Genomic DNA, 225,274 nt, shown 5'->3' on the forward strand with positions numbered 1-225,274 from the left:
CGGCAGAGCCGCTCCGCCAGGGCCAGCAGGGCGGCCATGGCCAGACAGGCATAGCCGATGACGCTCAGGCCCCGCAGCGGCGAGTCGCAGGCGTTGAGCAGGGGCGCCAGCAAGAGTCCGGCGATGCAGATGGGAATGGTCGCCAGCACGATCATCACTGCCAGCAGGAAGTCCGGGCTGTCGAAGTCGCGCTGGCGCACCGCGGCGAGGCTGCCCCGGGTCACACCGCTGACATCGCGCCAGAAGTAGCTGATCACCGCGGCCAGGGCCGCCATCTGCATGGCGGCGGAAAAGGCCGAACCGGGATCGCGCCAGCCGAGCAGCGCGGGGACCACCCGCATGTGCGCCGTGGACGAAATGGGAAGCAGCTCGGTGATACCCTGCACCACGCCGAGAAAGGCGATCTGCGCATAGCTGAGCGAGGCGAAGCCGATGTCCAGGCCGGTCTGGCAGATGTCGGACACGAGAGAACTCCAGGTCGAAGGGAAAAAATGGACGAGCAAATGTATCCGAATGTTTCCATGTCGGGTTGCCTATCTGAACCCTGCAACCCCAGAGGTTGTGATGGCTTTCGCGCCGTTTTGCGCGGAAATCCTGGTCGATGAAGGCGCCTAGCTGGTTTCCCCAGAGTTTCTTCGCCCGCTCGCTGTGGATGGTCCTGCTCGCGGTGCTGTTTTCCAAGGCGCTGACCCTGGTCTATCTGCTGCTCAACGAGGACGTCCTGGTCGATCGCCAGTACAGCCATGGCGCGGCCCTGACACTCAGGGCCTACTGGGCCACCCCGGAAGCCGAGCGGCCGCGCATCGCCCAGGCCGCCGGCCTGCGCTACGAGTCGCCCGAGACCGTACCGGCCGGGGAGTACCACTGGCCCTACAGCGAGATCTTCGAGCGCCAGATGAAACAGGAGCTGGGCGAGGAGACCGAGGTGCGGGTGCGGGTCCAGCACGGGCCAGCGCTCTGGGTGCTGGCGCCCACCCTTGGGCCGGACTGGATCAAGATCCCGCTGATGGCCCACCCCCTGCGCGGTCAGCACATCTGGAGCGTACTCGGCTGGTTCCTGGCCATCGGCCTGCTGTCCGTCGGCGCCGCCTGGGTCTTCGTGCGGCAGCTCAACCAGCCCTTGCGGCGCCTGGTGAATGCCGCGCGCGAGCTGGGCAAGGGGCGTAGCGTACGGCTGCCGGAAACCGATGCCCCCAGCGAGATCCAGGACGTCTACCACGCCTTCAACCAGATGGCCGAAGACGTCGAGCAGGCCGGTCGCGAGCGCGAGCTGATGCTGGCCGGCGTCTCCCATGACCTGCGCACGCCCCTGACCCGCCTGCGGCTGGCGGTGGAGCTGATGCCGCCGGCCGAGCGCGAAGAGGCGGAGGACATGATCCGCGACATCGAGGACATGAACGCCATCCTCGACCAGTTCCTCGCCTTCGTCCGTGACGGTCGCGACGAACCTCAGGAACTCACCAACCTCAACGAGCTGGCCCGCCAGGTGGTGGCGCCCTACAACCAGCACACGGAGCGGGTGCGGCTGATGCTGGACGTCCTGCCGCCGCTGCCGGTGCGACGCATCTCCTTCAAGCGGCTGCTGACCAACCTGGTGGAAAACGCCCTGCGCCATGGCGGCGGTGGCGGTATCGAGGTGGTCGGGCAGGTCGCGGGATCGGCCACGGCGCCCTATGTCGCCCTGAGCGTCATGGATCGTGGTCCCGGCATCGATCCCAAGGACCTGCAGGACATCTTCAATCCCTTCACCCGAGGCAATCGCGCCCGCACCGTCAGCGGTTCCGGGCTGGGCCTGGCCATCGTCAAGCGCATCGCCGCGCAGCACGGCGGCAGCGCCGAGCTGCGTAACCGCGAAGGCGGCGGCGTGGAAGCCCGGGTGCTATTGCCCCTGGGCCTGCTGCTTCCCCGCAGCGCCAGCTGATCCTTCGGCCATGGCGGAGCTACACCTGAACCTGTAGGAGCAACTGTTTTAGCGCGGCCATGGGCCGCTCCTACGGTTACGCTGGAGACTGTAGGAGCGGCCCATGGCCGCGATAACGCGAACGCCCAAACCACCCCTGGAACAAGTGCCTCAACCCTTGCCCTTGGTCCGCGTCAGCCCCGGCTCGGCGTTCTTTTCCAAGTACTCGATGATGATCCCGGCCACGTCCTTGCCGGTGGTCTGCTCGATGCCTTCCAGGCCGGGCGAGGAATTGACCTCCATCACCAGCGGGCCGTGATTGGATCTGAGGATATCCACCCCGGCCACGCTCAGGCCCATGGCCCGGGCCGCACGCAGGGCGGTCATGCGTTCCTCTGGGGTGATCTTGATCAGGCTGGCGGTACCGCCGCGATGCAGATTGGAGCGGAATTCCCCGGGCGCGGCCTGGCGTTTCATCGCGGCGATCACCTTGTCGCCGACCACGAAGCAGCGGATGTCCGCGCCGCCCGCCTCGCGGATGTATTCCTGCACCATGATGTTCTGCTTGAGCCCCATGAAGGCCTCGATCACCGATTCGGCTGCCTTCTCGGTCTCGCACAGCACCACCCCGATGCCCTGGGTGCCTTCCAGCACCTTGATCACCAGCGGCGCGCCATTGACCATCCGGATCAGGTCCGGCACGTCGTCCGGAGAATGGGCGAAGCCCGTCACCGGCAGACCGATGCCCTTGCGCGAGAGCAGCTGCAGGGAGCGCAACTTGTCGCGCGAACGGCTGATGGCCACGCTCTCGTTGAGCGGAAAGACCCCTTGCATCTCGAACTGGCGCAGCACCGCGCAGCCATAGAAGGTCACCGAGGCACCGATGCGCGGGATGACTGCGTCGAAGCCTTCCAACGGTTTGCCGCGGTAATGGATCTGTGGCTTGTGGCTGGCGATGTTCATGTACGCGCGCAAGGTGTCGACCACGACCACCTCATGGCCGCGGCTGACGCCGGCTTCGACCAGGCGCCGGGTGGAGTACAGATTGGGGTTACGCGAGAGAACGGCGATTTTCATGGGGCACCGGAGGCCGGAGTAAGGGACAACTGGGGTTTGTCTTGCGCATAGGAGACGGCCGGATTCACCAGCAGGCCACCATCGATCAAGGCCTTGGAGCCGAGCAGCATGCGATAGCGCATGCTCTTGCGACAGGCTAGGGTGAATTCCACCGGCCACTGGCATTCGCCCAGGGCCAGCAGGGTACGGATGACATAGCGGGTCTGGGCGATACCGTTGGAACTGCGGATGGTCTTTTTCGCCACCAGCGGCGCTTCGCAATGGCGATGCCGGGATTGGACCAGGGTGCCCAGGTGCACGGTGAATCTCACCCAGCGTTCCTTGCCGCGCATGAAGGGCTGGACTTCCGTCGCATGCAGGGCCGAGGTGCTGGCGCCGGTATCGATCTTGGCTCTCAGGCCCACCACGCCCAGTTCGGGCAAGGCCACCCACTCACTCAGGCCGATAATGACCGGTTCGGCGGAATTGCTCATCGCTGCTCCTTGAAATCAGTGGCCTCCGCCTAAATGTTGCGGATCGACGAGCTGCTTGAAGGCTGGTTTGGCGAACAGATACCCCTGCATCAGCTCGATCCCGAGGTCGCGCAGGCAATCGCGTTCGGCCACGGTCTCCACGCCCTCGGCGATCACCTGGGTGCCCAGTTCGCGGCACATGACGATCAGGTTGCGCACGATGGTCCGCCGTACTTGGTCCCGGTCGATGTCGCGGATGAGCGCCATGTCGAGCTTGACCAGGTCGGGTTGGAATTCGGCCAGCAGCGTCAGGCCGGAATGACCGGCACCGAAGTCGTCGATGGCGGTCTTGAAGCCGAATTGCTGATACTCGCGCAGGATGTGCGTCAGGTGGTTACTGGCCACGTGCTCGGTTTCCACCGTCTCGAAGATCAGCCGCTCCAGCGGAAAGCCGTGCTCACGCGCGGCGGCCAGGGTGCTGCGGATGCACAGCTCCGGACGATAGACGGCGTTGGGCAGGAAGTTGATCGACAGACTCTCCTGCAGGCCCAGGGTCGCCGCGGTGGCGATCGCCTTGGTGCGGCAGAGCTGGTCGAAACGATAGCGGTTACTGTCGGTCACCTGATTGAGCACCGACAGCGCGCCTTCGCCGCCCGGTCCGCGTACCAGCGCTTCCCGGGCGAAGACCGCGCCTTTGCCCAGGTCCACGATGGGCTGATAGGCGAAGTCGAAGTCGAAGCCCAGGGGTTCCGACTGCTGGCAACCCGCGCAGCGGGTCTGGCCGGTCAGGTCGGAAGGAAAGAATGTGGTCATGGCTCTCCAGAGGCGCGCTTGCAGCGTCGGTCCGATGGTTTAGAGTTCTTGAGAAGAGTCTAAGACCCAATAGGGGACCTTTTATTCGATGTATGCAGTAGATCACACTGAAGAACGGATGCGCCTCGACAAATGGCTGTGGGCGGCACGTTTTTTCAAGACCCGTGCGTTGGCCAAGGCAGCCCTCGAAGGCGGCAAGGTCCAGTGCCGTGGCGAGCGCTGCAAGCCCAGCAAGGAGCCCCGTGTCGGCGATGTTCTCACCATTCGTCAGGGCTATGACGAAAAGACCGTGGTGATCATCGCCCTGTCGCAGAATCGCCGCGGTGCGCCCGAAGCCCAGCAGCTCTATACCGAGACGCCGGAAAGCCTCAAGGCGCGCGAACAGGCCGCAGCCGCGCGTAAGGCGGGCAACCTCGGGCTACAGACCGATGGCCGGCCCACCAAGAAGCAGCGTCGACAGATCCATCAGTTCCGCGAGTACGTCCACCCGTTCGACGACTGATCCCGTCTCGACTCGTCGGATCCCTTTCCTGGCCAGGTCCGCTCGCCGGTCCTGGCATGCGCCGGGAGCGTCACGTTTCGCGGCCTTCCTCCTTATATAGGTAGTTCATGACTTCCCACGATTTCACCCAACGCTTCCTGTTCGACGAAACCGACGTCCGCGGCGAACTGGCCACGCTGGACCGCAGCTACGTCGAGGTCCTGGCCAAGCATTCCTACCCCGAGCCGGTCGCCCAGCTGCTGGGCGAGATGCTGGCGGCGGCTGCCCTACTGTGCGGAACCCTCAAGTTCGAAGGGCTGCTGGTGCTCCAGGCACGCTCCAGCGGCCCCATCCCGCTTCTCATGGTCGAATGTTCCAGCGAGCGTGAGGTGCGCGGCATCGCCCGCTACGAAGAAGCCGAGATCACCGCGTCCGCCTCCCTGGGCGAACTCATGCCCGATGGCGTCCTGGCCCTGACCATCGATCCCCGGCATGGCCAGCGTTACCAGGGCATCGTCCCGCTGGAGGGCGCCAACCTGGCCGAATGCCTGTCCGGCTACTTCGCCACCTCCGAACAACTGCCCACCCGTTTCTGGCTGAACGCCGACGGTCGCCGCGCCCGCGGCCTGCTGCTCCAGCAGCTGCCGCCGTCGCGCATCAAGGATGCCCAGGCCCGTCAGGACAGTTGGGAGCATGTCGTCACCCTGGCCGATACCCTCACGGCCGAAGAGCTGCTGGGTCTCGACAACGAGGTGATCCTGCATCGCCTGTTCCACGAGGAAGCGGTGCGCCTGTTCGACGAGCAACCGGTGGCCTTCAGCTGCAGCTGCTCGCGTGATCGGGCGGCCAATGCCCTGATCAGCATGGGGCAGGCGGACGTCGAGAGTCTGCTCGACGAACAGCAGGGAGAAATTCGGGTCGATTGTCAGTTTTGCAATGAGCAGCAGGTGTTCGACGCCGCCGATATCACGCAGATTTTTGCGGGCGGCGGCACGCAAACCCCAGGAAATACCCGGCACTAGCCGTTGCAAAAGCCCGAAGGCTTTCTGGCATAATCCCGCAACGTGTAGTTCTGCCGTGTAAGAGCTACAAGCATGAGGAACGGCCCAGGGCCATGGGGAACGAAATGACGAAAGCCAACGTGTATACCGATATCAGCGTCGCGCAGTTAGTGGAAGAGTCCCTGCGACGTGGCGAAGGAGAGCTGGCCGCCAATGGCTCGCTGGTCGTCAAGACGGGGCATCGCACGGGGCGTTCGCCGGTAGATCGCTTCATCGTCGAGGAAGCCTCCACGCGCGATGCCATCCACTGGGGGCCGATCAACCGTGCCTTCCCAGAGGAGAAGTTCGCACCGCTGTGGGAGCGCGTCAGCGCTTACCTGGACGAGCGTGATCAATTCGTCTCCCACGTGCATGTAGGTGCCGATGTCGAGCACTACCTGCCCGTCGTCATGCGCACCCAGACCGCCTGGCACAATCTGTTCGGCCGCTGCCTGTTCATCAATCCGGCCGAATACAATCCTCAGTCCAAGCCGGCCTGGGAGATCATCAACGCGCCTGAGTTCGTCTGCGAGCCCGCGCGTGACGGCACCAATTCTGACGGTACCGTCATCATCAACTTCGCCGCTCGCAAGGTGCTGATCGCCGGCATGCGCTACGCCGGCGAGATGAAGAAGGCCATGTTCTCGGTGCAGAACTTCCTGCTGCCGGAAAAGGACGTGCTGCCGATGCACTGCGCCGCCAACGTGGGCGAGGAGGGTGATGTCACCCTGTTCTTCGGTCTCTCCGGTACCGGCAAGACCACCCTGTCCGCCGACCAGAGCCGCTACCTCATCGGTGACGACGAGCACGGCTGGGGCGTGGGCACCGTCTTCAACATGGAAGGGGGTTGCTACGCCAAGTGCATCGACCTGTCCGAGAAGAACGAGCCGGTGATCTGGAAGGCCATCCAGTTCGGCGCCGTGCTGGAGAACGTGGTTCTGGATCCCCAGACCCGTCAGCCCAACTATGCCGACGACAGCCTGACCCAGAACAGCCGGGCGGCCTATCCGCGCGAGCTGATCGACAAGCGCGCCGAGCACAACCTGGGTGGCGAGCCCAACGCGGTCATCTTTTTGACCTGCGACCTCACCGGTGTCCTGCCCCCGGTATCCATCCTTAATAATGAGCAGGCGGCCTACCACTTCCTGTCCGGCTACACCGCCCTGGTCGGCTCAACCGAGATGGGTTCCGGTCCCGGCATCAAGTCGACCTTCTCCACCTGCTTCGGCGCGCCCTTCTTCCCACGTCCGGCGGCTGAATACGCCGATCTGCTGATTAAGCGCATCCAGGGCTTTGGCTCCAAAGTGTACCTGGTCAACACCGGCTGGACCGGTGGCGGTTACGGCGTCGGCAAGCGCTTCAATATCCCGACTACCCGTGCGGTCATCGCGGCCATCCAGAGCGGTTCCCTCATTGGTACCGAGACCCGCCACGTGCCGGTCATCAACCTCGACGTCCCGGTCGCCGTTCCCGGCGTGGACAGCGTCCTGCTCAATCCTCGCGATACCTGGCAGGATGGCGCAGCCTATGACGCCGCCGCGCGGGAGCTGGCTGGCAAGTTCGTCGAGAATTTCAAGAAGTTCTCCGGCGTCTCCGAAGGCATCCTGGCGGCTGGTCCCCAGCTGTAAGCAGGGCGATTGCCTGTGAACAAAGGCCGCCGATAGGGCGGCCTTTGTTTTTTAAGCTTTTTTTGCGTTTTGGGGTTGCATGGTTCGTTGTGATTGCATAAACTGCGCCCGCTTTCGCTGATAACGCTAGCGAGCGACGCGAAAGCATTGATTGTTAAGGAAATTTTAAAAAGATCCTTGACAAGAGGAGGGCAGATGAAGAAAATGCCGCCTCACTTTGGAGGGGTTCCCGAGTGGCCAAAGGGATCAGACTGTAAATCTGACGTCGCAGACTTCGAAGGTTCGAATCCTTCCCCCTCCACCAGATTGCTAGAGCGCTTAGGCTCTGCGGGTATAGTTCAGTGGTAGAACCTCAGCCTTCCAAGCTGATGATGCGGGTTCGATTCCCGCTACCCGCTCCAGTTTGACTGGCAAATGTTTCGCTCATGTAGCTCAGTTGGTAGAGCACACCCTTGGTAAGGGTGAGGTCAGCGGTTCAAATCCGCTCATGAGCTCCATCTTAAAAGGCAGATATGAAAATATCTGCCTTTGTTTTAATGGCGGCATTGCTTTGCTCAATTCGTGAAGGGAGAGAGTGTCGATGGCTAAAGAAAAGTTTGAACGTAACAAGCCGCACCTGAACGTGGGCACCATCGGTCACGTCGACCATGGCAAGACCACTCTGACCGCAGCGCTGACCAAAGTCTGTGCCGACACCTGGGGCGGTTCCGCTCGTGGTTTCGACCAGATCGATAACGCGCCGGAAGAAAAGGCTCGCGGTATCACCATCAACACCTCCCACGTTGAGTACGACTCGGCGATCCGTCACTACGCGCACGTCGACTGCCCCGGCCACGCCGACTACGTGAAGAACATGATCACCGGTGCTGCCCAGATGGACGGCGCGATCCTGGTTTGCTCGGCTGCTGACGGCCCCATGCCGCAGACCCGCGAGCACATCCTGCTGTCCCGTCAGGTAGGCGTTCCCTACATCGTCGTGTTCCTGAACAAGGCCGACATGGTTGACGACGCCGAGCTGCTGGAACTGGTCGAAATGGAAGTTCGCGATCTGCTGAACACCTATGACTTCCCCGGCGACGACACCCCGATCGTCATCGGCTCCGCGCTGATGGCTCTGAACGGTAACGACGACAACGAAATGGGTACCTCCGCCGTGCGCAAGCTGGTCGAGACCCTGGACTCGTACATCCCCGAGCCCGAGCGTGCCATCGACAAGCCGTTCCTGATGCCGATCGAAGACGTGTTCTCGATCTCCGGTCGCGGCACCGTGGTAACCGGTCGTGTCGAGCGTGGCATCGTCAAGGTCCAGGAAGAAGTCGAGATCGTGGGCATCAAGGCCACCGTCAAGACCACCTGCACCGGCGTTGAAATGTTCCGCAAGCTGCTGGACGAAGGCCGTGCTGGCGAGAACGTCGGCGTGCTGCTGCGTGGCACCAAGCGTGAAGATGTGGAACGTGGTCAGGTGCTGGCCAAGCCGAACACCATCAAGCCGCACACCAAGTTCGAGTGCGAAGTGTACGTGCTGTCCAAGGAAGAAGGTGGTCGTCACACCCCGTTCTTTAAGGGCTACCGTCCGCAGTTCTACTTCCGCACCACCGACGTGACCGGTAACTGCGAGCTGCCGGAAGGCGTCGAGATGGTGATGCCGGGCGACAACATCAAGATGGTTGTCACCCTGATCGCTCCGATCGCGATGGAAGACGGTCTGCGTTTCGCCATTCGTGAAGGCGGTCGTACTGTCGGCGCCGGCGTGGTTGCCAAGATCATCGAGTAATCGATTGATCTTGGCCTGTCAGGTCGGCATAATGGTCGGCCTGATTCAAGTTACAGGCCAGTAGCTCAATTGGCAGAGCGGCGGTCTCCAAAACCGCAGGTTGGGGGTTCGATTCCCTCCTGGCCTGCCAGATTCCCATCTGGCACTCCTTACAGGATTCATGCAATGAGCATCAAGGCGGAAGCCAAAGAGTCGCGCTTCGATGCGCTGAAGTGGCTGGTGGTTGTCGTTCTGGTAGCGATCGGTGTTGTTGCCAATCACTACTTCGCTGCTCAGTCCATCCTGTATCGAGTGGTAGGTCTGTTGGTGCTGGCGGCTATCGCTGCCTTCGTTGCGCTGCAGACCGCCAAGGGGCAGGCCTTCTTTGGCTTGCTGAAAGACGCCCGTACCGAGATTCGCAAGGTTGTCTGGCCTACCCGGCAAGAGACCACCCAGACCACGCTGATCGTGGTTGCGGTGGTGCTCGTGATGGCTTTGTTGTTGTGGGGGCTAGACTCCCTGCTCGGTTGGCTGGTTTCCACGATTGTTGGTTGAAAGGGTTCGCCGTGGCTAAGCGTTGGTACGTCGTGCATGCCTACTCGGGTTACGAGAAGCATGTCATGCGTTCGTTGATCGAGCGCGTCAAGCTGCACGAAATGGAAGACGAGTTCGGCGACATTCTCGTGCCCACCGAAGAAGTGGTGGAAATGCGCAATGGCCAGAAGCGCAAGAGCGAGCGTAAGTTTTTCCCAGGATACGTCCTAGTGCAGATGGAGATGAACGAAGGGACTTGGCACCTGGTCAAGGATACCCCTCGCGTCATGGGCTTCATCGGCGGTACCGCCGACAAGCCGGCGCCCATCACTGATCGTGAGGCGGATGCGATTCTGCGTCGTGTCTCCGACAGCAGCGACAAGCCCAAGCCGAAGACCCTGTTCGAAGCGGGTGAGACGGTTCGGGTGGTGGACGGTCCGTTCGCCGACTTCAACGGCGTTGTCGAAGAAGTGAATTACGAGAAGAGCCGCATCCACGTGGCGGTACTGATCTTTGGTCGGTCGACCCCTGTGGAGCTCGAGTTCAGCCAGGTCGAAAAGGTCTAGGTTGTTCGCATCCCCCACCCCGTAGCCCCGGCTGCGGGGTTTTGTCGTCACTGGGATATAGCAAGTAATTGGGGAGCCCCGCGGGGCGTTGAACCCATCATTGGAGTAGCACATGGCTAAGAAAATTCAGGCTTACATCAAGCTGCAGGTTAAGGCCGCTCAAGCCAACCCGAGCCCGCCGGTCGGTCCGGCGCTGGGTCAGCACGGCGTCAACATCATGGAATTCTGCAAGGCGTTCAACGCCCGCACTCAGGGCATGGAGCCCGGTCTGCCCACCCCGGTGATCATCACCGTGTACAGCGACCGTAGCTTCACCTTCGAAATCAAGAGCACCCCGGCCTCCGTGCTGCTCAAGAAGGCGGCTGGCATCAAGAGCGGTTCCGCTCGTCCGAACAGCCAGAAGGTCGGTACCGTCACCCGCGCCCAGCTGGAAGAGATCGCCAAGACCAAGAATGCCGATCTCACCGCCGCCGATATGGACGCCGCCGTGCGTACCATCGCCGGTTCCGCTCGTAGCATGGGTCTGAATGTGGAGGGCGTGTAATGGCCAAGCTCACTAAGCGTCAAAAGGCTATCGCCGAAAAAATCCAGGCTGGCAAGCAGTACGGCTTCGAAGAAGCTGCAGCCCTGCTGGCCGAGCTGTCCACCATCAAGTTCAAGGAGTCCATCGACGTCTCCGTGAACCTGGGCGTGGATCCGCGTAAATCCGACCAGGTCGTTCGTGGCGCCACCGTGCTGCCCAATGGCACTGGCAAGTCGGTTCGCGTTGCAGTGTTCACCCAGGGTGCCAATGCCGAAGCCGCACTGGCTGCCGGTGCCGAAAGAGTCGGCATGGACGACCTGGCTGCCGAGATGAAGGGCGGCGACCTGAACTATGACGTGGTCATCGCCTCGCCGGACGCCATGCGCGTTGTTGGTCAGCTGGGTCAGCTGCTCGGCCCGCGTGGTCTGATGCCTAACCCCAAGGTTGGCACCGTGACCCCGGACGTCGCTACCGCCGTCAAGAATGCCAAGGCTGGTCAGGTGCGTTTCCGTACCGACAAGAACGGCATCATTCACGCTTCCGTTGGCAAGATCGATTTCGAGCCCGTGAAGCTGAAGCAGAACGTTGAAGCTCTGCTGGCCGACCTGAAGCGCCTGAAGCCCTCGACCTCCAAGGGCATCTACGTCAAGCGCATCACCCTGAGCTCCACCATGGGCCCGGGTCTGCAGATCGACCAGGCTTCCCTGGAAGCCTAAGCAGGACACAAGTCGCCGTGCCTTCGGGCGCGGCGCCAAGATTGGGGTCCCTGCCTGGCGGGGGCTGTCCAAGACCGTAGGGGACGCAGGTCTTAAACCGGGGAAACCCTAGCCTACGCAGATGGTGCTCCCGATTCGGTTACCGAGTCAGACACCAAAACGCCGCCCAGTCCATCGGGCGAAACGGTAACATCCAGGAGTTAAACCCGTGGCAATCAAACTCGAAGACAAGAAGGCTATCGTCGCTGAAGTCAACGAGGCTGCCCAAGGTGCCCTGTCCGCTGTCGTGGCCGATGCCCGTGGCGTGACTGTGGGTGCCATGACCGGACTCCGTAAAGAGGCCCGCGCGGCTGGTGTCTATGTACGTGTCGTACGTAACACCCTGCTGCGTCGTGCCGTTGAAGGCACGTCTTTCGACGTCCTCAACGACACCTTCAAGGGCCCGACCCTGATCGCGTTCTCCCAAGAGCATCCGGGCGCTGCCGCCCGTATCTTCAAGGATTTCGCCAAGGGTCAGGACAAGTTCGAGATCAAGGCCGCCGCGTTCGAAGGCAAGCTCATTCCAGCCAACCAGATCGACGTACTGGCAACCCTGCCGACCTACGACGAAGCTGTGTCCCAGCTGATGAGTGTCATCCAGGGCGCTACCAGCAAGCTGGCTCGTACCCTCGCCGCCATTCGCGACCAAAAGGAAGCTGCCGCCGCCTAATCCGTGCGTGCTGCGTTTCCTGCAAGTCTTTCTTATTATTTGCGGCCTGAAGCCGCACCCTGTTATAGGAATCTAGAGTCATGGCTCTGACCAACGAAGACATCATCAACGCCGTATCCGAAATGTCCGTCATGCAAGTGGTGGAACTGATCAAGGCGATGGAAGAGAAGTTCGGCGTGACCGCCGCTGCCGCCGTTGCCGCTGGCCCGGCTGCTGCCGCTGCCGTCGTCGAAGAGCAGACCGAATTCACCATCATGTTGACCGAAGCCGGCGACAAGAAAGTGAACGTCATTAAGGTCGTTCGTGAACTGACCGGTCTGGGCCTGAAAGAAGCCAAGGCTGTCGTTGACGGCGCCCCGGGCGTGGTCAAGGAAGGCGTTTCCAAAGAGGAAGCCGAGGCTGCCAAGAAGTCTCTGGAAGAAGCAGGCGCCAAGGTCGAGCTCAAGTAAGTTCGGTTCTTGCGTCTACAGCCGCAACGTCTCACGTTCGGCTGATGGCTGGTGGCGAACGCCACCGGCCTTTTGCCGTTTTGTGCAGGGCGAGCATATCCGCCTGGCAAAACGCGCTGTATCCACCTCGCTCTCGGGGTGCGGCAAACCAAGGGTTTGCACGATTTTCCGGCTGCTCCCGTCGGAGAGGCCAAACAAGCTGGTGACCAAGCTGGGGAACGCTGATGGCTTACTCATACACTGAGAAAAAACGTATCCGCAAGGACTTTAGCAAGTTGCCGCACGTCATGGACGTGCCCTATTTGCTGGCTATCCAACTGGATTCGTACCGCGAATTCCTGCAGGCGGGCGCAGGCAAAGACCAGTTCCGCGATATCGGCCTGCATGCGGCCTTCAAGTCCGTTTTCCCGATTATCAGCTATTCCGGCAATGCGGCCCTGGAATACGTCGGCTATCGCCTGGGCGAGCCGGCTTTCGATGTGAAGGAATGCGTCCTGCGCGGCGTGACCTTCGCCGTCCCGCTGCGGGTCAAGGTTCGCCTGATCATCTTCGACCGCGAGTCGTCGAACAAGGCGATCAAGGACATCAAGGAGCAGGAAGTCTACATGGGGGAAATCCCCCTGATGACCGAGAACGGTACCTTCATCATCAACGGTACCGAGCGTGTCATCGTGTCCCAGCTGCACCGCAGCCCGGGCGTGTTCTTCGACCACGACCGCGGCAAGACCCACAGCTCGGGCAAGCTGCTGTACTCGGCGCGCATCATTCCCTACCGCGGCTCCTGGCTGGACTTCGAGTTCGACCCCAAGGACGCCGTCTTCGTGCGTATCGACCGCCGCCGCAAACTGCCGGCCTCGGTCCTGCTGCGCGCGCTCGGCTACAGCACCGAAGAAGTGCTGGACGCCTTCTATGACACCAACGTCTTCCACATCAAGGGCGAGACCCTGAACCTGGAACTGGTGCCCCAGCGCCTGCGTGGTGACATCGCCAGCTTCGACATCAAGGACGAAACCGGCAAGGTGATCGTGGAGCAGGGCCGTCGCGTGACCGCTCGCCACATCAACCAACTGGAAAAGTCCGGCATCACCGAGCTGGAAGTGCCCTTCGATTACGTCATTGGCCGTACCACCGCCAAGGCCATCGTGCACCCGTCCACCGGCGAGATCATCGCCGAGTGCAACACCGAGCTGACCCTGGACATGCTGGCCAAGATGGCCAAGGCCAATGTCGTGCGGCTCGAGACGCTGTACACCAACGACATCGACTGTGGTCCGTTCATCTCCGATACCCTGAAGATCGACTCCACCGGCAACCAGCTGGAAGCCCTGGTCGAGATCTATCGGATGATGCGTCCTGGCGAGCCGCCGACCAAGGAAGCTGCCGAGACCCTGTTCAACAACCTGTTCTTCAGCGCCGAGCGTTACGACCTGTCCGCCGTTGGCCGCATGAAGTTCAACCGCCGTATCGGTCGCGATGCCATCGAAGGCTCGGGCGTGCTGAGCCGCGAAGACATCGTCGACGTGCTCAAGACCCTGGTCGACATCCGTAATGGCAAGGGTATCGTCGACGACATCGACCACCTGGGTAACCGTCGTGTCCGTTGCGTCGGTGAAATGGCCGAGAACCAGTTCCGCGTGGGCCTGGTGCGGGTGGAGCGTGCCGTCAAGGAACGCCTGTCCATGGCCGAAAGCGAAGGCCTGATGCCGCAGGACCTGATCAACGCCAAGCCGGTGGCCGCCGCGATCAAGGAATTCTTCGGTTCCAGCCAGCTGTCCCAGTTCATGGACCAGAACAACCCGCTGTCGGAGATCACCCACAAGCGCCGCGTCTCCGCACTCGGCCCGGGCGGTCTGACCCGTGAGCGCGCCGGCTTCGAAGTCCGTGACGTACACCCGACGCACTACGGCCGGGTCTGCCCGATCGAAACGCCGGAAGGTCCGAACATCGGCCTGATCAACTCCCTGGCCGCCTATGCCCGCACCAACCAGTACGGCTTCCTCGAAAGCCCGTACCGCATGGTCAAGGACGGCGTGGCTACCGACGAGATCGTCTTCCTGTCGGCCATCGAAGAAGCCAACCACGTCATCGCCCAGGCCTCCGCCGGCCTGGACGAGAACAACCGGCTGATCGATGAGCTGGTGGCCGTGCGTCACCTGAACGAATTCACCGTCAAGGCGCCCGAAGACGTCACCCTGATGGACGTTTCGCCCAAGCAGGTCGTCTCCGTCGCCGCCTCGCTGATTCCGTTCCTCGAGCACGACGACGCCAACCGCGCGCTGATGGGTTCCAACATGCAGCGTCAGGCCGTGCCGACCCTGCGTTCGGACAAGCCGCTGGTGGGTACCGGCATGGAGCGCAACGTCGCCCGTGACTCCGGCGTCTGCGTCGTGGCTCGTCGTGGTGGCGTGATCGACTCCGTCGATGCCAGCCGTATCGTGGTGCGTGTCAACGATGCCGAAGTCGAAACCGGTGAAGCCGGTGTCGACATCTACAACCTGACCAAGTACACCCGTTCCAACCAGAACACCTGCATCAACCAGCGTCCGCTAGTGAGCAAGGGTGATCAGGTGGCCAAGTTCGACATCCTGGCCGATGGCCCCTCGACCGACATGGGCGAGCTGGCACTGGGTCAGAACATGCGCGTGGCCTTCATGCCCTGGAACGGCTTCAACTTCGAAGACTCCATCTGTCTGTCGGAGCGTGTGGTCCAGGAAGATCGCTTCACCACCATCCACATCCAGGAACTGACCTGTGTGGCCCGTGACACCAAGCTCGGCCCGGAGGAGATCACCTCCGACATCCCGAACGTGGGTGAGGCTGCGCTGAACAAGCTGGACGAGGCCGGTATCGTCTACGTCGGTGCCGAGGTCGGCGCCGGTGACATCCTGGTCGGCAAGGTCACGCCCAAGGGCGAAACCCAGCTGACCCCGGAAGAGAAGCTGCTGCGCGCCATCTTCGGCGAGAAGGCCAGCGACGTGAAGGACACTTCCCTGCGTGTGCCCACTGGCACTAAGGGTACCGTCATCGACGTCCAGGTCTTCACCCGTGACGGCGTCGAGCGCGACTCCCGCGCCCTGGCCATCGAGAAGTCCCAGCTCGACGAGATCCGCAAGGATCTGAACGAAGAGTTCCGCATCGTCGAAGGCGCGACCTTCGAGCGTCTGCGTCAGGCCCTGGTCGGTCAGGTCGCCGAAGGCGGTCCGGCGGTCAAGAAGGGTGCCGTCATCACCGACGAGTACCTGAACGGCCTGGAGCGCGGTCAGTGGTTCAAGCTGCGCATGGCGGAAGATGCTCACAACGAGCAGCTGGAAAAGGCCCAGGCCTACCTGTCCGACCGTCGCCAGCTGCTGGACGACAAGTTCGAAGACAAGAAGCGCAAGCTGCAGCAGGGCGATGACCTGGCGCCGGGCGTACTGAAGATCGTTAAGGTCTACCTCGCCATCAAGCGCCGCATCCAGCCGGGCGACAAGATGGCTGGTCGTCACGGTAACAAGGGTGTGGTCTCGGTGATCATGCCGGTCGAAGACATGCCCTACGACGCCAACGGCACGCCGGTGGACATCGTGCTGAACCCGCTGGGCGTACCCTCGCGGATGAACGTCGGTCAGATCCTCGAAACCCACCTGGGCCTTGCGGCCAAGGGCCTGGGCGAGAAGATCAACGTGATGATCGAAGAGCAGCGCAAGGTTGCAGAGCTGCGCAGCTTCCTGCACGAGATCTACAACGAGATCGGTGGCCGTCAGGAGAAGCTCGACGACCTGAGCGATCAGGAAGTCCTCGACCTGGCGAAGAACCTGCGCGGCGGTGTTCCCATGGCTACCCCGGTGTTCGACGGTGCCAAGGAAAGCGAGATCAAGGCTATGCTGAAGCTGGCCGATCTGCCGGAGAGCGGCCAGATGCGTCTGTACGACGGCCGCACTGGCAATGCCTTCGAGCGCACCACCACCGTTGGCTACATGTACATGCTCAAGCTGAACCACCTGGTGGACGACAAGATGCACGCCCGTTCCACCGGTTCCTACAGCCTGGTTACCCAGCAGCCGCTGGGTGGTAAGGCGCAGTTCGGTGGTCAGCGTTTCGGGGAGATGGAGGTCTGGGCACTGGAGGCCTATGGCGCGGCTTACACCCTGCAGGAAATGCTGACGGTGAAGTCGGACGATGTGAACGGCCGGACCAAGATGTACAAGAACATCGTGGACGGAGATCACCGCATGGAGGCCGGCATGCCCGAGTCCTTCAACGTACTGATCAAGGAAATCCGTTCGCTCGGCATCGATATCGAACTGGAAACCGAATAACACGAGACCCTAGAGGAGACGACCGCGCGGCGGTCGTCTCCGGTCCGTGAGGAGGAAAGGCCTTGAAAGACTTGCTCAATCTGTTGAAAAACCAGGGTCAACTCGAAGAGTTCGATGCCATCCGCATTGGTCTGGCCTCGCCCGAGATGATTCGTTCCTGGTCGTTCGGTGAAGTGAAGAAGCCGGAGACCATCAACTACCGTACCTTCAAGCCCGAGCGCGATGGTCTGTTCTGCGCCAAGATCTTTGGCCCGGTCAAGGACTACGAGTGCCTGTGCGGAAAGTACAAGCGCCTCAAGCACCGCGGCGTGATCTGCGAGAAGTGCGGCGTGGAAGTCGCCCTGGCCAAGGTGCGCCGCGAGCGCATGGGCCACATCGAGCTGGCTTCGCCCGTCGCCCACATCTGGTTCCTGAAGTCGCTGCCGTCCCGTATCGGCCTGCTGCTGGACATGACCCTGCGTGACATCGAGCGCGTGCTCTATTTCGAGAGCTACGTGGTGATCGATCCGGGCATGACCACCCTCGAGAAGTACCAGCTGCTCAACGACGAGCAGTACTTCGAGGCGCTGGAAGAGTTCGGTGACGACTTCGACGCCCGCATGGGTGCGGAAGCCGTATTCCAGCTGCTCGGCGCCATTGATCTGGAGCACGAGATCGGTCGCCTGCGCGAAGAGATTCCGCAGACCAACTCCGAGACCAAGATCAAGAAGCTGTCCAAGCGTCTGAAGCTGATGGAAGCCTTCCAGGGTTCCGGCAACAAGCCGGAGTGGATGGTCATGACCGTGCTGCCCGTGCTGCCGCCGGACCTGCGTCCGCTGGTACCGCTGGATGGCGGCCGCTTCGCGACCTCCGACCTGAACGATCTCTATCGTCGCGTCATCAACCGGAACAACCGCCTCAAGCGGCTGCTCGACCTCGCCGCGCCCGACATCATCGTGCGCAACGAGAAGCGCATGCTGCAGGAAGCCGTCGACGCCCTGCTGGACAACGGCCGTCGCGGTCGTGCCATCACCGGTTCCAACAAGCGCCCGCTGAAGTCCCTGGCCGACATGATCAAGGGCAAGCAGGGTCGTTTCCGTCAGAACCTGCTGGGCAAGCGCGTCGACTACTCCGGTCGTTCCGTGATCACCGTGGGCCCGACCCTGCGTCTGCACCAGTGCGGTCTGCCCAAGAAGATGGCCCTGGAACTGTTCAAGCCGTTCATCTTCGGCAAGCTGGAAGCCCGTGGCATGGCGACCACCATCAAGGCCGCCAAGAAGATGGTCGAGCGCGAACTGCCCGAGGTCTGGGACGTGCTCGCCGAAGTCATCCGCGAACACCCCGTGCTGCTCAACCGCGCCCCGACCCTGCACCGTCTGGGCATCCAGGCGTTCGAGCCGGTCCTCATCGAAGGCAAGGCGATCCAGCTGCACCCGCTGGTCTGCGCCGCGTACAACGCCGACTTCGACGGTGACCAGATGGCCGTGCACGTGCCGCTGACGCTGGAAGCCCAGCTGGAAGCGCGCGCCCTGATGATGTCGACCAACAACATCCTGTCGCCCGCCAACGGCGAGCCGATCATCGTGCCGTCGCAGGACGTGGTCCTGGGTCTGTACTACATGACCCGTGAAGCCATCAACGCCAAGGGCGAAGGCCGCGTGTTCGCCGACCTGCAGGAAGTCGATCGCGTCTTCCGTGCCGGCGAAGCCGCGCTGCATGCCAAGGTCAAGGTACGCATCAACGAGACCATCCGTCACAAGGACGGCAGCCTGACCAAGAACACCCGCATCGTCGACACCACCGTCGGCCGCGCGCTGCTGTTCCAGGTCGTGCCCGCCGGTCTGCCGTACGACGTGGTCAACCAGTCGATGAAGAAGAAGGCCATCTCCAAGCTGATCAACCACTGCTACCGCGTGGTGGGTCTGAAGGACACCGTCATCTTCGCCGACCAGTTGATGTACACCGGTTTCGCCTATTCGACCCTGTCCGGCGTCTCCATCGGCGTCAACGACTTCGTCATTCCGGACGAGAAGGCCCGCATCATCGATGCCGCCACCGCCGAGGTGAAGGAGATCGAGAGCCAGTACGCCTCCGGCCTGGTGACCCAGGGCGAGAAGTACAACAAGGTGATCGACCTCTGGTCGAAGGCCAACGACGAAGTGTCCAAGGCGATGATGACCAACCTCTCGAAAGAGAAGGTCATCGACCGCGAGGGCAAGGAAGTCGACCAGGAGTCCTTCAACTCCATGTACATGATGGCCGATTCCGGCGCCCGGGGTTCCGCGGCCCAGATTCGCCAGCTCGCCGGCATGCGTGGCCTGATGGCCAAGCCGGACGGCTCCATCATCGAGACGCCCATCACCGCCAACTTCCGTGAAGGCCTGAACGTACTCCAGTACTTCATCTCCACCCACGGTGCCCGTAAGGGTCTGGCGGATACCGCTCTGAAGACCGCGAACTCCGGTTACCTGACCCGTCGTCTCGTCGACGTGGCCCAGGATCTGGTGGTGACCGAGGTCGACTGCGGTACCGAGCGCGGCCTGATCATGACCCCGCACATCGAAGGCGGTGACGTGGTCGAGCCCCTGGGTGAGCGCGTGCTGGGTCGAGTCATCGCCCGCGACGTGCCCAAGCCGGGTACCGAAGAGATCATCGTGCCTGCAGGCACCCTGGTCGACGAGCGCTGGGTCGAGTTCCTCGAGCTCAACAGCGTCGACGAAGTCGTGGTGCGTTCGCCGATCACTTGCGAAACCCGTCATGGCATCTGCGCCAAGTGCTACGGTCGCGATCTGGCTCGCGGTCACCAGGTCAACATCGGTGAAGCGGTCGGCGTCATCGCCGCCCAGTCCATCGGTGAGCCGGGTACCCAGCTGACCATGCGTACCTTCCACATCGGTGGTGCGGCCAGCCGGACCTCCGCGGCCGATAGCGTCCAGGTCAAGAACGGCGGTGCCATCCGTCTGCACAACCTGAAGCACGTTGAACGTGCCGACGGCGCCCTGGTTGCCGTGTCCCGTTCCGGTGAGCTGGCCATCGCCGACGACTTCGGTCGTGAGCGCGAGCGCTACAAGCTGCCCTACGGTGCGGTGATTTCGGTCAAGGAAGGCGACAAGGTCGACGCTGGCGCCATCGTCGCCAAGTGGGACCCGCACACCCACCCCATCGTCACCGAGATGGACGGTACCGTGGCCTTCGTCGGCATGGAGGAGGGCATCACCATCAAGCGCCAGACCGACGAACTGACCGGTCTGACCAACATCGAGGTGCTCGACGCCAAGGATCGCCCGACCTCCGGCAAGGACATCCGTCCGGCGGTCAAGCTGATCGACGCCAACGGCAAGGATCTGCTCCTGCCGGGTACCGACGTACCGGCCCAGTACTTCCTGCCGCCGAACGCGCTGGTCAACCTGAGCGACGGTGCCAAGGTGCATGTGGGTGACGTTATCGCCCGTATCCCCCAGGAAACCTCCAAGACCCGCGACATCACCGGTGGTCTGCCCCGCGTGGCCGACCTCTTCGAAGCGCGTCGTCCCAAGGAGCCGGCCATCCTGGCGGAGATCAGCGGTACCATCTCCTTCGGCAAGGAAACCAAGGGCAAGCGTCGTCTGGTCATCACTCCGACCGACGGCACCGATCCCTACGAGGAACTGATTCCGAAGTGGCGCCACCTGAACGTCTTCGAAGGCGAGCAGGTCAGCCGCGGCGAAGTCATCTCCGACGGTCCGAGCAATCCGCACGACATCCTGCGTCTGCTGGGTGTCAGCGCGCTGGCCAAGTACATCGTCAACGAGATCCAGGACGTGTACCGCCTGCAGGGCGTGAAGATCAACGACAAGCACATCGAGACCATCCTGCGGCAGATGCTGCGCAAGGTCGAAGTGAGCGATACCGGTGACTCGAGCTTCATCAAGGGCGATCAGGTCGAACTGACCCACGTCCTGGAAGAGAACGAGCAACTGGTCGGCAATGATCGCTTCGTCGCCAAGTACGAGCGCGTGCTGCTGGGTATCACCAAGGCCTCGCTGTCCACCGAGTCCTTCATCTCGGCTGCTTCCTTCCAGGAGACCACCCGTGTCCTGACCGAAGCCGCCGTGACCGGCAAGCGCGACTTCCTGCGCGGCCTGAAGGAAAACGTGGTGGTGGGTCGTCTGATCCCGGCCGGTACCGGTCTGGCCTACCACAGCGAGCGCAAGCGCCAGCGTGAACTCGGCAAGCCGCAGCGCGTCAGCGCCAGCGAGGCCGAAGCCGCCCTGACCGAAGCGCTGAACTCCAGCGCCAGCTGAGTTCGGTAGCGGGTCTCGCTTGACAAAGCCCCCGGCGCCCCAGGCGTCCGGGGGCTTTGTCTTGACTGGGGCGCCTAAGCTCTTTAGACTTTCGTTCCCCGAAAATGGGCAGGACTGACGTTCTGCTATTTCGTTTATGTCGCAAGACAATCAGTGGAGCTATAGATGGCAACTATCAACCAGCTGGTGCGTAGTGCACGCAAGCGTATCGTCGAGAAATCCGACGTGCCTGCGCTGCAAAACTGCCCGCAACGTCGTGGCGTGTGCACCCGCGTGTACACCACCACTCCCAAGAAGCCCAACTCCGCACTGCGGAAGGTCTGCCGTGTGCGTCTGACCAACGGCTTCGAAGTCACCTCCTACATCGGCGGTGAAGGCCACAACCTGCAGGAACACAGCGTCGTGCTGATCCGCGGTGGCCGGGTCAAGGATCTGCCGGGTGTGCGTTATCACACCGTGCGCGGTTCGCTGGACACCACCGGTGTGAAGGACCGCAAGCAGGGCCGTTCCAAGTACGGCACCAAGCGTCCGAAGTAATCACCTTTCTTTTTGTTCGAGTCGATAAGAGTAAGGTCGGGCAACGAGTCCCGAGCTAACCTGAAGACCGTTTTGAGGGCTTATCAATGCCAAGACGTCGTGTAGCGGCCAAGCGCGAAATACTTGACGATCCGAAATACGGAAGCCAGATCCTGGCCAAGTTCATGAACCACGTGATGGAAAGCGGCAAGAAAGCCGTTGCCGAGCGTATCGTTTATGGTGCTCTGGACAAGGTCAAAGAGCGTTCCAAGAATGCCGAACCCCTGGAAGTTTTCGAAAAAGCGCTCGACGCCATCGCTCCGCTGGTCGAAGTGAAGTCCCGCCGTGTCGGCGGTGCTACCTACCAGGTGCCGGTTGAGGTTCGTCCTTCCCGTCGTAATGCCCTGGCCATGCGCTGGCTGGTGGACTCCGCGCGCAAGCGTGGCGAGAAGTCCATGGCTCTGCGCCTGGCGGGTGAACTCATGGACGCTTTTGAAGGCAAGGGTGCCGCAGTCAAGAAGCGCGAAGACGTGCATCGCATGGCAGAAGCCAACAAGGCCTTCTCGCACTACCGCTTCTAAGCCTAGCGCTTCCAATCAAGCGAGGACCTTATGGCTCGTACAACCGCTATTAACCGCTATCGGAACATCGGTATCTGCGCCCACGTGGACGCAGGTAAGACGACTACTACCGAGCGGATTCTGTTCTACACCGGCGTGAACCACAAAATGGGTGAGGTTCACGACGGCGCTGCGACCATGGACTGGATGGTGCAGGAGCAGGAGCGTGGTATCACCATCACCTCCGCTGCCACCACCGCGTTCTGGTCCGGTTCGACCAAGCAGTACGACAAGTACCGCGTAAACATCATCGACACCCCCGGCCACGTGGACTTCACCATTGAGGTGGAGCGTTCCCTGCGCGTGCTGGACGGTGCGGTCGTGGTGTTCTGCGGTACCTCCGGTGTCGAGCCTCAGTCCGAGACCGTATGGCGTCAGGCCAACAAGTATGGCGTCCCGCGCATCGTCTACGTCAACAAGATGGACCGTGCCGGTGCCAACTTCCTGCGCGTCGTCGAGCAGATCAAGAAGCGCCTGGGCCATACTCCGGTCCCGGTTCAGCTGGCCATCGGCGCGGAAGAGAACTTCCAGGGCCAGATCGACCTGCTGAAGATGAAGGCCATCTTCTGGAACGATGACGACCAGGGCATGACCTACCGCGAGGAAGACATTCCTGCGGACATGCTGGCCGATGCCGAGCAGTGGCGCTCCAACATGGTCGAGGCTGCGGCCGAAGCCAACGAAGAGCTGATGAACAAGTACCTGGAAGGCGGCGAGCTGTCGATCGACGAGATCAAGGCCGGCCTGCGTCAGCGTACCATCGCCTGCGAAATCGTCCCGGCCGTCTGCGGTTCGTCCTTCAAGAACAAGGGTGTGCCCCTGGTTCTGGACGCCGTGATCGACTTCCTGCCGGCGCCGATCGAGATTCCCGCGATCAAGGGTACCAACCCGGACAACGAGGAAATCCACGACGAGCGTCATGCAGACGACGACGAGCCCTTCTCGGCCCTGGCGTTCAAGATCGCTACCGACCCCTTCGTGGGTACCTTGACCTTCGCCCGCGTCTACTCGGGTGTACTGAGCTCCGGTGACTCCGTCATCAACTCGGTGAAGGGCAAGAAGGAGCGCGTCGGCCGTATGGTGCAGATGCATGCCAATACCCGTGAAGAGATCAAGGAAGTTCGTGCTGGCGACATCGCCGCCCTGATCGGCATGAAGGACGTCACCACCGGTGACACCCTGTGCTCGATCGAGAAGCCGATCATCCTCGAGCGCATGGACTTCCCGGAGCCGGTGATCTCGGTTGCTGTCGAGCCGAAGACCAAGGCCGACCAGGAGAAGATGGGTATCGCACTGGGCAAGTTGGCCCAGGAAGACCCCTCGTTCCGCGTCAAGACCGACGAAGAGTCCGGTCAGACCATCATCTCCGGCATGGGCGAGCTGCACCTGGACATCCTGGTGGACCGCATGAAGCGCGAATTCGGCGTGGAAGCGAACATCGGTAAGCCTCAGGTTGCCTACCGCGAAACCATCCGCAACACCTGCGAGATCGAAGGCAAGTTCGTTCGCCAGTCGGGTGGTCGTGGCCAGTTCGGTCACTGCTGGATTCGCTTCGCGCCGGCCGACGAAGGTCAGGAAGGTCTGGAGTTCGTCAGCGAAGTCGTGGGCGGTGTGATTCCGAAGGAATACATCCCGGCGATCCAGAAGGGCATCGAAGAGCAGATGAAGAACGGCATCGTCGCCGGCTATCCGCTGCTCGGCCTGAAGGCCGCTGTGTTCGACGGTTCCTACCATGACGTCGACTCCAACGAGATGGCGTTCAAGATCGCTGCCTCCATGGCGACCAAGCAGCTCACCCAGAAGGGTGGTGCCGTGCTGCTCGAGCCGATCATGAAGGTCGAGGTCGTGACCCCGGAAGACTACATGGGCGACGTCATGGGCGACCTGAACCGTCGTCGTGGCCTGATCCAGGGTATGGAAGACACCGTGACCGGCAAGGTCATCCGTGCCGAGGTTCCGCTGGGCGAGATGTTTGGCTACGCTACGGATGTCCGCTCCATGTCTCAGGGTCGCGCAAGCTACTCCATGGAGTTCTCCAAGTACGCCGAAGCTCCGTCGAACATCGCCGAAGCCATCATCAAGAAACAAGCTTAATCAGCGCTTTGACTAGAGGTTTATCTCGTGGCTAAAGAAAAATTCGAACGTAACAAACCGCACCTGAACGTGGGCACCATCGGTCACGTTGACCATGGCAAGACCACGCTGACCGCAGCGCTGACCAAAGTCTGTGCCGACACCTGGGGCGGTTCCGCTCGTGGTTTCGACCAGATCGACAACGCGCCGGAAGAAAAGGCTCGTGGTATCACCATCAACACCTCCCACGTTGAGTACGACTCGGCGATCCGTCACTACGCGCACGTCGACTGCCCCGGCCACGCCGACTACGTGAAGAACATGATCACCGGTGCTGCCCAGATGGACGGCGCGATCCTGGTTTGCTCGGCTGCTGACGGCCCCATGCCGCAGACCCGCGAGCACATCCTGCTGTCCCGTCAGGTAGGCGTTCCCTACATCGTCGTGTTCCTGAACAAGGCCGACATGGTTGACGACGCCGAGCTGCTGGAACTGGTCGAAATGGAAGTTCGCGATCTGCTGAACACCTACGACTTCCCCGGCGACGACACCCCGATCGTCATCGGCTCCGCGCTGATGGCTCTGAACGGTAACGACGACAACGAAATGGGTACCTCCGCCGTGCGCAAGCTGGTCGAGACCCTGGACTCGTACATCCCCGAGCCCGAGCGTGCCATCGACAAGCCGTTCCTGATGCCGATCGAAGACGTGTTCTCGATCTCCGGTCGCGGCACCGTGGTAACCGGTCGTGTCGAGCGTGGCATCGTCAAGGTCCAGGAAGAAGTCGAGATCGTGGGCATCAAGGCCACCGTCAAGACCACCTGCACCGGCGTTGAAATGTTCCGCAAGCTGCTGGACGAAGGCCGTGCTGGCGAGAACGTCGGCGTGCTGCTGCGTGGCACCAAGCGTGAAGATGTGGAGCGTGGCCAGGTTCTGGCCAAGCCGAACACCATCAAGCCGCACACCAAGTTCGAGTGCGAAGTGTACGTGCTGTCCAAGGAAGAAGGTGGTCGTCACACCCCGTTCTTCAAGGGCTACCGTCCGCAGTTCTACTTCCGCACCACCGACGTGACCGGTAACTGCGAGCTGCCGGAAGGCGTCGAGATGGTGATGCCGGGCGACAACATCAAGATGGTTGTCACCCTGATCGCTCCGATCGCGATGGAAGACGGTCTGCGTTTCGCCATCCGTGAAGGCGGTCGTACCGTTGGCGCCGGCGTGGTTGCCAAGATCATCGAGTAATCGATTGATCTGAAACGAAAAAAGGCCCTCCGGGGCCTTTTTTCTTGGCTCGTGAAATTGACAGATGGCAAAAGAGGCGTTCTTGACAGCCGCCGACGACATCCTTAGAATTGCGCCTCCTTTAATCGGGCACCTTTTTGTCCGAGAGGAAAGCTTGGAGTCTGAGGTCAAATGCAAAATCAACAAATCCGTATTCGGTTGAAGGCTTTTGATCATCGCCTGATCGATCAATCCACCCAGGAAATCGTAGAAACTGCGAAACGTACTGGTGCTCAGGTGCGTGGTCCGATTCCTCTGCCTACCCGCAAGGAACGTTACACAGTGCTGATTTCTCCGCACGTCAACAAGGACGCTCGTGACCAGTACGAAATTCGTACCCACAAGCGTGTGCTCGACATCGTTCAGCCCACCGACAAGACCGTCGATGCGCTGATGAAGCTCGATCTCGCCGCTGGCGTTGAAGTGCAAATCAGCCTCGGCTGAGACCGTCAAGGTTTCAGTCGTGTAACGCTCTGAAATGGGCGGCCATAGCGGGTGAAAGCCCCGTACACTCAAGAGGTTCTCAACATGACGATTGGTTTAGTCGGTCGTAAATGCGGTATGACCCGCGTTTTCACCGAAGAAGGCGTTTCCGTTCCGGTTACGGTCATTGAGATCGAGCCGAATCGCGTAACCCAATTCAAAAGCGAAGAAACCGATGGCTATCGTGCCATTCAGGTAACCGTGGGCGAGCGTCGTGCTTCCCGCGTGACCAAGGCGCAAGCCGGTCACTTCGCCAAGGCCAGCGTTGCCGCTGGTCGTAGCGTCCTCGAATTCCGCCTGGAAGACGGTGAGTACAAGGCCGGCGACGAAGTCACCGTAGCCCTGTTCGAAGCCGGTCAGATGGTTGATGTCACTGGTCAGTCCAAAGGTAAGGGCTATGCCGGTACCATCAAGCGCTGGAACTTCCGTGGTCAGGACAACACCCACGGTAACTCCGTTTCCCACCGTGCACCTGGTTCCATCGGCCAGTGCCAGACTCCTGGTCGAGTGTTCAAGGGCAAGAAAATGTCCGGTCACCTGGGTGCGGAGCGTGTAACCGTTCAGTCGCTGGAAGTCGTGCGTGTAGACGCCGAGCGCAACCTGCTGCTGGTCAAGGGTGCCGTCCCCGGCGCGCCGGGTGGTGACGTGATCGTGCGTCCCGCTGTCAAGGCCCGTGGTTGAGAGGAGAGAGAACATGCAACTCAATGTGAATGGCTCTCAAGCTATCGAAGTCTCCGAGCACACCTTCGGCGGTGAATTCAACGAGACCCTGGTTCACCAGGCAGTCGTCGCCTACATGGCTGGCGGTCGTCAGGGCACCCGTGCCCAGAAGACCCGTTCCGAAGTCCGTGGCGGTGGCAAGAAGCCCTGGCGTCAGAAGGGTAGCGGTCGTGCCCGTGCCGGTACCATCCGCAGCCCCATCTGGCGCTCCGGTGGCGTGGCTTTCGCAGCCAAGCCCCAGGATCACAGCCAGAAGCTGAACAAGAAGATGTACCGCGCTGCACTGCGCTCCATCCTCGCCGAGCTGGTCCGTCTGGATCGTCTGGTCGTGGTTGACGACTTCGCCGTCGACGCGCCCAAGACCAAGACCCTGGTCAGCAAGCTGGACGGCCTGGGCCTGAGCGACGTGCTGATCGTGACCGACGCTGTCGACCAGAACCTGTATCTGGCCGCCCGCAACCTGCCTTTCGTCGACGTGCGTGATGTCCAGGGTTCCGACCCGGTCAGCCTGATCGCCTACGACAAGGTGCTGGTCACTGTGTCCGCCGTGAAGAAATTCGAGGAGCTGCTGGCATGAACCAGGAACGCGTATTCAAAGTGCTGCTTGGCCCGCACATCTCCGAGAAGGCCACCATGCTGGCGGACAGCCAGAAGCAGTTCGTATTCAAGGTTGCCACCGATGCAACCAAGCTGGAAATCAAGAAGGCCGTCGAGCAGCTGTTCGAGGTCAAGGTTCGCAGCGTCAGCACCCTGAACGTCCAGGGCAAGACCAAGCGTACCGCTCGTGGTCTGGGCAAGCGTAACGACTGGAAAAAAGCGTACATCGCGCTCCAGCCGGGCCAGGATCTCGACTTTTCCAGCAGCGCCGAGTAATCAGGGGGCATCATGGCAATCGTAAAATGCAAGCCGACCTCCGCTGGCCGCCGCTTTGTGGTCAAGGTGGTCAACTCTGATCTGCACAAAGGCGCGCCCTACGCTCCTTTGCTGGAGAAGAAGAGCAAGTCCGGCGGCCGTAACAACAATGGTCGTATCACCACTCGCCACATCGGCGGTGGTCACAAGCAGCACTACCGTCTGGTCGATTTCCGTCGCAACAAGGATGGCATCCCTGCCGTCGTTGAGCGTATCGAATACGATCCGAACCGTACTGCACACATCGCTCTGCTGAAGTACGCCGATGGCGAGCGTCGCTACATCATCGCTCCCAAAGGCGTTGCTGCCGGTGACCAGCTGCTGTCCGGCGCTGGCGCGCCCATCAAGGCTGGCAACAACCTGCCGCTGCGTAACGTGCCGGTCGGTAGCACCATCCACGGTATCGAGCTGAAGCCTGGCAAGGGCGCTCAGATCGCTCGCTCCGCGGGTACCTCCGCTCAGCTGGTCGCCCGCGAAGGCGCCTACGTCACCGTGCGTCTGCGCAGCGGTGAAATGCGCAAGGTGCTGTCCGAGTGCCGTGCCACCCTGGGCGAAGTGTCCAACGGTGAGCACAGCCTGCGTTCGCTGGGTAAGGCCGGTGCCACCCGCTGGCGTGGCGTGCGTCCGACCGTTCGTGGTGTCGCCATGAACCCGGTCGATCACCCGCACGGTGGTGGTGAAGGTCGTACTTCCGGTGGCCGTCATCCGGTTTCGCCGTGGGGCGTCAAGACCAAGGGTCTCAAGACGCGCTCCAACAAGCGTACCGACAAGATGATTGTCCGTCGCGGCAAGTAATCAGTAGAGGATTCGACTGTGCCCCGTTCTCTGAAGAAAGGTCCTTTTATCGATCTTCACCTGTTGAAGAAGATCGAAGTCGCGGTGGAAAAGAACGAACGCAAACCGATCAAGACCTGGTCGCGTCGTTCGATGATCCTGCCGCAAATGGTCGGCCTGACCATCGCTGTGCACAACGGTCGTCAACATGTCCCCGTTCTGGTGAACGAAGACATGGTCGGCCACAAACTCGGCGAGTTCGCTGCTACCCGCACCTATCGCGGTCATGCGGCTGACAAGAAAGCCAAGCGTTAAGGGGTAAGGAAGATGGAAGTAGCCGCTAAGCTGTCGGGCGCTCGTATCTCCGCCCAGAAAGCCCGCTTGGTCGCCGACCAGATTCGCGGGAAGAAGGTGGGCGAAGCGCTCAACCTGTTGACTTTCAGCAGCAAGAAAGCCGCTGAGATCATGAAGAAGGTGCTGGAGTCGGCTGTTGCCAGCGCCGAGCACAATGAAGGCGCCGACGTGGACGACCTGAAGGTCTCCACTGTCTTCGTAAACGAAGGTCGTTCGCTCAAGCGCATCATGCCGCGTGCCAAAGGTCGTGCTGATCGCATCGTGAAGCGGTCTTGCCATATCACGGTCAAGGTTGCGGACAAGTAACGGAGTCGATCAGATGGGTCAGAAAGTACATCCCAATGGCATTCGCCTGGGTATCGTCAAGGAGCACACTTCGGTCTGGTACGCGGATAAGCGCACTTATGCGGACTATCTGCTGGCCGACCTGAAGGTTCGTGAGTACCTCCAGGACAAACTAAAAAGCGCGTCCGTAAGCCGTATCGATATTCATCGCCCGGCTCAAACCGCACGCATCACCATCCACACCGCCCGTCCCGGTATCGTGATTGGCAAGAAAGGTGAGGATGTCGAGAAGCTGCGTCAGGACCTGACCGCAAGAATGGGTGTGCCCGTGCACATCAACATCGAAGAGATCCGCAAGCCGGAGCTCGACGGTGCCCTGGTTGCGCAGAGCGTTGCGCAGCAGCTTGAGCGTCGTGTGATGTTCCGTCGTGCCATGAAGCGCGCTGTACAGAACGCGATCCGCATTGGTGCCAAAGGCATCAAGATTCAGGTGAGCGGTCGTCTGGGCGGTGCTGAAATCGCCCGTACCGAGTGGTATCGCGAAGGTCGTGTGCCTCTGCACACCCTTCGTGCCGATATCGACTACGCCACTGCGGAAGCCCACACCACTTACGGTGTGATCGGTGTGAAGGTTTGGATCTTCAAGGGTGAGGTCATTGGTGGCCGCCAGGAAGAGCTCAAGCCCGTCGCCCCGGCTCCGCGCAAAAAAGCTGCTGCTAAGTAAGGAGTACGCAACATGCTGCAACCCAAGCGTACAAAATTCCGCAAGCAGATGACCGGCCACAACCGTGGTCTGGCTCATCGCGGTAGCAAGGTCAGCTTCGGCGAGTACGCGCTGAAGGCTGTCGGCCGTGGCCGTCTGACCGCTCGCCAGATCGAATCCGCACGTCGTGCGCTGACCCGTCACGTGAAGCGTGGCGGCAAGATCTGGATCCGCGTCTTCCCTGACAAGCCTGTCACCAAGAAGCCTCTCGAAGTGCGGATGGGTAAAGGTAAGGGTAGTGTCGAGTACTGGGTAGCCCAGATCCAGCCGGGCAAGGTCCTGTACGAGATCGAGGGTGTTTCCGAGGATCTGGCTCGTCAGGCATTCGCCCTGGCCGCTGCCAAGCTTCCGCTCGAAACCTCCTTTGTTAAGCGGACGGTGATGTGATGAAAGCGAAAGATTTGCGTGAGAAATCCGTAGAGGAGCTGAACGAGCAGCTTCTCAACCTGCTGCGTGACCAGTTCAATCTGCGTATGCAGAAGGCAACTGGCCAGTTGGGTCAGTCTCACATGCTCTCGCAAGTGAAGCGCGACATCGCTCGCGTCAAGACTGTGCTGAACCAGCAAGCAGGTAAGTGATCATGGCTGAAGCTGAAAAAACTGTCCGTACGCTGACCGGCCGAGTGGTCAGCGACAAGATGGACAAAACCGTCACCGTACTGATCGAGCGTCGCGTCAAGCACCCGATCTACGGCAAATACGTGAAGCGTTCCACCAAGCTGCACGCTCACGACGAAACCAATCAGTGCCGCATTGGTGACCTGGTCACCATTCGCGAAACCCGCCCGCTGGCCAAGACCAAGGCGTGGACCCTGGTTGACGTCGTCGAGCGCGCCGTTCAGGTATAAGGGTAGAGAGCCATGATCCAGACTCAATCCATGCTTGACGTCGCCGACAACAGCGGCGCTCGTCGCGTGATGTGCATCAAGGTGCTCGGCGGTTCCCACCGCCGTTACGCCGGCATTGGCGACATCATCAAAGTCACCGTCAAGGAAGCAATTCCGCGCGGCAAGGTGAAGAAAGGTCAGGTGATGACTGCTGTCGTCGTGCGTACCAAGCACGGCGTCCGCCGCACCGACGGTTCCATCATCCGCTTCGACGGCAACGCCGCGGTTCTGCTGAACAACAAGCAAGAGCCGATTGGCACCCGTATCTTTGGGCCGGTGACCCGTGAACTTCGCTCCGAGAAGTTCATGAAGATCGTCTCCCTTGCCCCCGAAGTGCTGTAAGGAGTAGCCGACATGCAAAAGATTCGTCGTGACGACGAGGTAATCGTCATTGCCGGCAAGGACAAGGGCAAGCGTGGCAAGGTGCTGAAGGTACTCGCCGATGACCGTCTGGTCGTTGGCGGGGTCAACCTGATCAAGCGCCACACCAAGCCCAACCCCATGCTGGGTGTTCAGGGTGGCATCGTAGAGAAAGAAGCCCCTCTGCATGTCTCCAACGTTGCCATTTTCAACTCCGAGACCAACAAGGCTGACCGCGTTGGTTTCAAAGTCGAAGACGGCAAGAAGATTCGTATCTTCAAGTCGACCCAAAAAGCGGTCCAGGCCTGAAGCTGCTAGGTAGATCACCATGGCTCGATTGAAAGAGATTTATCGGAAGGAAATCGCGCCCAAGCTGAAAGAGCAGCTTCAGCTGGGTAACGTGATGGAAGTTCCGCGCATCACCAAGATCACCTTGAACATGGGTCTGGGCGAAGCGGTCGGTGACAAGAAGATCATCGACAACGCCGTAGCTGACCTGGAAAAGATCGCTGGTCAAAAGCCGGTCGTGACTTATGCTCGCAATTCCATTGCTGGCTTCAAGATTCGCGAAGGCTGGCCGATCGGCGTCAAGGTGACCCTGCGTAGCGATCGCATGTATGAATTCCTGGATCGTCTGCTGTCCATCTCCCTGCCGCGCGTGCGTGACTTCCGCGGCCTGAATGCCAAGTCCTTCGACGGTCGCGGCAACTACAGCATGGGCGTGAAAGAGCAGATCATCTTCCCGGAAATCGATTACGACAAGATCGATGCGCTGCGTGGTATGGACATCACCCTGACCACCACCGCTCGTACCGACGAGGAAGGCCGTGCGCTGCTGCGCGCGTTCAACTTCCCGTTCCGTAACTGATTGAGGTCTTCAGATGGCTAAGCAAAGCATGATTAACCGCGAGCTGAAGCGTCAGCAGACGGTTGCCAAGTACGCCAAGAAGCGCGCCGAGCTGAAGGCGACCATCGGTAATGTCAACGCCTCCCCCGAGGACCGTTGGAATGCCCAGGTTGCCCTGCAGAAGCAGCCCCGTGACGCCAGCGCCAGCCGCATGCGTAACCGCTGCCGCCTGACCGGTCGTCCGCACGGCGTGTACCGCAAGTTCGGTCTGTCCCGCATCAAGCTGCGTGAAGCAGCCATGCGCGGTGACGTGCCCGGCCTGGTGAAGGCCAGCTGGTAACAGCTAGCGCCTTTCATCGCGGTAATTGAATCAAGCCCCTTTTGGGGCTTGATTCGTTTCAGGCCGATCTCTAGAATGCTCGGCTCGCCCGAATCGGCCTATTGCCGAGGGGTGATTTTTGAGAGCCGGTAGGCTCAATTTCTGTATTAGGAGCTAATAGCCCATGAGTATGCAGGACCCGTTAGCAGACATGCTAACTCGTATCCGTAATGCCCAGATGGCTGAAAAGGCCGTTGTGAGCATGCCTTCTTCCAAGCTGAAGGCTGCCGTTGCCAAAGTCCTTAAGGATGAAGGTTACATCGCGGATTTTCAGGTCAGCGCGGAATCCAAGCCGTCGCTGTCCATCGAGCTGAAGTACTTCGAAGGCAAGCCTGTCATCGAAGAGCTGAAGCGTAGCAGCCGTCCCGGTCTGCGCCAGTACAAAGCCGTTGACCAGCTGCCGAAAGTGCGTGGCGGTCTGGGCGTGTCGATCGTTTCCACCAACAAAGGTGTGATGACTGATCGCGCGGCCCGTGCTGCTGGTGTTGGCGGCGAAGTGCTCTGCACAGTCTTCTAAGGGGAATCAGCATGTCTCGCGTTGCTAAAAACCCTGTAAGACTGCCTGCAGGCGTCGAAGTTAATCTGGCCGGTCAGGCGCTTTCGATCAAGGGTGCCAAGGGCGCTCTGGAACTGAAGGTCCATCCGTCCGTTGAAGTCACTCAAGAGTCCGGTGAGCTGCGTTTCGCTGCTCGCAATGGCGATCAGCAGACCCGTGCGATGGCCGGCACTACCCGTGCCCTGGTCAACAACATGGTGGTCGGCGTCAGCCAGGGCTTCGAGCGCAAGCTGCAACTGGTCGGTGTGGGCTACAAGGCCCAGGCCAAAGGTCAGGTGCTGAACCTCGCTCTGGGCTTCTCTCACCCCGTGGACTACGACCTGCCGCAAGGCATCACCGCAGAAACACCCAACCAGACCGAAATCCTGATCAAGGGTATCGACAAGCAGCTGGTCGGCCAGGTTGCGGCTGAGATTCGTGGTTTCCGTCCGCCGGAGCCTTACAAGGGCAAGGGTGTACGGTATGCCGACGAAGTCGTCCACCGTAAAGAAGCCAAGAAAAAGTAGGGCATAGCAAATGACCGTCAAGAAAGAAACCCGACTGCGTCGCGCTCGCAAGGCTCGCCTGAAGATGCGCGAACTGGAAGTGGTCCGTCTGTGCGTGTACCGCTCTTCCCAGCACATCTATGCCCAGGTCATCGCGGCCGACGGCAGCAAGGTCCTGGCCAGCGCTTCTACGTTGGACAAAGAACTGCGCGAAAGCGCTACCAGCAACGTCGAGGCGGCCAAGAAAGTTGGTCTGCTGGTCGCCGAGCGTGCCAAGGCCGCTGGCGTTACCCAGGTGGCCTTTGATCGTTCTGGCTTCAAGTACCATGGTCGCGTCAAAGCGCTGGCCGACGCTGCTCGTGAAGGCGGGCTGGAGTTCTAAGTCATGGCAAATAACGATCAAAAGCGCGACGAAGGCTACATCGAGAAGCTGGTTCAAGTTAACCGCGTAGCCAAAACCGTGAAAGGCGGCCGTATCTTCGCCTTCACCGCTCTGACCGTGGTTGGCGATGGTAAAGGCCGCGTTGGCTTCGGCCGTGGCAAGGCCCGTGAAGTGCCTGCCGCCATCCAGAAGGCTATGGAAGCTGCTCGCCGCAACATGATCCAGGTGGATCTGAACGGCACCACCCTGCAGTACCCCGTCAAGGCCGCCCATGGCGCCTCCAAGGTGTACATGCAGCCCGCTTCCGACGGTACCGGCATCATCGCCGGCGGTGCCATGCGCGCCGTGCTGGAAGTCGCTGGTGTGCAGAACGTCCTGGCCAAGTGCTACGGCTCCACCAACCCGGTAAACGTGGTGTACGCGACCTTTGAAGGTCTCAAGCACATGCAGGCGCCGGAAGCTGTTGCCGCCAAGCGTGGCAAGAGCGTCGAGGAGATTCTCTGATCATGGCTAACGCAACCGTCAAGGTCACGCTGATCAAGAGCGTCCACGGCCGTCTGGCCAATCACAAGGCTTGCGTCAAGGGTCTCGGCCTGCGTCGCATTGGTCACACCGTCGAAGTTCAGGACACCCCTGAGAATCGCGGCATGATCAACAAGGCCTATTACCTTCTGCGTGTGGAGGGTTAAGTCATGAAATTGAATGATCTGCGTTCCGCTCCCGGCGCTCGCCGCGAGAAGCTGCGTCCCGGTCGTGGTATCGGTAGCGGCCTGGGCAAGACCGGTGGCCGTGGCCACAAGGGTCTGACCTCCCGTTCCGGTGGCAAGGTTGCCCCCGGTTTCGAGGGCGGCCAGCAGCCGCTGCACCGTCGTCTGCCCAAGTTCGGCTTCGTATCGCTGAAGGCCCTGGACCGCGCCGAGGTTCGTACCTCCGAGCTGGCCAAGGTCGATGTCGATGTGGTCGATCTGCAGGCGCTGAAAGACGCCAACGTGATCAGCCGTGACATCAAGCGTGTCAAGGTTGTGCTGTCCGGCGACGTCACTCGTGCCGTCACCCTGAAGGGCATTGGTGCCACCAAGGGTGCCCGTGCAGCCATCGAAGCAGCTGGCGGCAAGATCGAGGAATAAATGGCTAAGCAAGGTGCTCTCTCTGCGCTCAGCAAGACCGGTGGTATGTCCGAACTGTGGACCCGCCTCCGATTCCTGTTCCTGGCGATCATCGTCTACAGGATCGGTGCGCACATCCCTGTTCCGGGTATCAATCCCGATCAGCTGGCCGCACTGTTCAGGCAGAACGAGGGGACCATTCTTAGCCTCTTCAACATGTTCTCTGGCGGTGCGCTGGAGCGGATGAGCATCTTTGCCCTGGGGATCATGCCGTACATCTCGGCCTCGATCATCATGCAGCTGCTTACCGCGATCAGCCCACAGCTGGAGCAATTGAAGAAAGAGGGTGAGTCTGGTCGTCGCAAGATTAGCCAGTACACCCGTTACGGCACGCTGGTTCTGGCGCTCGTTCAGGCCACCGGGATGTCGGTAGGACTCGCCAGTCAGGGCGTCGCGTTCAGCGTGGGCTTCAGCTTCTATTTCGTCGCTGTCACCACGTTCGTCGCCGGCGCACTGTTCATGATGTGGCTGGGTGAGCAGATCACCGAGCGCGGTATCGGCAATGGCATCTCGATGCTGATCTTCGCCGGTATCGTCGCGGGCTTGCCTCGCGCCATCGGTCAGTCCTTCGAGTCGGCACGACAGGGCGATATCAACATCTTCGCGCTGATCATGGTCGGTGTGGTGGCGGTCGCCATCATCGCCTTCGTGGTGTTCATCGAGCGTGGGCAGCGTCGTATCGCCGTGCACTACGCCAAGCGTCAGCAGGGCCGCAAGGTCTTCGCGGCGCAGAACAGCCATCTGCCGCTCAAGGTGAACATGGCCGGGGTCATCCCGGCGATCTTCGCCAGCAGCATCCTGCTGTTTCCGGCATCGCTCGGTTCGTGGTTCGGTCAGTCCGAAGGTCTCGGTTGGTTGCAGGACGTGGCTCAGGCCATCGCACCCGGCCAACCGCTGAACATCTTGCTGTTTAGTGCAGGGATCATCTTCTTCTGCTTCTTCTATACGGCACTGATGTTCAACCCCAAGGATGTGGCGGAAAACCTGAAGAAATCCGGGGCGTTCATCCCGGGTATTCGTCCTGGTGAGCAGTCCGCGCGCTATATCGATGGCGTGCTGACCCGGCTGACCATGTTCGGTGCCCTGTACATGACGGCGGTGTGCTTGTTGCCCCAGTTCCTGGTGGTCGCGGCGAACGTGCCGTTCTATCTCGGCGGGACCTCGTTGCTGATCGTGGTGGTAGTGGTCATGGACTTCATGTCCCAGGTCCAGTCCCATCTCGTATCTCATCAATACGAGTCCCTGATGAAGAAAGCCAACCTGAAGGGCTACGGCAACGGCATGATGCGTTGAGCCGTTACTCGTAAGGTTAGAGGAGTTGTCATGAAAGTTCGTGCATCGGTCAAGAAGCTGTGCCGTAACTGCAAGATCATTCGCCGCGAAGGCGTCGTGCGCGTGATCTGCAGCGCTGAACCGCGTCACAAGCAGCGCCAAGGCTGAGTGTGAATCACGCGTCTAACCCGGCAGCTAGTGTGCTGCCGGGTTGATCATTTGTTCCTACAGCGTTAATATCGCGCGCCCTTTTCTTGGCTTCCGGGGCGTCGGTAGCTGTCAATTGGAGTTTTTCTGAATGGCCCGTATTGCAGGCGTCAACATTCCAGATAACAAGCATACTGTTATCTCGCTGACCTACATCTATGGTGTCGGTCGCACCACCTCTCAGAAGATCTGCGCGGCCACCGGCATCCAGCCGACCGCCAAGATCAAAGAACTGAGCGACGAGCAGGTCGATCAGCTGCGTAACGAGGTCGCCAAAATCCTCACCGAGGGTGACCTGCGCCGCGAAATCAACATGAACATCAAGCGCCTGATGGATCTGGGTTGCTACCGCGGTCTGCGTCACCGCCGTGGTCTGCCGGTCCGTGGTCAGCGCACCAAGACCAATGCCCGTACCCGTAAGGGCCCGCGCAAGCCGATCCGCAAGTAATCGCATCCGCGAATCGACAGGAATCTAGTCATGGCAAAACCTGCTGCTCGTCCTCGTAAGAAAGTCAAAAAGACAGTGGTTGATGGCATCGCCCACATCCATGCGTCTTTCAACAACACCATCGTGACCATCACCGATCGTCAGGGCAATGCGTTGTCCTGGGCGACCTCCGGTGGCTCCGGCTTCCGTGGCTCCCGTAAGAGCACCCCGTTCGCTGCCCAGATTGCAGCCGAACGTGCCGGCCAAGCCGCTCTGGAATATGGTCTGAAGAATCTGGACGTGAACGTCAAAGGTCCCGGCCCCGGCCGTGAGTCCGCTGTTCGCGCTCTGAATGCCTGTGGTTACAAGATCGCCAGCATCACCGACGTGACGCCTATCCCGCATAACGGGTGCCGTCCGCCGAAGAAGCGTCGCGTGTAATAGGAGACAGTGAGAAATGGCTCGTTACATTGGTCCCAAGTGCAAACTGTCCCGCCGCGAAGGCACTGACCTCTTCCTGAAGAGCGGCGCTCGTGCCCTCGACTCGAAGTGCAAGCTGGAAACCGTTCCTGGCCAGCATGGTCAGCGTCGCGGTCGTCTGTCCGACTACGGTCTGCAGCTGCGTGAAAAGCAGAAAGTCCGCCGTATCTATGGCGTGCTCGAGCGTCAGTTCGCCGGTTACTACCAGGAAGCTGCCCGTCGCAAGGGCGCTACCGGTGAGAACCTGCTGCAACTGCTCGAATGCCGTCTGGACAACGTGGTGTATCGCATGGGCTTCGGTGCCACTCGCGCCGAATCGCGCCAGCTGGTCTCCCACAAGTCGATCACCGTCAACGGTCAGACCGTCAACATTCCCTCCTATCAGGTCAAGGTCGGCGACGTCGTCGCGGTCCGTGAAAAGGCCAAAAATCAGCTGCGTATCGCTCAGGCTCTCGAGCTGTGCGGCCAGCGTGGCCGGGTTGAGTGGGTCGAAGTGAGCACCGAGAAAAAGGAAGGCACCTTCAAAAGCGTGCCGGCCCGTGGTGATCTCTCCGCCGACATCAACGAAAACCTGATTGTCGAGCTCTACTCCAAGTAAGGGCTAGAAAGTAGGTGCATCCATGCAGAGTTCGGTAAATGAGTTCCTGACCCCCCGCCATATCGATGTGCAGGCGGTTAGTCAGACCCGTGCCAAGATCACCCTCGAGCCTCTCGAGCGTGGTTTCGGCCATACCTTGGGCAACGCGCTGCGGCGTATCCTGTTGTCCTCCATGCCTGGCTGCGCGGTAGTCGAAGCAGAGATCGACGGTGTCCTGCACGAGTACAGCGCCATCGAAGGCGTGCAGGAAGACGTGATCGAGATCCTGCTCAACCTCAAGGGCCTGGCCATCAAGTTGCACGGCCGTGACGAAGTCACCCTGAGTCTGAGCAAGAAAGGTCAGGGGCCAGTTCTGGCCTCCGACATTCAGGTCGATCACGATGTCGAGATCGTCAACGGTGAGCACGTCATCGCCCACCTGGCGGACAACGGTTCGCTGAACATGAAGCTGAAAATCGCGCGCGGTCGTGGCTATGAGCCCGCCGATGCGCGTCAGAGCGAAGAAGACGAAACCCGCGCAATCGGTCGTCTCCAACTCGATGCTACGTTCAGCCCGGTTCGTCGCGTGGCCTATGTGGTGGAAAATGCCCGGGTCGAACAGCGTACCAACCTGGACAAGCTCGTGCTTGACCTGGAAACCAACGGTACCCTGGATCCGGAAGAAGCCATCCGTCGTGCCGCCACTATCCTGCAGCAGCAGCTGGCAGCCTTTGTCGACCTCAAGGGCGACAGCGAGCCGGTCGTGGTCGAGCAGGAAGACGAGATCGATCCGATCCTGCTGCGTCCGGTGGACGATCTGGAACTGACCGTTCGTTCGGCCAACTGCCTCAAGGCGGAGAACATCTACTACATCGGTGACCTGATTCAGCGTACCGAAGTGGAGCTGCTCAAGACCCCGAACCTGGGCAAGAAGTCCCTGACCGAAATCAAGGACGTTCTGGCCTCCCGTGGTCTGTCGCTCGGTATGCGCCTGGACAACTGGCCCCCTGCAAGCCTTAAGAAGGACGACAAGGCTACTGCCTGATCGTCATTGTTCACCGAACGATAGTTTGGGAAGGAATTTCAATCATGCGTCATCGTAAAAGTGGTCGTCATCTGAGCCGCACGAGCGCACACCGCAAGGCCATGTTCCAGAACATGGCTGTGTCGCTGTTCGAGCACGAGCTGATCAAAACTACCCTGCCGAAAGCCAAGGAACTGCGCCGCGTTGCCGAGCCGCTGATCACCCTGGCCAAGGAAGACAGCGTCGCCAACCGTCGCCTGGCTTTCGACCGTACCCGTTCGAAAGCTGCCGTCGGCAAGCTGTTCAACGACCTGGGCAAGCGCTACGCCAACCGTCCGGGTGGCTACCTGCGTATCCTGAAGTGCGGCTTCCGCGCTGGCGACAATGCGCCCATGGCGTATGTCGAGCTGATCGACCGTCCGGTCGGCGGTACCGTGGAACAGGCTGCTGAATAAGTAGCTGCGTTCTGGAAAAAGCCGGGCTCTTGCCCGGCTTTTTCATGCTCGCCTTTTGGCTATGGCAAGGCGCTGCTCAGGTCCAGACAGTAGGATCTTGCGACTCAGGTTTTTCTATCAGGATGCTAGGATCAATAAATTAGTCCTAAAGTATCACCCCGGCGATACTTCCCTCAGGCGATCAGCCAACGCTTTCCAGAGGGAGATACCTGTGACCGATACCAAGATCCTCACCACTGCCAGCGGCATTCCGGTAGCCGACAACCAGAATTCCCGCACCGCCGGTCCGCGCGGTCCGCTGATGCTCGACGACTTCCATCTGATCGAGAAGCTGGCGCACTTCAACCGTGAAGTCATTCCCGAGCGGCGCGTTCATGCCAAGGGCTCCGCGGCCTACGGTACCTTTACCGTCACCCAGGACATCACCCATCTCACCAGCGCCAAGCTGTTCGCCAGTGTGGGCAAGCAGACCGAGACCATCCTGCGCTTTTCCACCGTGGGTGGTGAGCGCGGTTCGGCGGATACCGAGCGCGATCCCCGGGGTTTCGCCCTGAAGTTCTATACCGAAGAAGGCAACTGGGACATCGTCGGCAACAACACCCCGGTGTTCTTCATCCGCGATCCGCTCAAGTTTCCGGACTTCATCCATACCCAGAAGCGCGATCCCTGGAGCAACCTGAAGAGTCCGCAGATGATGTGGGACTTCTGGTCGCTGTCGCCCGAATCCCTGCATCAGGTGACCATCCTGTTTTCCGATCGCGGCATTCCGGATGGCTATCGCTTCATGCACGGCTTCGGTAGCCACACCTTCAGCCTGATCAACGCCCAGGGTGAGCGGCACTTCGTGAAGTTTCACTTCAAGAGCCAGCAGGGGATCAAGAACCTGGCACCGGCCGAGGCCGCACGGCTGGCCGGTACCGATCCGGATTACAGCCAGCGTGACCTGTTCCAGGCCATCGAGCGCGGTGAATTCCCGCGCTGGAAGATGTGCATCCAGGTAATGAGCGAGCAGGAGGCAGCCGGTCGCGCCGAGAATCCTTTCGATGTGACCAAGGTGTGGTCGCAGCAGCAGTATCCGTTGCAGGAAGTCGGGGTGCTGGAGCTCAACCGCAATCCGCAGAACTATTTCGCCGAGGTGGAGCAGGCCTCCTTCGCACCGAGCAACGTGGTGCCGGGCATAGGGCTGTCGCCTGATCGCATGCTGCAAGGCCGGGTGTTCGCCTATGCCGACGCCCAGCGCTATCGCGTAGGGACCAACTATCAGCAGCTACCGGTCAACGCACCGCGCTGCCCCTACGCCAACAATCAGCGCGATGGCGCCATGCGCTTCGATGGCAATGGCGGTTCGCAGCCGAACTACGAGCCGAACAGCTATGGCCATACGCCCAAGCAGGCGCCGCAGTATCGCGAGCCGGCGCTGAACTTCGCCGGCCCCGCCGATCGCTACGATCACCGGGTGGACGAGGATTACTTCAGTCAGGCCGGCGCGCTGTTCCGCCTGATGAATGCCGACCAGCAAGCACTGCTGATCGACAATATCGTCGGCGCCCTGGGCTCTGTGACCCGTGATGTGCAACTGCGGCAGATCGGCCACTTCCTCAAGGCCGATCCCGCCTATGGCATGGGCGTGGCCAAGGGCCTGGGGATAGATCCCAGCGAAGTGGCCTGATACAGGGATAGGAAGAAGCCCGGCGAATGCCGGGTTTTCTTCGTCCGTCAAAAAAGTGCGGGAAAGGCTGTCTCGAACGCCGCTTGCGACGTCGCAGTGCTAAGGTTCGCATCAAGCGCGAAAACACGAGGCTCGCTCTCCCGTCATGACTGTGTTTGGAGTGTCTTTGCGCCAGCTCTGGGCGCACGAAAAGGCCAGCTATGGCGTTCGCGTCTTTGTCGCCCTGAGCGGCGCCATGGCCGTCTGCTGGTCGCTGGGGGATCTGCGTGCGCTGTCGCCTGTGTTTCTCGGCATCATCGCCAGCGCCCTGGCGGAAACCGACGACAGTTGGCTGGGGCGACTCAAGTCGCTGGCGGTGACGCTGCTGTGCTTCACGGTGGCGGCCTTCGCGGTCGAGCTGCTGTTTCCCTATCCCTGGATCTTCGTGGTCGGCCTGGGTCTGGCCACCTTCAGCCTGACGATGCTGGGCGCCATCGGCGAGCGCTATGCATCCATCGCCCAGGCCACGGTGATCCTGTCGATCTACGCCATGATCGGGGTGGATCAGCGCCTCGGCGCCCAGGTGCCGTTGTGGTACGAGCCAGCGCACCTGCTGGCCGGTGCGCTGTGGTACGGCCTGCTTTCGGTGCTCTGGTGCGCGCTGTTCGCCCATCAGCCGGTGCGGCAGAATCTGTCCGCCCTCTATGGCGAACTGGAGATTCTGCTCAGGCTCAAGGCCGAGATGCTCGAACCGGTACGCGGGGTGGATCTGCATCGGCGCCGCGTGCTGCTGGCGCAGCAGAACGGCAAGGTGGTGCAGGCGCTGAACCAGGCCAAGGCGACCATCCTCAATCGCTTCGGCCGCTCGGGACGGCCTGGCGCGCGCTCGGGGCGCTACTTCCGTCTCTATTTCATGGCGCAGGACATCCACGAGCGCGCCAGTTCCTCGCACTATCCCTACAGCGCCTTGACCGAGGCCTTCTTCCATAGCGACATCCTGTTTCGCTGTCAGCGCCTGCTCAAGCTGCAGGCTAATGCCTGCCACAACATGGGCGAGGCGATTCGTCTGGGGCAGCCCTTCGAATATGGCCAGCAGAGTCAGCAGGGGCTGACCGATCTGCAGGCCTCGCTGGAGTATCTCAAGCAGCAGCAGAATCCGCGCTGGCGCGGTCTGCTGCGCTCCCTGGACCTGCTCGGGCACAATCTCTCGACTCTGGAGCGGCAATTCTCCGAGGCGGGCAACAGCGACTCGGGGGCGGCGGATCTGGACACCAGCCTGCTGGATCCGGCGGCGCGCTCCCTGCGCGAGGTGTTCCAGCGCATCCGCCTGCAGCTGACCCCGACCTCGCTGCTGTTCCGCCATGGCCTGCGCCTGGCGCTGGCGCTGATGGCCGGCTATGGCGTGCTGCACCTGATCCACCCGGTGAACGGCTACTGGATCCTGCTGACCACGGTGTTCGTCTGTCGGCCGCAGTACGGGGCGACCCGGGTGCGGCTGGTGCAGCGGATCGTCGGTACGGTGATCGGCCTGTTGCTGGGCAGCGCCTTGCTGGAGCTGTTCGGTCAGCCGGAGATCCAGCTGTTGATGGCGCTGGTCGCCGGCCTGGTGTTCTTTATCACCCGGACGGATCGCTACACCATCGCCACCGCCGCCATCACCCTGATGGTGCTGTTCTGCTTCAACCAGGTGGGCAATGGCTTCATGCTGATCTGGCCGCGGTTGCTGGATACCCTGTTGGGTTGCCTGATCGCGGTACTGGCGGTGTTCTTTGTCCTGCCGGACTGGCAGGGACGGCGACTGCATCAGGTGATGGCCAATACCCTGCGCACCAATGCACTCTATCTGCGCCGGTTGCACGAGCAGTACCGGACCGGCAAGCGGGACGATCTCGACTACCGCGTGGCGCGGCGCAACGCCCACAATGCCGATGCGACGCTGTCGGCCGCACTGGCCAACATGCTGCGCGATCCCGGGCATTTCCGCCGTAACCTGGAAGCGGGCTTTCGCTATCTGGCGCTGTCCAACACCCTGCTGGGCTATCTGTCGGCCCTGGGCGCCCATCGCCGCCAGTTGGAGGCGGCCGAGCACGATGCCCTGGTGAAGCGCGCCGTGACCCGGATCGCCGAGGGCATGGAAGCCATTGCCACCGCAGTGGCGGAGCGGCGCAGTCTGCCGCCGACCGCCGAAGAGGAAAGCAGCCTGGCCGACGAACTGGAAGCCGCGGCCGAGGACAACGACGATGGCTACCGACTGGTGTGTACCCAGTTGGCGTTGATCTGCCGATTGCTGCCCAATCTCAAAAGCGCCGCTAACCATACCCTGCGCGAACAAAGCCGCGAGCAACTGGCAGCGGGTACCGCCGATGCTTGAGCAAGGTTGGCGCGACGCGCTATGTTGACCGATGTCCGTCGAATTTTTCGACGCCTGTTTATGCTGGTTTGAAGGCTGTTCCAACACATGCGTATGCGTCTTCTAGTGGTGGGCGGGGAGAGCGCCCTGGGCAAGGCGCTACTCGCCGCCGGTGCCGAAGCGGGCATCGAATTCGTCGCCCCCGAGACTCCCGCGGAGGGCTGGTACGCCGCCGGGCTGACCCAGGTGCTCGACCAGGTACGGCCGGGGGCGGTGATCAATCTCGCCTATTACCGCGACTGGTTGCAGGCGGGGGACTTCGATCCGGCGCTGGTGCAGCGCCAGGCGCTGGCCGTACAACGCCTGGCCGGCCTCTGCCAGCACTATCAGATTCCGCTGATCCAACCGTCCAGTTATCAGCTTTTCGATGGCTCGCGCGTGGCCGGCTATAGTGAAAAGGATCTTCCGCGGCCGCCGGGTGCACGTGGCGAGGCGCTCTGGCGGGTCGAGCAGCTGGTGCGGGCGCTGTGCCCGATGCACATCCTGCTGCGCCTGGGCTGGGTCCTCGACGACTCCCGCGACGGTCGCCTGGGGCGTCTGTTGCGGCAGCTGGGTACCGAGCAGGTGGTGCCGATGGCGGGCGACCGGCGCGGCAACCCGACCACCGTGGGCGATGCCGCCCGGGTGCTGCTGGCCGTGGTCAAGCAGCTCGACTGTGGTGCGCCGCTCTGGGGGACCTATCACTACGGCGCCCAGGAGGCGGTGTCGGAGCTGGGCCTGGCCGAGACCGTCGCCCAGCTCTGGCAGGAATTCGACCGGCCGGTGCGCTGCGAATGGCAGGAGGTGACGCACCTGGAGCGGGCGGATGCCACGGAAGAGCCACAACAGGGGGTGTTGATCAGTCGCAAGCTGCTCAACACCTTTGGCATCAAGGCGCGGCGCTGGCAGCAGGAGCTGCCGGCGCTGTTGCAGGGCTTTCGGCAGGACGAGGTAGGTTTCGATGAGTGATGCGCCCATTCTGATCACTGGCGGTGCCGGTTTCATCGGCTCCCACCTGGCCGACGCGCTGCTGGCGCGGGGCCGGCGGGTGCGGGTACTGGACGATCTGAGCACCGGCAAGCGCGAGAATCTGCCGCTGGACAACGACCTTATCGAGCTGCGGGTGGGCGACGTGGCCGATGCCGCGACGCTGGAAGCCGCGGTGACCGGTTGCGCAGCGGTGGTGCACCTGGCCGCGGTGGCCTCGGTGCAAGCCTCGGTGGAAGACCCGGTGGGCACCCATAGGGCCAATTTCATCGGCACCCTGAATCTGTGCGAGGCCATGCGCAAGGCCGCGATCAAGCGGGTGGTCTATGCCTCCAGCGCGGCGGTCTATGGCGCCAACGGTCAGGGCCAGGCCATCGACGAGGAGCTGCCCAAGGCACCGCTGACGCCCTATGCGGCGGACAAGCTGGCCGGCGAGTACTACTTCGACTTCTATCGCCGCGAGCACGGTCTGGAGCCGGCGATCTTCCGCTTCTTCAACATCTACGGACCGCGTCAGGATCCCTCTTCGCCCTATTCGGGGGTGATCAGCATCTTTACCGAGCGCGCTCGCCGGCAGACGCCGATCACGGTGTTCGGCGACGGCGAGCAGACCCGCGATTTCGTCTATGTGGCCGATCTGGTGGGCATCCTGGTGCAGGCGCTGGAAGCCCCCGCGGTAGCGGCGGGGGCGGTGAACGTGGGGCGCGGCGAGACCATCAGCCTGAACGGACTGCTGGCGGAGATCGGCCAGGTGCTGGGTGGCCTACCGCCGGTGGCCCATGGTGCGGCGCGGACGGGGGACATCCGCCATTCGAAGGCGGACAACCGTCGTCTGCGCGAGCGCTTCGATTTCAGCCAGCCCACAGGCATGGGCACGGGGCTGGCGGCACTGCTACGGGACTAGCGGGCGAGGCCAGGGGCAAGCCCCGGTCTCTTGGGCTGCGACGATGGAGCTGTCTCAGCGCCAACCTACGGCGCGAGTGGCTGGCGGTGAGCTAGAAGCGATAGCCCAGGCCGACCATATAGACCCAGGGATCCACGTCCAGATCGACCTTGGCCCGAGCGCCGAGGGCGGTGTTATCGACGTGGGCGGTGGTGGCGATGTCGATGTAGCGGACCTGGGCGTTGAGCATCACCCGGTCGGTGAGCATGAGATCGACACCAACCTGGGCGGACCAGCCCCAGGAATTGTCGGCGCGGAAGTTATCGAAGCCGGCCGCGCTGGCACCACTGCCGACGTGCTCGTCATAGATCCAGGTGTAGTTGAGGCCGGCGCCGACATAGGGCTGGAACGTCGCCTTGGCGTCCAGGGGGTAGTAGACCAGGCTCAGAGTCGGCGGTAGGTGCTTGAGACTGCCCAGCTTGCCGTTGGCGGCGTCCAGCCCGGTGCCCTTGATGTTGACCTGGTGCTCGAAGGGCGTGGCCGCCAGCAGTTCGACGCCCAGGTGGTCGGTGAGCATGTAGGCGAAGTTGAGGCCCAGCTGGGTGTTGCTGTCCATGCTCGCCTTGCCGCCGAGATTGGCGCCGCTCAGGGCGCCGCGGTCGATCTTGACGTCGGAGCTGCGTTCGTGGGGATCCACGGTGATGGCGCCGGCGCGCAGGATGATGTCGCCGGCCTGGTGGGCCTGGGCGAGAGGGGCGGCCAGGGCGAGGGCGAGCAGGCTGAGGCGGAAGAGGGGACGCATGGCGAGGGCTCCGAAGGCATGGAAAAGGGCTGGGAGCAGCCTAGCGAAGCTGAAACGGCGGACTCTTGATCTCGCTCAAGGGTGGGTCACATTCCTCAGGAGCCATCGCCCTTGAGGACGTAGGGCTGGATGCGCTGGGCCTGCAGCCAGTAGCCGGCGACGGCCACCTCGCTGCGCTGGCTGCCCACGCCCAGACGGCCTTCCACCCAGTAGGGCAGGTGCAGCTTGGACAGCCAGAGGTCGTGGCTGCCCTTGACGTAGACGATCTGGTTGCCCGGAGGCGGCGGCACATGGATGCAGGCGCCGTAGTAGGGAACCAGCAGGAATTCAGTGACCTCGCCCTCGTCGGTGACCATGATCGGCACCACATAGCCCGGCAAGCGCACCTCCTGGCCATCCAGGGCGGCAACCGTCGGCGCATCCGGCCAGGGCTGGCTGGCGGCGGGGCCGTCTTCGCCGAGGCCGTGGTCGATGCTGCCGGGATTGAAGCGCGGCGCATCGGCCGGTACCAGTTCGCGCCAGGCGAGTTGGCGGGGTTCGGCCTGGACCCAGGACAGCCAGCAGAGCAACAGCAAAGGCGCCAGGCGCATGGGGTGGAAGCCTCGTCTACAAGCGCACGGACAACCCGTCCGTGAGGGCCTGGCGACAGCCGCGCCAGGCTGGGATGCAACCGAGCACCAGGGCGGCGAGCAGGATGCCGCCGAGCAGTTGCCCATCGTAGAGCGAGGGCCAGTCCAGCGGCAATGCCAGACCGTATTCCGCCAGCAGCCAGGGGCGGCCCAGGGCGATGGCGCCATAGAGCAGCGCCAGCCCGCCCAGGCAGCCGGCCAGGGTGAGCGCCAGGGCCTCGGCCAGCAGCAGGCCGAACAGGTGGCGCGGCTGGGCTCCCACCGAGCGCAGGATGGCCATTTCCCGGCGCCGTTCGTTGAGGCTGGCGAGCAGCGCGGTGAGCATGCCCACCAGGCCGGTGAGCACCACGCACAGCGACATCACCAGCAGCGCCTGTTCCGCCGTGCCGAGCAGGCCCCAGAGTTCCTGCAGGGCCACGCCGGGCAGGATGGCCAGCAGCGGCTCGCCACGGTACTCGTTGACCGCGCGCTGCACGGCAAAGGTGGCCACCCGACTCTTGAGGCCGACCAGGGCGGCGGTCAGGTCCTGGGGCGTGAGATCGCGCCGGCGCACCTCGGCGTCGCTCAGCGAGGGACCGGGCATGCCACCGCGCCAGTCCAGGTGCAGGGCGGTCATGCCGCTCAGCGGGATGTGCAGGGTGCGGTCGACGGGGGTACCGGTGGGGGCGAGGATGCCGACCACCGTGAAGGGGTGGTCGCTATGCTCGGTCAGGCTGATGGTGGCGACACCATGGGCCAGCACGACCCTGTCGCCCAGTTGATAGTGCAGCGCCTTGGCCACCTCGGCGCCCAGCACTACCTCGAAGACGTCGTTGAAGGGGCGACCCTGGGCCAGCCGCAGCGGCTGGTTGCGCCCGTAGTGATAGTGGGCGAAGTAGTTGCCGTCGGTGCCCAGCACCCGGTAGCCGCGGTGGGAGTCGCCAAGGGACAGCGGGATGGTCCAGGCGACACGGGGATCGGCGGCGAGCTTCTCGTAGCTCTCCCAGCGGATGTTGTTGGTGGCGTTGCCGATGCGGAACACCGAGTAGAGCAGCAGGTTGACCGCGCCGGAGCGGGCGCCCACCACCAGGTCGGTACCGGCGATGGTGCTGGCGAAGCTGGCCTTGGCCTCGGTGCGCAGCCGCTCGACACCCAGCAGCAGGGCCACCGAGACGGCGATGGTGAAGACGGTGAGCAGGGCGGTGGCGCGGCGATTGCGCAGGCTGGCCCAGGCCAGTTGGAGCAGGGGCATCCTAGGTCTCCGGGCGGGCGGCGTTGAGCTGGGCCAGGGTGAGGTGGCGGTCGAAATGGCCTGCCAGGCTGCGATCGTGGCTGACGAACAGCAGGCCGGCGCCAGCCGCGGCGCATTCGGCGAACAGCAGCTGCAAAAAGGCGTCGCGGTGATCGGTATCCAGCGCCGAGGTGGGCTCGTCGGCGATCACCAGTTCCGGCTGGCCGATCAGAGCGCGGGCGGCGGCGACCCGCTGCTGCTGGCCGATGGACAATTCGCGGGCCGGACGGCGGGGCAGGTCGGGATCGCTCAGTCCCAGGGCGCGGAGCAGGGTCAGGGCCGCGGCCTGAGGATCGCCATGCCGCGCACGGGCACGGGCGCGGCGCAGTGCCGAGAACTGGCAGGGCAGCAGGATGTTGTCCAGCACCGAGAGAAAGGGCAGCAGGTTGAATTGTTGGAAGAGAAAGCCGGTGTGGTCGACGCGAAAGCGGTCGCGCCGGGCGGTGGCGAGCGCTCCCAGGTCCTGACCGAGCAGGCGCACCTGGCCGCGACTCGGCCGTTGCACGCCGCCGAGCAGGCCGAGCAGGGTGGTCTTGCCGCTGCCCGAGGGCCCTTCGAGAAACAGCGCCTCTCCGGATGCCAGCTGGAAGTGCCGGATGTCCAGGCATTCCGCCTGGCCGGGCCAGGCGAAGCCAAGGTCCCGGATCTCGACCAGGGGCGCGGTACTCATGGCCGTCCTACCACTTCAGTCGCGGTTGCTGAGCCGTCAGCTCGGCGCCCTGCTGGCCGCTGGCGACGATGGCCTGCACTTCGACACTGTGACTGTTGGGAAAGCGGGCGAACCAGCCGGAGAGGTCCAGGCTGTCGAGCGCACCCGGCTTGTTGCAGCTGAAGCTCATGCTGGCCTCCACGTCGAGATGGCCGCTGGCGATGGCGTCCTTGGCGAACAGCGGACTGATGGCGCTGGCTTCGGTGAGCCGGCAATCGGCCGCCGCGGGCAGCTTCACCAGCGCCTGGGGATTTTCCAGGCTCTGTCGCAGCGCGGCGACGGCAGCCTGTTCCTGCTGATTACGCGCTGCATGTTCGAAGCCCAGCAGATCGGCCGCCGGACTGCGCCACTGCAATTCCAGGCCGGTATCGGTCTGCGCCAGGTCGAGGTGGGATTCACCGTGCACATGGGCACCCAGGGCGCCATGCGCGTGTTCGTCATGGTCGTCGTGGGTGCCATGGGCAAAGGCCGGTTGGGCGAGCGCGGCAGCAAGGCAAAGGGTCAGCAGAGGCAGGCGCATGGTAGGCTTCCAGTGGACGGAGAGGCGCTATGTTATGTTGTTGCTTTTCCGCGCTGCAACCTTGGTTTGGCGTCGGCCGGTGGCTGTGGGAGCATGGGCCTCTGCACGACGAGGAGAACACCATGGTACGCATTCGCGGAACCATCGGCAGCCAGCCCGTGGATCTCACGGTGGAACTGGACGAGGCCGACTGGCAGCGCCTGGCCGCAGCCCTGCAGCCTACGGCGGCGTCCCTGCCTGCTGCGGCGGTGGTCGCCGCCCCCAGCGGGCCCAAGTCGGGCGGCGACATGCTCTGGGACCAGGTGGTGAAACTGCTCAGCCAGGCTGGGCGGCTCAGCGGACCGGACATCCTCGTGGCCCTGGAAAAGCTGACCGGCAATCTGGGCGTGGCCAAGCAGCTGCTGGTTCGGCTGAGGCACAGCCCCCAGGTGCGCATGGAGCGGGTGGGCGAGGCGCAGTTCTATATCTGGCAGGGGTGAGGCTGGGGCAGGTTGGTGGAAAACGCCGGGCGGTTTCCCATGCTACGAAAGGTCCACAGCGTCAGGCTGGTGCTGGCTGTGGATAAGGCTGCGTCCGGGGCGACGCAGCCGTTGTCGACCGGCGCTTAGTACAGCGCTTGGTACAGGCGGCGGCGATAGGTAGCGACCAGCGGGTGGTCGTTGCCCAGCAGATCAAAGACCTGCACCAGGGTCTTGCGCGACAGGTCGTCGCCATAGCCGCGGTTGCGGCGGAACAGGTCCAGCAGACCATCCAGCGCCGGTTCATATTGCTGGCGGGCCAGTTGCTGTACGGCCAGCTGGTAGGCGGCTTCGTCGTCGCCGGCATCGCGCGCCAGGCGGCTCTTGAGGTCGGCCACCTCGGGCAGGCTGGCGGCCTGGCGCAGGAAGGTCAGCTGGGCACGGGCGCCGGCCAGGGCCTGCTTGTGCTCGTCGCCCTTGACCGCGTCCAGCACCGCCTGGGCATCGTCCAGTTCACCGCGCTCGGCCAGGCAGCGGGCATAGAGGATCAGCGCCAGGGCGTCGCTGTTGTCTTCTTCCAGCAGGGCTTTGAGCAGGGCTTCGGCTTCGGCGAAACGCCCCTCGGCGAACAGCGCCTGGGCAGCGTCCAGCGGATCTTCCTCGGCTGGTGGCAGGGCCTGGACATGGGGTTCGAGCAGGGCGCGAATGGCCGACTCCGGCTGGGCGCCGGCGAAGCCATCCACCGGTTGGCCATCCTTGAACAGCACCACGGTGGGCAGGCTGCGGATGCCGAATCTCATCACCAGTTCCTGCTCGATGTCGCAGTTGACCTTGGCCAGGTGCAGGGCGCCGCCATAGGACTCGGTGATCTTGGCCAGCAGCGGCATCAGTACCTTACAGGGCGCGCACCACTCGGCCCAGAAGTCCACCAGGACGGGGGTGCTGAAGGAGGCGTCGATGACCTGTTGCTGGAAGGTGTCGAGGGTGGCGTCGAAAATGTAGGGGACCTGGCTCATGGCGGACTCGGCAGACGAAAGATGCACTATAGGTGGGGGCGCCGGGCTTGGAAACAAGGAGGCTCGGCTCAGCCCTGGTAGAGCGCCACGCGGCGGAATTCCTCCGGCTCGGCCAGATCCGGCAGGGTGCAAGCCTGGAGGTCGGCGAGGCGGGTGAAGCCGGGATGGGCCAGGTCGCGCACCCGCGAGTCGGCCAGCAGGATCCGTTCTGCGCGATTCTGCAGAAGTCCGAGCAGCGGCAGGTTGGCGCGATCGTAGAGGACGTCGGCGGCCAGGATGAGATCGAAGCGCTCGGTGCTGGCACAGAAATCGTCCAGCGTCTCGATCTGCACGGCGTTGGCCTCGGCATTGGCACGGCAGGCCTTCAATGCCAGTGGGTCGAGATCGCAGCAGACCACCCGCGCGGCGCCGGCCCGGGCGGCGGCGAGACCGGCGATGCCCGAGCCGCTGCCGAAATCCAGCACCTGGCGCCCGGCGACGTGCTCGGGATGGGCGGCGATCCAGCGCGCCAGGGCCAGACCGCTGGCCCAGCAGAAGGCCCAGTAGGGCGGTGCCTCCAGCAGGCGCTGGGTTTCCGCCGGGGAAAAGGCGCGCGCCATGTTGGCCGGATCGATCAGCCATAGCGATAGGTCGCTATTTGGCAATGCCTGCAAGGTGAGGCGGGCGTCGCCCAGCAGGGCCGTCAGGGCGACGGCGAGATCGGCAGGGGGCGTCACGGGGTCTGGTTCAGCACCAGTTCGCCGAGGTTCTGCGTGGTCGGCCCGCCCACACCGACCGGTGGCAGGTAGCTGGCCAGTTGCCCGGCCTGGATCAGGCGGGCGTGGAATTCCACCTTGAGGTCAGGACGGGTGGGGAAGATCTCGGGATTGAAGGGCAAGCGGAAGGCCAGGGGCGCGCCCTTGCCGGTCACCGTCTCGCTGGCCAGCAGGCGCTGGGGCAGGCCCTTGGCGTTGACCGCCAGCAGGGCGATCTCGACCTGGGCGCCGGCCGGGACCAGGCCCTGGGCATTGCGCAGCACCCCGGAGATTTCGCGCAGATTGGCCGGGGTGGGAGCGCCCGCCACCGGAACCGGCTCGTCGGCCGGGGTGGTGGGCTGCGGCGGCGTGGTTTCGGGTGGGCTGGAGCACGCCACGAGCAGACCGGTGAACAGCAGGGGCAGGAGGACGCGTGGGGTCATGGCAGGATCCGGAGGTCGCCACCGGCGAGGGCGGCACGGGAGGCTGGAAAGGGGTCGTCGAACACAGGGCGCTCTTATAGCCCGGCGGCTCCTGGCTGTCGATTCGTCCGGTACCCGGAGGTTCCCGGCAGGGGGCGATCGGGTACCATGAAGGCTTTCCCTTCCGGCGGTCGACTCCTCCATGCATTGTCCCTTCTGCGGCGCCCACGACACCAAGGTCACGGATTCCCGGCTGGTTGCGGCCGGCGAGCAGGTGCGCAGGCGGCGTGAGTGCCTGGCCTGCCAGGAACGTTTCACCACCTTCGAGACCGCCGAACTGGTGCTGCCGCGGCTGATCAAGCAGGACGGCACCCGCCAGCCCTTCGACGAGGACAAGTTGCGCGCTGGCATGCAGCGCGCCCTGGAGAAGCGACCGGTCAGCGTCGAGCGCCTGGAAGAGGCCATCGCCTTGATCAAGCACCGACTGCGCGCCACCGGCGAGCGGGAGATCCGTTCCCGGGTGGTGGGCGAACTGGTGATGGACGAGTTGCGCAAGCTGGACCAGGTGGCCTATATCCGCTTCGCCTCGGTCTATCGGCAATTCCAGGACCTGGCCGAATTCCGCGACGAAATCGAGCGGCTGGCCCAGGATCCGGGCAAGCAGCCGGTATGAGCGCCGCCAACGGGATGAACGACGAATTCTGGATGGCCCGCGCCCTGGCGCTGGCGGCGCTCGGCCGCTACAGCACGGCGCCCAATCCGCGGGTGGGCTGCGTGATCGTCCGTGACGGCCAGGTGGTGGGCGAGGGCTGGCACCGCCAGGCCGGCGGCCCCCATGCCGAGGTGCATGCGCTGCGCCAGGCAGGGGATGCCGCCCGCGACGCCACTGCCTATGTGACGCTGGAGCCCTGCAGCCACCATGGCCGCACCCCGCCCTGCGCCGACGCCCTGGTCGCGGCCGGAGTGGCCGAGGTGGTGGCGGCCATGACCGATCCCAATCCGCTGGTGGCCGGACGCGGCCTGGCGCGGCTCGCCGCCGCTGGCATCGCCACCCGCGCCGGAGTGCTGGAAGCCGAAGCGCGAGCGCTCAACGCCGGCTTCATCCAGCGCATGCTCACCGGGCGGCCCTTCGTGCGGGTCAAGTTGGCCCTGAGTCTGGATGGCCGCACCGCCATGGCCAGTGGCGAAAGCCAGTGGATCACCGGGCCGGCGGCGCGCCAGAGCGTCCAGCGACTGCGTGCCGAGGCGGGGGTGGTGATCACCGGCGCCGACACCGTGCTGGCCGATGGCGCGCGCCTGACCGTGCGCCCGAGCGAACTGGGCCTGAGTGGAGACGAACTGGAACTGGCCACCCTGCGCACGCCGCAGCGGCTGCTAGTGGACGGCCGTGGCCGGGTGCCGCTGGAGGCACCCTTCTTCCAGGCCGGCGCGGCACGGGTCGCCGGTATGGCGGACGAGGCGCCCGCCTATGCGGCGGCCGGTCATGACTACTTGGCGCTACCCGGCGCCCAGGGCCAGGTCGATCTAACGGCCCTGCTGACCCGCCTGGGCGGCGAGCAGGTCAACGACGTCCTAGTGGAGGCCGGACCGCGCCTGGCCGGTGCCTTCGCCCAGGCCGGGCTGGTCGACGAATATCACCTGTTCCTGGCACCCAAGTTCCTGGGTTCCAGCGCCCGACCGCTGCTGGACTGGCCGCTGCAGCACCTGGCCCAGGCGCCACAGCTGGAGATCATCAGCGCCACGCCGGTGGGCGCGGACCTGCACCTGATCGCCCGACCCCGGCGCGACACCTGACGCCCCTGGCCCCCTGGCGGCGAACTGTGTTACAAAACCTGCGCCGCCTGCGGGTGGCGAGTTCTCAGGGCGGGGTGCAATTCCCCACCGGCGGTAACGCCCGATCAATCGGGACGAGCCCGCGAGCGCTTCCCGGTCCTCTGTGGCGGGGGAGGTCAGCAGACCCGGTTGGATCCCGGGGCCGACGGTCATAGTCCGGATGAGAGAGAACGGGATAGCCTCGCCTGGCAGGGGTGCGAGCCCCTCGTCCGTCTGATTTCCCTTCTGTCCGTACGCCCTGTTTTTTCACCGAAACAGGAGTTCGTCGATGTCTAGCTGCACTGTCTTTCTGGCTCTACCTCTCGGAGGCCTGAGCTGATGTTTACCGGAATCATCGAAGCCCTCGGCGAGATCCGCGCCCTCACGCCCAAGGGCGGGGACGTGCGCCTCCATGTCGCCACCGGCAAGCTCGACCTGGCCGACGTCAAGCTCGGCGACAGCATCGCCGTCAACGGAGTCTGCCTCACCGCCGTGGACTTGCCTGGCGATGGCTTCTGGGCCGACGTCAGTCGCGAAACCCTGAGCCTCACCAGCCTGGGCGGCCTCAAGCCCGGCAGCCGGGTCAACCTGGAAAAGGCGCTGATGCCCACCAGTCGCCTCGGCGGCCACCTGGTCAGCGGCCACGTGGACGGCCTCGGCGAAGTGGTCTCCCGCGCCGATAACGCCCGCGCCGTGCAGTTTCGCCTGCGTGCCCCGGCCGAACTGGCTCGTTACATCGCCCTCAAGGGCTCGATCACCGTGGACGGCGTCAGCCTCACGGTGAACGCGGTGGACGGCGCCGAATTCGAGCTGACCATCGTCCCCCATACCCTCGGCGAGACCATCATGGCCGACTACCGCGCCGGGCGGCGGGTGAACCTGGAGGTGGACCTGCTGGCCCGCTACCTGGAGCGCCTGCTGCTGGGCGACAAGGCCGCCGAGTCCAGCAAGGGCGGCGTCACCGAACACTTTCTCGCCGAACACGGCTATCTGCAGCGCTAAGGACGACACCGTGGCACTTTCCAGCATTGAAGACATCATCCAGGACATCCGCGCGGGCAAGATGGTCATCCTCATGGACGACGAGGACCGCGAGAACGAAGGCGACATCATCATCGCCTCCGAATGCGTCACCGCCGAACACATCAACTTCATGGCCCGCCATGCCCGGGGCCTGATCTGCATGCCCATGAGCAAGGGTCTCTGCGAACGCCTCAACCTGCCGATGATGGCCAGCCGCAACGCCTCCGGCTTCGGCACCAAGTTCACCGTCTCCATCGAGGCTGCCGAGGGCATCAGCACCGGCATCTCCGCGGCCGACCGCGCCCGCACCGTGCAGGCCGCCATCGCCAAGGACGCCAAGCCCGGCGACGTGGTCAGTCCCGGCCACATGTTTCCGCTAATGGCCCAGCCCGGCGGTGTGCTGGCCCGTGCCGGCCACACCGAGGCGGCCTGCGACCTGGCGCGCATGGCCGGTTTCGCCGAGAGCGGCGTGATCTGCGAGGTGATGAACGACGACGGCACCATGGCCCGGCGCGACGAACTCGAAGCCTTCGCCGAGCAGCACGGGCTCAAGGTCGGCACCATCGCCGATCTGATCCACTACCGCCTGCTCCACGAGCACACCGTCAAGCGCATCGACGAGCAGCAGCTGGAGACCGAACTCGGGCCGTTCAAGCTGGTGACCTATCGCGACGAGGTGGAGGGCGACGTCCACCTGGCACTGATCCGTGGCGACCTGGCCGGCCAGGAGCTGCCGCTGGTGCGGGTGCACAACATGGATCCGCTGCGCGACCTCCTGCAGGTGCAGCAGCCGGGTCGCTGGAGTCTACGCAGTGCCATGGAGCGCGTGGCCCGCGAAGGCACTGGCGTGGTGCTGCTGCTGGGTCACTCGATCGAGGGCGACGACCTGCTGGCGCACCTGCGCGAGCCGCTGCCGGTGCCCAAGGCACTGTCCACCTACAGCACCGTCGGTGCCGGTTCGCAGATCCTCCGCGACCTGGGCATTCGTCAGATGCGCCTGCTCAGCTCGCCGATGAAGTTCAACGCCATATCCGGCTTCGACCTGGAAGTAGTAGACTATCTGCCTCCTGAAGAATGACCCTTCCGCCTGGCGCGCTCCGCCCGGGTGGCATGGCGCGCTTCACCTGGATTTCCACGAACGGCCTGGCACCGCCGGCCGTCCGGCTCTTTGACAACTGGACCCGCACATGAACATCAAGACCTTTGAAGGCACCTTCATCGCTCCCCAGGGCCGTTTCGCCCTGGTGGTCGGTCGCTTCAACAGCTTCGTCGTCGAAAGCCTGCTGCAGGGCGCCATCGACGCCCTGGTACGGCACGGCATCAAGCCGGACGACCTGACCATCATCCGCGTCCCCGGCGCCTTCGAGATCCCGCTGGCGGTGCAGAAGATCGCCCAGCGCGACGAATTCGACGCCATCATCGCCCTCGGCGCGGTGATCCGCGGCGGCACCCCCCACTTCGAATACGTGGCCGGCGAGTGCACCAAGGGTCTGGCCCAGGTCTCCATGGAATTCGGCGTACCGGTGTCCTTTGGCGTCCTGACCGTCGACTCCATCGAGCAGGCCATCGAGCGCTCCGGCACCAAGGCCGGCAACAAGGGCGCCGAAGCCGCCCTGTCCGCTCTGGAAATGGTCAGCCTGCTGGCGCAGCTGGAGGCCAAGTGAGCGGCGATCTGACTCCGCCCGCGGCCGGCAAGCCCGCGGGCAAGAAGGCCCCCACCGGCAAACTGGCTGCCCGTCGCGAAGCGCGCAGCCTGTCGGTCCAGGCCCTGTACCAGTGGCACATGGCGGGCCAGGCGATCAACGAGATCGAGGCGCAGTTTCGCGTCGACAACGATTTCGCCAAGGTCGACGGCGCCTACTTCCATGAAGTCCTCCATGGCGTGCCGGCCAACAAGAGCGAGATCGACGGTCTGATCCTGCCCTGCCTGGACCGTGCCATGAACGAGGTGGATCCGGTCGAGCTGGCCGTGCTGCGACTGTCCTGCTACGAGCTGCTCAAGCGTATCGACGTGCCCTATCGCGTGGTGATCAACGAGGGCATCGAGATGGCCAAGATCTTCGGCGCCACCGACGGCCACAAGTTCGTCAACGGCGTGCTGGACAAGCTGGCGCCCAAGCTGCGCAGCGCCGAGTTGCGCGGCAAGCGCTGATCGCCCGCTCTGGCATGGGTGAATTCGAACTCATCCGTCGCTATTTCGCCGCGGCGCCCTGCGCCCGCAGCGGACCCGGCGTGGCGCTGGGCATCGGTGACGACTGCGCGCTGCTGGCACCCGCCCCGGGTGAGCAGCTGGCGGTTTCCACCGACACCCTGACCGCCGGGGTGCATTTCCCCGATCCCTGCCCGGATGCCCACGGCCTCGGCCAGCGCGCCCTGGCGGTGAGCGCCAGCGACCTGGCGGCCATGGGCGCCGCGCCCTTGGGCTTCACCCTGGCGCTGACCCTGCCGAGCGTCGAACCCGCCTGGCTGGAAGGCCTGGCGGCAGGACTTGCGCAGATGGCCGAGCAGTGCGAGTTGCGCCTGGTCGGTGGCGATACTACCCGCGGCCCGCTGTCCCTTACCCTCACGGTTTTCGGCCAGGTGCCGGCCGGTCAGGCCCTGCTGCGCAGCGGTGCCCGCCCGGGCGATCTGCTGTGCCTGGGCGGCGCCCCCGGTGAAGCCGGCGGGGCCTTGCCCTTCGTCCTCGGCCAGCGCGCGCCGGAGGGCGACGCCTGTCGGCACCTGCTGGCGCGCTACTGGGCACCCCAACCGCAATTCGACCTCGGCCTCTGGCTGCGGGGCAGGGCGACGGCGGCCCAGGACGTCTCCGACGGCCTGGTGGCCGATTGCGGCCACATCGCCGCCGCCTCCGGGGTACGCCTGGTGGTGGAGACGGCGCGGCTGCCGGTGAGTCCGGCCCTGGCCGAACTCTTCCCTGCCGATGAGGTGCTGCGCCTGGCGCTGGGCGCCGGCGACGACTATCTACTGGTCTTCACCCTGCCACCGGAGCAGGCCCCGGCGCTGGCCGTCGCCTGGCCCCAGGCGCAGGTGATCGGGCGGGTCGAGGCGGGCAGCGGCGTTGCTGTCCTCGCCGCCGACGGTCAGCCCATGACCTTGGCGCAGACCGGTTTCCAACACTTCTAGCGTCTTCGAGCGGAGTCCCTTTCGTGAGCGAACACCAAGCCCCCGCCCAGCCGGTCCCCCTGTCGGTCTGGCGCGATCCCTGGCATTTCCTGGCCTTTGGCCTGGGTTCCGGCACCCTGCCCAAGGCGCCCGGCACCTGGGGATCGCTGATCGCCTTGCCCTTCGTGCCGCTCTGGCAGCTGCTCAGTGGTTGGAGCTATCCGCTGCTGCTGGTGCTGCTGACCGTGTTCGGTTGCTGGCTGTGCGGCAAGGTTGCCCGGGAACTGGGGGTGCACGACCATGAGGGCATCGTCTGGGACGAGATGGTCGGCATCTGGATCACCTTCTGGCTGTCACCCCCGGGGTTGATCTGGCTGCTGGTGGGTTTCGTCGCCTTCCGCGTACTAGACATCTGCAAGCCCTGGCCAATCCGCTGGCTGGATGTCAATGTCCGCGGCGGTGTCGGCATCATGGTCGACGATGTACTGGCCGGCGTTCTCGCCTGGCTGGTGGTCCAGGGATTACACATCGGTTGGGGTCATCTCGTCGGCTGACGAGACGCAGGCCCAAGGAGCAGGGCAGTGAAAAGACTGGGCGCGTACGGCCTGTTGTTGGCCGTCGGTTCGCTCGCCTGGGCGCAACCCCAGGTCAGGGTCGTGGGGTTGTTCAATGGCGCGGCGGTGGTCAACGTCAATGGCCAGCGCAAATTGCTGCGAGTCGGCCAGCGCCTGGACGACGTCGAGCTGGTCAGTGCTGATGCCCAGCAGGCGCTGCTGCGCATCGACGGCCAGACCCAGACCTTCGCCCTCGGCCGCGAATACAGCGACGGCTACAGCGCTCCGCAGCGCCGCGAATTCAGCGTGCCGCGCAGCAACAACGGCCACTATCAGGTCACCGCCAACGTCAACGGCCGCCCGGTGCCGCTGCTGGTGGACACCGGCGCCACCAGCGTCGCCCTGAGTGGCGCCCAGGCCGATCAGCTGGGCATCAGCTATCGCGACGGCACCCCGGGCTGGGTGGAAACCGCCAGCGGTCATGCCCGCGCCTGGCGCACCACGCTCAAGCAGGTGCGCCTGGGTGATGTCGAGGTGGTCGGGGTGGAGGCCATGGTGCTGGAGGGCAACTACCCAAGCCAGGGGCTGCTGGGCATGAGTTTCCTCAATCGCGTGGGCTGGCGCGAGGCCCAGGGCATCTTCTACGTCCAGGCGCGCTGAGAGCCTGTTCAAAATCTGCTGCGCGTTGGCCAGACCGCGTTGAAAATGGCTTCGGAATGCTCATTTACCACTCGTAAACTCCGCTTCCTCAGCCCTTTTCGCCTTGTTTGGCTCTAGCTCGCGAGATTTTGAACAGGCTCTGATAGATCGTTACGTGTCGACGTCATAACCCCTGGCGATGACGCCGGGCCCGGGGAAAAGGTTACAATGTACGTCTTTCCCCGCCAGGAGCCCGCAGGTGTCCGTCGTCTTTGTCGCCGCCTCCCAACTGCCCACCCCCTTCGGCCTGTTCACCATGCACGGTTTCCTCGACGAGACCGATGGCAAGGAGCACGTCGCCCTGACCTTCGGTGACGTGGCCGATGGCGAGCCGGTGCTGGGCCGCCTGCATTCCGAATGCCTGACCGGCGATGCGCTGTTCAGCCTGAGATGCGACTGCGGTTTCCAGCTGGAAGCCGCGCTGCGCGCCATCGCCGAAGCCGGGCGTGGCGTGTTGCTCTATCTGCGCCAGGAGGGGCGCGGCATCGGCCTGCTCAACAAGATCCGCGCCTATGAGCTGCAGGATGCCGGGGCCGATACCGTCGAAGCCAACGAGCGCCTGGGTTTCGGCGCCGACCAGCGCACCTATGCCCTGTGCAAGCCGATGCTCGAGCACCTGGGCGTCACGGCGCTGCGGCTGATGACCAACAATCCGCGCAAGGTGAAGGCGCTCGAGGTGCTGGGCATCCCGGTCGCCGAGCGGGTGCCCTTGCAGGAAGGGCTCAATCCGCACAACCGCCGCTACCTGCTGACCAAAGCCGGCAAGCTCGGCCACATGCTCGGTAATCTGCATCAGAACGAAGACATGGAAAAGGCGCCCTAGGGCGCCTTTTTACTGGCCAATGGCTGGTTGCGCTCAAGCTTCCTTGCGCAGACCGGCCGGGGTCAGATCCGCCAGCGCCAGGCGCTCGCGTACCGCACGCTCGATGCCGGCTTCATCGAGGCCGCACTCGGCCAGCATGTCGGCCGGCTTGGCGTGTTCGATGTAGCTGTCCGGCAGGCCCAGGTTGAGCACGGGCTGGACCAGGGCATTGGCCTGCAGGAATTCGTTGACCGCACTGCCGGCGCCGCCCATGACGCTGTTTTCCTCGACCGTGACCAGCAGGTCGTGGTCGGCGGCGAACTGGCGGATCAGGGCCTCGTCCAGCGGCTTGACGAATCTCATGTCGGCCACGCTGGCGTCCAGGCGCTCGGCGACCTGCAGGGCTTCGGCCAGTTGCACGCCAAACACCAGGAAGCCGACCTTGGGGCCGCTCTTCAGGCTGGTCTGACGACGCACCACGCCTTTACCGATAGGCAGGGGCTCCAGGCCCGGATCCAGGGCGGCGTTGGGGCCGCTGCCGCGCGGGTAGCGCACCGCGGCCGGGCCCTGGTGGCGATAGCCGGTGGTGAGCAGGCGGCGCAGCTCGTTTTCGTCGCTGGGCGCCATGATCACCATGCCAGGGATGCAACGCAGGTAGGAGAGGTCGAAACTGCCCGCGTGGGTCGGGCCGTCTTCGCCCACCAGGCCAGCGCGGTCGATGGCGAAGAGCACATCCAGATTCTGCACCGCCACGTCGTGGATCAACTGGTCGTAGCCGCGTTGCAGGAAGGTGGAGTAGATGGCCACCACCGGCTTCATGCCGTCGCAGGCCAGGCCGGCGGCCAGGGTCACCGCGTGCTGCTCGGCGATGGCCACGTCGAAGTAGCGTTCGGGATAGCGTTCGGCGAAGCGGATCAGGTCGGAGCCTTCCTTCATCGCCGGGGTGATGCCCACCAGTTTGGCATCGACGGCGGCCATGTCGCACAGCCAGTCGCCAAAGATGTTGGAGTACTTGGGCGCACCTGGGCGCTTGGGCTTGGCGTCCAGCGGCTCCAGCTTGGTGATGGCGTGGTAGCTGATGGGATCGGCCTCGGCGATGGACAGGCCCTTGCCCTTGCGAGTGATCACATGGAGGAATTGCGGACCCTTGGCATCGCGCAGGTTGCGCAAGGTGGTGACCAGGGTCGGCAGGTCATGGCCGTCGATGGGGCCGATGTAGTTCCAGCCCAGCTCCTCGAACAGGGTGCCGGGCACCAGCATGCCCTTGGCGGCCTCTTCGGTACGGCGGGCGATTTCCCAGGCACCGGGCAGCTTGGAGAGGGCCTTCTTGCCGTTTTCGCGCAGGTGCTGGTAGGTACGGCTGGAGAGCAGCCGCGCCAGGTAGTTGGACAGGCCACCGACGTTGCGCGAGATGGACATGTCGTTGTCGTTGAGCACCACCAGCATGTTGGCGCCGGTGTCCGAGGCATGGTTGAGCGCCTCGAAGGCCATGCCCGCGGTCAGGGCGCCGTCGCCGATCACCGCGACCGACTTGCGCTCGATGCCCTGCAACTGGGCGGCGATGGCCATGCCCAGGGCGGCGCCGATGGAGGTGCTGGAGTGGCCGACGCCAAAGGTGTCGTACTCGCTTTCGCTGCGCCGTGGAAAGGCGGCCAGGCCGTCCTTCTGGCGCAGGCTGGCCATGCCTTCGCGGCGGCCGGTGAGGATCTTGTGCGGATAGGCCTGGTGGCCGACGTCCCACACCAGCCGGTCTTCCGGGGTGTTGAAGACGTAGTGCAGGGCCACGGTCAGTTCGATGACGCCCAGGCCGGCGCCGAAATGACCGCCGGTCTGGCCCACGGTCCACAGGAGAAAGGCGCGCAGTTCGTCGGCGACGGCGTCCAACTCGGCGTCACCGAGCTGGCGCAGTTGCACCGGCGAGTCGATGCGGTCGAGCAGGGGCGTCGCGGGACGCTGGCGGGGAATCTCGTGAAACGTCTTGGGCATCTGGCTGATCACTTTGCGCAGAGAATTAGGCAGTTTACCCGATGCCCGCGTGGCATCCCAACAGCGGGCAGGGCGTCTTGTTATGCCCCTGTGACAACGGACCCGGGGGCAAATGCGGCCCGGGTTACGAGTTTTTCCGCTGAAGCGCGTCTAGCTACGTCGTTCCACGATATAGCGGGCCAGGGCGCGTAGGGGTTCAGCCGGCTCACCCAGGGGCTCGATGGCCGCCAGGGCGGTGTCGCGCAGTTCCAGGGCATAGGCCTTGGCCGCGTCCAGCCCGAGCAGCGCCGGGTAGGTCGGTTTGTCACGGGCGAGGTCGGCACCCTGGCGTTTGCCCAGGGTCTGGGTATCGCTCTCGATGTCGAGCACGTCGTCCCAGACCTGGAAGGCCAGGCCGATGGCCTCGGCATAGCGGGCCAGGGCGTCGCGCTCGGCGGCACCGGCGGCTTCGCTGGCCAGGGCGCCGAGCTGCACGCTGGCGGCGATCAGGGCGCCGGTCTTGTGCAAATGCATGGTCTCCAGCGCCGGCTGGTCGATGCGCCGGCCGACCGATTCCAGATCGATGGCCTGACCGCCGACCATGCCCGCCGGACCGCTGGCGCGGGCCAGCACCGCGACCATCTCCAGCCGCACCGCGGCGTCCTGGGGCGCCGCCAGCAGGGTCTCGAAGGCCAGAGTCTGCAGGCCGTCGCCGGCAAGGATGGCGCAGGCCTCGTCATAGGCCTTGTGGGTGGTGGGCCGGCCGCGGCGCAGGTCGTCGTCGTCCATGGCCGGCAGGTCGTCGTGGACCAGGGAATAGGCGTGGATCAGCTCTACCGCGCAGGCGGCCTGGTCGGCGCGCGCCGGATCGCCACCCAGGGCTTCGCAGGCGGCATAGACCAGCAACGGCCGTACCCGCTTGCCGCCACCCATGACGCTGTAGGCCATGGCGGCATAGAGCCGGGCGAGTTCGGCGCGGGGCGCGCTGAAGAGCGGGGCGAGAGCGGTGTCGACGCGGGTCTGGCAGCGTTGCTGGTAGGCCTCGATCATGCGTCGTCCCCGACCGGGGCGAAGGGGGCGGCGGTGAGTTCGCCGTCCTTTTCCAGCAGGATCTGCACCTTCTGCTCGGCTTGGGCCAGGGCGCCCTGGCATTCGCGGGTCAGGCGGATGCCCTGTTCGAAGGCGCCGAGGGAGTCCTCCAGGGACAGCTCGCCGCTCTCCAGGCGTTCCACCAGGGTCTGCAGTTCGGCCAGGGATTGTTCGAAGTCGGGAGCTTTCTTGCGGGCCATCGGGATTCTCGGCAGAGGCGATCGGGTCGCGGGAAGTGGGCAACAGGTTAGCCATTGTGCCACAGCCATCGGCGCCGCTTGACGCCATGCCCGGCCAGGCCCTAGGGTAGCGGTCATGAAAACGCGCAGCCCTCAACGCCCCAGCATTATTACCGCCATTACCTGATGGCGGGACAGCATTAGCTGCGCAACCAGACCCGCCCAAGAGGCGGGTTTGTACTTTCTGACTCCTGGGCCCCGACGAAACACCCCAGGAGCCCGCCATGACCGTCCAGGAACCCGCCACCGATCTCTTGCAGCGCTATGCCCGCAAGATCCTCGAAGCCCCCGTCTACGACGTGGCCATCGAGACGCCCCTGCAACCAGCCCGGGCGCTGTCCGAACGGCTGGGCTGCCAGGTGCTGCTCAAGCGCGAAGACCTGCAGCCGGTGTTCTCCTTCAAGATCCGCGGCGCCTATACCAAGCTGGCCAGTCTCTCGACCGAGGAAAAGGCTCGCGGCGTCATCGCCGCCAGCGCCGGTAACCATGCCCAGGGCCTGGCCCTGGCGGCCCGCGAACTGGGCGTGCGGGCGATCATCGTCATGCCGCGGACCACCCCGGAACTCAAGGTCATCGGCGTCCAGTCCCGTGGTGGCGAGGTGGTGTTGCATGGCGATGCCTTTCCCGAGGCCCTGGCCGAGGCCTTGCGCCTGGCCGAGGAGCAGGGCTACACCTTCGTCCCGCCCTATGACGATCCCGACGTCATCGCCGGCCAGGGCACCGTGGCCATGGAGATCCTGCGCCAGCAGCCGGGCCGGCTGGACGCCATCTTCGTCCCCGTGGGCGGCGGTGGCCTGATCGCCGGTATCGCCGCCTATGTGAAATACCTGCGCCCCGAGATCCGGGTCATAGGCGTCGAGCCGGACGACTCCAACTGCCTGCAGCAGGCCATGGCCGCCGGCGAGCGGGTGGTCTTGCCGCGCGTGGGGCTGTTCGCCGATGGCGTGGCCGTGGCCCAGATCGGCCATCACACCTTCGAGGTCTGCCGCCGTTATGTGGACGAGGTGATCACCGTCAGCTCGGACGAGATCTGCGCGGCGATCAAGGACATCTACGACGACACCCGCTCCATCACCGAACCGGCTGGCGCCCTGGGCGTGGTGGGGATCAAGAAGTACGCCGAGCGCGCCGGCAGTGGCGGCCAGGTGCTGGTGGCCATCGATTCCGGCGCCAACATCAACTTCGACCGCCTGAGACACGTGGCCGAGCGCGCCGAATTAGGCGAGCAGCGCGAAGCCATCATCGCCGTGACCATCCCCGAGCGGCCGGGCAGCTTTCGGGCCTTCTGCGAGGCCCTGGGCCGGCGGCAGATCACCGAATTCAACTATCGCTACCACACCGGCCAGGAAGCCCATATCTTCGTCGGCGTCCAGACCCACCCCCAGCGCGATCCACGTGAGGCCTTGCTGCAGGGACTACGCGACCAGGGTTTTCCGGTGCTGGACCTGACCGACAACGAACTGGCCAAGTTGCATATCCGCCACACCGTGGGTGGCCATGCCATGCGGGTCGATCAAGAACAGGTGTTCCGCTTCGAATTCCCCGAGCGGCCTGGGGCGCTGTTCGATTTCCTCGAGCGGTTAGGCGGCCGCTGGAACATCAGCATGTTCCATTATCGTAACCATGGCGCGGCGGACGGGCGGGTATTCGCGGCGCTGGAGGCCAGTCACGCCGAGCGGGGCGAGCTGTTGGCGACCCTGGATGCCATCGGCTATCGCTACTGGGACGAGACGGACAATCCGGCGTATCGGTTGTTTATCGGGTGAGGGTGATGGTGTTGGGCTTCGCTGCGCTCAGCGCCAACCTACGGGTAGGGTGGATCACGGTGCGGCCTTATCCACCGTTGGAGTCACTGACAGTCCCGCCCGTTGGGCTTCGCTGCGCTCAGCGCCAACCTACGGGTAGGGTGGATTATGGTGCGGCCTTATCCACCGCTCGCGTCCGTGTACGTCAGTGGAAAACGCTGCGGGGTCCAACCGCGCCCTCTCCCTCTGGGAGAGGGCTGGGGTGAGGGTGGCCGGACGCCAGAAATCAAGCTGTTGGGCTTCGCTGTGCTCAGCGCCAACCTACGAAAGCGTCAATCCGCGTCATATCTAGCACTGAAGGCCTGCACGAAGGCATTGCGCAGGATATTGAAGAAGGCCTGCAACGGGCTGATGTCCTGGTTCTTCACGCTGCCCGAGAGATCTACCCGGGTGGCGAACTGGTCGCGGGGCTGGTTCTTGAGCAGGGTCTGGGCGGTGCCGACCACGGCTTCCCAGGCGCTCTCCAGGGCGTTCTTGTTGCGGTTCTCGACGTCCTGCTGCCAGTCGAAGATGTCGACGTTCTTCATCAGCGGCTTGACGTAGCCACTGAGCTGGCCGTCCACCGCCTTGGCCTCCACCACTACGTCGCCGCTGCCGGCGCGGAAATCGAACTTGCCGTAGGCGCGGGCGAAATCATTGAGTTTGGGCAGGTCGATGTCGGTGACTCTCAGGCGGAAATCGAAGTCGGTGAAGTCCTTGAAGGGATCGAAGCGGGCGCTGGCTTCCAGGGGCGCGCTGCCGAGGACGGCGGCCTTGCCTTCGAAGTGGGCGATGCGTTCGTCCTGAGCGTCGGCAGCGTTGGTCAGGTTGTAGAGGCTGGCGTTAACATCGGTGGCTGCCAGATTCACCTGGGGCTTGGAGTTGAAGTTGCGGAAGGTCACCCGCCCGTTCACCACCCGCACCTCGTCGAGGGTGATGGAGATCAGCTTGTCCACCTGGTCCTGCCAGTCGGTGCCTTCACCGGTCTGCGACTGCTCCTTGCGCGCACCACCGTCGACGAAGTTGAGTTCGGGGCGATCGAAGACGATGCGCCCGACGATGGCATGGTCCTGCCACAGCGAGCGCCAACTCACCGCGATGTCGATGGCCGGTGCCTTGAGAAAGGGCACCGGCACCTTGCCGTTGACCTTGACGATCTCCAGCCCTTCGATGCGATAGGCGCCGCGCCACCAGGCCAGGTCCACGTCGGTGATCTGGCCACGATAGTCGCCCATGTCCGCCAGCTTGTCGTTGAGGTAATGGCGGATCAACAGCGGCGCGGCGAGGTGCAGGCACAGCAGCAGGACGACCAAGCCGATGAGGAAGTAAAGAGGCAGACGCAGACGGCGGGACATGATGGCGACTCGGGGCGGACTCTTCCTCGGTCGACCCTGAGTAACGGGCCTGAGTTTCTCGTGAGTTTGCCTGGCGGGCTGACTCAGGACGCCGACATGGGCGAAAGGCTCTGCCTGGGCGGCTTGCATCCGTACCGGTCGTCGCTCCGCTGCGCCTGGTTATGAGCTACTCGAACGGCAGACGCAAAAAAGCCGGCTTGTGGCCGGCTTTCGAGGGCGGGTTGAGCTGATTTTTGGTGAGCCCGGCCCGCCCGGGTTGCCCTTGCCGGGCAGATGAAGGATGCGCTGCTGAGGCGGCGCGTGGCGGCTGGCGGTGGGCCAGAACGCCTGTCGATCAGAAGTCCAGGGTGGCGGACACCTTGAGGGTGCGCGGATCGCCCTGGGTCAGGTAACCGCCAAAGGCGGATTCCCAATAGGCCTTGTTGGCCACGTTCTCGACGTTGGCGCGCAGGGTAACGTCTTTTTGCTCGACTTTGAAGCGATAACGCGCACCAAGGTCGACGCGGGTCCAGGCCGGAATGCTCAGGTTGTTGGCCGCATCGGCGTATTGGCCGCCGGTGCGCAGCAGGCGGCCGTTGAGCGCCACCCCTGCAAGGCCTGGTACATCCCAGTCGGCGCCGAGGTTGTACTGGAAGCGCGGTACGCCGATGGCACGATTGCCGTCGTTGCTGCCGTTCTGGGTGCCCTTGAGCTCGGTGTCCATGAAGGTGGCGCCCGCCAGCAGACGCAGTCCCAGCAGGGGTTCGCCGAAGACGTTCAGCTCGAGGCCACGGTTTTCCTGTTCACCGTCGCGAATGTAGCGATTGCCTTGGGAGTAGCCGTCCGCTGGTTGTTCGATGCGGTAAACACCCAGGGTTGCTCCGAAGGTACCCTGGTCGTACTTGATACCGGCCTCGGTCTGCTTGGAGCGCGCCGGCGAAAACACCTGGCCGGCGTTCAGCAGCGGGGTGCTGCCATTCCGGGTAGGCGCGGTCGGCCCTTGCGCCAGGCCCTCGATGCGGTTGGCGTACAGCGAGACCTCGTCAGTCAGCTTGTAGACGACGCCATAGATCGGGGTGGTGATGGATTGGTCGTACTTGGAGTTACGGGGGCCGTCGCCATAGGCATAGCCTTCGACCAGTAAGGATTGGCGACGAACGCCCAACGTGGTCAACAGGCGATCATCGAAGAAGCCCAAAGTGTCGGACAGCGCGAGGCTCTGGTTGGTGGTCTTGCCGGTGGTGCTCGGATCGTGCAGATCCCCCCCTATGAATTGACCGAATCGCGGATAGGCAACAGCTACTGGGTGGTCCAGATTGCTCGCGCCCGCAGGGAAGGCGAAGTCGTAGGCGTTCTTCTGCTCCGTCCAGATACTGGACGCGCCCAGGGCGATCTGGTGGCTGACGGGGCCGGTCTGCAGGCTGCCATTCAGGCCGGTCATGACGGTGCGGGAGTCGTCATCGTGGGGGATCTTCGACCCGCCGATGGTGAGATTGCCCGCCTCATCATTCAGGGTGGCGCTGCCGTAGGTCCCGTTCTCCCGGGTGTGCTTGCCGCCCATGGCGAGGTAGGCGGTCCAGCGGTCACTCAGGTCGTACTCGCCGCGCACCATGCCGAAGGTGTCTTCCAGCTGGGTACGGGTCCAGGGCGCGTTGTAGTTGGTATCGGACGAGGGGGCATGGGGCAGGCGGGTCAGGCGGCTGCCGAGCAGCAGGCTGTCGCGTCCGCCGTTGACCACCTGCTTCTGGTAGCCGAAGTCGGTGGAGAGGCGAAAGCGGTCGCCCCGGTAATCCAGTCCGGCGACGAACAGCTTGGATCTCTGGCTCTCGTCATCGATGGCGGTATCGCCCTCGCGCTGCATCAGATTGATCCGGGCGCCGAAGCGGTTGTCCGCACCGAAGCGCTGGCCGAGGTCGAGATGCTGGCCGAGGCGGCCGTCGCTGGTGTAGTCGACGGTATAGCTGCGGGTCGGGGTGTCCTGGGCGCGCTTGGGCTGCAGGTTGACCGCGCCGCCGATGCCGGAGCCGGTAGGTGTCACGCCATTGATGAAGGCGTTGGGACCCTTGAATACCTCGACCCGCTCCAGGGCTTCGGTGGCGATGATCTGCCGCGGCATGACGCCATAGAGGTTGTTGAAGGAGATGTCATCGCCGGTCAGCTTGTAGCCGCGGATAACGAAGTTCTGCGACTGGTTGGCATAGCCGCTGTACTGGCGCACCGAGGCGTCGTTGCTCAGCACCTCGCCGATGGTCTGGGCCTGCTGGTCCTGGATCAGCTTGGCGGTGTAGCTGGTGACGCTGAAGGGCACGCTCATGTTGTCCTGATTGCCCAGCACGCCCAGCTTGCCCCCGGTCGCCACCTGGCCACCGGTGTAGGCGGGCGGCGGAGCGTCCTTGGGCGCCTCGGTGGCAGTCACCGTGGTGGAGTCCAGTTGCACGGTGTCGCCGTTGGTTTGCGCCAGGGCGGGCGCGCCGGTGACGACGCTCAGGGCGGCGATGGCCAGGGCGAGGGGCGAGAACGGGAAGACAAAGCACGAGCGAGCCATGACGAGCGAATCCTGTATTGACGGCCGGGGGCTCGAAGTCGCTGCCAGGACGACAGGATTACGAGTGGGAAGCGATCCTATTCGGTTATGATAACTGTTATCGTTAATTCGGATGAGCGCTATCTTTGCTCCGACCAACGCTAGCGCGATAACCTTTTCTGCAGCGGCAATGGATGCCGTCGGCCACGTGGCGAGCGGGCACAAAAAAGCCCGGCGAACCGGGCTTTTCGACAGCGGCGTGGATCAGCCCTTGTAGGCGGCCACGGCCTTGGTGATCTCGGCGCGGGCGGCGTCGGCGTCGCCCCAGCCTTCGACCTTGACCCACTTGCCCTTCTCCAGATCCTTGTAGTTCTCAAAGAAGTGCTTGATCTGCTCCAGCAGCAGGGCCGGCAGGTCGGTGTATTCCTTCACGTCCTTGTACAGGACGCTCAGCTTGTCGTGGGGGACGGCGATCAGCTTGGCGTCACCGCCGGCTTCGTCGGTCATGTGCAGCACGCCGACCGGACGGGCGCGGATCACGGCGCCGGGAGCGACCGGGTAGGGAGTCACGACCAGCACGTCCAGGGGGTCGCCATCGTCGGCCAGGGTGTTGGGGATGTAGCCGTAGTTGGCCGGGTAGAACATGGGGGTGGCCATGAAACGGTCGACGAAGAGGGCGTCGCTGTCCTTGTCGATCTCGTATTTGATCGGCGCGTGGTTGGCCGGAATCTCGATGGCGACGTAGATGTCGTTCGGCAGGTCTTTGCCGGCGGGAATCTTGCTGTAGCTCATGAACGGGTCCCTCTGGTCGGTTGGGAAAAGTGGCCGGGAGTATAGGCGCTTTCAGATCGGGGTTCGAGCCTCGGACCCCGGGGGTGTCGGCTGTGGCACGCTCGCCAGGCTGGCGGCGAGACGCTGGCGCGGATCCTGGCGGAACAGCTGCTGCAGCTGCTCGTACACCGCTGGATAGTGCTCGCTGAGCAGGTCGGGCGCGCTGAAGAAATACTCGCAGGCGACAGCGAAGAATTCCTCGGGGCTTTCTGCCGCATAGGGGTCGAGGACAGTCTGCGCATCCGGATCGGCGTCGAGCTGGCGATTGAGGTCGTCATAGGCGCCTTGCAGGGCGCCGGTCCAGGCGGCCTGGGGCATGCCTTCGTGCAGTGGCGGCTGGCCGTTGCACAGACCGCCGGCGAGCAGGTCGAGGAGGTGGGCGAATTCGTGGATGACCAGGTTGTAGGCCTCCCAGCCACCACTGGCCTGGATGCCGGGCCAGGCCAGCACCACCTGGCCGCGATCCCAGGCTTCGCCGTCGCGTTCCTCGTCCCACTCGTGTTCCAGGCCACCTTCGTCGCGATGGCGCTGCGGACTGACGAAGGCGTCCGGGTAGACGACGATCTCGCGGACATTGGGATAGAGCGCCGCTTCCGGCAGGTGCAGCAGCGGCAGCAGGGCCTGGGCGGCCAGCAGCAGGCGGTCGCCGTCGTCCAGTTCAAGACCCTGGAGCAGGGTGAGGCGCTTCTCGGCGAGAAACAGCACGCAGTGCTCGCGGAGCCAGGTGTCCTCGGCGGCACTCAGGCCATCGAGGAGCGGCAGGCGCTGACGCAGGCGCGCCCAGAGTTCATCGGCGATGGCGACCCGCTCCAGCAGGCGCCGCTCGCGCCAGGCGCGCCAGAAGCCCAAGGGCTCAGACTCCGCTCTGGACTGCGGCGCGCCGGCTCTTGATCAGGCCGAGGATCATCGGCAGCAGGGAGATGCCGATGATGGCCAGCACCATCAGGGTGAGATTCTGCTTGATGAAGGGCACGTTGCCGAAGAAGTAGCCCAGACTCACCAGACCGCCGACCCAGAGCAGCGAGCCGAGCACGCTGTAGCCGAGAAAGTAGGGGTAGTGCATGCGCCCGACCCCGGCGACGAAGGGGGCGAAGGTACGGATGATGGGCAGGAAGCGCGCCAGGGTGATGGTCTTGCCGCCGTGGTGCTCGTAGAAGGCCTGGGTGCGCAGCAGGTAGTCGCGGCGGAAGATCTTGGAATGGGGGTTGCTGAACAGCTTGTCGCCGGCGAAGCGGCCGATCAGGTAGTTGGTGCTGTCGCCCGCCACAGCGGCGAACATCAGCAGGCCGGCGAGCAGATAGGGGTCCATGTCGCCGAGGGCGGAAAGAGCGCCGGCGATGAACAGCAGGGAGTCGCCGGGCAGGAAGGGCATGACCACCAGACCCGTCTCGCAGAAGATCACGGCGAAGAGAATGACGTAGATCCAGGTGCCGTACTGGGCTACCAACCCGCTGAGATAGACGTCGAGGTGCAGGATCAGATCGATCGGGTTGAATTCCATGGGGCGTGCCTACCGTAGTTGCGAGGGTCCGGCGGCGATTATAAGGGCAGCCGGGGCCAGCGTTTGTGGCCTGGTCGAGATCGGCGCCGGGAAAAAACGCCAGCCGCTCAGAGGTCAGGGTAGGCGAAAGGTTCACTCCCGCGCCGGGGCCGACGCGGGAGTGGCGCGCTGGTTCTCAGCCCAGCGCCATGTCGATCACCACCCGACCCTCGATGCCGCCTTCATGCATGCGGGCGAAGATGTCGTTGATGTTCTCCAGCGGCTCGGCGCTCACCGTGGCCTTGACCTTGCCTTCGCCGGCAAAGTCCAGCGCCTCCTGCAGGTCCAGGCGGGTGCCGACGATGGAGCCACGCACCGTGGTGCCGTTGAGCACCATGTCGAAGATCGACAGCGGGAAGTCACCCGGCGGCAGGCCGTTGAGGGCGATGGTGCCACCGCGACGGGTCATGCCGATGGCCTGTTCGAAGGCCTTGGGCGAAACCGCCGTGACCAGAGCGCCGTGGGCACCGCCGATCTCCTGCTTCAGGTAGGCCGCCGGATCCTGCTCGCGGGCGTTGACCGTGACCTCGGCGCCCAGCCGGCGGGCGAGGTCGAGCTTCCGGTCGTCCACATCCACCGCCGCCACGTTCAGGCCCATGGCCCGGGCGTACTGCACCGCCATGTGGCCCAGCCCGCCGATGCCGGAGATCACCACCCAGTTGCCCGGCTTGGTGTCGGTCATCTTCAGGCCCTTGTAGACGGTGACCCCGGCGCAGAGGATGGGCGCGATCTCGACGAAGCCGACGTTATCCGGCAGCCGGCCGACGTAGCCGGCATCGGCCAGGGTGTATTCGGCGAAGCCGCCATTCACCGAGTAGCCGGTGTTCTGCTGGGATTCGCAGAGCGTTTCCCAGCCGCCCAGGCAATGCTCGCAATGGCCGCAGGTGGAATACAGCCAGGGCACCCCGACTCGGTCGCCCTCCTTGACGTGGGTGACCCCGGCGCCCACCGCCACCACATGGCCGACGCCTTCGTGACCGGGGATGAAGGGCGGATTGGGCTTGACCGGCCAGTCGCCCTGGGCGGCATGCAGATCGGTGTGGCAGACGCCACTGGCGGCGATCTTGACCAGTACCTGGCCGGCGCCCGGGGTAGGCACCTCGACTTCGCGGAATTCCAGGGGTTTGCCAAAGGCGGTGACGACAGCGGCTTTCATTGTTTTAGGCATGACGAGTCCCTCATGGATGCATGATGCGTGGATGAAGCCAGACGGGGCCTGCGCCGGGACGCACCTGTCCACCGCGGGCGGCCGGTGCGTCTAGCGTCGGCCACCCACGGGGAGCGGGTGTTGATCCAGGTCAGGCGGGAGGCGCGTCCCTACTTCCTGCTGAGGCGCGCCATCCAGGCGTCGGCACCGATCACGAACTGCCGCGCTTCGGCCAAACTGCGTTGGAAATAGCCTCGGAATGCTCATTTACGCTGAGTAAACTGCGCTTCCTTGGCTATTTCCGCCTTGTTTGGGTCTAGCGCACCAGCCCGTGATTCGGCACCTAAAAGAAGCCCAGCGGATTGATGTCGTAGCTGACCAGCAGATTCTTGGTCTGCTGGTAGTGGTCGAGCATCATCTTGTGGGTTTCACGGCCGACGCCGGATTTCTTGTAGCCGCCGAAGGCAGCGTGGGCGGGGTAGAGGTGGTAGCAGTTGGTCCAGACGCGACCGGCCTTGATGCCGCGGCCCATGCGGTAGGCGCGATTGATGTCGCGGGTCCAGACGCCGGCGCCGAGTCCGAACTCGGTGTCGTTGGCGATGGCCAGGGCCTCGGCTTCGTCCTTGAAGGTGGTGACGCCGATCACCGGACCGAAGATCTCTTCCTGGAAGACGCGCATCTTGTTGTGACCCTTGAGCAGGGTCGGCTGGATGTAATAGCCGCTGGCCAGGTCGCCCTGCAGCTTCTCGACGTTGCCGCCGGTGAGAAATTCGGCGCCTTCCTCACGGGCGATCTCTAGGTAGGAGACGATCTTCTCGAATTGCTGCTGGGAAGCCTGGGCGCCGACCATGGTCTCGGTATCCAGCGGATCGCCACGCTTGATCTGGGCGATCTTCTTCATCACCGCTTCCATGAAGGGGGCGTAGATGGATTCCTGCACCAGGGCGCGGGACGGGCAGGTGCAGACCTCGCCCTGGTTAAAGAAGCCCAGTACCAGACCTTCGGCGGCCTTCTCGATGAAGCTCGGCTCGGCCTGCATGATGTCTTCAAAATAGATGTTGGGCGACTTGCCACCCAGCTCCACTGTACTGGGAATGATGTTCTTGGCCGCGCAGGAAAGGATGTGCGAGCCCACCGGGGTGGAGCCGGTAAAGGCGATCTTGGCGATGCGGGTGCTGGTGGCCAGCGCCTCGCCGGCCTCCTTGCCATAGCCCTGCACCACGTTGAGCACGCCGGGCGGCAGCAGGTCGCCGACGATCTCGGCGAACAGGGTGATGGACAGCGGCGTCTGCTCGGCGGGCTTGAGCACCACGCAGTTGCCGGCGGCCAGCGCCGGGGCCAGCTTCCAGGCGGCCATCAGCAGCGGGAAGTTCCAGGGGATGATCTGGCCGACCACGCCCAATGGCTCGTGGAAGTGATAGCTGGCGGTGTTGTCGTTGATCTCGGCGGCGCTGCCTTCCTGGGCGCGGATGCAGCCGGCGAAGTAGCGGAAGTGATCGGCGGCCAGGGGCACGTCGGCGTTGAGCGTCTCGCGCACCGCCTTGCCGTTGTCCCAGGTCTCGGCGACGGCCAGTTTTTCCAGATTCTGTTCGATGCGGTCGGCGATCTTGAGCAGGATCAGCGAGCGGTCCTGCACCGAGGTGCGGCCCCAGGCATCGGCGGCGGCGTGGGCGGCGTCCAGGGCGCGCTCGATGTCGGCGGCGTCGGAGCGGGGGAATTCACCGATCACCGAGCCGTTTACCGGGGAGGTGTTGGTGAAGTACTGGCCTTTCACCGGGGCGACGAATTCGCCGCCGATGTAGTTGCCGTAGCGGGCCTGCAGGGTCAGCAAGGCGTCTTGGGTGCCGGGAGCTGCGTAGCGCATGGTGGGTCTCCTGTTTGTTCTTGTATGAAGCGGCGCTCCGATCCTGAGCAAGGCGCGGGCCAAGTCGGGCGAACCCGCGTGGATGCGGCCTTGTGGACTTTTCCAGGGAGTGCCGTCACCTGTCACTGTGACAGAGGTGTCACCCCTTGGCGTGACAGCCTGTCACCTGGGGGTGACAGCGTGCGCAGTCCGACCGATTTGGTCTATGCTGGTGGCCGCGCAGACGCCCCCGCGGAGGACAACGACAATGGCCGCCACCCCGTCCGATCGTCATGCCAGCCAGGTGCTCGAACTCGCCCGCGGCGCTGTCCCTGACGGCCCGGCCAGCGATCCGGCCATCGCCCGCTCCTGGCGGCGCTGTCTCGACGAACACCAGCTCGACCCGGCCGCGCGCGTAGCGCCCTGGGTGCTGGAGCGCGCCCGCTTCGACGAGCACCGCCAGCGCCAGCAACGGGTCTTGCAGATCGCCCGCGGCCAGATGAATTCCCTGCACCAGCAACTGGGCGGCGCCGGCCATGCCGTGCTGCTCACCGATGCCCGCGGGCTGATCCTCGATTGCGTGACCGCCGACGCCGAGCGCGAGACCTTCCAGCAGGCCGGACTGTGGCTGGGCGCCGACTGGAGCGAAGCCTGTGAAGGCACCAACGGCATCGGCACCTGCGTGGTGGAGCGCCAGGCGCTGACCATCCATCGCGACGAACACTTTCGCAGTCGCCATACCCAGCTGACCTGCTCGGCCAGTCCGGTCTTCGATCCGGCCGGCGAGCTGCTGGCGGTGCTGGATGTCTCCAGCGCCCGCCAGGAAGCCTCGCGCCAGGGCCAGTTCCACACCATGGCGCTGGTCAATCTCTCGGCCAAGCTGATCGAGAGCTGCTATTTCCTCGACCGCTACGCCGAGGGTTACCTGCTGCGCTTCCATGCCCAGGCGGCCTATGTCGGCCTGCTCAGCGAGGGCCTGCTGGCCTTTGATGACGAGGGGCGCGTCCAGGCCGCCAACGAAACCGCGCTGATGCTGCTTGGCCTGGCGCGCAGTGCGGTGTTGGGGCAGCGGATGGAGGCCCTGTTCGAGCTACGGCTGGACGACCTGTTGGAGCGCGCCCGCCCGCACCCCAGCGCCTGCTGGGCACTGCGTGGTCGCCAGGGGCAGGGCTTCCACGGCCTGGTGCGCGGCCCGCAGGTGCGCCCGGTCACCCCGGTAGCGGTGCCCAAGACGCCCGTGCCCAGCGGTATCTGCCTGGCCGATCCGGCCCTGGCGCGGGATTTCACCCGGGCGCTCAAGGTCCTGGAGCGCGACGTGCCGGTGCTGCTGCATGGCGAGACCGGCACCGGCAAGGAAGCCTTCGCCAGCGCTCTGCACCGCGCCAGCAGTCGCTCCGGTCAGGCCTTCGTCGCCCTCAATTGCGCGGCCATCCCGGAGACGCTGATCGAGAGCGAGCTGTTCGGCTATCGCGGCGGCAGCTTCACCGGGGCGCGCAAGGAAGGCATGGCCGGCAAGTTGCAGCAGGCCGATGGCGGCATCCTCTTTCTCGACGAGATCGGCGACATGCCCCTGGCCTTGCAGACCCGTCTGTTAAGGGTGCTGGAAGAGCGCCAGGTGGTGCCCCTCGGTGGCGGCGCGCCTCGCGCTCTGGACCTGCGCCTGATCAGCGCCAGTCACCGTGATCTGGAGGCCCTGGTGGCGGCCGGCAGTTTTCGCGAAGACCTCTACTATCGCCTGCGCGGCCTGGTGGTGACCCTGCCGGCGCTGCGCGAGCGCAGTGACCGCGGCGAACTGCTCGATCTGCTGCTGGCCGAGGAGGCCCGCGGCGAGCCCATTCGCCTCGATCCGGCAGCCCGTGCCTGCCTGCTCGCCCAGCCCTGGCCTGGCAACGTCCGTCAGTTGCGCACCGTGCTGCGCACCCTGGTGGCCCTGAGCGAAGATGGCCAGATCGGTCTGGACGAGCTACCCGCCGACTGCCGTGGCGCCCGGCTGCCGCTGCCGTCCAGCGCGGCGCCGGTCGACAGCGCCCGCGAGGAACTGCGTGCGGTGCTGGACGACTGCCACTGGCAGATGACTCGCGCCGCCAAGCGCCTGGGGGTGAGTCGCAACACCCTCTATCGTTGGCTGCATCAACACGGTCTGCAACGTCCGCAGGACTAACGCGCCGCCTTCTGGCAAAGATGAGCGATGCAAGGCGAGACGAACAGGCTGCCCTGGTAGGCGCCGGCCAGGGTGCGGCTGGCGACCAGGGTCCATAGCAGTGCAAGAAGCACCACCAGCACGGTGCCCAGGCCGGTAAAGAAGGGCGCCGCCAGGGCTTCCCCCAGGCGCAGGGTGGTCAGGGCATAGACGCCCAGGGGAAAGGTGAAGCCCCACCAGCTCAGGTTGAAGGGCATGCCCTCACGGGCCTGGCGCTGGGTCACCAGCACGGCCAGCGCCAGCCACCAGAGTCCGAGGCCCCAGAGCAGCACCGCGCCCAGCAATCCCAGGCCCCGGGCGATCTCGCCAATTCCGGCCAGGCCATGGGCGGCAAACACTGTCGGTGCATCGGCGCCCAGTACCAGCAGGCCCAGGGCGCCGGTGGCGATCGGTCCCAACGCCAGCCAGCTCGACGCGGCCATGCTGGCCGGCGGCAGCTTGTGCAGCGCCAGGCGCAAGAGCAGGATCACCAGCAGGCTCAAGGCGACGGGCACTGAATAGGCCCAGAGCACATAGCTGGCGACGAGCACCGTGAATTGCTCGCTGGCCGTCAGGTGCGGCACCAGCAGGCCGCCGCTGGCGGCGACCACCTCGGCGGCCACCACGGGCAGCAGCCAGACGGCGGTCATCTGGTCGATGCGGTGCGCCTGGCGGGTAAACATCAGGTAGGGGATCAGCACCCCGCAGGCCAGGGCCATGGCCGCATCCAGCCACCAGAGGCCGAGCGCCAGGGGCAGCACCGCCTCGCCCCAGCGTGGCAGGCCGAACAGCAACAGGCCGTTGATCAGGGTCGCCAGGCCCATGGGGATGGTGCCCAGGAACATGGAAACCGTGGCGTGGGCGAAGATCTCGCGGGCTTCCTGGTAGAACAGCAGCCAGCGGGCGGCATAGAGCCCGGTGAACAGGCTGAACAGCAGGGCATTGAACAGCCAGAGGCTTTCGGCGAGGGCGTGCAGTCCGGGCAGCGACAGAGGAAAGGCCGCCAGGGTGAGGGCCAGGATACCGGTGCCCATGGTCACGGCGAACCAGTGGGGGGTGAACTGGCGGATGACCTCCAGCGGGCGGTCGAGGTGGCGGAAGGGTTTGCACCCCTGGCGCAGGGCCAGGGCATCGGCAAGAGACATGGCAGGACTCCTGAAACGGAATGACCCTAGCCTAGGCAGGCAGTCTTATCATTGGAAGCAAAGTAATTTGAATAATTAATCCAAAGGGTAGATAAGCGCTGTTCTCGGCGATACGTCGTCTCACTGTCAGGACGTGGCGACGTGCCCGATCTGGTTGACGCCCGCGCCCCTGGTGTCGCCGGTTTGCTGTCCTTGAACCAGGTATCCGCGACGGCCATCGCTCCGGCCGCGCGGCCCCCCGTGCTAACCTTGCCGCCGTTCAATCTGCAGCGGAGCCCGCCTGTCATGCACATCCACATCCTCGGTATCTGCGGCACCTTCATGGGGTCGCTCGCGGTGCTGGCCAAGGAAGCCGGCCATCGCGTGACCGGCTCCGACGCCAACGTCTATCCGCCCATGAGTACCCAGCTGGAGGCCCAGGGCATCGAACTGACCCAGGGCTACGATCCGGCCCAACTCGATCCGGCCCCGGACCTGGTGGTGATCGGCAACGCCCTGTCGCGCGGCAATCCGGCGGTGGAATACGTGCTGGATAAGGGCCTGCCCTATGTCTCCGGTCCCCAGTGGTTGGCCGAGCACGTCTTGCAGGGCCGCTGGGTGCTGGCGGTCGCCGGGACCCATGGCAAGACCACCACCACCAGCATGCTGGCCTGGGTGCTGGAGCATGCCGGCATGAGCCCGGGCTTTCTCATCGGCGGGGTGCCACAGAATTTCGGCATCTCGGCGCGCCTGGGCGGCACGCCCTTCTTCGTGGTGGAAGCCGATGAATATGACAGCGCCTTCTTCGACAAGAGATCCAAGTTCGTCCACTACCGGCCGCGGACCACCATCCTCAACAACCTGGAATACGATCACGCGGACATCTTCCCGGATCTGGCAGCCATTGAGCGGCAGTTCCATCATCTGGTGCGGACCATTCCCAGCAGTGGCCTGGTCATCCATCCCACCGCCGAAACGGCCCTGGCACGGGTGCTGGAAATGGGTTGCTGGACCCCGGTGCAGACCACCGGCGCAGGTGGTCAATGGCAGGCCCGTCTGCTGGCCGAGGACGGTTCGCGCTTCGAGGTGCTCTTCGACGGCGAGGTCCAGGGCACCGTGAACTGGGAGCTGACCGGCCAGCACAACGTGGCCAATGCCCTGGCCACCCTGGCGGCGGCTCGTCATGTCGGGGTGGTGCCAAGCATGGGCGTCGCCGCCCTGAGCGAGTTCCGCAGTGTGAAGCGGCGTATGGAGAAGGTCGCCGAGGTGCGCGGCGTGACCGTCTACGACGACTTCGCCCACCATCCCACCGCCATCGCCACCACCCTGCAGGGGCTGCGCGCCCGGGTCGGCAGCGAGCGGATCATCGCTGTCATCGAGCCGCGCTCCAATTCCATGAAGCTGGGCGCCCACCGCGACGGTCTGCCAGACAGTGTCACCGGTGCCGACAGCGTGGTCTGGTACGCCCCGCCGAATCTGGGTTGGGACCTGGCCGGAACCGCCGCCGCCTGTCAGGTGCCTGCGGTGGTCTGCGACTCCCTGGAGGCCATCATCGCCCGGGTCCAGGCCGAGCTGGACGGACCCACCCATGTGGTGATCATGAGCAACGGTGGTTTCGGCGGCCTTCACGGTAAGCTGGCCGCGGCCCTGGAGCAGGCATGATGGCCGGCCCGGAACGCATCACCCTGGCGCTGACCGGTGCCTCCGGCTCCCAGTATGGCCTGCGCCTACTGGACTGCCTGGTGCAGGAGGAGCGCGAGGTGCACTTCCTCATCTCCAAGGCTGCGCAACTGGTGATGGCCACCGAGACCGACGTGGTGCTGCCACCCAAGCCCCAGGCCATGCAGGCCTTTCTCACCGAATACACCGGCGCGGCCCCCGGCCAGGTACGGGTGTTCGGCCAGAGCGACTGGATGGCGCCGCCGGCGTCCGGCTCCAGCGCCCCGGCGGCCATGGTGGTCTGCCCCTGTTCCACCGGCACCCTCTCGGCCATCGCCACCGGCGCCAGCAACAACCTCATCGAACGCGCCGCCGACGTGGCCCTCAAGGAACGCCGTCAGCTGGTGCTGGTGCCGCGTGAGTCACCGTTCTCCAGCATCCATCTGGAGAATATGCTCAAACTGTCCAACCTGGGGGTGACCATCCTGCCGGCCTCGCCGGGCTTCTATCACCAGCCGCAGACCCTCGACGACCTGGTGGACTTCGTGGTGGCACGCATCCTCAACACCCTGGGCATCCCCCAGGACATGCTGCCGCGCTGGGGCGAACATCACCTGTCCGGCAACGATGACTAGAATCGTGCGTCTCGGCCTGCTGCTGATGGCCGTGCTGGTCCTCGGCGGCTGCGCCACGGCGCGCACCCTGGACGCCGCCAAGCCCGGCGCGCCGGTGGTCTATGCCGGTACCCGGCTGGATCTCTATGCACTGCAGGGCGGCTGCTGCGCCCAGGAGCGCTTTGGCGCCGAGGCGCCGGCCTGGCCGGCGCTGGACCTGCCCGCCAGCGCCCTGCTCGATACCCTGCTGCTGCCGCTGTCCCTGCCGGCCGCTATCGGTGGGCGGGGCAGCATGCGCGGTGGGCTTTGACGGCCAGGCTTCAATCCGTACGGGCAAGCAGCGCGAGTAGGCTCAGTTCGAGTTCGTCGCGTGCTTGCTCGGCGGTGATGTCGCCGGCCACCGCGGCGTTGGAAAGCGCCTCGGCCGCGCCCAGGAAACCCCAGAGGCTGGCGATCGATAAGCCCGTGGATCCCGCGAAGGGTGCCAGGACGGCCAGGCACTTTTCGATGAAGGCGAGCTGGTAACGACGTTTCACCGCGAGCAATTCCGGGGACCCGGTCAGAGCGGCCAAGACCTCGGCGATATCGCGTCCCTGGGTGAGTACGCAATCGACATAGCTGGCGGCCAGGACGCGCGCCTTGGCCTCTCGGTTGGGTTGGGAGGCGGCGACGGCAGCATCGAACAGCGCGGTTTGGCGGGCATCGTAATCCTCATACAGGGCTGCCAGAAGGCCGTTGCGACTCCCGAAGTGATCGTAGACCAAGGGCTTGGTAACCCCTGCCACCTCGCTGAGGTGGATCAGCGTGAGCGCATCGGTACCCTCGTCAGCGATCAGTCGCCACGCGGCATCCAGCAATTGGCGCGTGCGGGCCTCACGGGATAGGCGTCTTCGCGGGGAGATGCCAGGGGTGGATGTCATTCAGGTGGGGCCTCTTGGGTACGGTGCGCGGCGAATAGATGTTGCCCCAGGGAACGGGCCCGCTGGAGATGGGCTTCGGGATAGCCGTCGTCGGAAGCCAGGAGCAGCGTTGATGTCTTCACCGGAGCCCCGCAGTAGCCGAAGATGCCGTGATCGATCTGGGTTTTCATGGCCACCTCGTAGCCGTGTCGGTCGAGGGTGCCGCGATCCGCGCCACCCAAGGCGACCAGATGAATGGGTAGCCAGCCTAGCTTTTTCACCAGGGTGCCATCCTTGTCTTCGTAGGCCCAGCCGTAGCTGAAGACCCGGTCGATCCAGCCTTTGAGCACCGCCGGGAAGGACCACCAATACAGGGGATAGACCAGCACCAGAGCATCTGCCCGTGCCACTCTGGTCTGTTCGGCGGCGATATCAGCGGCCGGATCATGGTCTCCACGAAATAGCGCGAGATCTTCTCTGTTGAAGCGTGGATCGAAGCCCTCGCTGATGAGATCGGCGATTTCCCATGAGTCCGTGGAACTGGCAGCGTCAATACCCTGGGCGAGCTGAGCGGCGACCGCTTGGGTCAGGGAATCCTGCAGGGGGTGAGCAACGACGATGAGTGCATGCATAAGAATGACCTCATAGGTTAATTTACCAAAGGTAACTTACTATTAGTAAATTGTGCCGTCTACTGGTTCTGCCCGCTATGGGAGATTCAGCTTTTGCCCAGCAACTCCCCGAGCCTGGCCATGGCCGCCTCGCTGCGCGCGTCCCAGGGATGACCGCAATTGAGCCTGATGCAGTTTCGAAAACCCCGCTGCGCGGAAAAGATCGGTCCCGGCGCCAGGCTGATGCCCTCGGCCAGGGCCTGGCGATAGAGCGCCAGACTGTCCACCCGCTCGGGGAGTTCGAACCAGAGAAAGTAACCGCCCTGGGGCCGGCTGACGTGGGTGTCGGCGGGAAAGTAGCGCCGCGCCGCGGCCAGCATGGCCTGGCGCTGCCGATCGAGACTCAGCCGCAAGCGGCGTAGATGGCGGTCGTAGCCGCCGTGCTGCAGGTAGTCCGCCAGGGCGGCCTGGGCCGGCATCGAGGGGGTGATGGTGGTCATCAGCCGCAGCCGGGCGACGGCACCGGCCTGACGGCCGGCGGCGATCCAGCCGATGCGATAGCCGGGCGCCAGGCACTTGGAAAAGGAGCCGCAGTGCAGCACCAGGCCGTCACGGTCGAAGCGCTTGACCGGGCGGTGCGGTTCGCTGCCGCTGTAGAGCTCGGCATAGACGTCGTCTTCCAGCAGCGGCACCTGATGGCGTTGCAGCAGGCCATAGAGTCGCTGCTGGGCGCGGTCGTCGAGACTGACCCCGGTGGGATTCTGCAGGCCGCTCATGAGCCAGCAGGCCTTGATCGGCAGGCGGCTCAGGGCCTCTTCCAGGGCATCCAGATTGAGGCCGCGCTCGGGGTCGACGGGAATCTCCACCGCCTTGAGCTGTAGCCGCTCCAATACCTGCAGGCTGGCGTAGAAGGCCGGGCTTTCCACCGCCACCAGATCGCCGGGACGGGTCAGGCTCTGCAGGCCCAGGTTGAGGGCTTCCAGGGCACCGTGGGTGATTACCAGCTCTTCACCGACCTCGGGCATGCCGGCCAGGCCGTAGCGCCGGGCGATCTGCCGCCGCAATTCGGGATGACCGGGGGTGACGTAGGCGGTGAGGTCCTGGGCGGGCAAGTCGCGCAGGCCGTGGGCCATGCTGCGGGCCAGCCGCGCCAGGGGAAACAGATCGGGACTGGGAAAGGCCGAGCCGAAGGGCACGATGTCCGGGTCCTGCAGTGACTGCAGCACCGAATAGACCAGATCGCTCACCGCCACCTCGGTGCCTTCCAGAGGGGTCAGCAAGGGCGCCGCGTCCCGCGCCCGAGCCGGTTCGCGGACGAAGTAGCCGGATCGCTCGCGCGCCTCGATCAGGCCGCGACTCTCCAGCAGGTAATAGGCCTGGAACACCGTGGAGGGGCTGATGCCGTGGGTCTGACTGGCGTTGCGCACCGACGGCAGGCGCTCGCCGGGGGCGAGGACGCCGCTGTTCATCAGGGTGGCGAGCTGGTCGGCGAATCGTTCGTAGCGCTTCATGCGAGGCCAGGGCAGGGGAGACCGTCACTATAGCGAGGCACCGGCCATCTGATCCGGTTTTTCATATGTCTACCTGCTGCTGTAACGCTGGCGTCCGGGGGCCTAAGCTTTATCCATCCCTTTCTGGCATCTCTCGGAGGCAGCCATGGACGATGGTATCTTCATGATTCTTTTCAGCCTGCTAGCACTCATCCTGCTTGGCGGCGGCTACTACGCCTGCGTCGTCTTGAACAAGGATCGGCGCGACGTCGAAAAGCACGATCAGCTGCGCTGATCGCCCACCTCGCAGACATCCACCCAGCGCGCTTCGCTGAGGGCGGCCAACCGCTCGGGCGTGAGGCGCACGGCGCTGTGGATGGCGCCCGCGGCGGGTAGCACCTCGTCGAAGGCCTTGAGCGATTCGTCGCAGTAGACCGGCAGCGGGGTGGTCAGCCCGAACGGGCAGACGCCGCCCACCGGATGCCCGGTAAGGTCTTCCACGGTGGCGGCATCGAGCAGCTTGGCCTTGCCACCAAAGGCGGCCTTGAGCTTGCGGTTGTCCAGTCGCGCATCGCCGCGGGCCACCAGCAGCAGCTGCTGATCCCCGACTTTCAAGCCCAGGGTCTTGGCGATGCGCCCGGGCTCCACGCCATGGGCGGCTGCCGCCAGGGTGACGGTTGCGGTACTGGTGGTGGCCTCGAGGATCTCGAGGTCGGGCGCGATGCGGGCAAGGTGCTGGCGGACGGAGTCGAGGCTCATGGGCGTTCCTGTGAGGGAAAAGTCCGACTCTCGACAATCCACCGCGCCTGCGTCAAGGCTGACTCAGCACTCCACGAAGGTCACGGCCAGGCCGCCGCGGGAGGTTTCCTTGTACTTGCTGTGCATGTCCGCGCCGGTTTCCTTCATGGTGCGGATCACCTGGTCGAGCGAAATGAAGTGCTCGCCGTCACCGCGCAGGGCCATCTGGGCGGCGTTGATCGCCTTGACCGCGGCGATGGCATTGCGCTCGATGCAGGGCACCTGCACCAGGCCTCCTACCGGGTCGCAGGTCAGCCCGAGGTTGTGCTCCAGACCGATCTCGGCGGCGTTCTCCAGTTGCGCGGGGCTGGCGCCCAGCACCTCGGCCAGGCCCGCGGCGGCCATGGCGCAGGCCGAACCCACCTCGCCCTGGCAACCGACCTCGGCGCCGGAGATGGAGGCGTTCTTCTTGCACAGGATGCCGACCGCGGCGGCGGCGAGCATGAAGCGCACCACGTCGTCGTCGCAGGCGTCGGGGTTGAATTTCATGTAGTACATCAGCACCGCCGGGATGATCCCGGCCGCACCGTTGGTGGGCGCGGTGACCATGCGTCCGCCGGCGGCGTTCTCCTCGTTCACCGCCAGGGCGAAGAGGTTGACCCACTCCATGGCGGAGAGGGTCGAGCCGATGACGTTGGGCTTGCCGATGGCCTGCAGGCTCTGGTGCAGACGGGCGGCGCGGCGACGCACCTTGAGGCCGCCGGGCAGGATGCCTTCGTTGGCGAGGCCGTTCTGGACGCATTCGCGCATCACGTCCCAGATGCGCAGCAGGCCGCTGCGGATCTCTTCCTCGGAGCGCCAGCGCTTCTCGTTGGCCAGCATCAGCTCGGCCACGCCCAGGCCGTGGCTGCGGCACAGGTGCAGCAGTTCGGCGCCGCTGGAGAAGTCATAGGGCAGTTCGGTGGTGTCGTTGTCCAGCACCCCGCTGGCGGCCTGGGCGGCATCGACCACGAAGCCGCCGCCGATGGAGTAGTAGGTCGCCTCGGCCACCTCGCCGGTGGCGCCAAAGGCGGTCAGAGTCATGGCATTGGGGTGATAGGGTAGGCTCTCTTCCAGCAGCAGCATGTCTTCCTGCCAATCGAAGTGGATCGCCTGGCGACCGGCCAGCAGCAGCTGACGTTCATTGCGCAGCGCTTCGATGCGTGGCTCCACGGCGGCAGGATCGACGCGATCCGGCCACTCGCCCATCAGGCCGATCAGGGTGGCGCGGTCGGTACCATGGCCGACACCGGTGGCCGACAGCGAGCCATAGAGGCGCACCTCGACCCGCTTGACCTGTTCGAGCAGGCCTTCGTCGACCAGCCGCTGGGCGAATAGGGCACCGGCCCGCATCGGGCCCACGGTATGGGAACTGGACGGACCCACGCCGATTTTGAACAGGTCGAAGACGCTGATGGCCATGTCGGTAATCCCTGATTGAGCTTGAATGGTGGCCAGACAAGGTGCCGGCGGATGGCTCATAGTGGTGATAAGCCCTCAGCTCGCACAAACGAAAGCTTCTAAGCGATCCTTTAGCGGAACTCATCGATGAGCCGGATCCTCAATGCCCAAACCCAGGCCTGGTTACAGGTCTTCGCCTGCGCCGCTCGGCATCTGTCCTTCACGCGCTGCGCCGAAGAGCTGCACGTGACGCCCGGCGCCATCAGCCAGCAGATGCGCCAGCTGGAAGAGCGGCTGGGTTTCAAGCTGTTCCATCGCGTCGCGCGTGGCCTGGAGCTGACCGCCGAGGGTCAGCGCCTGGCGACCACCCTGAATCAGGCCTACGGCCTGATCGATGCCGAATTGCGCCGTCTCAACGCCGGTCAGTTCGGCGGCGTGGTGCGGCTCCGGTCGATTCCCTCGTTCCTGGGCAAATGGCTGACCCCGCGGCTGCCGCGCCTACAGGCCCGCTTTCCCGATCTGCAATTGCGCCTGGTGGCCGAGGACAGCAGCTGGTCGCTGCGCGAGGGCGAATTCGACCTGGCCATCGACCTGAACGACGGCAGCTATCCGGGCCTGGCCTCGACGCCGCTGATGGAGGAGGAGATCTTTCCAGTCTGCGCCCCCAGTCTGCTGGCGGGACGCCCGCCACTGGAGCGACCGGAGGACCTGGAGTTCTATCCGCTGCTGCATGACATCACCGCCTGGCGCGGCAGCTACGAATACGCCGAATGGGAGTTCTATCTGGCCAGCATCGGCGCCCCGGCGCTGGATGTCCGGCGGGGCCATACCTTCAACCGCAACCACCTGACCATCGAAGCGGCCATCGCCGGCATGGGCGTGGCCATCGCCCGCCGCGCCCTGATCACCGACGAACTGGCTCGCGGTGTGCTGGTGGTGCCGCCCTTCGGTCGTTCCGTGCCGGCGCACAAGAGGTACATGCTGCTCTATGCCCAGGGCGCCCTGGCTGACCCGCGCCTGCGCGCCCTGCACGACTGGCTGGTGCAGGAGGTGGATCAGATGGTGCTGGCGCAGCCGGCGTAGGAGCGGTCCACGACCACGATAGGATGCACCCAGGCCTGGTAGCGAGGGCTAACGACACAAGCCTGAATGAGTGAGGGGATCGCGGCCATGGGCCGCTCCTACAAGCTATCGTAGGTTGGGTTGAGCGCCGCGAAGCCCAACAGTGTTTGCCTCGGCACCGGCATGTTGGGCTTCGACGATGGCGCCTTCTCAGCCCAACCTACGGTCGATAGCGGCCAAGCCTTCAACGCCCCAGTTTGCGCAACTCGTCCGATTCAACCACTCGCACGCCCTTGCCTTCTTCCAGGGCCAGGCGCCACAGCGCCCGGGCCAGGACGGCGGCTTCGATGCCGTGCCACTTGCCCGGCAGCCACTGCGACAGCGGGGCGGCCAGGCGCTCGCCCAGGCGTTCTTCCTGGCGCTGGCCGATCAGCAGTGACGGCCGTGCCAGGGTCAGTTGCGTCCAGCCCTGGGCGCGCAGGGCCTCTTCCAGCTCGCCCTTGACCTTGTTGTAGAAGATCGAGGACTGCGAGTCGGCGCCAATGGCGCTGACCACGATGTAGTGGCGAGCGCCCAGTTCCAGGGCGCGCTGGCCCACCGCCAGGGGCAGGCCGTAGTCCACGGCGCGAAAGGCGGCTTCGGAACCGGCCTGCTTCATGGTGGTGCCCAGGCAGCAGAAGGCCACGTCCAGCGGGCCCTTCAGGGTCGGCAGCAGGCTGTTGAGGTCCCCCACCGGATTATCCAGCCGGGCGTGTTCCGCCAGCGGACGGCGCGTCGGCGCCAGCACCCGGGGTACCGTCGGCTCGTTGAGGAGGCGATCGAGTAGGTGTTCGCCGGTCAGGCCAGTGGCGCCGGCGATGAGGGCATGCTGAGGCGTCAGGTACACGGGGCTCTCCTTGTAGCGGCGACCGCTGATGTCAGGTTGGACCTCAGGCGTTCCGGTTGTTCGTCAAGGCCCTGGGCGAAAGCCGCACTCAGCGGCTTGCACGCCAGGCGCGCCACTTCTGCAGCACGGCAGGCGGCGCCCAGAGCTGGGGCTCGGACGGATCGAAGCCTTCGGTCTTCTCGCGCACCGACACGGTGTCGCGAGCGCGCTGGAAGGCCTGCTCGGGATCGTCGGTGTGCTGGAAGGCCTCGGCGAACAGAGCACGGCCGAAGTAGGTGAAGTCGGCTTCGTCGGTGCAGCCGAAAGAGGTGCGATCGGCCTTGGAGGCGGTCATCACCAGGGTATGGTCGTCCTGCAATTGCGGGATGAAGCCGCCGCTGTAGCAGCTGGAGACGATGATCAGCTTGTCGCGGCCGCGCAGGGGCGCGAGCAGGCGGCCCAGCTCCGCGGCCGGCAGGCTGGAGAGGTCCAGGCCCGGTTGGGAGAGCACCAGCTGATGGTCGGCCGAGCCGTGGCTGGTCAGGTAGATGAGGATCAGGTCTTCGGGACCGGTGCGCTGGGCCAGGGCCTGCAGGCTCTGGTAGAGATTCTCGCGGGTGGCCAGCGGATGGTCGCTGCGGATGTCCTTGGCGTTGATCAGGTGGACGACATCGCGCGCGCCCCAGGTGGTGGTCAGGAAGTTGGCCACGTAGTTGGCTTCGCGCTGGAATACGCCCTGACCGCCGTCACCGGCCAGCACCAGGCCATAGAGTTCGGTGGCGGAGGTGGAGGCCGGGATCTGCTGCAGCTCCTGGTCGAGCACCTTGCCTTGGTCGAGCAGGGCGCGCTCCAGGGGATCGGCGATGTACTGGCCCTGGTCGTCGCGGATGCGCTTGCCGCCCTCCCAGAGACCGCGTTCGATCTGGCCGTCGGCGCCGGTCAGGACGCCCATGCCGGCATAGACGCCATCGGCGAAGTTGCCGCGATAGACGCTGCCGTCGCTGTTGGTGAGCACACCCTGACCGTCGAACTTCCAGTTGCGGAAGGCACCGCGATACTGGCTGCTGTCGCTGCCGACGAATTCGCCGTTACCGGTCAGCTCGCCGCCACTGAAGCGCCCGCGCCAGAGATCGCCACCAGCGCTGCGATAGACGCCGGCTCCTTCGAACTGGTCGTCGACGAATTCGCCGTCATAGCGATCGCCACCCGGCTCCTGCCACTGGCCGACGCCATTGAGGTGGCCGTCGTTGAAGGTGCCGATGGTCTGGGTGCCGTCGCTGTCGAGCTTGGAGCCCTGGCCCTGCATGCGACCGTTGACGAAGCTGCCGTGGTACTCCCAGCCGCTGCTGCTGATCAGATTGCCCTGGCCATGGTAGAGACCGCGGCGAAAGGTGCCCTGGTAGTAGGTACCGTCGGCGAATTGCTGTTCGCCGGGGCCTTCGGCAAGGCCATCCTTGAAGCGACCCTTGAGCCAGTTGCCGTTGGGCCACTCGATGCGGCCGCTGCCGTTGAGCAAGCCGCTGACGATCTCGCCGGTATAGACCCCGCCATCGGGCAGCCTCACGCTGCTCGCGTTGGGCGCCGCCTGGACAGCGCAGGCCGCCAGCAACAGCGCGGCGAGGGCGAGACGGGGCAGGAGGGCGCTCATAGGTGGGGTCGGGCGGGCGCGTCAACGCGCCTCGAGCCGGACCAGGTGACGCTCCAGCGTCGCGGAGTAGGGTTCCAGGAGACGTTCCACGCAACTGGCCCCGGCGGGGCTGGCGATGGTGCGGATACGGGCGCGTTTACGCAGCAGCTCGTCCTCGGCGATGCTCTGCTCGACCAGCAACAGGTTGCGACTGTGGCGACTCAGCGCCTGGGCATTGCGTACGGTGGTGTTTTCCAGCAATTGGGCGAGCTCCAGGCCGGCGAGGCGTTCGCCCTGCGTCAGACCCAACTGCAGCTGCAGGGTTGCACCGCTGCCGACCACTTCCACCTGCAGCGCGTGACCGAGGGCGCGCATGATCTCGCCGCAGCAGAGCGCGCGGGTCAGGTAGTCATCGTCGTCGCTGCGCTCGTGGAAGAGGATCAGGCTGCCGCCGTCCTTGAGTGTGTGGAGTTCGCCGTCATAGAGCTCGGTGGCCTGCTGCAGGCAGTCGCGATAGCGCTCCAGCAGCTGTTCGAGGCGGCTGCGCGGCAGCCGGCTGAGCTGGTCCTGGGCGCCGAGCTGGATGGCCAGCACCGCGGAGGTAACGATGTCGGGCTCGGTGGGCACTACCGGTGCCGGCGTGGGCGGCGGCTCGGTGAAGGAGTCCGGTACCAGATCGGCAAAGGCATCGGCGTCCAGTTCGTTGTCGGCATCCGCCGCAGGCGCCTTGCGGGCAGCCGGTTTGGCAGCGGGAGCCTTGCGTGCGGGCGGCGGCTTGACGCTCAGGCCACCCTGTTCGTCGGCGAAGGGATCGTCGTCCTCGGCCACTTCCGCCTTGGGCGGCTTGGGCGGGACCAGGCGGCTCTGCAGTTGGCGCGCCAGGTCGCCCAGTTCGTCGAGGCGGCCGGCGCCCGGTGCGGGATCGTCGGGATCGCGCAGCCAGACGCGCAGTTCCAGCAGCGGAATCGACAGCTGGCGCCCGAGCCGCAGGCTGAGGATCAGGGTCAGGCCCAGCAGGATCAGCCCCAAGAGACCCATGTTCTGCAGGCTGATCATCATCGGCTGCTGGAACTGGTCCATGTCCAGCGCCAGGCGCACCTGGCCGGCGGTAACGTCCTGGAAGCGGATCGGCGTGCTGTAGATGCCCTCGGTGGCGGTCAGCAGGCCCTGGCTCGGGCGGGTGCCGGACTCGGCCAGCACCCGGTTGTCCGGGCTGTAGACCGCGGCATGGGCCACCAGCGGATTGCGCGCCAGGTTGCTGAGCAGCACATTGAGGCTGAGGTTGTCGTTGGCCACCAGCAGTTCGGCGGCGGAGTTGGCCGTCTGGGTCACCAGGCTCTGACCGACGGCGTCGGCCTGCTGCTGCATGGCATGGCGGAACTGCATGCTCATGATGCCGGCATAGATCACCAGAGCGGCCGCCACCAGCAGCAGGCTGTGGGAAACGATGCGCAAGGCCACCGGCACACGACGCTGGCGCAGGGCTCGGTAGATCAGCAGGAAGAAATTATCGGGCTTGACGGTCGCGGGGCGGGTCACAGAAATCGTTTCTTTGGACAAAAAATGTGCGGCCAGTATAACCAGCGGGCCAGGGGCGCGAAAACGGCGAATGCAGGGCTTCGCCCGCAAAAGAGGCCGGCGGTGGACTCCCGCCGCCAGCCGGTGCCCATGGCTCGGCACCGCCGGGGCGAAAGGGTAGACTGCGCGCTTTTCCGCGAGGGGATCGCCATGCAAGACGTTATCGGACTCCAGGCCGTAGGCATCCTGCCCGCCGACTGGTTGGCTGCGCTCACCGGCGCCCTGGCCGCGGCCGGTGCCCGGCTGGAATCGCTGCAGCAGCAGGGTCTGGACAACAGTGCGGCGGTGACCCTGCTGGTCAGCCCGGCCAGTGCCGGCGCCGCGCTGGGGCAGGCACTGCAGGCCCTGGGGCTGCAGGTGGCGCCCCTGGCGCAGCCGGCACCGGACAGCGGCGAAGCCCATGTCCTGACGCTGATGGGCCGCAGTCTGGCCGATCTGCCGCTGACCCGGCTGGCCGCGCTGTGCCGCGAGCAGGGCCTGAACATCCACGCCATCCGCGCCCTGAGCGAGCCGGGCGCGACCGCGCGCGCCGCCCTGGAGCTGCGCGTCACCGGCGAGCCGCGCGAGCCCCAGGCCCTGCGCGCGGGCCTGCTGGCACTGGCCCAGGAAGGCCAGGCCGACATCGGCTGGCAGCCCGACGACCTGCAGCGGCAGCATCGCCGGCTGGCGGTGTTCGACATGGACAGCACCCTGATCCAGGCCGAGGTCATCGACGAACTGGCCAAAGCCGCCGGTATCGGCGAGCGGGTGGCGGCCATCACCGAGCGGGCCATGCGCGGCGAGATCGACTTCCGCGCCAGCTTCACGGAGCGCATGGCGCTGCTGCAGGGCCTGTCCGAGGAGGTGCTGGAGGATATCGGTGCCGGGCTGCGTCTGACTGAGGGCGCCGAGCGGCTGTTCGCCGAGCTGAAGCGGCTGGGCTACAAAACCGCCATCCTCTCCGGCGGCTTCACCTACTTCGCCCGCCAGGTGCAGGCGCGGCTGGGCATCGACTACGTCTATGCCAACGAACTGGAGATCGTCGACGGCAAGCTGACCGGCCGCGCCGTCGAGCCCATCGTCGATGCCCAGCGCAAGGCCGATCTGCTGCAGGAACTGGCCAGCCGTGAGGGCCTGACGCTGGAGCAGACCATCGCCGTGGGCGATGGCGCCAACGACCTGCCGATGCTGGCCCTGGCCGGTCTGGGCGTGGCCTTTCGCGCCAAGCCACTGGTGCGCCAGTCCGCCCGCCAGTCGGTGAGCGTGCTGGGCCTAGATGGCGTGCTCTATCTGCTGGGCGTGGAAGATCGGCTTACCCAGGGCTGAGCCTCCCAGCGGCCATCGCGGTCCGCCGCTGCGGCCGCTCCTACGCCTACATCAAACACCCGTAGGAGCGGCCCATGGCCGCGATCATGCCGTAGGTTCAGCCGCCGCTGCGGCAGCCCATGGCCGCGATGAACCTGTCCCAGGCTGGGTCGCCGCTACTCGGCATGGAACTCGTAGTCCATCGCCTGGCTGGGCTCCTGCAGGTAGTAGCCCTGGATGAAGTGCACCCCGACCTGCCAGAGCTGAGCCAGCACGCTGGCGCTCTCGACGAAGGGGGCGATGGTCTGGACATTCTGGGCGCTGAGCTCGGCGACCAGGGCCTTGAGGCGCTCCTGGTGGTCCGGTTGCGCCAGGTCCTTGATCAGCTTGCCCGACAGCTTGACGTAATCCGGCACCAGCAGGCGCAGCGCCGCCAGCGGCGGGTCACCGGCAGCGAAGCCGCTCAGGGTGACCGGATGACCCTGGCGGCGCAGCCGTTGCGCCATGGCCAGGGCCTGCTCCGGTTGGGCCAACAGGTCTTCCTCGCTGAGCTGAAAGATCACCGCCTCGGCGTCCAGCTGCTGCGCCTGCAGGGTTTCCCTCAGCCAGGGCAACAATTCCAGATCGCCCAGAGTCGCGCCCGAGAGGTGCACGAAGATGCGCGTGCCGTGGCCGCGCGCGCGGTGTTCGCCCAGCTGGCGCACCGCCTGGTGGATCACCCAGCGATCGATCTGGCCGCTCAGGCCGCTGTCACGGGCGGTGCGGGCGAATTCGGCCGGTGAGACCTCCTCACCCTGGGGGTTGATCAGCCGCAGCAGGGCTTCGTAGTACTCGTGACTGCCGCCGCGCAAGCCGATCACCGGCTGGAACAGCAGGCGAAAGCCGTTCTGCTGCAAGGCCTGCTTGACCATGGCCACCAGGTTGCCGCGATTGGCAGCGGCGGCCAGCTCTTCCTGGGGGTCGTAGCGTTTGCAGGCGTTGCCGCCCCGTTGGGCGACCTGGCGCGCGGAACGGTGCGCCCGGTCCACCAGGTCGCCGGCGCTCTTGGTATGGCTGTCCAGGCTGACCACACCGATGGAATAGCTGATGGCCAGATTACGTCCGGCCAGGGCCAGCGGCTGGCGCTCCTGACGGCCGAGCAGGCGCTCGAAGGCGCTGTCCAGGCTGGCGTCGGCCGCCTGGGGCAGGAGAACGGTAAAGGCATCGTCGGCGAAGCGCGACAGGGTCACCAGGGTGCCGAAGTGCTCGCTCAGGCGCTCGGCCAGGGCCACCAGCAACTCGTCCATGGCGCCTATGCCCAGCTCGGCCAGCAGGGTCGGATAGCGATCGATGCTCAGATAGGCGAAGCTGGCCGGCGCGCCGAGCCGGGCGCGCTCCAGGGCGTCTTCGAGCAATTCGAGCATGCGGCTGCGATTGAGCAGCCCGGTCAGGGTGTCCTGGAAGCGCACCTCGCGCAGCTGTTCCTCGAGGGCCTCGGCGGCCGGGGCCGCGCGCTCCTCGCGCAGGTGCAACTGCACGCAGGGTTCGTCGAGATAGATGGCTGGCGTCAGGCGCAGGTGCACGCCGAGGGTGCTGCCGTCCTGGCGGACGCACCGGCAATCCAGTTCGAGGGGGCTGGGAGCGTCGCGCAACTGACGGAAGGCCTCGCGCAGCGCCGGCTGGTCGGCGGCGGCGATGAGGTCCATCAGCGGCGTGATTTCCAGGTCTTCCGCGGAGGGATAACCCAGCAGCTCCACATAGGCCGAGTTGACGTGGATATGCAGGCCGTCGTGGACATAGGCCACCGCATCCACGGCATTGGCCAACAGCAGCTGGCAGCGCTGCTCGGCTTCGGCCAGGGCCTGTTCCAGGCGCCGGCGTTCGTGGCGCTCGGCCAGATTGCCCAGTTCGCGCAGGCTGGCCAGCAGCAGGTGCTCGTCGTTGTCGCTGGCGATGCCGTCGCGGGCGCCCAGGCGCAGGGCTTCGAGCACCGCCGTGGGCTCCTCGGGTGCCACCCGCTGGATGACGGCGAGCTGAGGCGCCCGACGGCGCAAGAGACGCAGGGCGGCCAGGCTGTCGAGCTCAGGAGAAGGTGGGGCGAGGATGGCGAGGTCCCAGGATTGGGACAGGAGTTCGTCGAGATCCGCGGGGTCGGCCAGACGGTGGGCCCGCGTTGCCCGTCCGGCATTGCGGAACAGGCTGACCAGACGTTCCGCCTCGTTCTGCGATGCTTCGAGCAGCAACAGGCGGATCGCACTGTGTTCGGCAGCCATGGTCTACTCGCACCCTGGCGATAACGACAATCCCTCGAAGCTACAGAGACTTCCACAGCGAGTCAAAGTCTTCCTCCAGCCGCGCACTACCACTCGAAGGCCCTCCGTTAGGCTGAGCTCCGGTCTGTTCCAGCAGATGATATTCGAAGACGCTGAAGCTGACCGTCATGCTGCGGCGCCGGTCGAGCATGCCACGCTGTTCGTTACCCTGCTGATTGATCTGCACCTTGCTGCCTTCCTGGAAGGGCAGGCGCGGCGCGATCAGCGTCGGCGCCTGATCGATGGCCTTGATCTCCGGCAGCAGCAGCGCACGCAGGTACTGGCTGTTCTGCTCGGCCTTGCGCAGCAGCTGCAGACCGCAGGGCCGCGCGGTGGGCGCCAGCAGTTCGACGCCCATCTGGGTGCCACTGCCGGGCACCTGGCGTACCCAGCGCACCACCGCTGGGCCCCAGTTGTGATCCTCGGGCAGGCGCACGCCGAGCAGTTCACCGGCCTGTAACTGTTCGGGCACTTCGCCGCTCCAGCTCAGGCAATAGCCACCGGGACTGTGGTTGACCACCTGTACCGCATGGATCGGAAAGGCCGGACTGGCCGCCTCGCCGTCGCCGGGCAACACGTCGTAGTGGATTTCCTCCAAGGCCTCGGTGCTCCAGTCCAGGGCATCGGACGCCCGGGTGTCGGCATCGAAGGCCAGCGACCAGACGTCTTCCTTGGGTTTGGGGGCAAAGGTTTCCGGGGCCGCCGCGGCCGACAGCCGCAGGGTGTCGGCGAACACCTGGCCACCCGCGAGTTGGTAGTGCAGGGCACTCATGCCGATGCAGACCTGTACCTGACCCTGACCGGGCATGCGCTGGAAGGCGCGATCCGCCTCCTGACCCCAGGCCCCGACCAGGTGTTGCAGCAGATCCAAAGACAGATCGCCGTGCACCGGCAGGCGCGCGCGTGGTCGCTGTTCCGGCGCCAGGGCCAGATAGTCCTCGATGGCCTGCACCAGCTGCTGCGGGGCGAGCCCCAGGAGGCCACTGAGGTTGGCTTCGCGCAGCAATGAGCGATAGCGCGGCGGGGCGTCGATCTGTGGCGCCACCACCATCAGGGTACCGTTCTGCTCGGGGCCTTGCAGGCGGATCAAGCCGGCCCAGTCGTCCAGGTGCAGGGTCAGCTGGGCGATATGGCTCTGGCGCAGCTGGTTGCAGCGGGCGGCGCCAAACAGCAGGGCGGCGCCATAGGCCTGGGTGATGGTCTGGCTGCCGTCGCCGGGCAGCAGTTCATCGCGAATCTTCTGGTTGTGCAGGCCAGTGGTAACCGCCAGCCGATAGAGTTGGTGCAGCTCCAGCCAGAGGTTGTCGTGCACCGGTGTATAGAGCTGGGCGGCGCGGATCAGCGGCCCGAGCAGGGCGCGCAGGGCGCGCTGGATGGCCGTGGCGAGCAGCGTGCTGCGTTCGCCGCGCTCGCTTTCCTCGACCACGATCAGCTTGTAGCCGGCGGCCAGCAGGTTCTGCAGGGCCTGGCAGAGATTGGCGACCTTGCGCGAGCGCTCGTCGAGCACGATGGCTTGATTGAGCACATGGCGTTCGAGCAACTGGCAGACCCGCTGCACATCCGGACGCAGGGATTCGAGCAGGCGCAGCCGGGCTTCCGGTGTCAGGATCAGCCGATTGAGCTCCAGCAGCCCCTGATAGAGCAGCCGGGCGAATTCACCCAGCTTGGCCCGCGGCAACTGCTCCAGCCAGCGCTTGAGGCCGGCTGGTGTGGCGTCACAAAACGTCAGGCTGCGCTGATCGGGCGTCGGTACCCGCAACATGAGCTGTGGCCTTTTGCTATCCATTCGCCGCGCGCACTCCTGTTTCGATGGGCAATGAACCGCGCATCTAGGCGAGAGACCCTGGCTCGGAAACGGTGGTCAAGGGGGCCGGCGTGGTCGGAACCCCCAGCAGTTGCCCCATGTTGACGGTGGACAGGGCGCCGAGTTCAGCGGACCAGTTCACCGCGTCCGGACCGAACAGCACGATGGCGGTGGAGCCCAGCTTGAAGCGACCCAGCTCGTCGCCGGTGCGCAGGGTGATGGGCGCACGCGCGGCCTCGTCGTAGGCGAAACGCTTGAGTTCGCGCTTGGGTGGCGTGACCAGGCCGGCCCAGACCGTCTCGATGCTGGCGACGATCATGGCACCGACCAGGATGACCGCCATGGGGCCCACGGCGGTATCGAAGATGCAGACCACCCGCTCGTTGCGGGCGAACAGCTCGGGCACGTTCTCGGCGGTGAGCTGGTTGACCGAGAAGATGCGCCCGGGCACATAGACCATCTCCTTCAGGGTCCCGGTGAGCGGCATGTGCACCCGGTGGTAGTCCTTGGGCGACAGGTAGATGGTGGCGAAATGGCCGCCCATGAAGGGCGCGGCGCGCAGGCCGTCGCCACCCAGCAGCTCCAGCAGGCTGTAGCTGTGGCCCTTGGCCTGGAAGATGCGGCCGTGCTCGATGCGGCCGAGCTGGCTGATGGCGCCGTCGCTGGGGCTGACCACCACGCCGGGCTCGGCTGGCAGCGGGCGGGCACCGGGCTTGAGGGCGCGGGTGAAGAAGGCGTTGAAGTTCTCGTAGGCGGTGGGGTCTTCCACCTGGGCCTGGCGCATGTCGACGTCATAGTGACGGACGAACCAGCGGGTCAGCAGATTCTTGAACCAGGGCGCCCGGCACTCGGCGAAGCCACCGATCACCCGCGACAGCAGATGGTGCGGCAGCAGGTGCTGGGCAAGGATGAACAGTCGGTCTTGCAGTTTCATGAGAGGTCCTTGGCAGTCATTCGATGGGGGTATCGGGGTGGTTGCCCCATTCGCCCCAGGAGCCGGCATAGGCTTTGACGCGCGGATAGCCCAGAGCCTTGGCCGCGAGGTAGGTGAAGCCGGATCGGTGATGGGTCTGGCAGTGGGTGATGATTTCCTTGTCGCGGGTGATGCCCAGGCGCTCCAGTTCGGCGGCCAGGTCTTCGCGGATGCGCAACTGGCGCTCGCGATCCATGCCAGCGGTCCACTCGAAGTTGATCGCGCCGGGGATGTGGCCGCCGCGGGCGGTCAGCACCTTCTCGCCGCGGTATTCATCGGCGCCACGGGCGTCCCAGATGGCCAGGTCTTCGGCGCCCAACCGGCTCTGCAGATAGGCCAGGCTGGCGGTGGGCTCCTCGTGCAGGGTCAGGGCGACCGGTGCGCCCGCCGCAGCGGGTACCTCGGTGCTCAGCGGCAGGCCGGCGGCGATCCAGCCCTGGCGGCCACCGTTGAGGTAGTGATAGTGGCCGTGCCCGATGACATCGAGCAGCCAGATGAAGCGTCCGGCCCAGCCGCCGCCTTCGTCGTCATAGACCACGTAGACGGCCTCGTCGCGCTGGCCCAGTTCACCGAACAGCCGTTCCAGGTCCGCCTGGGCCGGTAGCAGGCCGGGTGCCGGCTTGCTGCCCAGCTGGGTGCGGGCGGGCGTGACATGGCGCGCGCCGGGCAGATGCCCTTCGGCATAGTGGGCGGCGCTGCAGAGATCCACCAGGATGAGTTCGGGCGCATCCAGGCGCGCCGCGAGATCGGCCGGTTCGATCACCAGGGGCAAGGCGGAAAAGGGCATCGCGGATTTCCCGTCGGTCCGTAGAAGGTGAAGTGTACCGAGGTTGACCGGCCAGCGTCAGGCCGGTCGTGCCCGCGGACGATTGGCGAAGGTGCCGATGGCGCGCTCGATGCAGGTGAAGGTCTTGTCCAGCGCCGCGGTCCGGCGGGGATCCGCTGGCTGTAGTTCGCTGTCCAGGATCGCCAGCAGCACCACCCGTTCGCCGAAGCCCAGACTGCGCAGCCAGAGCCGCTCGTTGCTGAACAGCCGGCGCAGATCGGCGGGCAGGTGCGGCGCGAAGCGCGCTCGGTTGCCGTCATCGATGCGTAACTGGCCGGGGCTGCCGAACAGCTTGGCCAGCAGCGGGTGGCTGGCGATATCCAGTTGCAGGCCGGGGGCGTCGTCCAGGCCGTGGTGCAACTGGACATTGCCCTTCTGGCCGTTGCGATCCGGTGTCAGCAACAGCAGCCGCGGCAGGCCGCAGGCCACCAGCGCCTGGCGGGCGCAATCGAACAGCTGGGGCAGGGTGGCGAAGGCGCTGGGCGTGTGCAGCAGCTGCTCGCAGAGCCCGCGCCAGCGCTGTGCCTGACTCTCGCTGGCGACCTGTACCCGGGGCACCGGCTTGAGGCGCCGTTCGCCCGGTGGCCAGACCAGGCCCTCGGCCGGATGCCAGAGGCCGGGTCGGGCATGGCGCTGGGCATCCTGCACCGCCAGTTCATGGCTGCGACTCTGCACCCGTGCCAGCGGCAGTTGCAGATAGAGGGCACTGAAACGCTGCCAGCGCAGGGTATGAGAACCATCCCAGGCATGGTGGCTGGCCAGGGCCAGACCGTTGGCCAGCAGGATGGTGTTGCCGGGATGGGTCAGCCAGCGGCGCAGATTGGGGTCTTCGTCGAGGCGCTGCTGCTGTTCGAGGGGATCGTCGCCATGGGCGATGTGCAGCGCCCTGACCAGTTGCCGGCGATCCTGGTCCAGCAGGCGATAGCTTTCCACGATCCACTCGGGCAACTGCCAGTGACGGGCCAGCGCCTGGCACAGGCGGATCGCCGGCACGCCGAGCAGCTCGCGCTCGACCTTGAGCGCCGGTTCGCCTTCGCCCAGCACCCGCCGTTCCCATTCCTCGAAGAGTTCCGGATAACGGGTCGCCAGCGGCCAGAGCGGCGCCAGAAAGAGCAGGGCGGCCAGGCGAATGTCCGGCCACAGCCGCGCCAGGGGCACGCCGAACAGGCCCAGCCCCAGGGTCATGGCGTGCTGGCTGACCAGGCATAGCTGCCGCAGCGGACGCGGCAGGCGCTCCTCGGGCAGGGTCGGCTGGCGGGCGATCAGGTACTCCGCCGGCCCGAGACCGACGCGGCCGAGCACGGCCTCCAGACTGGCGGCCGGATCGCCAAGGCTGGCATGGCCGCGATTGGCCTCGCGTAGCAGGGCCAGCGCCAGGGGTGGTGACTCGCAGAGCCGTTCGGCGATCTCATGCAACGCCAGACGGCCATCGGCCAGGGTGCGGCGCAGACGCTCCGCGGTGGCGGTGGCCACCGGCAGGCGTACGCCTTCCAGGTGTTTGACCCAGTCTTCGACGGTGTTTGGGCGGCTGGACATACGACGGTCGCCTTGAAATTTGATGAAAGGCCTTCAGTCCGGGGCGCCGGGTCCGATAAAGGGGACGTGAGGGCAGATCCCCGGCTCAATTTTCCTTAGCACACAGTATTCCCAACCATGGCAAAAATCATCGGCATCATCGTGATATTCGCGGCTGTCCTCGGCGGCTACATTCTCGCGCATGGCAAGATCGCTGCGATCATCCAGCCGCTCGAGGTCCTGATCATCGGCGGTGCCGCCCTGGGGGCCTTCTTGCAGGCCAACCCGGGCAGCACCTTCATGCAGGTGTTCAAGAAGTCGCTGAAGATGTTTGGCAACCGCTTCACCCACGCCTTCTACCTGGACGTGCTCAAGCTGCTCTACGAGATCCTCAACAAGAGCCGGCGCGAGGGCATGATGTCCATCGAGGCGGATGTCGAGGATCCCAAGGCCAGTCCGATCTTCAGCAAGTACCCGAACATCCTCAAGGATGAGCGGATGACCGCCTACGTCGCCGACTACCTGCGGCTGATGTCCTCCGGCAACATGGCACCCCACGAGCTGGAAGGCCTGTTCGACATGGAACTGGCGGGCATCAAGGAAGAGCTGGAGCATCCGTCCCACGCGGTATCGCGGGTCGCCGACGGCCTGCCCGGCTTCGGCATCGTCGCCGCGGTACTGGGTATCGTGATCACCATGGGTATGCTCGGCGAGGGTGACCAGGCGGCCATCGGTGGCCACGTGGGCGCCGCGCTGGTAGGTACCTTCCTCGGTATTCTCGCGGCCTACGGCTTCTTCGGCCCCCTGGCGACCTGCCTGGAGCACGACGCCAAGGAAGAGCTCAATGTGCTGGAGGCCATCAAGGCCTGCCTGGTCGCCGCCGCCAGCGGCATGCCGCCCACCGTCGCCGTGGAATTCGGCCGCAAGGTGCTGTTCCCGGCGCACCGGCCGTCCTTCAGTGAGCTCGAGCAGGCCATGCGGGGCAGCTGATGGACAACAACCAGCCGATCATCGTCAAGCGCATCAAGAAAAGCGCCGCCGGCCACCACGGCGGCGCCTGGAAGATCGCCTTCGCCGACTTCGCCACCGCCATGATGGCGTTCTTCCTGGTGCTCTGGCTGATGTCCTCGGCCACCCCAGAGCAGAAGAAGGCCATCGCCGGCTACTTCCAGGATCCGATCGGCTTCACCGAAAGCGCCAGTCCCTATGTCATCGACCTGGGCGGCACGCCGACGCCGGCGCCCGATCGCACCCTGAATCCCGAGATCCAGGCGCAACCGGATTCGACCCAGAACAAGGTCAATCCGGACGTGCAGGAGCGTGCCGATCCCAACGACTCCAACCGCGTCGCGCCCGATCCCACCCAGGCGCCCGATCCGTCCGACAAGCGCCAGCCCAACGACGCGGCCCAGCAGCAGAAGGATGCCAGTCAGGCGAAGATGGATCCGAGCCAGGCGGAAAAGATCGCCGAGCAGGTCGACAAGGAGCGCCTGGAGCTGTTGCTGCAGGAGCTGCAGAACAAGATCGAGCAGAATCCGGAATTGCAGAAGTTCAAGGACCAGATCCTGCTGGAAATCACCCAGGACGGCCTGCGCATCCAGATCGTCGATGCCGAGAACCGGCCGATGTTCGACTCCGGCAGTCCGCGACTGAAATCCTATTTCGAGGACATCCTGCTGGCCATGGCCGACACCATTCGCCAGGTGCCGAACAAGATCAGCATCAGCGGCCATACCGATGCGGCGCGCTACAACGGCAAGGGTGACTTCAGCAACTGGGAGTTGTCCGCCGGTCGCGCCAACGCCGCACGCCGGGCGCTGATCGCCGGTGGCTATCCGGAAGAGCAGGTGGCGCGGATCGTCGGCTATGCCTCCTCGGCCCCCTTCGATCGCGAGCATCCGCTCAATCCGGTCAACCGCCGCATCGATATCATCGTCCTGACCAAGAAGGCCCAGCAGGCCATCGAGGGACGGGCCGGGAGCAGCCAGGCACCGAAGCCGGCGACCGATGGCGCGCCGGCTGCCAGTCGCAGCGGGGTCTCCAGTGGTGGCGTCAGCGCCACCGGCAATCTGGCGCAACCCATCAACAACGCCGCCTTCAAGCAGCAGATCAACGCCTTCGACGCCGGCGTCATCCAGAGCAAGCCCTGAGCGGTCATGGCGATCGATAGGAAAATTCGCTGCTAGCGTTCGGTTTTTTCGTACGTTGACGTGAAGACGGCTGGTTAAGCTGCAGGGGTTTCATGACGGATCGGGCACCTTGCGCCCTGGCGCGCGGTCTCCCGATCTCCGATTCCCTTGCAGGAGCCTTCCGATGAGCAACGCCTTTATCGACACCATCAAGCGCCGCCGCAGCCAGTACGCGCTGGGCAAGAATCTGCCGCTGCCCCAGGACCAGGTCACCGCGCTGATCCAGGAGGCGGTCAAGCTGTCGCCCTCCGCCTTCAATTCGCAGAGCTCGCGCGCGGTGATCCTGTTCGGCGCCGAGAGCGACAAGTTCTGGGGCTTCGTCATGCAGGCGCTGCGGCAGATCGTGCCGGCCGACGCCTTCGCCGCTACCGAGGGCAAGATCAACAGCTTCGCGGCCGGCGCCGGCACCGTGCTGTTCTACGAGGATCGGCATGTCGTTGCCGGCCTGCAGGACAAGTATCCCGCCTATGCCGACAACTTCCCCATCTGGTCGGAACAGGCCAGCGGCATCGCCCAGTTCTCGGTGTGGACCGCCCTGGCCAACGCCGGCATCGGCGCCAGCCTGCAGCACTATAATCCGCTGCCCGACGCCCTGGCCGCCGCCGAGTGGAAGCTGCCGGAGACCTGGCACCTGCGCGCCCAGATGCCCTTCGGTTCCAACGAGGGCGACTTCCCGGAGAAGGGCTTCATGGACGATGCCGAGCGCTTCCGCGTCTTTGGCTGATAGTCGTCGATCGATAAAAACGCCGGGCTTGCCCGGCGTTTTCGTTAGTAGCGCGATTCGCCTTCCAGGCTAGCCAGGATATGCCGGTAACTGGCCATCCGCTGCGGATGGATATCGCCGCGTTCCAGGGCCGCGAGCAGGGCGCAACCGGGCTCGCGCTCGTGCTTGCAGTCGCGGAAGCGGCAGTGGCCGAGGTAGTCGCCGAATTCCTTGAAGCCGGCTTCGACGTCGTCACGGCTGACGTGGCTGAGGCCGAATTCGCGAATACCGGGTGAGTCGATCAGGTCGCCGCCATCGGGAAAGTGGAAGAGTCGCGCGGTGGTGGTGGTGTGGGTGCCCTTGTTGGTCAGCTCGGACAGCGGCCCGACGCGCGTATCGACGCCCGGTAGCAGGGCGTTCACCAGCGACGACTTGCCCACGCCGGACTGACCGACGAAGACACTGACGTGTTCGTCCAGAGCGCTCTTGAGCTGGTCCATGCTCAGGCCGTTGTGGGCCGACACCTCCAGCAGCGGATAGTCCAGCTCGCGGTAGATGCCCAGCAGTTCGTCCAGCGCCGGACCGTTGTGCTCGTCGATCAGGTCGGCCTTGTTGAGCAGCAGCAGCGGCTGGATGCCGGCATGCTCGGCCGCCACCAGGTAGCGGTCGATGAGATTGGCATGGGGCGTGGGCAGCGGGGCGAAGACGATCACCAGGCGGTCGACGTTGGCCGCCACCGGCTTGAGCTGACCGCGCATGTCCGGTCGGCAGATCTCCGAATGGCGCGGCAACTGGGCGACGATGACGCCATTGCCCTGGATACCGGAGCGAAACACCACCTGGTCGCCCGTGACCAGGGTCGGCAGGTTGGCGCGCAGATGGCAGCGCTGCAGCCGACCTTCGCCATCTTCGACCTCCACCTGAACGCCGAAATGGGCGATCACCTGGCCCTGTTGTTCGGGGCCCAGGTCGCCACCTTCCAGTTCGTCGACCAGCTTGGATTCGCGCTTTTCCGCGCGAGCAGCGCGTTCAGTCTGGATTTTTTCGATCCGCCAGCTCTGGCGACGGGTCAGGTGGCGTTTGGCCATGGGAAGTCCGCGGGTTTCAGGGTCGAGGAGTCTAGCATTGGCCGCCTCTCGCGGATTACCTAAACTTGGCGCACCTCGTCGCTCTGGAGCCCCCATGCTGGCCCATCTCGCCTCGCGCTATCCCCTGTTGCTGGCCGTGCTGGTGCAACTGGCCGCCCTGGTGCTGGCGGTCGTCGGACTGCGGCTGTGGGCTGGCTTCACCGGGCAGCGCCCGTCGTTGCTGCTGCTGGTGTGCCTGCAGGCCGTGCTCGCGGCGCTGCTGGGCGAACGCCTGGGCCTGGCGCGCTGGTGGGTCTTCATCAATCTGCTGTTCGCTCCGGCGCTCTACCTGGTCAGTGGTCGCGGCCTGTCGGCGGGTATCGCCGCGCTCGGCTTCCTGCTGCTCCTGCTGCTGAACTGGAACAGCCTGCGCGAGCGGGTGCCGCTCTATCTCACCGGGCGCCAAACCCGCGAGCGGCTGGCCGAACTGCTCGCCGAGCGCGAGCCGACCTTTCGCTTCGTCGACCTGGGCTGCGGCCTGGGCGATACCCTGGTCGACCTGTCCCGGCGCTTTCCGCAGGCCACCTTCGTCGGTGTGGAGACGGCGCCGCTGAGCTTCGCCCTGGCCTGGCTGCGCTGCCTGCCACGGCGCAACTGCCAGGTGCGCTATCGCGATCTCTGGCGAGTGGAGCTGGGCGAGTTCGACGTCGTCTACTGCTTTCTCTCCCCGGCGCCCATGCCGCGCCTGGGCGACAAGGCCAGCACGGAGCTGCGGGCCGGCAGCTGGCTGATCAGCAACACCTTCGAGATTCCCGGCCAGCCAGCGGACAGGGTGCTGGAAGTGGGCGACCTGCGTGGCAGCCGGCTGCTGCTCTGGCGCCGGTAGGTGCGCGGCAGGCGCACTGCTACACTGCTGCCATCATCAAGGAGTTCACCATGACCACCCCCAATCCGCAGCACCTGATCTGGATCGACCTGGAAATGACCGGCCTGGATCCGGATCGGGACGTGATCATCGAGATGGCCACCATCGTCACCGACAGCGACCTCAATGTGCTGGCCGAAGGCCCGGTGCTGGCCATCCACCAGTCGGACGAGATCCTGGCCGGCATGGACGAGTGGAACACCCGTCAGCACGGCGGTTCGGGGCTGACCCAGCGGGTGCGCGAGAGCACCGTCGACACTGCCCAGGCCGAGGCCCTCACCCTGGAATTCCTGCAGCAATGGGTGCCCAAGGGCAAGTCGCCGATCTGCGGCAACAGCATCTGCCAGGATCGCCGCTTCCTCTATCGTCGCATGCCGGCGCTGGAAGCCTACTTCCACTACCGCAACCTGGACGTCTCCACCCTCAAGGAACTGGCCGCGCGCTGGGCGCCCCATGTGCGTGACGGCGTGAAGAAGAGCGGCAGCCACCTGGCGCTGGACGACATCCGCGATTCCATCGCCGAGCTGCGGCACTATCGCGAGCACTTCATCAAGGTCTGACGGCCACCCGTCCGTGCTGCTGTCCATCCTCTATCTGGTCGCGATCACCGCCGAGGCCATGACCGGCGCCCTGTCCGCGGGGCGCCGCGGCATGGACCTGTTCGGCGTGGCGCTGATCGCCAGCGTCACCGCCCTGGGCGGCGGCTCGGTGCGCGACGTCCTGCTGGGGCACTATCCGCTCGGCTGGGTCAAGCACCCGGAGTATCTGGCGCTCACCGTCGGCGCGGGCCTGGCCACCGTGGCCATCGCCCGGGTCATGCGCTATCTGCGCCGGCTGTTCCTGGTACTCGACGCCCTAGGCCTGGTGGCCTTTACCGTGATCGGCTGCCAGGTGGCCCTGGAGATGAGCCTGAGTCCGGCCATCGTCATCGTCAGTGGCACCCTTACCGGCACCTGCGGCGGCATCCTGCGCGACATCCTCTGCAACGACGTGCCCCTGATCCTCAGGCGCGAGCTCTATGCCAGCGTGGCGGTGCTCTCCGCCGGCTGTTATCTGCTCTGCCGCCCGTGGCTCGGCGAGGAGCAGGCGCTGCTGATCACCCTGGCCGCGGGGCTGCTGCTGCGCCTGCTGGCGCTGAGATTCAACTGGCAGATGCCGACCTTCACCTATCCGGACGATCCCCACGGCTAGGGTCGTGACAGATTGCGCGGCGCTGCGCTGAAAGCCTTGTCCTAGAGCATTTTATGCGGCATTTTCAGGGCCCCAGTGACCGATAGGGAGATCGGTGATGTCTGGAAAGCCTGCTGTTCGCCTGGGCGACGCCGTCGCCTGCCCCGAGTGCGGTACCACCGCCCTGATCCAGGGCTCCGCTGATGTCGCTTTCGACGGCCTGCCCGCCGCGACCCTCGGCCATGCCTGCGGCTGTGGCGCGGCCTTGAGCGCGGCGGTCATCCCCCATGTCCTGATCAACAGCCGGCCAGCGGCGGTACTCGGCAGTGTCACCAGCCATGGCGGCGTGGTGATCGGTGGCTCGGGCAGCGTCATCATCGGCCTGGATGCAGGCGGCACGCCTAAGGGCGCCTGCGCAAGCCGTGCAGGCACTACCGGTCTGGCACCGGGGCAGGGCAAGCCTTCGGCACTTCGCTCCCGGGAGCGACAGGGTATCGAGGCGCTTACCAAACATCCGGATGGCGCACCCGTTGCCAGGGATGAAGTCGGCGAGCAGGTGGAGCGCCCGATAGAACAGCGCATCACCCTGCGCATCGGTATCTTCTTCGACGGTACCGGCAACAACCTCTTCAACGCCGCCACCGGCGCCGCTTGTCGTGCGGAAGAGCATGGCTTTCGCCAGGATCAGGCGCGCAGCATCGTCCGGCACTGCGAAAGGTTCATGCTGAGTGCGGATGGCAGCTATGCGGGGGCGGAGACTAATATTGCGCGGTTGTATCGGTTGTATGAGAGCGATGTGGATCGAAAGCTCGATAAAAGTGAGGTTCGATCCAGTATCTCTGTCTATATCGAAGGTATCGGGACTCAAGCTGGTCAGCTGGATAATTTGTTTTCCATGGGCACAGGTGTGGGGGGAAAAGCGGCGTTCTAGCTTGCGTTCAAAACTTCCCTTCAGCCTTCGCGGATCGCTACGATCAATTCAAGCGTAGTAATCCCAACACTATCGTCGAGGCGGTTGAATTCGATCTTTTTGGCTTCAGTCGAGGGGCAGCGGCAGCGCGGCATTTTGCCAATGAAGTACTCAAGGCCGATGGTGGTATTGCCGCCGCAGGACTACTGCCGTGTTTTACCTGGAAGCGCGCCAAGGCACGACTCAACTTTATCGGCCTGTTCGATACTGTGGCGGCAGTCGCCGATCCCTTGCGCGGTGACTTCAGTCCAGCCAATGCAATCAATCCGGGGCTCAATCTCTATCTACCGCCTGGTTGCGCGCTCAAGGTTGTGCAATTGGCGGCGCAGCACGAGTACCGCCGCAATTTCGCCCTGACCAGCGTGGCGCCCGAGCATGAGGAGATTTTCCTGCCCGGCGCCCACGCCGATGTTGGGGGCGGCTATCCGGATGAGATGCAGGAGCGATTGCTATTGACCCGGCCGAGGGCTTCCCGCGAGCCCAGGGGCATGGATAGCCACCAGGCCTGGAGCTATCGTCAGGCCGAGCTGGAGTTACGGCGCTTGCAAGAGACGTCCTGGTACGACTCAACCAGCACTCGCCTCGGCATCGATACCTGGCGTCTCGAATTGCCCCGCGTCCGGGGCGACCTGCCGGAAATCGAGGTCTTCGCTGCGATACGGTTGGAGCGGCAGGTACGTGGAGAGCTATCCCTGGTTTACCTGCGGATGATGCACCGTCTGGCCACTGCCCAGGGTGTCCCTTTCACGACCCTCGATGACGAGGATCCGGAGTGGCGTTTGCCGGCCGACCTGGCTCCAATAGCCAGTAAGCTTCAGGCAGGTAGTCCGCATGTATCTGAGGTACTGAGTCAGGCCGAAAATCGTCTGCTGCTCAGTCGCTATGTACACAGGTCGGCTCACTGGAATGCGCGCATGGGCAGTGGTCTAGGCAATGTGGATGCGATTTTCGTCGATGCTCCTACCGCCGATGGTCGGCGCAGCCTCTATCCCAATCGTCCGCAAGTGGGGTACCCGCGATGAGTCGCTGGCTGCTGTCTATCGTCCTGCTACTGGGCCTGGCAGGTTGTCAGTCTGACGCCGCGAACAAGCTGCCCTATGACGCCTGGTACCTGGGCTTTCTGGCGCCCAACTACATGGAGGTCTGGCTGGAGCAGGCCAATATTGGCGACAACAGTGGACGCATCTTTCCCAATGCCATGGGGGGAGTGGTTGCCATGGGCGAGCCAGCCAGCCTATCGGCTACCGCCAGAGGCTGGCCTAAAAGGATCGGCTCCGGTGCCGGCCGCACCCTAACCGGCCTGGATCTACCCTACGTCGTCTCCCTACGCTGGCAATCCATGGTCGAGCCTCAAACCTATCACGCGCTGTTCACCATCCCCGATTGGGCCAGGGAAAAGATGGTCGAGCCTCAAACCTATCACGCGCTGTTCACCATCCCCGATTGGGCCAGGGAAAAGATGGTCGAGCGTCTGCCAGCCGAGTGTCCGGTCAGTGGTCGCACTTCGGATTATCGCAAGGACCTCACCATCGGCCTGGCCCCGGGTGGCGTGGTCAAGGTCTGGATCATGGGTCCCTGCCTCGACCCCATCGAAGTCCTGACCCTCCAGGCCGAGATCGAGCCCAAGGGGCCCTATGGCGGCAAATCCAACGGCAAGTACCGGCCGTTGTCGCCGGTGGTCAAGCGCTATGTCGACAAGTACGGCGTCCCCTACGGCAGCTGGTGGGCACCCATCCCTTACACCACGGTAGGGCCGTGAGCGCCTAGCTTTCCGCTCAGGCCTCGCCGTGCCGCTGCAGCGCCCATTCCACGTGCTCACGCACCAGGGGAGAGGGATGTTCGCGCTGCAGCTTCAGGGCTTCCAGCACCGGGATGCTGGTTGGCGCATTGCCCAGGCCCACGGCCAGGTTGCGCAGCCAGCGCTCGTAACCGGCGCGGCGTAGCGGCGAGCCTTCGGTGCGGCTGAGAAATTCGGCTTCGGTCCAGCGAAAGAGCTCGGCCAGACTGGCGCTGTCCAGGCTGTGGCGTGGCTGGAAGTCTCCTTCGGCGGTGGGCTTGGCGAAGCGATTCCAGGGGCAGACCAACTGGCAGTCGTCGCAGCCAAAGACCCGGTTGCCGATCAAGGGCCGTAGCTCCAGTGGAATGGAGCCCTTGAACTCGATGGTCAGGTAGGAAATGCAGCGCCGGGCGTCGAGCTGATAGGGGCCGACGAAGGCCTGGGTCGGGCAGATGTCCAGGCAGGCGTGGCAGGTGCCGCAGTGGTCGCGTGGGGTGGGTTCGTCCACCGGCAGGGGCACGTCGACGAAGAGTTCGCCGAGAAAGAACCAACTGCCGGCCTTGCGATTGAGCACCAGGGTGTTCTTGCCGATCCAGCCCAGGCCGGCCTGTTCGGCGATGGCCTTTTCCAGCACCGGCGCGCTGTCGACGAAGGCGCGATAGCCGAAGGGACCGATCTCGCCCTGGATGCGCTCGGCCAGCTGCTGCAGGCGCTTGCGGATCAGCTTGTGGTAATCGCGGCCCAGGGCGTAGCGGGAGATATAGGCCGCAGTGCCATCGGCCAGGCGCTCGCTCATGCGGGTGTCGCCGGGCAGGTAGTCCATGCGCAGGGAAACCACCCTCAGGGTCCCCGGGACCAGTTCGGCCGGTCGCGAACGTTTGCTGCCGTGCGCGGCCATATAGTCCATCTCGCCGTGGAAACCGGCGGCCAGCCAGCGCTCCAGATGTTCCTCGTGACGTGCCAGATCCAGCCCGGCGATGCCGGTCTGCTGAAAGCCCAATTCCCGACCCCAGGTCTTGATGAGGTCGGCCAGGGCGGCGAGATCGAGAGCGACAGCGGACATCGATGGGAACGCACAGGCAGGAGGGCCGCCTATTTTGCCAGACTCCGGAGGCTTTCCCAGCATGCACGACGAACTGCCGTTCCAGCTCTACAGCGCCCAGCAGGTGCGGGATCTCGACGCCCAACTGATCGCCGGCGGTCTGCCCGGCCTCGAGTTGATGAGACGCGCGGCGGCCGCGGCCTGGCGCTCGTTGCGCCATGGCTGGCCCCATGCCGGCGCCCTCTGCGTGCTGGCCGGCGGTGGCAACAATGCCGGTGACGGCTATCTGGTCGCGGCACTGGCGCGCAAGGCCGGCTGGCATGCACGGGTCTGGCACCTGGCCGATCCGAGCGGACTCCAGGGCGATGCCGCCCTGGCCCATGCCGAGGCCCTGGCCGCCGGCGTGGACATCCAGCCCTGGCGCGCGGATGCCCCGCTGGAGGGGCTGGTGGTCGATGCCCTGCTGGGGACCGGACTCAAGGGCGCGGCGCGCGAGCCCTATGCCGCAGCCATCGAACGGATCAACGCCAGCGAATTGCCGGTGGTGGCCATCGACCTCCCTTCCGGACTGGATGCCGACACCGGCGCCGCGGCGGGCGCTCTGGTGCGCGCCGATCTGACCATCACCTTCATCGGCCTCAAGCTCGGCCTGTTCACCGGCAAGGGGCCTGACCATGTCGGCAGTCTGGTGTTCGAGCCGCTGATGGAGGAGCCACAGAATCCCGCCCATGCCACCGCCCAGCGCCTGGCGCCCGGTAACCTGCCGCGGCTGGCCAGGCGCCCGCTCAATGCGCACAAGGGGCAGTACGGTCATCTGCTGGTGATCGGCGGCGACGAAGGCACGGGTGGCGCAGCCATCATGACCAGCGAGGCGGCGCTGCGCTGCGGCGCCGGCATGCTCAGCCTGGCGACCCGGCCTTCCAATGTCACCGCGGTGCTGGCGCGGCGGCCGGAGATCATGGTCGCCGGGGTGCATTCCAGTTTCGCCGTGCTGGAACTGGCCAAGAAGGCCGACGTGCTCGCGGTCGGGCCGGGCCTGGGGCAGGGCGCCTGGGGCAAGGCCCTGGCCAGTGCCGCCGCGACGCTGGACGCGGCCCAGGTCTGGGACGCCGATGCCCTCAATCTGCTGGCTGCCGGGGTGGTCGAGGCGCCGCGCGGGCCCTGGGTGATGACGCCCCATCCGGGCGAAGCGGCTCGGCTGCTGGAGGTCTCGATCAAGGACATCGAGGCCGATCGCCCCGGCAGCGCCCGCGAACTGGCGCGGCGCTACGGCAGCGTGGCGCTGCTCAAGGGTTTCGGCACCCTGATCGCCCACCCGGATGGTCGCATGGCGCTGTGTGGCGAAGGGCATCCGGCGATGGCTACCGGTGGCCTGGGGGACATCCTCACCGGTATCATCGCCGCCCTGCTGGGGCAGGGGCTGGCGCCCTTCGAGGCCGCCTGCCTGGGCGCCTGGCTGCACGGCCGTGCCGGCGCCGAGCTGGGTCGCCAGGGCCGCGGTCTCGCCGCCAGCGATCTGCCCCCGGTCGCCCGCCAGTTGCTCGAGGAACTCCAGCCATGCCTGAACTGACCCTGCACGCCGCCGACGAAGACGCCATGTATGCCCTGGGTGCCCGCCTGGCTCAGGCCAGCGGCGGTCGTGGCGTACTCTATCTGCACGGCGATCTGGGCGCCGGCAAGACCACCCTGTCGCGTGGCATCCTGCGCGGCCTCGGCCACGCAGGAGCGGTGAAGAGCCCCACCTTCACCCTGGTCGAGCCTTACGAGTTGCCCAGTGGTGCGATCTACCACTTCGACCTCTACCGCCTGGCCGATCCCGAAGAACTGGAATTCATGGGGATTCGCGACTACTTCACAGCCGAGGCCTTGTGCCTGGTGGAATGGCCCGAGCGCGGTCAGGGCTTTTTGCCAAAGCCCGACCTGGACATTACCATTACGCCACGCGCCGACGGCCGTGATCTGCGCCTGACTAGTCATGGTGCTCACGGCGAGGCCTGGTGCGCCGCCCTCGCGCCCTAGGCGCCGATCCTTCGTTCTCCAGCTATACGGTCGCAGGCATGCGCAAGTGTTTTTTCAGGTCGGGACTCGGCCTGTTGTTGTTGATTCTCAGCAGTCAGTTGCTGGCCGCCACCCAGATCAAGGGCATGCGCGTCTGGCGTGCGCCCGACAATACCCGTCTGGTGTTCGATCTGACCGGCCCGGTCAAGGCCAGCGTGTTCACCCTCAGTGCCCCGGACCGCATCGTCATCGACCTGTCCGGCGCGCAGCTCGACGGTGGGTTGAACGAAAAGCCGCTGCGCAATACTCCCATCACCGGCCTGCGGGCGGCCCAGCGCTCGCCCGGCGAGGTGCGCCTGGTACTGGACACCAAGGGTGCCCTGACGCCCAAGAGTTTCACCCTCGCGCCCAACAAGGAATACGGCAATCGCCTGGTGGTCGATCTCTACGACCAGGGCACCGATCCGGCCGCCAGCGACATCCCCGCCACCGTCACGCCCAATCTGCCGGCCACCCCGGTGACCCCGGCCCAGCCGGCGACCCGTCTGCCCTCCAGCCCCAGCGGCAAGCGCGACGTGGTGGTGGTGATCGATCCCGGCCACGGCGGTGAAGACCCGGGTGCCATCGGCCGCGGCCGGTTGTACGAGAAGAACGTGGTGCTGGCCATCGCCAAGCAGCTGCAGGCCAATCTCAACCGGCAGAAGGGCTTTCGCGCCGAGCTGACCCGCACCAGCGATTACTTCATCCCACTGCGCCAGCGGCAGGTCATCGCCCGCAAGAAGGGCGCCGACCTGTTCATCTCCATCCATGCCGACTCCGCGCCCAGCGCCAGCGCCGAGGGCGTTACCGTCTTCGCCCTGTCCCAGCGCGGCGCCACCTCCGAGGCCGCACGCTGGCTGGCCGATGCGGAAAACCGCTCCGACCAGGTCGGTGGGGTATCCGATGCCCTGGACAACAAGGATCCCATGCTCGCCGGGGTGCTCATGGACCTGTCCATGACCGCCACCGTGGCCTCCAGCCTGGAGGTCGGCCAGACCATCCTCGGTCAGGTCGGGCGGGCGACCAAGCTCCTGCATTCGCGGGTGGAGCAGGCCGGCTTCATGGTGCTGAAATCGCCGGACATTCCCTCGATCCTGGTGGAGACCGGCTTCATCACCAATGCCAACGAGTCGGCCAAGCTGGCCAGTCCAGCGCACCAGGGCCTGCTCGCCCGGCAGATCCAGGCCGGTATCGTGCAGTACTTCCAGCACCGCCCGCCGCCCGGCACCTACCTGGCCTGGCAGCGCGAGCAGCGGGGCGACAAGGTCGGCAGCGTGCGCGGCATCGATCAGCACCGGGTGCAGCCGGGCGAAAGCCTGAGCCTCATCGCCCGTCGCTATGATGTCGACCTCTCCACCCTGCGCGCCGCCAATCGGCTCAAGGGCGACCGCATCCGCTCCGGTCAGGTCCTGACCATCCCCACCCACGAACTGGCGGCCAGCAATGACTGAACCCCGGCGTATCCAGCTGCTTAGTCCGCGGTTGTCCAACCAGATCGCCGCCGGCGAGGTGGTCGAACGGCCCGCCTCGGTGGCCAAGGAGCTGCTGGAGAACAGCCTGGACGCTGGTGCCCGGCGCATCGACATCGAGGTGGAACAGGGCGGGGTCAAGCTGCTGCGCATCCGCGACGACGGCCATGGCATCCCGGCGGACGACCTGCCGCTGGCCCTGGCGCGCCATGCCACCAGCAAGATCTACCACCTGGACGAACTGGAAAGCGTCACCAGTCTGGGCTTTCGCGGCGAAGCCCTGGCCTCGGTCAGCTCGGTGTCCCGGCTCACCCTGACCTCGCGCTACCGGGGCGAGGACCAGGCCTGGCAGGTGGAGACCGAGGGTCGCGAGATGCAGCCACGGGTACAGCCCGCCGCCCACCCCCAGGGCACCTCGGTGGAGGTGCGCGACCTGTTCTTCAATACGCCTGCGCGGCGCAAGTTCCTGCGCGCCGAAAAGACCGAATTCGATCACCTGCAGGAAGTGGTGCGGCGTCTGGCGCTGGCGCGCTTCGACGTGGGTTTTCACCTGAGGCACAACGGCAAGAGCCTGCTGGCCCTGCATCCGGCGGGCGATCCCCAGAGCCAGGGGCGGCGGGTCGGCGCCGTCTGCAGCCCCGGCTTTCTCGAACAGGCCCTGCCGCTGGAGCACGAGCGCAACGGCCTGCGCCTCTGGGGCTGGGTCGGCCTGCCGACCTTCTCCCGCAGCCAGGCCGATCTGCAGTACTTCTATGTCAACGGCCGCATGGTGCGCGACAAGCTGGTCGCCCACGCGGTGCGCCAGGCCTATCGCGACGTGCTCTACAACGGCCGTCACCCGGCCTTCGTGCTCTTCCTCGAAGTAGATCCGGCGACGGTGGACGTCAATGTCCACCCCACCAAGCACGAGGTGCGTTTCCGCGACAGCCGCCAGGTGCACGACTTCCTCTACGGCACCCTGCACCGCGCCCTCGGCGACATCCGCCCGGACGACCAGCTCGCCGTGGTGGCACCCACGGCGCCGGCGCCCCTGAGCGGTCCGGCCGCCGGTGAATTCGGCCCCCAGGGCGAGATGCGCCTGGCCGCCGCCATGTTGCACGACAGCCCTCCGCCGCCGGCCCAGCCCTTCGCCGGTGGCGGCGGGGCGAGTGGCGCCGCGCATTACGCGCCGACCCCGCAGCCCTATGCGGGCGCGCCGGTGGCCGAGGTGCAAAGCGCCTACAAGGCCTTCTTCGCGCCGCTGCCGGAGGGTGCCGAGGCCGCGGCCCTGCCCGCGGAGCAGGGCGACGTACCGCCGCTGGGCTATGCCCTGGCGCAGCTCAAGGGTATCTACATCCTGGCCGAGAACGCCCAGGGTCTGATCCTGGTGGACATGCACGCCGCCCACGAGCGCATTACCTACGAGCGGCTCAAGGTGGCCATGGCCAGCGAAGGCCTGCGCGGCCAGCCACTGCTGGTGCCGGAGTCCCTGGCGGTCAGCGAGCGCGAGGCCGATTGCGCCGAAGAGCACGGCCAGTGGTTCGAGCGCCTCGGCTTCGAGCTGCAGCGCCTGGGCCCCGAGACCCTGGCCATCCGCCAGATCCCCGCGCTGCTCAAGCAGGCCCAGGCCGCGCGGCTGGTGCAGGACGTGCTCGCCGATCTGCTCGACTATGGCACCAGCGATCGCATTCAGGCGCACCTCAACGAACTGCTCGGCACCATGGCCTGCCACGGCTCGGTACGCGCCAACCGGCGGCTGACCCTGCCGGAGATGAATGCCCTGCTGCGCGACATGGAAACCACCGAGCGCAGCGGCCAGTGCAACCACGGTCGTCCCACCTGGGCCCAGCTCAGCCTGGATGACCTGGACAAACTCTTCCTGCGCGGCCGCTGACCGCACCGCCGCGTCCTGCGCGGCGTCCTCCGAGAATCCTCAATGACCGCCCCCCTGCCGCCCGTCATCTTTCTCATGGGGCCGACCGCCTCCGGCAAGACCGACCTCGCCATCGAACTGGCCCGGTTGCTGCCCATCGAGCTGATCAGCGTGGATTCGGCGCTCATCTACCGGGGTATGGACATAGGTACCGCCAAGCCCAGCGCCGAGGTGCTGGCTGCCCATCCGCACCGGCTGGTGGACATCCGCGACCCTGCCGAGAGCTATTCCGCCGCCGAATTTCGCACCGATGCCCTGGCGGCCATGGCCGAAATCACCGCCGCCGGGCGCATCCCGCTGCTGGTGGGCGGCACCATGCTCTATTTCAAGGCCCTGCTCGAAGGCCTGGCCGACATGCCCGGTGCCGATGCCGGGGTGCGCGCCGAGATCGAGGCACTGGCGGCCACGGCGGGCTGGGGCGAGATCCATCGGCAACTGGCCGAGGTCGATCCAGTGTCGGCGGCGCGCATCCATCCCAACGACCCCCAGCGCCTTCTGCGCGCCCTCGAGGTGTATCGCGTCAGCGGCCAGTCGATGACCGCGCATCGCGCGTTGCAAATGAGTGCCAATGCCGATTCGAACGGCGCGCCCCAGACGCAATTACCCTATACTGTCGCCCAATTGATCCTGGCGCCTGGTCGGCGTGAGGTGCTCCATGCGCGTATCGCCGAGCGCTTCGGTCTGATGCTGGAACAGGGCTTCATCGACGAAGTTTCAGCCTTGCGGGAACGTCCCGATCTGCATCCTGGTCTGCCGTCCATGCGATCCGTAGGCTATCGTCAGGTGTGGGAGTTCCTGGAAGGGGATTGCACGCGGGAAGAGATGGTGGCGCGTGGCGTTGCGGCGACGCGGCAATTGGCGAAGCGGCAGTTGACCTGGTTGCGTGGCTGGCCCGCCGCGCACACCTTCGATAGCCTGGCTTGTGACAATCTGCCACGGATCTTGAAATGCCTGGCCGGCGACTCCATATCGCCTCGCAGCTGAATCGTTTTTGTCCGCGTGTCCATGGTGGGCAGCGGAAACTGGCATGTCGCCAGATCAGTATTTTCATTTCTTTAGGAGAGCGACACGATGTCAAAAGGGCATTCGCTACAAGACCCTTACCTGAACACCCTGCGTAAAGAGCGCGTTCCGGTTTCCATCTATCTCGTCAACGGTATCAAGCTGCAGGGTCAGATCGAGTCCTTCGACCAGTTCGTGATCCTGCTCAAGAACACCGTCAGCCAGATGGTCTACAAGCATGCAATTTCCACCGTGGTGCCCAGCCGCCCGGTCCGTCTGCCTAGCTCCGAGACGAGCGAGTCGGATAGCGAATAAATAACAAGAGGAGCGCCCTGTTGTTCTTCGAGCGTCACGAAGGTGGTGAACGGGCCATTCTGGTCCATTTGGAAGGCCTGCATCCCGAGGCGCGCGAAGATCCTCAGGAGTTTCTCGAACTCGCGCGATCGGCGGGTGCGGAGACCGTGGCGTTCGTCACGGTGAACCGCAGCCAGCCGACGGCGCGTTATCTCATCGGTACCGGCAAGGTCGAGGAATTGCACGATCAGGTGCATGCTCATGCCGCCGATCTGGTCATCTTCAACCATGACCTCACGCCCAGTCAGGAACGCAACCTCGAAAAAGCCTTCGAGTGCCGCGTCCTGGATCGCACGGGCCTCATTCTCGACATCTTCGCCCAGCGTGCTCGCACCCACGAGGGCAAGCTGCAGGTGGAACTCGCCCAGCTCGAGCACATGAGCACCCGGCTGGTACGCGGCTGGACTCACCTCGAACGCCAGAAGGGCGGTATCGGTCTGCGCGGCCCGGGTGAAACCCAGCTGGAAACCGACCGTCGTCTCCTGCGGATCCGCATCCGCCAGATTCGCCAGCGCCTGGATAAGGTGCGCAGCCAGCGCGAGCAGGCGCGGCGCGGTCGTCGGCGCGCCGAGATTCCTTCGGTGTCCCTGGTCGGTTACACCAACGCTGGCAAGTCCACCCTGTTCAACAGCCTCACCGAATCCGGCGTCTACGCCGCCAACCTGCTGTTCGCTACCCTCGATCCGACCCTGCGCCGTCTGGAGCTGCCGGATCTGGGGCCGATCGTGCTGGCCGATACCGTGGGCTTCATCCGCCATCTGCCACACAAGCTGGTGGAGGCTTTCCGCGCGACCCTGGAGGAATCCAGCAACTCCGACCTGCTGCTGCACGTGATCGATGCCCACGAGGACGATCGCCAGCTGCAGATCGAGCAGGTCGAGGCCGTGCTGCACGAAATCGGCGCCGACGAGTTGCCGATGCTGGAGATCTACAACAAGCTCGATCTGCTCGACGGGGTCGAGCCGCATATCCAGCGCGACGACGAGACCGGGCGCCCGATTCGGGTCTGGGTGTCGGCACGCGAGGGGCGCGGTCTGGAGCTGGTCGGTCAGGCCGTGGCCGAATTGCTCGGCGAGGATCTCTTCGTTGGGGTGTTGCGGCTGCCCCAGCGGCACGCCCGGCTGCGGGCCCAGTTGTTCGAGCTGGGCGTGGTTCGCCAGGACGATCATGATGACGAAGGCAACATCCTGTTGTCTGTACGAGTACCCCGCGCCGAACTCAATCGACTGCTCAGCCGGGCCGGTGAAGAGCCGGAAGTCTTTATCCAGCAACATGTTTTGCAATAAACCCCTGCTCGGCGCTTTTGTTCGGGCAGGGACCATCCGGTAGCATTGGTCGGCGCGCCATTTCGGCGCGTTTTCGCGTTATCAGTAGGGAGAGCGCTATGGCTTGGAACGAGCCCGGTGGCAACTCGAACAATCAAGACCCCTGGGGCGGCCGCAACAACAACGGTGGCGGCAATGGTGGACGCAAGGGGCCGCCGGATCTCGACGAAGCCTTGCGCAAGTTTCAGGACCGCATCAACCGCCTGGTCGGCGGCAAGAAGCGATCCGGCGGCAGTGGCGGCGACAGCTTTGGCTCGGGTGGTGGCAAGGGTCTGCTGCTGCTGGGCGTGCTGCTGGTCGGCGCCCTCTGGCTGTACAACGCCGTCTACGTCGTGGACGAGCAGGAGCAGGCGGTGGTGCTGCGCCTGGGCAAATACCATGAGACGGTAGGGCCCGGCCTGAACATCTACTTCCCGCCCTTCGAGACCAAGTATCAGGAAAACGTGACCCGTGAGCGGGCCTACAGCAAACAGGGCGCCATGCTGACCCAGGACGAGAACATCGTCGAGGTGCCACTGACCGTCCAGTACCGCATCACCAACCTCAAGGACTTCGTCCTCAACGTCGACCAGCCCGAGGTCAGCCTGCAGCAGGCGACCGACAGCGCCGTGCGCCACGTGGCCGGCTCTTCGACCATGGACCAGTTGCTGACCGACGGCCGTGAGCAGGTCGCCACCAGCGTCCGCGAGCGGCTGCAGCGTTTCCTCGACACCTATGCGACCGGTATCACCGTGACCCAGGTGAACATCCAGAGCGCCTCGGCGCCGCGTGAGGTTCAGGAAGCCTTCGACGACGTGATCCGGGCTCGTGAAGACGAGCAGCGCGAGAAGAACCAGGCCGAAGCCTATGCCAACGGCGTGATCCCTGAGGCCCGCGGTGCTGCCCAGCGCATCATCGAGGAAGCCAACGGCTATCGCGACGAAGTGGTCGCCCGTGCCCAGGGTGATGCCTCGCGCTTCAGCCAGCTGGCGGTGCAGTACGCGGCCAATCCGCAGCTGACCCGTGAGCGTCTGTATATCGAGACGATGCAGGAAGTGCTTGGCCAGTCGAGCAAGATCATGGTCACCGGTCAGGCCGGCCAGAATCTGCTTTATCTGCCGCTCGACAAGCTGATGCAGAACCGTGCCCCGGCACCGACCTCGGCCATTAGCAGCGGTGCTGCCCCGGCGGCGTCGAGCGACACGGCCGCTTCGGTCATTCGCAATCTGCCGCAGTCCACCGAGCCGCGTACCAGGGAGAGCCGCTGATGAGCAATAAATCGCTGGCCGCGCTGATCGTCGTGGTCGTTCTGGGCCTCGCCGCCTGGAGCAGTCTGTTCGTGGTGAAGGAGACCGAGCGGGCGGTGATGCTGCGCTTCGGTCGTGTGGTCGAGCCCAATCTGGAGCCCGGCCTGCACTTCAAGATTCCCTACGTCAACCGGGTGCGCAAATTCGATGCCCGCCTGCAGACGCTGGATACCCCGACGCAGCGCTTCCTGACCCTGGAAAAGAAGGCGGTGATGGTGGATGCCTACGCCAAGTGGCGCATCTTCAATGCCGATCGCTACTACACCGCGACTTCGGGTCTCAAGCAGATCGCCGACGAGCGCCTGCTGCGTCGCTTGGAAGCAGGACTGCGTGACCAGTTCGGTCGTCGCACCCTACATGAGGTGGTCTCCGGTGAGCGGGATGCCATGGTCGGTTCGCTGACCGCGGCCCTGAACAAGATGGCCAACCAGGAGCTGGGCATCGAGGTGCTGGACGTGCGCGTCAAGGCCATCGACCTGCCCAAGGAAGTCAGCCGCAGCGTCTATGAGCGGATGAGTACCGAGCGCGAGCGGGAAGCCCGCGAGCACCGTGCCAAGGGTCGCGAGCTGGCCGAAGGCATCCGTGCCGACGCCGATCGTCAGCGCCGCGTGCTGCTGGCCGAAGCCTATCGCCAGGCCGAACAGGCCCGCGGTGAAGGTGATGCCCAGGCAGCCCAGGTGTATTCCCAGGCCTACTCGAAGAATCCGTCGTTCTTCTCCTTCTATCGCAGCCTGCAGGCCTATCGCTCCAGCTTCTCCAGCAAGAGCGATGTCCTGGTGCTGGATCCGAAGAGCGATTTCTTCAAGTATTTCCAGAGCCCCGGGCAGTGAGGTCAGGGATAAACGGCGCCTAGGCTTCGCTCGTCGTTCATCCCCGATCGCCGATTTTTTCGTGTTATCATGAATCAGCCGGGGCCATCCCCGGCTTTTTTGCGTCCGTATGAAACCCGTGGAAGGGCGACGCCCTGGCTGATCCGGGTAGCAATCCACGGCAGAGCGGCTTGATCCGGCGGCAGGATTCTCCAGGAATCCACTGCGCCGACCTCGGCAGCCGCGTGCCGATCCATGACATGGAGAAGAGGCCTAATGGCTACGGTAGACCGCTGGCTGCTGCCTGACGGTATCGAGGAAATCCTGCCGCCCGACGCGGCGCGCATCGAAGGCGCTCGGCGCCGGGTGCTGGAACTGTTCCATTGCTGGGGCTATGAGTTCGTCATCACCCCGCACCTGGAATTCCTGGAATCGCTGCTCACCGGCGCAGCCAAGGAGCTGGAGCTGCGCACCTTCAAGGTGACCGATCCCAATTCCGGTCGCCTCATGGGCTTCCGCTCCGATATCACGCCCCAGGTGGCGCGCATGGAGGCCCATAGCCTCAAGCAGCGCGGTCCGAGCCGGCTGTGCTATGCCGGCAGCGTGCTGCATACCCGTCCCCGTGCCCTGTCCACCTCGCGCAGCCCGATCCAGGTCGGCGCCGAGCTCTATGGCGTGCCCGGCAGCGAAGGGGATCTGGAAGTCATCAGCCTGATGCTCGATGTGCTCGAGCAGGCCCAGGTGCCCGACGTCCACATGGATCTGGGGCACGTGGGCATCTATCGCGGCCTGTGCCAGGCAGCCGGTGTCTCCGGCGCCAGCGAGCAGCAGCTGTTCGATGCCTTGCAACGCAAGGCGGTCGACGAGATCGCCAAGCTGACCGCCGACCTGCCGGTTGCCGAGCGTGGCTGGCTGCAGGCACTGGTCGAGCTCAGCGGCGATGCCGCGGTGCTCGACCAGGCCCGGCAGCGCCTGGCGGGTGCGCCGGCAGGCGTCCTGCAGGCGCTGGACGAGCTGATCGCTCTGGCCGAGTCGCTCAAGGGGCGTTTCCCGAGCGTGCCGCTGTATTTCGATCTGGGCGAGTTGCGGGGTTACCACTACCACACGGGGGTGGTCTTCGCCGCCTTTGTGCCGGGCAATGGGCAGTCCATCGCCCAGGGCGGTCGCTATGACAACATCGGCGCCGACTTCGGGCGTTCGCGTCCTGCCACTGGTTTTTCCACCGATCTGAAGACCCTCGTCGAGCTGGGCACCGCCGTGCTCGACGAGCCGCGCCGCGGCATCTGGGCGCCGGCTGGCCATGCCCCGGTGCTCTGGCAAGCCGTGCGCGAATTGCGTGCCGCAGGCGAACGGGTGGTCCAGGCCACCGGTCATGACGACGCGGACCAGTTGCACAGCTCGGGTTGCGATCGCCGGCTGATCGAGCGGCAGGGCGCCTGGGTCGTGGTGCCCTTGAATTCCTAAACACCGGATCTGGCATCCGGGTGAACGTGAGCATCGTCGGCCTGGCCGACAGAAATCTTCCTGACAGGGGATAAGGTTATGGGTAAGAACGTCGTCGTCCTGGGCACCCAGTGGGGTGATGAGGGCAAGGGCAAGATCGTGGACCTGCTGACCGACCAGGCCGCTGCCGTGGTGCGTTATCAGGGCGGTCACAACGCCGGCCACACACTGGTCATCGATGGCCAGAAGACCATCCTGCGGCTGATTCCCTCGGGCATCCTGCGCGCCGACACCCAGTGCCTGATCGGCAATGGCGTGGTGCTCTCGCCGGAAGCTCTGTTCAAGGAAGTCGGCGAACTGGAGGCCCGTGGCGTGCCGGTGCGCGAGCGTCTGCGCATCAGCTCGGCCTGCTCGCTGATCCTGCCCTATCACGTGGCCCTGGATCAGGCTCGCGAGAAGGCCCGCGGCGAAGCCAAGATCGGCACCACCGGGCGTGGCATCGGTCCGGCCTACGAAGACAAGATCGCCCGTCGCGGTCTGCGTGTCGGCGATCTGTTCCATCCGGAGCGTTTCGCCGTCAAGCTCAAGGAAGTGCTGGACTACCACAACTTCGTCCTGCAGAACTACTTCAACGAGCCGCCGGTGGACTTCCAGAAGACCTACGATGAGGCCATGGAGCACGCCAAGGTCATGCAGCCGCTGGTCATGGACGTCGTCAGCCGTCTGCACGAGTTGCGCAAGGCCGGTGAGAACCTGATGTTCGAAGGTGCTCAGGGCACCCTGCTGGACATCGACCACGGCACCTATCCCTTCGTCACCAGCTCCAACACCACCGCCGGTGGCGTGGCGACCGGTTCCGGCGTGGGCCCGCTGTACCTGGACTACATCCTCGGCATCACCAAGGCCTACACCACCCGCGTCGGCTCCGGTCCCTTCCCGACCGAGCTGTTCGACGAGACCGGTGCCTACCTGGCCAAGCAGGGGCATGAATTCGGTTCCGTCACCGGTCGTCCGCGCCGCTGTGGCTGGTTCGACGCCGTCATCCTGCGTCGCTCCATCGAGATCAACAGCATTTCCGGCCTGTGCCTGACCAAGCTGGACGTGCTCGATGGCCTGGAAACCGTGCGCATCTGCACCGGTTACAAGGATGCCGCCGGCAACCTGCTGACCGAGGCGCCCACCGACGCCGACAGCTACAACGGTCTGCAGCCGGTCTACGAAGACATGCCGGGCTGGAGCGAATCCACCGTGGGCGCCCAGAGCCTCGAGGCACTGCCGGCCAATGCCCAGGCCTACATCCGCCGCATCGCCGAGCTGGTCGAGGCGCCGATCGACATCGTCTCGACCGGTCCGGATCGCAAGGAAACCATCGTGCTGCGTCATCCTTTCGCCTGATGCGCTAAAAGGATGCAGCCGGAAAAGCCCCGCCCCGCGGGGCTTTTCGCTTTCCAGGGGTTGAGGGGGGCGCTCGGGTGCTCAGGGGCGGTCGCTGTTCCGAAATGACCAGCTTATCGCTATGACCTTCTACCGCTGTGGTCCGCTCGTCATGAGTTGCCGATAGCCTTCGCCACTGAATACCCCTGGTCGTTTCTCCTGTCGCTGCTGCGCAGTCGCCTGCCGCTGCCGGTATCCATCAGTCTGCTGCCCGTGGTCGTCATCCGGGTAGTTCTGGCGCTGTGGCTAATCTCTGATGCCGTGAGAGATTGCAAGGAAGTGTGGCCGAGCGTCGGTCGGGAAAGTCCGAACGCCAGACCTGTCCTTGCGACGGGCTGGAGGCGATGTGGATGATGGTCTCGACGAAGCTGGCAGGGCAGAGCCTGGCGGCGCCGCTGGCCGGTGTCGCGTCTAGGGCGATTCAGGGGCTCTTCGTGGCCCTCCAGGAGGCCCAGGGCTAGCGGAGCGGATTGCCCAGTTACGCAGCAGTCTGGGGCGGTTCAAGGGGTAGGGGAGGGGGTCGCATCTTTTCGTGGGCAAGAAAAAACCGGCCGAAGCCGGTTTTTCCGTTGCGTCCGATCAGGGATCGTCCGCTTGGTATTGGTGCCCAGGAGAAGACTCGAACTTCCACGGTGTTGCCACCGCTAGGACCTGAACCTAGTGCGTCTACCAATTCCGCCACCTGGGCCTGCAGTGCGACTTCTGATCGCTTCCCGTCATCCTTGCGGATTTCAGGATTAAAAAACCGGCTAGCGCCGGCTTTTCGTCGACCGATCTGCAAATCGATCGACTATAATGAGTGGTGCCCAGGAGAAGACTCGAACTTCCACGGTGTTGCCACCGCTAGGACCTGAACCTAGTGCGTCTACCAATTCCGCCACCTGGGCACTCAAGGCGATGATTGCTCATCTCCGGCGTCGCGATTGCTCACGGCGTCGTGGGGCGGCACTTTACTCAGGGGGCGTTTGCTTGTAAACCCCTGCTGTGAAAAATATTTTTATTGAGCATGCCAGGCTAACTATTGCGCGGTTTTCACGTTTCAATAGGCTTTATGGCAGTTCCTACCGAACCCAGACTTAGAAGGTAACCCCAGACTGATGGCCGATTGGCAATCCCTCGATCCCGAGGCCGCCCGGGAAGCGGAAAAGTACGATAACCCCATTCCGAGTCGCGAACTCATTCTGGCTCATCTCGCCGATCGCGGCGCTCCGGCCACACGGCCCCAGCTGGCCGAGGAATTTGGCCTGGTCACCGAAGACCAACTTGAAGCCCTGCGGCGGCGCATGCGCGCCATGGAGCGCGACGGCCAGGTGATCTATACCCGCCGCGGCGCCTATGCCCCTATCGACAAGCTGGATCTGGTGCGCGGTCGCATCGCCGGTCATCGCGATGGCTTCGGCTTCCTGATCCCCGACGACGGCAGCGACGATCTCTTCCTCAGCCCGGCGCAGATGCGCCTGGTGTTCGACGGCGACATCGCCCTGGCGCGGGTCGCCGGCCATGATCGGCGCGGTCGTCGCGAAGGCGGCCTGGTCGAGGTGGTCACCCGGGCACACGAATCCCTGGTCGGGCGCTTCTTCCAGGAGAGCGGTCTGGCCTATGTGGTGCCGGACAATCCCAAGATCGGCCAGCAGGTGCTGGTGCCCGAGGGCAAGCACGGCGGCGCCGCCCACGGCCAGTTCGTGCAGGTGCGCATCGACGAATGGCCCACCACCTTCCGTCAGGCCCAGGGCGAAGTGGTCGAGATTCTCGGCGACTACATGGCGCCGGGCATGGAGATCGAGGTTGCCCTGCGCAGCTACGACATCCCCAACGAATGGCCCAAGGCCGTCGAGAAGGAAGCCGCCAAGCTCAAGCCCGAGGTGGAGGAAAAGGACAAGCAGAAGCGCATCGACCTGCGCCAGTTGCCCTTCGTGACCATCGATGGCGAAGACGCCCGTGACTTCGACGATGCCGTCTATGCCGAAGCCAAGAAGTCCGGTGGCTGGCGGCTGTATGTCGCCATCGCCGACGTCTCCCACTACGTCAAGGTCGGCTCGGCACTGGATGCCGAAGCGGAAAAGCGCGGCAACTCGGTGTATTTCCCCGAGCGCGTGATCCCCATGCTGCCCGAGGCCCTCTCCAACGGCCTCTGCTCGCTCAATCCCCAGGTGGATCGCCTGGCCATGGTCTGCGAGATGACCATCGCCGGCTCCGGGCGCATGACCGGCTACCAGTTCTACGAAGCGGTCATCCACTCCCATGCGCGCCTGACCTACAACAAGGTCTCCACGGTGCTGGAGCAGCCCAAGTCGGCTGAAGGCAAGCAGTTGCGCAAGCAGCTCGGCGAGGTGGTGCCGCACCTGGAGCAGCTCTACAGCCTGTACAAGGTACTGCTGGCCGCCCGTCACGTTCGCGGCGCCATCGATTTCGAGACCCAGGACACGCGCATCGTCTTTGGCGCCGATCGCAAGATCTCCGAGATCCGCCCGACCCAGCGCAACGATGCCCACAAGCTGATCGAGGAATGCATGCTGTGCGCCAACGTGGCCACTGCCAAATTCCTCGAAAAGCACAAGGTGCCGGCACTCTACCGGGTGCACGACGCTCCACCCCTGGAAAAGCAGACCAATCTGCGTCAGTTCCTCGGTGAGATGGGGCTGTCGCTGACCAAGGGCAAGGCCAATCCGGTGCCCTCGGACTACCAGGCGCTGCTGCAGCAGATCCGCGAGCGACCGGATTTCCGGCTGATCCAGACGGTGATGCTCAGGTCCCTGAGCCAGGCGGTCTACAGTCCGGACAACAACGGTCACTTCGGTCTCAACTACGAGGCCTATACCCACTTCACCTCGCCGATCCGCCGTTATCCGGATCTGCTGGTGCATCGGGCGATCCGCAGCGTCATCCGCTCCAAGCTGGAGACCAAGCACGTCAAGCGCGCAGGCGCCACGAGCATGGCCAAGGCGCGCATCTATCCCTATGACGAACTGCGCCTGGATCAGCTCGGCGAGCAGTGCTCCATGACCGAGCGCCGCGCCGACGAAGCCACGCGGGATGTGTCCAACTGGCTCAAGTGCGAGTTCATGAAGGATCGCGTCGGCGAGACCTATGCCGGCGTCATCACCGCGGTGACCGGTTTCGGCCTGTTCGTCGAGTTGTCCGAAGTGTTCGTCGAGGGCCTAGTGCACGTCACCGCGCTGCCGGACGACTACTATCACTTCGACAGCGTTCACCATCGCCTCTCCGGTGAGCGCAGCGGTCGCAGCTATCGACTGGGCGATCCCCTCGAGGTGGTGGTGGCCCGGGTCGACCTGGACGAGCGCAAGATCGACTTCGTGCTGCCGGCCAGCGCCGGGGCGCCGCGTGTGCGGGAAGAGCGCGAGCCGCGTCAGAAGCGTGGCAACCGTCGCCGTGGTGCGCCAGCGCCAGCGCAGGAACCAAGCGCTCTTCCGGTCGCCGAGACCGCGACTGAGACCGTTTCGCCGGAGCCAGAGCGTGAGCCCCGTCGCTCGCGTAACGGTCGTCGTCGCGGTACGCCGGCGCCAGTGCAGGAACCAAGCGCTCTTCCGGACGCCGAGACCGCCACTGAGACCGTCTCGCCGGAGCCGGAGCGTGAGCCCCGCCGCTCGCGTAATGGTCGTCGTCGTGGTGCGCCGGCGCAGGAGCAGGGTGTCGCCGCAACAGTCGAGGCAACGCCTGCGAGCGTTGCGCCAGAACCGGAGTCTGAGCCGCGTCGCTCGCGGAGCGAGCGACGGCGCGCGACCTCCTCGGCGCAACAGCAGAACGCCAGTACGCCTATGCCAGTTTCGGTTGAGGCGACTCCGTCGAAATCGTCCAGGCAGGATGATCAGTTGCTCGGTAATACCGACGTCAGACGTAGTCGCGCGGTAAAGCAGGCCCTGCTGGCCGAAGCCAAGGTCGAGGGCGGCAAGCCCAAAACCGCAGGCAAGGCCAATGGCAAAGCCAAGGGTAATGCCGACAAAGGTAAGGCCAGCGACACGGCCAAGACGCGGACCGCGCCAGCCCGTCAGGGTAAGGGGGCGGCTGCCGAAGGTGCCGCGGCGGTGGATGCCAGGGTCAAGAAGGCCAAGGCTGCAGGTGCCAAGAAGAAATCGGCAGGCAAGCCCAAGATCGAAGACCAGGCCAAGGCCAAGGCTGCAGCCAAGAGCAAGACCAAGACCAAGGCCAAGGCGAAGAAGCCTCATCGCAAGGGTCAGTCGCGCCCCAAGGATGACGCATGAGCCAGCTGGAAACCGTCTACGGTATCCACGCCGTGGAAGCGCTGTTGCGCTTCCATCCGCGGCGGGTGAAGCAGCTCTGGATCGCCGAAGGACGGCGTGAGCCGCGGGTCGAGGCCCTGCTGGAGTTGGCCGCCGGTCAACGCCTGGCGGTGGAAACCAAGCCACGGGCACTGCTCGACGAACTGGCCGAGGGCGTGCACCAGGGCGTGGTGGCCCAGGTCAGTCCCAGCCAGGTCTGGGGCGAGGCCATGCTCGAGGAGTTGCTCGATCGGGCCGAAGGTCCGCCGCTGCTGCTGGTGCTCGATGGCGTCACCGATCCGCACAACCTCGGCGCCTGCCTGCGCAGCGCCGATGCCGCCGGGGCCCTGGCGGTAATCGTGCCCAAGGACAAGTCGGCCACCCTGACCGCGGTGGTGCGCAAGGTGGCCTGCGGCGCCGCCGAGGTGCTGCCGCTGGTGGCCGTCACCAACCTAGCGCGGACCCTGGAGAAGCTGCAGAAGCGCGGGCTGTGGATCGTCGGTACCGCCGGTGAGGCGACCCAGGAGATCTATGACGTCGACATGAGCGGCCCGACCGTGATGGTCATGGGTGCCGAGGGCAAGGGCATGCGCCGGCTGACCCGCGAGCATTGCGATCATCTGGCCCGCCTGCCCATGGCCGGCAGCGTCAGCAGTCTCAATGTCTCGGTGGCGACTGGCGTCTGCCTGTTCGAGGCCGTGCGTCAAAGACGCGCCTCTGCGTCCAGATAGACTGCCCCAGGAAACGTCTGGGTACCGACCTGGCGCGTATCGCACTATACGAATCGCGCTGCAGTGCGCAAAATACCGGCCTCGCCCTGGGAAAGCCCGGGGCGAGACCTGTCAACAAGAGGATGCCCGCGTGAGTCAGGAGATCCAAGAGCCGGTAGGCTTGCGAGTGCTGCTCGTCGAAGACGATGCCACGCTGCGCATGCTGACCACCGAAGTCATCGAGGAGCTGGACCATCAGGTCACGGCCGTCGCCTCGGCGGAGGCTGCCCTCGAGTTGCTGCCGCAACGCGAGCACGATGTGCTGTTCACCGATATCGGGCTGGGCGGCATGTCCGGGATCGAGTTGACCCGGCGTGCCCTGGCGATGGATCCGACGCTGCGCATCGTCGTCGCCTCGGGTTATGCCTTCGAGCGCGAGCCCGGCATGGAGGCGCGGGTCGGGGTGCTGATCAAGCCCTATGACCTGAACAAGATCCGCCAAGCCTTGGCCGACGTGCAACGCTGAGTGCCTGTGGCTGCCCGGCGGTCGCGCCGGTCATGCCTGCGGTTGCGCCCCTCGGCGCCCTTCTCTAGAATGTTGCCCCTTGCCCGGAGTGCGTCCGCATTCCGCTGGGCAAGTCATCCGAACTATTCACTCCTTGTCTGACCGCGTTTCCGCGGCAGGCTGCAACCCGTAAGGAGCATTAAATGCGTCATTACGAAGTCGTGTTCCTGGTTCATCCGGACCAGAGCGAACAGGTGGGCGGCATGGTCGAGCGCTACACCAAGGCTATCGAAGAAGACGGTGGCAAAGTCCATCGCCTGGAAGACTGGGGCCGTCGTCAGCTGGCTTATGCCATCGACAACGTTCACAAGGCTCACTATGTACTCATGAACATCGAGTGCAGCGCCAAGGCCCTGGCCGAGCTGGAAGACAACTTCCGCTACAACGACGCCGTGATCCGTAACATGATCCTGCGCCGTGACGAGGCCGTCACCGGTCAATCCGAGATGCTCAAGGCCGAAGAAAACCGCAACGAGCGTCGCGAGCGTCGCGAGCGTCCTGCCGAGTCCGAGTCCGAGTCCGCCGAAGGCAACTCCGACGACGCCGACAGCGCCGAGTAATCTGGATCTAGCGAGGAATCATTGTCATGGCACGTTTCTTCCGTCGTCGTAAGTTCTGCCGTTTCACCGCCGAAGGCGTGAAAGAGATCGACTACAAGGATCTCAACACCCTGAAGGCCTACGTCTCCGAAACCGGCAAGATCGTCCCGAGCCGTATCACTGGCACCAAGGCCAAGTACCAGCGTCAGCTGGGCACCGCCATCAAGCGTGCCCGTTACCTGGCCCTGCTGCCCTACACCGACAGCCACGGTCGTTGATCGACGCCTGATCACGGATAACGGATAAACACGGCATGCGGCCTCTGGCTGAGTTCATCATGCGCGGCCGCACCCAAGCCACTCTCGTGGTGGTACTGGGTGCAGTCGTGCCGCTGCTGTACTGGATGACCGCTGCCGGTGGCAGCCTGGTGCTGTTGCGCCGGGGACCTGCTGCAGCGGCCGGGGTGCTGGTCTGGGCCCTGCTGCCAGCGCTGTTCTGGCTGTATCTGGGTGATGCCAGCATCGTGCTGGTGTTGCTGGGTTCGACGCTGCTGGCGGCACTACTGCGCCAGAGTCTGTCCTGGACACGGGTGCTGTTGGCCAGTGTCCCGCTGGGGTTGGTTTTCGCCCTGGTGCTGGGGCAGGTCTATGCCGAGGGCATCGCGCAGCTGGCGGAGGAAATCCGTCGGTTGCTGCCCCAGGTGTTGGGCCCGAGCGCGGCGCAGTTGCCGCCGGAAAAGCAGGCGCAGTTGCAGCAGTTGCTGCTGCCCGTGCTGACCGGCCTGATGGCGGCGTTCTTCCAGATCACTTGCCTGCTGTGCCTGATGCTCGGGCGCTACTGGCAGGCGGCGCTGTACAACCCCCAGGGGTTTGGTCGCGAATTTCGCGCCCTGCGTCTGCGTCCAGCCATCGCGCTCGGCCTGTTGGCTCTGCTGGTGCTGGCGCCGAACCTGGGCAGTGGGCTTGGCCTGCTGACCCCGCTGTGCAGCGTGCCGCTGGCCTTTGCCGGCATCGCCCTGCTACACGGGCTGGTGGCGGCCAAGCGCCTGGCAGGATTCTGGCTGGTGGGGCTGTACGTGACGCTGTTGCTGTTCGGGCAGCTGATCTATCCGTTGTTGGTGATTCTGGCTGTGATCGATAGCGTGTTCGATTTCCGTGGGCGGTCTGCGCAAGAGCCGCAGGGGCCCGCGGACGGTGAAGGTTAAAAGTTAAGAGGAAAGACTCAATGGATGTCATCCTGCTGGAAAAGATCGCCAACCTGGGCAACCTGGGCGACAAAGTGAACGTCAAGGGCGGTTACGCCCGTAACTTCCTGCTGCCGCAGGGCAAGGCCACCGCAGCCACCGCTGCCAACGTCGAGGCTTTCGAAGCTCGTCGTGCCGAGCTCGAAAAGCAGGCTGCCGAGAAGAAGGCCGAGGCTGACGCCCGTGCCGCCAAGCTGGCTGAACTGACCGTGACCATCGCCGCCAACTCCGGCGACGAAGGCAAGCTGTTCGGTTCCATCGGCACCCGCGACATCGCCGAAGCCGTTAGCGCCGCTGGCGTCGAACTGGACAAGAGCGAAGTTCGCCTGCCCAACGGCGCGCTGCGCAGTGTTGGCGAATACGACGTCGAAGTGCACCTGCACACCGACGTCGAAGCTACCGTCAAGATCGTCGTCGTCGCTGAATAAGCGCGCCGTCGCCTGACTGGCGGACTTGCGCCCTGGCGCAGGTCTGTCGACAATCGGGCACGTCATTGCCAAGGCAGTGACGTGCCCTTTGTCTTTTCTGCCGTTTCGAAAAATCATTTCGCCGCCCGCAATGGGGGCCCAAGACCTGCGCATGAACGAGATTTCCCTGCCCGAGCAGTACGATCTGCAGACCGCTGCCCTCAAGGTTCCGCCGCATTCCATCGAGGCCGAACAAGCCGTGCTGGGTGGTCTGATGCTGGACAACAATGCCTGGGAGCGTGTGCTCGATCAGGTGTCCGATGGCGACTTCTATCGTCACGACCACCGCCTCATTTTCCGCGCCGTGGCCCGTCTGGCCGAGCGCAACCAGCCGTTCGACGTGGTGACCCTGTCCGAACAGCTGGACAACGAAGGCCAGTTGCCCCAGGTGGGCGGCCTGGCCTATCTGGCCGAGCTGGCCAAGAACACCCCCTCGGTGGCCAACATCAAGGCCTATGCGCAGATCGTGCGCGAGCGGGCGACCCTGCGGCAGTTGATCGGCATCAGCGCCGACATCGCCGACAGTGCCTACAACCCGGGAGGCCGCGGGGCCAACGAGCTGCTCGATGAAGCCGAGCGCAAGATCTTCGAGATCGCCGAGGCACGGCCGAAATCCGGTGGTCCGGTCGGGGTCAATGACATCCTGACCAAGGCCATCGACCGCATCGACACCCTGTTCAATTCCAGTGACGCCATCACCGGCGTGTCCACCGGTTTCGCCGATCTGGACGAAAAGACCAGCGGCCTGCAACCGGCGGACCTGATCATCGTTGCCGGTCGTCCGTCGATGGGCAAGACCACCTTCGCCATGAACCTGGTGGAGAACGCCGTACTGCGTACCGACAAGGCGGTGCTGGTGTTCTCCCTGGAGATGCCCGCCGACTCCATCGTGCTGCGGATGCTCTCGTCCCTCGGCCGCATCGACCAGACCAAGGTGCGCTCCGGCAAGCTGGACGACGACGACTGGCCGCGACTGACCTCGGCGGTCAATCTGCTCAACGACCGCAAGCTGTTCATCGACGATACCGCCGGCATCAGCCCTTCGGAAATGCGGGCGCGGACCCGGCGCCTGGTGCGCGAGCATGGCGACCTGGCGCTGATCATGGTGGACTACCTGCAGTTGATGCAGATCGGTGGCAGCAGCGGTGAGAACCGCACCAACGAGATCTCCGAGATCTCCCGCTCGCTCAAGGGTCTGGCCAAGGAATTCAACTGTCCGGTGGTGGCGCTTTCCCAGCTCAACCGCTCGCTGGAACAGCGGCCGAACAAGCGTCCGGTGAACTCCGACCTGCGGGAATCGGGCGCCATCGAGCAGGACGCCGACGTCATCATGTTCGTCTACCGGGACGAGGTGTATCACCCGGAGACCGAATACAAGGGCGTGGCGGAAATCATCATCGGCAAGCAGCGTAACGGTCCGATCGGCACCACGCGGTTGGCCTTCATCGGCAAATACACCCGGTTCGAGAATCTCGCGCCCGGCAGCTACGTTTTCGAGGACGAATGATGGTCAAGGACAAGCTGAGGATCGCGGTCCTGCTCGGTGGCACCAGCGAAGAGCGCGACGTGTCCATCGCCAGCGGTGCCCAGGTGGTGGCGGCCCTGCGCCGACGCGGGCACCAGGTGGTGACCGTGGACACTGCCCTGGGCCTGCTCGACGAGGATGCCGAGCGCGCGCTGCTGGAGGCCCGCGTCGGCCTCGAGCCGCCGGAGCGGACCGCGCTGGTGCGGATGCGCGGCCAGGATGCCGGTGCGGTGCTCAGCCGCGCCCAGCTGGGCGACCAGGATCTGCTGTTCCTCGCCCTGCACGGCGGGACCGGCGAGAACGGCACCCTGCAGACCCTGCTCGACCTGGCCGAACTGCGCTACACCGGTAGCGGCCGGGTGGGCAGCGCCGTGGCCATGGACAAGGACCTCAGCAAGCGGCTGTTCCGTGCCGCCGGGGTGTCCACCGCCGACTGGCTGATGGCGCCCGTGGATGCCGCGACCGTGGCCGAGACCCTGGGCTTTCCGGTGATCGTCAAACCCAGCCAGCAGGGTTCCACCGTGGGCCTGAGCAAGGTCAGCCGTGCCGAGGACCTGCAGCCGGCCATCGAGCTGGCGCTGCGTTACGATCGCGAGGTGATGATCGAGCGCTTCGTCGCCGGGCGCGAGCTGACCGTGGGCGTGCTGGGCGACCAGCCGCTGGCGGTGGGCGAGATCGTCCTCGGCCAGAGCGGGGTGTTCGACTACACCAGCAAATACCAGCCCAAGGGCGCGGTGGAGGTGTTTCCGGCCGAGGTCTCGCCCGAGATCGCCGAGGAAGCACGCCGTCTGGCCCTGGCCGCGCATCGGGCGCTCAAGCTCGACGGCTACAGCCGCGCCGACTTCCGCCTGGACGCCGAGGGGCGGCTCTGGTGCCTGGAGGTCAACACCCTGCCGGGGATGACCGCCACCAGCCTGCTGCCGCAATCGGCGGCGGCCATGGGCATCGACTTCGACGAACTCTGCGAGCGGATCTGCCAGCTGGCCCTGCAGGACTGACCCACACGCAGCCGGCGCCGCTATCGCTTCGGGTGGTGGCGGCTGCGTCTCTCGTCGAAGCCGGATTCGGATCCGCCGCCATGCCCCAGACGCTCACCCCGCTGCAGACCCGGGGGCTGTTCCTTTCCGCGCTGCTGCTGTTCGTGCTGCCCTTCATCCTGGTCGACTTCCCCTATGTCGATGACAACTGGCGCATCCAGCTGGAGAACGGCCCGGAGTGGCGGCAGCAGGGGCGGGTGCTCACCGAGGTCTTCTACCGGCTGCTGACCTTCAGCGGCAGCACCCTCAATCTCTTCCCCCTGCCGCTGCTGATCGCCTGCGCCGCCGCGGCCTGGGCTCTGACCGACCTGGCCCGGCACTGCTTCGGCGCGCCCCAGCCGACCCAGTGCCTGGCCCTGCTGCCGCTATGGTTCTCGCCGTTCTGGCTGGGCAACCTGACCTACCAGTACGACGGCCCCACCATGGCCCTGAGTCTGGTGGCGGCGATCTATGCGGTGATCTATCGCAGTCGCCATACCACGCTGGCGCTGCTGGTGCCGGCGGCACTGCTGGCGGTGGCCGTCGCCTTCTACCAGGTGGCGCTCAATGTCTTCATCGGGCTCTGCTGCCTGGAGCTGATCCGCGCCGTGCAGCGCCGCGAGGCGCCCGAGCAGGCGCTGCGGCTGGTGCTGCGCCAGGGCCTGCAGCTGCTGCTGGGTGGCGTCCTCTATTACCTGACGGCCTACCAGTTGATGGCGACTACGCGGCACGCCGGCGTGGGCGGTCAGGTGCTGCTCGAGCTCTGGCACCGGCTGGGCGAGGTGCTGCACAGCGTCGCCTTGCTGGTCACTCCGGGCAATCTCTGGCTGTGGTGGCTGTTCGGTGGGCTGGCCGTGATCGGTTACGGCCTGGGGGCCCTGGCCTATGCCCGAGCCTATGGCCAGCGGGCGTTGCTGCCCCTGCTGCTGTACGGCGCGACCCTGCCGGTGCTGGCCTTTTGCGTGGCCGGCATCACCCTGCTGTTCAGCGACTTCATCCTCGAAGCCCGCACCCTGATGGGGCTGGCGGTCGTCCTGACCCTGGCGCTGCTGCTGGCCCACGATCTGCTGGAGCGTCTCCAGCCTCGGTTGACCTGGCTGCTGGTGCTGCCGGTGCTGTGGATGCTGTCCCTGGCCTATGCCTATGGGCAGGTGCTCTCGGCGCAAAAGACCTTCGAGCGCGGTTTCGTCCAGGAGCTGCACCATGACCTCAGCAGTCGTCCGGAGCTGCGGTCGCTCAAGCGCCTGCTCTGGACCGGCGGTCCGCTGGAGGTGGCCTGGCTGCCGCTGGCGCAGAAGACCTTCGAGCAGGTGCCGGCCTTGCCCTTCATCCTCGGCCTGTCGCCGGGCAACTTCATGATCGCCGAGCGGCTGCTGGACCTGGGGGTGATCGACGATGCCGACAGCGACAGCTGCAGCCAGCGCGTAGCCGTGCCCGGGGCCGCCACGCGGCTGGTGGACAACCGTTTCTATGACATCTGGGCGCTGGGCGAGGACGGCTGCATCATCATGAAGCCACAGCGACCCTGGGTGCCGTTCGAGTAGGGGGGCTTGAGGGGTAGGTTGGGCAGAGCGCAGCGAAGCCCAACATTGTCAGGTCGTGCGCGGACTGTTGGGCTTCGACGATGGAGCCATCTCAGCCCAATCTACGGGTGCGAGGGCGATCAGCCGCGGCGCAGCTTGTAGCAGAGGAACAGGAAGGCCAGCCAGAACGGAATGGCGTAGACCGAAACGGCGATCCCGGGGATGCGCAGCATCAGCACCAGGATCATGCCGACGAAGGCCAGGCACAGCCAGTTGGCGACCGGCGACCAGAACGCCGGGAAGTGCGAGGTGCGCCCGGCCTGACGCTGGGCGGCGCGGAATTTCAGGTGGGTCAGGCTGATCAGCGCCCAGGCGATCACCAGCGAGGCCACCACCAGCGACATCAGCAACTCCAGGGCATTCTGCGGCAGCAGGTAGTTGACCACCACACAGAGCAGGGTCACCGCCGAGGACACCGCGATGCCCAGCAGGGGCACGCCGCGGCGATTGGTGCGCAGCAGGGCGCGCGGGGCATCGCCCTGTTCGGCCAGGCCATAGAGCATGCGGCTGGTGCAGTAGACGCCGCTGTTGTAGACCGACAGCGCCGCGGTCAGCACCACGAAGTTGAGCAGGTGGGCGGCGGTATCGCTGCCGAGCAGGGCGAAGGTCTGCACGAAGGGGCTGCCGGCATAGTCGTCACCGCCGGCGCCGATGCTGCGCACCAGTTCGTCCCAGGGGTGCAGCGACAAGAGGATGGTCAGGGCGCCGACATAGAAGATCAGGATGCGCCAGACCACCTGGTTGATGGCCTTGGGAATCACGGTGCGCGGCTGGTCGGCTTCGGCGGCGGTGATGCCCACCAGCTCCAGGCCGCCAAAGGAAAACATGATGATCGCCAGCACGGCGAACAGGCCGCTCCAGCCGTTGGGCAGGAAACCGCCATGGCTCCAGAGATTGCTCACCGAGGCCTCGGCACCGCCGCTGCCACTGACCAGCAGCCAGAGACCGAAGGCCATCATGCCGAGAATGGCCACCACCTTGATCAGCGCGAACCAGAATTCGGTCTCGCCGAAGGCCTTCACGTTGAACAGGTTGATCAGGTTGACCAGCACGAAGAACACCAGGGCGCTGGCCCAGGTCGGCACCTCGGGCCACCAGTACTGCACGTACTTACCCACCGCGGTGAGTTCCGACATGCCCACCAGCACATAGAGCACCCAGTAGTTCCAGCCGGAGAGAAAGCCCGGGAAGCGACCCCAGTAACGACTGGCGAAGTGGCTGAAGGAGCCGGCGACGGGTTCCTCGACGATCATCTCGCCGAGCTGGCGCATGATCAGGAAGGCGATGAAGCCGGCGATGGCGTAGCCGAGGATCATCGCCGGACCGGCCGACTTGAGCACCCCGGCCGAGCCGAGGAACAGACCGGTACCGATGGCTCCGCCGAGGGCGATCAGCTGGATGTGACGATTCTTCAGGCCGCGCTGCAACTGGCCGGCGGCGGGTTGGGGCTGGGACATGGAGGAGGGTGTCTCGGTGGTGAGGAAGGAGCGGGGCGCTATGGTAGCACTCCTGGTGGGGGCGGCATTGAGGGTGGGCTTCCCTCTCCCCGACCCTCTCCCAAAGGGAGAGGGAGAAGAACCACTGCGCGGGTTGCTTTGCTCCCTCTCCCTCGGGGAGAGGGCTGGGGTGAGGGCAGGGCCGAGGCCGCCGTCGATAGCCAAAGGCAATCGATGTCCGGGGGCTGAACTGGTCATTTTTTGTGCTATTCTTCGCGCCCTCCCAAAAACACCCCTTTCCCGGAAGCTGCCATGCAAGCCGCCACGCCGCTGTTCGACTATCCGAAATACTGGGCCGAGTGCTTTGGTCCTGCACCCTTCCTGCCCATGAGTCGGGCGGAGATGGAGCAACTCGGCTGGGACAGCTGCGACATCATCATCGTCACCGGGGACGCCTACGTCGATCACCCGTCCTTTGGCATGGCCATCATCGGCCGGCTGCTGGAGGCCCAGGGCTTCCGCGTGGGCATCATCGCCCAGCCGGACTGGCATTCGAAGGACGACTTCATGAAGCTCGGCGAGCCGAATCTGTTCTTCGGTGTGGCCGCGGGCAACATGGATTCCATGATCAATCGCTACACCGCGGACAAGAAGGTCCGTTCCGACGACGCCTATACCCCGGGCAACGTCGCCGGCAAGCGTCCGGATCGCGCCAGCCTGGTCTACAGCCAGCGCTGCAAGGAAGCCTACAGCCACGTGCCGATCGTGCTCGGTGGCATCGAGGCCTCGCTGCGCCGGATCGCTCACTACGACTACTGGCAGGACAAGGTCCGTCGCTCGATCCTGATGGACGCCACCGCCGACATCCTGCTCTATGGCAACGCCGAGCGGGCGGTGGTCGAGATCGCCCAGCGGCTGTCGCGTGGCGAGCGCGTCGAGGCCATCACCGACGTACGCGGTACCGCCTTCATCCGGCGGGACACGCCCGAGGGCTGGTTCGAGATCGACTCGACCCGCATCGATCGTCCCGGTCGCGTCGACAAGATCATCAATCCCTACGTGAATACGCAGGACACCGAGGCCTGTGCCATTGAGCAGGCGAAAGGTGAGGTCGAGGATCCCAACGAAGCCAAGGTGGTGCAGCTGCTGGAAAGCCCGCGCATGACCCGCGACAAGACGGTGATCCGCCTGCCGTCCTTCGAGAAGGTGCGCAACGACCCGGTGCTCTATGCCCACGCCAACCGCGTGCTGCACCTGGAAACCAACCCGGGCAACGCTCGCGCGCTGGTGCAGCGGCATGGCGAGGTGGACGTCTGGTTCACGCCGCCGCCCATCCCCATGACCACCGAGGAAATGGACTACGTGTTCGGCATGCCCTATGCGCGCGTGCCGCACCCGGCCTATGGCAAGGAAAAGATCCCGGCCTACGAGATGATCCGCTTCTCGGTCAACATCATGCGCGGCTGCTTCGGTGGCTGTACCTTCTGTTCCATCACCGAGCACGAAGGCCGGATCATCCAGAATCGCTCCCACGACTCGATCATCCGCGAGATCGAGGAGATGCGTGACAAGGTGCCGGGCTTCACCGGGGTGGTCTCGGACCTGGGCGGGCCGACCGCCAACATGTACCGCATCGCCTGCAAGGACCCGGAGATCGAGCGCCACTGCCGCAAGCCGTCGTGCGTCTTCCCCGGCATCTGCGAGAACCTCAACACCGATCACTCCTCGCTGATCGAGCTGTACCGCAAGGCGCGGGCGCTGCCGGGGGTGAAGAAGATCCTGATCGCCTCGGGGCTGAGATACGACCTGGCCGTGGAGTCGCCCGAGTACGTCAAGGAACTGGTCACCCACCATGTCGGCGGCTACCTGAAGATCGCGCCCGAGCACACCGAGCGTGGTCCGCTGGACAAGATGATGAAGCCGGGCATCGGCAGCTATGACCGCTTCAAGCAGATGTTCGAGAAGTACACCAAGGAGGCGGGCAAGGAGCAGTACCTGATCCCCTACTTCATCGCCGCGCACCCGGGTACCACCGACGAGGACATGATGAACCTCGCGCTGTGGCTCAAGCGCAACGGCTTCCGTGCGGATCAGGTCCAGGCCTTCTATCCCTCGCCGATGGCCACCGCCACGGCCATGTACCACTCGGGCAAGAATCCGCTGCGCAAGGTCACCTACAAGAGCGACGGCGTGACCATCGTCAAGAGCGACCAGCAGCGCCGCCTGCACAAGGCCTTCCTGCGCTACCACGATCCCAAGGGCTGGCCGCTGCTGCGCGAGGCGCTCAAGGAGATGGGCCGCGCCGACCTGATCGGTCCGGGCAAGCACCAGCTGATCCCAGCCACCCAGCCGGTGGGCGACACCGGTTACCAGAGCGCGCGGCGCAAGAACTCCACCCCGGTGGGCAGCAAAAAGGCCGGCACCGGCGCTGGCCGCATCCTCACCCAGCACACCGGTCTGCCGCCCCGCGCCAGCGACGGCAGCAAGGCCTGGGACAAGGGCCAGGAAGGCCAGGCCGCCGGCTACGCCAAGGGCGGTCCGCGCAAGAAGTCGCGGCGCCAGCCGAACATGCCGCGCTGAGGCGAGGGGATGAGAAAGGGGAGGCCGAGGCTTCCCCTTTTTTATGGGGTAAGCAGGAGGCAGCAGCGCTCGGGCTCGTTGGGCTTCGACGGTGGAGCTGTCTCAACCCAACCTACGAGTTAGCGGTGTAGGTTGGGTTGAGCGCAGCGAAGCCCAACGCTTAGGACTACCCGCGCAATTCGGCGAAATGGGCCTGCATGCGCTCGGCGTCGGCGCTGCAGCCGCTGAAGAGTTCGAAGGCCTTGACCGCCTGGAACACGGCCATGGTGCCGCCGTCGAGGGTGCGGCAGCCGAGGGCGCGGGCCTGGCGCAGCAGTTCGGTTTCCAGCGGGAAGTAGATGATCTCGGCGACCCAGAGGCCGGGGTGCAGCAGTTCGGCCGGCAGTGGCATGCCGGGCAGCTTGGCCATGCCCACCGGCGAGGTGTTGACCAGGCCATCGGCAGCGGCGACCGCGGCGGCCCGGTCGGTGCCGACCGCGGCGCGACCGGGGCCGAAGTGGCGGGTCAGGTTGTCTACCAGCGCCTGGGCGCGCTCGGCCTCGACGTCGAAGATGAACAGCTGGTCCACTCCCTCGGCGAGCAGGGCGTGGGCCACGGCGCTACCGGCGCCACCGGCACCCAGTTGCACCACCAGGCGCTTGGCCACGTCCGGCAGGCCGCGGCGGAAGCCTTCGGCGAAGCCCAGGCAGTCGGTGTTGTGGCCCACGGTGCGGCCGTCGGCCAGGACCACAGTGTTCACCGCGCCGATGCCGCGCGCCTCGGGGGAGAGGTCGTCGAGCAGTGGGATGATCGCCTGCTTGCAGGGAAAGGTGATGTTGAGACCGGTGAAGCCGGTGCGCTGGGCGGCCTGCAGCAGTTCGGGCAGGGCGTCGGCGGTGAGGCCGAGCACGTCCAGGTCGATCAGGCGATAGAGGTATCTGAGGCCCTGGGCCTCGCCTTCGCGTTCGTGCATGGTGGGCGTCAGCGAAGCCTGGATGCCGGCGCCGATGAGGCCGGCGAGGACGGATTTCGATGCGGTCATGGCGTTAGTTTCCCTGGTGGGCGATGAGGGCGGCGATGGCGGCGCGATAGCCCTGGCTGCCGAGGCCGCAGATGACGCCGACGGCGATGCCCGAGACATAAGAATGATGACGGAAGGCTTCGCGGCGATGCACGTTGGACAGGTGCACCTCGTAGACCGGCAACTCGCTGGCCACCAGGGCGTCGCGCAAGGCCACCGAGGTGTGGGTCCAGGCGGCGGGATTGATCACCACCCCGGCATAGGCGCCGCGGGCCGCGTGGATCCAGTCGAGCAATTCGCCCTCGTGGTTGGTCTGGCGGAAGTCCACCTCGTAACCCTCGGCGGCGGCGGTCTCGGTACACAGCCGGGCGACGTCGGCCAGGGTTTCGTGGCCGTAGGTGGCGGGCTCGCGGGTGCCGAGCAGATTGAGGTTGGGGCCGTTGAGGACCAGGATGCGGCGGGACATGGCGTTCTCTCTGTTGTTGTCTAGCCGGGCGGACCAACGCCCGGCGTTGCAGAGAAAATGTACCAGATGGTTAATTTCGTCAATCCGCCGCCGGGGTGTTGCGCCGGAAGCGTTCGATTATCGACCCTGGTGACCTAGATCGCCACCAGTCCGCGCACTCCTTCGGCCTCCATGTCGGCGCCGCGACCGCGCTGGACGATCTCGCCGCGGGACATCACCAGGTAGCCGTCGGCCAGTTCGCTGGCGAAGTCGTAGAACTGCTCCACCAGCAGAATGGCCATGTCGCCACGCTTGGCCAGGTGGGCGATGACGGTGCCGATCTCCTTGATCACCGAGGGCTGGATGCCCTCGGTGGGTTCGTCGAGGATCAGCAGCCGCGGGCGGCTGGCCAGGGCGCGGCCGATGGCCAGTTGCTGCTGCTGGCCGCCGGAGAGGTCGCCACCGCGACGCTGGCGCATCTGCCGGAGCACCGGAAAGAGTTCGTAGATGGACTCCGGCACCTCGCGGGCCTCCCGGGCGGGAAAGCGCGACAGGCCCATGAGTAGATTTTCCTCGACGGTGAGACGCGGAAAGATCTCGCGGCCCTGGGGCACGTAGGCGATGCCGGATTGCACCCGCTGGTGCGGCTTGCGGGCGGTGATGTCCTGGCCTTCCCAGGTGACGCTGCCGCGCTTGGCCGGGATCAGGCCCATGAGGCAGCGCAGCAGGGTGGTCTTGCCGACGCCGTTGCGGCCGAGCAGGCTGGTGACCTCGCCGATGGGGGCCTCGAAGGACAGGCCGCGCAGGATGTGGCTGCCGCCGTAGTATTGATGGAGTTCGTTCACCTGGAGCATGGGCGCCTCGTAAAGATTTTATCGCGGCCATGGGCCGCTCCTACGGCGACATCGGCACCTGTAGGAGCGGTCGCAGCGGCGAACCGCCATGGCCGCGATCAATTGAAAGCAGGGGCGCTAGCGCCCCAGATACACCTCGATCACCTGGTCGTTGGCCTGGACCTGGTCCAGCGAGCCTTCGGCCAGTACGTGGCCCTGGTGCAGCACGGTGACGTGGTCGGCTATGCTGCCAACGAAGCCCATGTCGTGCTCCACCACCATCAGCGAGTGCCGGGGCACCAGCGACTTGAACAGCTCGGCGGTGAATTCGGTCTCGGCGTCGGTCATGCCGGCCACGGGTTCGTCGAGCAGCAGCAGTTGCGGCTCCTGCACCAGCAGCATGCCGATCTCGAGGAATTGCTTCTGGCCGTGGGAGAGCAGCCCGGCGGTGCGGCCGCGCGACTCCTGCAGGCGGATGGTGCCGAGCACCTCTTCCAGGCGATCGCGCTGTTCGCCGGAGAGCCGCGCGCGCAGGCTGGCCCAGACCGACTTGTCGGTCCGCTGTGCCAGCTCCAGGTTTTCCCAGACGGTCAGGGCCTCGAACACCGTGGGCTTCTGGAATTTGCGGCCGATGCCGGCCTGGGAGATCTGCACCGGTTGCAGGCGGGTGAGGTCCAGGGTCTCGCCGAACCAGGCGCTGCCGCGGTCGGGGCGGGTCTTGCCGGTGATGACGTCCATCATGGTGGTCTTGCCGGCGCCGTTGGGGCCGATGATGCAGCGCAATTCGCCGACGCCGATGTAGAGATTGAGGTCGCGCAGGGCCTTGAAGCCGTCGAAGCTGACCTCGATGCCTTCCAGGCTGAGGATGGTGCCGTGGCGAGTGTCCAGGCCCTTGCCGGCGCGATGGCCGAGACCGCTGGCCTCGGCGCCGATGCCGGGATCGAGCACTTCCGCGGCGGTGGGGGGAATGGGGGCGGCTTTCATGCGTCGCGCTCCTTCTTGATGAGGCCGATCACGCCACGCGGCAGGTAGAGGGTGACGACGATGAACAGGGCGCCGAGAAAGAACAGCCAGTACTCGGGAAAGGCTACGGTGAACCAGCTCTTGGCTCCGTTGACGATGCCGGCGCCGAGTACCGGGCCGATCAGGCTGCCGCGTCCGCCGAGGGCGACCCAGATGGCCGCTTCGATGGAGTTGGTCGGAGCCATCTCGCTGGGATTGATGATGCCCACCTGGGGCACATAGAGGGCGCCGGCCAGGCCGCAGAGCACTGCCGAGAGCACCCAGACGAACAGCTTGAAGCCGCGCGGATCATAGCCGCAAAAGGTCACCCGGTTCTCGGCGTCACGGATCGCCGTGAGGATGCGGCCGAACTTGCTCTGCGCCAGGCGCCAGCCCAGCCAGAGGCTGGCCACCAGCAGGGCCACGGTGAGCAGGAAGAGCACCGCGCGGGTGCCCTGGGCGGCCACCGGAAAGCCCAGCAGGGTGGTAAAGCCGGTGAAGCCGTTGTTGCCGCCGAAGCCGGTCTCGTTGCGAAAGAACAGCAGCATGCCGGCAAAGGTCAGCGCCTGGGTCATGATCGAGAAGTAGACGCCCTTGATCTTCGAGCGGAAGGCGAAGAAACCGAACGCCAGGGCCAGCAGGCCGGGGGCCAGCACCGCCAGGCACAGCGCCCAGAGGAAATGGTCGGTACCGGCCCAGAACCAGGGATAGCGGGTCCAGGAGAGAAAGCTCATGAACGGCGGCAGACCGTCGCCGGCGGCCTGGCGCATCAGGTACATGCCCATGGCGTAGCCGCCGAGGGCGAAGAACAGCCCGTGGCCGAGGGAGAGCATCCCGGCATAGCCCCAGACCAGGTCCAGCGCCAGGGCGACGATGGCGTAGCAGAGGATCTTGCCCACCAGGGTCAGGGTGTAGGCCGACACCTGAAAGGCATTGTCGGCCGGCAGCAGGGACAGCAGCGGCAGGGCGATCAGCACGGCGAGGGCCAGGCCGAGCACGGCCAGGCTCAGGCGCGGGCCGGCCTTCTGCACAGCGGTAAGCGCGAGTGGCTGGTTCAATCGATGACCCTCCCCTTGAGGGCGCACAGGCCCTGGGGCCGCTTCTGGATGAACAGGATGATCAGGCCGAGGATGAGGATCTTGCCCAGCACGGCGCCGATCTGGGGTTCGAGGATCTTGTTGACGATGCCCAGGCCGAAGGCCGCCAGTACGCTGCCGGCCAGTTGGCCGACGCCGCCGAGCACCACCACCAGGAAGGAGTCGATGATGTAGCTCTGGCCGAGGTCCGGACCGACGTTGCCGATCTGCGACAGGGCCACGCCACCGAGGCCGGCGATGCCGGAGCCGAGGCCGAAGGCGAGCATGTCGATGCGCCCGGTGGGGACGCCGCAGCAGGCGGCCATGTTGCGATTCTGGGTCACGGCGCGCACGTTGAGACCCAGCCGGGTCTTGTTCAGCAGGGCCCAGGTCAGGACCAGCACGAAGACCACGAAGCCGAGAATGATCACCCGGTTCCACGGCAGGAGCAGGTTGGGCAGCACCTGGATGCCGCCGGACAGCCAGGCCGGGTTGGCCACCTCGACGTTCTGGGCGCCGAACAGCACCCGCACCGCCTGGATCAGCATCAGACTGATGCCCCAGGTGGCCAGCAGGGTTTCCAGCGGTCGGCCATAAAGATGGCGGATCACGGTGCGCTCCAGCGCCATGCCGATGGCGGCAGTGACGGCGAAGGCTACCGGCAGTGCCAGCAGCGGATACCAGGCCAGCCACTCGGGGGCCAGGCGCTGCAGGGTCAGCTGCACCATATAGGTGCTGTAGGCGCCCAGCATCAGCATCTCGCCGTGGGCCATGTTGATGACGCCGAGCAGGCCATAGGTGATGGCCAGGCCCAGGGCGGCGAGCAACAGGATGGAGCCCAGCGACAGCCCGGTGAAGGCCTGGCCGAGCAGATCGCCCAGCAGCAGCTTGCGATCCACCTGGGCGAGGCCGGTAGCGGCGGCCTTGCGGACGTCTTCGTTGGCTTCCACCGCAGGATCGAGCAGGGCCTGCAGGCGGGTCTTGGCCTGGGGCTCGCCGGATTCGCCGAGCAGCCGCACCGCGGCCAGGCGCACGGCGGGATCGGGATCGGTCAGCTGCAGATTGGCCAGGGCGGCGGCAAGGGCGCCTTGCACTTCCTTGTCGGCTTCGGTCTGCAGGCGCTTTTCCAGGAAGGCACGCTGCTCGGGCTTGGCCTCCTGGCGCAGGGCCTGAGCGGCGGCCAGGCGCACGCCGGCATCCGCGGACAGCAACCCGCCGCTGGCCTGGGCGGCGCCGATGAGGATGCGCAGGCGGTTGTTCAGGCGCACCGGCTTGGGCGTGCCGGTGGGGGCGGTGGCGTCACCTTCGGCGGCGCTGTAGCTGTCGCCGGTCTTGTAGAAGGGGCGCTTGTCTTCGTCGACATAGAAGCGACCGTCCTGCAGCGCCTGGAGGACCGGGAGTTGGGCGGTGTCGGGTTCGGCGGCCCATGCTTGCAGGAGTTTGGCTTGGTCGTTGGCGCTGGCGGCGGCCAGCTCGGCGGCGGGACCGGCCTGGGCGGTGCCCACGAGCAGCAACAGCAGGGGCAGAAGAAAAAGGCGTAGGGACATACTCGGCCTCGTCGATGGGTAAAGGCTCCTGCACGACGTCTCCCGGGGGAGGGCGGGCGTGGCCTCGTTTCTGGTGCCGGGCGCCTGGCGGTCTGACCGGGTGCGCTGGCGAGCCCTCACCCCGGCCCTCTCCCAGGGGGAGAGGGGGAGGAGCGGAGCGGTGGTGGTGCGGGTGTTTCCTGTTGGCTGCGGAACGCCTTTTGCCCTCACCCCAACCCTCTCCCCGAGGGAGAGGGGGTAAGAGCTGCAGGCTGGGCGGCGTTTTGCGCCCCTCTCCCTCCGGGAGAGGGGCCGGGGGGGAGGGCTGGCCGTTACTTGCCGCTCTTCACCGGTTCGTCGGACTTCTTGTCGTTGCCGGGGATGTAGGGGCTCCAGGGCTGAGCGCGGACCGGGCCTTCGGTCTGCCAGACGACGTTGAACTGACCGTCGTCCTGGACCTCGCCGATCATTACCGGCTTGTGCAGGTGGTGGTTCTTCTCGTCCATCTTCACGGTGTAGCCGTCCGGCGCGGCGAAGGTCTGGCCTGCCATGGCCTTGCGGACCTTGTCGACGTCGGTGCTGCCGGCCTTTTCCACCGCCTGGGCCCACATATGGATGCCGATGTAGGTGGCTTCCATGGGGTCGTTGGTCACGGCGGTCTGGTAGTTGGGCAGGTTCTTGGCCTTGGCGTAGGCCTTCCAGGCGTCGACGAACTTCTTGTTCACCGGGTTATCCAGCGACTCGAAGTAGTTCCAGGCGGCCAGCTGGCCCACCAGCGGCTTGGTGTCGATGCCGCGCAGTTCTTCCTCGCCCACCGAGAAGGCCACCACCGGCACGTCGGTGGCCTTCAGGCCCTGGTTACCCAGTTCCTTGTAGAAGGGCACGTTGGAGTCGCCGTTGATGGTGGAGACCACCGCGGTCTTGCCGCCGGCGGCGAACTTCTTGATGTTGGCGACGATGGTCTGGTAATCGCTGTGGCCGAAGGGGGTGTAGACCTCCTCGATGTCCTTGTCCTGCACGCCCTTGCTGTGCAGGAAGGATCTGAGGATCTTGTTGGTGGTGCGCGGATAGACGTAGTCGGTGCCCAGCAGGAAGAAGCGCTTGGCGCCGCCACCTTCTTCACTCATCAGGTATTCCACCGCCGGGATGGCCTGCTGGTTCGGCGCCGCGCCGGTGTAGAAGACGTTGGGCGACATCTCTTCGCCTTCGTACTGCACCGGGTAGAACAGCAGGCCGTTGAGTTCCTCGTAGACCGGCAGCACCGACTTGCGCGAGACCGAGGTCCAGCAGCCGAAGGTGACCGCCACCTTGTCCTGGGTCACCAGCTGGCGCGCCTTCTCGGCGAACAGCGGCCAGTTGGAAGCCGGATCCACCACCACGGGTTCCAGCTTCTTGCCCAGCACGCCGCCCTTGGCGTTGATCTCGTCGATGGTCATCAGCGCCATGTCCTTGAGCGAGGTCTCGGAGATGGCCATGGTGCCGGACAGCGAATGCAGGATGCCGACCTTGATGGTGTCCGCGGCGTGGGCGGCGCTCCAGGGGAACAGGCCGCTCATGAGCAGGGCGGAGGCGGCAAGGGTGGTCTTCAGTAGAGGGCGGCGCTTCATGCGAAAGGCTCCTAAGCGAACGTGCGCTGTTGTTGGGCTGGGCTGCTGGCCCGCCAGGGCGCTTTTCAGGAACTGTGCCAGGCCTCGGCAAGGCGCATGGCGACTGGCCTCTTGCCTGCAATCCAGGCGTTTGTGGCCAGTTGCCCTGCACCAGCCTGGGGCTGGACAGTGCCCTCTGACTGCACCTTTGCACGATGCTGGTGCCCTCTTTTGCCGTTGCTTTTTGCGCAACATGAAAGTCCGAATGCCGTATTGGTGGTGATGCCTGGCGCCTCCCATACTCGATCGCCAAGGGCCGGCCACAGGGGCGGTCACACCCATTCGAAGAAGAGGAACAAGGCATGGGCAGGCAGGTCGGGGTCATCGGACTCGGCAACATGGGCGGCAACATGGCGATCACCCTGGCGCGCAAGGGCGTGGCCGTCACCGGCCTGGATCCCTCCAGCGCCGCCTGCGAGCGGGTCGCTGCCCAGGGCGTGGCCATCGCTGGCGATCTGGCGGCCCTGGCCGCCGGCAGCGACGTCATCGTGCTGTCGCTGCCCAAGGCCGAGCACGTCGAGGCCGTGTGCCTGGGCGAGGCGGGCCTGGTCAGCCGCGTGCGGCCGGGCACCGTGGTGGTCGACACCACCACCTCCACCCCGGAGACCAGCCGCCGGGTAGCGGCGGCCTTCGCCGAGGTCGGCGCCGATTTCCTCGATGCCCCTGTCTCCGGCGGCCCCGCCGGTGCCGCGGCTGGCACCATGACCATGGTCATCGGCGGTAGCGAGGCAGCCCTGGCCAAGGCATTGCCGGCGCTGGAAGCCATGAGCGCGACCCGGGTGCACATCGGCGCCGTGGGCGCCGGCAACATCGCCAAGATCGCCAACAACCTGCTGGCCGCGGCGCACCTGATCACCACCGCCGAGGCGGTGACCATGGCCGCCCGTGCCGGCGTCGCCCCGGAGAAGCTGCTCGAAGGCATCAATGCCGGTTCCGGGCGCAGCGCCGCCAGCCAGGGCATGTTCCCTACCTGGGTGCTGAACAAGGCCTATGACTCCGGCTTCACCATGGGCCTGATGCGCAAGGACGTGGGCCTGGCCCAGCAGCTCATCGCCGAACTCGGCCTCGACCTGCCGCTGGCCGCGGCCACCGCCCAGGTCTGGAAGGCCAGCGCCGAGACCCTGGCCGATGGCGAGGATTTCTGCGCCATCGCGCGACGCACCAGCGAAGACCTGTTCGGCAAGGGGGAATGATCATGATGAACGCCAAGACACTGGAATTGCTCAAGCCCCTCTGGGGCGACCGCCAGCAGGTCGCCAGCTACGTGGACGGCGCCTTCGTCGATGGCAGCGGCGAGCGGATCACCGTGCGCAACGCCCATGACGACAGCCCGGCCTACAGCTACCCCGATGCCGACCTGGCCGTGGTCGAGCGCGCCGATGCCGCCGCCCGCCGGGCGCGCGAGGAATGGCGCGCCCTGACCGCCCAGGCGCGCGGGCGCATCATCTACAAGGTTGGCGCCCTGGTCCGCGAGGAGGCCGAGGTCCTGGCGCAGCTGGAATCGCTGACCGCCAACAAACCGATCCGTGATGCCCGCGTCGAGGTGCTCAAGGTCGCCGAGATGTTCGAGTACTACGCCGGCTGGGCCGACAAGCTGCATGGCGAGGTCATCCCAGTGCCCACCAGCCACCTCAACTACGTGACCTACGAACCCCTGGGCACGGTGCTGCAGATCACCCCCTGGAATGCGCCGATCTTTACCGGCGGCTGGCAGATCGCTCCGGCCATCACCGCCGGCAACGCGGTGATCCTCAAGCCGTCCGAACTGACTCCGGTGACCTCGCTGCTGCTGGGCGTGCTGGTGGAACGCGCCGGTGCGCCCAAGGGCCTGGTCAACGTGCTCGCCGGCCAGGGCCATACCGTCGGCCAGCAGGTGATCGCCCACGCCGACATCCGCAAGGTGGTCTTTGTCGGCTCGCCGGCCACCGGCCGGCACATCGCCGCCGCCGCGGCCCAGCGCTGCATACCGGTGGTGCTGGAGCTGGGCGGCAAGTCGGCCAACATCGTCTTCGAAGACGCCGACCTGGACCTGGCCGTGCGCGGCGCCCAGGCGGCGATCTTCTCTGGGGCCGGACAGAGTTGCGTCTCCGGGTCGCGGCTGCTAGTGCAGGAGTCCATCTACGAGCGTTTCATCCAGGCGGTGGCCCGCGCCGCCAGCCAGTTCAAGGTGGGGGACCCGAGTGATCCCGAGACCCAGATCGGCCCGATCCACAACGCCAAGCAGTTCGCCCACGTCAGGAACATGGTGGAAGGTGCCCTCGGTGAGGGCGCACGGCTGGTGGCCAATGGCGTCGAGCCGCTTCCCGCCGGGACGGGCTACTACGTCAATCCCACGGTACTGGCTGGCCACAATGGCCTGAGTTGCGCCCAGGAAGAGATCTTCGGGCCAGTGGTGGTGGCTATCCCGTTCAAGGACGAGGCCGATGCCATCCGCATCGCCAACGACAGCCGCTTCGGCCTGGCCGGGGCGGTCTGGACTCGCGATGTCGGTCGTGCCCACCGGGTGGCGCGCGGTGTGCGCGCCGGTACCTTCTGGGTCAACGGCTACAAGACCATCCACGTCAGCTCGCCCTTCGGCGGCTACGGCGAGAGCGGCTACGGTCGCTCCTCGGGCCTCGATGCCCTGCGCGAATACAGTGAGGTGAAGAGCGTCTGGGTGGAAACCGCCGCGGTGCCCGCCGCCGGCTTCGGCTACGGCGCTAGCCTGGAGTAACAGATGACCATCCATCAAGCCTTATTGGACGACGCCCGCAGCTGGCGTCGCGATTTCCACGCCCATCCGGAACTGGGTTTCGCCGAGCACCGCACCGCGGCGCGGGTGGCCGAGTTGCTGGAGGGCTTCGGCCTGGAGGTCCATCGTGGCCTCGGTGGGACCGGCGTGGTCGGGGTGCTGCGTCACGGCGAGGGCCCCAGCCTGGGTCTGCGCGCCGACATGGACGCCCTGCCGATGCAGGAGGTGGGGGATGTCCCCCACCGTTCCACCGCCGCCGGGCGCATGCACGCCTGCGGCCATGACGGCCATACCGCCATTCTGCTGGCCACCGCGCGTCACCTGAGCGAACACCGCGATTTCCGCGGCACCCTCTATTTCGTCTTCCAGCCCGCCGAGGAAAATCTTGGCGGCGCCCAGAAGATGATCGAGGACGGCCTGTTCGAACGCTTTCCCATGGACGCCCTCTACGGCCTGCACAACTGGCCGGGATTGCCGGCCGGGCAGGTGGTGGTCAATCCGGGCGCCATGATGGCCTCGCTGGACACCTTCGCCATCACCCTGACCGGCAAGGGCTGCCACGCGGCCATGCCCGAGCGCGGGCGCGATCCCATCGTCGCCGCGGCGGACCTGATCCTGCAGCTGCAGACCATCGTCGCCCGGCGGATCTCGCCGCTGGCCGCCGCGGTGGTCAGCGTGACCATGCTGGAGGCGGGGGAGGCCATCAACGTCATCCCCGAGGTGGCGCGGGTCAGGGGCACGGTGCGCTGCCTGGATGGCGCGGTGCGCGCCGAGGTGGAGCGGCTGATCGGCGAGATCGTCGCCCAGGCGCCGCTGGCCCAGGGGGTGCGCGGCGAGCTGGAATTCACCCGCGGCTATCCGGTGACCCAGAACCATCCCGAGCAGGCGGCGCGGGTACGTCAGGCGGCGGTGACCGCCTTTGGCGCCGAGCGGGTCAGCGATGGCGTACCACCGTCCATGGCCTCCGAGGACTTCGCCTTCATGCTGGCGGCGCGCCCGGGGGCCTATCTCTGGCTGGGCGTCGACGGCGCCCAGCCCTCGGCACCGCTGCACAACCCGGCCTATGACTTCAACGACGCCATCATCGAGCCGGCCGTACGGCTGTGGGCCGAGCTGGTGCGCCAGGAGTTGCCGGTCTAGGCCTCTTACAGCGACGGCCGCCGACGCTCAGCGAAAGGCGGTCATCTGCTGCACCATGGCCGTGCGCAACTCGTCCGCGGCGCGACTGAGCTTGCGTCCCAGACGGGTCACCAGCTCGACGTGGGCGCGGGCAAAGCCCGGATCGGCCAAGGGCAGGGCGCGCAAGGCGCCGCTGTCCAATTCCTGGGTGGCGGCGAACAGCGGCAGCAGGGTCACGCCGCCCTGCTGGGCATAGTGCTTGAGCAGGGCGAAGGTGTTGCAGGTCAGGGTTGGCGCCAGGCGCTGGCCGGCGGCCTGCTCCACGGCGTCGAGCATCTGGCGGATGCCGTAGGAGATATCCGGCAGCGCCAGGCGGTGCTGGCCCAGCTCAGCCAGGGTCACGGGCGCCCGGGCTCCGGCCAGCGGATGCCCTGATGCCACCAGCGCATAGAGCGGCTGCTCGCGACTGCCATGTACGCGCAGGTGCGGATCGCGCGGCGGATTGAACACCAGCCCCAGTTGCGCCTCGTCTTCCATTACCTGGCGAATCACCTCGTTGGTGCCCACCACATTGACCCTGACCTCGATCTCCGGATGCCGCGCGGAAAAGTCGCCCAGGCTGCGCGACAGGTCGCCGATGAAGCCCTCGCCGATGGCCAGCACCACGCGGCCGGTGCGCAGGCCCTGGAGATCGGAGATGGCGTCTCTCAAGCCGTCGAGCTGGGTCTGGCGCTGGCGGAAATAGTCCAGCACCAGGCGCCCGGCCTCGGTCGGGGTGATGCCGCGGCGGTGTCTTTCGATGAGGTCGACGCCCAGCTCCGCCTCGACCTGGGCGATCTGCCGGCTGACCGCGGACGGGGCGATATCCAGGGCGTCGGCCGCGGCGCGCACGCTGCCCAGGCGCACCGCCTCGACGAAATAATGCAAGCGTTGTTCGTGAATTCCACGCATCCGTGTGTTCTCTTAAAGGCAACGGAAAAGGCCATTTCCAGTATTGGAGAGAGAACAGGCCGCTGTCCATACTCGGGCCAAGACCACGGCCGCCCCGGCCTGGCCAAGGCCCGCGACGCAGAGCTCCGGAACGGCGAGAAGTCCCAGGCGAGACCCTGTCCGCGGCGGGCTTCCTCCCTTCGGCACGCCAGGCGTGCGACCTCGACCAGGCCTCCAGAACGACCGGGTCCTGCTCCCTAGCGGAGCCCTTTTCTGCCCAGCGGGCCTCGCCGCTCGCGACTGCCAACCATACCAACAACCGAGCCCGCGAGCGGGCCGCAGGGGGAAGAATGAGCGCCAATCCGACGCTGGCCGTGGGCCAGGACCGAGCTGTCAGCAATACCGTCAGACTCTACATCTGGGCAGCGCTGGTGCTGCTGATCGCCGAGCTGATCGGCTCCCTCACCATACCGCTGGGTCCGGGCAAGGTGGTGCTGCTGCCGATGATCTGGGCGCTCTTGCTGGGTGCGGCGGTGGGGCAGGTCGGCAAGCGCATGCCGCTGGGTCTGGGTATCGACCGCGGCGCCCAGGTGCGCTCGGCGGCCATTCTGCAATACGCCTTGCTGGTGTTCATCGCCAAGCTCGGCCTGGTGGTGGGTGGCTCGCTGCCCACGGTGATCGCCGCCGGCTGGGCACTGGCCTTCCAGGAGCTTGGGCATTTCGTCGGCACCATCCTGCTCGGCCTGCCGGTGGCCCTGCTGCTGGGCATCAAGCGCGAGGCCATCGGTGCCACCTTCTCGGTGGGGCGTGAACCGAGTCTGGCGATCATCAGCGAACGCTATGGCATGGACTCCCCGGAAGGTCGTGGCGTGCTCGCCGAGTACCTGACCGGCACCCTGTTCGGCGCAGTGTTCATGGCCATCGTCGCCGGCTTCATCGCCAGCCTGAACATCTTTCACCCCTATTCCCTGGCCATGGGCGCCGGCCTGGGCTCGGGCAGCATCATGGCCGCCGCGGCCGGTGCCATCGCGGCCCAGCAGACCGCCGAGGTGGCCAAGGAGGTCATGGCGCTGGCCGCCGCCGCCAACCTCATCACCCTGACCCTGGGCACCTACTTCACCCTGTTCATCTCCCTGCCACTGGCGGTCTGGGGCTACCGGGTGATGGAGCCGCGCATCGGCCGTACCACCAAGGCTTCCTTCCAGCAGAGTTCGGTGGATGCTGGCGTGGTGGACGAACCCGTGGAACTGGGCTGGTCGGCACGCTTTAGCGCCTGGCTGGCCTCGGGCGCCCTGGCGCTGCTGGCGACCCTGGTGATGAGCAATACCCTGCCAACGGCTGCTTTCCTGGGCGTCGCGGTGATGATCCTGGCGGCCTTCGTCGGTGAACTGCTCTGCCAGCTGTTTCGCCGCAAGGTGCCGGCGGTGTGCTGGGTATCGCTGGTGGCCATGTTCCTGACCTCGCCCTGGTGCCCGCTGGCGCCGCAGATCACCGCCGCCCACAACGCGGTCGGCATCATGGCGCTGATCACCCCCATGCTGGCCTTCGCCGGCCTGTCCATCGCCAAGGACATCCCGGCCTTCCGTCGCCTCGGCTGGCGCATCGTGGTGGTTTCGCTGATCGCCAGCTTCGGCACCTTCATCGGCGCGGCTTTCATCGCCGAAGTGTTTCACTGATCCTCGCGCGCACCGGGTCCCCGGTGCGCCGCTTCCCGCTACCGTACTGCCCCTTCGTCTGACTCGCCTGCTCCTGCATTTTCGTGTCGCAGCTCCCAGCCTTGAGCCCTGGCGGCAAGGTGTCGTCCCTGGGCGATCACCGGCGCTTGAGCTGCGCACCGAGTTGCAGTATCTATGATGGAAAATTAACAAAAACCGTTAATTTAATAACATCAAGAAAAACGGAGGCGCGCTCGGCATGGGCAAAATCGCGGTCATCGGCAGCAACATGGTCGATCTCATCACCTATATCGAGCGCCTGCCCGTGCAGGGCGAGACGCTGGAGGCGCCGGACTTCGCCCTCGGCTGTGGCGGCAAGGGCGCCAACCAGGCGGTCGCCGCGGCCAAGCTGGGCAGCGAGGTGCTGATGGTGACCAAGGTCGGCGACGACCTCTTCGCCGACAACACCCTGGCCAACTTCCGCCGCTTCGGTATCGACACCCGTCATGTGACCCGCGCGCCGGGTCGCTCCAGCGGGGTGGCGCCGATCTTCGTCCAGCCCGACTCGCACAACAGCATCCTCATCGTGAAGGGCGCCAACGCCGCTCTCGGCGCGGTCGACATCCAGGCGGCGGAAGCCGATCTGCGCGATTGCGCGCTGATCGTGCTGCAGCTGGAAATCGCCCTGGAGACCGTCTACGCGGCCATCGACTGCGGCCAGCGCCTGGGCATCCCGGTGCTGCTCAATCCGGCGCCGGCAGTGGCCGACCTGAGCGCCGCGCACCTCGCCCGGCTGGATTACTTCGTCCCCAACGAGACCGAACTGGCCCTGGTCAGCGGTCTGCCCGTGCAGGATCGCGAGAGCGCTTTCGCCGCCGCGCGGGTGCTGGCCGGTCGCGGCATCCGCCATGTGGTGGTCACCCTCGGTGCCCAGGGCGCGCTGTACGTGGGCGAGGAGGGCGAGTTCAGCCTGTCCGGCCAGCCGGTGGCGGCCATCGACACCACCGGCGCCGGCGATGCCTTCATCGGCTGCTTCGCCCATGGCCGCGTCCAGGGCCTCGGCCTGCGGGACGCCATGCAGCGCGCCGTGGCCTATTCGGCACTGTCGGTCACCGGGCGCGGCACCCAGACCTCCTATCCCGAGGCCGCGGTCTTCGAAGACTACCTCGCGTCCCTGGATCTCTGACGCAAGGTCGGCAATCCCTCACCCTGGCACCCCTACGGAGAACAACAATGAGCCAGTCACCCCTGCGGCCCAGCGCCGACGGCTACTACCTGAACCGCACGCCCTGGTTCGCCTTCATCCTGCTGTGCTGCATCTTCGCCCTCTGGGCCGCCGCGGCGAGCATGAACGACGTGCTCATCGCCCACTTCAAGAAGGCCTTCCTGCTCAGTGACTTCCAGACCGCCTTCGTGCAGTCGGCCTTCTATCTCGGCTATTTCTTCCTGGCCCTGCCGGCCGCGCTGATGGTGCGGCGCTTCAGCTACAAGACGACCATCCTCTTCGGCCTGTTCCTCTACATGGTCGGCTGCCTGCTGTTCTTTCCGGCCGCCTCCATGGCCAAGTACGGCATGTTCCTGCTGGCGCTGTTCGTGATCGCCGCGGGGCTGTCCTTCCTGGAGACCGCCTGCAACACCTACTCGACCCTGCTCGGGCCGCGCGAGACTGGCACCCGCCGGTTGAACATCTCCCAGACCTTTCACCCCTTCGGCGCCATGACCGGCGTCTACGTGGGCAGCTTCGTGATGTTCAAGGACGGCGACGCCAGCCAGGCGCAGCTGCTGCAGATGAATCCCGCCGAGGCCGCCGCCCAGCAGCTGCAGATGATCCAGGCCACCCTGACGCCCTACCAGTGGATGATCGGCGTGCTGGTGCTGATCTTCGTGCTGATCGCCTGCACCCGCTATCCGGCCTGCAAGGGCAACGATGCCGTGCGCAGCGAGGGCGACGGCATGGCCGCCAGCCTGGGTCGGCTGAGACGCAATCCGCGATTCGTCTTTGGCGTGCTGGCGCAGTTCCTCTATGTCGGCGCCCAGGTCGGCGTCTGGAGCTTCACCATCCGCCTGGCCATGCAGCTCGGCGGCATGAACGAGCGCAGCGCCTCCTGGTTCCTGCTCACCACCTTCGCCGCCTATTTCGTCGGCAAGCTGATCGCCAACCTGCTGATGCGTCGCTGGCATCCGGCCAAGGTGCTGGGCGTCTACGGGGTGCTGTGCATCGCCCTGCTGGCCTACACCATCCTGGTGCCCAACATCACCGCGGTGTACGCCGCCGTGGGCGTGAGCATCTTCCTCGGCCCCTGCTGGCCGACCATCTATGGCCTGACCGTCGACGGCATCGGCCGCGACACCGAGTTCGGCGGTTCGCTGCTGGTGATGAGCATCGTCGGTGGCGGGGTGATCCCGATCTTCCAGGGGCTGCTGTCGGACTACACCGGCGGCAACATGCAGCTGGCCTATTCGGTACCGCTGCTGTGCTTCACGGTGATCGTCGCCTACGCCCTCTATTGCCTGCGTCATCCGGCCAGCGAGCGGCTGCCGGTGGGCGCCGCCCAGACCGCCTGAGGAGGACGCCGCCATGTCCGTACGCCTGCCCCTGCAGCCTGAGCAATTCACCGCATGCGAGCGCACCCTGCTCGCTAGCGACGCCTTCCAGGTGCGCGCCTGGACCTATCCTTCCGGGGTCCGCGCCCTGGCGCTGGAGAATCGCCGCGGCCGGCTGATCGTACTGCCCTACCAGGGGCAGATGGTCTGGGACGCCAGCTTCGACGGCTGCCGCCTGACCATGCCCGGATTGTTCGACCAGCCGCGGCCGACCCGGCGGATCATCGAGACCTATGGCTGCTTCATGTTCCACGCCGGGGTGCTGCGCAACGGCTGCCCGGCGCCGGAGGACAGCCACGAGCTGCACGGCGAACTGCCCTGCGCGCCGCTGGACGAGGCCTGGCTGGAGCTGGGCCGGGACGCGGAGGGTGACTTCCTTCGCCTGGGCGGGCGCCATGACTACGCCATGGGCTTTGGCGACCGCTATCGTGCCCAGCCCAGCGTGACCCTGAGGCCGGACAGCGCCCTGTTCGAGCTGGGCCTGGAAGTGGAAAACCAGGCCGGCCAGCCCATGGACCTCATGTACATGGCCCACATGAACTACGCCTACGTACCTGGCGGCCGCTTCCATGAGCCTCTCGGCGTGGCCCGCACCCGGGTACGCACCAGCGTGCCGGCTCATGTGCGGCCGACCGCCGACTGGCAGGCCTTCATCGCCGAGCTGGCCGAAGAGTCGGAACGCCTGCGGGTGCTGGATGCGCCCGCGCGCTACCAGCCGGAAATCGTCAGCTTCATCGATGCGCCGGGCACCGACGCGGCGGGGGAAGCGCACTTCCTGCTGGAGCATCCGAGCGGCGCCGCCTTCTACACGGCCTATCGCCCAGAGAGCTTGCCCCATGCCACGCGCTGGGTGCTGCACAATCCCGACCAGCAGGTGGCGGCCTTCGTGCTGCCGGCGACCTGCGAGCCGGAGGGCTATCTGGCCGAGACCGCCAAGGGGCAGGTGCAGCAGCTGCAGCCGGGTGAACGGCGCACCTTCAGCGTGCGCACCGGCTACCTTGCCGCCGCCGAGCGCGAGGCGCTGCTGACGCGCCTGGCCGACCCGGCGCGGATCAGGTAAGCAGTTGCGCGCCGTTCGCCTCGATCCGCTCGCGATAGCTGCGCGGAATGCGCCCGTCGCTGACCACCAAGTCGAAGTCGTCGAGCGCCGCGAAATGCGCGGCGCGCACCACGTCGAACTTGGTATGGTCGACCAGCAGCAGCCGCTGCTGGGCCTGGCGCAGGACCTTCTGCTTGACCTCGACCTCGTTGAAGTTGAAGCAGGTGACGCCGAAGTCCTCGCTCACCCCGGCCGCCGAGACGAAGGCGTGGGTGAGGCGCACGCTGTCGAGCACCCCGGTCTCCAGGCGACTCTCGAAGATCTGGTTCTTGCGCTGGAAGGTGCCACCGCACACCACCAGGGTGCAGTTGACCTTCTGCTGCAGCTTGAGCAGCACGTTGAGCGAATGGCAGACGGCGGTGAATTCCAGGTCATCGGGAATGAAGTCCACCACGAAGGGCGTGGTGGTCCCGCAATCGAGGAAGACGGTGTCGCCGGCGCGGATCTGCGCCGCGGCCAGGCGACCGATGCGGCGCTTTTCCTCGACCTGGCGCAGGTCCTGTTCCACCACCTGGTAGCCGGGCGCCTCGCTGCCGCCGACATCGCGGGTGACGTGACCGCCGAGCAGCCGCAGGCCGTCCGGTGGGAGCCGCAGGTCACGTCTCAGGGTCATTTCCGAGACACCCAGCAGCTGGGCCATCTCGCGCAGGTGAATGGCGTGCTGATCCTGCAGCGCCTGGTGCATCAGCTTGAGCCGAGCGGCTTTCTTGCTATCCATGAGGGGTGCGCTACGGGAGTCCGACTAGAGGTGCGGGCCGCACCAACCAAGAATTCTGATCCGATCATACGCTACCCGTGCCTGAGGAGGCCCCATGCAGCTTGAACCCGGCGAACTCGCCAAGACCATCGACCACACCCTGCTCGCCGCCGATGCCCGCCGCGCCCAGATCGAGCGCCTGTGCCAGGAGGCGCGAACCCATGGCTTCTACTCGGTGTGCGTGAATTCCGCCCAGGTCCCCCACGCCGCGGCGCAACTGGCCGGCAGTGCGGTCAAGGTCTGCGCGGTGGTGGGCTTTCCGCTCGGCGCCGGGCTGAGCGCGGCCAAGGCCTTCGAAGCCGAGCAGGCCATCGCCGCCGGGGCGGGGGAGATCGACATGGTGCTCAATATCGGCTGGCTCAAGGATGGCCTGCTGGATGAGGTCTCCGCCGACATCGCCGCGGTCCAGGCCGCCTGCGGTGCGGTACCGCTCAAGGTGATCCTGGAGACTGGTCTGCTCGACGAGCCTCAGAAGCGCCAGGCCTGTCGGATCTGTCGCGACCTCGGGGTCGCCTTCGTCAAGACCTCGACCGGTTTCGGCCACGGTGGCGCGACCCTGGAGGACGTGCGGCTGATGCGCGAGGAGGTGGGCCCGGACATGGGCGTGAAGGCCTCCGGCGGCGTCCGCGACCGGGCCACCGCCCAGGCCATGCTGGACGCCGGCGCGACCCGCCTGGGGACCAGTTCGGGCGTGGCCATCGTCAGCGGCGGCGAGGGTGGCGCGGGGTATTAGAGCAGGACGCCTGTAGGTTGAGCGCAGCGAAGCCCAACGATGCCGCCTTGTGTTGGGCTTCGGCGGAGGAGCCGCCTCAGCCCAACCTACGAGTGCTACCCCGGTCCTTGCCGGTACAGCTTGGAATCCTGGAAATCCCCCGGCGCCAGCACCTCGCCTACCAGAATCAGCGCGGTGCGGCGGAAATCCTTGTCCCGCGCCCGTTCGACGATGTCGGCCAGGGTGCCCTGGACGCTGTCCTGATCCGGCCAGCTGGCGCGGTGGACGATGGCCACCGGGCAGCCGGGACCGTAGTGCGGCAGGAGGTCGGCGACGATGCGCTCCAGCTGGCCGACGCCGAGGTGGATGGCCAGGGTCGCGCGGTGGCGGGCCAGGTCGGCCAGCGCCTCGCCTTCCGGCATGGCCGTGCGACTGGCATAGCGGGTGAGGATCACCGTCTGGCTGACGCCGGGCAGGGTCAGCTCGCAACCCAGCAGGGCCGCGCAGGCGGCGGTGGCGGTCACGCCGGGGACGATCTCGTAGGCGATGCCCAGCGCCTGCAGGCGGCGGATCTGCTCACCGATGGCGCCGTACAGCGAGGGATCGCCGGAATGCACCCGGGCCACGTCCTGGCCACGGGCGTGGGCAGCGGCCAGGTGGCCGACGATGGCGTCGAGATCCAGGTGGGCGGTGTCGATCACCGTCTCGGCGCGATGGCCCTCGAGCACCGCGGGCGGCACCAGGGAGCCGGCATAGAGGATCACCGGGCATTGGCGGATCAGCCGTTGGCCCTTGACGGTGATGAGGTCGGGATCGCCGGGGCCGGCGCCGATGAAATAAACGGTCATGGGGTTTCCTCGGCCAGGGCGGCGAGCAGCTCGGCGACGCTGGCGAATTCGCGGTCGACGCTGGGCAGGGCAGGGCGCCGCAGGATCAGCACCGGCAGGCCCCGCTCGCGGGCGACCTGCAGCTTGGGCTGGGTGGCGGCGCTACCGCTGTTCTTGCTGATCAGCACATCGAAGTCGCCGTGGGCGAAGAGCGCGCGCTCGGCCTCCAGGGCGAAGGGGCCGCGGTCGGCGATGATCCGCGCCCGGAAGTGGCCGGGATGGGCGTCGAGCAGGCGCAGGGTCCAGAACTGCCCGCCGGGAATCTCCTGGAGATGTTCCAGCGGCTCGCGACCCAGGGTGAAGAAGGGGCGGGCGAAGGGTGCCAGGGCTCGCTGCAGCTCGGCCCAGTCGGCTACCTCGCGCCAGTCGTCGTCTGGTCCGGCCTGCCAGCCGGGTCGGCGCAGCGCCCAGCAGGGGAGGCCAGTGTCAGCAGCGGCCCGCGCGGCGTTGTGGCTGATCCGGGCGGCGTAGGGGTGGGTGGCGTCCAGCAGCAGCTCGATGCCTTCACTGTGGAGAAAGGCGGCCAGCCCCGCGGCGCCGCCGTAGCCGCCGACCCGCACCTGGCAGGGCAGGTCCTGGGGCACCCGACCGAGGCCGGCGAGGCTATAGAGGGCATCTGCCGGGAGCTGACGGGCGATGGCCAGGGCTTCGGTGGTGCCGCCGAGCAGGAGGATCTTCATGGGCGGTTTTCCGTAAGAGCGGCGGAGGCTTCGTCAGGCATGGAGCGCCCTCACCCCTGGCCCCTCTCCCCGAGGGAGAGGAGAGGAAAAGCGGTGCCTGGGGGCGAGCGGCGGAGTAGGGGTATTGGTCTCGTAGACGGCTTTCCCGCCGATGATCACAGCTTGCTCAGCAAGAGTCGTGGGCGTCAGCCCGGATGCCAGATTTCCAGGCCCCCACCGAACGGCCCCCTCGCCCCCGCGGGGAGAGGGCTGGGGTGAGGGGGCAAGGCGCCACTCACAGTCATCAAAGATGAAGGAGGCACACCCAACCACCCGCTCTACTTTTGACGAGCGACGGCCACTCACGGCTTCACCACTTCCAGCAAGGTAATAGGCAGCGCCGCACGCCAGGTATCGAAGGCGCCCAGTGGCTGGGCCTGGGCCACCTGCAACCGGGTCAGGTCACCACCGTGGCGCTCGCGGAAGGCCACCAGAGCGGCTTCGGTCTGCAGGGTCACGGCATTGGCGACCAGGCGGCCGCCGGGTTTCAAGGCGGCCCAGCAGCTGTCCAGTACCCCCGGCGCGGTAAGCCCGCCGCCGATGAAGATGGCGTCCGGGGTGGCCAGGCCGGCCAGCGCCTCGGGCGCCTGGCCGGCGACCAGTTGCAGGGCCGGGGCGCCGAGGTGGTCGCGGTTATGGAGGATATGGGCCTGACGACCGGCATCGGCCTCGATGGCCAGCACCCGGCAGCCGGGATGGCTGCGCGCCCATTCGATGCCGATGGAGCCGCAGCCGGCGCCCACATCCCACAGCAGTTCGCCGGGACGCGGCGCCAGACGCGCCAGGGTCACGGCGCGCACGTCGCGCTTGGTCAACTGGCCGTCGTGGCGATAGGCGCTGTCCGGCAGACCGGGGGTGAGCGGCAGTCCCGCTTCACCGGTCTCGCTCAGGACCTCGATGGCGACCAGATTGAGCGCCGCCGCCTCGGTCATCGACCAGGCCTCGGCGCGACCGGCGATGCGGCGTTCCAGGGGCCCGCCCAGGTGCTCCAGCACTTGCAGCTGGCTGGCGCCAAAGCCTTGGTCCACCAGCAGGGCGGCCAGGGCGGCGGGGCTGTGACCGTCGTTGCTCAAGACCAGCAGGCGCGCGCCGGGATGGAGATGGCGCACCACCCCGGCCAGGGGCCGGGCCACCACCGATAGCAACGCGACCTCTTGCAGGGGCCAGCCCAGGCGCGCAGCGGCCAGGGAGTAGGAAGAGGGCGCCGGTAGCACCTGCAGTTCGTCGGCCGACAGCTGGCGCGCCAGGCTCGCGCCGACGCCGAACAGCATGGGATCGCCGCTGGCCAGCACGCAGACCGGGGTGCCGCGGCGGTCCAGCGCCGGGGCCAGGGCAAAGGGCTGTGGCCAGGGCTCGCGGACGGCGCGGATGCAGGGTGGCAGCAGCGCCAGCTGGCGCGGACCGCCGATGACGACCTGCGCTTCCAGCAGGGCGCGGCGGGCCTGCTTGCCGAGGCCGGGGTAGCCGTCTTCGCCGATACCCACCACGGTCAGCCAGGGGATCATGAACACACCTCGTCGAACGTCAGCCGACCGGGCGTTTTCAAGGGGTCGGGGTCGGGTGGCCCCGGAGTCATTATCTGACCCGGGGCCCCCTAAGAACCGTGCTTGCGACTTTCGCAGCACACGGCTCAAGCTTACGAAAAACCAGCCATAGGCTGGCCGGCAACTGTGACGTGCGATCCTAACATCATAGACCGCTATATCTCAGGGTTACCTGTTGCCGCTGGCTATGCACCAGCGAGTGGCAGTTAGGGTGTATGAGCACGCGATTTTTTAGGGTGTCCTTGCCGCCGTCCACCCGTCGAATGACGTGATGGTCGTCCCAGCCAGTTTCCTTATTTACCGCGTGACCACATAAGGCGCAGAGTCCTTTCTGCCGCGTGAAGAGATACAGGATTTGTTTTCTGAAATGCAGTTTGTGCTGCATTCGTCGAACTCTTAGTTTTTCCCATTTCTCTTCGTGTTTCGCATCGTATGGATGGTACCCACCCGATAGCCGCGGTTGTCGCCTTATCTCAGTGTCCGCTAGCTGGTATAGCTGGCAGAACTTGCGTTCACCCTTCTTACCTCTGTAGGGATGCGCAAAAACCCAATTTCGCTTGCCTATGGAGTGGAAGTATCTATTCCGGCACCAATTAGCTTGCTTCTTCGGATGACGGCGCTTCGCCCACCTTCGCAGCAACCAGACGATCAAGCTGTCTAACCGGCTGAAGGCTTTCTTTGCTACGGCTGGAGAGTGGTATTGAGCCCACCCTTTCAGCACCGGATTCAGGCGTCCGATTAGCTCTTCCTGAGTCAATGCCCCGCTGGTTTTTACTATTTCTCTAACCTTGCGATAGAACGTTGAGATGTTCTTTTTCGAGGGCTTGATGAATAGCTTGGTCCGGCGGTAAGGCGACTTCGGGACGTACTTCCTGAAATTCCACCCTAGGAAATCGAAGCCCTGAAGGATGTGGGTTATCTGCGTTTTCTCTTCGGACAAGCTCACCCCTCGTACTGACAGGAATTGCTCGACCCAAGGTATGACCTCGTCAGTCAACAGCTCTTTGGTAGCCGCTGTGATGATGAAGTCGTCCGCGTATCGCACCACATGCACTCTGGGCGTATCGGCGTCGGTACCCGCTAGCTTTCTGGCCAGGTGACCTTTGAGCTGCATCTCCAAGCCGTTAAGGGTGGCGTTAGCCAAACAGGGCGAAATAATCCCGCCTTGTGGCGTCCCGGCCTCCGTAGCCATGAAGTGTCGCCGGTCAATTACCCCGGCCTTCAACCACAGCCGCAGTACCTTCTTGTCCATAGGGACGTTCTGGCACAGCCACTCGTGATTGATGTTGTCGAAGAACCCCTTGATGTCACCTTCCAGAACCCACATAGGTGAGTCGTCTCTCGACATTAACTGAAAGATTTCAACCATCGCATCAGCGGTCGAGCGATCCGGCCGGAAGCCGAAACTTTTCGGGTCGCTGGTGCTTTCGATGACGGGTTCCAGGGCTGACAGGTAGAGCGCTTGCATGGCCCGATCAAACATCGTCGGTATACCTAGCGGGCGCTTTTCCTTCTTCCCTGGCTTCGGTATCCAAACCCTCTTTAGCGGTTTGGGCCGATAGCCTCGTTTCTCCGATAGACGCTTCGCGGCGTAGAGCTTGGCTGGAGGCGTCCCCCAGGTTTCTCCATCAACGCCCGGAGTCTTGCGACCCCGGTTTTCAGTCACCCGTCTTACAGCCAAACAGCGACCATAAAACGAATGGGTCAGTAACCGTTGTAGGCGTTTAACCCTACGCCAGTCACCGGCCATTGTTGCCTGCGCAATCTTCAACTGCGTTTTCCGAACGGAGATTTGGATCTTGGCCCAATCGAGATCGTGCCAGCCCTTCACGCCGTCAGGAGACGCAGACGAAACCGATGTTGCTGGTTGCGTATTCATACAGTCCTCCTCAGGTCAGTAACCTTCGGGACGGACTTCTCCCCCTAGGGGTTGAAGTCACCCCTAGGGTCGTTTCGCTGGAAATCAGCACTAGATCATGCGCCCGTAAACCAGGTGCACGTCAGCCAGGGTTGCCCCTGTCGATGATGTTTCAACCGATATGCCGCCCATTACAGACAGCCATTCGCTTTTTGCACCCTCCCATTCCCCACACCCAACAGCTTTCCTTGCGGATTGCCTGCCTTCCGATGTTGCTGGTTAGGCGGGTGGTCGGGATTGCCACGTTCCCCGCTGTGCATCGATTCCCCGGTTAGGTTCCGTCTCTCCCCCGACAGTCGTAGTGGTACCGCGTCGTTAGCTTTGACAACGAGCGCCAGACTGCTTTGCCGATTTTGGCCAGGGCCTATTAACTGCCGTAGGCCCAGTTATGCTTACGAGGGGTCTAGCAACGGTTCACATGCGTTAACCATACGGGTTGGGTCACTAGCCCTAAGCTTCCGTGCAGTTCGGAAGCTTCACGAAGCTGTTGCCAGTCAAGCGTGTCCCTTACGGGATAGGACGTTGTCCATCGGGCTTCACACCTCAGGGTTGGCCCCCGACGCATGCCGATGTAGTGAACTGGCAGGTACATGCCAGGCTCGGTACCCCCTGTATTAGCAAGGTTGAGCAATGCACAAGCGGAGCGGTTGCTCCGTGCTTGGACGAGATACCCTAGCGTCTCACGACGTTGGCATGGGCCAAATGAGACCAAGGCACCCCAGAGATGGATTGACCCCTTGCGGGGTCAAATCACCCGCAGGGAGTCTTGTTACATTTAGATACAATTTCCTTGGCGGAAACTGCTCTCTGTTACGTCTGATTGATCAATTTATAGCCAAAAATGGCCAAATTTGAGACGTACTTACCCTGGCAAGCAGGGATCGCATTGTCCCCACAAGTGGGTCGAATCAGGCGCGGCAGAGCCGGCTCTCGTGCTTTATTTAGGCTTCAAACCCCTGTAGAACAAGGGTTTCGGCGCCAAGACTAAGCTGGTCGACCAAGCACAACACGAGCATACGTGTCGCACCAAAGCGGGCATAATAACGTCTTTCCCCGTTCAGCCCGACCTTCCGCCGTGAATCCTCCGTCTCCTTCCGCCCTCGTCCCGCGGCCTTCGGCCTGTCCGGGCCTGCTGCGCATCGTGCCCGCGCGCGATGGCGGCCTGTGCCGGGTGAAGTTGCCGGGCGGGCGACTCATGGCAGGCCAGGCGCGAGCGATCGCCGCCGCCAGCGAGCGCTGGGCGAACGGGGTACTGGAGCTGACCAATAGGGCCAACCTGCAATTGCGCGGCGTGCGCCCGGATGGCGCCGACGCCCTGGTGGCCGCGCTGCAGGCCGCCGGTCTGGGTCCGGCCGATCCGGCCGCCGACGACGTGCGCAATCTGCTGCTCAGCCCGGCGGCGGGGCGTGATCCTCAGCAGCTGCGCGACGTCTGCCCCCTGGCCGCCGAATTGCTCGCCCTGCTGGAGGGCGACCGCCGACTGCATGGGCTGTCGGCCAAGTTCGCCCTGCAACTGGACGGCGGCGAAGCCCTGGCGCGGCTCGATCATCCCCACGATGTCTGGCTGTCGGCTCGCGCCGAGGGCTATGTCCTTGGTCTGGCCGGTACCCCGCTGGACAGACCGGTTGGGCTGATCGCTCCGGGCCAGGAGGTGGCGACCGTCACGCGGCTGCTGCATCGCTTTCTCGATCTCGCCGGTCCCGAGCAGGGCCGCATGCGCCAGCTGCTGGCGCAGCGTCCGGTCGCAGAGGTAGTGGCCGGCCTGGATCTGCTGCCGCCTCCCACGACCTCCCGCGCGCCGGCGCGCAGCGTGTTGCGCCTGGGGTGCCATCCACAGCGTCAATCGGGCCTCTGCTGGATCGGCGCCCAGCCCGCCCTAGGCCGCCTGCCGGCAACGAGCCTGGCCGCCGTCGCCGACCTGGCCGAGCACCTCGGCAACGGCGACCTGCACCTGACCCCCTGGCAGGGCCTGTTGCTGCCCGATGTGCCGACCGACAAGGCCCAGGCGCTGCCCACGGCCTTGACCACCCTGGACCTGACCACCGACCCTGCCGCACCCTTGGCCCGGCTGATCGCCTGTACCGGCAGCCAGGGCTGCGCCAAGGGCCAGGCCGACACCAAGGGCGATGCCCTGCGCCTGGCCGAGCGGCTGCCGGCGGACCTGGAGGTGCATCTCTCCGGTTGCCCGCGCAGTTGCGCCCTGGCCGGCCAGGCGCCCCACACCCTCCTGGCGGTGGCCCCCGGTCGCTATGACCTCTTCGTGCGCGACGCCACCCAGCCAGGTCCGGGCCGGCGGCGCGCCACCCACCTTTCTCTCGACGAGGCCGCCGCCTGGCTGGCCCGGAGTCCCAGTGATGCTTGAATACGAACGCGACGGCCAGGCGATCTATCGCCAATCCTTCGCCACCATCCGCGCCGAAGCCGATCTCTCGGCCATCCCCGCCGACCTGGAAAAGCTCGCCGTGCGGGTGATCCACGCCTGCGGCATGGTCGACGTGGTCCAGGACCTGGCCTTTTCCCCGGGTGCCGGCGCGGCCGGTCGCGGAGCGCTGGCGGCTGGCGCGCCCATCCTCTGCGATGCGCGCATGGTCGCCGAGGGCGTCACCCGCACCCGGCTGCCGGCCAACAATCAGGTGATCTGCACCCTGCACGACGAGGGGATCCGCGAGCTGGCCGTGGCCCAGGGCAACACCCGCTCGGCGGTGGCCTTGGAGCGCTGGCGGCCGCACCTGGCCGGCAGCGTGGTGGTGATCGGCAACGCCCCCACCGCGCTGTTCTATCTGCTGGAAATGCTCGACGCCGGGGCGCCCAGGCCGGCGCTGATCCTCGGCATGCCGGTGGGCTTCGTTGGTGCCATGGAGTCCAAGGACGCCCTGGCCGCCGACAGTCGCGGCGTGCCCTACGTCATCGTCCGCGGCCGGCGCGGCGGCAGCGCCATGGCCGCCGCGGCGGTCAACGCCCTGGCCACGGAGGTGGAGTGATGGCCGGCCGCCTGCTCGGCCTGGGCGTCGGCCCCGGCGATCCGGAACTCATCACCCTGAAGGCCCTGCGCCTCCTGCAGGGCGCGCCGGTGGTGGCCTATTTCGTCGCCAAGGCCAAGGCCAACGCGGGCCAGGGCGGCAATGCCTATGGCGTCATCGAGGGCTATCTGCTGGACGGCCAGCAACGCCTGCCGCTGGTCTATCCGGTGACCACCGAGAAGCTGGCGCCGCCGCTGTCCTATGAGACGGTGATCGCCGACTTCTACGACACCGCCGCCGCCCAGGTGGCCGACCATCTGGACGCCGGCCGTGACGTGGCGGTGATCTGCGAAGGCGATCCCTTCTTCTACGGCTCCTACATGTACCTGCACGACCGCCTGGCCGAGCGCTACGAGGCCCAGGTGGTGCCGGGGGTCTGCTCCATGCTCGGCGGTGTGGCCATGCTCGGTCTGCCGCTGGTCTATCGCAACCAGACCCTCACGGTGCTCTCCGGGGTGCTCTCCGCCGAGGAACTCAAGGCGCGCCTCGCCAGCGCCGACGCCGCCGTGGTGATGAAGCTCGGGCGCAATTTCGAGAAGGTGCGCCAGGTCTTGCGCGACCTGGGCCTGGACGAGCGTGCCCGCTACATCGAGCGCGCCACCATGGACAACCAGCGCATCGTCGCGCTGGACGAGGTCGAGCCCATGGCCTCGCCGTATTTCTCGCTGGTTGTGGTGCCGGGGGTGAAATGGAAGGGTTGAGCCCGGCCATCGTCATCCTCGGCCCCGGCGCCCTGGCCACCGCCCGCCGCTTGCAGGACGGCCTGCCGGGCAGTCTGGTGCATGGCCTGGCCGGGCGGGTCGAGGGCGATGTCAGCTACAGCGCCTTCGGCGAGCATCTGCGTGAGCTCTATCGCCAGCAGCGGCCCTTGGTGGTGCTCTGCGCCGCCGGTATCGTCATCCGCACCCTGGCGTCCTTGCTGGATGACAAGACCGCCGAGCCGCCGGTCCTGGCGGTGGCCGAAGACGGCAGCGCCGTGGTGCCGCTGCTGGGCGGCCTGGCCGGTGCCAATCGCCTGGCCCGTCAGCTGGGCACGTTGCTGGCGGTGGCCCCGGCCATCACCACCAGTGGCGAACTGAGATTCGGCACCTGCCTGCTCGATCCACCGGCCGGCTATGCCCTGGCCGACGTCGACGTGGCCAAGCACCGGGTGGCCGATCTGCTGGCCGGCGCTCCGGTACGCATCGAGGGCGAGGCGCCCTGGCTGGATGAGGTGCCCCTGGCCCGTGACCCTGCTGCGCACCAGCGCATCCTGGTCTCGCCGCTGGCCAGTGCCGACGACCACACCCTGCTCATCCATCCCCGCGCCGTGCTGGTGGCGGTACGCGCCGATGCCACCGCTGCCGCCGTCACCGAACTGCTTGCCAGCACCGGCTATGCGCCAGGTGCCGTGGCAGTGCTGCTGGCGCGGGCGGAAGACATGGCCGTGCCCGGCCTGGCCGAGCTGAGCCAGGCACTGGATGTGCCGTTGAGATTCGTCGACGCGAACACGCCGGACTTCGCCCTGACGACGGTGGAACGGGCCCAGGAGCGGGGCATCGCCCTGCACCTGCATGACCGGCCCCTGGACACCGAGGACCTCGGCCAGCACCGCGGACGCCTCAGCGTGGTGGGCCTAGGCCCCGGTGCGGCCGAACTCATGGCACCGGTGGTACGCCGCGCCCTGGACCAGGCCGAGGACGTGCTCGGCTACGCGACCTACGTGCAGATGGCCGGCCCCCTGCGCCCGGACCAACTGGCCCATGCCAGCGACAACCGTGAAGAATTGCAGCGTGCCCGCCATGCCTTCGAACTGGCCGCCAGCGGTCGTCAGGTGGTCATGGTGTCGTCCGGCGATCCGGGGGTCTTCGCCATGGCCGCTGCGGTACTGGAGGTGCTGGAAGGCGCCGATGATCCGCGCTGGGCGGCGGTGGAGCTGGAGATCCTGCCGGGCATCACCGCGGCCATGGCCAGCGCCGCCCTGGCCGGGGCGCCCCTGGGCCACGACTTCTGCCTGATCTCCCTGTCCGACAACCTCAAGCCCTGGGCGGTGATCGAGCAGCGCCTGCGCCAGGCCGCAGCAGCGGACCTGGCCATGGCCTTCTACAACCCCATCTCCAAGGCTCGCCCGCACCAGCTGGAGCGGGCGCTGGACGTCTTGCGCAGCTGCCGCTCGGCGAACACCCCGGTGATCCTCGGTCGCGACGTCGGCCGTCCGGGTGGCGGTCTCGAATACACCAGCCTCGGCGCCCTGCGCAGCGACATGGTGGATTCGCGCACCCTGGTGATCCTCGGCTCCAGCCATACCCGGCGCTTTCCGCGGGCCGATGGCGGCGAGTGGGTCTATACGCCGCGCTGGTATGATCCGGAATTGTTATAAAGTAACATTTAATGCTTGAATCCTGGTCGCCGCTGGCCCACCCTCGGCGACCTTCCTGTTCCCTGGCGGGAAGCCGGTGAGAGTCCGGCGCGGTCGCGCCACTGTGAGCTTCGTAAGAAGCGAGCCAGACCTCGCCAGGGGATACCCATCATCCACAAGGGACGCGTCATCCCAAGGAGAGTCCATGCTTCGCCGTCTTTCACCGCTGCTCGCCGCCGGCCTGCTATCTGTTTCCGCCCTTAGCGCCCAGGCCGCCACGACCTATCCGCTGACCATCCACAACTGCGGTCGCGACCTAGTCTTCGAGCGTGCGCCCCAACGGCTGGTCAGTCTGGGTCAGGCCAGTACCGAGTTGCTCTTGCGCCTGGGCGTGGGCGCGCGCTTGGTGGGTACCGGGGTCTGGTTCGGCGGCCTGCCGAAGGACCTGCAGGAGGAGGGCAAGGGCATTCCGCGCCTGGCCGACAACGCCCCCAGCTTCGAAGCCGTGGTCGGCACCCGGCCGGACCTGGTGGCGGCGCAGTACACCTATCACGTCGGCCCCGGCGGCGAGGTGGCGGACTTCCCCCGCTTCGCCAAGCTGGGCATCGCCGCCTATGTGGCGCCCAGCGATTGCGAAGGCAAGGCGGTGACCGCCGATTCCAACAGCGACGGCAGCCGCAGCGCGCCCTTCGACATGCAGCTGGTGACCCGCGAGGCCCAGGAGCTGGCGGCCATTCTCGATGTGCAGCCGGCCGGCAAGCAGTTGGTCGCCGAGCTGGACCGCCGCATCGCCGCCGCCGGGGAGCAGGCCAAGGCTGCCGGGGTCCAGGGGCGTTCGGTGCTGTTCTGGTTTTCCAGTCCGCGCCTGGAAGGCGATCCCTGGGTCGCTGGCAACCTGGGCGCACCGGCCTGGATCGCCCGTTCCCTGGGCCTGCGCAACGTGGTCGACAGCGCCGAGGAATGGCCAGCGGTGAGCTGGGAACGTATCGCCAGTCTGGACCCTGACTATATCGTGGTGGCGCGCATGGACCGCCGTCTCTATCCCGCCGATGACGTCGACAAGAAGCTGGCCTTCCTGCGCAGCGATCCCCTGACCCGCGAATTGCGCGCGGTGCGCGAGAACCACCTACTGGTGGTGGACGCCCCGACCCTCAATCCCTCGCTGCGGGTGGTGGACAGCGTCGAGACCCTGGCCGCCGACCTGGCCAAGCCGCAACCATGAGCCTGCCCCTGGCGGCCGAGGGGGCCCGGCCCTGGCGCTGGCTGCTGGGCCTGACCGCCGTGCTGGCGCTGGCGGCGAGCGTGGTGCTGGCGGCCTCCTTCGGCGAGATGCCCATCGCCCCGCTGACCAGTCTGCAGGCCATCGCCAACGGCCTGGGCCTGGGGCCCTATCCGGTGGAGCGCATCGTCCAGGGCATCGTCTGGGAATACCGCCTCAGTCGCGCCCTGGTGGCGGCCTGCTGCGGCGCCGGCCTGGCGGTCTCCGGCGCCATCCTCCAGGCGCTGCTGCGCAACGCCCTGGCCGAACCCTATGTGCTGGGGCTGTCGGCCGGCGCCTCCACCGGCGCGGTGCTGGTGATGCTGTTGGGCGTCGGCGGCGGGGTGCTCGGGGTCTCGCTCGGCGCCTTTCTCGGCGCGGTGCTGGCCTTCGCCGTGGTGCTGCCCTTTCTGGGCAGTGGCGGCAGCACCCGCATCATCCTCGCCGGGGTGGCCGCCTCCCAGCTGTTCAATGCCCTGACCGCCTACATCGTCGCCACCGCGGCCAACGCCGAGCAGGCGCGCAGCGTGATGTTCTGGCTGCTCGGCAGCCTGGCCGGGGTGCGCTGGCCGGACGTCTGGCTAGCCGCCGGGGTGGTGCTCGCGGGGCTGCTGGTGTGCCTGGCCTGCGCCCGGGCGCTGGACGCCTTTGCCTTTGGCGAGGACGCCGCCGCCAGCCTGGGCGTGGCGGTGGGGCCGCTGCGCCTGCTGCTGCTGGCGGTCACCGGCCTGATCACCGCCTGCCTGGTCAGCCTGGTGGGCGCGGTGGGCTTCGTCGGTCTGGTGATTCCCCATGTGGCACGCTTCCTGGTCGGCCCCGGGCATGGTCGGCTGCTGCCCACCTGCGCGCTGATCGGCGCCCTCTTCATGGTGCTGGCCGACATCGTCGCCCGCACCCTGGTGGCCAAGCAGACCCTGCCCATCGGCGTGGTCACCGCCCTGGTCGGCGCGCCGGCCTTCGCCTTCATCCTCTATCGCGCGCGGGAGGTCCGATGAGCCTGGCCGCGCGGGACGTGGCCTGGAGCGCCGGCGGCCAGCCGATCCTCCGCGGGGTGACGCTGGCGGTGCCGCCCGGAGGGGTACTGGGGCTGCTCGGCCCCAATGGCTCGGGCAAGTCCAGTCTGCTGCGGCTATTGGCCGGGCTGCGGCGGCCAGAGGAGGGCCGGGTCAGCCTCGACGAGACGCCCCTGCAGGACCTGCGTCGTCGCGACCTGGCGCGCCGGGTGGCCCTGGTGGAGCAGCAGGCCGGTACCGAGGCCGATCTGTCGGTGGCCGAGGTGGTGCGCCTGGGCCGCACACCCCATCGCGGCCTGCTCGACGCCTGGAGCGCGCGCGATGCCGAAGTCTGCCAGCGCGCCCTGGCCCAGGTGGGACTGGTCGACAAGGCCGCCCGCCGTTGGCACAGCCTCTCGGGTGGCGAACGCCAGCGCGCCCAGATCGCCCGCGCCCTGGCCCAGGAGCCCAGCGAACTCCTGCTGGACGAACCCACCAATCACCTGGATATCCAGCACCAGCTGGAAATCCTCGACCTGGTCCGCCGCCTGCCGGCCACCTGCGTGCTGGCGATCCACGATCTCAACCTCGCCGCGCTGTTCTGCGATCGCCTGGCGGTGCTGCGCGACGGTCGCCTGGTCGCCGAAGGCGCCCCGGCCGCGGTGCTGACGGCCGCGCTGATCCAGCAGGTCTGGGGCGTGAAGGCGCAGGTGACGCTGGACGGCCCCGACGGTCGGCCGACGATCCGCTATCGGCTGGATTGACGGCGCCGTACCGGGCCAGCCCGCTCTTCAATCGCCTGCCTGAGCTGCGGGCGACCACCCAGCCAGAAGACCGCTTCGGTGGCGATGAACAGCGGACCGATGGCCAGACCGGCCAGGTCGTCGAGAAAGGCCGGCTTGCGTCCTTCATAGTGATGGCCCACGAACTGGATGGCCCAGCCGACCAGGAACAGACCCAGCCCCCAGCCCAGCCAGACGCCCGTGGTCCGGGCCGCCAGCGTGGCACCCAGCCAGAGGGCAAGACCAAGCAGCACGCTCATCAGCAGTCCCAGCGGCCGATCCAGGCGCAGGTAGAAGACCGCCACCGCCCCGGCCACCGGTACCGCGGGCGACAGCGGCCAGCCGGCCAGGCTGAAAACCGGTCGCGACAGCAGGATGGCCACCGCCAGCACGATCAGCAGGATGCCGGGAAAGTGGCTGGCGATGTTGCGCGGATCACGGTGGTAGCTCGCGTACTGGCTGAGATGATCTTCCAGGGTCTTCATCGGCAGGCATCCAGGCGGCTGGGCGGGAAGCCTCAGCATGCACCGGGAAGACCCTGCGCGTCAGCGGGCACCAGGAGAAATGCGATTGCGATAATCGCCCACTCGCTCGATAATCGATCAAAAGCCTGCCGAGGACCGGTCCGATGGACGATAACCGCACCGCTCACGCCACGGGCCTGCCGCCACTGGCCGCGCCGCCCATCATCGCCTCGCCGGCCAAGCGCATCGAAGCCTTCACCGGCGACCCCAACTTCATGACCTCCCTGGCCCGCGGCCTGGCGGTCATCCATGCCTTCCAGGAGCGCAAGCGCCAGCTGACCATCGCCCAGATCAGCCATCGCACCGAGATCCCGCGCGCCGCGGTGCGCCGCTGCCTGCATACCCTGATGAAGCTGGGCTACGTCACCACCGACGGCCGCACCTACTCGCTGCTGCCCAAGGTGCTGACCCTGGGGCATGCCTACCTGTCGTCCACGCCGCTGGCGGTCACCGCCCAGCCGGTGCTCGATCGCTTGAGCGAGCAACTGCACGAGGCCTGCTCCATGGCCACCCTGGAAGGCGACGAGATCCTCTACATCGCCCGCTCGGCGACGCCGCAGCGATTGATCTCGGTGGACCTCAGCGTCGGCAGCCGGCTGCCGGCCTATTGCACCTCCATGGGCCGCATCCTGCTCGCCGCCCTGGACGATGCCGCCCTGCACGACTACCTGGAACACGCCGACCTGCAGGCCAAGACCAGCCGCACCCTCTATCAGCCGCCAGCGCTCATCGAGTGCCTGGGCCAGGTGCGCCAGCAGGGCTACGTCATCGTCGACCAGGAGCTGGAAGTGGGGCTGAGATCCCTGGCGGTGCCCCTGAGAGACGCCGCTGGCCAGGTGCTGGCGGCACTCAACGTCGGCACCCACGCCAGTCGGGTCAGTCGCCAGGAACTGGAGACGCGCTTCCTGCCGGTGCTGCTGGCGGCCAGCCAGGAATTGAGTACCCGGCTGTTTCACTAGCGAATCTGGTCGATTATCGGCCATATCGCCGATAATCGAATTGTCAGCTGTTCGGAGTTGGGCTTAACGTCGGCGCAGTGGCGCACTACGCCGATAACAACAACACGAGCAGACCACCATGACGCAAACCCTCGCGGGCGCCGTGCCCCTGGCCGACCATCCGGCCACGGCGACAGCCGGCACCCTGGACGTCCAGCAGTTCATCAATCGCCAGGCGCTGTCCGCCTACCAGTGGCGCATCGTCGCCCTGTGCTTTCTGATCGTCTTTCTCGATGGGCTGGACACCGCGGCCATGGGCTTCATCGCCCCGGCGCTGTCGGTGGAGTGGGGCATCGCACGCGCCAGCCTGGGGCCAGTGATGAGCGCCGCTCTGGGCGGCATGGTCTTTGGTGCCCTGGGTTCCGGCCCGCTGGCCGATCGCTTCGGCCGCAAGGGCGTGCTGGTGGTCGCCACCTTCATCTTTGGCGGCTTCAGCCTGCTGTCGGCCTTCAGCGCCAACCTCGAACAGCTGGTGATCCTGAGATTTCTCACCGGCCTGGGCCTGGGCGCGGCCATGCCCAACGCCACCACGCTGCTCTCGGAATACACCCCCGAGCGCCTCAAGTCGCTGCTGGTGACCAGCATGTTCTGCGGCTTCAACCTGGGCATGGCCGGCGGCGGTTTCGTCTCGGCCTGGATGATCCCGGCCTATGGCTGGCACAGCCTGCTGGTGCTGGGTGGCGTGCTGCCCCTGGCGCTGGCCGTGGTGCTGCTGCTCTGGCTGCCGGAATCGGCGCGCTATCTGGTGGTGCACGGCAAGAGCGCCGAGCGCATCCGCCGGGTATTGGCGCCCATCGGTCGCGAGGCCGCCGAGGCCCGGCACTTCGTGGTGCCCGAGCAGAAGTCGGTCAAGACCGGCAACGTCTTCGCGGTGATCTTCAACCGCAACTACAGCGCCGGCACCCTGTTGCTGTGGCTGACCTATTTCATGGGCCTGGTGATCGTCTACCTGCTCACCAGCTGGCTGCCGACGCTGATGCGCGACGCCGGCGCCAGCCTGGAGCAGGCCGCCCTGATCGGCGCGCTGTTCCAGTTCGGCGGGGTGCTCAGCGCGGTCTTCGTCGGCTGGGCCATGGACAGATTCAATCCGCACAAGGTGATCGGCCTGTTCTATGCCCTGGCCGGGATCTTCGCCTACTGCGTCGGCCAGAGCCTGGGCCAGGTCGCCCTGGTGGCCACCCTGGTGCTGGTGGCCGGCATGTGCATCAACGGCGCCCAGTCGGCCATGCCCTCGCTGGCGGCGCGCTACTACCCGACCCATGGCCGCGCCACCGGGGTGTCCTGGATGCTCGGCATCGGCCGCTTCGGCGCCATCACTGGCGCCTGGATGGGCGCGACCCTGCTGGGCCTGGGCTGGACCTTCACCCAGGTGCTCACCGCGCTGCTCCTGCCCGCGGGTCTCGCGGCCCTGGCCGTGCTGATCAAGGGCGTGGTCAGCCACGCCGACGCGACCTGAGGTCGACGGCTTTCCTTTGCCGGTGGCGGGCGCTAGGCGCAGGCGCTGCCACCGCGTAAAGTTGCACCCTTTGCTAGCTTCGCAGTCACCCGCCCTAGAGCCTGTCCATAATCTGCTGCGCGTCGGCCAAACAGCGTTGAAACCCCCTGGGTCGCCAGCCCGGTCGGAATGCTCATTTACTTTGCGTAAACTCGAGCGCGAGTCCGATCCGCTTCCTCAGGCCTTTTCGCCTTGTTTAGCTCTAGCTCGCGAGATTATGAATAGGCTCTTGGAGCGGGTGCAGACGTCCAAGGGGTTCCATGAAAGGTTTCGCTCGCCGCGGGCAGTGGGCTGTCCGGCTGGTAACGCTTATCGCTTGCTTTCTGATTGCTCCGGCCTTCGCCGAGACGCGCCAGGTCACTGACGTCCTCGGGCGCACGGTGACCATCGACGCGCCGGCCAAGCGCGTGGTGCTGGGCTTCCACTATGGCGACTACCTGGCGGTCGGTGGCGAGCACGCCTTCGACGCCGTGGTCGGTGTCTCCCGCGGTGCCTGGGAGCGCAAGGTGCCGGCCAACTGGGCGCTCAACGTCGCCCACCGGCCCTCCCTGGCCACCCTTCCCGATGTGGGGGAGACGGAAAACAATAGTTTTTCCGTGGAGAAGGTGCTCGCTCTAAAGCCGGACCTGGTGGTGCTGGCCGCCTGGCAATTCCAGGCGCTGGACAGCGAGGTCAAGCGCCTCGAACAGCTCGGCATCCCGGTGGTGGCGATCGACTACAACGCCCAGACCCTGGAACGCCACCTGGCCTCCACCCGCTTGCTCGGCATCATCACCGGCCAGGAGGCACGGGCCAACGAGCTGGCCGACTTCTATGCCAAGGTGGTGCAGGACATCCAGACCCGCATCGCCGCGGCCCATCGGCCGAAACCGCGGGTCTACGCCGAATTCGGCAACAAGGGCCCGGCCGAGTACTCCTTCACCTATGGCCGCAACATGTGGGGCGCCATGGTCACCCTGGCCGGCGGCGACAACATCGCCGCGCCCTTCATCCAGTGGTGGGGGGTGATGAATCCGGAGCAGGTGCTCATGGCCCAGCCGGAGGTCATCTTCATCTCCGGGCGCGAGGACAACAGCAATCCCACCGCCTTGCCCATGGGCCCCGGCGTGACCGCCGATGACGCCCGCAGCCATCTGCGCGCCTTCATGCAGCGACCGGGCTGGAGCAATCTGCCGGCGATCCGCGACGGGCGTCTCTATGGTGTCTACCAGGGTGCCTCGCGCAGCCTGGAAGACTTCGCCATGCTGCAGTTCATCGCCAAGCAGCTCTATCCGGATCTGTTCCAGGACATGGATCCCATGGCCAACTACCGTGAGTTCTACCGCCGCTACATGCCGATCCAGCCCCAGGGCACCTTTGCCATAGGCCTGAACCCATGAGCGCTTCCTCACCCTCCAGCCACGCGGACGCCATCGCCGACCAGCGCGCCCGCGAGCGGCGGCGCTGGCGGGCCTGCGGGGTGTTTCTGCTGCTGACCCTGGCGGGTCTGGTGCTGGACATCGCCACCGGGCCTTCGCTGCTTTCACCGCTGGAGGTGCTCAAGTCCCTGACCGGCCTCGGCGAGCGGCAGCCGATGACCGACGCCATCGTCCGCGACCTGCGCCTGCCGGTGGCGCTGATGGCCCTGGCGGTGGGCGCCGCCCTTGGCGCCGGCGGAGCGCAGATGCAGACGCTGCTCAACAATCCCATGGCCAGTCCCTACACCCTGGGCATGGCGGCTGCCGCCGGCTGTGGCGCGGCCCTCAGCCTGGCACTGGGCAGCTTCGGCCTGGGCGCGCTGATCGGGGTGCCGCTGGGCGCCTTCGTCTTCGCCATGCTGGCGGCACTGTTCCTTTTCGCCCTGGCTTCGCTCAAGCGCACCGGCAGCGACACCATCATTCTCGGTGGCATCGCCCTGCTGTTCCTCTTCCAGTCATTGCTGTCGCTGGTGCAGTTCCTGTCCTCGCCGGAGCTTTCCCAGCAGATCCTCTTCTGGTTGTTCGGCAGCCTCGGTCGCGCCACCTGGACCACCCTGGCCATCGTTGCCGGGGTGACCCTGCTGTGCTGCATTCTGCTCTTGCGCGATGCCTGGAAACTGGCCGCGCTGCGCCTGGGCGAGGCGCGTGCCGAGAGCCTGGGCGTGGACATCCGCCGCCTGCGCCTCAAGGTACTGATCCTGGTGGCGGTGATGACCGCCACGGCCACCAGCTTCGTCGGGGTGATCGGCTTCGTTGGCCTGGTCGCGCCCCATATCGCCCGCTGGCAGGTGGGGGAGGATCAGCGCTTCCTGCTGCCACTGTCCGCCATCTGCGGCGCCCTTATGCTGTCCTTCGCCTCGGTGCTGTCCAAGTCGATCCTGCCCGGGGCGCTGTTTCCGGTGGGCATCGTCACCGCCATCGTCGGGGTGCCCTTCCTGCTCTGGCTCATCTTCGCCCCGCGCAGGTCCAGCCTATGATCCGCCTCCATGACCTCGCGCTGAAGCGCGGCGACCGCACCGTGATTTCCGGTTTGAGCACCGAGCTGCATCCCGGCCAGGTCCATGTGATCCTCGGCCCCAACGGCACCGGCAAGACCACCCTGCTGCGCGCCCTGGCCGGGGACCTGCCGCTGGCGGCCGGCCATATCGAACGCGGCGAGCGGCGGCTGGTGGCGGGTGCTTCGCTCCGCGCTCAGCGCGAGGGTTGGCGCCAGGGCGTGGCCTACATGCCCCAGGATTCCCATGCCGAGGCGGCGCTGTCGGTGCTGGAGACGGTGGCCATGGGCAGTCTGGAACGGCTGACCCTGCATCTGGACGATGAGCTGTTGGAACGGGCGCTGGGCAAGCTCGACGAGGTGGGGATCGGCCATCTGGCGTCGCGCCAGCTGGGCGCCCTGAGTGGCGGTCAGCGGCAGCTGGTGTTCTTCGCCCAGGTGCTGATGCGCGAACCCGAGGTAATGCTGCTGGACGAACCGGTCAGCGCGCTGGATCTGCGGCACCAGATCAACCTGCTCGATCGGGTACGCCACGAGACCCGGCTGCACCAGCAGGTGACCGTGGTGGTGCTGCACGACCTCAACCTGGCCTGCCAGTACGCCGATTCGCTGCTGGTGCTGGTGAACGGTGGCCTGCTGGCCGCCGGGCGACCCGCGGCCATCGTCACCGCCGACCTGCTGGAGGCCACCTACGGCGTGGCGGTGGACATCCTGCAGGACCGCCAGGGCCGTCCGGTGGTCCAGCCGCTGACCGGCCAGGCCTTCAGCGAGGCCTGATTCCAAAGAGCCGTAAAGCGGCTAACAAAACGTAGCGAGCGGCTGTCAGGCGGGTGCGCGCGGCGCGCAGGAGCCGCAGTGTACAAGTAGTACATGAGGACTCCGAGCACTGCACGCGCCCGCCTGGCGGACGCGCAGTAGTTTTGTTGGGTGCTTTTAGAAGGTGTAGGTGAAGCCGGCCTGCACCGTACGCGGCTCGCCCGGATAGCTGTAGGCGTTCCAGGAACTCTCGTCGTAGCCCTTGTTGAAGACGTTGCGCACGTCCAGGTTCAGTCGCAGGTGCTTGTCGACCTTGTAGAAGCTCAACAGGTCGGTGACCGTGTAGCTGTCCATGGTGTAGTCGCTGGCAATTGTTTTCTGGCCTTCGCGTTCGCCCACGTACTTGACATTGGCGCCCAGTCCCAGGCCGCGCAGCACGCCGTCATGGAATTCGTAGACGTTGAGCAGGTTGACGGCATTGCGCGGGATATTGGTCAGGCGCGTACCGCGGGCCAGGGTGTTGTCCTTGGTGACCTCGGCATCGGTGAAGGCGTAGCCGCCGAGGATGCGCCAGTTGGGCGTCAGGTCGCCGGTCACGTTGACCTCGAAGCCACGGCTGCGTACCTCGCCGGCGGCGACGTTGAAATTCGGATCGACCGGGTCCAGGGTCAGGACGTTTTCCTTGACCGTATGGAAAATCGCCGTGTCGACGCTGAGGCGGCCGTCCAGCGCCGCCCACTTCATGCCTACCTCGTAGGCCTTGCCTTCCTCGGGGTCGAAACCGCCGCCCAGGCGCGCCGCGCCGGTGTTGGGCTTGAACGACTTGGAGGCGCTGGCATAGAGCGCCAGTTCCGGGGTGAGGTCGTAGCTGACGCCCAGGCGCGGGGTGACGGCGTTGTCGGCGTTGGACCAGCTCTGACCACCGGCGACGAAGTTGTCGTAATCGTGCTCGAAGCGCTCCAGGCGCACGCCACCCAGCACCTTGAAACGCTCGGTGAGGGCGATCTGGTCCTGCACGAAGGCCGCCCAGGTCTTGAGGGTCTCGTGGTCGTGGGTGGGCGTACGGGTCAGGGCCGGGCGCGGCTGGCCGAGGACCGGATCGACCAGGTTGACCGGATAGGCGCTGACACTGCCTGGCGAGCGCTGGATGATCGACTGATAGTCGTAGTCTTCCACCTCGATCCCGGTGATCAGGGTGTGGCCGAGGCCGAAGGTGTCGAAGCGACCGGTCAGGTTCAGCTGCAGGTCGCGATCGCTCCACTCCAGCTTGCGGTAGTTGAAGTTGCGGCCCAGAGTCACGCCGTCGGCCTGCACGCCGTTGGCTTCCACGGCATTGCCCTTGAGGCTGCCGTCCAGGTACTGGAAGCCGCCGGCCAGGGTCCAGGCGTCGTTGAGCTGGTGCTCGAAGCGCAGCTGATAGGCCTCGCTGTCGCTGTGCAGCAGGTTGGTGGTGCCCTTTTCCCAGGCATTGGTGGAGCGATTGGCTTCGGCGCGCTGGGTGAGGTAGTTGGTGCGACCGCGATCCAGTGGGGCGTTGCTGCGGATGATGTCCGCTTCGAAGGTGATGAGGGTGGCGTCGGTGGCCTGCCAGCTCAGCACCGGCGCGACCTCGTAGCGTTCGTGCTCGACATCGTCGCGGAAGCTGTCGCCGCCTTCGGCGATTAGGTTGAGGCGATAGGCCAGGCGACCGTCTTCATCCACCGGGCCGGTGGTGTCCAGGGTGCCACGACGCAGCCCCTGGTCGGTGAACTGGCTGCCGAGGGAGGTCTTGCGCTCGCCCAGGGGCTGCTTGGTGACCACGTTGAAGGTGCCGCCTGGATCGCTACGGCCATAGAGGGTCGCCGCCGGGCCGCGCAGGACCTCGACTCGCTCCAGGGTGGCGGCATCCGGCGCACTGGGATAGCCGCGGTTCATGGGAAAGCCGTTGCGGAAATACTCGGAGCTGGTGAAGCCGCGCACCGTATAGCTGGTCAGGCCCTGGCCGCCGAAGTTGTTGCCACGGCCGACGCCGCCGGCCTGGTCCAGCGCCTGCTGCAGGCGGGTGGCGGAGAGATCGTCGAGGGCCTCGCGGGAGACCACGCTCACCGACTGGGGCGTCTCGTGCAGCGGGATGTCGGTGCGTGTCGCACTGCTGGAACGTTCCGCCTTGTAGCCCTGCACCGGCCCGGTGGGCGATTCGGCCGCGCCGACGATGGTGAGCTCGGACAGGGCCTGAGGCGAATCTTCCGTCTGCTCCTGGGCATGACCAGTGAGGGGGAGGGCACAGAGGGGCAGCAGATAGAAGGCAGGAACCAGCCGGCGCATTGTTGTTGTCCTGGAATTCGGGGAGGCGGATTCTAGAGCGCCTGACAAAGGGGATACAACTGCGAGTCGTTACCGCCTGAGACATATTTTCATCGGACTGGTCGGTTCGTGGGGGGAACTTGTTTGCCGAAGGGCACGAAGGGTGCGTCGCAGAGGACGGTTGCCGGGCCTGCCGCAGCGGGCCTCGGGAGGCGACGCCGGCGCTTTTGCCGTAGCATGCCGCTCCTTTGCCGTCGTGATCGCCCATGAATACCGCCACCCTTGCCCGCCTTACCGACCTGCTCTTGGTCGCCCTCGATCCGCCCCCTGCCGAGGCGCGCCGACTGGTGCACGGCCGTGGCCGGTTGCTGCCGGGGCTGGAACAACTGACCGTCGACTGGCTGGAAGGCGTGGTGCGGGTAGGGCTGTTCCGCGAAGTGCCCGCGGTCGAGCTGGAGGCCCTGCGCACGACCCTGACGGCCCTGGGCGAGACCCCGGCGTGGCGCGCCAGCGGTGCCAGTAGCCTGCTGTTGCAGCATCGTTACCGCCTGGATGCCGCCAGCGAGGCGCTGATCGGCGCGCCGGTGGGCGAGCACGTCATCCATGAGGACGGCCTGACGTTCGGCCTGGATCTGTCCCGTCACCAGAATATGGGGCTGTTCCTCGACATGCGCCTGGGCCGCCGCTGGGTGCGCGAGCAGGCCGCCGGCCTGCGCATCCTCAACCTGTTCGCCTACACCTGTGGTTTCTCCGTAGCGGCCCTGGCCGGCGGCGCGGCCCAGGTGGTCAATCTGGACATGGCTCGCGGGCCCTTGACCCGCGGCCGCGAGAATCATCGGCTCAATGGCCATGACCTGGGCAAGGTCAGCTTTCTCGGCCACGAACTGTTCAAGTCCTGGGGCAAGGTGCGCAAGCTCGGGCCCTATGATCTGGTGATCGTCGACCCGCCCAGCTTCCAGCAAGGCAGCTTCGCCCTGACCAAGGACTATGCGCGCATCCTGCGCCGGTTGCCGGAGCTGCTCACCCCTGGCGGGCGAGTGCTGGCCTGCGTCAACGATCCCGGTGTGGGGGCGGACTTCCTCATCGCCGGCATGGCCCAGGAAGCACCGGGACTGGCCTTCGTCGAGCGCCTGGCCAATCCACCGGAATTCGCCGACGAGGACCCCGAGGGCGGCCTCAAGGTACTGGTCTTCGGACAGTCCTGAGCCTGGCGTTGCCGTGATACCCGGCGCCGATGAGGCAGGCACTGGCACAGGTACCGCAGGCACACATCGTTACGGCAATCCCTCCGCAGACCGCTCTCCACTGCCAGAGCCCCATCGCGCCGAGGAGCCGTCCAGGGCGCGCTTCTCAGGCTCTGCGGTGAGCCGCGAGCGCCTCATAAACGGCCGTTTCGAAGTCCAGGTAACCCTTGACCGAAGGCGGATCGACGAAGGGCAGGATCTGCGTGGCCCAGAAGCCACCTATGCCGTTCTGCCGGTCGATCCAGTAGTAGAGGTTGGCCAGCCCGGCCCAGGCCAGGGAGCCGGCTGGGCGACCGGTCGGGGCATCGGTGTCGTTGATCATGAAGGTCAGTCCCCAGGACTTCGCCATGCCGGGAAAGAATTCGGCCGGGTTGGACAGGTGGGGAATGACACCGGGCAGGCCCCTGATCTTCAGCGCGCCGAGTCCGTTCGCCGCGGCCATCCGCACGGTCTCCGGCCTGAGCACCCGCCCGTCGGGGCCGTCGCCGTCGTTGAGCCACAGGCGGATGAACTTGGCGTAGTCCAGGGCCGTCGAGTAGAGGCCGTGCCCGCCCATGAAGACCTCCGGCTCCTGCGGTAGCACGAAGTCGTCGAGAGGAGCGAGTTGGCCGGTGGCGTCGCGCTGGTGCAGGGTGGCGAGCCTGTCGCGCATGTCGGCGGTAAGCACGAAGGCGGAATCATGCATCCTCAGGGGAGCGAAGATCCGCTCCGCGAAAACTTCGTCCAGGCGGCGGCCAGTGATGCTTTCCACGACCAGACCGGCCCAGTCGATGTTCGAGCCGTATTCCCATCGTTCGCCCGGATCGAAGAGCAGCGGCGTTTCCAGGGCGGCGCGGGTAGCGGTGATGACGCTGGGTTGGCCGTGCTCGGTGGCGAGGCGCTGGTAGTGCGCATTGAAGAAGTCGTAACCAAAGCCTGCCGTGTGCAGCAACAGCATGCGGGTGGTGATGGCTCGCCGCGGCGCACGCAGGCGCGGTTGGCCATCGTCGGCAAAGCCTTCGAGCACCTGCAGCTTGCCGATGGCGGGCACATAGGTGCTGGCGGGCGCATCCAGGTCGAGCAGGCCCTGCTCCACCAGTTGCAGTACCGCGGTCCCGGTAATCGCCTTGGTAGTGGAGAAAATCGCGCACAGGCTGTCGGGCGCCATGAGGTCGGCACTGCCTAGGGTGCGCCTGCCGGCGGCGCCCACATAGAGATTGCCGTGCCGGTTGGTTACCACGGCGGCAACGCCGGGAACGCCTGGGGTGCTCTCGACGGCCCTGGCCAGGATCGCGTCCGCGGCCGTTTTGAGAGTGTCTGCCATCGTCTGATCTCGCTCTGGCGCTGGTTTACGCGCCCGGTCGGGCGCGCGTGGCGAGATCTTGCGATGACCAGGGTCCGGGGTGATATCCGGCCTCGGCAGGCGCTGTCTGCCATCGGCAGATAGCCGAGACGGTCAGGCGGTGCCGCGGCGCAGGGTGTCTGAAGGTCGCTCGCCGAAACGCAGGCGATAGCTGCGGGCGAACTCGCCCATGTTGATATAGCCCCAGGCCGCGGCGATGGCGGACACGCTGGCACCAAGTGGTGCGGCGCTCAAGACTCGGCGCGCCCCTTGTAGGCGTTGCTCGCGCAGGAAGGCGCTGGGTGGATAACCGCGAAAGCTCTTGAAGGCGGCACTCAGGGTGCGGACGCTGGTGCCCACGGCGCGGGCGACATCGGCCATGGTGGGCAACTCGGCAGCATGCTCGATCATGAATTGCTCGGCGGCGCGGACCGTGCGCGGGGCCAGGCGGTGGCAGGGATCGTTCAGGTCCAAGCCGGCGCGCAAGGCCCACTCGTTGAGCAGGCGGACGCAGATGGTCTGCTCCAGGTGTCGAGCGAGCGGCCCCTGGGTGAGCCGTTCCGGCGCTTCGGCGATGGAGCGGGCGACGTAATCCATCAGCCCCAGCCAGCTGGATTCCGCGCCGCCCAGACCCACCTTGGCCTGCCAGAGCGCATCGCCGGGATTGAAGCCGAACCAGTCGAGGGCGGTCCGCTCCAGTAATTCGTGGGGAATGGTCAGGTTGAATTGCAGATGGTCGGGATCGAAGTCGACCCAGTAATCGGTCCGACTGCAGTCGACGACGAAGGAGCTGCCCACCGGAGTTTCGACCGCCTGTTCGCGATCCACCCAGTGCCGCGCGGTCCCGCCGATGGTAGTGGCGACGAAGGCGTTGCCGGCGTCCTGGTCCCAATCCTTGATGTGTACCGGGATGCCATAGGCGAAGCGGGTGGCGGTGATGGCGCCGATCTTCGCCGAGTGCATCGTCGAAGCCGGGGCGATGTGGCGACCGATGGGCGCCACGTCGTAGGGCATGTACACCTCGCTCGACCAGGCCTTGATCTCGTCCCAGGCGTTGGAGAAGACCTTGTGGTGCTGGGCGATCGGCCGCCCTTGAGCATCGACGAGCAGTGCTTTCTCGAGCATGTCCTGTCTCCCTGCCGGCGTATTCGCCTACGGCGCAGTGGTTCGTTCGACTATAGGGCAGGGTTGCTGCGGTGTCGACAGGGGCGAAAGGCTCTAGTCAGGCTATTAGCGCCGGGGCAGGCGCCGGTAAAGCTGCTCGACCTTTTCCCGCGCCCAGGGCGTGCGGCGCAGGAAGGTCAGGCTGGATTTGATACTGGGCTCATGGGTGAAGCAGCGCAGCGGGATGCGCCGACCGAGTTCTTCCCAGCCGTGATGCTCCACCAGGCGGGTGAGCAGGGCTTCGAGGGTGATGCCTTCGAGGGAGGCGCGGGGCTTGTCGGACATCGGCTGGGCTCTGGATGAGGGGAGGGCAGTGTAGCCGCTGCAACGGCTCACTGCGCGTAGAAGGGGTCGACAGTCCATAAAGCGATGCTGTTCGATAATCGAACTGTTAGTCGATTATCGGATTGTTTGCGCGGGTGGGGCTTTGTAGTCTGACTCCAGACCGCCGCACCGGGCGGCGCCGACAACAAAGACGCGAGTCGACAATCCATGGCCCAGATCCTGTCCCTGAGCGAAGCCATCCAGCGCTTCGTCCACGATGGCGAGACCGTCGCCCTCGAAGGCTTCACCCATCTCATTCCGACCGCCGCCGCCCACGAGCTGATCCGCCAGAACCGGCGCGACCTGACCCTGGTGCGCATGACCCCCGACCTGGTCTATGACCTGCTGATCGGTGCCGGCTGTGCCAAGCGGCTGATCTTCTCCTGGGGCGGCAATCCCGGGGTCGGCTCCCTGCACCGGCTGCGCGATGCGGTGGAAAAAGGCTGGCCGCACAAGCTTGAGATTTCCGAGCACAGCCACGCGGCCCTGGCCAACGCCTATGTCGCCGGCGCCTCCAACCTGCCGTTCGCCGTCCTGCGCGGCTACCAGGGCTCGGACCTGGCCAAGGTCAATCCGGACATCAAGTTCATCGCCTGCCCCTTCACCGGCGAGCAGCTCGCCGCGGTACCCAGCGTGCGCCCCGACGTCACCGTCATCCATGCGCAGAAGGCCGACCGCCAGGGCAACGTGCTGATCCAGGGCATCCTCGGCGTGCAGAAGGAAGCGGCCCTGGCCGCCCAGCGCTGCATCGTCACCGTGGAAGAGCTCGTCGACGACCTGCAGGCGCCGATGAACGCCTGCGTGCTGCCGACCTGGGCGCTCAGCGCCGTCTGTGTGGTCCCGGGCGGGGCGCATCCGTCCTATGCCCACGGCTACTACGAGCGGGACAACCGTTTCTACCAGGCCTGGGACCCGATCGCTCGCGACCGCGACACCTTTACCCAGTGGATCGACACCTACATCCGCGGTACCGCGGACTTCGCCGCCTTCCAGGCGAAGCTGGCTGCGGAGGCCTGAATCATGAGCGACTTCACCACCAATGAAATGATGACCGTGGCTGCGGCACGTCGCCTTGGCAATGGCAGCGTCTGCTTCGTCGGCATCGGCCTGCCATCCACCGCGGCGAATCTGGCACGCCTGACCCATGCGCCGGACGTGGTGCTGATCTACGAATCCGGCCCCATCGGTGCCAAGCCCTCGGTGCTGCCGCTGTCCATCGGCGACGGCGAGCTGGCCGAGACCGCCGACACCGTGGTGCCCACCGGCGAGATCTTCCGCTACTGGCTGCAGGGCGGACGCATCGACGTGGGCTTCCTCGGTGCGGCCCAGGTCGACCGCTTCGGCAACATCAACACCACGGTGATCGGCGACTACCACCAGCCCAAGGTGCGTCTGCCCGGCGCCGGCGGGGCCCCGGAAATCGCCGGCTCGGCCAAGGAGGTGCTGATCATCCTCAAGCAGTCGCACCGCAGCTTCGTCGACAAGCTGGCCTTCATCACCTCGGTGGGCTTCGGCGAGGGGGGCGATCACCGCCAGCAGCTGGGCCTGCCGGGCAAGGGTCCGACCGCCATCATCACCGACCTCTGCATCATGGAGCCGGAAGCGGGCACCCACGAATTCGTGGTGACCGCCCTGCATCCGGGTGTGACCCGCGAACAGGTGGTGGCCGCCACCGGCTGGGCCATCCGTTTCGCCGACCAGGTCGCCACCACCGCAGCGCCGACGGCGACCGAACTCGACGCCCTGCGTGATCTGCAGGCCAGGACCAATGCCGCCCATGGCGGTCAGAAAGGAGCTGAGGAATGAGTCGCCCCGTCTATATCTGCGATGCCATTCGGACCCCCATCGGCCGGCTCAACGGCGGTCTCTCGGCGGTACGCGCCGACGACCTGGCGGCCATTCCGCTCAAGGCGCTGCAGGAGCGCAATCCCCAGGTGGACTGGACGGCGGTGGACGAGGTGTTCATGGGCTGCGCCAACCAGGCCGGGGAAGACAACCGCAACGTGGCGCGCATGGCAGTGCTGCTGTCGGGACTACCGGAAACGGTGCCGGGCGTGACCCTCAATCGCCTCTGCGCCTCGGGCATGGAAGCGGTGGGCCAGGCCTATCGCGCCATCGCTCTGGGCGAGATGGAGCTGGTGATCGCTGCCGGGGTGGAATCCATGACCCGCGCGCCCTATGTGATGGGCAAGGCCGACAGCGCCTTCGGTCGCGGCCAGAAACTGGAAGACACCACCCTGGGCTGGCGCTTCGTCAATCCGGCGATGAAAGAGACCTATGGCGTCGACAGCATGCCGGTCACCGGTGACAACGTCGCCGCCGACTATGGCGTCAGCCGCGCCGACCAGGACGCCTTCGGCCTGCGCAGCCAGCAGCGCGCCGCGGCGGCCCAGGAATCCGGCTACTACGCCGAGGAAATCGTCCCGGTGACGATCAGGGGCAAGAAGGGCGACGTGGTGGTGGCGCAGGACGAGCATCCGCGTCCGGACACCACCGTAGAAGGCCTGGCCAAGCTCAAGCCGGTCAACGGTCCGGACCGGACCGTGACCGCGGGCAACGCTTCCGGGCTCAACGACGGCGCCTCGGCCATCATCCTGGCCTCGGCGGACGCGGCGAAGAAGCACGGCCTCACGCCCCGCGCCCGGGTGCTGGGCATGGCCAGTGGTGGGGTGGCGCCGCGCATCATGGGCGTCGGTCCGACCCCGGCGGTGCGCAAGCTGCTGCAGCAATTAAACCTGCCCATCGAGGCCTTCGACGTCATCGAACTCAACGAAGCCTTCGCCGCCCAAGGCATCGCCGTCCTGCGCGAGCTGGGCGTGGCCGACGACAGCCCCAAGGTCAATCCCAATGGCGGCGCCATTGCCCTGGGTCATCCCCTGGGCATGAGCGGCAACCGCCTGGTGCTCACCGCGGTGCACCACCTGGAAAAGACCGGCGGCCGCCTGGGGCTCGCCACCATGTGCGTGGGCGTCGGCCAGGGGCTGGCGCTGGCGGTGGAGCGGGTGGATTCGATTTAGGTTTGGTGTTCTGGTCATATCGCGGCCATGGCGGTCCGCCGATGCGGCCGCTCCTACAGGTATGGCACGTGTAGGAGCGGCCCATGGCCGCGATCCTCTAAGCCGATCGTAGAGCCCTTGCTTGAGCAGTCACCGAAATCGCCACCCACCCCATGCCCACACCTACCTGTAACCGCGTGTGTCTCTCTTGGTCCGATGGCGGTAGGCTGTCCCCCGTCCGTCCATACCTATAATTAAGGATCTCCATGAGCACTCACCCGCATTACAGCTTCGAGGAGCGCAAGAAGCGCATCTTCGCCATCGTCGGCGCCTCGTCCGGCAACCTGGTGGAATGGTTCGACTTCTACGTCTACGCCTTCTGCTCCATCTATTTCGCCGCCGCCTTCTTCCCCAAGAGCGATCCCACCGTGCAGCTGCTCAGCACCGCCGGGGTGTTCGCCGCGGGCTTCCTCATGCGGCCCCTGGGCGGCTGGATCTTCGGGCGCGTCGCCGACAAGTACGGTCGGCGCACCTCCATGGTCATTTCCATCCTGATGATGGGCGCCGGCTCCCTGGCCATCGCCTGCCTGCCCACCTATGCCAGCATCGGCGTCGCGGCGCCGGCCCTGCTGCTGCTCGCGCGCCTGCTGCAAGGCATCTCGGTGGGGGGTGAGTACGGCACCACCGCCACCTACATGAGCGAGGTGGCGCTGCGTGGCCAGCGCGGTTTCTTCGCTTCCTTCCAGTACGTCACCCTGATCGGCGGCCAACTGCTGGCCGTGCTGGTGGTGGTGATCCTGCAGCAGGTCCTGAGCGACGCCGATCTGCGCGCCTGGGGCTGGCGGATTCCCTTCCTGGTCGGCGCCGCCGCGGCGGTGATCTCGCTGTTCCTGCGTCGTTCGCTGGAAGAGACCACCACCGCCGAGACCCGCGCCAACAAGGAGGCCGGTACCCTGAGCGGCCTGTTCAAGCATCACAAGGCGGCCTTCTTCACCGTGCTCGGCTACACCGCCGGCGGCTCGCTGATCTTCTATACCTTCACCACCTACATGCAAAAGTACCTGGTCAACACCAGCGGCATGGACGCCAAGACCGCCAGCGCCGTGATGACCTGCGCCCTGCTGGTGTTCATGCTGATGCAACCGCTGTTCGGCATGCTCTCCGACCGCATCGGCCGGCGCGCCTCCATGCTGCTGTTCGGTGGCCTGGGCACGGTCTGCACCTGGCCGATCCTCACCGCCCTGGCCAGCGTGCAGAGTCCCTTCGTGGCCTTCCTGCTGATCTGCCTGGCCATGGCCATCATCAGCCTCTACACCTCCATCAGCGGCCTGGTGAAGGCCGAGATGTTCCCACCAGAGGTGCGCGCCCTGGGTGTGGGCCTGTCCTATGCGGTGGCCAATGCGATCTTTGGCGGCTCGGCGGAATTCGTCGCCCTGAGCTTCAAGACCCAGGGTCATGAAGAAGTCTTCTACATCTATGTCTCGGTGATGCTGGCGGTGGCCTTCCTGGTCAGCCTGCGGCTGCCGCGGCAAGCTACCTACCTGCATCACGACCACTAGGAGCAACCAACAAAACTACTGCGCGTCCGCCATGCGGGCGCGTGCAGTGCTCGGAATCCTCATGTACCAGTCGTACATTCCGGTTCCTGCGCGCCGCTCGCACCCGCCTGACAACCGCTCGCTACGCTTTGTTGGCTGCTCCGCCACTTGAGGAATCCCCATGTCCAACCTGCTATTCGATGCCTACTTCACCAGCGCCGCCATGCGCGCGGTGTTCTGTGACCGGGGCCGACTACAGGGCATGCTGGACTTCGAGGCAGCCCTGGCGCGCGCCGAGGCGGCGGTGGGGGTGATCCCCCAAACGGCGGTGGCACCCATCGCCGCCGCCTGCCGTGCCGAGCTATACGATGCCGCCGAACTGGCCCGGGCGGTGGTCAGCGCCGGTAATTCCGCCATTCCCCTGGTCAAGGCCCTGGGCCGGCAGATCGCCGCCCAGGATCCCGAGGCCGAGCGCCATGTGCACCGCGGTGCCACCAGCCAGGACGCCATGGACAGCGGCCTGGTCGTGCAGATCCGCCAGGCGCTAGATCTGCTGGACGCCGATCTGGCGCACCTGGCCGAGGCCCTGGCCATCCAGGCCGAGCGCCATGCCGGTACCGTGCTGGCCGGGCGCACCTGGCTGCAACATGCGACGCCCGTGACCCTGGGCATGAAGCTGGCCGGGGTGCTGGGCGCCATCACCCGTCACCGCCAGCGCCTGGTCGAACTGCGACCACGGGTGCTGGTGCTGCAATTCGGCGGCGCTTCGGGCAGCCTGGCCGCCCTGGGCGATCAGGCCCTGCCGGTGGCCGAGGCCCTGGCTAGTGAGCTGGGCCTGAACCTGCCGGAGCAACCCTGGCATACCCAGCGTGATCGCCTGGTCGAGGTCGGCGCCTGGCTCGGCCTGGTGGCCGGCAGCCTGGGCAAGCTGGGACGGGATCTGTCGCTGCTGATGCAGACCGAAGCCGCCGAGGTCTTCGAGCCCTCGGCGCCGGGCAAGGGGGGCTCTTCCACCATGCCGCACAAGCGCAATCCGGTGGGCGCCGCGGTGCTGATCGCCGCCGCCACCCGCGCGCCGGGTCTGGTCAGCACCCTGTTTTCCGCCATGCCCCAGGAGCACGAGCGCAGCCTGGGCCTCTGGCACGCCGAGTGGGAAACCCTGCCGGAGCTGTTCTGCCTGGTTTCCGGCGCCCTGCAACAGGCTCAGGCCATCGTCGCCGGGCTGGAGGTCGACGCCGCGCGCATGCAGGCCAACCTGGAACTGACCCACGGCCTGGTGCTGGCCGAGGCGGTCAGCATCGCCCTGGCCGGACGGCTGGGGCGCGAGGCCGCTCACCACCTGGTGGAGCAGAGCTGCAAACGCGCCGTCCAGGAGGGGCGTCACCTGCGCCAGGTACTGGGCGATACGCCGGAAGTAACCGCCGAACTCTCCTGCGCCGAGCTGGATCGCCTGCTGGACCCCGCCCATTACCAGGGCCAGGCCCGCGCCTGGGTAACCCGCGCCCTGGCTGAACACCGCACCCTGCTTGCCCATCCCTAGACCAGAGGACTGCCTGATGCCCAGCGTACGTCTCGCCGATGGCGACCTGAACTACCGATTGGAGGGCCCCGAGGGCGCCCCCGTGCTGATCCTGTCCAACTCCCTGGGCACTAACTTGGCCATGTGGGATGACCAGGTCGCCGCCTTCAGCGAGCGCTTTCGCCTGCTGCGCTATGACACCCGCGGCCATGGCGCCTCCCTGGTGACCCCCGGTCCCTATCGGATGGACGAGAACGGTCGCGACGTCCTGGCCCTGACCGACGCCCTGGGCATCGACCAATTCGCCTTCTGCGGCCTGTCCATGGGCGGCTCCATCGGCCAGTGGCTGGGCATCAACGCGCCGGAGCGGATCACCCGCCTGGTGCTGTGCAACACCGCCGCCAAGATCGGCACCCCCGAGGTGTGGAACACCCGCATCCAGACCGTGGAAGCCGGTGGCGAGCAGGCCATGCGCGACCTGCGCGACGCCTCCATCGGTCGCTGGTTCACCCCCGACTTCGCCAGCGCCGAGCCGGAACGGGTCGACCGCATCGTCGCCATGCTCGCCGGGACCTCGCCCCAGGGTTACGCGGCCAACTGCGCGGCGGTGCGCGATGCCGACTTCCGCGAGGTGCTGGATGCCATCCGTGCGCCGACGCTGATCGTCGCCGGCACCCATGACGCCGTGACCACCCCGGCCGACGGGCGCTTCCTGCAGGAGCGTATTCCCGGCGCCGAGTACGTCGAGTTTCCCGCCGCCCACCTGTCCAACGTGCAGATGGACGATGCCTTTACCCAGCGCGTGCTGGCCTTCCTGAGCGCCTAAAGGAGTCGATCTTGGACGAAAGAGAACGTTATGAAGCCGGCATGCAGGTCCGCCGCGCGGTGCTGGGCGACGCCCACGTCGATCGCAGCCTGGAAAAGCTGACCCCCTTCAACGAAGAATTCCAGGAGATGATCACCCGCCACGCCTGGGGCGACATCTGGACCCGCCCGGGCCTGCCGCGGCACACCCGCAGCCTGATCACCATCGCCATGCTGATCGGCATGAATCGCGAGGGCGAACTGCGCCTGCACCTGCGTGCCGCCCGTAGCAACGGCGTGACGCGGGAGGAGCTCAAGGAGCTGATCATGCAGAGCGCCATCTACTGCGGCATCCCGGCGGCCAATGCCACCTTCCACCTGGCGGAGGCGGTGTGGGATGAGTTGGGGGTGGAGTCGCTGGAGGGGTGAGTTTTCCCCTCAGTCGCCCCCTTGAATGGCGCCCGCCGGGTTGGATTGGTGGGCGTTTTTTTGTGGGAGGGGAGGAGGTTGGATTTTGTTGCCTAAGCTGATCATCGCGATTTGTTGAAGATCCTTGTTTCGCCTGGCCGGCGACTCACTTTTCTTTGCTTGCGGATCGCCGTCCGGTACAAAGAAAAGTAAGCAAAAAGAAAGCACACCTCGATAGTTCGGCCCTCCGCTTCGCTCCGGGTGCCCTCGCTCCGGCGCCGCTCCGGGGGCACGTCACGAAGGGGCCTCCTGCCCCTCGCGCCTTGCTCGGCGTCCTGCCTCGCATCCCCCTCCGCAACACCTGCACTCGGCCTCACTGACGGGGACGGGGCGCCAGCCTGAGACTGCGGTGCTTACAGGCAGAGCCAGAGTCAGTCGTAGCGTGGAAAACCGCGCAGCGTTTTCCACTGGCGCGTAACGTCGATCCCTGTGGACAAGGTTTCGCCGTTGTCCACGCTACAAACGGTTATGGCTTTTCAACCAACACTTTCAGGCTAGCGAATCGCCCCGTTCAGGAGGGCGAACGCCAGCGTCGTGGAGGGGTCGAGCCGCATGGATGCGGCGAGAGGCCTAACGGGCCATGGACGGCCCGTGTAGGCCGACCCCGGAACGGCGCTGGCGTGAGCGGACCCGCAGCGAAGCGACGGGCCGGATGGTCGGGGCAAGCGGTTTTGGTTACTTTTGTCGCGACTGACAAAAGTGACTCGCCCGGGTGGGCGAAACAAAAAACATCAGCAAAATGCGATAAACAGCTAGCCACCGATAGCCCAAAGGCATTGGGTTTCGCTGGCGCTCAACTCAAGCTTGGAATCACGCCTTTATCTCGGTCATGGACTGCTCCTACAGCAGGGGGCTCACCTGTAGGAGCGGCCCATGGCCGCGATAAGAAGGTTGTCCAGGCCAGGGGCAAGCCTCTTACTTGGCCATCACCCGCGTAATCCGATCCCCCTCGGCATCATCCTGCCCCTTGGCCTTGTTCACCGCATAGACCACTCCCTTGGCGTCCACCACCGCGTGGTTGGGATAGGTGCCCAGCTCCAGATTGGCTTTGATGGTGCCGTCCGGGTCGACCACGGTCAGGGTGCCGGCGCCGCGGTTGGTGACGTAGGCCAGGCGCTTGACCGGGTCGAAGGCCACGTTCAGCGCCCCGGCGCCGGTGGTGACGTTGTGCAGGGTCTGGCCGGTCTTGGCGTCGACGATCAGCAGGTTGTCGCTGCCCTGGGCGGTGATGAACAGGCGATCGGTCTTGGCATCGTGGGCCACACCCATGGGGGTCTTGGCGCCTTGGAGCGGGAAGACCTTCTCGACGGTCTCGGTCTTGGCGTCGATCACCGCGGCTTCGTTGGTCTTCAGGCTGACGGCATAGAGCTTGTGCACCGCCGGGTCCAGGTGCATGCCGACCACGGCGAACCGCTCGCCGCGCACGCCGGATTCGATGGTGATGTGCTTGCGCACGGCCGGGGTCTTGGCGTCGAAGCTGACGATGTCCGGGGTCATGGCCGCCGAGGCGAAGGCGCGGTCGAGCTTCTCGTCGACCACCACGGTGTGGGCATGGGGCACGAGGCCGGGTTCGAATTGCTTGACCAGGCCCAGGTCGCTCTGGCGATAGACCGCCACGGTGTTCTGCCGGGTGTTGGTGGTCCAGACGTGGCCGTTGCGATCGTCCACGCCCACGCCGTAGACGGCGTAGACACCGGCGTCGCTGCCCGGCGCGGCGGCCGGGGTGATCTGGCGCTGGATGGCCAGGTCCTTGGGATCGAGCTTGAGCAGTTGCGAGACCTTGACCGGCGGGCGGCCCACAGCCGAGGTGACGAACAGGGCGCCGGTCTTGGCGCTGATGTCCACCTGGTACAGCCCCGGGACCAGTTTGACCGCGGTGAGGCTATAGGCGTCGGCGCCGGATAGCGGCACCACCGGCGAGACCTTGAGCGGGAAGACCGCGGCGCCCGAAGGCTGGGCGGTGCTGATGACGATGGGGTGCTGGCCGGGGGCGGCGTCTTCGGGGATGCGCAAGGTCGCCTTGAAGGTGCCCTGAGCGTCGGCCACGTAGGCGGCGTCGGGGTTGAGCGCCACGCCGCCGCGGGACAGGGTGATCTGCTGACCGGGGGTGAAGCCGCGGCCGTCCAGCGCCACCTCGCTGCCGGCCAGGATGGCGGTGCCGGTGACAGGGCTGGCCTTGATCTCGCCATGGTAGTCCGGATCGGGGGCTTCGAAGCTGGAGCGCGCCTGGGCGGTTTGGCCGCCCAGCGCCAGCAGACCGGCCAGCAGGGTGACGGAAAAGATGCGCCGGCCCTTGGCCGAAGACGCTGGAGCGATGTTCATCAGGGATTCCTTGTAGCGGCGATCAAGATACCCGCGCCAGAGCGCCGGGCGGCAGAGGCCCTCCTGGGCTGGACCATGTTAAGGCGAAAGCGAAATACTTGCATTTAGATTTGCAGGTTTTACGCGTGCTCGGCATCCGGGGTATCGAGCGGGCGCTGCATCAGGCAGGCGCCGGCGCCATAGCCGGCCAGCTTGGCCTTGAGCGCGGCGTCGGCCGGGACCGGTTGATAGTGGTGGCGTTGCCAGTAGCCGATGGCGTTGGACAGCGACACCAGCCGCCCCTGGCGCAGGCGGGCGCGTCGGGCCTGGCCCTTGGCGTGACGATAGAGACGCCCCGCCACGCCCTGACCTTGGGCCTCGGGATGCACGGCGCAGTCGTGCAGGAACCAGGTCGAGGCCGCGCCTGGCAATTGCTTGAGAGGAGCACCCAGTACCGGCGGTAGGCCGTCGTCCCAGGGATAGGCGATCAGATAGCCGCGCAGGCGATCCTCGGCATCGGTCGCCACCCAGCAGTGTTCCGGGGCGAGTTCCAGGCGATTGGCGTAGAAGGCGTGGTCTTCGAGCAGGTCGGCGGGGTAGTTGGCCGCCTGGATGTCGAGAACGGCCGGGATGTCGGCAGGGCGCAGCGGGCGTATCGAAGGCATGACGATGAGGGGAAAAGGTCCGGCCGGGCAGTATGGTCACTGCCCGGCCGGGAGGCAAATGCCCCGGAGCCGTGGGTGGTGAGTCCCCTCGGCAAGCCTGCGCCCAGGCTGTGGGGGACTGGATTCCGCCGACGACCTTGGCGTGCCTAGCGCCGCCGCTGGCTTCAAGCCTTGGCGATCAGCCGCGAATTGCGCTCGTTGCGGAATTGCAGGTCCTCGATCCGCTGGGTCGCGGTCTCGGCTTCCTGGCGGGCGGCGAGGATGAGGTCGTGGTGCGGTGACTTGGCGCAGACCGGATCGGCGTTGCGCGCATCGCCGGTGAGCATGAAGGCCTGGCAGCGGCAGCCGCCGTAGTCCTTTTCCTTTTCGTCGCAGGAGCGGCAGGGCTCGGGCATCCAGTCGTAGCCGCGGTAGACGTTGAAGCCGAAGGAGTCGTACCAGATATGCCTGAGGTCATTCTCCTTCACGTTCGGGAAGGCGATGGGCATCTGCCGGGCGCCGTGGCAGGGCAGGGCGGTGCCGTCCGGCGTAATGGTCAGGAACAGCTTGCCCCAGCCATCCATGCAGGCCTTGGGGCGCTCTTCGTAGTAGTCCGGGGTGACGAAGATCAGCTTGCAGGGATGGTTCTCGGCCTTAAGGCGCGCGCGGTACTCGTTCGTGATGCCTTCGGCGCGCTCCAGTTGGGCCCTGGTCGGCAGCAGACCGGCGCGATTGCGCTCGGCCCAGCCATAGAACTGGCAGGTGGCGAGTTCGACGAAGTCGGCTTCCAGCGCCAGGCAGAGGTCGATGATCTGGTCGATGCGATCGATGTTGTGCCTGTGGGTGACGAAGTTGAGCACCATCGGGTAGCCATGGGCCTTGACCGCCTTGGCCATGGCCAGCTTCTGGGCGAAGGCCTTCTTCGAGCCGGCCAGCAGGTTGTTCACCTGTTCGTCGCTGGCCTGGAAGCTGATCTGGATATGGTCCAGGCCGGCCTCCTTGAATTCGGCGATGCGCGCCTCGGTGAGGCCGATGCCGGAGGTGATGAGGTTGGTGTAGTAGCCCAGCCGGCGCGCCTCGCGGATCAGCTCGGCGAGGTCCTGGCGCACCAGGGGTTCGCCCCCGGAGAAGCCGATCTGGGCGGCTCCCATCTCCCGTGCCTCGGCCATGACCTTGAACCACTGTTCGGTGGTCAGCTCGCGGCCCTGGGCGGCGAAGTCCAGAGGGTTGGAGCAATACGGGCACTGCAGCGGACAGCGATAGGTGACCTCGGCCAGCAGCCACAGCGGCAGGCCGACGCTGGGCTTACCTACCGCTGGCGGCTGTGGCAACTGCATGGGCGTGCCCGGCAGTTGAGAAGTGCCTGCGCTCGGTGATGCTGCGTTAAAAATCAGCTCGGAATGCTCATTTACCATTTGTAAACTCCGCTTCCTCGCCGATTTTTGCCTTGCCTGACCTTCGCTCGGCGATTTCTCAAACAAGGCTTAGCCGAGCAGGAGCCAGTGCTCTGCACGGGCGACCTCCATGAATTGTTCGACGTCCGCACCTAGTTCGGGCACGCCGGGGAAGCGTTCGTCGAGCGCGGCGATGATGGCGGCGACGTCACGCTGGCCGTCGATCAGCCCGCCGATGGCGGCGGCGCTGTCGTTGAGCTTGATCATGCCCTCGGGATAGAGCAGCACATGGGCGTCCTGCGCCGGCTCGAACTGGAAGCGGTAGCCGGGACGCCAGCGCGGCACCTGGGTGCGGTCGAAGCTCATAGGTCGATTCCTCGATGCCAGCGGCGCTCGCTGGTGACGCTGTGGTAGGGCGGGCGATGCAGTTCGTAGGCCATGCTCATGGCGTCGAGCATGCTCCAGAGGATGTCCAGCTTGAACTGCAGGATCTCCAGCATGCGCTGCTGGGATTCCCAGGTGGTGTAGTGCTGCAGGGTGATCTGCAGGCCATGCTCGACGTCACGCCGCGCCTGGCCCAGGCGGGTGCGGAAGTATTCGTAGCCGGCCGGATCGATCCAGGGGTAGTGGGTCGGCCAGGCGTCCAGCCGCGACTGGTGGATCTGCGGCGCGAACAGCTCGGTCAGGGAGCTGCTGGCGGCTTCCTGCCAGGAGGCGCGGCGGGCGAAGTTGACGTAGGCGTCCACCGCGAAGCGCACCCCGGGCAGCACCAGTTCCTGGGAGAGCACCTGCTCGCGGTCCAGGCCGGTGGCCTCGGCCAGGCGCAGCCAGGCCTCGATGCCGCCTTCGCTGCCGGGCTCGCCGTCGTGGTCGAGGATGCGCTGCACCCACTCCCGGCGGATCTCGCGGTCCGGGCAGTTGGCCAGGATGGCGGCGTCCTTGAGCGGGATGTTGACCTGGTAGTAGAAGCGGTTGGCCACCCAGCCCTGGATCTGCTCGCGACTGGCGCGACCCTGGTACATGGCCACGTGATAGGGGTGGTGGATGTGGTAGAGGTCGCCCTTGGCGCGCAGGGCGGCTTCGAATTCGGCGGGCGTGAGGGCGTTGGGCATGGCGTTCACAACTCGATGGACATCCCGTCCCAGGCGACTTCCACGCCCTGGCGCGCGACGATGGCGCGCTCGGGGGAGTCTTCGTCCAGGATCGGATTGGTGTTGTTGATGTGGATCAGCACCTTGCGCTGGCGCTCGAAGCCGGCCAGCACCTCCAGCATGCCGCCGGGACCGCTCTGCGGCAGGTGGCCCATCTCGGTGCCGGTCCGGGTGCCCACGCCGCGACGCTGCATCTCGTCGTCGGTCCAGAGGGTGCCGTCCACCAGCAGGCAGTCCGCCTGGCCCATCAGCTCCAGCAGGGCGGCGTCCGGCTGGCCGAGGCCCGGGGCGTAGAACAGCTTGCCGCCGGTGTGTCTGTCATGGACCAGCAGCCCCAGGTTGTCGCCCGGATGCGGATCGTGACGATGGGGCGAATAGGGCGGCGCGGCGCTGCGCAGCGGAAAGGGCGTGAATTCCAGATTCGGGCAGGCTGGAATGGTGAAGCTGCCGCTCAGGGCGATGGGCTGCCAGCTGAGCCCGCCGTTCCAGTGTTCGAGCATGTTGAACAGCGGAAAACCAGTGGTGAGGTCCTGGTGGACCATCTCGGTGCACCAGACCTCATGGGGGCAACCTTCACGCAGGCTGAGCAGGCCGGTGGTGTGGTCGATCTGGCTGTCTAGCAGGACGATGGCGCGGATGCCGGTGTCGCGCAGGACCCGCGCCGGCTGCAGCGGGGCGAAGCCGGCCAGCTGGGCGCGGATATCGGGCGAGGCGTTGCACAGGATCCAGTTCACCCCGTCGTCGGACAGGGCGATGGAGGACTGGGTACGGGCCTGGGCCCTGAGGGTGCCCTTGCGGAAGCCGTCGCAATTGACGCAATTGCAGTTCCACTGGGGAAAGCCACCGCCGGCGGCGGAGCCGAGAATCTGGATATGCATGGGAAAGGCTAAACCTGGAAAAAGTACGCCCCGGCGAACCGGGGCGTGGGGCGCATCAACGGTTGGCGAAGTACATGGTGACTTCGAAGCCGATGCGCAGGTCAGTGTAAGCAGGCTTGGTCCACATGGGAGGTCTCCTCTTTTGACTGCGAAAGCCGGATGGATCCGGTCGCTGAGTTTAACAAATGTTACCTAGCTAAGGGTTTTTGCCGCGACGAATCGCCGGCGGTCCGGCGGACATAACTGTCTTACCGATCCTGCAACAGATTGACCGCCAGCAGCGGCCCACGCTCCCGGGAAAGTGTTGAAAGCTATGACATCCAGCCGGATGGTGCGGCGGCATTGGCCAGGACGAAGCGCGGCGCCTCGGCGGCGGTGAGCTGCTGCCAGGCCTGCTGCAGGGCCCTGTCGTCCAAGGCGGCCAGGGCGTGTTGCAGGGGCGCAAGATCCAGCGCACCGCTGCGCTGGAAGCCCCACCAGAGGCGCTCGGCCAGAGCAGCGCGTTGAGTGGTGGCGGGGCTGAAGTCGCGTACCAGCTGGCGGATGTTCTGCGCCAGCGTCGCGGACTCGGCCTGCACCGCCTTGAGACTGGCGGCCAGGCAGTCCTCGATTTCCGCGAGGATCTCCGCCGCCCGGGCCTGGGGCGATTGCACGCCGATCAGCAGGCCACCGTGATCGCCCAGCAGGCGATAGGCGGAAAACACCGCATAGCCCAGTTGCCGCTCGCTGCGCAGGCGCCGGAACAGCGGTCCTTGCAGGCGCGCCGCCAGCAGCCGCCAGGCGGCTTCGGTGGCGGGGCGCGCATCGGGTTGCGGACAGAACAGCAGCAGCGCCTGCTGGGCATCGGCGCTGGGTTCGTGGTGCCAGCGGCGACCGGTGCAGCTGGGCGGTTCGCCCAGCGGCGCTGCCCGGGGCTGAGGCGGCGGCGTGAGGGCGGCCAGGGACGCCTGCGCCGCCTGGGGCAGGCCACAGGCCAGAGCCTGCCAGCGTAGGCCTTCTTCATGCTCTTTCAGCGACGTGACCGTATTTAGTCGCTCGGGCAGGACCTTGAGCAACTGGCGGATCAGCATGGGCTCGATCGAGGCTGCGGGGAGCGGCTGGGAAAGGTCCAGCGCGTTCGTCAGGCGGCCAAGCGCCTGCTCCAGCACCGCCGGCAGCGCCGCGGCCCAGCCCTGAAGCCGCAATTCCCAGGGTGCCCCGGGCGGACTCCAGCGCAGGCTGACGCCCGCCTCGGCGGCCAGCCGGGGCAGCGCGCCCAGCACCCGGACATCGGGCGCGACCGGTGCCGGTCCCGGCCATTGCCAGCGCAGAAACAGCAGGCCTTCGCGCTGCTGAGGGGCGAGGGCCTGGCTGATCGGCCAGGGCTGCCTCGTCGGGGCGCTTGGCGTGACGGGGTCGGCGAGCAAGGGATTGATCGGAGGCAGGGCAAAGGGGACGGCGGCGGGAGCTGTTGTGCACGGGGAGTCGGCCAGTCCGGCGGCGAAACCGCTGAGGCGCTCCGGGACCAGTTGCGCGAGCAGCCGTGGCCAGGCGGCCTGGGCGGCAGGGGAGAGCGCCGGTTGTGGCCAGGCGTTTCCGGGCCGATCCAGCCAGAGGCGCTCACCCAGGCGCCTTGCCAGCGCCAGGGCGGGCAGGGTCGCCCAGAGGCGCTGGGTGCGTTCGGCGTGGCCCCGCTGCAGTGCGGCGAGGGGCGTCTGGCGCAGGGCGTCCAGCCAGGCGCACAGGATGCCGGTCAGGTGGCTCGGGTTGGCCTGGGGGCCGGGCACGAGATCCAGTCGGAGTAGGCCCTGGCGGGCCTGGCGATAGGGCCAGGCGAGGGTCAGTCGTTCGGCCTGGCCGGCCTGGCGCAGGGATGCTGCCAGGCCACCGGGATGGTCACCGAGCAGCAGGGTTTCCAGCAGCTCCGCCGCTTCCCAGCTGCCAGGTGGCAGGTCATCGAGGGCGAATTGCAGGGCTAGCGTCGGCGGCGTGGCGATGAGGGTCTGCCAGCGTTCACCTGCAGCCGGGAGCGCTTGCGGCATTACGGATCCGGGCGCCGGGCCAGGGGGCATCAGGGCGCCCTGTTCCCGGGCCAGATCGGCCAATTCGGCCAGCGGTTGCGGCCCGGCCAGCACCAGCAGGGCGTTTTCCGCCCGGTAGTGCTGGCGCTGGAAGTCGCGCAGGGCCGCCTGGAAGGTCGGGTTCTGCAGCGGCAGGCTGTAGCGGTTGCCGGCATGGAAGCCGGCGGCTGGATGGTCCGTGGGCAATCCGGCTGCCAGGGCCAGGTCGCGGCGGGTATCGGCGCTGCGCGACCAGGCGATGAATTCGGCGTGCAACACCTCGCGCTCGCGGCGCTGGGCGTCCGCTGCCAGCAGCGGTGCGGCGAGCATGTCCAGCAGGCGAGCGAGGCCGGCGGCCAGGTGTTCGGGCGCCAGGGCGAAGAAGAAGTCGGTGGTGGTCTCGCGGGTGCTGGCGTTGAGTTCGCCGCCCAGACGCTGCACCAGCGGCATCAGGCCGTCCGCCGCCGGATAGCGGCGGCTGCCGAGAAAGAACAGGTGTTCGAGAAAGTGCGCCAGCCCCGGATAGGCCCGCGGCGCCTGGTGACTGCCGGCGCCGATGCGCACCAGGGCAGCGGCCTGGGGCAGCTCGGGATCGTGCAGCAGGGCGACGGCCAGGCCGTTGGCCAGGCGCAGGCGGCGGTGGTGGGGCGGGGAGCTGGGCATGGGGGTAGCTTAACCGAGTCGGGTGGACGGGATGGAGCGGGGTTTGCCCTCACCCCAGCCCTCTCCCAGGGGGAGTGGGAGCGTTCGAGGCACGGTCTTGACCCCGTAGCGTGGAGAACAGCGCAGCCTTTTCCGCTGGGCCTTAGGTGCCAGGGGGCTCTTTTCATAGAAAGAAAAACCCAGGCGAAAAAAATCCCGGCCAGGCCGGGATTTCGGGGTGGGGCGAGGGGGGTTCCAACAGGATGTCAAAGTGCTCGAAGCATCCTCGCCCCGGACCCTCTCCCGGAGGAGAGGGGAGTTCGGGCGCGAGCGCCCTTACTTCTTCTCGGGCAGGGCGAAGGCCATCACATAGTCACCCTGCTTGGTACCCAGCGAGCCATGGCCGCCAGCGTAGACCAGCACATACTGGCGACCGTCCTTGCCGGTGTAGGTCATGGGGGTGGTCTGGCCACCGGCCGGCAGGCGGCCTTTCCACAGTTCCTTGCCGTTCTTCACGTCATAGGCGCGCAGGTATTGGTCCAGGGTTCCGCTCAGGAAGGCCACGCCACCGGCGGTGGTGACGGTGCCGCCCAGGCTGGGCACGCCCATGGGCAGGGGCAGCGGAACCGGCGAGTTGTCGCGCACGGTGCCGTTCTTGTGCTTGTAGACCAGCTTGCCGGTGGTCAGGTCGAGACCGGCCACATAGCCCCAGGCAGGTGCCTGGCAGGGCAGGCCCAGGGGCGACAGGAAGGCCGACAGGATCACGCCGTAGGGCGCGCCCTTGTTGGGCTGGATGCCTTCGGTCTCGCTCTTGCGCGCCGGCTGATTGGCGATCTCTTCACGGGGGACCAGCTTGGAGGTGAAGGCCATGTAGCTGGGGTTGAGGAAGGCGATCTGGCGCACCGGATCGACCGAGATACCGCCCCAGTCGAACACGCCGAAGTTACCCGGATAGACGATCGAGCCCTGGGTGGACGGCGGGGTGTAGATGCCCTCGTAGCGGTGCTCGCGGAAGGCGATGCGGCACAGCGCCTGGTCGAAGGGCGTACCGCCCCACATGTCGCTTTCCTTGAGGGTCGGCGCGGCCAGGTTGATCGAGGAGACCGGCTGGGTCGGCGAGGTGCGATCGCCTTCCACCGCGCCTTGGGGCACCGGGGTTTCGGTGATCGGGTAGATGGGTTGACCATTGGTGCGGTCCAGCACATAGATGCTGCCCTGCTTGGTCGAGGCCATCAGTGCGGGTTTCACGCCGCCTGCGGTCTTGATGTCCACCAGGGTCGGCTGACCGCCCACGTCCATGTCCCAGAGGTCATGGTGGGTGAACTGATAGTTCCAGCGCACCTTGCCGGTGGCGATGTCGAGGGCGACCACGCCGGCGCTGTACTTCTCGGACGCCGGGGTACGGTTGCCGCCCCACTGGTCGGGCATCTGGTTGCCCATGGGCAGATAGACCATGCCGACCTTCTCGTCGACCGCCATCATCGACCACATGTTGGGCGAGTTGCGGGTATAGATGCCGTCAGCGGCGATGGGCGCGGTGGCGTCCGGGTTGCCGCTGTCCCAGTTCCACACCAGCTTGCCGGTGTGCACGTCGTAGGCGCGGATCACGCCGGACGGCTCGTCGGTGGAGACGTTGTCGGTGACGTGGCCACCGATGATCACCAGGTTGCGGGTCACCGCCGGCGGCGAGGTGGAGTAGTAGCCGCCGGGCGTGAAGCTGCCCATGTTGGCGGTCAGATCGACCTGGCCGTTATCGCCGAAGTCGCTGCACACCTTGCCGGTGTCGGCGTTGATGGCTATCAGGCGGGTGTCGGCGGTGGGCAGGAACAGGCGCCGCGGGCAACTGCTGGCGGCCGGGGTGCTCTGCTCATCGACCGAGATGGCACTACCGGTGGCCGGGCTCTGGCCCGCGGTGGTGGTGCCGGCGTAGGTGGCGTCGTCGTGATAGGCCACGCCGCGGCAGGTCATGTGCGCCCAGCCCTTGAAGCTGTCGGCGTGCTGGGTGCTCAGCTTGGGATCGAAGCGCCAGATTTCCTTGCCGCTGTCGGGGTCCACGGCGATCACCTGGCTGTGCGGCGTGCAGACATAGAGCATGCCGTTGACCTTGAGCGGGGTGTTTTCCGCGGTGGTCTCCTGGGGATCGTTCGGGCCGGGGATGTCGCCGGTACGGAAGGTCCAGACGGGCTCCAGATTCTTCACGTTGTTGACGTCGATCTGCTTGAGCGGCGAGTAGCGATCACCGAAGGCGGTGCGGCCATAGGACGGCCAGTCGCCATCGGCGGCGGTCGGGGCGGCGCTTTCGGTGCCGGCGGTGTCGCGGCCCAGGTCACCGTCCAGACGGTTGTAGTTGACGAACTGGGCGACCAGGGCGACGACCGCCGCGATCACCAGCGAGCCGACCAGTGGCAGGCCGCCGCTACGGCTGTCCAGCGGACGGCGGAACACCGGGATCAGCAGGACCAGGCCAAGGACGAACCAGAGCGCCAGGCGCGGCACCAGTTGCCACCAGTCGAACTGGACTTCCAGTACGGCCCAGGCGGTGGAGACCACCAGGAAGAAGGCATAGACCCAGACCCCGCTGGCCCGCCGGATGCACAGCAGGTAACCGCTCAGGGCGAGCAGCACGCCGCCGCCGAGGTAGTACAGGGAGCCCCCGAGGGTGGCCAGTTTGATGCCCAGCCCCAAGAGGCCCAGGCCCAGGAGCATGAACAGGATGCCGAGTAACCTGGCAGGCAGGCCTCCCGGTCTCGCGTTGGAAGTGACAGTCATGGCAGCGCTCGCAATGCAATCGTGAAAAGAGACTTCGACTCGATCGACGACATCGCAAATCGGAACCGCATGCGGATCTGTCGTCTGCTACGTCTGAACCTGTTGTCTGTCTTATTGTTCCACCCCTTCGCCGGCTTCCTTGGCAGGAGGCTAGAGCGGTCGCGCTGAGGCGAAGCGAGGGATGGATCGGGGGCGTCGTCTGAATCGGGCGGGTAGATAGTAAGCTAAGCATTGATTGATGTCACTTCGCGATGACGGAAGGAAGGGACCCGTGGCGCGCCGTGCCTGCTACCATCGCGAGCCGTTTCCGCGATGCCTTCTGCCATGTCCGACGTGCTTGCCCTGGTCCAGGCGACCTTCGACGTCACCGCCCCGGTCTTCGCCCTGGTGCTGCTCGGCTGTGTGCTCAAGCGGCTGAACTGGATCGATACCGCCTTCATCAATACCTCGTCCGCCCTGGTGTTTCGCGCCACCATGCCGACCCTGCTGTTTCTCGGCATCCTCAAGGCCGACCTCGGCGAAGCCCTGCAACCGCTGCTGCTGGGCTACTTCGCCCTGGCCACGGTGGTGAGCTTTCTCGCTGCCTGGGGCTGGGCGATCTGGCGCTGCCCTCATGCCGATCGCGGGGTCTACGTGCAAGGCGCCTTCCGCGGCAACTGCGGCATCGTCGGCCTGGCCCTCGCGGCCACCCAGTACGGCGACTACGGTCTGTCGGTGGGCGGGATCATGGCCGGCATGGTCATCCTCTTCTACAACGTGCTCTCGACCATCGTGCTGGCGCTCTACAGTCCGCAGCTGGAGGCCAACTGGCGCACCCTGCTGCGCAGCATCCTCGGCAACCCGCTGATCATCGGCATCCTGGTGGCGATTCCCTTCGCCTATTTCCAGTGGCAGCTGCCACGCTGGCTGGACACCTCGGCGCGCTATTTCGCCGGGCTCACCCTGCCGCTGGCGCTGATGTGCATCGGCGCCACCCTGTCGCTGGCCTCGCTGCGCGAAAGCAGTGGCCTGGCGGTGGGTGCCAGCTTGTGGAAGATCGTCTGGATTCCGCTGCTGGGCGTGCTGGGCGCCCTGGCGCTGGGCATCCAGGGGCCGGCGCTGGGCATCCTCTTCCTCTACCTGGGCTGCCCGACGGCCGCCTCGAGTTTCGTCATGGCCCGCGCCGCCGGTAGCAATGCCCAGCTGGCGGCCACCATCGTGGTGCTCAGTACCCTGGGCGGGATGCTGACCACTAATCTGGGCCTGCTGCTACTGAAAGGATTCAGCCTGCTGTAGGGCGTGCTGGCCGGGCATCGGCGTTGTGAGAGCGTTTATCGGCTGGTGCCAGCTAACAGTCAGATTTTACCGTAATAGTGCGTTCTCGACCGTCCCAGGTCGGTTTTCCCTCCAGATAATTATCGCAATCAGCATGTGCGAGGAGCGCGGCTGCCCTTCCCTAAGCCTTTCGCGTGGTATCCATGAAACGCTCGCTCCAATTCAGCCACAAGATCCTGCTGGCGGCTGCCCTCGTGGTGACCATCGCCCTGGCCGGTTTCGCCAGTTTCAACGCCTATCTGCAGCGCCAGGCCATCACTCAAAGTCTCGAAGCCTCCCTGGGCGAGATCGGCCGCATCACCGCCGGCAACATCGCCTACTGGCTGGATGCGCGGGTCAAGCTGATCGACAGCCAAGCCCAGGCGCTCAGCCGCGACAGCAGCCCGGCCAATGTCGCAGGCCTGCTCGAACAGAAGCTCTACACGAGCAACTTCGATTCCACCTACCTGGGTGAGGTCGACGGCACCTTTACCGACCGCCCCCATACCCCCATGGAGGCCGGCTACGACGCTCGCCAGCGCGACTGGTACAAGGCCGCGGTCATCGCCGGTGGCCCCATCCTCACCGAGCCCTATCTCACTGCACCGCCGCAGAGCTTCCTGTGCATCACCATCGCCGCGCCGGTCCTGCAGAACGGCAAGCTGATCGGCGTGGTGGCCGGTGACCTGGTGATGGACAGCCTGATGAAGATGATCACCTCGCTGGACGCCGGTGGCCTGGGCGAGGCCTTCCTGGTGGACGGCGATGGCAAGATCCTGGTCAGCAGCCACGCCGACCAGGTGCTGAAATCCCTCAAGGACGTCTTCCCCGAGCAGACCCCGAGCCTGGCCCCGGGCTTCCATCACGTCCTGCAGGGCGGCAGCGAGCGGCTGGTGAGCTTTACCCCGGTCAATGGGCTGCCCTCGGTCAAGTGGTACCTGGGCCTGTCCATCGACCAGGCCAAGGCCTATGCCCCGGTGACCCAGGCGCGCAACCTGGCCATCGTCGCCACCCTGGTGGCGGTGGTCGCCATCATCCTGCTGCTGGGGCTGCTGATTCGCGTGCTCTTGCGCCCGCTGCACGACCTGACCCGCGCCATGGCGGACATCGCCGAAGGCGAGGGCGATCTGACCCGTCGCCTGCCAGTACAGGCTCGCGATGAGTTCGGCGCCCTGGCCGAGGCCTTCAACAAGTTCGTGGCGCGGATCCATACCTCGATCCGCGATGTGGCCCAGACCACTGGCGAGCTGAATCAGAGTACCCGCCGGGTGCTGGAGGCCTCGCAGTCGTCCATGCAGCAGTCCGATATTCAGGCCCAGCGCACCACCAGCGTGGCCGCGGCGATCAACGAGTTGGGCGCCGCCGCCCAGGAGATCGCCCGCAACGCCGCCCACGCCTCGGGCGAGGCCAGCACGGCCCGCGCCCAGGGCGAGGAGGGTCGCGAGGTGCTCGACGAAGCCCTGCAGGCCATGCAGGCGCTGTCGAGCAAGATCGGCACCAGTTGCGAACACATCGAAGCCCTCAACGGCAAGACCGCCAACATCGGCCAGATCCTCGAAGTCATCCGCGGCATCTCCGAGCAGACCAACCTGCTGGCGCTCAATGCCGCCATCGAGGCGGCGCGGGCTGGTGAAGCCGGCCGTGGCTTCGCCGTGGTGGCCGACGAGGTGCGCTCCCTGGCCAGCCGCACCCAGAGTTCGGCGCAGCAGATCCAGCAGATGATCGAAGAGCTGCAGACCGGCTCGCGCGACGCCGTGGCCCTGATGCAGGAAAGCCAGCGGCAGAGCGCCCACAGCATGCAGGTGGCCAAGAGCGCCGGCGAGCGGCTGGGCAGCGTGACCGAGCGCATCGGCGAGATCGACGGACAGAATCAGTCCGTCGCAACGGCGACCGAGGAACAGACCTCGGTGGTGGAGACCCTGAACATGGACATCAGCGAGATCAACCTGCTGAACCAGCAGGGCGTCGACAACCTCCAGGCGACCCTGGCGGCCTGCACCGCCCTGGAAGCCGAGGCCGGTCGCCTGCAGCGACTAGTGGGCGGCTTCCGGATCTAGAGGGGAAGGTAAAAAGGTATCGCCGCTACGCTCAAGTAGTCTGATTGATACCCGATAACGAGGGCGATAGGCCATGCCTCGCACACGGCATGGCTCCCCCTCGCTACGGACGCAGACCTGTATGAAGCGACACCTGAAATTCAGCCACAAGATCCTGCTGGTCGCGGCGCTGGTCATCACCACCGCGCTGGCTGCCTCGGCCGGCTTCAATGCCTACTTGCAACGTCAGGCCATTGATCAGAGCCTGAGTGCCAACCTCGCGGAAACCGGTCGGGTCACCGCCGGCAACATTGCCTATTGGCTGGATACCCGGGTCAAGCTCATCGAAGGCGAGGCCCAGACCCTGGCACGCGACCGCTCGCCCGAGGGGCTGGTGGGCCTGCTGGATCAGAAGATCTATACCGGCAACTTCGACTCCACCTATTTGGGCGAAGTCGACGGCACCTACACCACCCGACCGCTGCGCAACCTGCCGGCCGGCTACGATCCGCGCAAGCGGCCCTGGTACGCGGCCGCCACCGCCGCCGGCACCACGGTGCTGACCCCGCCCTATATCTTCGCCTCCTCCGGACAGCTGGGCGTGACCATCGCCACCCCGCTGCAGCGTGACGGCCAGCTGGCCGGCGTGGTGGCCGGCGACCTCAACCTCTCGGCGCTGGTGGAGATCATCACCTCGCTCAACGTCGGCGGTCTCGGCGAAGCCTTCTTGGTGGACGGTGACGGCAAGATCCTGGTCAGCAGCCATCCCGAGCAGGTGCTCAAGACCCTCAAGGACGTCTTCCCCGAGCAGACTCCGTCTCTGCAGCCTGGTCTGCACGCCGTCACCCAGAATGGCAGTGACCGCCTGGTGAGCTTCACCCCGGTCAATGGGCTGCCCTCGGTCAAGTGGTACCTGGGTCTGTCCATCGACCAGGCCAAGGCCTATGCCCCGGTGACCCAGGCACGCAACCTGGCCATTGGCGCCACCCTGGTGGCGGTGATCGCCATCATCCTGCTGCTGGGCTTGCTCATCCGCGTGCTGCTGCGTCCGTTGCACGACCTGACCCGCGCCATGGACGACATCGCCGAAGGCGAGGGTGACCTGACCCGCCGGCTGCCGGTGCAATCCCGCGATGAGTTCGGCGCCCTGGCCGAGGCCTTCAACAAGTTCGTGGCGCGGATCCATACCTCGATCCGCGATGTGGCCCAGACCACTGGCGAGCTGAATCAGAGCACCCGCCGGGTGCTGGAGGCCTCGCAATCCTCCATGCAGCAGTCCGATATCCAGGCCCAGCGCACCACCAGCGTGGCCGCGGCGATCAACGAGCTGGGCGCTGCCGCCCAGGAGATCGCCCGCAACGCCGCCCACGCCTCGGGCGAGGCCAGCACGGCCCGCGCCCAGGGCGAGGAGGGCCGCGAGGTGCTCGACGAGGCCTTGCACGCCATGCAGGCGCTGTCGAGCAAGATAGGCACCAGTTGCGAGCATATCGAAGCCCTCAACGGCAAGACGGCTAACATCGGCCAGATCCTCGAAGTCATCCGCGGCATCTCCGAGCAGACCAACCTGCTGGCGCTCAACGCCGCCATCGAAGCCGCTCGGGCTGGTGAAGCCGGGCGTGGCTTCGCCGTGGTGGCCGACGAGGTGCGCTCCCTGGCCAGCCGCACCCAGAGTTCGGCGCAGCAGATCCAGCAGATGATCGAAGAGCTGCAAACCGGCTCGCGCGACGCCGTGGCCCTGATGCAGGAAAGCCAGCGGCAGAGCGCCCACAGCATGCAGGTGGCCAAGAGCGCCGGCGAGCGGCTGGGCAGCGTGACCGAGCGCATCGGCGAGATCGACGGCCAGAATCAGTCCGTCGCAACGGCGACCGAGGAACAGACCTCGGTGGTGGAGACCCTGAACATGGACATCAGCGAGATCAACCTGCTGAACCAGCAGGGCGTGGACAACCTCCAGGCGACCCTGACAGCCTGCACCGCGCTGGAAGCCGAGGCTGGTCGCCTGCAGCGGCTGGTAGGCGGCTTCCGCATCTAGCCCTCGCGGCAACCCTGGAAAGGGAGAGCTGACCTCAGGTTGGCTCTCCCTTTTTGTTGTCCAGCGGGTCAGCAACGCGCGCGTGAGCGCCGTGGTCCGCCTGCCATTCGTCAGAAAAAGTAAAACTAATTAGCGCGCGAACTCGCTCTGGTCTGCTGTTTTTAGCGCCTTCGCCGCTGGGGTCCCGCCAGGCCGGCGATCTATGGCATCAAGAAAGTCTTTTTTTCCGCCGATGGGCTAAGCGTTACCGCCAGGTCTGCTAGCGGCCCGCGTCCAGCACGGCGCCGGCCCGGCCTGGTACCGCCTAACCTACGGCGTGGCACCCTTTGCCACCAGGGGCTTCATGTTCAGCAGGCTGTGCAAATCCTCTCGCGTACGCTGGAGTCTCGGCGTCTTTCTGTTCGGCGTCCTGCTGACCAGCCTGACCATGCGCCATCTGACCGAGCGCAACGAGCGACAGGTACAGACGGCCCTCAACGCGGCGGCGACCGACGTGCGCGAGCAGATCGCCGAGCGGCTGCGGGTTTATGAGTACAGCCTGAGCGGCATGCGTGACGTCATCGTGGTGGCCGGCGCGGGGCTGTCGCGGGAACTGCTGGAGCACTACGGTCGTACCCACGACCTGAACCAGGAGTTTCGCGGGGCCCGTGGCATAGGCTTCATCCGCCGGGTTCCCGTCGACGAGGAAGAGCGCTTCGTCCACGAAGCGCGCGCCGATGGCTGGCCGGACTTCGCCATTCGCAGTTTCGCGCCCCATGGCGGCGACAGATTCGTCGTCCAGTACGTCGAGCCGGTGGCGCTCAACCAGCGTGCCGTCGGCATGGATGCGGCGTCTGAGCCGGTACGCCGCGAGACGGCGGTGCTGGCCATGCAGCGGGGTAGCATGCACCTGTCGGGGCCTGTGGAGTTGCAGGCCTATCAACCGCCCGAGCGCGGCTTGCTGCTGATGCTGCCCATCTACCGTGACGGCCTGCTGCCCAAGGACCTGGCACGCCGCGAGGCCGCTACCCTTGGCTGGTCCTATGTGCCCCTGAGCATCGAGGAACTGTTCGGCAGCCTGCGCCTGGATATCCCGGGTCTGCTGATCCGCTTGACCGACGTGACCGAGCCGGCGCGGCCCACGCTGTTCTATACCCGCGGCGATACCCGGGAGCCGGTCGCCGAGGGACTCTCGGAAGTGAGCGCCACCCGTGATGTCTATGGGCGGCGCTGGCAGATGGCGTTTACCGCCACCCCGGCCTTCATCGCCGGCCTCAACCTGGTCTCGATACCCCTGGTGCATCTGGTCGGCAAGCTGGTCAGCCTGCTGGCCGCCGGCCTGACCTTCGCGCTGTTCACCACCCGCCAGCGGCGCCGCCAGTACCAGCAGGATCAGGCCAACCTCACCGCGGTGGTGGAAAGCTCCTCCGACGGCATCATCAGCAAGGACCTCCAGGGCGTGGTGCTGAGCTGGAACCACGCCGCGGAAGAGCTGTTCGGCTACCGTGCCAGCGAAGCCGTGGGCCAGCGCCTGCTCGATCTGGTGGTGCCCACGGAGCTTGAGCACGAGGAGTGGTCGGTGCTCGCGCGCATCGGCCGCGGCGAGCCGGTGCCGCACTTCGAGACCCGTCGTCAGCACCGCGACGGTCACCTGATCGACGTCCTCGTCAGCGTCTCGCCCATGCGCGGTCGTGACGGCCGGGTGGTCGGCGCTTCCAAGACGGTGCGCGACATCTCGCTGCAAAAGGCCGCCCAGGCTGAGATCCTGGCCCTCAATGCCCGACTGGAAGAGCAGGTGGCCCAGCGCACCGCCGAACTCAGCCAGACCAATCGCCTGCTCGGCGACGTGCTGCGCGCGGCCTCCGAGGTGGGCATCATCGCCACCGACCGTACCGGTCGCATCACCCTGTTCAACGAAGGCGCCGAGCGGCTGCTCGGCTATCGCGCCGCCGAGGTGGTGGGACTCTGGCAGGCCAGCGACTTCCATCTGCCGGACGAGCTGGCGACCCGGGGCGCGGCCCTGGAAGCCGAGTACGGCCTGCCGGTCGCCGGTTTCCGGGTGCTGGTGGAGCGCTCCGAGCGCGCCGGTGCCGACGCTCGGGAGTGGACCTTTGTCCGCCGCGACGGCGAACACCGCGACGTCAGCCTGGTGGTGACCACCATGCGCGATGCCGCCGGCCAGATCAGCGGCTACCTGGGCATCGCCTCGGACGTCACCGAACGCAAGGCCGCCGAACAGGAGCTGGCCGCCAGCCTGGCCCTGACCCGGGCGATCCTGGATACCGCGGTCAGTCCCATCGTTACCGTGGACAGCCATGGCCTGGTGCGCTCCTTCAATCCGGCCGGCGAACGCATCTTCGGCTATCGCGCCGACGAGGTGGTCGGCCAACCCATCCGCCGCCTGATCCCCGGCTATCTGGCCGGCTACGAGGCGCTGTTCAGCTGTCCGCAGGAAATCTCCGACGACCAGGCCGGCCCGCAGGGGCAGGAGATGGAAGGCCGTCGCGCGGACGGCAGCGTCTTCCCCATGACCCTGAGCCTGGGAGTAATGTGGACCGACGGCGAGCGCCTGGCGGTGGCCATCATCGCCGACATCACCGAACAGAGCCGCCAGCGCCAGGCGCTGCTGCAGGCCCGCGACCAGTTGACCATGGCCGCCGACGTCGCCCAGCTGGGCATCTGGTGCTGGCAGCCCGATACCGGCCAGGTGCAGTGCAACGAGCGGATGTTCGAACTCTACGAATGGACCGAGGCTCAACGCGCCAACGGCATCACCTACAACGACTGGCGCGACCGAGTGCACGCCGACGACCTGGTCAGCGCCGAAGAGCGCCTGGGCGCCGCCATGGCCGGCCGCGCGGTGTTCGATCCGGTGTTCCGGGTGCGTCGTCAGGACGGCTCGCTGCGGCACATCATCGCCGGTGCCCGCACCGAGCGCGATCCGCGCGGGCGCGTGCTGCGGGTGGTGGGCATCAACCGCGACATCACCGAACAGCTGGAACTGGAGAACCGGTTGCGCGAGGAACGCACCCGCGCCGACCTGGCCAGCCAGGCCAAGTCGTCCTTCCTGGCCAACATGAGCCACGAGATCCGCACGCCGATGAATGCCGTGCTGGGCATGCTGCAGTTGCTGCAGCGCACCACGCTGAACGCTCGTCAGGACGACTACCTGACCAAGGCCCAGCAGGCGGCGCGCTCGCTGCTGGGACTGCTCAACGACGTGCTGGACTATTCCAAGATCGAGGCGGGCAAGCTGCAGCTGGATTTGCACCCCTTCAGCCTGGAGCAGGTGCTGCGCAACCTGGGCGTGGTGCTCTCCGGCAACAGCGGCGAGAAGAACGTCGAGATCAACTATCACCTCGACGCCGGGTTGCCCACCGCCCTGATCGGCGACAGCCTGCGGCTGCAACAGATCCTCATCAACCTGGCCGGCAACGCCCTCAAGTTCACCGAGGCGGGGCAGGTACTGGTCAGCGTGCGCCAGCTGTCCCGCGTGGACGGCCAGCTGCGCCTGGAATTCTCGGTGCGGGACACCGGCATCGGCATCAGCCCGGCCCAGCAGGAGCAGCTGTTCCAGGGCTTCACCCAGGCCGAGGCTTCGATCAGCCGGCGCTTTGGCGGCACCGGGCTGGGTCTGGCCATCTGCAAGCGCCTGGTGGAGCTGATGGATGGCCAGTTGCAGGTGGAAAGCGAATTGGGAGTGGGCAGCCGCTTCTGGTTCGATGCCACCCTGGCGGTGGACAGCCAGGGCGAGGCCCAGCTGGCGCCGGTCTGTCGCCGGGTGCTGCTGGCCGACGACAACATCCTGGTCGGCGAGGTGCTGGTGGAGACCCTGGCGGCCCTTGGCTGGCAGGTGGATCTGGTCACCAGCGGCGCCGCCGCCCTGGCGCAGGTCGCCCAGGCCCAACAGCAGGCGCAGCCCTATGAGGCGGTGCTCATGGACTGGCGCATGCCCGACGGCGATGGCCTGGCCACGGCCCGGCAACTGCGCGAGCACCAGCAGGCCAGTCGACCCAAGGTCATCATGCTCACCGGCTTCGGCCGCGACTTCCTCACCGAAACCCAGCAGAGCGCCGACGCTCCCTTCGATGACTACCTGACCAAGCCGGTGACCCCAGCGCAGATCGTCGAGGTGGTGGAGCGCGCCCTGGGCGCCGAGATCCCGGCTGGCGTGCACGCCGCCGCGGTGGTCGACGAAAGTCGTTGCCTGGCCGGGCTGCGCCTGCTGGTGGTGGAAGACAATGCCCTCAACCGTCAGGTGGCCGCCGAGCTGTTGCTGGCCCAGGGCGCCCAGGTGGAGCTGGCGGAGGGCGGGCTGGAAGGCGTCGAGCGGGTGCTCTCCGGCGCGCCGCTGGACGTGGTCATCATGGACATGCAGATGCCTGACATCGATGGTCTGGAAGCCACCCGGCGCATCCGCGCCGACGGTCGCTTCCGCACCCTGCCGATCCTGGCCATGACCGCCAATGCCTCCCATACCGACCGTGATGCCTGCCTGGCCGCCGGCATGGACGACCATATCGGCAAGCCCATCGACCTGGAATTGCTGGTCGCCCGCCTGCAGCGCCTGACCGGGCAGGAGGTGAACGCCGCGCCCACGGCCGCGCCGGTCGCCGAGGATCGCCAGGTGGAACCCCTGAGCATCGTCCTGCGTCGCTTCGGTGGCGATGCCCGGCTGTTCGGCTCGCTGCTGGAACGCTTCGCCGAGGACTCCGCCGGTCTGCTGGAAGCCCTCGCCCGGGCCTGGCATACCGCCGACAGCGAAGCCGCGATCGCCGTACTACACTCCCTCAAGGGCAGCGCCGGCACCATGGGTGCCCAGCGCCTGGCCGCGCGCGCCGCCGAGGGCGAACGCGCCGGCAAGGCCGGGGCGGGCGTGCCCACGGAGGTGGCGATGGAAGTGGCGACTCTGCGACAGCTGCTCGACGAGGCCCTGGCCGAGTTGCGCGGCGCCCTGGCCGACATCCTGCCGCCGCCGGTGCGTACCGACGCGGACACCGACCCTGACACTGACACCCAGGTCGACTGGCCCGCCCGGCTGGACGAACTCGAACAGCTGCTCAGCCAGGGCAACCTCGACGCCCTGGACCTGGTCGCCGAGCTGCCGGTGCACTGCCGCGCCGAGGCCCAGGTGCGCTACGACCTCTTTCGCGCCCAGGTCGAGACCCTCGACTTCGCTGCGGCGCTCACCACCCTGCCGGATCTGAAGGAAGCCCTATGACACCGCCGACCGCCGAGGCCGCCGGGCGGCGCAGCAAGCCCAAGTTGCTGATCGTCGACGACCAACCGCTGAACATCCGCATCCTCCACGAACTCTTTCGCCAGGACTGCGAGACCCTGATGGCCACCAGCGGCGCCCAGGCCTTGCAGTTGGCCCTGGCCCAGCAGCCGGACCTGATCCTGCTCGACGTGATGATGCCCCAGCTCGACGGCCACGAGGTCTTGCGCCGGCTGCAGGCCGATCCGGCCACCGCCGCCATCCCGGTGATCTTCGTCACCGGCCAGGAGGGCCCGGACGAAGAGGTGACCGGTCTGGAGCTGGGCGCGGTGGACTTCATCAGCAAGCCGATCAATCCGGTCATCGTCCGCGCCCGGGTGCGCACCCAGCTGACCCTCAAGGCGCAACGTGACGCCCTGCGCAGCATCGCCCTGGTCGATGGCCTCACCGGCGTCGCCAACCGGCGTCAGTTCGACGAGGCGCTGCTTCGCGGCTGGCGCCAGAGCCAGCGCGAAGGCATGCCGTTTTCGCTGATCCTCATGGATATCGATCACTTCAAGGCCTACAACGACCACTATGGCCACCTGGCCGGCGACCAGTGCCTGCGTCAGGTCGCCCAGGCGCTGGGCCAGGGCCTGTTCCGCCCCTACGACCTGCTTGCGCGCTACGGCGGCGAGGAATTCGGCTGCCTGCTGCCGGGCACCGATCTGGAGGGGGCCAGCCAGGTCGCCGAGCGGCTGCTGCAGCAGGTCCGCGACCAGCGTCTGACCCACGGCTATTCCTCGGTGACCGGCTACGTCACCCTGAGCCTGGGCGTGGCCACCGCGCTGCCGCCCACCGCCGTCGATCCGGCCGCCCTGATCACCGCCGCCGATGCGCAGCTCTATGCGGCCAAGCACCAGGGCCGCGCGCAGGTCTGCGCCGCGGAACTGGCCGGCTAGGAAGGTGGATTGAAAAACGCCCGCCCGGGTAATGCCGGGTAACAGAGGTCCGGGCTTTCTTCGCTGTCCAGGCTGGGCGGCGAGGCGGCAGACTGTCAGACTGCGGGCAGGGATTCTGCCGCCGGTAATCTATGTACGCCTTCACGCAACGCCAGGCCATCTTGGCCAGCTGGATCATCGTCTTCACCGCGCTCTATCTGGTTCTCCCGCTCAAGCTCCTGCCCAGCCTGCTGGCCGGCCTGCTGGTGTACGAACTGGTCAACACCCTGGCCGGGCGCCTGCAGCGGCAAATGCCCGGCGGCGGCGCGCGCTGGCTCGCCGTGGCCCTGCTCGGCGCCCTGGTGGTGAGCCTGCTGACGCTGTTCTTCGTGTGGTTCACCAGCTTCATCATCCAGGAAGTCCAGAACCCCGGGCGGCTGCTGGACAAGTTCATGGTGCTCACCGAGCGTGCCCGCGCCCAGCTGCCACCCTCGCTGGACGCCTACCTGCCAGCCAACGCCGACAGCATGAAGCAGGAGCTGGTGGAGTGGGTGCGCGCCCATGTGGCGCAACTGCAGCTGTTCGGTCGGGATGCGGCGCGGACCTTCGTCATCGTGCTGATCGGCATGATCCTCGGCGCCATCGTCGCCCTGCAGCCCACCCCTGATCCCGAGCGCCTGCGCCCGCTGTCCGGCGCGCTGCTGGTGCGGCTCGGCCTGGTGGCCCAGGCTTTTCGCAACATCGTCTTCGCCCAGATCAAGATCTCCCTGCTCAACACCACCCTGACCGGCATCTTCCTGCTCGGGGTGCTGCCGCTGTTCGACGTCCATTTGCCGCTGGCCAAGACCCTGGTGATCCTCACCTTCATCCTCGGTCTGCTGCCGGTGATCGGCAACCTGATGTCCAACACCCTGATCTTCATCGCCGGCCTGTCGCTGTCGATCTGGGTCGCGGTGGCGGCGCTGGGCTACCTGATCGCCATCCACAAGCTGGAATACTTCCTCAACGCTCGCATCGTCGGCGGCCAGATCAGCGCCCGTTCCTGGGAGTTGCTGGTGGCCATGCTGGTGTTCGAGGCGGCCTTCGGCCTGCCGGGGCTGGTGGCGGCGCCGGTGTATTACGCCTATCTCAAGAGCGAGTTGAAGGCGGAAGGGCTGGTGTGATGAACGGCCAGATCCGCGTCCTGGCGCTCTGTGTCCTGCGTCAGGGCAACCGCATCCTGGTGCGTGAGACGCAGGATCCGCACGATGGCCGAAGTTTCTGCCGGCCCCTGGGCGGTGGCGTGGAGTTCGGCGAAACCAGCCAGGCGGCCGTGCATCGCGAGATCCGCGAAGAGCTGGGCGTCGAGCTGGCCGAGTTGAGGCTGCTGGGCACCCTGGAATCGCTGTTCAGCTACGCGGGACGGCCGGGTCACGAGGTGGTGCTGGTCTACCTGGCCGAATTTGCCGATCGGCAGCTCTATGCGCAGACCGAGCTGCCCGGCCAAGAGAGCGATGGTGAAGCTTTCATGGCCACCTGGCGCTCGCTCGATTCCTTTGACGACACCTGCCGACTGGTCCCCGAAGGCCTGCTGGAGCTTGTCACCAGCGCTAACTGAGGCCTTTGCCGCTCACTAGCGATCCAGATTCGCCCACATGCGCTGCCAGAAGGCGCCGGCTTCTTCGTTGATGGTGCGCCACCGCTGTTCCAGACGCTCGCGTTCGGGCGTGCCCAGGTCGTCCGGACAGGCCAGGTAGCGATCGGCGGCGGCCTGGGCTTCGGCCTGCAAGCGGCGCCATTCGCGCACGTCATCCAGCCAGCAGCGGCCGGTGACGGTCTCGTAGTACTGGTGGGCGATCGCGTCTTTGCTCATGGGGCTTTCCATATAGGGGATACAGCCCTAGACCGCACCTGAAGCACGGGGTGCCCGCCTCAGACGTCGAAGAAGTCCACATGGCCGTTTTCCAGGGTGTAGTAGGCGCCCACCACCTTGACCCGACCGTCCTGTTGCGGCGCGAGCAGGGTCGGCTCGGAGGCCGCGCGCAGCCGCCGGACCGTGCGCTGCACATTGCTGCGCACCGCGGCTTCCAACAGATCCGTTGGATTGCCGGCGCGGGCGCTGAGCACCGCCGGCAGGATGGGTTCGATCATGGCGCCGATGGCACCGGGATAGAGGGCGTTCTGCTCCACCACCGCCACCGCGGCTTCCACCGCGCCGCATTTCTCGTGGCCCATGACCACGATCAGTGGCACGCCCAGCTGGCTGATGGCGTATTCCACCGAGCCCAGGGCGGTGGTGTCCAGGGTATTGCCGGCGTTGCGCACGATAAACAGCTCGCCCAGGCCACGGCCGAATAGCAGCTCCGGCGAGACCCGCGAATCCGAACAGGACACCAGCACGCAAAAGGGCGTCTGGCCCTTGGCGATCGCCAGACGCCGATCGCGGTTGGTTTCTCCATGCAGGGGCTGGTCGTCCATGAAGCCCTGGTTGCCGTCGATCAGCCGTTGCAGGGCCTGCTCGGCAGTGAGGGTGGTGTGGGCCTTGGCCGGCGCGGCCAGGGCAGGCAGGGCCAACGGGGCCAGGGCAGCGGCCACCGGCAGGCAGCAGGCGCAGTGCAGGAGTTGGCGACGTGACAGGGCGGGCTTCATCGGGACACCTCTTGGCGTGGGGGCGTGCCGGTACTGCGGTCTCCAGCGCTAGGGATAACTATTGTCCGCCGCCGCCGATCCTGCCAGGCGAGGCGGCGCGTATCCGACCCGTGGAAAAGCGCCAGGCATGAAAAAGCCGCGTCGGAACGCGGCTTCGGGACTCGCTCAGGCGGGCGTCACTGCCGCGCCAATACCGTGCTGCGACCCGCCTTGGGCGCGCCCGGCAGGGGGGTCAGGGCGCCGGTTTCCAGCCAGCGACGGACGCGGGTGGCATCGGCCATGTGGGTGAACTTGCCGAAGGCGTCCATCACCACAAAGGCCACCGGACGACCGGCCATCACGGTGCGCATCACCAGGCAGTGACCGGCCTTGTCGGTGTAGCCGGTCTTGGTCAGCTGCACACTCCAGTCGGCGTTGTAGACCAGGTGATTGGTATTGCGAAAGCCCAGCACATAGTTGGGATTGTGGAAGGCCTGGGTCTTTTCCGGGGTGGTGCTGAGCTGACCGAGCAGCGGATAGCGTTCGGTGGCCTTGAGCAGGGTGACCAGATCACGCGCGGTGGAGACGTTGAGCGGCGACAGGCCGGTGGGCTCGGCGTAGCGGGTGTTCTTCATGCCCAGGGCGCGGGCCTTGGCATTCATGGCGGCGACAAAGGCGCGCTGGCCACCTGGATAGTGGTGGGCGAGGCTGGTGGCGGCGCGGTTTTCCGAGGACATCAGCGCCAGTTGCAGCATGTCGCGCCGGGTCAGCTGACTGCCCAGGCGCACCCGCGAGAAGATGCCGCGCATGGCCGGATTCTCGCTGATGTCGATGTCGATGGTCTGCTCCAGCGGCAGCTTGGCATCGAGCACCACCAGGGCGGTCATCAGCTTGGTCACCGAGGCGATGGGGGCGACCTGATCGGGATTCTGGGAAAAGAGCACCTGATTGGTCTTGAGGTCCACGACCAGGGCGTGGTTCGAGGCCAGGCGCTGGGCGGTGGCGGCAGCCGCAGCCTTGACCTTCGGTGGGGTCTGGGCCAGGACGGCCGGACTCAGCCCGACCAAGCCAGCCAGCAACAAGCCGGCGAGTTGATGACAGATCTTCACGGTAGCAGCTCTCAAAGGGGGCGGAATTAGAACAACCGCGAACGGCAATGCCCCTTGCAGATCAAGGACATTGCTCAGAGATTTCACGTCTTTTATCACCCGGAATGTCGGCTGGGAATCCGACAGGAGAGCTTTTTACACAGCGCGCTGGCAAAAAGTCACAATTAGTTGCAGATGGGCGACGAACGGCAGGGATGGCGGAGCGAAAGGGCGCCCGAGAAGGCTCGGACGCCTTGCCTTTCAGTCGTGGGCTTCCTGAGCGGCGGGGCCGAGCATGCTGCCGGTGACCAGATAGCGCTCGTGCCAGGCCAGGGCCTCGGGCAGCAGGTGCGGGGTGTGCTTGCCATGGCTGCCGGCCAGGGCGCGCGCGAAGTAGTCCTCCAGTGCCGGGCGGAAGCTGGGGTGCACGCAGTGTTCGAGGATGGCCCGGGCGCGCTGCTTGGGGCTGAGCATGCGCAGGTCGGCCAAGCCTTGGTCGGTGACGATTACCGAGACATCGTGCTCGGTATGGTCGACGTGGCTGACCATGGGCACCAGGGTCGAGATCAGCCCGTTCTTGGCCGTGCTCGGCGCCATGAACACCGACAGATAGGCATTGCGGGCGAAGTCGCCGGAGCCGCCGATGCCGTTCATCATCCCCGTACCCATCTGGTGGGTGGAGTTGACGTTGCCATAGAGGTCGGCTTCGAGCATGCCGTTCAGAGCGATGCAGCCCAGACGGCGCACCAGTTCCGGATGATTGCTCACCCCCTGTTGGCGCAGGATGATGCGCTGGCGCAGCGCTTCGGCGTGCTCGAGGAAGCGCTCGATGCCCGCCGGACTCAGGGAGAAGGACGTCGCCGAAGCCAGTTCCATCTTGCCGCTGATGAGCAGTTCCAGCATGCCGTCCTGGATCACCTCGGTGAAGGCGGTCAGCCCTTCGAATTCGCTCTCGGCCAGGCCCTGCATGAAGGCGTTGGCGATGTTGCCGACCCCCGACTGGATCGGCAGCAGGTTGGCCGGGATACGACCCTGACGGACCTCGAAGCGGAGAAAGTCCAGCAGGTGCGCGGCGATGGCCTGGGAGGCAGCGTCGGGGGCCTTGAACGGGCTGTTGCGATCGGGGGCATCGGTCTCCACCACGGCCACTACCTTGTCCAGCGGCACCTCCAGGTAGGGCGAGCCGATGCGGTCGCCGGGGTGCGCCAGTGGAATCGGCGTGCGGTGGGGCGGCAGGGCGCCGTCGGTGTAGATGTCGTGCATGCCGTCCAGGGCATCGGGCTGCCAGCGATTGACCTCCAGGATCACCGCATCGGCCATGTCCAGCCAGGTCTTGTTGTTGCCCACCGAGGAAGAGGGCACCAGCAGACCGTCTTCGCGGATCGCGGCGATCTCCACCACCGCCACGTCGATCTTGCCGAAGAAGCCATAGCGCACCTTTTCCGCCAGTTGGCCCAGGTGGATGTCCATGTAATCCAGGCCGCCGGCGTTGATGCGGCTGCGCAGCTCCGGATCGGACTGGAAGGGCACCCGCAACTCGATGCCATCGACCCGCGCCAGGGCACCGTCCAGCTCCGGTGCGGTGGAGGCACCGGTCAACACCTTGATGCGAAAGGGCTCGCCGGCGCCATGGCTGGCGGTGATGCGCTGGGCCAGGGCGCCGGGCACGGCCTTGGGATAACCGGCCCCGGTGAAACCGCTCATGCCCACGGTCATGCCGTGACGGATGAACTGCGCGGCCTGCTCGGCGCTCTGGCGCTTGGCGGCGAAACCGGGATGGCGAATACGGTGGGACATGACGACCTCTGCGGGTGTTATCGAAAGCACACTAAGAATGTGGATTCTACGCCGAAGGGATGCTTAGGTCCCTAAGCAAAAGGTCGGGTGAAAGGGAAAATTTTGGGGGAGTGGGGCGTAGGTTGGGTTGAGAAGGCTTTACCGTCGAAGCCCAACGGTGCCTAGTCATTCCAAACATCGGTATTTGTAGGTTGGCGCTGAGCGCAGCGAAGCCCAACGGATTAGGGTTGTGGGTGCCCTAGCTGTTTATCGTGGTTTGCTGATGCTTTTTTTCGCCCACCCGGGCGAGTCACTTTTGCCAGTCGCGGCTACGCGCCCCGGACAAAAGTAACCAAAAACGCTGTCCCCACGTTTCGGCCCTCCGCTGCGCTCCGAGTGATTCGCTCCGCTCACCCTTCGGGCCAGCCAGTAGCTGTTACTCCGCTTCGCTACGTTTCCCTCGCTCCGGCGCCGTGGCAGGGGCACGGCACGAAGGGGCCTCCTGCCCCTCGCGCCTTGCTCGACGTCCTGCCTCGCATCCCCGCGCGACCCCTACACTCGGCCTCACTGACGGGGACGGGGCGCAAGCCTGAGGATTCGGCGTTCAGGGGGCGTAGCGTGGAAAACCGCGCAGCGTTTTCCACTGAGGAGGTAACGCCTATCGCGTGGACAAGGCTGCGCCGTTGTCCACCCTACTGGTTTGCACCGAAGGCATCAGGCGCGCGAATCGCCCCGTTCAGGAGGGCGAACGCCGGCGTCGTGGAGTGGGTCGAGCCGCATGGATGCGGCGAGAGGCCTAACGGGCCATGGACGGCCCGTGTAGGCCGACCCCGGAATGGCGCTGGCGTGAGCGGACCTGGAGCGAAGCGGAAGGCCGGATGGTCGGGGCAAGCGTTTTTGCTTACTTTTGTCCGGGGCGCGCAGCCGCGATTGGCAAAAGTGAGTCGCCCGGGTGGGCGAAACAAAAGTCATCAGCAGACTACGATAAACAGTTAGGGCACAGGTAAGCCCAGGCAGAAGACCAAACTCCGCAATGTTGGGCTTCGCTGTCGCTCAACCCAACCTACGGTGCTCCGTCCGGGCCTCCGCCTCACGCCACCATCATGATCCACGGCACCCCGATCCCCAGCAGCACCAGCAGGAACAGCGCGCCGAAAATGGTTCCCAGTCGCCAGTAGTCGGCGCTGGGCAGGTAGCCGCTGCCGTAGTACACCGGACTCGGCCCGGTGCCATAGGGGGTGATGATCCCCATCAACCCCAGCGAGGTGCCCAGCAGCAGGGCGAATACCGGCAGGTCGATGCCGGGGATGCCCATGCCGGCGGCCAGCATCACCGGCAGCAGCGCGGTGGTGTGGGCGGTGGAACTGGCGAACAGGTAGTGGGCGAGATAGAACACCGTTACCAGTACCACCATGGCGGTGCCGGCGTGGAAGCCGCCCAGGTGGCCGGCGACCCACTGGCCGAACCAGGCGACGAAGCCGACCCGGGTCAGGCCGTCGGCCAGGGCCACCAGGGTGGCAAACCAGGCGAAGGTGTTCCAGGCGGCCTTGTTGCCCAAGGCATCGTTCCAGGTGATGACCTTGAGCAGCAGCATCAGCACGATGACCAGGATCCCCACCAACGCCGGGTCGGCCCAGGCGGCGCCAAAGATCCACAGCGCCAGGGCGCCGATCACCAGGGCCAGCAGCAGCTTTTCATCGCGTGTCAGCGGGCCGAGCGCGGCCAGTTCCTTGGCCGCCCACAGCGGCACCTGGTCGTTGTGCTTGATCTCCGGTGGATACAGCCAGTAGGCCAGCAGCGGCAGCAGGGCCAGCAGCAGGATGCCCATGGGTGCGGCGGCGATGAACCACTGGCCCCAGCTGATGTGCACCTGGGCGGTCTTCTCGATCAGGGCGGCGGCCAGCAGGTTGGGCGCCAGGGCAGTGAGGAACAGGGTACTGGTGACGCAGGTGGAGGAGATCGCCACCCACATCAGGTAGGAGCCGATGCGCCGCGCGCTGGGGTCGTTGGGCTTGGAATCGTAGAGCAGCGGCAGGTTGCGGATCACCGGGTAGACGGTGCCACCGCTGCGCGCGGTGTTGGACGGGGTGAAGGGGGCCAGGGCCAGATCGGCCAGCATCACCGCGTAGCCCAGGGTCAGGGTCCGGCGACCCATGGCCTTGACCAGCAGCAGGGCGATTCGCCGCCCGAGTCCGGTCTTCTCATAGCCCAGGGCGAACATGAAGGCACTGAAGATCAGCCAGACGGTGTTATTGGAAAAGCCCGCCAGACCCCATTTCAGTGCCTCCTGGGGCGCGCGAAAGCCCGGTGTCGCCAGTTGCGCCGGGCTGAACAGCACCCAGGGCGCCAGCAGGGCCGCCAGGGCTACCCCGATCAGGCCGATCACCGCGCCGGGCAGGGGTTCGAGGATCAGCCCCACCACCACCCCGGCGAAGAGGGCGAAGTACAGCCAGGCGTGAGCGGGCAGGCCCTCCGGTGCGGGCAGCAGCGCCAGCAGTCCGGTGACGGCGAGGGGCAGCAGGAATTTCCAGGTGGTACGCATCGGGCGCTCGCAGATTCCGGTGGTCTCGGGAAACCGGCCTGGGCCGGGATGGCTGACGACGGACAGGACACTGGCCGTGAGGACAAGATGCCATCAGCGGCAGCAAGCTTTGCAAAGGTCGAGCGCCTTTCCCAGCGTGCTGGCCGTGGTCATTCGTCGCAGTCCTGCGGTCTCAGGTTCCCTGAAGGCATTCTTTCGCTATCGAGAATGACTTGCAACAACGCGAAGGCGCCGTTCGCTGGCGATTGCGCCCGTCGCTCACCTCGGCGAACAATCGGACTTTCCGCCAACCATAACAACACGAGGATGACCGCCATGAAGTACCGCCTGGGAGAACACCGCGTCGACGCCCATCCGCACAGCTGGGTCGCGCCTACCGCCGCGGTGATCGGCAAGGTGCGCCTGGATGAAGGCGCCAGCGTCTGGTTTGGCGCGGTGCTGCGCGGTGACAACGAACTGATCCACATCGGCCCCGATAGCAACGTGCAGGACGGCGCCGTGCTGCACACCGATCCCGGCTCGCCGCTGACCCTGGGGCGCGGCGTCACCGTGGGGCACCAGGCCATGCTGCATGGCTGCGAGATCGGCGACGGCAGCCTGATCGGCATCCACGCGGTGGTGCTCAACGGCGCGCGCATCGGGCGCAACTGCCTGGTGGGCGCCAATGCCCTGGTCACCGAGAACGCGGTGATCCCCGATGGCTCCCTGGTGCTCGGCTCGCCGGCCAAGGTGGTGCGTACCCTGAGCGACGCCCAGCAGGCGCAGCTGGCGGCCAATGCTCAGGTCTATGTGGCCAATGCGCGACGCTACCTGGAGGAGTTGTTCGAGCAGGGGGAGTAGGGGGCAGTGGGTTGGCGGTAGTGACATAAGGGGGCACCGGACCACCCCCTCTCCCTCCGGGAGAGGGCTGGGGTGAGGGGGAGGTGCCAAAGCCTGTTGGGCTTCGCTGCGCTCAACCCAACCTACGACGATTCCCGTAGGTTGGGTTGAGACGGCTCCATCGTCGAAGCCCAACACTGGCTGCGTAGCGTGAAAAACGGCGCAGCCTTTTCTATATGACCATCGCTGCCGGGCGCGCCCTCACCCCAACCCTCTCCCGAGGGGGGCTATCCGAGCAGGCGCCGGACCGCCTTGGCCGCGATGAGCTTCTACCTCACGGCTTCTCGAAGCGATAGAACAGATTCGGCTCGCTGACCACATACAGCCGGCCCTGGTCGTCCATGGCCACGCCCTCGGCCTGGGGCACGCTGCGGCTCAGGCCGTGCTGGCCGCGCAGCAATGACAGGGAGCTGATCGGCTTGCCGTCGTCATCCAGCTCCAGTACCAGCCGCGACTGATCGGAGAGCGCCAGCAGATGTCCGGTGCCAGGGTCGAATTGCAGGCTGGAGAGATCACGCACGAACAGGCGGCGGTCACGCTTGGGGTCGCTGCGCAGCGACAAGGCCTGCAGGCCCTCGAAGGCTTCGCTGCCCAGGCCGTCGATCTCGTAGATGCGTACCGGATCGCTTTCCTTGGCGACGAAGAAGCGCTCGCGGGCCGCGTCGTAGGCCAGGCCTTCGTTGCCGCGGTTGTCGCTTTCCACATCGCTCAGGCTGAAGGGATGACTGACCTGGCGGTCGTCGATGTCCACCACCTGGGTGTCGGCACCGATTTGTACCCGCACCAGGCGTTGGCGGCGCTCTTCGCTGATCATGTACACACCCGGCTTGATGTACTCGATAGCTTCCGGATCGCTGAAGCCCTTGAGGTCCACCTGGCGTAGCAGCCGGCCGTTCAGGTCGAGTTCGAGAAAACGCGCCGGCTTGTTGGTGACGCTGACCAGGGTGCGGCGATCCGGATCGAAGCTCAGCGCCGAGACGTCGGTGATGCCCTCGCCGATGGGACGCGCTTCCACGGTGACGCGATAGCTCGGCAGCCACAGCGAGCGGGCCTGCCGACTCTCGGCCTGGAGCTGGCTCTGGACGTTGAACCAGAGGCGCTCGAACAGCCGGTGCTGCTGGGCCACCAGGGTCAGGGTCAGCAGCAGGGCGGCGCCCAACAGGGCACCCAGAGTGCGCGGGGAAAACAGCGGAAGCATCGACAGGGTCCTGAGGCGGTGATGCCGCGCAGCCTAAGGGCGCCACCCTGAATTCAAGCTGAATAGGCGCTCATTGCGCCGCTTTGGACACCTTGTGAAACACGTGGAAGAGATTGGGTTCACCAATCAGGTAGAGATTGCCGGCCTCATCGAGTGCCACGCCTTCCGGCTGTTCCATGGTCGCCTTGAGGCCGTGCAGACCGTTTCTGAGGCTGATGAAGCTGACCGGTGCACCTTCCGCGGTCATTTCCACCAGGGTGTGGGACTGATCGGACAGGGCCAGCAGATGACCGGTGCGCGGATCGACCGCCACCGCGGAGTAGTCGATCACCAGCTGCTTGAGGGGAAAGGGCTGGAGGGTACCGGTAACGCCGCGGCCGTCGCTGGCCAGGGTAAAGAGGGCGGCCGGGTCGCGCTCCTTGCTGAGGATCAGGCGTTGGCGCCGTGGATCCCAGGCGATGCCTTCGAAGCCCTTGTTGCCGGCGTCGGGAAAGCCCAGGTCACGATGCTCGAAGGTGTTGGCGTCCAGCTCCTGGGTGTCGTCCGCCAGTTGGAACAGCGACAGCCGCCGCTGGCGCTCGTCGACGATGGCCAGGCGCCCGTCTTCCAGGGCGGTCACGCCTTCCAGGTTGGCGACGTTGCGGATCGGGATGCGCCTGAGGATGTCGCCGGTCAGGCTCAATTGCACCAGGTAGGGCGTATTGCCGGTGACGGCGAAGAGGGTGCGGGTGCGGGGATCGTAGGTGAGGTCGGAAGTCTCGGCTTCGGCCAGGCCCGGCAGCGGCTTGCCCTGGATCACCGCCTGGTAGTCCGGCAACCAGACCGCCTGGGCCCGTACTTCCGGCGGCGTGCGGTATTCCTGCCACCAGAGCAGCGCGCGGTCGTTCCAGTGCCAGACGAAGGTGAGGACGATCAGCACCAGCAGGACGAAGGCGGGGAGGAGGCGGAACAGGATGAGGCGGGGGAGTCTGGACATGCGGGCTCGTACGGCTTCTTGTTATGGCTTGTCTGCACAGTCGCCGAGCGTAGGCACTTTTCAGGCAAAGCCTAGAGCGTCGTGGCCGTGCCGGTACACCATCGCCAGGCACCCGCCAGGCGACGGTGGGTGGCGGGGGTTATAGCACGCGGGTTTCGAAGCGGCTAACGTCCGGCAGCTCCAGCACCAGTTGATCGCCCACGTTGAGCGGTCCGACACCTACCGGTGTGCCGGTGAGGATGACGTCACCCGGTTGCAGGGAGAAATGCCCGGCGATGGTCTGGATCAGCGGCAGGATGGGGTTGAGCATGTCGCGGCTGTTGCCGTCCTGGCGCACCTCGCCGTTGATGGTCAGGCGCACCGGGATGTCGGCCAGATCCTCGAAGGCATCGCCCGGCACGAAGGGCGCGAGCACGCAGGCGCCGTCGAAGCTCTTGGCGATTTCCCAGGGATAGCCCTTGTCCTTGAGGCGGCTCTGCACGTCTCTCAGGGTCAGGTCCAGGGCGGGGGCGAAGCCGGAGAGGGCGTCGCGGACTTCCTCTGCCGAAGGCTTCTTCGACAGCGGCTTGCCGATCAGCACGGCGATCTCGGCCTCGTAGTGCACCGAACCCTGGTCGGTGGGAATGGCGAAGCCGTCCGCCACCGGCACCACGCAGCTGGCCGGCTTGATGAACAGCAGGGGCTCGGTGGGAACCGGGTTGTTCAGCTCCTTGGCGTGTTCGGCATAGTTGCGGCCGATGCAGACGACCTTGCCCAGGGGGAAGTGGATCTTGGTGCCATCGAGGTACTGGTGCTGATA

209 protein-coding genes, 6 tRNA genes, 2 other RNA genes, 2 pseudogenes and 2 riboswitches (2 of these 221 only partly in view) are annotated in these 225,274 nt (G+C 65.8%); of the genes and pseudogenes, 142 read left to right on the forward strand and 77 right to left on the reverse strand.

The annotated features are described in order from the left end of the window. A protein-coding gene (locus tag NRG74_RS19270; RefSeq protein ID WP_064308151.1) for an undecaprenyl-diphosphate phosphatase crosses the window boundary here: on the reverse strand, positions 1-464 show its 5' portion. It extends 409 nt beyond the left edge of the window; the window shows 464 of its 873 coding nt (coding positions 1-464); the start codon lies at positions 462-464; its stop codon lies off the left edge, out of view. Between the two features lie 137 nt (positions 465-601). Here NRG74_RS19270 and NRG74_RS19275 point away from each other — a divergent pair, with 137 nt between their 5' ends. After that, positions 602-1,921: an ATP-binding protein gene (locus tag NRG74_RS19275; RefSeq protein ID WP_017639500.1), complete on the forward strand. Its 1,320-nt coding sequence runs from the start codon at positions 602-604 to the stop codon at positions 1,919-1,921. Between the two features lie 150 nt (positions 1,922-2,071). On the opposite strand, the gene rimK is transcribed toward NRG74_RS19275, so the two are convergent. From rimK to NRG74_RS19290, 3 genes are all read right to left on the reverse strand, one after another. Then, the gene (gene rimK / locus NRG74_RS19280) at positions 2,072-2,977 is read right to left on the reverse strand and encodes a 30S ribosomal protein S6--L-glutamate ligase (RefSeq protein WP_017639501.1); all 906 of its coding nucleotides are present in this window, start codon (positions 2,975-2,977) and stop codon (positions 2,072-2,074) included. Beyond that, positions 2,974-3,384 carry an ATP-dependent zinc protease family protein gene (locus tag NRG74_RS19285; RefSeq protein WP_231356116.1) on the reverse strand — a complete coding sequence of 137 codons (411 nt, stop codon included), beginning with the start codon at positions 3,382-3,384 and terminating at the stop codon, positions 2,974-2,976. The genes rimK and NRG74_RS19285 overlap by 4 nt, the downstream gene beginning before the upstream one ends. 81 nt (positions 3,385-3,465) lie before the next feature. Then, on the reverse strand, positions 3,466-4,242 hold the full coding sequence (locus NRG74_RS19290) for an EAL domain-containing protein (RefSeq protein ID WP_017639503.1): 777 nt from the start codon (positions 4,240-4,242) through the stop codon (positions 3,466-3,468). A gap of 118 nt (positions 4,243-4,360) precedes the next feature. On the opposite strand from NRG74_RS19290, the gene NRG74_RS19295 reads away from it, so the two are divergent. The 52 genes from NRG74_RS19295 (at position 4,361) to NRG74_RS19550 (ending at position 45,413) form a co-directional block, all read left to right on the forward strand. Next, complete coding sequence (locus NRG74_RS19295; protein ID WP_257705076.1) at positions 4,361-4,744, forward strand: RNA-binding S4 domain-containing protein; 384 nt, start codon at positions 4,361-4,363, stop codon at positions 4,742-4,744. A 107-nt stretch (positions 4,745-4,851) separates the two neighbouring features. Continuing rightward, a complete protein-coding gene (gene hslO / locus NRG74_RS19300) occupies positions 4,852-5,745 on the forward strand; it encodes an Hsp33 family molecular chaperone HslO (protein ID WP_017639504.1) in 894 nt (297 codons plus the stop codon). A 104-nt stretch (positions 5,746-5,849) separates the two neighbouring features. Then, a complete protein-coding gene (locus NRG74_RS19305; protein WP_017639505.1) occupies positions 5,850-7,391 on the forward strand; it encodes a phosphoenolpyruvate carboxykinase in 1,542 nt (513 codons plus the stop codon). Between the two features lie 219 nt (positions 7,392-7,610). Then, positions 7,611-7,695: transfer RNA gene (locus NRG74_RS19310), tRNA-Tyr, on the forward strand. Positions 7,696-7,718: 23 nt separating this feature from the next. Further along, positions 7,719-7,792, forward strand: a tRNA-Gly gene (locus tag NRG74_RS19315). Between the two features lie 20 nt (positions 7,793-7,812). Continuing rightward, positions 7,813-7,888, forward strand: a tRNA-Thr gene (locus NRG74_RS19320). Between the two features lie 83 nt (positions 7,889-7,971). Further along, positions 7,972-9,165, forward strand: a complete 1,194-nt coding sequence (gene tuf / locus NRG74_RS19325; RefSeq protein WP_160921986.1) for an elongation factor Tu — start codon at positions 7,972-7,974, stop codon at positions 9,163-9,165. A 54-nt stretch (positions 9,166-9,219) separates the two neighbouring features. Then, a tRNA-Trp gene (locus tag NRG74_RS19330) sits at positions 9,220-9,295 on the forward strand. A 35-nt stretch (positions 9,296-9,330) separates the two neighbouring features. Continuing rightward, positions 9,331-9,699 (forward strand): preprotein translocase subunit SecE, encoded by a 369-nt coding sequence (secE, locus tag NRG74_RS19335; protein WP_017641864.1) that lies wholly within the window; start codon positions 9,331-9,333, stop codon positions 9,697-9,699. Positions 9,700-9,710: 11 nt separating this feature from the next. After that, the gene (gene nusG, locus NRG74_RS19340) at positions 9,711-10,244 is read left to right on the forward strand and encodes a transcription termination/antitermination protein NusG (protein WP_026083932.1); all 534 of its coding nucleotides are present in this window, start codon (positions 9,711-9,713) and stop codon (positions 10,242-10,244) included. Positions 10,245-10,356: 112 nt separating this feature from the next. Further along, a complete protein-coding gene (rplK, locus tag NRG74_RS19345; RefSeq protein ID WP_017641866.1) occupies positions 10,357-10,788 on the forward strand; it encodes a 50S ribosomal protein L11 in 432 nt (143 codons plus the stop codon). Continuing rightward, positions 10,788-11,483: a 50S ribosomal protein L1 gene (rplA, locus tag NRG74_RS19350; protein WP_017641867.1), complete on the forward strand. Its 696-nt coding sequence runs from the start codon at positions 10,788-10,790 to the stop codon at positions 11,481-11,483. Before rplK ends, rplA begins: the two co-directional genes overlap by 1 nt. A 208-nt stretch (positions 11,484-11,691) precedes the next feature. Further along, complete coding sequence (rplJ, locus tag NRG74_RS19355) at positions 11,692-12,192, forward strand: 50S ribosomal protein L10 (RefSeq protein ID WP_017641868.1); 501 nt, start codon at positions 11,692-11,694, stop codon at positions 12,190-12,192. An 80-nt stretch (positions 12,193-12,272) separates the two neighbouring features. Next, positions 12,273-12,641: a 50S ribosomal protein L7/L12 gene (rplL, locus tag NRG74_RS19360; protein WP_017641869.1), complete on the forward strand. Its 369-nt coding sequence runs from the start codon at positions 12,273-12,275 to the stop codon at positions 12,639-12,641. Positions 12,642-12,865: 224 nt separating this feature from the next. Further along, complete coding sequence (gene rpoB, locus NRG74_RS19365; RefSeq protein ID WP_026083933.1) at positions 12,866-16,939, forward strand: DNA-directed RNA polymerase subunit beta; 4,074 nt, start codon at positions 12,866-12,868, stop codon at positions 16,937-16,939. Between the two features lie 62 nt (positions 16,940-17,001). Beyond that, positions 17,002-21,201 (forward strand): DNA-directed RNA polymerase subunit beta', encoded by a 4,200-nt coding sequence (rpoC, locus tag NRG74_RS19370; RefSeq protein WP_017641871.1) that lies wholly within the window; start codon positions 17,002-17,004, stop codon positions 21,199-21,201. A gap of 165 nt (positions 21,202-21,366) precedes the next feature. After that, complete coding sequence (rpsL, locus tag NRG74_RS19375; protein ID WP_007163089.1) at positions 21,367-21,738, forward strand: 30S ribosomal protein S12; 372 nt, start codon at positions 21,367-21,369, stop codon at positions 21,736-21,738. A gap of 86 nt (positions 21,739-21,824) precedes the next feature. Then, the gene (rpsG, locus tag NRG74_RS19380; protein WP_007163088.1) at positions 21,825-22,298 is read left to right on the forward strand and encodes a 30S ribosomal protein S7; all 474 of its coding nucleotides are present in this window, start codon (positions 21,825-21,827) and stop codon (positions 22,296-22,298) included. A gap of 30 nt (positions 22,299-22,328) precedes the next feature. Then, entirely contained in the window at positions 22,329-24,431 is a 2,103-nt protein-coding gene (fusA, locus tag NRG74_RS19385) for an elongation factor G (protein WP_026083934.1), read from the forward strand. 27 nt (positions 24,432-24,458) lie between these two features. After that, positions 24,459-25,652 (forward strand): elongation factor Tu, encoded by a 1,194-nt coding sequence (gene tuf, locus NRG74_RS19390; protein ID WP_160921986.1) that lies wholly within the window; start codon positions 24,459-24,461, stop codon positions 25,650-25,652. A gap of 171 nt (positions 25,653-25,823) precedes the next feature. Continuing rightward, a complete protein-coding gene (gene rpsJ / locus NRG74_RS19395) occupies positions 25,824-26,135 on the forward strand; it encodes a 30S ribosomal protein S10 (protein WP_003243886.1) in 312 nt (103 codons plus the stop codon). A gap of 84 nt (positions 26,136-26,219) precedes the next feature. Then, positions 26,220-26,855, forward strand: coding sequence for a 50S ribosomal protein L3 (rplC, locus tag NRG74_RS19400; RefSeq protein WP_007161251.1), 636 nt, complete (start codon positions 26,220-26,222; stop codon positions 26,853-26,855). A 13-nt stretch (positions 26,856-26,868) separates the two neighbouring features. Next, a complete protein-coding gene (gene rplD / locus NRG74_RS19405; RefSeq protein WP_017640279.1) occupies positions 26,869-27,471 on the forward strand; it encodes a 50S ribosomal protein L4 in 603 nt (200 codons plus the stop codon). Then, positions 27,468-27,767 (forward strand): 50S ribosomal protein L23, encoded by a 300-nt coding sequence (gene rplW / locus NRG74_RS19410; protein WP_007161249.1) that lies wholly within the window; start codon positions 27,468-27,470, stop codon positions 27,765-27,767. Before rplD ends, rplW begins: the two co-directional genes overlap by 4 nt. A gap of 12 nt (positions 27,768-27,779) precedes the next feature. Further along, positions 27,780-28,601, forward strand: a complete 822-nt coding sequence (gene rplB, locus NRG74_RS19415) for a 50S ribosomal protein L2 (protein ID WP_007161248.1) — start codon at positions 27,780-27,782, stop codon at positions 28,599-28,601. Positions 28,602-28,619: 18 nt separating this feature from the next. Further along, positions 28,620-28,895: a 30S ribosomal protein S19 gene (gene rpsS, locus NRG74_RS19420; protein WP_007161247.1), complete on the forward strand. Its 276-nt coding sequence runs from the start codon at positions 28,620-28,622 to the stop codon at positions 28,893-28,895. 12 nt (positions 28,896-28,907) lie between these two features. Then, entirely contained in the window at positions 28,908-29,240 is a 333-nt protein-coding gene (gene rplV / locus NRG74_RS19425; RefSeq protein ID WP_257705077.1) for a 50S ribosomal protein L22, read from the forward strand. 13 nt (positions 29,241-29,253) lie between these two features. Next, a complete protein-coding gene (rpsC, locus tag NRG74_RS19430; protein ID WP_007161245.1) occupies positions 29,254-29,943 on the forward strand; it encodes a 30S ribosomal protein S3 in 690 nt (229 codons plus the stop codon). Between the two features lie 12 nt (positions 29,944-29,955). Next, positions 29,956-30,369, forward strand: coding sequence for a 50S ribosomal protein L16 (gene rplP / locus NRG74_RS19435; RefSeq protein WP_017640282.1), 414 nt, complete (start codon positions 29,956-29,958; stop codon positions 30,367-30,369). Next, complete coding sequence (gene rpmC, locus NRG74_RS19440; RefSeq protein ID WP_007161243.1) at positions 30,369-30,560, forward strand: 50S ribosomal protein L29; 192 nt, start codon at positions 30,369-30,371, stop codon at positions 30,558-30,560. Before rplP ends, rpmC begins: the two co-directional genes overlap by 1 nt. A gap of 2 nt (positions 30,561-30,562) precedes the next feature. Next, on the forward strand, positions 30,563-30,829 hold the full coding sequence (gene rpsQ, locus NRG74_RS19445; RefSeq protein WP_007161242.1) for a 30S ribosomal protein S17: 267 nt from the start codon (positions 30,563-30,565) through the stop codon (positions 30,827-30,829). A 12-nt stretch (positions 30,830-30,841) separates the two neighbouring features. After that, entirely contained in the window at positions 30,842-31,210 is a 369-nt protein-coding gene (gene rplN / locus NRG74_RS19450; protein ID WP_007161241.1) for a 50S ribosomal protein L14, read from the forward strand. Between the two features lie 12 nt (positions 31,211-31,222). Continuing rightward, a complete protein-coding gene (rplX, locus tag NRG74_RS19455; protein WP_017640283.1) occupies positions 31,223-31,537 on the forward strand; it encodes a 50S ribosomal protein L24 in 315 nt (104 codons plus the stop codon). A 19-nt stretch (positions 31,538-31,556) separates the two neighbouring features. After that, complete coding sequence (rplE, locus tag NRG74_RS19460) at positions 31,557-32,096, forward strand: 50S ribosomal protein L5 (RefSeq protein ID WP_007161239.1); 540 nt, start codon at positions 31,557-31,559, stop codon at positions 32,094-32,096. Positions 32,097-32,109: 13 nt separating this feature from the next. Continuing rightward, positions 32,110-32,415, forward strand: coding sequence for a 30S ribosomal protein S14 (gene rpsN, locus NRG74_RS19465; RefSeq protein WP_017640284.1), 306 nt, complete (start codon positions 32,110-32,112; stop codon positions 32,413-32,415). Between the two features lie 163 nt (positions 32,416-32,578). After that, a complete protein-coding gene (rpsH, locus tag NRG74_RS19470; RefSeq protein ID WP_017640285.1) occupies positions 32,579-32,971 on the forward strand; it encodes a 30S ribosomal protein S8 in 393 nt (130 codons plus the stop codon). 11 nt (positions 32,972-32,982) lie between these two features. Next, positions 32,983-33,516 (forward strand): 50S ribosomal protein L6, encoded by a 534-nt coding sequence (gene rplF / locus NRG74_RS19475; RefSeq protein WP_017640286.1) that lies wholly within the window; start codon positions 32,983-32,985, stop codon positions 33,514-33,516. A gap of 10 nt (positions 33,517-33,526) precedes the next feature. Further along, positions 33,527-33,877, forward strand: coding sequence for a 50S ribosomal protein L18 (gene rplR, locus NRG74_RS19480; RefSeq protein WP_007161235.1), 351 nt, complete (start codon positions 33,527-33,529; stop codon positions 33,875-33,877). Positions 33,878-33,880: 3 nt separating this feature from the next. Further along, complete coding sequence (gene rpsE, locus NRG74_RS19485; RefSeq protein WP_007161234.1) at positions 33,881-34,381, forward strand: 30S ribosomal protein S5; 501 nt, start codon at positions 33,881-33,883, stop codon at positions 34,379-34,381. Positions 34,382-34,383: 2 nt separating this feature from the next. Next, positions 34,384-34,566: a 50S ribosomal protein L30 gene (gene rpmD, locus NRG74_RS19490; RefSeq protein ID WP_007161233.1), complete on the forward strand. Its 183-nt coding sequence runs from the start codon at positions 34,384-34,386 to the stop codon at positions 34,564-34,566. 3 nt (positions 34,567-34,569) lie between these two features. Beyond that, positions 34,570-35,004: a 50S ribosomal protein L15 gene (gene rplO / locus NRG74_RS19495; protein WP_007161232.1), complete on the forward strand. Its 435-nt coding sequence runs from the start codon at positions 34,570-34,572 to the stop codon at positions 35,002-35,004. Beyond that, the gene (gene secY / locus NRG74_RS19500) at positions 35,005-36,336 is read left to right on the forward strand and encodes a preprotein translocase subunit SecY (protein WP_026083755.1); all 1,332 of its coding nucleotides are present in this window, start codon (positions 35,005-35,007) and stop codon (positions 36,334-36,336) included. 30 nt (positions 36,337-36,366) lie between these two features. Further along, the gene (gene rpmJ, locus NRG74_RS19505) at positions 36,367-36,483 is read left to right on the forward strand and encodes a 50S ribosomal protein L36 (RefSeq protein WP_002555468.1); all 117 of its coding nucleotides are present in this window, start codon (positions 36,367-36,369) and stop codon (positions 36,481-36,483) included. Positions 36,484-36,613: 130 nt separating this feature from the next. Beyond that, the gene (rpsM, locus tag NRG74_RS19510; RefSeq protein WP_017640288.1) at positions 36,614-36,970 is read left to right on the forward strand and encodes a 30S ribosomal protein S13; all 357 of its coding nucleotides are present in this window, start codon (positions 36,614-36,616) and stop codon (positions 36,968-36,970) included. A gap of 30 nt (positions 36,971-37,000) precedes the next feature. Next, positions 37,001-37,390: a 30S ribosomal protein S11 gene (rpsK, locus tag NRG74_RS19515; RefSeq protein WP_003281811.1), complete on the forward strand. Its 390-nt coding sequence runs from the start codon at positions 37,001-37,003 to the stop codon at positions 37,388-37,390. A gap of 16 nt (positions 37,391-37,406) precedes the next feature. Next, on the forward strand, positions 37,407-38,027 hold the full coding sequence (gene rpsD, locus NRG74_RS19520; protein ID WP_017640289.1) for a 30S ribosomal protein S4: 621 nt from the start codon (positions 37,407-37,409) through the stop codon (positions 38,025-38,027). Between the two features lie 22 nt (positions 38,028-38,049). Then, positions 38,050-39,051: a DNA-directed RNA polymerase subunit alpha gene (locus NRG74_RS19525; RefSeq protein ID WP_059316454.1), complete on the forward strand. Its 1,002-nt coding sequence runs from the start codon at positions 38,050-38,052 to the stop codon at positions 39,049-39,051. A 44-nt stretch (positions 39,052-39,095) separates the two neighbouring features. Then, complete coding sequence (gene rplQ / locus NRG74_RS19530) at positions 39,096-39,485, forward strand: 50S ribosomal protein L17 (RefSeq protein WP_007161227.1); 390 nt, start codon at positions 39,096-39,098, stop codon at positions 39,483-39,485. Positions 39,486-39,696: 211 nt separating this feature from the next. Then, complete coding sequence (locus tag NRG74_RS19535) at positions 39,697-41,154, forward strand: catalase (protein ID WP_184289929.1); 1,458 nt, start codon at positions 39,697-39,699, stop codon at positions 41,152-41,154. Between the two features lie 145 nt (positions 41,155-41,299). After that, positions 41,300-43,504 carry a YccS family putative transporter gene (gene yccS, locus NRG74_RS19540; RefSeq protein ID WP_257705078.1) on the forward strand — a complete coding sequence of 735 codons (2,205 nt, stop codon included), beginning with the start codon at positions 41,300-41,302 and terminating at the stop codon, positions 43,502-43,504. Positions 43,505-43,591: 87 nt separating this feature from the next. Further along, the gene (locus NRG74_RS19545) at positions 43,592-44,491 is read left to right on the forward strand and encodes an NAD(P)-dependent oxidoreductase (protein ID WP_257705079.1); all 900 of its coding nucleotides are present in this window, start codon (positions 43,592-43,594) and stop codon (positions 44,489-44,491) included. Then, the gene (locus NRG74_RS19550) at positions 44,484-45,413 is read left to right on the forward strand and encodes an NAD-dependent epimerase/dehydratase family protein (RefSeq protein WP_257705080.1); all 930 of its coding nucleotides are present in this window, start codon (positions 44,484-44,486) and stop codon (positions 45,411-45,413) included. The genes NRG74_RS19545 and NRG74_RS19550 overlap by 8 nt, the downstream gene beginning before the upstream one ends. 91 nt (positions 45,414-45,504) lie before the next feature. Here NRG74_RS19550 and NRG74_RS19555 read toward each other — a convergent pair whose 3' ends face one another. From NRG74_RS19555 to NRG74_RS19575, 5 genes are all read right to left on the reverse strand, one after another. Beyond that, positions 45,505-46,194 carry an OmpW/AlkL family protein gene (locus tag NRG74_RS19555; protein WP_257705081.1) on the reverse strand — a complete coding sequence of 230 codons (690 nt, stop codon included), beginning with the start codon at positions 46,192-46,194 and terminating at the stop codon, positions 45,505-45,507. A 95-nt stretch (positions 46,195-46,289) separates the two neighbouring features. Beyond that, a complete protein-coding gene (locus NRG74_RS19560) occupies positions 46,290-46,784 on the reverse strand; it encodes a DUF3299 domain-containing protein (protein WP_257705082.1) in 495 nt (164 codons plus the stop codon). A gap of 16 nt (positions 46,785-46,800) precedes the next feature. Continuing rightward, positions 46,801-48,054, reverse strand: a complete 1,254-nt coding sequence (locus tag NRG74_RS19565; protein WP_257705083.1) for an ABC transporter permease — start codon at positions 48,052-48,054, stop codon at positions 46,801-46,803. 1 nt (position 48,055) lies between these two features. Beyond that, positions 48,056-48,763, reverse strand: a complete 708-nt coding sequence (locus NRG74_RS19570; protein ID WP_257705084.1) for an ATP-binding cassette domain-containing protein — start codon at positions 48,761-48,763, stop codon at positions 48,056-48,058. Between the two features lie 7 nt (positions 48,764-48,770). Beyond that, positions 48,771-49,322, reverse strand: coding sequence for a DUF2796 domain-containing protein (locus NRG74_RS19575; RefSeq protein ID WP_257705085.1), 552 nt, complete (start codon positions 49,320-49,322; stop codon positions 48,771-48,773). 122 nt (positions 49,323-49,444) lie between these two features. Here NRG74_RS19575 and NRG74_RS19580 point away from each other — a divergent pair, with 122 nt between their 5' ends. Continuing rightward, a complete protein-coding gene (locus NRG74_RS19580; RefSeq protein WP_017642608.1) occupies positions 49,445-49,801 on the forward strand; it encodes a hypothetical protein in 357 nt (118 codons plus the stop codon). 125 nt (positions 49,802-49,926) lie between these two features. On the opposite strand, the gene trxA is transcribed toward NRG74_RS19580, so the two are convergent. The 3 genes from trxA to NRG74_RS19595 form a co-directional block, all read right to left on the reverse strand. Beyond that, positions 49,927-50,796 carry a thioredoxin gene (gene trxA / locus NRG74_RS19585; RefSeq protein WP_257705086.1) on the reverse strand — a complete coding sequence of 290 codons (870 nt, stop codon included), beginning with the start codon at positions 50,794-50,796 and terminating at the stop codon, positions 49,927-49,929. A 68-nt stretch (positions 50,797-50,864) separates the two neighbouring features. Next, positions 50,865-51,512 (reverse strand): class I SAM-dependent methyltransferase, encoded by a 648-nt coding sequence (locus NRG74_RS19590; protein WP_257705087.1) that lies wholly within the window; start codon positions 51,510-51,512, stop codon positions 50,865-50,867. Beyond that, a complete protein-coding gene (locus NRG74_RS19595) occupies positions 51,509-51,973 on the reverse strand; it encodes a YbaY family lipoprotein (protein ID WP_017639507.1) in 465 nt (154 codons plus the stop codon). The genes NRG74_RS19590 and NRG74_RS19595 overlap by 4 nt, the downstream gene beginning before the upstream one ends. 181 nt (positions 51,974-52,154) lie before the next feature. On the opposite strand from NRG74_RS19595, the gene nrdR reads away from it, so the two are divergent. The 10 genes from nrdR to ribA all read left to right on the forward strand — a co-directional run bounded on the left by nrdR (position 52,155) and on the right by ribA (position 59,965). Next, entirely contained in the window at positions 52,155-52,625 is a 471-nt protein-coding gene (gene nrdR / locus NRG74_RS19600; RefSeq protein WP_007161213.1) for a transcriptional regulator NrdR, read from the forward strand. Continuing rightward, a complete protein-coding gene (gene ribD, locus NRG74_RS19605) occupies positions 52,622-53,746 on the forward strand; it encodes a bifunctional diaminohydroxyphosphoribosylaminopyrimidine deaminase/5-amino-6-(5-phosphoribosylamino)uracil reductase RibD (RefSeq protein WP_257705088.1) in 1,125 nt (374 codons plus the stop codon). The genes nrdR and ribD overlap by 4 nt, the downstream gene beginning before the upstream one ends. A gap of 56 nt (positions 53,747-53,802) precedes the next feature. Continuing rightward, positions 53,803-53,961: riboswitch (FMN riboswitch) on the forward strand. Positions 53,962-54,103: 142 nt separating this feature from the next. Beyond that, positions 54,104-54,766, forward strand: coding sequence for a riboflavin synthase (locus NRG74_RS19610; protein ID WP_173147269.1), 663 nt, complete (start codon positions 54,104-54,106; stop codon positions 54,764-54,766). 61 nt (positions 54,767-54,827) lie between these two features. Further along, positions 54,828-55,865, forward strand: coding sequence for a bifunctional 3,4-dihydroxy-2-butanone-4-phosphate synthase/GTP cyclohydrolase II (gene ribBA, locus NRG74_RS19615; RefSeq protein ID WP_437181200.1), 1,038 nt, complete (start codon positions 54,828-54,830; stop codon positions 55,863-55,865). Between the two features lie 109 nt (positions 55,866-55,974). Continuing rightward, positions 55,975-56,451, forward strand: a complete 477-nt coding sequence (gene ribH / locus NRG74_RS19620; protein WP_007161209.1) for a 6,7-dimethyl-8-ribityllumazine synthase — start codon at positions 55,975-55,977, stop codon at positions 56,449-56,451. Further along, positions 56,448-56,939 carry a transcription antitermination factor NusB gene (gene nusB / locus NRG74_RS19625; protein WP_133860576.1) on the forward strand — a complete coding sequence of 164 codons (492 nt, stop codon included), beginning with the start codon at positions 56,448-56,450 and terminating at the stop codon, positions 56,937-56,939. Before ribH ends, nusB begins: the two co-directional genes overlap by 4 nt. Before the next feature lie 14 nt (positions 56,940-56,953). Next, the gene (thiL, locus tag NRG74_RS19630) at positions 56,954-57,910 is read left to right on the forward strand and encodes a thiamine-phosphate kinase (RefSeq protein WP_257705090.1); all 957 of its coding nucleotides are present in this window, start codon (positions 56,954-56,956) and stop codon (positions 57,908-57,910) included. 23 nt (positions 57,911-57,933) lie between these two features. After that, entirely contained in the window at positions 57,934-58,443 is a 510-nt protein-coding gene (locus tag NRG74_RS19635) for a phosphatidylglycerophosphatase A family protein (protein ID WP_257705091.1), read from the forward strand. 27 nt (positions 58,444-58,470) lie between these two features. Then, a complete protein-coding gene (locus NRG74_RS19640) occupies positions 58,471-59,103 on the forward strand; it encodes a retropepsin-like aspartic protease family protein (RefSeq protein ID WP_257705092.1) in 633 nt (210 codons plus the stop codon). 238 nt (positions 59,104-59,341) lie between these two features. After that, positions 59,342-59,965, forward strand: coding sequence for a GTP cyclohydrolase II (gene ribA / locus NRG74_RS19645; RefSeq protein WP_017639515.1), 624 nt, complete (start codon positions 59,342-59,344; stop codon positions 59,963-59,965). A gap of 33 nt (positions 59,966-59,998) precedes the next feature. Here the strand turns inward: ribA and dxs are convergent, their stop codons facing one another. The 3 genes from dxs to NRG74_RS19660 form a co-directional block, all read right to left on the reverse strand. Continuing rightward, entirely contained in the window at positions 59,999-61,930 is a 1,932-nt protein-coding gene (dxs, locus tag NRG74_RS19650; RefSeq protein WP_257705093.1) for a 1-deoxy-D-xylulose-5-phosphate synthase, read from the reverse strand. 150 nt (positions 61,931-62,080) lie between these two features. Beyond that, positions 62,081-62,959, reverse strand: a complete 879-nt coding sequence (locus NRG74_RS19655; RefSeq protein ID WP_064308489.1) for a polyprenyl synthetase family protein — start codon at positions 62,957-62,959, stop codon at positions 62,081-62,083. Continuing rightward, the gene (locus NRG74_RS19660; RefSeq protein WP_064308488.1) at positions 62,956-63,198 is read right to left on the reverse strand and encodes an exodeoxyribonuclease VII small subunit; all 243 of its coding nucleotides are present in this window, start codon (positions 63,196-63,198) and stop codon (positions 62,956-62,958) included. The genes NRG74_RS19655 and NRG74_RS19660 overlap by 4 nt, the downstream gene beginning before the upstream one ends. A 263-nt stretch (positions 63,199-63,461) precedes the next feature. On the opposite strand from NRG74_RS19660, the gene ilvA reads away from it, so the two are divergent. Further along, positions 63,462-65,003: a threonine ammonia-lyase, biosynthetic gene (gene ilvA / locus NRG74_RS19665; RefSeq protein ID WP_257705094.1), complete on the forward strand. Its 1,542-nt coding sequence runs from the start codon at positions 63,462-63,464 to the stop codon at positions 65,001-65,003. A gap of 311 nt (positions 65,004-65,314) precedes the next feature. On the opposite strand, the gene NRG74_RS19670 is transcribed toward ilvA, so the two are convergent. The 7 genes from NRG74_RS19670 to exaC form a co-directional block, all read right to left on the reverse strand. After that, positions 65,315-66,376, reverse strand: a complete 1,062-nt coding sequence (locus tag NRG74_RS19670; protein WP_064307604.1) for a DUF748 domain-containing protein — start codon at positions 66,374-66,376, stop codon at positions 65,315-65,317. Positions 66,377-66,710: 334 nt separating this feature from the next. Further along, on the reverse strand, positions 66,711-68,900 hold the full coding sequence (locus NRG74_RS19675; RefSeq protein ID WP_156522296.1) for a TonB-dependent receptor: 2,190 nt from the start codon (positions 68,898-68,900) through the stop codon (positions 66,711-66,713). A 243-nt stretch (positions 68,901-69,143) separates the two neighbouring features. After that, positions 69,144-69,671, reverse strand: a complete 528-nt coding sequence (gene ppa / locus NRG74_RS19680; RefSeq protein WP_007161198.1) for an inorganic diphosphatase — start codon at positions 69,669-69,671, stop codon at positions 69,144-69,146. A 51-nt stretch (positions 69,672-69,722) separates the two neighbouring features. After that, entirely contained in the window at positions 69,723-70,559 is an 837-nt protein-coding gene (locus NRG74_RS19685) for a zinc-dependent peptidase (protein WP_160921965.1), read from the reverse strand. Between the two features lie 4 nt (positions 70,560-70,563). Beyond that, positions 70,564-71,211, reverse strand: a complete 648-nt coding sequence (locus NRG74_RS19690) for a DedA family protein (RefSeq protein WP_160921964.1) — start codon at positions 71,209-71,211, stop codon at positions 70,564-70,566. A gap of 175 nt (positions 71,212-71,386) precedes the next feature. Continuing rightward, the gene (adhP, locus tag NRG74_RS19695; protein WP_026084062.1) at positions 71,387-72,418 is read right to left on the reverse strand and encodes an alcohol dehydrogenase AdhP; all 1,032 of its coding nucleotides are present in this window, start codon (positions 72,416-72,418) and stop codon (positions 71,387-71,389) included. A gap of 322 nt (positions 72,419-72,740) precedes the next feature. Further along, positions 72,741-74,261 (reverse strand): acetaldehyde dehydrogenase ExaC, encoded by a 1,521-nt coding sequence (exaC, locus tag NRG74_RS19700; protein WP_184289988.1) that lies wholly within the window; start codon positions 74,259-74,261, stop codon positions 72,741-72,743. Positions 74,262-74,508: 247 nt separating this feature from the next. Here exaC and NRG74_RS19705 point away from each other — a divergent pair, with 247 nt between their 5' ends. Beyond that, entirely contained in the window at positions 74,509-76,401 is a 1,893-nt protein-coding gene (locus tag NRG74_RS19705) for a sigma-54-dependent Fis family transcriptional regulator (protein ID WP_257705095.1), read from the forward strand. Here the strand turns inward: NRG74_RS19705 and NRG74_RS19710 are convergent. Further along, positions 76,398-77,564 carry a C4-dicarboxylate ABC transporter gene (locus NRG74_RS19710; protein WP_257705096.1) on the reverse strand — a complete coding sequence of 389 codons (1,167 nt, stop codon included), beginning with the start codon at positions 77,562-77,564 and terminating at the stop codon, positions 76,398-76,400. The genes NRG74_RS19705 and NRG74_RS19710 overlap by 4 nt on opposite strands. Positions 77,565-77,849: 285 nt before the next feature. Between NRG74_RS19710 and mpl the strand changes: the two genes are divergently transcribed. Genes mpl through NRG74_RS19725 form a run of 3 tightly spaced genes read left to right on the forward strand, consistent with a single transcriptional unit; the run spans position 77,850 to position 80,126 of the window. Next, positions 77,850-79,205, forward strand: a complete 1,356-nt coding sequence (gene mpl, locus NRG74_RS19715; protein WP_257705097.1) for a UDP-N-acetylmuramate:L-alanyl-gamma-D-glutamyl-meso-diaminopimelate ligase — start codon at positions 77,850-77,852, stop codon at positions 79,203-79,205. Next, positions 79,205-79,837, forward strand: a complete 633-nt coding sequence (gene ubiX, locus NRG74_RS19720) for a flavin prenyltransferase UbiX (RefSeq protein ID WP_026084064.1) — start codon at positions 79,205-79,207, stop codon at positions 79,835-79,837. Before mpl ends, ubiX begins: the two co-directional genes overlap by 1 nt. Then, on the forward strand, positions 79,830-80,126 hold the full coding sequence (locus NRG74_RS19725) for a YceK/YidQ family lipoprotein (protein ID WP_437181160.1): 297 nt from the start codon (positions 79,830-79,832) through the stop codon (positions 80,124-80,126). The genes ubiX and NRG74_RS19725 overlap by 8 nt, the downstream gene beginning before the upstream one ends. A 10-nt stretch (positions 80,127-80,136) precedes the next feature. On the opposite strand, the gene NRG74_RS19730 is transcribed toward NRG74_RS19725, so the two are convergent. The 3 genes from NRG74_RS19730 to NRG74_RS19740 all read right to left on the reverse strand — a co-directional run bounded on the left by NRG74_RS19730 (position 80,137) and on the right by NRG74_RS19740 (position 82,837). Continuing rightward, entirely contained in the window at positions 80,137-80,736 is a 600-nt protein-coding gene (locus NRG74_RS19730; RefSeq protein WP_257705098.1) for a TetR/AcrR family transcriptional regulator, read from the reverse strand. Further along, positions 80,733-81,347: an NAD(P)H-dependent oxidoreductase gene (locus NRG74_RS19735; RefSeq protein WP_257705099.1), complete on the reverse strand. Its 615-nt coding sequence runs from the start codon at positions 81,345-81,347 to the stop codon at positions 80,733-80,735. The genes NRG74_RS19730 and NRG74_RS19735 overlap by 4 nt, the downstream gene beginning before the upstream one ends. 86 nt (positions 81,348-81,433) lie before the next feature. Further along, positions 81,434-82,837 (reverse strand): PLP-dependent aminotransferase family protein, encoded by a 1,404-nt coding sequence (locus tag NRG74_RS19740; RefSeq protein ID WP_257705100.1) that lies wholly within the window; start codon positions 82,835-82,837, stop codon positions 81,434-81,436. Positions 82,838-82,982: 145 nt separating this feature from the next. Between NRG74_RS19740 and NRG74_RS19745 the strand changes: the two genes are divergently transcribed. Continuing rightward, complete coding sequence (locus NRG74_RS19745) at positions 82,983-83,111, forward strand: hypothetical protein (protein WP_017642879.1); 129 nt, start codon at positions 82,983-82,985, stop codon at positions 83,109-83,111. On the opposite strand, the gene NRG74_RS19750 is transcribed toward NRG74_RS19745, so the two are convergent. Continuing rightward, positions 83,099-83,575: a YbaK/EbsC family protein gene (locus NRG74_RS19750; RefSeq protein ID WP_160921956.1), complete on the reverse strand. Its 477-nt coding sequence runs from the start codon at positions 83,573-83,575 to the stop codon at positions 83,099-83,101. The genes NRG74_RS19745 and NRG74_RS19750 overlap by 13 nt on opposite strands. Positions 83,576-83,638: 63 nt before the next feature. Then, positions 83,639-85,015 (reverse strand): L-serine ammonia-lyase, encoded by a 1,377-nt coding sequence (locus NRG74_RS19755; RefSeq protein WP_257705101.1) that lies wholly within the window; start codon positions 85,013-85,015, stop codon positions 83,639-83,641. A 126-nt stretch (positions 85,016-85,141) separates the two neighbouring features. Between NRG74_RS19755 and NRG74_RS19760 the strand changes: the two genes are divergently transcribed. Beyond that, positions 85,142-86,077 (forward strand): LysR substrate-binding domain-containing protein, encoded by a 936-nt coding sequence (locus NRG74_RS19760; RefSeq protein ID WP_017642882.1) that lies wholly within the window; start codon positions 85,142-85,144, stop codon positions 86,075-86,077. 223 nt (positions 86,078-86,300) lie between these two features. Here NRG74_RS19760 and NRG74_RS19765 read toward each other — a convergent pair whose 3' ends face one another. From NRG74_RS19765 to NRG74_RS19775, 3 genes are all read right to left on the reverse strand, one after another. Then, positions 86,301-86,942: an oxidoreductase gene (locus NRG74_RS19765; protein ID WP_257705102.1), complete on the reverse strand. Its 642-nt coding sequence runs from the start codon at positions 86,940-86,942 to the stop codon at positions 86,301-86,303. 88 nt (positions 86,943-87,030) lie between these two features. After that, positions 87,031-88,569, reverse strand: a complete 1,539-nt coding sequence (locus NRG74_RS19770; RefSeq protein ID WP_173147243.1) for a C13 family peptidase — start codon at positions 88,567-88,569, stop codon at positions 87,031-87,033. Between the two features lie 21 nt (positions 88,570-88,590). Continuing rightward, positions 88,591-90,087, reverse strand: a complete 1,497-nt coding sequence (locus NRG74_RS19775) for an AhpA/YtjB family protein (protein ID WP_173147241.1) — start codon at positions 90,085-90,087, stop codon at positions 88,591-88,593. Between the two features lie 189 nt (positions 90,088-90,276). Here NRG74_RS19775 and serB point away from each other — a divergent pair, with 189 nt between their 5' ends. Next, positions 90,277-91,431, forward strand: coding sequence for a phosphoserine phosphatase SerB (gene serB, locus NRG74_RS19780; protein ID WP_257705103.1), 1,155 nt, complete (start codon positions 90,277-90,279; stop codon positions 91,429-91,431). Between the two features lie 155 nt (positions 91,432-91,586). On the opposite strand, the gene NRG74_RS19785 is transcribed toward serB, so the two are convergent. From NRG74_RS19785 to NRG74_RS19805, 5 genes are read right to left on the reverse strand one after another with little or no spacing between them, the layout of a single operon-like run. Further along, on the reverse strand, positions 91,587-93,662 hold the full coding sequence (locus NRG74_RS19785; protein WP_160921952.1) for an EAL domain-containing protein: 2,076 nt from the start codon (positions 93,660-93,662) through the stop codon (positions 91,587-91,589). Positions 93,663-93,702: 40 nt separating this feature from the next. Then, positions 93,703-95,487, reverse strand: a complete 1,785-nt coding sequence (locus tag NRG74_RS19790; protein WP_419866264.1) for a molecular chaperone — start codon at positions 95,485-95,487, stop codon at positions 93,703-93,705. A 43-nt stretch (positions 95,488-95,530) separates the two neighbouring features. Continuing rightward, entirely contained in the window at positions 95,531-96,439 is a 909-nt protein-coding gene (asd, locus tag NRG74_RS19795) for an archaetidylserine decarboxylase (RefSeq protein ID WP_160921951.1), read from the reverse strand. A gap of 16 nt (positions 96,440-96,455) precedes the next feature. Continuing rightward, positions 96,456-97,265, reverse strand: a complete 810-nt coding sequence (locus NRG74_RS19800) for a rhodanese-like domain-containing protein (protein ID WP_257705104.1) — start codon at positions 97,263-97,265, stop codon at positions 96,456-96,458. Positions 97,266-97,322: 57 nt separating this feature from the next. Beyond that, on the reverse strand, positions 97,323-98,840 hold the full coding sequence (locus NRG74_RS19805) for an HDOD domain-containing protein (RefSeq protein ID WP_257705105.1): 1,518 nt from the start codon (positions 98,838-98,840) through the stop codon (positions 97,323-97,325). A 117-nt stretch (positions 98,841-98,957) separates the two neighbouring features. Here NRG74_RS19805 and motA point away from each other — a divergent pair, with 117 nt between their 5' ends. From motA to NRG74_RS19820, 3 genes are all read left to right on the forward strand, one after another. Further along, positions 98,958-99,809 (forward strand): flagellar motor stator protein MotA, encoded by an 852-nt coding sequence (motA, locus tag NRG74_RS19810; protein ID WP_017642892.1) that lies wholly within the window; start codon positions 98,958-98,960, stop codon positions 99,807-99,809. Continuing rightward, on the forward strand, positions 99,809-100,969 hold the full coding sequence (locus NRG74_RS19815) for a flagellar motor protein MotB (RefSeq protein WP_160921948.1): 1,161 nt from the start codon (positions 99,809-99,811) through the stop codon (positions 100,967-100,969). The genes motA and NRG74_RS19815 overlap by 1 nt, the downstream gene beginning before the upstream one ends. A gap of 163 nt (positions 100,970-101,132) precedes the next feature. Beyond that, positions 101,133-101,732 (forward strand): nitroreductase family protein, encoded by a 600-nt coding sequence (locus NRG74_RS19820; protein WP_257705106.1) that lies wholly within the window; start codon positions 101,133-101,135, stop codon positions 101,730-101,732. A gap of 44 nt (positions 101,733-101,776) precedes the next feature. Here NRG74_RS19820 and rsgA read toward each other — a convergent pair whose 3' ends face one another. After that, on the reverse strand, positions 101,777-102,799 hold the full coding sequence (gene rsgA, locus NRG74_RS19825) for a small ribosomal subunit biogenesis GTPase RsgA (protein ID WP_064307623.1): 1,023 nt from the start codon (positions 102,797-102,799) through the stop codon (positions 101,777-101,779). Positions 102,800-102,893: 94 nt separating this feature from the next. On the opposite strand from rsgA, the gene NRG74_RS19830 reads away from it, so the two are divergent. From NRG74_RS19830 to NRG74_RS19855, 6 genes are all read left to right on the forward strand, one after another. Next, a complete protein-coding gene (locus tag NRG74_RS19830; protein WP_173147231.1) occupies positions 102,894-103,664 on the forward strand; it encodes a class I SAM-dependent methyltransferase in 771 nt (256 codons plus the stop codon). A 50-nt stretch (positions 103,665-103,714) separates the two neighbouring features. Beyond that, positions 103,715-104,263 (forward strand): oligoribonuclease, encoded by a 549-nt coding sequence (gene orn, locus NRG74_RS19835; protein ID WP_017642897.1) that lies wholly within the window; start codon positions 103,715-103,717, stop codon positions 104,261-104,263. A 16-nt stretch (positions 104,264-104,279) separates the two neighbouring features. Further along, positions 104,280-104,894, forward strand: a complete 615-nt coding sequence (locus NRG74_RS19840; protein ID WP_257706620.1) for a trimeric intracellular cation channel family protein — start codon at positions 104,280-104,282, stop codon at positions 104,892-104,894. A 97-nt stretch (positions 104,895-104,991) separates the two neighbouring features. After that, on the forward strand, positions 104,992-105,804 hold the full coding sequence (locus NRG74_RS19845) for a PAAR domain-containing protein (RefSeq protein ID WP_257705107.1): 813 nt from the start codon (positions 104,992-104,994) through the stop codon (positions 105,802-105,804). A 248-nt stretch (positions 105,805-106,052) separates the two neighbouring features. Beyond that, positions 106,053-106,865, forward strand: a complete 813-nt coding sequence (locus NRG74_RS19850) for a DUF2235 domain-containing protein (protein WP_257705108.1) — start codon at positions 106,053-106,055, stop codon at positions 106,863-106,865. After that, complete coding sequence (locus tag NRG74_RS19855; RefSeq protein WP_257705109.1) at positions 106,862-107,602, forward strand: DUF2931 family protein; 741 nt, start codon at positions 106,862-106,864, stop codon at positions 107,600-107,602. The genes NRG74_RS19850 and NRG74_RS19855 overlap by 4 nt, the downstream gene beginning before the upstream one ends. A gap of 16 nt (positions 107,603-107,618) precedes the next feature. On the opposite strand, the gene queG is transcribed toward NRG74_RS19855, so the two are convergent. Then, positions 107,619-108,683, reverse strand: a complete 1,065-nt coding sequence (queG, locus tag NRG74_RS19860; protein WP_257705110.1) for a tRNA epoxyqueuosine(34) reductase QueG — start codon at positions 108,681-108,683, stop codon at positions 107,619-107,621. 61 nt (positions 108,684-108,744) lie between these two features. Here queG and NRG74_RS19865 point away from each other — a divergent pair, with 61 nt between their 5' ends. The 11 genes from NRG74_RS19865 (at position 108,745) to NRG74_RS19915 (ending at position 121,694) form a co-directional block, all read left to right on the forward strand. Then, on the forward strand, positions 108,745-110,232 hold the full coding sequence (locus NRG74_RS19865; protein WP_257705111.1) for an NAD(P)H-hydrate dehydratase: 1,488 nt from the start codon (positions 108,745-108,747) through the stop codon (positions 110,230-110,232). Then, the gene (gene tsaE, locus NRG74_RS19870) at positions 110,220-110,681 is read left to right on the forward strand and encodes a tRNA (adenosine(37)-N6)-threonylcarbamoyltransferase complex ATPase subunit type 1 TsaE (RefSeq protein ID WP_093256398.1); all 462 of its coding nucleotides are present in this window, start codon (positions 110,220-110,222) and stop codon (positions 110,679-110,681) included. Before NRG74_RS19865 ends, tsaE begins: the two co-directional genes overlap by 13 nt. 38 nt (positions 110,682-110,719) lie before the next feature. Next, on the forward strand, positions 110,720-112,150 hold the full coding sequence (locus tag NRG74_RS19875) for an N-acetylmuramoyl-L-alanine amidase (RefSeq protein ID WP_026084069.1): 1,431 nt from the start codon (positions 110,720-110,722) through the stop codon (positions 112,148-112,150). Then, the gene (gene mutL / locus NRG74_RS19880) at positions 112,143-114,041 is read left to right on the forward strand and encodes a DNA mismatch repair endonuclease MutL (RefSeq protein WP_257705112.1); all 1,899 of its coding nucleotides are present in this window, start codon (positions 112,143-112,145) and stop codon (positions 114,039-114,041) included. The genes NRG74_RS19875 and mutL overlap by 8 nt, the downstream gene beginning before the upstream one ends. A gap of 42 nt (positions 114,042-114,083) precedes the next feature. Then, positions 114,084-115,064, forward strand: coding sequence for a tRNA (adenosine(37)-N6)-dimethylallyltransferase MiaA (miaA, locus tag NRG74_RS19885; RefSeq protein WP_257705113.1), 981 nt, complete (start codon positions 114,084-114,086; stop codon positions 115,062-115,064). Between the two features lie 87 nt (positions 115,065-115,151). Further along, positions 115,152-115,397, forward strand: a complete 246-nt coding sequence (hfq, locus tag NRG74_RS19890) for an RNA chaperone Hfq (RefSeq protein ID WP_007161156.1) — start codon at positions 115,152-115,154, stop codon at positions 115,395-115,397. A 20-nt stretch (positions 115,398-115,417) separates the two neighbouring features. Next, positions 115,418-116,722: a ribosome rescue GTPase HflX gene (gene hflX / locus NRG74_RS19895; protein WP_017642908.1), complete on the forward strand. Its 1,305-nt coding sequence runs from the start codon at positions 115,418-115,420 to the stop codon at positions 116,720-116,722. 98 nt (positions 116,723-116,820) lie between these two features. Further along, a complete protein-coding gene (hflK, locus tag NRG74_RS19900) occupies positions 116,821-118,008 on the forward strand; it encodes an FtsH protease activity modulator HflK (protein ID WP_017642909.1) in 1,188 nt (395 codons plus the stop codon). After that, positions 118,008-118,877, forward strand: coding sequence for a protease modulator HflC (gene hflC / locus NRG74_RS19905; protein WP_017642910.1), 870 nt, complete (start codon positions 118,008-118,010; stop codon positions 118,875-118,877). Before hflK ends, hflC begins: the two co-directional genes overlap by 1 nt. A 255-nt stretch (positions 118,878-119,132) precedes the next feature. After that, positions 119,133-120,320, forward strand: a complete 1,188-nt coding sequence (locus NRG74_RS19910) for an ATP phosphoribosyltransferase regulatory subunit (RefSeq protein WP_257705114.1) — start codon at positions 119,133-119,135, stop codon at positions 120,318-120,320. A gap of 78 nt (positions 120,321-120,398) precedes the next feature. Beyond that, positions 120,399-121,694 (forward strand): adenylosuccinate synthase, encoded by a 1,296-nt coding sequence (locus NRG74_RS19915; protein WP_064307632.1) that lies wholly within the window; start codon positions 120,399-120,401, stop codon positions 121,692-121,694. 640 nt (positions 121,695-122,334) lie between these two features. Here NRG74_RS19915 and NRG74_RS19920 read toward each other — a convergent pair. Continuing rightward, positions 122,335-122,421, reverse strand: a tRNA-Leu gene (locus NRG74_RS19920). 112 nt (positions 122,422-122,533) lie between these two features. After that, a tRNA-Leu gene (locus tag NRG74_RS19925) sits at positions 122,534-122,620 on the reverse strand. Between the two features lie 210 nt (positions 122,621-122,830). Here NRG74_RS19925 and rnr point away from each other — a divergent pair. The 10 genes from rnr to NRG74_RS19975 all read left to right on the forward strand — a co-directional run bounded on the left by rnr (position 122,831) and on the right by NRG74_RS19975 (position 133,580). After that, the gene (rnr, locus tag NRG74_RS19930; protein WP_257705115.1) at positions 122,831-125,953 is read left to right on the forward strand and encodes a ribonuclease R; all 3,123 of its coding nucleotides are present in this window, start codon (positions 122,831-122,833) and stop codon (positions 125,951-125,953) included. Further along, a complete protein-coding gene (gene rlmB / locus NRG74_RS19935; RefSeq protein WP_017642915.1) occupies positions 125,950-126,702 on the forward strand; it encodes a 23S rRNA (guanosine(2251)-2'-O)-methyltransferase RlmB in 753 nt (250 codons plus the stop codon). The genes rnr and rlmB overlap by 4 nt, the downstream gene beginning before the upstream one ends. A gap of 130 nt (positions 126,703-126,832) precedes the next feature. Beyond that, positions 126,833-127,207 carry a response regulator gene (locus NRG74_RS19940; protein WP_007161147.1) on the forward strand — a complete coding sequence of 125 codons (375 nt, stop codon included), beginning with the start codon at positions 126,833-126,835 and terminating at the stop codon, positions 127,205-127,207. A 182-nt stretch (positions 127,208-127,389) separates the two neighbouring features. Then, on the forward strand, positions 127,390-127,806 hold the full coding sequence (rpsF, locus tag NRG74_RS19945; RefSeq protein ID WP_007161146.1) for a 30S ribosomal protein S6: 417 nt from the start codon (positions 127,390-127,392) through the stop codon (positions 127,804-127,806). 26 nt (positions 127,807-127,832) lie between these two features. Further along, the gene (gene rpsR, locus NRG74_RS19950; protein ID WP_007161145.1) at positions 127,833-128,063 is read left to right on the forward strand and encodes a 30S ribosomal protein S18; all 231 of its coding nucleotides are present in this window, start codon (positions 127,833-127,835) and stop codon (positions 128,061-128,063) included. A gap of 35 nt (positions 128,064-128,098) precedes the next feature. Next, positions 128,099-128,989 carry a hypothetical protein gene (locus NRG74_RS19955; protein ID WP_257705116.1) on the forward strand — a complete coding sequence of 297 codons (891 nt, stop codon included), beginning with the start codon at positions 128,099-128,101 and terminating at the stop codon, positions 128,987-128,989. Positions 128,990-129,009: 20 nt separating this feature from the next. Further along, the gene (gene rplI, locus NRG74_RS19960) at positions 129,010-129,456 is read left to right on the forward strand and encodes a 50S ribosomal protein L9 (protein WP_257705117.1); all 447 of its coding nucleotides are present in this window, start codon (positions 129,010-129,012) and stop codon (positions 129,454-129,456) included. 151 nt (positions 129,457-129,607) lie between these two features. Further along, on the forward strand, positions 129,608-131,002 hold the full coding sequence (gene dnaB / locus NRG74_RS19965) for a replicative DNA helicase (RefSeq protein ID WP_257705118.1): 1,395 nt from the start codon (positions 129,608-129,610) through the stop codon (positions 131,000-131,002). Further along, positions 131,002-132,018 (forward strand): D-alanine--D-alanine ligase, encoded by a 1,017-nt coding sequence (locus tag NRG74_RS19970; protein WP_307774106.1) that lies wholly within the window; start codon positions 131,002-131,004, stop codon positions 132,016-132,018. Before dnaB ends, NRG74_RS19970 begins: the two co-directional genes overlap by 1 nt. 80 nt (positions 132,019-132,098) lie before the next feature. Next, a complete protein-coding gene (locus NRG74_RS19975) occupies positions 132,099-133,580 on the forward strand; it encodes a glucosyltransferase domain-containing protein (protein WP_257705120.1) in 1,482 nt (493 codons plus the stop codon). Between the two features lie 119 nt (positions 133,581-133,699). Here the strand turns inward: NRG74_RS19975 and NRG74_RS19980 are convergent, their stop codons facing one another. Beyond that, complete coding sequence (locus tag NRG74_RS19980) at positions 133,700-135,076, reverse strand: amino acid permease (protein WP_257705121.1); 1,377 nt, start codon at positions 135,074-135,076, stop codon at positions 133,700-133,702. Positions 135,077-135,367: 291 nt separating this feature from the next. On the opposite strand from NRG74_RS19980, the gene NRG74_RS19985 reads away from it, so the two are divergent. Beyond that, entirely contained in the window at positions 135,368-137,635 is a 2,268-nt protein-coding gene (locus tag NRG74_RS19985; protein ID WP_257705122.1) for a YgiQ family radical SAM protein, read from the forward strand. A 166-nt stretch (positions 137,636-137,801) separates the two neighbouring features. Here NRG74_RS19985 and NRG74_RS19990 read toward each other — a convergent pair whose 3' ends face one another. The 7 genes from NRG74_RS19990 to urtA form a co-directional block, all read right to left on the reverse strand. Beyond that, positions 137,802-138,656, reverse strand: a complete 855-nt coding sequence (locus NRG74_RS19990) for a shikimate dehydrogenase (RefSeq protein ID WP_257705123.1) — start codon at positions 138,654-138,656, stop codon at positions 137,802-137,804. Positions 138,657-138,660: 4 nt separating this feature from the next. Next, positions 138,661-139,101 carry a type II 3-dehydroquinate dehydratase gene (aroQ, locus tag NRG74_RS19995; RefSeq protein ID WP_017642925.1) on the reverse strand — a complete coding sequence of 147 codons (441 nt, stop codon included), beginning with the start codon at positions 139,099-139,101 and terminating at the stop codon, positions 138,661-138,663. A 134-nt stretch (positions 139,102-139,235) separates the two neighbouring features. Further along, complete coding sequence (gene urtE / locus NRG74_RS20000) at positions 139,236-139,934, reverse strand: urea ABC transporter ATP-binding subunit UrtE (protein ID WP_064307638.1); 699 nt, start codon at positions 139,932-139,934, stop codon at positions 139,236-139,238. Between the two features lie 117 nt (positions 139,935-140,051). Then, positions 140,052-140,897, reverse strand: coding sequence for an urea ABC transporter ATP-binding protein UrtD (gene urtD, locus NRG74_RS20005; protein WP_257705124.1), 846 nt, complete (start codon positions 140,895-140,897; stop codon positions 140,052-140,054). Then, the gene (gene urtC, locus NRG74_RS20010) at positions 140,894-141,973 is read right to left on the reverse strand and encodes an urea ABC transporter permease subunit UrtC (protein ID WP_257705125.1); all 1,080 of its coding nucleotides are present in this window, start codon (positions 141,971-141,973) and stop codon (positions 140,894-140,896) included. The genes urtD and urtC overlap by 4 nt, the downstream gene beginning before the upstream one ends. Then, the gene (urtB, locus tag NRG74_RS20015) at positions 141,970-143,538 is read right to left on the reverse strand and encodes an urea ABC transporter permease subunit UrtB (RefSeq protein ID WP_257705126.1); all 1,569 of its coding nucleotides are present in this window, start codon (positions 143,536-143,538) and stop codon (positions 141,970-141,972) included. Before urtB ends, urtC begins: the two co-directional genes overlap by 4 nt. A 311-nt stretch (positions 143,539-143,849) precedes the next feature. Beyond that, positions 143,850-145,124, reverse strand: a complete 1,275-nt coding sequence (urtA, locus tag NRG74_RS20020; RefSeq protein WP_257705127.1) for an urea ABC transporter substrate-binding protein — start codon at positions 145,122-145,124, stop codon at positions 143,850-143,852. Between the two features lie 341 nt (positions 145,125-145,465). Between urtA and NRG74_RS20025 the strand changes: the two genes are divergently transcribed. From NRG74_RS20025 to NRG74_RS20035, 3 genes are read left to right on the forward strand one after another with little or no spacing between them, the layout of a single operon-like run. After that, positions 145,466-146,356, forward strand: coding sequence for an NAD(P)-dependent oxidoreductase (locus tag NRG74_RS20025; RefSeq protein ID WP_257705128.1), 891 nt, complete (start codon positions 145,466-145,468; stop codon positions 146,354-146,356). A gap of 2 nt (positions 146,357-146,358) precedes the next feature. Further along, positions 146,359-147,876 (forward strand): aldehyde dehydrogenase family protein, encoded by a 1,518-nt coding sequence (locus tag NRG74_RS20030; protein WP_257705129.1) that lies wholly within the window; start codon positions 146,359-146,361, stop codon positions 147,874-147,876. Between the two features lie 3 nt (positions 147,877-147,879). Beyond that, complete coding sequence (locus tag NRG74_RS20035) at positions 147,880-149,034, forward strand: M20 aminoacylase family protein (RefSeq protein ID WP_257705130.1); 1,155 nt, start codon at positions 147,880-147,882, stop codon at positions 149,032-149,034. A 27-nt stretch (positions 149,035-149,061) separates the two neighbouring features. Here the strand turns inward: NRG74_RS20035 and NRG74_RS20040 are convergent, their stop codons facing one another. Next, on the reverse strand, positions 149,062-149,964 hold the full coding sequence (locus NRG74_RS20040) for a LysR family transcriptional regulator (protein WP_257705131.1): 903 nt from the start codon (positions 149,962-149,964) through the stop codon (positions 149,062-149,064). A 329-nt stretch (positions 149,965-150,293) separates the two neighbouring features. On the opposite strand from NRG74_RS20040, the gene NRG74_RS20045 reads away from it, so the two are divergent. The 4 genes from NRG74_RS20045 (at position 150,294) to NRG74_RS20060 (ending at position 155,262) form a co-directional block, all read left to right on the forward strand. Next, entirely contained in the window at positions 150,294-151,619 is a 1,326-nt protein-coding gene (locus NRG74_RS20045; protein WP_257705132.1) for a DUF3100 domain-containing protein, read from the forward strand. 238 nt (positions 151,620-151,857) lie between these two features. Then, a complete protein-coding gene (gene rbsK / locus NRG74_RS20050; protein ID WP_257705133.1) occupies positions 151,858-152,784 on the forward strand; it encodes a ribokinase in 927 nt (308 codons plus the stop codon). A 47-nt stretch (positions 152,785-152,831) separates the two neighbouring features. Continuing rightward, on the forward strand, positions 152,832-154,163 hold the full coding sequence (fucP, locus tag NRG74_RS20055) for an L-fucose:H+ symporter permease (RefSeq protein ID WP_257705134.1): 1,332 nt from the start codon (positions 152,832-152,834) through the stop codon (positions 154,161-154,163). Between the two features lie 13 nt (positions 154,164-154,176). Further along, positions 154,177-155,262 carry an aldose 1-epimerase family protein gene (locus tag NRG74_RS20060; protein WP_257705135.1) on the forward strand — a complete coding sequence of 362 codons (1,086 nt, stop codon included), beginning with the start codon at positions 154,177-154,179 and terminating at the stop codon, positions 155,260-155,262. On the opposite strand, the gene deoR is transcribed toward NRG74_RS20060, so the two are convergent. Continuing rightward, positions 155,255-156,019, reverse strand: coding sequence for a DNA-binding transcriptional repressor DeoR (gene deoR / locus NRG74_RS20065; RefSeq protein WP_257705136.1), 765 nt, complete (start codon positions 156,017-156,019; stop codon positions 155,255-155,257). The genes NRG74_RS20060 and deoR overlap by 8 nt on opposite strands. A 94-nt stretch (positions 156,020-156,113) precedes the next feature. On the opposite strand from deoR, the gene deoC reads away from it, so the two are divergent. Further along, entirely contained in the window at positions 156,114-156,791 is a 678-nt protein-coding gene (gene deoC, locus NRG74_RS20070) for a deoxyribose-phosphate aldolase (RefSeq protein WP_160921923.1), read from the forward strand. 95 nt (positions 156,792-156,886) lie between these two features. Here deoC and cobM read toward each other — a convergent pair whose 3' ends face one another. From cobM to ltrA, 4 genes are all read right to left on the reverse strand, one after another. Further along, a complete protein-coding gene (gene cobM / locus NRG74_RS20075; protein WP_184290065.1) occupies positions 156,887-157,618 on the reverse strand; it encodes a precorrin-4 C(11)-methyltransferase in 732 nt (243 codons plus the stop codon). After that, positions 157,615-158,337 carry a cobalt-precorrin-6A reductase gene (locus tag NRG74_RS20080; RefSeq protein ID WP_257705137.1) on the reverse strand — a complete coding sequence of 241 codons (723 nt, stop codon included), beginning with the start codon at positions 158,335-158,337 and terminating at the stop codon, positions 157,615-157,617. The genes cobM and NRG74_RS20080 overlap by 4 nt, the downstream gene beginning before the upstream one ends. 341 nt (positions 158,338-158,678) lie before the next feature. Further along, positions 158,679-159,881 (reverse strand): precorrin-6y C5,15-methyltransferase (decarboxylating) subunit CbiE, encoded by a 1,203-nt coding sequence (cbiE, locus tag NRG74_RS20085; RefSeq protein WP_257705138.1) that lies wholly within the window; start codon positions 159,879-159,881, stop codon positions 158,679-158,681. A 184-nt stretch (positions 159,882-160,065) separates the two neighbouring features. Next, positions 160,066-161,799 (reverse strand): group II intron reverse transcriptase/maturase, encoded by a 1,734-nt coding sequence (gene ltrA, locus NRG74_RS20090; protein WP_064307652.1) that lies wholly within the window; start codon positions 161,797-161,799, stop codon positions 160,066-160,068. A gap of 1,114 nt (positions 161,800-162,913) precedes the next feature. On the opposite strand from ltrA, the gene cobG reads away from it, so the two are divergent. The 7 genes from cobG (at position 162,914) to NRG74_RS20125 (ending at position 170,210) form a co-directional block, all read left to right on the forward strand. Then, on the forward strand, positions 162,914-164,200 hold the full coding sequence (gene cobG, locus NRG74_RS20095; RefSeq protein WP_307773987.1) for a precorrin-3B synthase: 1,287 nt from the start codon (positions 162,914-162,916) through the stop codon (positions 164,198-164,200). Further along, positions 164,193-164,819, forward strand: a complete 627-nt coding sequence (locus NRG74_RS20100) for a precorrin-8X methylmutase (protein ID WP_257705139.1) — start codon at positions 164,193-164,195, stop codon at positions 164,817-164,819. Before cobG ends, NRG74_RS20100 begins: the two co-directional genes overlap by 8 nt. After that, positions 164,819-165,559: a precorrin-2 C(20)-methyltransferase gene (locus NRG74_RS20105; RefSeq protein ID WP_160921918.1), complete on the forward strand. Its 741-nt coding sequence runs from the start codon at positions 164,819-164,821 to the stop codon at positions 165,557-165,559. Before NRG74_RS20100 ends, NRG74_RS20105 begins: the two co-directional genes overlap by 1 nt. After that, on the forward strand, positions 165,547-167,217 hold the full coding sequence (gene cobJ, locus NRG74_RS20110; protein WP_257705140.1) for a precorrin-3B C(17)-methyltransferase: 1,671 nt from the start codon (positions 165,547-165,549) through the stop codon (positions 167,215-167,217). Before NRG74_RS20105 ends, cobJ begins: the two co-directional genes overlap by 13 nt. Before the next feature lie 6 nt (positions 167,218-167,223). After that, positions 167,224-167,370, forward strand: a riboswitch (cobalamin riboswitch). A 31-nt stretch (positions 167,371-167,401) separates the two neighbouring features. Next, a complete protein-coding gene (locus NRG74_RS20115) occupies positions 167,402-168,418 on the forward strand; it encodes an ABC transporter substrate-binding protein (protein WP_257705141.1) in 1,017 nt (338 codons plus the stop codon). After that, complete coding sequence (locus NRG74_RS20120) at positions 168,415-169,449, forward strand: FecCD family ABC transporter permease (protein ID WP_068383260.1); 1,035 nt, start codon at positions 168,415-168,417, stop codon at positions 169,447-169,449. Before NRG74_RS20115 ends, NRG74_RS20120 begins: the two co-directional genes overlap by 4 nt. Continuing rightward, positions 169,446-170,210, forward strand: a complete 765-nt coding sequence (locus tag NRG74_RS20125; protein WP_257705142.1) for an ABC transporter ATP-binding protein — start codon at positions 169,446-169,448, stop codon at positions 170,208-170,210. The genes NRG74_RS20120 and NRG74_RS20125 overlap by 4 nt, the downstream gene beginning before the upstream one ends. Here the strand turns inward: NRG74_RS20125 and NRG74_RS20130 are convergent. Next, positions 170,195-170,713 (reverse strand): DUF962 domain-containing protein, encoded by a 519-nt coding sequence (locus NRG74_RS20130; RefSeq protein ID WP_257705143.1) that lies wholly within the window; start codon positions 170,711-170,713, stop codon positions 170,195-170,197. The two genes, NRG74_RS20125 and NRG74_RS20130, sit on opposite strands and share 16 nt — an antisense overlap. Positions 170,714-170,856: 143 nt before the next feature. Between NRG74_RS20130 and NRG74_RS20135 the strand changes: the two genes are divergently transcribed. From NRG74_RS20135 to NRG74_RS20155, 5 genes are all read left to right on the forward strand, one after another. Continuing rightward, complete coding sequence (locus NRG74_RS20135; protein ID WP_068383265.1) at positions 170,857-171,711, forward strand: IclR family transcriptional regulator domain-containing protein; 855 nt, start codon at positions 170,857-170,859, stop codon at positions 171,709-171,711. Positions 171,712-171,829: 118 nt separating this feature from the next. Beyond that, positions 171,830-173,206: an MFS transporter gene (locus NRG74_RS20140; RefSeq protein WP_257705144.1), complete on the forward strand. Its 1,377-nt coding sequence runs from the start codon at positions 171,830-171,832 to the stop codon at positions 173,204-173,206. Positions 173,207-173,505: 299 nt separating this feature from the next. Next, positions 173,506-174,624, forward strand: coding sequence for an ABC transporter substrate-binding protein (locus NRG74_RS20145; RefSeq protein ID WP_173147151.1), 1,119 nt, complete (start codon positions 173,506-173,508; stop codon positions 174,622-174,624). After that, a complete protein-coding gene (locus tag NRG74_RS20150) occupies positions 174,621-175,679 on the forward strand; it encodes a FecCD family ABC transporter permease (RefSeq protein ID WP_017642955.1) in 1,059 nt (352 codons plus the stop codon). The genes NRG74_RS20145 and NRG74_RS20150 overlap by 4 nt, the downstream gene beginning before the upstream one ends. Then, positions 175,676-176,473, forward strand: a complete 798-nt coding sequence (locus NRG74_RS20155; RefSeq protein WP_093257274.1) for an ABC transporter ATP-binding protein — start codon at positions 175,676-175,678, stop codon at positions 176,471-176,473. The genes NRG74_RS20150 and NRG74_RS20155 overlap by 4 nt, the downstream gene beginning before the upstream one ends. A 19-nt stretch (positions 176,474-176,492) precedes the next feature. On the opposite strand, the gene NRG74_RS20160 is transcribed toward NRG74_RS20155, so the two are convergent. Together NRG74_RS20160 and NRG74_RS20165 are read right to left on the reverse strand one after the other, a co-directional pair. Further along, a non-coding RNA gene (locus NRG74_RS20160) (sX9 sRNA) lies at positions 176,493-176,568 on the reverse strand. Between the two features lie 61 nt (positions 176,569-176,629). After that, entirely contained in the window at positions 176,630-178,756 is a 2,127-nt protein-coding gene (locus NRG74_RS20165) for a TonB-dependent siderophore receptor (RefSeq protein ID WP_257705145.1), read from the reverse strand. Between the two features lie 245 nt (positions 178,757-179,001). Here NRG74_RS20165 and NRG74_RS20170 point away from each other — a divergent pair, with 245 nt between their 5' ends. Continuing rightward, the gene (locus NRG74_RS20170; RefSeq protein WP_017642958.1) at positions 179,002-179,940 is read left to right on the forward strand and encodes a class I SAM-dependent methyltransferase; all 939 of its coding nucleotides are present in this window, start codon (positions 179,002-179,004) and stop codon (positions 179,938-179,940) included. 145 nt (positions 179,941-180,085) lie between these two features. Here the strand turns inward: NRG74_RS20170 and NRG74_RS20175 are convergent, their stop codons facing one another. The 3 genes from NRG74_RS20175 to NRG74_RS20185 form a co-directional block, all read right to left on the reverse strand. Continuing rightward, a complete protein-coding gene (locus NRG74_RS20175; protein ID WP_068383272.1) occupies positions 180,086-181,282 on the reverse strand; it encodes a serine hydrolase domain-containing protein in 1,197 nt (398 codons plus the stop codon). A gap of 132 nt (positions 181,283-181,414) precedes the next feature. Further along, positions 181,415-182,425 (reverse strand): AraC family transcriptional regulator, encoded by a 1,011-nt coding sequence (locus tag NRG74_RS20180; RefSeq protein WP_017642960.1) that lies wholly within the window; start codon positions 182,423-182,425, stop codon positions 181,415-181,417. Positions 182,426-182,530: 105 nt separating this feature from the next. Further along, the gene (locus NRG74_RS20185) at positions 182,531-182,749 is read right to left on the reverse strand and encodes a VF530 family DNA-binding protein (RefSeq protein WP_017642961.1); all 219 of its coding nucleotides are present in this window, start codon (positions 182,747-182,749) and stop codon (positions 182,531-182,533) included. 207 nt (positions 182,750-182,956) lie between these two features. On the opposite strand from NRG74_RS20185, the gene NRG74_RS20190 reads away from it, so the two are divergent. From NRG74_RS20190 to pcaC, 8 genes are all read left to right on the forward strand, one after another. Then, entirely contained in the window at positions 182,957-183,805 is an 849-nt protein-coding gene (locus tag NRG74_RS20190) for a CoA transferase subunit A (protein ID WP_183633880.1), read from the forward strand. 3 nt (positions 183,806-183,808) lie between these two features. Then, the gene (locus tag NRG74_RS20195; RefSeq protein WP_017642963.1) at positions 183,809-184,594 is read left to right on the forward strand and encodes a CoA-transferase subunit beta; all 786 of its coding nucleotides are present in this window, start codon (positions 183,809-183,811) and stop codon (positions 184,592-184,594) included. Further along, positions 184,591-185,805 (forward strand): 3-oxoadipyl-CoA thiolase, encoded by a 1,215-nt coding sequence (gene pcaF / locus NRG74_RS20200; RefSeq protein WP_257705146.1) that lies wholly within the window; start codon positions 184,591-184,593, stop codon positions 185,803-185,805. The genes NRG74_RS20195 and pcaF overlap by 4 nt, the downstream gene beginning before the upstream one ends. Before the next feature lie 245 nt (positions 185,806-186,050). After that, entirely contained in the window at positions 186,051-187,343 is a 1,293-nt protein-coding gene (locus NRG74_RS20205) for an MFS family transporter (RefSeq protein ID WP_017642965.1), read from the forward strand. 61 nt (positions 187,344-187,404) lie between these two features. Continuing rightward, positions 187,405-187,480: non-coding RNA, sX9 sRNA (locus NRG74_RS20210), on the forward strand. A gap of 23 nt (positions 187,481-187,503) precedes the next feature. Beyond that, positions 187,504-188,862: a 3-carboxy-cis,cis-muconate cycloisomerase gene (locus NRG74_RS20215; protein ID WP_257705147.1), complete on the forward strand. Its 1,359-nt coding sequence runs from the start codon at positions 187,504-187,506 to the stop codon at positions 188,860-188,862. 16 nt (positions 188,863-188,878) lie between these two features. Beyond that, entirely contained in the window at positions 188,879-189,667 is a 789-nt protein-coding gene (pcaD, locus tag NRG74_RS20220; RefSeq protein WP_257705148.1) for a 3-oxoadipate enol-lactonase, read from the forward strand. A gap of 11 nt (positions 189,668-189,678) precedes the next feature. Beyond that, the gene (pcaC, locus tag NRG74_RS20225; protein ID WP_093257243.1) at positions 189,679-190,074 is read left to right on the forward strand and encodes a 4-carboxymuconolactone decarboxylase; all 396 of its coding nucleotides are present in this window, start codon (positions 189,679-189,681) and stop codon (positions 190,072-190,074) included. Positions 190,075-191,028: 954 nt separating this feature from the next. On the opposite strand, the gene NRG74_RS20230 is transcribed toward pcaC, so the two are convergent. The 9 genes from NRG74_RS20230 to NRG74_RS20270 form a co-directional block, all read right to left on the reverse strand. After that, positions 191,029-192,435 carry a YncE family protein gene (locus NRG74_RS20230; protein WP_257705149.1) on the reverse strand — a complete coding sequence of 469 codons (1,407 nt, stop codon included), beginning with the start codon at positions 192,433-192,435 and terminating at the stop codon, positions 191,029-191,031. Positions 192,436-192,554: 119 nt separating this feature from the next. Further along, positions 192,555-193,079 (reverse strand): GNAT family N-acetyltransferase, encoded by a 525-nt coding sequence (locus tag NRG74_RS20235; protein WP_017642970.1) that lies wholly within the window; start codon positions 193,077-193,079, stop codon positions 192,555-192,557. Between the two features lie 164 nt (positions 193,080-193,243). Further along, positions 193,244-194,395 carry a pyrroloquinoline quinone biosynthesis protein PqqE gene (gene pqqE / locus NRG74_RS20240; RefSeq protein WP_257705150.1) on the reverse strand — a complete coding sequence of 384 codons (1,152 nt, stop codon included), beginning with the start codon at positions 194,393-194,395 and terminating at the stop codon, positions 193,244-193,246. 147 nt (positions 194,396-194,542) lie between these two features. After that, a complete protein-coding gene (gene pqqD / locus NRG74_RS20245) occupies positions 194,543-194,818 on the reverse strand; it encodes a pyrroloquinoline quinone biosynthesis peptide chaperone PqqD (protein WP_017642972.1) in 276 nt (91 codons plus the stop codon). After that, on the reverse strand, positions 194,815-195,564 hold the full coding sequence (gene pqqC, locus NRG74_RS20250) for a pyrroloquinoline-quinone synthase PqqC (protein WP_059316953.1): 750 nt from the start codon (positions 195,562-195,564) through the stop codon (positions 194,815-194,817). Before pqqC ends, pqqD begins: the two co-directional genes overlap by 4 nt. A gap of 5 nt (positions 195,565-195,569) precedes the next feature. After that, entirely contained in the window at positions 195,570-196,481 is a 912-nt protein-coding gene (gene pqqB, locus NRG74_RS20255; RefSeq protein ID WP_257705151.1) for a pyrroloquinoline quinone biosynthesis protein PqqB, read from the reverse strand. Between the two features lie 55 nt (positions 196,482-196,536). Then, positions 196,537-196,608 carry a pyrroloquinoline quinone precursor peptide PqqA gene (pqqA, locus tag NRG74_RS20260; protein ID WP_003243383.1) on the reverse strand — a complete coding sequence of 24 codons (72 nt, stop codon included), beginning with the start codon at positions 196,606-196,608 and terminating at the stop codon, positions 196,537-196,539. Positions 196,609-196,792: 184 nt separating this feature from the next. Further along, on the reverse strand, positions 196,793-199,183 hold the full coding sequence (gene pqqF, locus NRG74_RS20265) for a pyrroloquinoline quinone biosynthesis protein PqqF (RefSeq protein ID WP_257705152.1): 2,391 nt from the start codon (positions 199,181-199,183) through the stop codon (positions 196,793-196,795). Positions 199,184-199,498: 315 nt separating this feature from the next. Then, positions 199,499-201,931, reverse strand: a complete 2,433-nt coding sequence (locus tag NRG74_RS20270; RefSeq protein ID WP_257705153.1) for a glucose/quinate/shikimate family membrane-bound PQQ-dependent dehydrogenase — start codon at positions 201,929-201,931, stop codon at positions 199,499-199,501. 333 nt (positions 201,932-202,264) lie between these two features. Here NRG74_RS20270 and NRG74_RS20275 point away from each other — a divergent pair, with 333 nt between their 5' ends. The 9 genes and pseudogenes from NRG74_RS20275 (at position 202,265) to NRG74_RS20305 (ending at position 215,006) form a co-directional block, all read left to right on the forward strand. Continuing rightward, positions 202,265-203,206 (forward strand): AEC family transporter, encoded by a 942-nt coding sequence (locus NRG74_RS20275; RefSeq protein WP_064308433.1) that lies wholly within the window; start codon positions 202,265-202,267, stop codon positions 203,204-203,206. Positions 203,207-203,388: 182 nt separating this feature from the next. Then, positions 203,389-204,375 (forward strand): annotated as a pseudogene (locus tag NRG74_RS24745) (HAMP domain-containing protein); the annotation flags it as partial. Positions 204,376-204,516: 141 nt separating this feature from the next. Beyond that, positions 204,517-205,281 carry a methyl-accepting chemotaxis protein gene (locus NRG74_RS24750; RefSeq protein WP_423814404.1) on the forward strand — a complete coding sequence of 255 codons (765 nt, stop codon included), beginning with the start codon at positions 204,517-204,519 and terminating at the stop codon, positions 205,279-205,281. Positions 205,282-205,402: 121 nt separating this feature from the next. Continuing rightward, positions 205,403-206,386: pseudogene (locus NRG74_RS24755) on the forward strand (HAMP domain-containing protein); the annotation flags it as partial. Between the two features lie 141 nt (positions 206,387-206,527). Further along, complete coding sequence (locus tag NRG74_RS24760; protein WP_375379698.1) at positions 206,528-207,292, forward strand: methyl-accepting chemotaxis protein; 765 nt, start codon at positions 206,528-206,530, stop codon at positions 207,290-207,292. Between the two features lie 343 nt (positions 207,293-207,635). Beyond that, entirely contained in the window at positions 207,636-212,492 is a 4,857-nt protein-coding gene (locus tag NRG74_RS20290; RefSeq protein ID WP_257705156.1) for a PAS domain S-box protein, read from the forward strand. Further along, positions 212,489-213,430 (forward strand): diguanylate cyclase domain-containing protein, encoded by a 942-nt coding sequence (locus NRG74_RS20295; RefSeq protein WP_257705157.1) that lies wholly within the window; start codon positions 212,489-212,491, stop codon positions 213,428-213,430. The genes NRG74_RS20290 and NRG74_RS20295 overlap by 4 nt, the downstream gene beginning before the upstream one ends. 131 nt (positions 213,431-213,561) lie before the next feature. Beyond that, positions 213,562-214,572: an AI-2E family transporter gene (locus tag NRG74_RS20300; RefSeq protein WP_064308407.1), complete on the forward strand. Its 1,011-nt coding sequence runs from the start codon at positions 213,562-213,564 to the stop codon at positions 214,570-214,572. After that, positions 214,572-215,006 carry an NUDIX hydrolase gene (locus NRG74_RS20305; protein WP_257705158.1) on the forward strand — a complete coding sequence of 145 codons (435 nt, stop codon included), beginning with the start codon at positions 214,572-214,574 and terminating at the stop codon, positions 215,004-215,006. Before NRG74_RS20300 ends, NRG74_RS20305 begins: the two co-directional genes overlap by 1 nt. Positions 215,007-215,021: 15 nt before the next feature. Here the strand turns inward: NRG74_RS20305 and NRG74_RS20310 are convergent, their stop codons facing one another. From NRG74_RS20310 to NRG74_RS20330, 5 genes are all read right to left on the reverse strand, one after another. Beyond that, positions 215,022-215,261 carry a hypothetical protein gene (locus tag NRG74_RS20310; RefSeq protein ID WP_257705159.1) on the reverse strand — a complete coding sequence of 80 codons (240 nt, stop codon included), beginning with the start codon at positions 215,259-215,261 and terminating at the stop codon, positions 215,022-215,024. Positions 215,262-215,320: 59 nt separating this feature from the next. Beyond that, positions 215,321-216,037 carry a carbonic anhydrase gene (locus NRG74_RS20315; protein ID WP_064308404.1) on the reverse strand — a complete coding sequence of 239 codons (717 nt, stop codon included), beginning with the start codon at positions 216,035-216,037 and terminating at the stop codon, positions 215,321-215,323. A gap of 176 nt (positions 216,038-216,213) precedes the next feature. Then, on the reverse strand, positions 216,214-217,125 hold the full coding sequence (gene pbpG, locus NRG74_RS20320) for a D-alanyl-D-alanine endopeptidase (RefSeq protein WP_437181161.1): 912 nt from the start codon (positions 217,123-217,125) through the stop codon (positions 216,214-216,216). A gap of 240 nt (positions 217,126-217,365) precedes the next feature. Further along, a complete protein-coding gene (locus NRG74_RS20325) occupies positions 217,366-218,901 on the reverse strand; it encodes an acetyl-CoA hydrolase/transferase family protein (protein ID WP_064308403.1) in 1,536 nt (511 codons plus the stop codon). Between the two features lie 1,069 nt (positions 218,902-219,970). Further along, entirely contained in the window at positions 219,971-221,422 is a 1,452-nt protein-coding gene (locus tag NRG74_RS20330) for an anion permease (protein ID WP_257705160.1), read from the reverse strand. 315 nt (positions 221,423-221,737) lie between these two features. On the opposite strand from NRG74_RS20330, the gene NRG74_RS20335 reads away from it, so the two are divergent. Further along, complete coding sequence (locus NRG74_RS20335) at positions 221,738-222,262, forward strand: gamma carbonic anhydrase family protein (RefSeq protein ID WP_017639990.1); 525 nt, start codon at positions 221,738-221,740, stop codon at positions 222,260-222,262. A gap of 313 nt (positions 222,263-222,575) precedes the next feature. On the opposite strand, the gene NRG74_RS20340 is transcribed toward NRG74_RS20335, so the two are convergent. The 3 genes from NRG74_RS20340 to NRG74_RS20350 form a co-directional block, all read right to left on the reverse strand. Further along, a complete protein-coding gene (locus tag NRG74_RS20340; RefSeq protein WP_257705161.1) occupies positions 222,576-223,499 on the reverse strand; it encodes an SdiA-regulated domain-containing protein in 924 nt (307 codons plus the stop codon). 70 nt (positions 223,500-223,569) lie between these two features. Then, positions 223,570-224,475: an SdiA-regulated domain-containing protein gene (locus NRG74_RS20345; RefSeq protein ID WP_257705162.1), complete on the reverse strand. Its 906-nt coding sequence runs from the start codon at positions 224,473-224,475 to the stop codon at positions 223,570-223,572. A gap of 139 nt (positions 224,476-224,614) precedes the next feature. Continuing rightward, on the reverse strand, positions 224,615-225,274 hold the 3' portion of the coding sequence (locus NRG74_RS20350; RefSeq protein ID WP_257705163.1) for a fumarylacetoacetate hydrolase family protein. The gene runs 6 nt beyond the window's last position; the window shows 660 of its 666 coding nt (coding positions 7-666); its start codon lies beyond the right edge, outside the window; the stop codon is at positions 224,615-224,617.

Source organism: Pseudomonas oryzihabitans (assembly GCF_024652905.1).
In the GTDB taxonomy this organism is placed as follows: Bacteria; Pseudomonadota; Gammaproteobacteria; order Pseudomonadales; family Pseudomonadaceae; genus Chryseomonas; species Chryseomonas benzopyrenica.

Bases quoted from the DNA above. Each gene is read 5' to 3' on its own strand.
- NRG74_RS19770 (WP_173147243.1), bottom strand. From the start codon at position 88,569: ATGAGCGCCCTCCTGCCCCGTCTCGCCCTCGCCGCGCTGTTGCTGGCG.
- exaC (WP_184289988.1), bottom strand. From the start codon at position 74,261: ATGCGCTACGCAGCTCCCGGCACCCAAGACGCCTTGCTGACCCTGCAG.
- NRG74_RS19545 (WP_257705079.1), top strand. From the start codon at position 43,592: ATGCGTATGCGTCTTCTAGTGGTGGGCGGGGAGAGCGCCCTGGGCAAG.
- NRG74_RS19745 (WP_017642879.1), top strand. From the start codon at position 82,983: ATGGACGATGGTATCTTCATGATTCTTTTCAGCCTGCTAGCACTCATC.
- NRG74_RS19575 (WP_257705085.1), bottom strand. From the start codon at position 49,322: ATGCGCCTGCCTCTGCTGACCCTTTGCCTTGCTGCCGCGCTCGCCCAA.
- NRG74_RS19565 (WP_257705083.1), bottom strand. From the start codon at position 48,054: ATGCCCCTGCTCCAACTGGCCTGGGCCAGCCTGCGCAATCGCCGCGCC.
- NRG74_RS19830 (WP_173147231.1), top strand. From the start codon at position 102,894: ATGCTGGCCCATCTCGCCTCGCGCTATCCCCTGTTGCTGGCCGTGCTG.
- rnr (WP_257705115.1), top strand. From the start codon at position 122,831: ATGGCCGATTGGCAATCCCTCGATCCCGAGGCCGCCCGGGAAGCGGAA.
- NRG74_RS19610 (WP_173147269.1), top strand. From the start codon at position 54,104: ATGTTTACCGGAATCATCGAAGCCCTCGGCGAGATCCGCGCCCTCACG.
- rpmC (WP_007161243.1), top strand. From the start codon at position 30,369: ATGAAAGCGAAAGATTTGCGTGAGAAATCCGTAGAGGAGCTGAACGAG.
- NRG74_RS19705 (WP_257705095.1), top strand. From the start codon at position 74,509: ATGGCCGCCACCCCGTCCGATCGTCATGCCAGCCAGGTGCTCGAACTC.
- rplK (WP_017641866.1), top strand. From the start codon at position 10,357: ATGGCTAAGAAAATTCAGGCTTACATCAAGCTGCAGGTTAAGGCCGCT.
- NRG74_RS19915 (WP_064307632.1), top strand. From the start codon at position 120,399: ATGGGTAAGAACGTCGTCGTCCTGGGCACCCAGTGGGGTGATGAGGGC.
- NRG74_RS20045 (WP_257705132.1), top strand. From the start codon at position 150,294: ATGAGCGCCAATCCGACGCTGGCCGTGGGCCAGGACCGAGCTGTCAGC.
- NRG74_RS19975 (WP_257705120.1), top strand. From the start codon at position 132,099: ATGCCCCAGACGCTCACCCCGCTGCAGACCCGGGGGCTGTTCCTTTCC.
- rsgA (WP_064307623.1), bottom strand. From the start codon at position 102,799: ATGGCCAAACGCCACCTGACCCGTCGCCAGAGCTGGCGGATCGAAAAA.
- rplQ (WP_007161227.1), top strand. From the start codon at position 39,096: ATGCGTCATCGTAAAAGTGGTCGTCATCTGAGCCGCACGAGCGCACAC.
- motA (WP_017642892.1), top strand. From the start codon at position 98,958: ATGGCAAAAATCATCGGCATCATCGTGATATTCGCGGCTGTCCTCGGC.
- rpsM (WP_017640288.1), top strand. From the start codon at position 36,614: ATGGCCCGTATTGCAGGCGTCAACATTCCAGATAACAAGCATACTGTT.
- tsaE (WP_093256398.1), top strand. From the start codon at position 110,220: ATGCCTGAACTGACCCTGCACGCCGCCGACGAAGACGCCATGTATGCC.
- NRG74_RS24760 (WP_375379698.1), top strand. From the start codon at position 206,528: ATGCAGCAGTCCGATATCCAGGCCCAGCGCACCACCAGCGTGGCCGCG.
- NRG74_RS20235 (WP_017642970.1), bottom strand. From the start codon at position 193,079: ATGCCTTCGATACGCCCGCTGCGCCCTGCCGACATCCCGGCCGTTCTC.
- NRG74_RS19980 (WP_257705121.1), bottom strand. From the start codon at position 135,076: ATGTCCCAGCCCCAACCCGCCGCCGGCCAGTTGCAGCGCGGCCTGAAG.
- NRG74_RS20230 (WP_257705149.1), bottom strand. From the start codon at position 192,435: ATGAACATCGCTCCAGCGTCTTCGGCCAAGGGCCGGCGCATCTTTTCC.
- NRG74_RS20340 (WP_257705161.1), bottom strand. From the start codon at position 223,499: ATGCTTCCGCTGTTTTCCCCGCGCACTCTGGGTGCCCTGTTGGGCGCC.
- NRG74_RS19735 (WP_257705099.1), bottom strand. From the start codon at position 81,347: ATGCATGCACTCATCGTCGTTGCTCACCCCCTGCAGGATTCCCTGACC.
- yccS (WP_257705078.1), top strand. From the start codon at position 41,300: ATGACTGTGTTTGGAGTGTCTTTGCGCCAGCTCTGGGCGCACGAAAAG.
- NRG74_RS20300 (WP_064308407.1), top strand. From the start codon at position 213,562: ATGTACGCCTTCACGCAACGCCAGGCCATCTTGGCCAGCTGGATCATC.
- NRG74_RS19970 (WP_307774106.1), top strand. From the start codon at position 131,002: ATGGTCAAGGACAAGCTGAGGATCGCGGTCCTGCTCGGTGGCACCAGC.
- NRG74_RS20305 (WP_257705158.1), top strand. From the start codon at position 214,572: ATGAACGGCCAGATCCGCGTCCTGGCGCTCTGTGTCCTGCGTCAGGGC.
- NRG74_RS19730 (WP_257705098.1), bottom strand. From the start codon at position 80,736: ATGACATCCACCCCTGGCATCTCCCCGCGAAGACGCCTATCCCGTGAG.
- rplF (WP_017640286.1), top strand. From the start codon at position 32,983: ATGTCTCGCGTTGCTAAAAACCCTGTAAGACTGCCTGCAGGCGTCGAA.
- NRG74_RS19690 (WP_160921964.1), bottom strand. From the start codon at position 71,211: ATGGAATTCAACCCGATCGATCTGATCCTGCACCTCGACGTCTATCTC.
- NRG74_RS19710 (WP_257705096.1), bottom strand. From the start codon at position 77,564: ATGTCTCTTGCCGATGCCCTGGCCCTGCGCCAGGGGTGCAAACCCTTC.
- NRG74_RS19855 (WP_257705109.1), top strand. From the start codon at position 106,862: ATGAGTCGCTGGCTGCTGTCTATCGTCCTGCTACTGGGCCTGGCAGGT.
- NRG74_RS20345 (WP_257705162.1), bottom strand. From the start codon at position 224,475: ATGTCCAGACTCCCCCGCCTCATCCTGTTCCGCCTCCTCCCCGCCTTC.
- dxs (WP_257705093.1), bottom strand. From the start codon at position 61,930: ATGCCCAAGACGTTTCACGAGATTCCCCGCCAGCGTCCCGCGACGCCC.
- NRG74_RS20270 (WP_257705153.1), bottom strand. From the start codon at position 201,931: ATGACTGTCACTTCCAACGCGAGACCGGGAGGCCTGCCTGCCAGGTTA.
- mutL (WP_257705112.1), top strand. From the start codon at position 112,143: ATGACTGAACCCCGGCGTATCCAGCTGCTTAGTCCGCGGTTGTCCAAC.
- rpsK (WP_003281811.1), top strand. From the start codon at position 37,001: ATGGCAAAACCTGCTGCTCGTCCTCGTAAGAAAGTCAAAAAGACAGTG.
- rpmD (WP_007161233.1), top strand. From the start codon at position 34,384: ATGGCTAACGCAACCGTCAAGGTCACGCTGATCAAGAGCGTCCACGGC.
- adhP (WP_026084062.1), bottom strand. From the start codon at position 72,418: ATGCCTAAAACAATGAAAGCCGCTGTCGTCACCGCCTTTGGCAAACCC.
- rplA (WP_017641867.1), top strand. From the start codon at position 10,788: ATGGCCAAGCTCACTAAGCGTCAAAAGGCTATCGCCGAAAAAATCCAG.
- cobJ (WP_257705140.1), top strand. From the start codon at position 165,547: ATGGAAGGGTTGAGCCCGGCCATCGTCATCCTCGGCCCCGGCGCCCTG.
- pcaD (WP_257705148.1), top strand. From the start codon at position 188,879: ATGCCCAGCGTACGTCTCGCCGATGGCGACCTGAACTACCGATTGGAG.
- rplB (WP_007161248.1), top strand. From the start codon at position 27,780: ATGGCAATCGTAAAATGCAAGCCGACCTCCGCTGGCCGCCGCTTTGTG.
- NRG74_RS19750 (WP_160921956.1), bottom strand. From the start codon at position 83,575: ATGAGCCTCGACTCCGTCCGCCAGCACCTTGCCCGCATCGCGCCCGAC.
- rpmJ (WP_002555468.1), top strand. From the start codon at position 36,367: ATGAAAGTTCGTGCATCGGTCAAGAAGCTGTGCCGTAACTGCAAGATC.
- thiL (WP_257705090.1), top strand. From the start codon at position 56,954: ATGGGTGAATTCGAACTCATCCGTCGCTATTTCGCCGCGGCGCCCTGC.
- hflK (WP_017642909.1), top strand. From the start codon at position 116,821: ATGGCTTGGAACGAGCCCGGTGGCAACTCGAACAATCAAGACCCCTGG.
- NRG74_RS20330 (WP_257705160.1), bottom strand. From the start codon at position 221,422: ATGCGTACCACCTGGAAATTCCTGCTGCCCCTCGCCGTCACCGGACTG.
- NRG74_RS19955 (WP_257705116.1), top strand. From the start codon at position 128,099: ATGCGGCCTCTGGCTGAGTTCATCATGCGCGGCCGCACCCAAGCCACT.
- NRG74_RS20190 (WP_183633880.1), top strand. From the start codon at position 182,957: ATGGCCCAGATCCTGTCCCTGAGCGAAGCCATCCAGCGCTTCGTCCAC.
- urtB (WP_257705126.1), bottom strand. From the start codon at position 143,538: ATGTCCCTACGCCTTTTTCTTCTGCCCCTGCTGTTGCTGCTCGTGGGC.
- ltrA (WP_064307652.1), bottom strand. From the start codon at position 161,799: ATGAATACGCAACCAGCAACATCGGTTTCGTCTGCGTCTCCTGACGGC.
- NRG74_RS20335 (WP_017639990.1), top strand. From the start codon at position 221,738: ATGAAGTACCGCCTGGGAGAACACCGCGTCGACGCCCATCCGCACAGC.
- rpsH (WP_017640285.1), top strand. From the start codon at position 32,579: ATGAGTATGCAGGACCCGTTAGCAGACATGCTAACTCGTATCCGTAAT.
- ppa (WP_007161198.1), bottom strand. From the start codon at position 69,671: ATGAGCTACAGCAAGATTCCCGCCGGCAAAGACCTGCCGAACGACATC.
- NRG74_RS19985 (WP_257705122.1), top strand. From the start codon at position 135,368: ATGCAAGCCGCCACGCCGCTGTTCGACTATCCGAAATACTGGGCCGAG.
- rplE (WP_007161239.1), top strand. From the start codon at position 31,557: ATGGCTCGATTGAAAGAGATTTATCGGAAGGAAATCGCGCCCAAGCTG.
- urtE (WP_064307638.1), bottom strand. From the start codon at position 139,934: ATGCTCCAGGTGAACGAACTCCATCAATACTACGGCGGCAGCCACATC.
- NRG74_RS20030 (WP_257705129.1), top strand. From the start codon at position 146,359: ATGATGAACGCCAAGACACTGGAATTGCTCAAGCCCCTCTGGGGCGAC.
- NRG74_RS19555 (WP_257705081.1), bottom strand. From the start codon at position 46,194: ATGCGTCCCCTCTTCCGCCTCAGCCTGCTCGCCCTCGCCCTGGCCGCC.
- NRG74_RS20035 (WP_257705130.1), top strand. From the start codon at position 147,880: ATGACCATCCATCAAGCCTTATTGGACGACGCCCGCAGCTGGCGTCGC.
- NRG74_RS19305 (WP_017639505.1), top strand. From the start codon at position 5,850: ATGACGAAAGCCAACGTGTATACCGATATCAGCGTCGCGCAGTTAGTG.
- NRG74_RS20185 (WP_017642961.1), bottom strand. From the start codon at position 182,749: ATGTCCGACAAGCCCCGCGCCTCCCTCGAAGGCATCACCCTCGAAGCC.
- rpsN (WP_017640284.1), top strand. From the start codon at position 32,110: ATGGCTAAGCAAAGCATGATTAACCGCGAGCTGAAGCGTCAGCAGACG.
- pqqE (WP_257705150.1), bottom strand. From the start codon at position 194,395: ATGCAGTTGCCACAGCCGCCAGCGGTAGGTAAGCCCAGCGTCGGCCTG.
- ubiX (WP_026084064.1), top strand. From the start codon at position 79,205: ATGGCCGGCCCGGAACGCATCACCCTGGCGCTGACCGGTGCCTCCGGC.
- rpsG (WP_007163088.1), top strand. From the start codon at position 21,825: ATGCCAAGACGTCGTGTAGCGGCCAAGCGCGAAATACTTGACGATCCG.
- ilvA (WP_257705094.1), top strand. From the start codon at position 63,462: ATGACCGTCCAGGAACCCGCCACCGATCTCTTGCAGCGCTATGCCCGC.
- NRG74_RS19570 (WP_257705084.1), bottom strand. From the start codon at position 48,763: ATGAGTACCGCGCCCCTGGTCGAGATCCGGGACCTTGGCTTCGCCTGG.
- NRG74_RS19675 (WP_156522296.1), bottom strand. From the start codon at position 68,900: ATGGCTCGCTCGTGCTTTGTCTTCCCGTTCTCGCCCCTCGCCCTGGCC.
- cbiE (WP_257705138.1), bottom strand. From the start codon at position 159,881: ATGATCCCCTGGCTGACCGTGGTGGGTATCGGCGAAGACGGCTACCCC.
- NRG74_RS19785 (WP_160921952.1), bottom strand. From the start codon at position 93,662: ATGGCTGCCGAACACAGTGCGATCCGCCTGTTGCTGCTCGAAGCATCG.
- rpsL (WP_007163089.1), top strand. From the start codon at position 21,367: ATGGCAACTATCAACCAGCTGGTGCGTAGTGCACGCAAGCGTATCGTC.
- NRG74_RS19760 (WP_017642882.1), top strand. From the start codon at position 85,142: ATGAGCCGGATCCTCAATGCCCAAACCCAGGCCTGGTTACAGGTCTTC.
- NRG74_RS19580 (WP_017642608.1), top strand. From the start codon at position 49,445: ATGGTACGCATTCGCGGAACCATCGGCAGCCAGCCCGTGGATCTCACG.
- NRG74_RS20100 (WP_257705139.1), top strand. From the start codon at position 164,193: ATGCTTGAATACGAACGCGACGGCCAGGCGATCTATCGCCAATCCTTC.
- NRG74_RS19725 (WP_437181160.1), top strand. From the start codon at position 79,830: ATGACTAGAATCGTGCGTCTCGGCCTGCTGCTGATGGCCGTGCTGGTC.
- rpsQ (WP_007161242.1), top strand. From the start codon at position 30,563: ATGGCTGAAGCTGAAAAAACTGTCCGTACGCTGACCGGCCGAGTGGTC.
- NRG74_RS20195 (WP_017642963.1), top strand. From the start codon at position 183,809: ATGAGCGACTTCACCACCAATGAAATGATGACCGTGGCTGCGGCACGT.
- pqqD (WP_017642972.1), bottom strand. From the start codon at position 194,818: ATGAGCTTCGACCGCACCCAGGTGCCGCGCTGGCGTCCCGGCTACCGC.
- nrdR (WP_007161213.1), top strand. From the start codon at position 52,155: ATGCATTGTCCCTTCTGCGGCGCCCACGACACCAAGGTCACGGATTCC.
- ribD (WP_257705088.1), top strand. From the start codon at position 52,622: ATGAGCGCCGCCAACGGGATGAACGACGAATTCTGGATGGCCCGCGCC.
- hflC (WP_017642910.1), top strand. From the start codon at position 118,008: ATGAGCAATAAATCGCTGGCCGCGCTGATCGTCGTGGTCGTTCTGGGC.
- NRG74_RS19990 (WP_257705123.1), bottom strand. From the start codon at position 138,656: ATGACCGCATCGAAATCCGTCCTCGCCGGCCTCATCGGCGCCGGCATC.
- deoC (WP_160921923.1), top strand. From the start codon at position 156,114: ATGCAGCTTGAACCCGGCGAACTCGCCAAGACCATCGACCACACCCTG.
- NRG74_RS20205 (WP_017642965.1), top strand. From the start codon at position 186,051: ATGAGCACTCACCCGCATTACAGCTTCGAGGAGCGCAAGAAGCGCATC.
- fucP (WP_257705134.1), top strand. From the start codon at position 152,832: ATGAGCCAGTCACCCCTGCGGCCCAGCGCCGACGGCTACTACCTGAAC.
- rbsK (WP_257705133.1), top strand. From the start codon at position 151,858: ATGGGCAAAATCGCGGTCATCGGCAGCAACATGGTCGATCTCATCACC.
- NRG74_RS20180 (WP_017642960.1), bottom strand. From the start codon at position 182,425: ATGCTCGAGAAAGCACTGCTCGTCGATGCTCAAGGGCGGCCGATCGCC.
- pcaF (WP_257705146.1), top strand. From the start codon at position 184,591: ATGAGTCGCCCCGTCTATATCTGCGATGCCATTCGGACCCCCATCGGC.
- NRG74_RS19820 (WP_257705106.1), top strand. From the start codon at position 101,133: ATGAGCAACGCCTTTATCGACACCATCAAGCGCCGCCGCAGCCAGTAC.
- rplP (WP_017640282.1), top strand. From the start codon at position 29,956: ATGCTGCAACCCAAGCGTACAAAATTCCGCAAGCAGATGACCGGCCAC.
- NRG74_RS20130 (WP_257705143.1), bottom strand. From the start codon at position 170,713: ATGAAGACCCTGGAAGATCATCTCAGCCAGTACGCGAGCTACCACCGT.
- NRG74_RS20105 (WP_160921918.1), top strand. From the start codon at position 164,819: ATGGCCGGCCGCCTGCTCGGCCTGGGCGTCGGCCCCGGCGATCCGGAA.
- NRG74_RS20040 (WP_257705131.1), bottom strand. From the start codon at position 149,964: ATGCGTGGAATTCACGAACAACGCTTGCATTATTTCGTCGAGGCGGTG.
- rpsE (WP_007161234.1), top strand. From the start codon at position 33,881: ATGGCAAATAACGATCAAAAGCGCGACGAAGGCTACATCGAGAAGCTG.
- ribBA (WP_437181200.1), top strand. From the start codon at position 54,828: ATGGTCATCCTCATGGACGACGAGGACCGCGAGAACGAAGGCGACATC.
- rplO (WP_007161232.1), top strand. From the start codon at position 34,570: ATGAAATTGAATGATCTGCGTTCCGCTCCCGGCGCTCGCCGCGAGAAG.
- NRG74_RS19805 (WP_257705105.1), bottom strand. From the start codon at position 98,840: ATGTCCAGCCGCCCAAACACCGTCGAAGACTGGGTCAAACACCTGGAA.
- NRG74_RS20165 (WP_257705145.1), bottom strand. From the start codon at position 178,756: ATGCGCCGGCTGGTTCCTGCCTTCTATCTGCTGCCCCTCTGTGCCCTC.
- rplR (WP_007161235.1), top strand. From the start codon at position 33,527: ATGACCGTCAAGAAAGAAACCCGACTGCGTCGCGCTCGCAAGGCTCGC.
- NRG74_RS20120 (WP_068383260.1), top strand. From the start codon at position 168,415: ATGAGCCTGCCCCTGGCGGCCGAGGGGGCCCGGCCCTGGCGCTGGCTG.
- NRG74_RS19815 (WP_160921948.1), top strand. From the start codon at position 99,809: ATGGACAACAACCAGCCGATCATCGTCAAGCGCATCAAGAAAAGCGCC.
- NRG74_RS20290 (WP_257705156.1), top strand. From the start codon at position 207,636: ATGTTCAGCAGGCTGTGCAAATCCTCTCGCGTACGCTGGAGTCTCGGC.
- rplC (WP_007161251.1), top strand. From the start codon at position 26,220: ATGACGATTGGTTTAGTCGGTCGTAAATGCGGTATGACCCGCGTTTTC.
- rpsJ (WP_003243886.1), top strand. From the start codon at position 25,824: ATGCAAAATCAACAAATCCGTATTCGGTTGAAGGCTTTTGATCATCGC.
- NRG74_RS20215 (WP_257705147.1), top strand. From the start codon at position 187,504: ATGTCCAACCTGCTATTCGATGCCTACTTCACCAGCGCCGCCATGCGC.
- NRG74_RS20115 (WP_257705141.1), top strand. From the start codon at position 167,402: ATGCTTCGCCGTCTTTCACCGCTGCTCGCCGCCGGCCTGCTATCTGTT.
- tuf (WP_160921986.1), top strand. From the start codon at position 7,972: ATGGCTAAAGAAAAGTTTGAACGTAACAAGCCGCACCTGAACGTGGGC.
- NRG74_RS19910 (WP_257705114.1), top strand. From the start codon at position 119,133: ATGGCTACGGTAGACCGCTGGCTGCTGCCTGACGGTATCGAGGAAATC.
- trxA (WP_257705086.1), bottom strand. From the start codon at position 50,796: ATGAGCCAGGTCCCCTACATTTTCGACGCCACCCTCGACACCTTCCAG.
- rplL (WP_017641869.1), top strand. From the start codon at position 12,273: ATGGCTCTGACCAACGAAGACATCATCAACGCCGTATCCGAAATGTCC.
- NRG74_RS19275 (WP_017639500.1), top strand. From the start codon at position 602: ATGAAGGCGCCTAGCTGGTTTCCCCAGAGTTTCTTCGCCCGCTCGCTG.
- NRG74_RS20175 (WP_068383272.1), bottom strand. From the start codon at position 181,282: ATGGCAGACACTCTCAAAACGGCCGCGGACGCGATCCTGGCCAGGGCC.
- NRG74_RS19755 (WP_257705101.1), bottom strand. From the start codon at position 85,015: ATGGCCATCAGCGTCTTCGACCTGTTCAAAATCGGCGTGGGTCCGTCC.
- mpl (WP_257705097.1), top strand. From the start codon at position 77,850: ATGCACATCCACATCCTCGGTATCTGCGGCACCTTCATGGGGTCGCTC.
- NRG74_RS20080 (WP_257705137.1), bottom strand. From the start codon at position 158,337: ATGAAGATCCTCCTGCTCGGCGGCACCACCGAAGCCCTGGCCATCGCC.
- secE (WP_017641864.1), top strand. From the start codon at position 9,331: ATGAGCATCAAGGCGGAAGCCAAAGAGTCGCGCTTCGATGCGCTGAAG.
- rplN (WP_007161241.1), top strand. From the start codon at position 30,842: ATGATCCAGACTCAATCCATGCTTGACGTCGCCGACAACAGCGGCGCT.
- rplX (WP_017640283.1), top strand. From the start codon at position 31,223: ATGCAAAAGATTCGTCGTGACGACGAGGTAATCGTCATTGCCGGCAAG.
- serB (WP_257705103.1), top strand. From the start codon at position 90,277: ATGCAAGACGTTATCGGACTCCAGGCCGTAGGCATCCTGCCCGCCGAC.
- NRG74_RS24750 (WP_423814404.1), top strand. From the start codon at position 204,517: ATGCAGCAGTCCGATATTCAGGCCCAGCGCACCACCAGCGTGGCCGCG.
- ribH (WP_007161209.1), top strand. From the start codon at position 55,975: ATGAACATCAAGACCTTTGAAGGCACCTTCATCGCTCCCCAGGGCCGT.
- rplW (WP_007161249.1), top strand. From the start codon at position 27,468: ATGAACCAGGAACGCGTATTCAAAGTGCTGCTTGGCCCGCACATCTCC.
- NRG74_RS20135 (WP_068383265.1), top strand. From the start codon at position 170,857: ATGGACGATAACCGCACCGCTCACGCCACGGGCCTGCCGCCACTGGCC.
- pqqF (WP_257705152.1), bottom strand. From the start codon at position 199,183: ATGCCCAGCTCCCCGCCCCACCACCGCCGCCTGCGCCTGGCCAACGGC.
- hfq (WP_007161156.1), top strand. From the start codon at position 115,152: ATGTCAAAAGGGCATTCGCTACAAGACCCTTACCTGAACACCCTGCGT.
- NRG74_RS19295 (WP_257705076.1), top strand. From the start codon at position 4,361: ATGCGCCTCGACAAATGGCTGTGGGCGGCACGTTTTTTCAAGACCCGT.
- NRG74_RS20170 (WP_017642958.1), top strand. From the start codon at position 179,002: ATGAATACCGCCACCCTTGCCCGCCTTACCGACCTGCTCTTGGTCGCC.
- secY (WP_026083755.1), top strand. From the start codon at position 35,005: ATGGCTAAGCAAGGTGCTCTCTCTGCGCTCAGCAAGACCGGTGGTATG.
- NRG74_RS20145 (WP_173147151.1), top strand. From the start codon at position 173,506: ATGAAAGGTTTCGCTCGCCGCGGGCAGTGGGCTGTCCGGCTGGTAACG.
- rpsF (WP_007161146.1), top strand. From the start codon at position 127,390: ATGCGTCATTACGAAGTCGTGTTCCTGGTTCATCCGGACCAGAGCGAA.
- NRG74_RS20295 (WP_257705157.1), top strand. From the start codon at position 212,489: ATGACACCGCCGACCGCCGAGGCCGCCGGGCGGCGCAGCAAGCCCAAG.
- NRG74_RS19560 (WP_257705082.1), bottom strand. From the start codon at position 46,784: ATGCGCCTGGCGCCTTTGCTGTTGCTCTGCTGGCTGTCCTGGGTCCAG.
- NRG74_RS19290 (WP_017639503.1), bottom strand. From the start codon at position 4,242: ATGACCACATTCTTTCCTTCCGACCTGACCGGCCAGACCCGCTGCGCG.
- NRG74_RS20125 (WP_257705142.1), top strand. From the start codon at position 169,446: ATGAGCCTGGCCGCGCGGGACGTGGCCTGGAGCGCCGGCGGCCAGCCG.
- NRG74_RS19875 (WP_026084069.1), top strand. From the start codon at position 110,720: ATGCGCAAGTGTTTTTTCAGGTCGGGACTCGGCCTGTTGTTGTTGATT.
- NRG74_RS19655 (WP_064308489.1), bottom strand. From the start codon at position 62,959: ATGATCGAGGCCTACCAGCAACGCTGCCAGACCCGCGTCGACACCGCT.
- NRG74_RS19790 (WP_419866264.1), bottom strand. From the start codon at position 95,487: ATGGATAGCAAAAGGCCACAGCTCATGTTGCGGGTACCGACGCCCGAT.
- pqqC (WP_059316953.1), bottom strand. From the start codon at position 195,564: ATGCCCAACGCCCTCACGCCCGCCGAATTCGAAGCCGCCCTGCGCGCC.
- urtD (WP_257705124.1), bottom strand. From the start codon at position 140,897: ATGAAAGCCGCCCCCATTCCCCCCACCGCCGCGGAAGTGCTCGATCCC.
- hslO (WP_017639504.1), top strand. From the start codon at position 4,852: ATGACTTCCCACGATTTCACCCAACGCTTCCTGTTCGACGAAACCGAC.
- NRG74_RS19845 (WP_257705107.1), top strand. From the start codon at position 104,992: ATGTCTGGAAAGCCTGCTGTTCGCCTGGGCGACGCCGTCGCCTGCCCC.
- deoR (WP_257705136.1), bottom strand. From the start codon at position 156,019: ATGGATAGCAAGAAAGCCGCTCGGCTCAAGCTGATGCACCAGGCGCTG.
- rpoB (WP_026083933.1), top strand. From the start codon at position 12,866: ATGGCTTACTCATACACTGAGAAAAAACGTATCCGCAAGGACTTTAGC.
- fusA (WP_026083934.1), top strand. From the start codon at position 22,329: ATGGCTCGTACAACCGCTATTAACCGCTATCGGAACATCGGTATCTGC.
- asd (WP_160921951.1), bottom strand. From the start codon at position 96,439: ATGAAACTGCAAGACCGACTGTTCATCCTTGCCCAGCACCTGCTGCCG.
- NRG74_RS20310 (WP_257705159.1), bottom strand. From the start codon at position 215,261: ATGAGCAAAGACGCGATCGCCCACCAGTACTACGAGACCGTCACCGGC.
- pqqB (WP_257705151.1), bottom strand. From the start codon at position 196,481: ATGCATATCCAGATTCTCGGCTCCGCCGCCGGCGGTGGCTTTCCCCAG.
- NRG74_RS20150 (WP_017642955.1), top strand. From the start codon at position 174,621: ATGAGCGCTTCCTCACCCTCCAGCCACGCGGACGCCATCGCCGACCAG.
- aroQ (WP_017642925.1), bottom strand. From the start codon at position 139,101: ATGTCCCGCCGCATCCTGGTCCTCAACGGCCCCAACCTCAATCTGCTC.
- rimK (WP_017639501.1), bottom strand. From the start codon at position 2,977: ATGAAAATCGCCGTTCTCTCGCGTAACCCCAATCTGTACTCCACCCGG.
- NRG74_RS19595 (WP_017639507.1), bottom strand. From the start codon at position 51,973: ATGACCCCACGCGTCCTCCTGCCCCTGCTGTTCACCGGTCTGCTCGTG.
- queG (WP_257705110.1), bottom strand. From the start codon at position 108,683: ATGTCCGCTGTCGCTCTCGATCTCGCCGCCCTGGCCGACCTCATCAAG.
- rlmB (WP_017642915.1), top strand. From the start codon at position 125,950: ATGAGCCAGCTGGAAACCGTCTACGGTATCCACGCCGTGGAAGCGCTG.
- NRG74_RS19670 (WP_064307604.1), bottom strand. From the start codon at position 66,376: ATGTCCCGCCGTCTGCGTCTGCCTCTTTACTTCCTCATCGGCTTGGTC.
- urtA (WP_257705127.1), bottom strand. From the start codon at position 145,124: ATGAAGCGCCGCCCTCTACTGAAGACCACCCTTGCCGCCTCCGCCCTG.
- NRG74_RS19525 (WP_059316454.1), top strand. From the start codon at position 38,050: ATGCAGAGTTCGGTAAATGAGTTCCTGACCCCCCGCCATATCGATGTG.
- NRG74_RS20325 (WP_064308403.1), bottom strand. From the start codon at position 218,901: ATGTCCCACCGTATTCGCCATCCCGGTTTCGCCGCCAAGCGCCAGAGC.
- rplI (WP_257705117.1), top strand. From the start codon at position 129,010: ATGGATGTCATCCTGCTGGAAAAGATCGCCAACCTGGGCAACCTGGGC.
- miaA (WP_257705113.1), top strand. From the start codon at position 114,084: ATGACCGCCCCCCTGCCGCCCGTCATCTTTCTCATGGGGCCGACCGCC.
- NRG74_RS20155 (WP_093257274.1), top strand. From the start codon at position 175,676: ATGATCCGCCTCCATGACCTCGCGCTGAAGCGCGGCGACCGCACCGTG.
- NRG74_RS19865 (WP_257705111.1), top strand. From the start codon at position 108,745: ATGCACGACGAACTGCCGTTCCAGCTCTACAGCGCCCAGCAGGTGCGG.
- dnaB (WP_257705118.1), top strand. From the start codon at position 129,608: ATGAACGAGATTTCCCTGCCCGAGCAGTACGATCTGCAGACCGCTGCC.
- NRG74_RS20315 (WP_064308404.1), bottom strand. From the start codon at position 216,037: ATGAAGCCCGCCCTGTCACGTCGCCAACTCCTGCACTGCGCCTGCTGC.
- cobM (WP_184290065.1), bottom strand. From the start codon at position 157,618: ATGACCGTTTATTTCATCGGCGCCGGCCCCGGCGATCCCGACCTCATC.
- NRG74_RS20025 (WP_257705128.1), top strand. From the start codon at position 145,466: ATGGGCAGGCAGGTCGGGGTCATCGGACTCGGCAACATGGGCGGCAAC.
- NRG74_RS19550 (WP_257705080.1), top strand. From the start codon at position 44,484: ATGAGTGATGCGCCCATTCTGATCACTGGCGGTGCCGGTTTCATCGGC.
- rpsR (WP_007161145.1), top strand. From the start codon at position 127,833: ATGGCACGTTTCTTCCGTCGTCGTAAGTTCTGCCGTTTCACCGCCGAA.
- NRG74_RS19660 (WP_064308488.1), bottom strand. From the start codon at position 63,198: ATGGCCCGCAAGAAAGCTCCCGACTTCGAACAATCCCTGGCCGAACTG.
- orn (WP_017642897.1), top strand. From the start codon at position 103,715: ATGACCACCCCCAATCCGCAGCACCTGATCTGGATCGACCTGGAAATG.
- rplD (WP_017640279.1), top strand. From the start codon at position 26,869: ATGCAACTCAATGTGAATGGCTCTCAAGCTATCGAAGTCTCCGAGCAC.
- NRG74_RS19800 (WP_257705104.1), bottom strand. From the start codon at position 97,265: ATGCCCTTTTCCGCCTTGCCCCTGGTGATCGAACCGGCCGATCTCGCG.
- NRG74_RS20140 (WP_257705144.1), top strand. From the start codon at position 171,830: ATGACGCAAACCCTCGCGGGCGCCGTGCCCCTGGCCGACCATCCGGCC.
- NRG74_RS20060 (WP_257705135.1), top strand. From the start codon at position 154,177: ATGTCCGTACGCCTGCCCCTGCAGCCTGAGCAATTCACCGCATGCGAG.
- rplV (WP_257705077.1), top strand. From the start codon at position 28,908: ATGGAAGTAGCCGCTAAGCTGTCGGGCGCTCGTATCTCCGCCCAGAAA.
- rpsD (WP_017640289.1), top strand. From the start codon at position 37,407: ATGGCTCGTTACATTGGTCCCAAGTGCAAACTGTCCCGCCGCGAAGGC.
- rpsC (WP_007161245.1), top strand. From the start codon at position 29,254: ATGGGTCAGAAAGTACATCCCAATGGCATTCGCCTGGGTATCGTCAAG.
- NRG74_RS19740 (WP_257705100.1), bottom strand. From the start codon at position 82,837: ATGAAGCGCTACGAACGATTCGCCGACCAGCTCGCCACCCTGATGAAC.